General features: G+C 67.2%; 220 protein-coding genes and 2 pseudogenes (1 of these 222 only partly in view). 81 read left to right on the plus strand and 141 right to left on the minus strand.

Annotated elements, in window-relative coordinates:
- A pseudogene (locus ACJH6I_RS06165) lies at nt 1–813 on the plus strand (hypothetical protein); the annotation flags it as partial.
- A gap of 239 nt (nt 814–1,052) precedes the next feature.
- On the opposite strand, the gene ACJH6I_RS06170 reads toward ACJH6I_RS06165, so the two are convergent.
- The 5 genes from ACJH6I_RS06170 to ACJH6I_RS06190 form a co-directional block, all read right to left on the minus strand.
- A complete protein-coding gene (locus ACJH6I_RS06170) occupies nt 1,053–3,725 on the minus strand; it encodes a TniQ family protein (protein WP_079630365.1) in 2,673 nt (890 codons plus the stop codon).
- 138 nt (nt 3,726–3,863) lie between these two features.
- Nucleotides 3,864–4,988, minus strand: coding sequence for a TniB family NTP-binding protein (locus tag ACJH6I_RS06175; RefSeq protein WP_226519356.1), 1,125 nt, complete (start codon nt 4,986–4,988; stop codon nt 3,864–3,866).
- A gap of 130 nt (nt 4,989–5,118) precedes the next feature.
- On the minus strand, nt 5,119–5,277 hold the full coding sequence (locus ACJH6I_RS06180; protein ID WP_226519357.1) for a hypothetical protein: 159 nt from the start codon (nt 5,275–5,277) through the stop codon (nt 5,119–5,121).
- Between the two features lie 59 nt (nt 5,278–5,336).
- Nucleotides 5,337–7,493: a helix-turn-helix domain-containing protein gene (locus ACJH6I_RS06185; protein WP_079630368.1), complete on the minus strand. Its 2,157-nt coding sequence runs from the start codon at nt 7,491–7,493 to the stop codon at nt 5,337–5,339.
- Nucleotides 7,490–8,230: a TnsA-like heteromeric transposase endonuclease subunit gene (locus ACJH6I_RS06190; RefSeq protein WP_079630369.1), complete on the minus strand. Its 741-nt coding sequence runs from the start codon at nt 8,228–8,230 to the stop codon at nt 7,490–7,492. The genes ACJH6I_RS06185 and ACJH6I_RS06190 overlap by 4 nt, the downstream gene beginning before the upstream one ends.
- A 675-nt stretch (nt 8,231–8,905) precedes the next feature.
- Here ACJH6I_RS06190 and ACJH6I_RS06195 point away from each other — a divergent pair.
- Nucleotides 8,906–9,493 carry a hypothetical protein gene (locus ACJH6I_RS06195; RefSeq protein ID WP_293016926.1) on the plus strand — a complete coding sequence of 196 codons (588 nt, stop codon included), beginning with the start codon at nt 8,906–8,908 and terminating at the stop codon, nt 9,491–9,493.
- A gap of 165 nt (nt 9,494–9,658) precedes the next feature.
- Here ACJH6I_RS06195 and ACJH6I_RS06200 read toward each other — a convergent pair whose 3' ends face one another.
- On the minus strand, nt 9,659–9,817 hold the full coding sequence (locus ACJH6I_RS06200; RefSeq protein WP_226519358.1) for a hypothetical protein: 159 nt from the start codon (nt 9,815–9,817) through the stop codon (nt 9,659–9,661).
- A gap of 472 nt (nt 9,818–10,289) precedes the next feature.
- Between ACJH6I_RS06200 and ACJH6I_RS06205 the strand changes: the two genes are divergently transcribed.
- From ACJH6I_RS06205 to ACJH6I_RS06225, 5 genes are all read left to right on the plus strand, one after another.
- Complete coding sequence (locus ACJH6I_RS06205; protein WP_318986518.1) at nt 10,290–11,750, plus strand: FAD-dependent monooxygenase; 1,461 nt, start codon at nt 10,290–10,292, stop codon at nt 11,748–11,750.
- A 52-nt stretch (nt 11,751–11,802) separates the two neighbouring features.
- Nucleotides 11,803–12,510 carry a DUF899 family protein gene (locus ACJH6I_RS06210; RefSeq protein ID WP_212806800.1) on the plus strand — a complete coding sequence of 236 codons (708 nt, stop codon included), beginning with the start codon at nt 11,803–11,805 and terminating at the stop codon, nt 12,508–12,510.
- Nucleotides 12,507–12,992, plus strand: a complete 486-nt coding sequence (locus tag ACJH6I_RS06215) for an SRPBCC family protein (RefSeq protein WP_212806801.1) — start codon at nt 12,507–12,509, stop codon at nt 12,990–12,992. The genes ACJH6I_RS06210 and ACJH6I_RS06215 overlap by 4 nt, the downstream gene beginning before the upstream one ends.
- A gap of 279 nt (nt 12,993–13,271) precedes the next feature.
- Nucleotides 13,272–13,727, plus strand: a complete 456-nt coding sequence (locus ACJH6I_RS06220; protein ID WP_212806802.1) for a DUF5994 family protein — start codon at nt 13,272–13,274, stop codon at nt 13,725–13,727.
- 83 nt (nt 13,728–13,810) lie between these two features.
- On the plus strand, nt 13,811–14,014 hold the full coding sequence (locus tag ACJH6I_RS06225; RefSeq protein WP_020102455.1) for a cold-shock protein: 204 nt from the start codon (nt 13,811–13,813) through the stop codon (nt 14,012–14,014).
- A 34-nt stretch (nt 14,015–14,048) separates the two neighbouring features.
- On the opposite strand, the gene ACJH6I_RS06230 is transcribed toward ACJH6I_RS06225, so the two are convergent.
- Together ACJH6I_RS06230 and ACJH6I_RS06235 are read right to left on the minus strand one after the other, a co-directional pair.
- Nucleotides 14,049–14,501 carry a DUF5994 family protein gene (locus ACJH6I_RS06230; protein ID WP_212806803.1) on the minus strand — a complete coding sequence of 151 codons (453 nt, stop codon included), beginning with the start codon at nt 14,499–14,501 and terminating at the stop codon, nt 14,049–14,051.
- A 198-nt stretch (nt 14,502–14,699) separates the two neighbouring features.
- Nucleotides 14,700–15,566, minus strand: a complete 867-nt coding sequence (locus tag ACJH6I_RS06235) for a MaoC family dehydratase (RefSeq protein ID WP_212806804.1) — start codon at nt 15,564–15,566, stop codon at nt 14,700–14,702.
- 88 nt (nt 15,567–15,654) lie between these two features.
- Between ACJH6I_RS06235 and ACJH6I_RS06240 the strand changes: the two genes are divergently transcribed.
- Entirely contained in the window at nt 15,655–17,667 is a 2,013-nt protein-coding gene (locus tag ACJH6I_RS06240; protein ID WP_406783853.1) for an SDR family oxidoreductase, read from the plus strand.
- A 67-nt stretch (nt 17,668–17,734) separates the two neighbouring features.
- On the opposite strand, the gene ACJH6I_RS06245 is transcribed toward ACJH6I_RS06240, so the two are convergent.
- Nucleotides 17,735–18,979, minus strand: a complete 1,245-nt coding sequence (locus ACJH6I_RS06245) for an ammonium transporter (protein WP_029105459.1) — start codon at nt 18,977–18,979, stop codon at nt 17,735–17,737.
- 204 nt (nt 18,980–19,183) lie between these two features.
- Here ACJH6I_RS06245 and glnT point away from each other — a divergent pair, with 204 nt between their 5' ends.
- The 8 genes from glnT to ACJH6I_RS06285 all read left to right on the plus strand — a co-directional run bounded on the left by glnT (nt 19,184) and on the right by ACJH6I_RS06285 (nt 27,828).
- On the plus strand, nt 19,184–20,521 hold the full coding sequence (gene glnT / locus ACJH6I_RS06250; protein ID WP_406783854.1) for a type III glutamate--ammonia ligase: 1,338 nt from the start codon (nt 19,184–19,186) through the stop codon (nt 20,519–20,521).
- A gap of 65 nt (nt 20,522–20,586) precedes the next feature.
- Entirely contained in the window at nt 20,587–21,498 is a 912-nt protein-coding gene (locus ACJH6I_RS06255) for a glutamine amidotransferase (protein WP_406783855.1), read from the plus strand.
- Nucleotides 21,495–22,175, plus strand: a complete 681-nt coding sequence (locus ACJH6I_RS06260; RefSeq protein ID WP_406783856.1) for a protein glxC — start codon at nt 21,495–21,497, stop codon at nt 22,173–22,175. Before ACJH6I_RS06255 ends, ACJH6I_RS06260 begins: the two co-directional genes overlap by 4 nt.
- Nucleotides 22,176–22,188: 13 nt before the next feature.
- On the plus strand, nt 22,189–23,544 hold the full coding sequence (locus ACJH6I_RS06265; protein WP_346414567.1) for an FMN-binding glutamate synthase family protein: 1,356 nt from the start codon (nt 22,189–22,191) through the stop codon (nt 23,542–23,544).
- Entirely contained in the window at nt 23,544–24,722 is a 1,179-nt protein-coding gene (locus tag ACJH6I_RS06270; RefSeq protein ID WP_406783857.1) for an NAD(P)/FAD-dependent oxidoreductase, read from the plus strand. The genes ACJH6I_RS06265 and ACJH6I_RS06270 overlap by 1 nt, the downstream gene beginning before the upstream one ends.
- Before the next feature lie 39 nt (nt 24,723–24,761).
- Nucleotides 24,762–26,078 carry an allantoate amidohydrolase gene (locus ACJH6I_RS06275; RefSeq protein ID WP_212806812.1) on the plus strand — a complete coding sequence of 439 codons (1,317 nt, stop codon included), beginning with the start codon at nt 24,762–24,764 and terminating at the stop codon, nt 26,076–26,078.
- Nucleotides 26,032–26,679 (plus strand): XRE family transcriptional regulator, encoded by a 648-nt coding sequence (locus ACJH6I_RS06280; RefSeq protein WP_212806813.1) that lies wholly within the window; start codon nt 26,032–26,034, stop codon nt 26,677–26,679. Before ACJH6I_RS06275 ends, ACJH6I_RS06280 begins: the two co-directional genes overlap by 47 nt.
- 63 nt (nt 26,680–26,742) lie before the next feature.
- Nucleotides 26,743–27,828: a nucleoside hydrolase gene (locus ACJH6I_RS06285; RefSeq protein WP_318986509.1), complete on the plus strand. Its 1,086-nt coding sequence runs from the start codon at nt 26,743–26,745 to the stop codon at nt 27,826–27,828.
- Nucleotides 27,829–27,939: 111 nt separating this feature from the next.
- Here the strand turns inward: ACJH6I_RS06285 and ACJH6I_RS06290 are convergent, their stop codons facing one another.
- From ACJH6I_RS06290 to ACJH6I_RS06305, 4 genes are all read right to left on the minus strand, one after another.
- Nucleotides 27,940–28,362 carry an organic hydroperoxide resistance protein gene (locus ACJH6I_RS06290; RefSeq protein ID WP_318986508.1) on the minus strand — a complete coding sequence of 141 codons (423 nt, stop codon included), beginning with the start codon at nt 28,360–28,362 and terminating at the stop codon, nt 27,940–27,942.
- A gap of 51 nt (nt 28,363–28,413) precedes the next feature.
- Entirely contained in the window at nt 28,414–28,845 is a 432-nt protein-coding gene (locus ACJH6I_RS06295; protein WP_318986507.1) for a MarR family transcriptional regulator, read from the minus strand.
- Nucleotides 28,846–29,113: 268 nt separating this feature from the next.
- Nucleotides 29,114–30,682: a DNA polymerase Y family protein gene (locus tag ACJH6I_RS06300; protein WP_318986506.1), complete on the minus strand. Its 1,569-nt coding sequence runs from the start codon at nt 30,680–30,682 to the stop codon at nt 29,114–29,116.
- Nucleotide 30,683: 1 nt separating this feature from the next.
- Nucleotides 30,684–31,379, minus strand: a complete 696-nt coding sequence (locus tag ACJH6I_RS06305; protein ID WP_318986505.1) for a hypothetical protein — start codon at nt 31,377–31,379, stop codon at nt 30,684–30,686.
- Nucleotides 31,380–31,589: 210 nt separating this feature from the next.
- On the opposite strand from ACJH6I_RS06305, the gene ACJH6I_RS06310 reads away from it, so the two are divergent.
- The 3 genes from ACJH6I_RS06310 to ACJH6I_RS06320 are packed head-to-tail and all read left to right on the plus strand — an operon-like array spanning nt 31,590 to nt 35,448.
- A complete protein-coding gene (locus ACJH6I_RS06310) occupies nt 31,590–31,847 on the plus strand; it encodes a hypothetical protein (RefSeq protein WP_212806817.1) in 258 nt (85 codons plus the stop codon).
- A gap of 59 nt (nt 31,848–31,906) precedes the next feature.
- Entirely contained in the window at nt 31,907–33,541 is a 1,635-nt protein-coding gene (locus tag ACJH6I_RS06315; RefSeq protein WP_318986504.1) for a S53 family peptidase, read from the plus strand.
- Nucleotides 33,538–35,448 carry a zinc ribbon domain-containing protein gene (locus tag ACJH6I_RS06320; protein ID WP_406783858.1) on the plus strand — a complete coding sequence of 637 codons (1,911 nt, stop codon included), beginning with the start codon at nt 33,538–33,540 and terminating at the stop codon, nt 35,446–35,448. The genes ACJH6I_RS06315 and ACJH6I_RS06320 overlap by 4 nt, the downstream gene beginning before the upstream one ends.
- Nucleotides 35,449–35,472: 24 nt before the next feature.
- Here the strand turns inward: ACJH6I_RS06320 and guaA are convergent, their stop codons facing one another.
- Both guaA and ACJH6I_RS06330 read right to left on the minus strand, forming a co-directional pair.
- Nucleotides 35,473–37,032 carry a glutamine-hydrolyzing GMP synthase gene (guaA, locus tag ACJH6I_RS06325; protein ID WP_212806820.1) on the minus strand — a complete coding sequence of 520 codons (1,560 nt, stop codon included), beginning with the start codon at nt 37,030–37,032 and terminating at the stop codon, nt 35,473–35,475.
- 9 nt (nt 37,033–37,041) lie between these two features.
- The gene (locus ACJH6I_RS06330; protein WP_318986502.1) at nt 37,042–37,599 is read right to left on the minus strand and encodes a helix-turn-helix domain-containing protein; all 558 of its coding nucleotides are present in this window, start codon (nt 37,597–37,599) and stop codon (nt 37,042–37,044) included.
- Between the two features lie 66 nt (nt 37,600–37,665).
- Here ACJH6I_RS06330 and ACJH6I_RS06335 point away from each other — a divergent pair, with 66 nt between their 5' ends.
- From ACJH6I_RS06335 to ACJH6I_RS06345, 3 genes are all read left to right on the plus strand, one after another.
- Nucleotides 37,666–38,535, plus strand: a complete 870-nt coding sequence (locus ACJH6I_RS06335) for a TauD/TfdA family dioxygenase (protein WP_318986501.1) — start codon at nt 37,666–37,668, stop codon at nt 38,533–38,535.
- A 70-nt stretch (nt 38,536–38,605) separates the two neighbouring features.
- A complete protein-coding gene (locus ACJH6I_RS06340) occupies nt 38,606–39,337 on the plus strand; it encodes a beta-phosphoglucomutase family hydrolase (protein WP_318986500.1) in 732 nt (243 codons plus the stop codon).
- Between the two features lie 7 nt (nt 39,338–39,344).
- Nucleotides 39,345–41,705: a glycoside hydrolase family 65 protein gene (locus tag ACJH6I_RS06345; protein WP_318986499.1), complete on the plus strand. Its 2,361-nt coding sequence runs from the start codon at nt 39,345–39,347 to the stop codon at nt 41,703–41,705.
- Nucleotides 41,706–41,766: 61 nt separating this feature from the next.
- Here the strand turns inward: ACJH6I_RS06345 and ACJH6I_RS06350 are convergent, their stop codons facing one another.
- From ACJH6I_RS06350 to guaB, 3 genes are all read right to left on the minus strand, one after another.
- On the minus strand, nt 41,767–43,491 hold the full coding sequence (locus ACJH6I_RS06350; protein ID WP_318986498.1) for a GMC family oxidoreductase: 1,725 nt from the start codon (nt 43,489–43,491) through the stop codon (nt 41,767–41,769).
- A gap of 67 nt (nt 43,492–43,558) precedes the next feature.
- Nucleotides 43,559–44,686 carry a GuaB3 family IMP dehydrogenase-related protein gene (locus tag ACJH6I_RS06355; protein WP_346414607.1) on the minus strand — a complete coding sequence of 376 codons (1,128 nt, stop codon included), beginning with the start codon at nt 44,684–44,686 and terminating at the stop codon, nt 43,559–43,561.
- Nucleotides 44,687–44,718: 32 nt separating this feature from the next.
- Nucleotides 44,719–46,260 carry an IMP dehydrogenase gene (guaB, locus tag ACJH6I_RS06360; RefSeq protein WP_133427623.1) on the minus strand — a complete coding sequence of 514 codons (1,542 nt, stop codon included), beginning with the start codon at nt 46,258–46,260 and terminating at the stop codon, nt 44,719–44,721.
- Between the two features lie 143 nt (nt 46,261–46,403).
- On the opposite strand from guaB, the gene ACJH6I_RS06365 reads away from it, so the two are divergent.
- Nucleotides 46,404–46,808: a DUF5319 domain-containing protein gene (locus ACJH6I_RS06365; protein WP_020102483.1), complete on the plus strand. Its 405-nt coding sequence runs from the start codon at nt 46,404–46,406 to the stop codon at nt 46,806–46,808.
- 204 nt (nt 46,809–47,012) lie between these two features.
- On the opposite strand, the gene ACJH6I_RS06370 is transcribed toward ACJH6I_RS06365, so the two are convergent.
- From ACJH6I_RS06370 to ACJH6I_RS06380, 3 genes are all read right to left on the minus strand, one after another.
- Nucleotides 47,013–48,284: an anti-sigma-D factor RsdA gene (locus ACJH6I_RS06370; protein WP_318986496.1), complete on the minus strand. Its 1,272-nt coding sequence runs from the start codon at nt 48,282–48,284 to the stop codon at nt 47,013–47,015.
- Entirely contained in the window at nt 48,277–48,855 is a 579-nt protein-coding gene (locus tag ACJH6I_RS06375) for a sigma-70 family RNA polymerase sigma factor (RefSeq protein ID WP_138250355.1), read from the minus strand. The genes ACJH6I_RS06370 and ACJH6I_RS06375 overlap by 8 nt, the downstream gene beginning before the upstream one ends.
- Nucleotides 48,856–48,943: 88 nt before the next feature.
- Complete coding sequence (locus tag ACJH6I_RS06380; protein ID WP_318986495.1) at nt 48,944–49,768, minus strand: hypothetical protein; 825 nt, start codon at nt 49,766–49,768, stop codon at nt 48,944–48,946.
- 413 nt (nt 49,769–50,181) lie between these two features.
- Between ACJH6I_RS06380 and ACJH6I_RS06385 the strand changes: the two genes are divergently transcribed.
- The gene (locus tag ACJH6I_RS06385) at nt 50,182–50,472 is read left to right on the plus strand and encodes a WhiB family transcriptional regulator (protein WP_029105464.1); all 291 of its coding nucleotides are present in this window, start codon (nt 50,182–50,184) and stop codon (nt 50,470–50,472) included.
- Nucleotides 50,473–50,555: 83 nt separating this feature from the next.
- On the opposite strand, the gene ACJH6I_RS06390 is transcribed toward ACJH6I_RS06385, so the two are convergent.
- Entirely contained in the window at nt 50,556–52,052 is a 1,497-nt protein-coding gene (locus ACJH6I_RS06390) for a potassium/proton antiporter (RefSeq protein WP_212806827.1), read from the minus strand.
- A 94-nt stretch (nt 52,053–52,146) separates the two neighbouring features.
- Here ACJH6I_RS06390 and ACJH6I_RS06395 point away from each other — a divergent pair, with 94 nt between their 5' ends.
- Nucleotides 52,147–52,806 (plus strand): potassium channel family protein, encoded by a 660-nt coding sequence (locus ACJH6I_RS06395; RefSeq protein WP_406783897.1) that lies wholly within the window; start codon nt 52,147–52,149, stop codon nt 52,804–52,806.
- Here the strand turns inward: ACJH6I_RS06395 and ACJH6I_RS06400 are convergent.
- Nucleotides 52,803–53,486, minus strand: coding sequence for a hypothetical protein (locus tag ACJH6I_RS06400; protein ID WP_212806828.1), 684 nt, complete (start codon nt 53,484–53,486; stop codon nt 52,803–52,805). The genes ACJH6I_RS06395 and ACJH6I_RS06400 overlap by 4 nt on opposite strands.
- On the minus strand, nt 53,479–53,952 hold the full coding sequence (locus tag ACJH6I_RS06405; protein ID WP_029120961.1) for a nuclear transport factor 2 family protein: 474 nt from the start codon (nt 53,950–53,952) through the stop codon (nt 53,479–53,481). The genes ACJH6I_RS06400 and ACJH6I_RS06405 overlap by 8 nt, the downstream gene beginning before the upstream one ends.
- A gap of 92 nt (nt 53,953–54,044) precedes the next feature.
- Here ACJH6I_RS06405 and ACJH6I_RS06410 point away from each other — a divergent pair, with 92 nt between their 5' ends.
- Both ACJH6I_RS06410 and ACJH6I_RS06415 read left to right on the plus strand, forming a co-directional pair.
- Nucleotides 54,045–54,662: a TetR family transcriptional regulator gene (locus tag ACJH6I_RS06410; protein WP_244872783.1), complete on the plus strand. Its 618-nt coding sequence runs from the start codon at nt 54,045–54,047 to the stop codon at nt 54,660–54,662.
- Between the two features lie 10 nt (nt 54,663–54,672).
- On the plus strand, nt 54,673–55,116 hold the full coding sequence (locus ACJH6I_RS06415; protein ID WP_406783859.1) for an OsmC family protein: 444 nt from the start codon (nt 54,673–54,675) through the stop codon (nt 55,114–55,116).
- 6 nt (nt 55,117–55,122) lie between these two features.
- On the opposite strand, the gene ACJH6I_RS06420 is transcribed toward ACJH6I_RS06415, so the two are convergent.
- On the minus strand, nt 55,123–58,344 hold the full coding sequence (locus tag ACJH6I_RS06420; RefSeq protein ID WP_406783898.1) for a LuxR C-terminal-related transcriptional regulator: 3,222 nt from the start codon (nt 58,342–58,344) through the stop codon (nt 55,123–55,125).
- Between the two features lie 193 nt (nt 58,345–58,537).
- On the opposite strand from ACJH6I_RS06420, the gene ACJH6I_RS06425 reads away from it, so the two are divergent.
- Nucleotides 58,538–59,740, plus strand: coding sequence for a cytochrome P450 (locus tag ACJH6I_RS06425; RefSeq protein ID WP_212814647.1), 1,203 nt, complete (start codon nt 58,538–58,540; stop codon nt 59,738–59,740).
- Here ACJH6I_RS06425 and ACJH6I_RS06430 read toward each other — a convergent pair.
- The 5 genes from ACJH6I_RS06430 to ACJH6I_RS06450 all read right to left on the minus strand — a co-directional run bounded on the left by ACJH6I_RS06430 (nt 59,737) and on the right by ACJH6I_RS06450 (nt 63,913).
- Nucleotides 59,737–60,837, minus strand: a complete 1,101-nt coding sequence (locus ACJH6I_RS06430) for a ferritin-like domain-containing protein (protein ID WP_318986491.1) — start codon at nt 60,835–60,837, stop codon at nt 59,737–59,739. The genes ACJH6I_RS06425 and ACJH6I_RS06430 overlap by 4 nt on opposite strands.
- Before the next feature lie 86 nt (nt 60,838–60,923).
- A complete protein-coding gene (locus ACJH6I_RS06435; RefSeq protein ID WP_318986490.1) occupies nt 60,924–61,394 on the minus strand; it encodes a hypothetical protein in 471 nt (156 codons plus the stop codon).
- 52 nt (nt 61,395–61,446) lie between these two features.
- On the minus strand, nt 61,447–62,217 hold the full coding sequence (locus tag ACJH6I_RS06440; protein WP_406783860.1) for an enoyl-CoA hydratase: 771 nt from the start codon (nt 62,215–62,217) through the stop codon (nt 61,447–61,449).
- Nucleotides 62,217–63,500: an adenylate/guanylate cyclase domain-containing protein gene (locus ACJH6I_RS06445; protein ID WP_406783861.1), complete on the minus strand. Its 1,284-nt coding sequence runs from the start codon at nt 63,498–63,500 to the stop codon at nt 62,217–62,219. Before ACJH6I_RS06445 ends, ACJH6I_RS06440 begins: the two co-directional genes overlap by 1 nt.
- Before the next feature lie 38 nt (nt 63,501–63,538).
- Nucleotides 63,539–63,913 (minus strand): group 1 truncated hemoglobin, encoded by a 375-nt coding sequence (locus ACJH6I_RS06450; RefSeq protein ID WP_406775927.1) that lies wholly within the window; start codon nt 63,911–63,913, stop codon nt 63,539–63,541.
- Nucleotides 63,914–64,115: 202 nt separating this feature from the next.
- Between ACJH6I_RS06450 and ACJH6I_RS06455 the strand changes: the two genes are divergently transcribed.
- Nucleotides 64,116–64,286: a hypothetical protein gene (locus ACJH6I_RS06455; protein ID WP_212806835.1), complete on the plus strand. Its 171-nt coding sequence runs from the start codon at nt 64,116–64,118 to the stop codon at nt 64,284–64,286.
- Nucleotides 64,287–64,347: 61 nt separating this feature from the next.
- Here ACJH6I_RS06455 and groL read toward each other — a convergent pair whose 3' ends face one another.
- The 6 genes from groL to ACJH6I_RS06485 form a co-directional block, all read right to left on the minus strand.
- Nucleotides 64,348–65,967, minus strand: a complete 1,620-nt coding sequence (gene groL, locus ACJH6I_RS06460; RefSeq protein ID WP_406783862.1) for a chaperonin GroEL — start codon at nt 65,965–65,967, stop codon at nt 64,348–64,350.
- Nucleotides 65,968–66,049: 82 nt separating this feature from the next.
- Entirely contained in the window at nt 66,050–66,352 is a 303-nt protein-coding gene (groES, locus tag ACJH6I_RS06465; RefSeq protein WP_029367666.1) for a co-chaperone GroES, read from the minus strand.
- A gap of 208 nt (nt 66,353–66,560) precedes the next feature.
- Nucleotides 66,561–67,373: a universal stress protein gene (locus tag ACJH6I_RS06470; protein ID WP_406783863.1), complete on the minus strand. Its 813-nt coding sequence runs from the start codon at nt 67,371–67,373 to the stop codon at nt 66,561–66,563.
- On the minus strand, nt 67,366–68,787 hold the full coding sequence (locus ACJH6I_RS06475; protein ID WP_406783864.1) for a hypothetical protein: 1,422 nt from the start codon (nt 68,785–68,787) through the stop codon (nt 67,366–67,368). Before ACJH6I_RS06475 ends, ACJH6I_RS06470 begins: the two co-directional genes overlap by 8 nt.
- Nucleotides 68,788–68,818: 31 nt before the next feature.
- The gene (locus ACJH6I_RS06480) at nt 68,819–69,925 is read right to left on the minus strand and encodes an Abi-alpha family protein (RefSeq protein ID WP_406783865.1); all 1,107 of its coding nucleotides are present in this window, start codon (nt 69,923–69,925) and stop codon (nt 68,819–68,821) included.
- A 184-nt stretch (nt 69,926–70,109) separates the two neighbouring features.
- On the minus strand, nt 70,110–71,378 hold the full coding sequence (locus ACJH6I_RS06485) for a helix-turn-helix domain-containing protein (RefSeq protein ID WP_346416371.1): 1,269 nt from the start codon (nt 71,376–71,378) through the stop codon (nt 70,110–70,112).
- 166 nt (nt 71,379–71,544) lie between these two features.
- Here ACJH6I_RS06485 and ACJH6I_RS06490 point away from each other — a divergent pair, with 166 nt between their 5' ends.
- Genes ACJH6I_RS06490 through ACJH6I_RS06505 form a run of 4 tightly spaced genes read left to right on the plus strand, consistent with a single transcriptional unit; the run spans nt 71,545 to nt 76,541 of the window.
- Nucleotides 71,545–72,822 (plus strand): cytochrome P450, encoded by a 1,278-nt coding sequence (locus ACJH6I_RS06490; protein WP_406783866.1) that lies wholly within the window; start codon nt 71,545–71,547, stop codon nt 72,820–72,822.
- Nucleotides 72,819–73,793 (plus strand): PDR/VanB family oxidoreductase, encoded by a 975-nt coding sequence (locus ACJH6I_RS06495; RefSeq protein ID WP_406783867.1) that lies wholly within the window; start codon nt 72,819–72,821, stop codon nt 73,791–73,793. Before ACJH6I_RS06490 ends, ACJH6I_RS06495 begins: the two co-directional genes overlap by 4 nt.
- Nucleotides 73,790–74,815, plus strand: coding sequence for a Rieske 2Fe-2S domain-containing protein (locus ACJH6I_RS06500; protein WP_406783868.1), 1,026 nt, complete (start codon nt 73,790–73,792; stop codon nt 74,813–74,815). The genes ACJH6I_RS06495 and ACJH6I_RS06500 overlap by 4 nt, the downstream gene beginning before the upstream one ends.
- Before the next feature lie 10 nt (nt 74,816–74,825).
- Nucleotides 74,826–76,541, plus strand: coding sequence for a GMC oxidoreductase (locus ACJH6I_RS06505; protein WP_406783869.1), 1,716 nt, complete (start codon nt 74,826–74,828; stop codon nt 76,539–76,541).
- A gap of 3 nt (nt 76,542–76,544) precedes the next feature.
- Here the strand turns inward: ACJH6I_RS06505 and ACJH6I_RS06510 are convergent, their stop codons facing one another.
- The 9 genes from ACJH6I_RS06510 to ACJH6I_RS06550 all read right to left on the minus strand — a co-directional run bounded on the left by ACJH6I_RS06510 (nt 76,545) and on the right by ACJH6I_RS06550 (nt 84,719).
- Nucleotides 76,545–76,979 (minus strand): nuclear transport factor 2 family protein, encoded by a 435-nt coding sequence (locus tag ACJH6I_RS06510; RefSeq protein WP_406783870.1) that lies wholly within the window; start codon nt 76,977–76,979, stop codon nt 76,545–76,547.
- Nucleotides 76,976–78,001: a tRNA (adenosine(37)-N6)-threonylcarbamoyltransferase complex transferase subunit TsaD gene (tsaD, locus tag ACJH6I_RS06515; RefSeq protein ID WP_406783871.1), complete on the minus strand. Its 1,026-nt coding sequence runs from the start codon at nt 77,999–78,001 to the stop codon at nt 76,976–76,978. The genes ACJH6I_RS06510 and tsaD overlap by 4 nt, the downstream gene beginning before the upstream one ends.
- Entirely contained in the window at nt 77,998–78,498 is a 501-nt protein-coding gene (gene rimI, locus ACJH6I_RS06520) for a ribosomal protein S18-alanine N-acetyltransferase (RefSeq protein WP_406783872.1), read from the minus strand. Before rimI ends, tsaD begins: the two co-directional genes overlap by 4 nt.
- Complete coding sequence (tsaB, locus tag ACJH6I_RS06525; protein ID WP_406783873.1) at nt 78,495–79,118, minus strand: tRNA (adenosine(37)-N6)-threonylcarbamoyltransferase complex dimerization subunit type 1 TsaB; 624 nt, start codon at nt 79,116–79,118, stop codon at nt 78,495–78,497. The genes rimI and tsaB overlap by 4 nt, the downstream gene beginning before the upstream one ends.
- On the minus strand, nt 79,115–79,576 hold the full coding sequence (gene tsaE / locus ACJH6I_RS06530) for a tRNA (adenosine(37)-N6)-threonylcarbamoyltransferase complex ATPase subunit type 1 TsaE (RefSeq protein ID WP_020102514.1): 462 nt from the start codon (nt 79,574–79,576) through the stop codon (nt 79,115–79,117). Before tsaE ends, tsaB begins: the two co-directional genes overlap by 4 nt.
- Nucleotides 79,569–80,660: an alpha/beta fold hydrolase gene (locus tag ACJH6I_RS06535; RefSeq protein WP_064859886.1), complete on the minus strand. Its 1,092-nt coding sequence runs from the start codon at nt 80,658–80,660 to the stop codon at nt 79,569–79,571. The genes tsaE and ACJH6I_RS06535 overlap by 8 nt, the downstream gene beginning before the upstream one ends.
- 5 nt (nt 80,661–80,665) lie before the next feature.
- Nucleotides 80,666–81,811 carry an alanine racemase gene (gene alr, locus ACJH6I_RS06540; RefSeq protein WP_406783874.1) on the minus strand — a complete coding sequence of 382 codons (1,146 nt, stop codon included), beginning with the start codon at nt 81,809–81,811 and terminating at the stop codon, nt 80,666–80,668.
- Nucleotides 81,812–81,910: 99 nt separating this feature from the next.
- Nucleotides 81,911–83,290: a glutamate decarboxylase gene (locus tag ACJH6I_RS06545; RefSeq protein ID WP_318986477.1), complete on the minus strand. Its 1,380-nt coding sequence runs from the start codon at nt 83,288–83,290 to the stop codon at nt 81,911–81,913.
- 16 nt (nt 83,291–83,306) lie between these two features.
- Nucleotides 83,307–84,719 (minus strand): NAD(P)H-hydrate dehydratase, encoded by a 1,413-nt coding sequence (locus ACJH6I_RS06550; protein ID WP_212806850.1) that lies wholly within the window; start codon nt 84,717–84,719, stop codon nt 83,307–83,309.
- A 136-nt stretch (nt 84,720–84,855) separates the two neighbouring features.
- On the opposite strand from ACJH6I_RS06550, the gene ACJH6I_RS06555 reads away from it, so the two are divergent.
- On the plus strand, nt 84,856–85,221 hold the full coding sequence (locus ACJH6I_RS06555) for a hypothetical protein (RefSeq protein WP_212806851.1): 366 nt from the start codon (nt 84,856–84,858) through the stop codon (nt 85,219–85,221).
- Nucleotides 85,222–85,224: 3 nt separating this feature from the next.
- On the opposite strand, the gene ACJH6I_RS06560 is transcribed toward ACJH6I_RS06555, so the two are convergent.
- Nucleotides 85,225–86,298 carry a zinc-dependent dehydrogenase gene (locus ACJH6I_RS06560; RefSeq protein WP_212806852.1) on the minus strand — a complete coding sequence of 358 codons (1,074 nt, stop codon included), beginning with the start codon at nt 86,296–86,298 and terminating at the stop codon, nt 85,225–85,227.
- A gap of 213 nt (nt 86,299–86,511) precedes the next feature.
- On the opposite strand from ACJH6I_RS06560, the gene ACJH6I_RS06565 reads away from it, so the two are divergent.
- From ACJH6I_RS06565 to ACJH6I_RS06575, 3 genes are all read left to right on the plus strand, one after another.
- Nucleotides 86,512–88,485: a PTS mannitol transporter subunit IICBA gene (locus tag ACJH6I_RS06565; protein ID WP_318986476.1), complete on the plus strand. Its 1,974-nt coding sequence runs from the start codon at nt 86,512–86,514 to the stop codon at nt 88,483–88,485.
- Nucleotides 88,486–88,509: 24 nt separating this feature from the next.
- Nucleotides 88,510–89,268, plus strand: a complete 759-nt coding sequence (locus ACJH6I_RS06570; RefSeq protein WP_318986475.1) for a DeoR/GlpR family DNA-binding transcription regulator — start codon at nt 88,510–88,512, stop codon at nt 89,266–89,268.
- 297 nt (nt 89,269–89,565) lie between these two features.
- Nucleotides 89,566–90,804, plus strand: a complete 1,239-nt coding sequence (locus ACJH6I_RS06575) for a DUF222 domain-containing protein (RefSeq protein WP_318986474.1) — start codon at nt 89,566–89,568, stop codon at nt 90,802–90,804.
- A 112-nt stretch (nt 90,805–90,916) separates the two neighbouring features.
- Here the strand turns inward: ACJH6I_RS06575 and ACJH6I_RS06580 are convergent, their stop codons facing one another.
- Complete coding sequence (locus ACJH6I_RS06580; protein WP_406783875.1) at nt 90,917–92,062, minus strand: GGDEF domain-containing protein; 1,146 nt, start codon at nt 92,060–92,062, stop codon at nt 90,917–90,919.
- Between the two features lie 162 nt (nt 92,063–92,224).
- Entirely contained in the window at nt 92,225–94,093 is a 1,869-nt protein-coding gene (glmS, locus tag ACJH6I_RS06585; protein WP_212806857.1) for a glutamine--fructose-6-phosphate transaminase (isomerizing), read from the minus strand.
- A gap of 85 nt (nt 94,094–94,178) precedes the next feature.
- Here glmS and ACJH6I_RS06590 point away from each other — a divergent pair, with 85 nt between their 5' ends.
- From ACJH6I_RS06590 to ACJH6I_RS06600, 3 genes are all read left to right on the plus strand, one after another.
- Nucleotides 94,179–95,030 (plus strand): hypothetical protein, encoded by an 852-nt coding sequence (locus ACJH6I_RS06590; RefSeq protein ID WP_318986472.1) that lies wholly within the window; start codon nt 94,179–94,181, stop codon nt 95,028–95,030.
- An 82-nt stretch (nt 95,031–95,112) separates the two neighbouring features.
- The gene (locus ACJH6I_RS06595) at nt 95,113–95,805 is read left to right on the plus strand and encodes a phosphodiesterase (RefSeq protein WP_318986471.1); all 693 of its coding nucleotides are present in this window, start codon (nt 95,113–95,115) and stop codon (nt 95,803–95,805) included.
- A gap of 30 nt (nt 95,806–95,835) precedes the next feature.
- Nucleotides 95,836–96,420, plus strand: a complete 585-nt coding sequence (locus tag ACJH6I_RS06600) for a hemerythrin domain-containing protein (RefSeq protein WP_064859825.1) — start codon at nt 95,836–95,838, stop codon at nt 96,418–96,420.
- A 55-nt stretch (nt 96,421–96,475) separates the two neighbouring features.
- On the opposite strand, the gene ACJH6I_RS06605 is transcribed toward ACJH6I_RS06600, so the two are convergent.
- From ACJH6I_RS06605 to eccCb, 16 genes are all read right to left on the minus strand, one after another.
- On the minus strand, nt 96,476–97,369 hold the full coding sequence (locus tag ACJH6I_RS06605; protein WP_212806860.1) for a manganese catalase family protein: 894 nt from the start codon (nt 97,367–97,369) through the stop codon (nt 96,476–96,478).
- An 83-nt stretch (nt 97,370–97,452) separates the two neighbouring features.
- Nucleotides 97,453–98,916 (minus strand): hypothetical protein, encoded by a 1,464-nt coding sequence (locus ACJH6I_RS06610; protein ID WP_318986470.1) that lies wholly within the window; start codon nt 98,914–98,916, stop codon nt 97,453–97,455.
- Nucleotides 98,917–98,918: 2 nt separating this feature from the next.
- Nucleotides 98,919–99,221, minus strand: a complete 303-nt coding sequence (locus ACJH6I_RS06615; RefSeq protein ID WP_318986469.1) for a type VII secretion target — start codon at nt 99,219–99,221, stop codon at nt 98,919–98,921.
- Nucleotides 99,222–99,769: 548 nt separating this feature from the next.
- Nucleotides 99,770–101,107 carry a phosphoglucosamine mutase gene (gene glmM / locus ACJH6I_RS06620; RefSeq protein WP_406783876.1) on the minus strand — a complete coding sequence of 446 codons (1,338 nt, stop codon included), beginning with the start codon at nt 101,105–101,107 and terminating at the stop codon, nt 99,770–99,772.
- 89 nt (nt 101,108–101,196) lie between these two features.
- A complete protein-coding gene (rpsI, locus tag ACJH6I_RS06625; RefSeq protein WP_406775556.1) occupies nt 101,197–101,637 on the minus strand; it encodes a 30S ribosomal protein S9 in 441 nt (146 codons plus the stop codon).
- Between the two features lie 29 nt (nt 101,638–101,666).
- Entirely contained in the window at nt 101,667–102,110 is a 444-nt protein-coding gene (gene rplM / locus ACJH6I_RS06630) for a 50S ribosomal protein L13 (protein ID WP_406783877.1), read from the minus strand.
- Nucleotides 102,111–102,287: 177 nt separating this feature from the next.
- A complete protein-coding gene (locus ACJH6I_RS06635) occupies nt 102,288–103,562 on the minus strand; it encodes an HAD family hydrolase (RefSeq protein ID WP_406783878.1) in 1,275 nt (424 codons plus the stop codon).
- Nucleotides 103,563–103,577: 15 nt separating this feature from the next.
- Complete coding sequence (eutC, locus tag ACJH6I_RS06640) at nt 103,578–104,354, minus strand: ethanolamine ammonia-lyase subunit EutC (protein WP_406783879.1); 777 nt, start codon at nt 104,352–104,354, stop codon at nt 103,578–103,580.
- Nucleotides 104,351–105,760: an ethanolamine ammonia-lyase subunit EutB gene (locus ACJH6I_RS06645; RefSeq protein WP_406783880.1), complete on the minus strand. Its 1,410-nt coding sequence runs from the start codon at nt 105,758–105,760 to the stop codon at nt 104,351–104,353. Before ACJH6I_RS06645 ends, eutC begins: the two co-directional genes overlap by 4 nt.
- Nucleotides 105,757–107,211, minus strand: coding sequence for an ethanolamine permease (gene eat / locus ACJH6I_RS06650; RefSeq protein ID WP_406783881.1), 1,455 nt, complete (start codon nt 107,209–107,211; stop codon nt 105,757–105,759). The genes ACJH6I_RS06645 and eat overlap by 4 nt, the downstream gene beginning before the upstream one ends.
- A 236-nt stretch (nt 107,212–107,447) precedes the next feature.
- Nucleotides 107,448–108,971, minus strand: coding sequence for an aldehyde dehydrogenase (adh, locus tag ACJH6I_RS06655; protein ID WP_406783882.1), 1,524 nt, complete (start codon nt 108,969–108,971; stop codon nt 107,448–107,450).
- 112 nt (nt 108,972–109,083) lie between these two features.
- Nucleotides 109,084–110,376, minus strand: a complete 1,293-nt coding sequence (locus ACJH6I_RS06660; RefSeq protein WP_406783883.1) for a GAF domain-containing protein — start codon at nt 110,374–110,376, stop codon at nt 109,084–109,086.
- Between the two features lie 162 nt (nt 110,377–110,538).
- A complete protein-coding gene (locus ACJH6I_RS06665) occupies nt 110,539–110,835 on the minus strand; it encodes a WXG100 family type VII secretion target (RefSeq protein WP_020101486.1) in 297 nt (98 codons plus the stop codon).
- A gap of 13 nt (nt 110,836–110,848) precedes the next feature.
- The gene (locus ACJH6I_RS06670; RefSeq protein ID WP_064859830.1) at nt 110,849–111,172 is read right to left on the minus strand and encodes a WXG100 family type VII secretion target; all 324 of its coding nucleotides are present in this window, start codon (nt 111,170–111,172) and stop codon (nt 110,849–110,851) included.
- A gap of 73 nt (nt 111,173–111,245) precedes the next feature.
- Nucleotides 111,246–112,388, minus strand: coding sequence for a type VII secretion-associated protein (locus ACJH6I_RS06675; RefSeq protein ID WP_406783884.1), 1,143 nt, complete (start codon nt 112,386–112,388; stop codon nt 111,246–111,248).
- On the minus strand, nt 112,385–115,957 hold the full coding sequence (gene eccCb, locus ACJH6I_RS06680) for a type VII secretion protein EccCb (RefSeq protein ID WP_064859813.1): 3,573 nt from the start codon (nt 115,955–115,957) through the stop codon (nt 112,385–112,387). The genes ACJH6I_RS06675 and eccCb overlap by 4 nt, the downstream gene beginning before the upstream one ends.
- 108 nt (nt 115,958–116,065) lie before the next feature.
- Here eccCb and eccD point away from each other — a divergent pair, with 108 nt between their 5' ends.
- From eccD to ACJH6I_RS06695, 3 genes are all read left to right on the plus strand, one after another.
- Nucleotides 116,066–117,334, plus strand: coding sequence for a type VII secretion integral membrane protein EccD (gene eccD / locus ACJH6I_RS06685; RefSeq protein WP_406775549.1), 1,269 nt, complete (start codon nt 116,066–116,068; stop codon nt 117,332–117,334).
- Nucleotides 117,286–118,644: a type VII secretion-associated serine protease mycosin gene (mycP, locus tag ACJH6I_RS06690; protein ID WP_061007216.1), complete on the plus strand. Its 1,359-nt coding sequence runs from the start codon at nt 117,286–117,288 to the stop codon at nt 118,642–118,644. Before eccD ends, mycP begins: the two co-directional genes overlap by 49 nt.
- 184 nt (nt 118,645–118,828) lie before the next feature.
- On the plus strand, nt 118,829–119,353 hold the full coding sequence (locus ACJH6I_RS06695) for a hypothetical protein (RefSeq protein WP_061007217.1): 525 nt from the start codon (nt 118,829–118,831) through the stop codon (nt 119,351–119,353).
- A 124-nt stretch (nt 119,354–119,477) separates the two neighbouring features.
- On the opposite strand, the gene ACJH6I_RS06700 is transcribed toward ACJH6I_RS06695, so the two are convergent.
- Entirely contained in the window at nt 119,478–120,341 is an 864-nt protein-coding gene (locus tag ACJH6I_RS06700) for a glycoside hydrolase family 16 protein (protein ID WP_267324347.1), read from the minus strand.
- Nucleotides 120,342–120,572: 231 nt separating this feature from the next.
- Between ACJH6I_RS06700 and ACJH6I_RS06705 the strand changes: the two genes are divergently transcribed.
- On the plus strand, nt 120,573–121,064 hold the full coding sequence (locus ACJH6I_RS06705) for a carbonic anhydrase (RefSeq protein ID WP_061007219.1): 492 nt from the start codon (nt 120,573–120,575) through the stop codon (nt 121,062–121,064).
- A gap of 129 nt (nt 121,065–121,193) precedes the next feature.
- On the opposite strand, the gene ACJH6I_RS06710 is transcribed toward ACJH6I_RS06705, so the two are convergent.
- A complete protein-coding gene (locus tag ACJH6I_RS06710; protein WP_061007220.1) occupies nt 121,194–122,102 on the minus strand; it encodes a hypothetical protein in 909 nt (302 codons plus the stop codon).
- A 98-nt stretch (nt 122,103–122,200) separates the two neighbouring features.
- On the opposite strand from ACJH6I_RS06710, the gene ACJH6I_RS06715 reads away from it, so the two are divergent.
- The gene (locus ACJH6I_RS06715) at nt 122,201–122,842 is read left to right on the plus strand and encodes a TetR/AcrR family transcriptional regulator (RefSeq protein ID WP_406775550.1); all 642 of its coding nucleotides are present in this window, start codon (nt 122,201–122,203) and stop codon (nt 122,840–122,842) included.
- Nucleotides 122,843–123,068: 226 nt separating this feature from the next.
- Nucleotides 123,069–123,731 carry a DUF308 domain-containing protein gene (locus tag ACJH6I_RS06720; protein ID WP_064859998.1) on the plus strand — a complete coding sequence of 221 codons (663 nt, stop codon included), beginning with the start codon at nt 123,069–123,071 and terminating at the stop codon, nt 123,729–123,731.
- Here ACJH6I_RS06720 and ACJH6I_RS06725 read toward each other — a convergent pair.
- The 4 genes from ACJH6I_RS06725 to ACJH6I_RS06740 all read right to left on the minus strand — a co-directional run bounded on the left by ACJH6I_RS06725 (nt 123,720) and on the right by ACJH6I_RS06740 (nt 128,548).
- Complete coding sequence (locus ACJH6I_RS06725) at nt 123,720–124,832, minus strand: glutamate--cysteine ligase (protein WP_406775551.1); 1,113 nt, start codon at nt 124,830–124,832, stop codon at nt 123,720–123,722. The two genes, ACJH6I_RS06720 and ACJH6I_RS06725, sit on opposite strands and share 12 nt — an antisense overlap.
- 47 nt (nt 124,833–124,879) lie before the next feature.
- Nucleotides 124,880–126,229: a type VII secretion protein EccB gene (eccB, locus tag ACJH6I_RS06730; RefSeq protein ID WP_061007231.1), complete on the minus strand. Its 1,350-nt coding sequence runs from the start codon at nt 126,227–126,229 to the stop codon at nt 124,880–124,882.
- Nucleotides 126,230–126,344: 115 nt separating this feature from the next.
- Nucleotides 126,345–127,898: a glycerol kinase GlpK gene (glpK, locus tag ACJH6I_RS06735; protein WP_406783899.1), complete on the minus strand. Its 1,554-nt coding sequence runs from the start codon at nt 127,896–127,898 to the stop codon at nt 126,345–126,347.
- A 95-nt stretch (nt 127,899–127,993) separates the two neighbouring features.
- Nucleotides 127,994–128,548, minus strand: a complete 555-nt coding sequence (locus ACJH6I_RS06740) for a CGNR zinc finger domain-containing protein (RefSeq protein WP_318987023.1) — start codon at nt 128,546–128,548, stop codon at nt 127,994–127,996.
- Nucleotides 128,549–128,668: 120 nt separating this feature from the next.
- On the opposite strand from ACJH6I_RS06740, the gene ACJH6I_RS06745 reads away from it, so the two are divergent.
- The 5 genes from ACJH6I_RS06745 (at nt 128,669) to ACJH6I_RS06765 (ending at nt 132,518) form a co-directional block, all read left to right on the plus strand.
- Nucleotides 128,669–129,646: an EamA family transporter gene (locus tag ACJH6I_RS06745; RefSeq protein WP_318987045.1), complete on the plus strand. Its 978-nt coding sequence runs from the start codon at nt 128,669–128,671 to the stop codon at nt 129,644–129,646.
- A gap of 15 nt (nt 129,647–129,661) precedes the next feature.
- Nucleotides 129,662–130,330 carry a cutinase family protein gene (locus ACJH6I_RS06750; protein ID WP_318987022.1) on the plus strand — a complete coding sequence of 223 codons (669 nt, stop codon included), beginning with the start codon at nt 129,662–129,664 and terminating at the stop codon, nt 130,328–130,330.
- Between the two features lie 110 nt (nt 130,331–130,440).
- The gene (locus tag ACJH6I_RS06755; protein ID WP_318987044.1) at nt 130,441–131,052 is read left to right on the plus strand and encodes a cutinase family protein; all 612 of its coding nucleotides are present in this window, start codon (nt 130,441–130,443) and stop codon (nt 131,050–131,052) included.
- A 114-nt stretch (nt 131,053–131,166) separates the two neighbouring features.
- Complete coding sequence (locus ACJH6I_RS06760) at nt 131,167–131,772, plus strand: cutinase family protein (protein WP_166427947.1); 606 nt, start codon at nt 131,167–131,169, stop codon at nt 131,770–131,772.
- A 20-nt stretch (nt 131,773–131,792) separates the two neighbouring features.
- Entirely contained in the window at nt 131,793–132,518 is a 726-nt protein-coding gene (locus tag ACJH6I_RS06765) for a cutinase family protein (protein ID WP_226519452.1), read from the plus strand.
- Between the two features lie 2 nt (nt 132,519–132,520).
- On the opposite strand, the gene truA is transcribed toward ACJH6I_RS06765, so the two are convergent.
- The 8 genes from truA to infA form a co-directional block, all read right to left on the minus strand.
- Nucleotides 132,521–133,417 carry a tRNA pseudouridine(38-40) synthase TruA gene (gene truA, locus ACJH6I_RS06770; RefSeq protein ID WP_212806894.1) on the minus strand — a complete coding sequence of 299 codons (897 nt, stop codon included), beginning with the start codon at nt 133,415–133,417 and terminating at the stop codon, nt 132,521–132,523.
- Complete coding sequence (gene rplQ, locus ACJH6I_RS06775; protein WP_212806895.1) at nt 133,401–133,952, minus strand: 50S ribosomal protein L17; 552 nt, start codon at nt 133,950–133,952, stop codon at nt 133,401–133,403. The genes truA and rplQ overlap by 17 nt, the downstream gene beginning before the upstream one ends.
- Nucleotides 133,953–134,014: 62 nt before the next feature.
- Nucleotides 134,015–135,067 (minus strand): DNA-directed RNA polymerase subunit alpha, encoded by a 1,053-nt coding sequence (locus ACJH6I_RS06780; protein ID WP_060998916.1) that lies wholly within the window; start codon nt 135,065–135,067, stop codon nt 134,015–134,017.
- 84 nt (nt 135,068–135,151) lie between these two features.
- Entirely contained in the window at nt 135,152–135,757 is a 606-nt protein-coding gene (gene rpsD, locus ACJH6I_RS06785) for a 30S ribosomal protein S4 (protein WP_060998918.1), read from the minus strand.
- A gap of 14 nt (nt 135,758–135,771) precedes the next feature.
- Nucleotides 135,772–136,188, minus strand: coding sequence for a 30S ribosomal protein S11 (rpsK, locus tag ACJH6I_RS06790; RefSeq protein ID WP_020101461.1), 417 nt, complete (start codon nt 136,186–136,188; stop codon nt 135,772–135,774).
- Nucleotides 136,189–136,192: 4 nt separating this feature from the next.
- On the minus strand, nt 136,193–136,567 hold the full coding sequence (rpsM, locus tag ACJH6I_RS06795) for a 30S ribosomal protein S13 (protein WP_060998921.1): 375 nt from the start codon (nt 136,565–136,567) through the stop codon (nt 136,193–136,195).
- A 155-nt stretch (nt 136,568–136,722) separates the two neighbouring features.
- A complete protein-coding gene (gene rpmJ / locus ACJH6I_RS06800; RefSeq protein WP_003879483.1) occupies nt 136,723–136,836 on the minus strand; it encodes a 50S ribosomal protein L36 in 114 nt (37 codons plus the stop codon).
- 48 nt (nt 136,837–136,884) lie between these two features.
- Nucleotides 136,885–137,106 carry a translation initiation factor IF-1 gene (gene infA, locus ACJH6I_RS06805; RefSeq protein WP_003886926.1) on the minus strand — a complete coding sequence of 74 codons (222 nt, stop codon included), beginning with the start codon at nt 137,104–137,106 and terminating at the stop codon, nt 136,885–136,887.
- Nucleotides 137,107–137,371: 265 nt separating this feature from the next.
- Between infA and ACJH6I_RS06810 the strand changes: the two genes are divergently transcribed.
- The 4 genes from ACJH6I_RS06810 to ACJH6I_RS06825 are packed head-to-tail and all read left to right on the plus strand — an operon-like array spanning nt 137,372 to nt 142,312.
- Entirely contained in the window at nt 137,372–139,072 is a 1,701-nt protein-coding gene (locus ACJH6I_RS06810; RefSeq protein ID WP_060998923.1) for an FAD-dependent oxidoreductase, read from the plus strand.
- A 12-nt stretch (nt 139,073–139,084) separates the two neighbouring features.
- Nucleotides 139,085–140,560, plus strand: a complete 1,476-nt coding sequence (locus ACJH6I_RS06815; RefSeq protein ID WP_060998925.1) for an ATP-binding protein — start codon at nt 139,085–139,087, stop codon at nt 140,558–140,560.
- 42 nt (nt 140,561–140,602) lie between these two features.
- Nucleotides 140,603–141,448 carry an LLM class F420-dependent oxidoreductase gene (locus ACJH6I_RS06820; protein ID WP_406775560.1) on the plus strand — a complete coding sequence of 282 codons (846 nt, stop codon included), beginning with the start codon at nt 140,603–140,605 and terminating at the stop codon, nt 141,446–141,448.
- A gap of 15 nt (nt 141,449–141,463) precedes the next feature.
- Nucleotides 141,464–142,312: an LLM class F420-dependent oxidoreductase gene (locus tag ACJH6I_RS06825; protein ID WP_060998928.1), complete on the plus strand. Its 849-nt coding sequence runs from the start codon at nt 141,464–141,466 to the stop codon at nt 142,310–142,312.
- 8 nt (nt 142,313–142,320) lie between these two features.
- Here the strand turns inward: ACJH6I_RS06825 and ACJH6I_RS06830 are convergent, their stop codons facing one another.
- From ACJH6I_RS06830 to ACJH6I_RS06840, 3 genes are all read right to left on the minus strand, one after another.
- Nucleotides 142,321–142,899 (minus strand): hypothetical protein, encoded by a 579-nt coding sequence (locus ACJH6I_RS06830; RefSeq protein ID WP_131808708.1) that lies wholly within the window; start codon nt 142,897–142,899, stop codon nt 142,321–142,323.
- Nucleotides 142,900–143,020: 121 nt separating this feature from the next.
- On the minus strand, nt 143,021–144,472 hold the full coding sequence (locus tag ACJH6I_RS06835) for an RNA polymerase sigma factor (RefSeq protein WP_060998930.1): 1,452 nt from the start codon (nt 144,470–144,472) through the stop codon (nt 143,021–143,023).
- A 190-nt stretch (nt 144,473–144,662) separates the two neighbouring features.
- Entirely contained in the window at nt 144,663–144,917 is a 255-nt protein-coding gene (locus tag ACJH6I_RS06840) for a hypothetical protein (protein ID WP_060998932.1), read from the minus strand.
- A gap of 155 nt (nt 144,918–145,072) precedes the next feature.
- On the opposite strand from ACJH6I_RS06840, the gene ACJH6I_RS06845 reads away from it, so the two are divergent.
- On the plus strand, nt 145,073–145,786 hold the full coding sequence (locus tag ACJH6I_RS06845; protein WP_064858363.1) for a hypothetical protein: 714 nt from the start codon (nt 145,073–145,075) through the stop codon (nt 145,784–145,786).
- A gap of 196 nt (nt 145,787–145,982) precedes the next feature.
- Here ACJH6I_RS06845 and ACJH6I_RS06850 read toward each other — a convergent pair whose 3' ends face one another.
- Together ACJH6I_RS06850 and ACJH6I_RS06855 are read right to left on the minus strand one after the other, a co-directional pair.
- Nucleotides 145,983–147,353 carry an RNA polymerase sigma factor gene (locus ACJH6I_RS06850; protein WP_204158427.1) on the minus strand — a complete coding sequence of 457 codons (1,371 nt, stop codon included), beginning with the start codon at nt 147,351–147,353 and terminating at the stop codon, nt 145,983–145,985.
- A 22-nt stretch (nt 147,354–147,375) separates the two neighbouring features.
- Nucleotides 147,376–147,702, minus strand: a complete 327-nt coding sequence (locus tag ACJH6I_RS06855) for a hypothetical protein (protein ID WP_064981178.1) — start codon at nt 147,700–147,702, stop codon at nt 147,376–147,378.
- A 275-nt stretch (nt 147,703–147,977) separates the two neighbouring features.
- Between ACJH6I_RS06855 and ACJH6I_RS06860 the strand changes: the two genes are divergently transcribed.
- From ACJH6I_RS06860 to ACJH6I_RS06875, 4 genes are all read left to right on the plus strand, one after another.
- Nucleotides 147,978–149,498 carry a CoA-acylating methylmalonate-semialdehyde dehydrogenase gene (locus ACJH6I_RS06860; protein WP_061004492.1) on the plus strand — a complete coding sequence of 507 codons (1,521 nt, stop codon included), beginning with the start codon at nt 147,978–147,980 and terminating at the stop codon, nt 149,496–149,498.
- A 15-nt stretch (nt 149,499–149,513) separates the two neighbouring features.
- Nucleotides 149,514–150,674: an acyl-CoA dehydrogenase family protein gene (locus tag ACJH6I_RS06865; protein WP_061004505.1), complete on the plus strand. Its 1,161-nt coding sequence runs from the start codon at nt 149,514–149,516 to the stop codon at nt 150,672–150,674.
- Nucleotides 150,675–150,752: 78 nt separating this feature from the next.
- The gene (mmsB, locus tag ACJH6I_RS06870; RefSeq protein ID WP_061004494.1) at nt 150,753–151,625 is read left to right on the plus strand and encodes a 3-hydroxyisobutyrate dehydrogenase; all 873 of its coding nucleotides are present in this window, start codon (nt 150,753–150,755) and stop codon (nt 151,623–151,625) included.
- Nucleotides 151,626–151,733: 108 nt separating this feature from the next.
- Complete coding sequence (locus ACJH6I_RS06875; RefSeq protein ID WP_346417061.1) at nt 151,734–152,720, plus strand: hypothetical protein; 987 nt, start codon at nt 151,734–151,736, stop codon at nt 152,718–152,720.
- A gap of 65 nt (nt 152,721–152,785) precedes the next feature.
- Here ACJH6I_RS06875 and ACJH6I_RS06880 read toward each other — a convergent pair whose 3' ends face one another.
- A complete protein-coding gene (locus ACJH6I_RS06880) occupies nt 152,786–153,541 on the minus strand; it encodes an HAD family hydrolase (RefSeq protein ID WP_406783885.1) in 756 nt (251 codons plus the stop codon).
- Nucleotides 153,542–153,732: 191 nt separating this feature from the next.
- Here ACJH6I_RS06880 and ACJH6I_RS06885 point away from each other — a divergent pair, with 191 nt between their 5' ends.
- The 3 genes from ACJH6I_RS06885 (at nt 153,733) to ACJH6I_RS06895 (ending at nt 158,046) form a co-directional block, all read left to right on the plus strand.
- Entirely contained in the window at nt 153,733–154,413 is a 681-nt protein-coding gene (locus ACJH6I_RS06885) for a response regulator transcription factor (RefSeq protein WP_020101448.1), read from the plus strand.
- Nucleotides 154,410–155,606, plus strand: a complete 1,197-nt coding sequence (locus ACJH6I_RS06890; protein WP_061001779.1) for a GAF domain-containing sensor histidine kinase — start codon at nt 154,410–154,412, stop codon at nt 155,604–155,606. The genes ACJH6I_RS06885 and ACJH6I_RS06890 overlap by 4 nt, the downstream gene beginning before the upstream one ends.
- A gap of 115 nt (nt 155,607–155,721) precedes the next feature.
- Entirely contained in the window at nt 155,722–158,046 is a 2,325-nt protein-coding gene (locus ACJH6I_RS06895; RefSeq protein WP_061001780.1) for a bifunctional diguanylate cyclase/phosphodiesterase, read from the plus strand.
- A 5-nt stretch (nt 158,047–158,051) separates the two neighbouring features.
- Here the strand turns inward: ACJH6I_RS06895 and ACJH6I_RS06900 are convergent, their stop codons facing one another.
- The 10 genes from ACJH6I_RS06900 to secY form a co-directional block, all read right to left on the minus strand.
- On the minus strand, nt 158,052–158,540 hold the full coding sequence (locus ACJH6I_RS06900) for a MarR family winged helix-turn-helix transcriptional regulator (protein WP_020101445.1): 489 nt from the start codon (nt 158,538–158,540) through the stop codon (nt 158,052–158,054).
- A gap of 39 nt (nt 158,541–158,579) precedes the next feature.
- Nucleotides 158,580–159,623 carry a histidinol-phosphate transaminase gene (locus tag ACJH6I_RS06905; RefSeq protein ID WP_061001781.1) on the minus strand — a complete coding sequence of 348 codons (1,044 nt, stop codon included), beginning with the start codon at nt 159,621–159,623 and terminating at the stop codon, nt 158,580–158,582.
- Nucleotides 159,620–160,639 carry a 3-oxoacyl-ACP synthase III family protein gene (locus ACJH6I_RS06910; protein ID WP_036427217.1) on the minus strand — a complete coding sequence of 340 codons (1,020 nt, stop codon included), beginning with the start codon at nt 160,637–160,639 and terminating at the stop codon, nt 159,620–159,622. Before ACJH6I_RS06910 ends, ACJH6I_RS06905 begins: the two co-directional genes overlap by 4 nt.
- A gap of 7 nt (nt 160,640–160,646) precedes the next feature.
- Nucleotides 160,647–161,294: a hypothetical protein gene (locus ACJH6I_RS06915; protein ID WP_061001782.1), complete on the minus strand. Its 648-nt coding sequence runs from the start codon at nt 161,292–161,294 to the stop codon at nt 160,647–160,649.
- Entirely contained in the window at nt 161,275–162,990 is a 1,716-nt protein-coding gene (locus tag ACJH6I_RS06920) for a thiamine pyrophosphate-binding protein (RefSeq protein WP_061001783.1), read from the minus strand. Before ACJH6I_RS06920 ends, ACJH6I_RS06915 begins: the two co-directional genes overlap by 20 nt.
- Before the next feature lie 74 nt (nt 162,991–163,064).
- A complete protein-coding gene (locus tag ACJH6I_RS06925; protein WP_162563409.1) occupies nt 163,065–163,787 on the minus strand; it encodes a zf-HC2 domain-containing protein in 723 nt (240 codons plus the stop codon).
- A 2-nt stretch (nt 163,788–163,789) separates the two neighbouring features.
- Nucleotides 163,790–164,314, minus strand: coding sequence for a sigma-70 family RNA polymerase sigma factor (locus ACJH6I_RS06930; RefSeq protein WP_061001784.1), 525 nt, complete (start codon nt 164,312–164,314; stop codon nt 163,790–163,792).
- A gap of 51 nt (nt 164,315–164,365) precedes the next feature.
- Nucleotides 164,366–165,169, minus strand: coding sequence for a type I methionyl aminopeptidase (map, locus tag ACJH6I_RS06935; RefSeq protein WP_061001785.1), 804 nt, complete (start codon nt 165,167–165,169; stop codon nt 164,366–164,368).
- Between the two features lie 28 nt (nt 165,170–165,197).
- Complete coding sequence (locus tag ACJH6I_RS06940) at nt 165,198–165,743, minus strand: adenylate kinase (protein ID WP_061001786.1); 546 nt, start codon at nt 165,741–165,743, stop codon at nt 165,198–165,200.
- Complete coding sequence (gene secY / locus ACJH6I_RS06945) at nt 165,740–167,065, minus strand: preprotein translocase subunit SecY (protein WP_346417069.1); 1,326 nt, start codon at nt 167,063–167,065, stop codon at nt 165,740–165,742. Before secY ends, ACJH6I_RS06940 begins: the two co-directional genes overlap by 4 nt.
- Nucleotides 167,066–167,392: 327 nt before the next feature.
- Here secY and ACJH6I_RS06950 point away from each other — a divergent pair, with 327 nt between their 5' ends.
- Genes ACJH6I_RS06950 through ACJH6I_RS06965 form a run of 4 tightly spaced genes read left to right on the plus strand, consistent with a single transcriptional unit; the run spans nt 167,393 to nt 171,110 of the window.
- Nucleotides 167,393–168,319 carry a class I SAM-dependent methyltransferase gene (locus ACJH6I_RS06950; RefSeq protein WP_346417070.1) on the plus strand — a complete coding sequence of 309 codons (927 nt, stop codon included), beginning with the start codon at nt 167,393–167,395 and terminating at the stop codon, nt 168,317–168,319.
- 37 nt (nt 168,320–168,356) lie between these two features.
- On the plus strand, nt 168,357–169,259 hold the full coding sequence (locus ACJH6I_RS06955) for a class I SAM-dependent methyltransferase (RefSeq protein WP_406783886.1): 903 nt from the start codon (nt 168,357–168,359) through the stop codon (nt 169,257–169,259).
- A 13-nt stretch (nt 169,260–169,272) separates the two neighbouring features.
- On the plus strand, nt 169,273–170,184 hold the full coding sequence (locus tag ACJH6I_RS06960; RefSeq protein ID WP_226519474.1) for a class I SAM-dependent methyltransferase: 912 nt from the start codon (nt 169,273–169,275) through the stop codon (nt 170,182–170,184).
- A 5-nt stretch (nt 170,185–170,189) separates the two neighbouring features.
- Nucleotides 170,190–171,110, plus strand: a complete 921-nt coding sequence (locus ACJH6I_RS06965) for a class I SAM-dependent methyltransferase (RefSeq protein WP_406783887.1) — start codon at nt 170,190–170,192, stop codon at nt 171,108–171,110.
- A gap of 4 nt (nt 171,111–171,114) precedes the next feature.
- Here the strand turns inward: ACJH6I_RS06965 and sppA are convergent, their stop codons facing one another.
- Entirely contained in the window at nt 171,115–172,902 is a 1,788-nt protein-coding gene (gene sppA / locus ACJH6I_RS06970) for a signal peptide peptidase SppA (protein WP_226519476.1), read from the minus strand.
- A 106-nt stretch (nt 172,903–173,008) separates the two neighbouring features.
- On the opposite strand from sppA, the gene ACJH6I_RS06975 reads away from it, so the two are divergent.
- On the plus strand, nt 173,009–174,235 hold the full coding sequence (locus tag ACJH6I_RS06975; RefSeq protein WP_226519477.1) for a serine hydrolase domain-containing protein: 1,227 nt from the start codon (nt 173,009–173,011) through the stop codon (nt 174,233–174,235).
- A 138-nt stretch (nt 174,236–174,373) separates the two neighbouring features.
- Here the strand turns inward: ACJH6I_RS06975 and rplO are convergent, their stop codons facing one another.
- From rplO to ACJH6I_RS07040, 13 genes are all read right to left on the minus strand, one after another.
- On the minus strand, nt 174,374–174,817 hold the full coding sequence (rplO, locus tag ACJH6I_RS06980) for a 50S ribosomal protein L15 (protein ID WP_020101429.1): 444 nt from the start codon (nt 174,815–174,817) through the stop codon (nt 174,374–174,376).
- Entirely contained in the window at nt 174,818–174,997 is a 180-nt protein-coding gene (gene rpmD, locus ACJH6I_RS06985; RefSeq protein WP_020101428.1) for a 50S ribosomal protein L30, read from the minus strand. It abuts the gene before it with no gap.
- A gap of 2 nt (nt 174,998–174,999) precedes the next feature.
- The gene (rpsE, locus tag ACJH6I_RS06990; protein ID WP_029105211.1) at nt 175,000–175,668 is read right to left on the minus strand and encodes a 30S ribosomal protein S5; all 669 of its coding nucleotides are present in this window, start codon (nt 175,666–175,668) and stop codon (nt 175,000–175,002) included.
- Nucleotides 175,669–175,702: 34 nt separating this feature from the next.
- Nucleotides 175,703–176,104 (minus strand): 50S ribosomal protein L18, encoded by a 402-nt coding sequence (gene rplR / locus ACJH6I_RS06995; RefSeq protein WP_020101426.1) that lies wholly within the window; start codon nt 176,102–176,104, stop codon nt 175,703–175,705.
- A 2-nt stretch (nt 176,105–176,106) separates the two neighbouring features.
- Nucleotides 176,107–176,646 (minus strand): 50S ribosomal protein L6, encoded by a 540-nt coding sequence (gene rplF / locus ACJH6I_RS07000; RefSeq protein WP_226519478.1) that lies wholly within the window; start codon nt 176,644–176,646, stop codon nt 176,107–176,109.
- A gap of 12 nt (nt 176,647–176,658) precedes the next feature.
- Entirely contained in the window at nt 176,659–177,057 is a 399-nt protein-coding gene (rpsH, locus tag ACJH6I_RS07005) for a 30S ribosomal protein S8 (RefSeq protein ID WP_020101424.1), read from the minus strand.
- Between the two features lie 512 nt (nt 177,058–177,569).
- The gene (locus tag ACJH6I_RS07010) at nt 177,570–177,755 is read right to left on the minus strand and encodes a type Z 30S ribosomal protein S14 (RefSeq protein WP_005197641.1); all 186 of its coding nucleotides are present in this window, start codon (nt 177,753–177,755) and stop codon (nt 177,570–177,572) included.
- Between the two features lie 2 nt (nt 177,756–177,757).
- Nucleotides 177,758–178,321, minus strand: a complete 564-nt coding sequence (rplE, locus tag ACJH6I_RS07015; protein ID WP_020101422.1) for a 50S ribosomal protein L5 — start codon at nt 178,319–178,321, stop codon at nt 177,758–177,760.
- A 1-nt stretch (nt 178,322) separates the two neighbouring features.
- Entirely contained in the window at nt 178,323–178,640 is a 318-nt protein-coding gene (gene rplX, locus ACJH6I_RS07020; RefSeq protein ID WP_020101421.1) for a 50S ribosomal protein L24, read from the minus strand.
- Nucleotides 178,640–179,008 (minus strand): 50S ribosomal protein L14, encoded by a 369-nt coding sequence (gene rplN / locus ACJH6I_RS07025; protein ID WP_020101420.1) that lies wholly within the window; start codon nt 179,006–179,008, stop codon nt 178,640–178,642. Before rplN ends, rplX begins: the two co-directional genes overlap by 1 nt.
- Nucleotides 179,009–179,337: 329 nt before the next feature.
- On the minus strand, nt 179,338–180,468 hold the full coding sequence (locus ACJH6I_RS07030; protein ID WP_226519479.1) for a YeiH family protein: 1,131 nt from the start codon (nt 180,466–180,468) through the stop codon (nt 179,338–179,340).
- A gap of 4 nt (nt 180,469–180,472) precedes the next feature.
- Nucleotides 180,473–180,598 carry a hypothetical protein gene (locus ACJH6I_RS07035; protein WP_020101418.1) on the minus strand — a complete coding sequence of 42 codons (126 nt, stop codon included), beginning with the start codon at nt 180,596–180,598 and terminating at the stop codon, nt 180,473–180,475.
- Between the two features lie 107 nt (nt 180,599–180,705).
- The gene (locus ACJH6I_RS07040) at nt 180,706–181,308 is read right to left on the minus strand and encodes a TetR/AcrR family transcriptional regulator (protein ID WP_226519480.1); all 603 of its coding nucleotides are present in this window, start codon (nt 181,306–181,308) and stop codon (nt 180,706–180,708) included.
- 96 nt (nt 181,309–181,404) lie between these two features.
- Here ACJH6I_RS07040 and ACJH6I_RS07045 point away from each other — a divergent pair, with 96 nt between their 5' ends.
- Entirely contained in the window at nt 181,405–182,058 is a 654-nt protein-coding gene (locus ACJH6I_RS07045; RefSeq protein WP_226519481.1) for an FMN-dependent NADH-azoreductase, read from the plus strand.
- Nucleotides 182,055–182,375: a multidrug efflux SMR transporter gene (locus ACJH6I_RS07050; protein ID WP_226519482.1), complete on the plus strand. Its 321-nt coding sequence runs from the start codon at nt 182,055–182,057 to the stop codon at nt 182,373–182,375. Before ACJH6I_RS07045 ends, ACJH6I_RS07050 begins: the two co-directional genes overlap by 4 nt.
- 10 nt (nt 182,376–182,385) lie before the next feature.
- Here the strand turns inward: ACJH6I_RS07050 and ACJH6I_RS07055 are convergent, their stop codons facing one another.
- From ACJH6I_RS07055 to ACJH6I_RS07065, 3 genes are all read right to left on the minus strand, one after another.
- Nucleotides 182,386–183,108, minus strand: a complete 723-nt coding sequence (locus tag ACJH6I_RS07055) for a hypothetical protein (protein ID WP_226519483.1) — start codon at nt 183,106–183,108, stop codon at nt 182,386–182,388.
- 9 nt (nt 183,109–183,117) lie between these two features.
- Nucleotides 183,118–185,469, minus strand: coding sequence for an arylsulfatase (locus tag ACJH6I_RS07060; RefSeq protein WP_226519484.1), 2,352 nt, complete (start codon nt 185,467–185,469; stop codon nt 183,118–183,120).
- Nucleotides 185,470–185,578: 109 nt separating this feature from the next.
- Entirely contained in the window at nt 185,579–188,179 is a 2,601-nt protein-coding gene (locus ACJH6I_RS07065) for a LuxR C-terminal-related transcriptional regulator (protein WP_226519485.1), read from the minus strand.
- A gap of 214 nt (nt 188,180–188,393) precedes the next feature.
- On the opposite strand from ACJH6I_RS07065, the gene ACJH6I_RS07070 reads away from it, so the two are divergent.
- The 3 genes from ACJH6I_RS07070 to ACJH6I_RS07080 all read left to right on the plus strand — a co-directional run bounded on the left by ACJH6I_RS07070 (nt 188,394) and on the right by ACJH6I_RS07080 (nt 193,577).
- Nucleotides 188,394–190,907 (plus strand): arylsulfatase, encoded by a 2,514-nt coding sequence (locus tag ACJH6I_RS07070; RefSeq protein WP_226519486.1) that lies wholly within the window; start codon nt 188,394–188,396, stop codon nt 190,905–190,907.
- 127 nt (nt 190,908–191,034) lie between these two features.
- Nucleotides 191,035–192,207 (plus strand): lipase family protein, encoded by a 1,173-nt coding sequence (locus tag ACJH6I_RS07075; RefSeq protein ID WP_226519487.1) that lies wholly within the window; start codon nt 191,035–191,037, stop codon nt 192,205–192,207.
- Entirely contained in the window at nt 192,207–193,577 is a 1,371-nt protein-coding gene (locus ACJH6I_RS07080) for an alpha/beta hydrolase family protein (protein ID WP_226522246.1), read from the plus strand. The genes ACJH6I_RS07075 and ACJH6I_RS07080 overlap by 1 nt, the downstream gene beginning before the upstream one ends.
- A 4-nt stretch (nt 193,578–193,581) precedes the next feature.
- On the opposite strand, the gene ACJH6I_RS07085 is transcribed toward ACJH6I_RS07080, so the two are convergent.
- The 18 genes and pseudogenes from ACJH6I_RS07085 to rpsJ form a co-directional block, all read right to left on the minus strand.
- A complete protein-coding gene (locus tag ACJH6I_RS07085; protein ID WP_226519488.1) occupies nt 193,582–195,273 on the minus strand; it encodes a glycosyltransferase family 39 protein in 1,692 nt (563 codons plus the stop codon).
- Nucleotides 195,270–196,769 carry a glycosyltransferase gene (locus ACJH6I_RS07090; protein WP_226519489.1) on the minus strand — a complete coding sequence of 500 codons (1,500 nt, stop codon included), beginning with the start codon at nt 196,767–196,769 and terminating at the stop codon, nt 195,270–195,272. Before ACJH6I_RS07090 ends, ACJH6I_RS07085 begins: the two co-directional genes overlap by 4 nt.
- Nucleotides 196,766–198,289 (minus strand): hypothetical protein, encoded by a 1,524-nt coding sequence (locus ACJH6I_RS07095; protein ID WP_226519490.1) that lies wholly within the window; start codon nt 198,287–198,289, stop codon nt 196,766–196,768. Before ACJH6I_RS07095 ends, ACJH6I_RS07090 begins: the two co-directional genes overlap by 4 nt.
- 1 nt (nt 198,290) lies before the next feature.
- On the minus strand, nt 198,291–200,189 hold the full coding sequence (locus ACJH6I_RS07100) for a hypothetical protein (protein ID WP_318985761.1): 1,899 nt from the start codon (nt 200,187–200,189) through the stop codon (nt 198,291–198,293).
- Between the two features lie 254 nt (nt 200,190–200,443).
- A complete protein-coding gene (locus tag ACJH6I_RS07105; protein WP_226519492.1) occupies nt 200,444–201,130 on the minus strand; it encodes an RskA family anti-sigma factor in 687 nt (228 codons plus the stop codon).
- Entirely contained in the window at nt 201,127–201,690 is a 564-nt protein-coding gene (sigK, locus tag ACJH6I_RS07110) for an ECF RNA polymerase sigma factor SigK (RefSeq protein WP_226519493.1), read from the minus strand. The genes ACJH6I_RS07105 and sigK overlap by 4 nt, the downstream gene beginning before the upstream one ends.
- A gap of 39 nt (nt 201,691–201,729) precedes the next feature.
- A pseudogene (locus tag ACJH6I_RS07115) lies at nt 201,730–202,893 on the minus strand (cytochrome c biogenesis protein/redoxin); the annotation flags it as partial.
- Between the two features lie 116 nt (nt 202,894–203,009).
- A complete protein-coding gene (gene rpsQ, locus ACJH6I_RS07120) occupies nt 203,010–203,306 on the minus strand; it encodes a 30S ribosomal protein S17 (protein WP_212806911.1) in 297 nt (98 codons plus the stop codon).
- A gap of 2 nt (nt 203,307–203,308) precedes the next feature.
- Nucleotides 203,309–203,539, minus strand: coding sequence for a 50S ribosomal protein L29 (gene rpmC / locus ACJH6I_RS07125; protein WP_061002778.1), 231 nt, complete (start codon nt 203,537–203,539; stop codon nt 203,309–203,311).
- A complete protein-coding gene (gene rplP / locus ACJH6I_RS07130; protein ID WP_020101406.1) occupies nt 203,539–203,955 on the minus strand; it encodes a 50S ribosomal protein L16 in 417 nt (138 codons plus the stop codon). Before rplP ends, rpmC begins: the two co-directional genes overlap by 1 nt.
- Before the next feature lie 2 nt (nt 203,956–203,957).
- Complete coding sequence (gene rpsC / locus ACJH6I_RS07135) at nt 203,958–204,773, minus strand: 30S ribosomal protein S3 (RefSeq protein ID WP_061002779.1); 816 nt, start codon at nt 204,771–204,773, stop codon at nt 203,958–203,960.
- Nucleotides 204,773–205,237, minus strand: a complete 465-nt coding sequence (rplV, locus tag ACJH6I_RS07140) for a 50S ribosomal protein L22 (RefSeq protein WP_212806912.1) — start codon at nt 205,235–205,237, stop codon at nt 204,773–204,775. The genes rpsC and rplV overlap by 1 nt, the downstream gene beginning before the upstream one ends.
- Complete coding sequence (rpsS, locus tag ACJH6I_RS07145; protein ID WP_020101403.1) at nt 205,237–205,518, minus strand: 30S ribosomal protein S19; 282 nt, start codon at nt 205,516–205,518, stop codon at nt 205,237–205,239. The genes rplV and rpsS overlap by 1 nt, the downstream gene beginning before the upstream one ends.
- 18 nt (nt 205,519–205,536) lie before the next feature.
- Entirely contained in the window at nt 205,537–206,373 is an 837-nt protein-coding gene (gene rplB / locus ACJH6I_RS07150) for a 50S ribosomal protein L2 (RefSeq protein ID WP_061002785.1), read from the minus strand.
- Nucleotides 206,374–206,402: 29 nt separating this feature from the next.
- Nucleotides 206,403–206,705 carry a 50S ribosomal protein L23 gene (rplW, locus tag ACJH6I_RS07155; protein ID WP_029119743.1) on the minus strand — a complete coding sequence of 101 codons (303 nt, stop codon included), beginning with the start codon at nt 206,703–206,705 and terminating at the stop codon, nt 206,403–206,405.
- Nucleotides 206,705–207,352 (minus strand): 50S ribosomal protein L4, encoded by a 648-nt coding sequence (rplD, locus tag ACJH6I_RS07160; RefSeq protein WP_061002787.1) that lies wholly within the window; start codon nt 207,350–207,352, stop codon nt 206,705–206,707. The genes rplW and rplD overlap by 1 nt, the downstream gene beginning before the upstream one ends.
- Complete coding sequence (rplC, locus tag ACJH6I_RS07165) at nt 207,352–208,005, minus strand: 50S ribosomal protein L3 (RefSeq protein ID WP_073696999.1); 654 nt, start codon at nt 208,003–208,005, stop codon at nt 207,352–207,354. Before rplC ends, rplD begins: the two co-directional genes overlap by 1 nt.
- Before the next feature lie 13 nt (nt 208,006–208,018).
- Nucleotides 208,019–208,324, minus strand: coding sequence for a 30S ribosomal protein S10 (gene rpsJ, locus ACJH6I_RS07170; RefSeq protein WP_003883485.1), 306 nt, complete (start codon nt 208,322–208,324; stop codon nt 208,019–208,021).
- Between the two features lie 699 nt (nt 208,325–209,023).
- Between rpsJ and ACJH6I_RS07175 the strand changes: the two genes are divergently transcribed.
- Nucleotides 209,024–209,497, plus strand: coding sequence for a hotdog fold domain-containing protein (locus ACJH6I_RS07175; RefSeq protein ID WP_226519494.1), 474 nt, complete (start codon nt 209,024–209,026; stop codon nt 209,495–209,497).
- On the opposite strand, the gene ACJH6I_RS07180 is transcribed toward ACJH6I_RS07175, so the two are convergent.
- Together ACJH6I_RS07180 and ACJH6I_RS07185 are read right to left on the minus strand one after the other, a co-directional pair.
- On the minus strand, nt 209,494–209,847 hold the full coding sequence (locus ACJH6I_RS07180; RefSeq protein ID WP_226519495.1) for a nuclear transport factor 2 family protein: 354 nt from the start codon (nt 209,845–209,847) through the stop codon (nt 209,494–209,496). The two genes, ACJH6I_RS07175 and ACJH6I_RS07180, sit on opposite strands and share 4 nt — an antisense overlap.
- A gap of 121 nt (nt 209,848–209,968) precedes the next feature.
- On the minus strand, nt 209,969–211,606 hold the full coding sequence (locus ACJH6I_RS07185) for a carboxylesterase/lipase family protein (RefSeq protein ID WP_226519496.1): 1,638 nt from the start codon (nt 211,604–211,606) through the stop codon (nt 209,969–209,971).
- 125 nt (nt 211,607–211,731) lie between these two features.
- Here ACJH6I_RS07185 and ACJH6I_RS07190 point away from each other — a divergent pair, with 125 nt between their 5' ends.
- Nucleotides 211,732–212,982 carry a cytochrome P450 gene (locus ACJH6I_RS07190; protein WP_226519497.1) on the plus strand — a complete coding sequence of 417 codons (1,251 nt, stop codon included), beginning with the start codon at nt 211,732–211,734 and terminating at the stop codon, nt 212,980–212,982.
- Here the strand turns inward: ACJH6I_RS07190 and ACJH6I_RS07195 are convergent.
- On the minus strand, nt 212,948–213,589 hold the full coding sequence (locus ACJH6I_RS07195; RefSeq protein WP_226519498.1) for a TetR/AcrR family transcriptional regulator: 642 nt from the start codon (nt 213,587–213,589) through the stop codon (nt 212,948–212,950). The genes ACJH6I_RS07190 and ACJH6I_RS07195 overlap by 35 nt on opposite strands.
- Before the next feature lie 83 nt (nt 213,590–213,672).
- On the opposite strand from ACJH6I_RS07195, the gene ACJH6I_RS07200 reads away from it, so the two are divergent.
- On the plus strand, nt 213,673–215,235 hold the full coding sequence (locus ACJH6I_RS07200) for an MFS transporter (protein ID WP_226519499.1): 1,563 nt from the start codon (nt 213,673–213,675) through the stop codon (nt 215,233–215,235).
- 268 nt (nt 215,236–215,503) lie between these two features.
- Here ACJH6I_RS07200 and mftG read toward each other — a convergent pair whose 3' ends face one another.
- The 7 genes from mftG to mftA all read right to left on the minus strand — a co-directional run bounded on the left by mftG (nt 215,504) and on the right by mftA (nt 222,064).
- Entirely contained in the window at nt 215,504–216,913 is a 1,410-nt protein-coding gene (mftG, locus tag ACJH6I_RS07205; RefSeq protein ID WP_226519500.1) for a mycofactocin system GMC family oxidoreductase MftG, read from the minus strand.
- Nucleotides 216,910–218,328, minus strand: coding sequence for a mycofactocin biosynthesis glycosyltransferase MftF (mftF, locus tag ACJH6I_RS07210; RefSeq protein WP_226519501.1), 1,419 nt, complete (start codon nt 218,326–218,328; stop codon nt 216,910–216,912). Before mftF ends, mftG begins: the two co-directional genes overlap by 4 nt.
- Before the next feature lie 13 nt (nt 218,329–218,341).
- The gene (gene mftE, locus ACJH6I_RS07215) at nt 218,342–219,127 is read right to left on the minus strand and encodes a mycofactocin biosynthesis peptidyl-dipeptidase MftE (RefSeq protein ID WP_226522247.1); all 786 of its coding nucleotides are present in this window, start codon (nt 219,125–219,127) and stop codon (nt 218,342–218,344) included.
- A gap of 137 nt (nt 219,128–219,264) precedes the next feature.
- Nucleotides 219,265–220,440, minus strand: coding sequence for a pre-mycofactocin synthase MftD (mftD, locus tag ACJH6I_RS07220; protein WP_226519502.1), 1,176 nt, complete (start codon nt 220,438–220,440; stop codon nt 219,265–219,267).
- A 3-nt stretch (nt 220,441–220,443) separates the two neighbouring features.
- A complete protein-coding gene (gene mftC / locus ACJH6I_RS07225; RefSeq protein ID WP_226519503.1) occupies nt 220,444–221,634 on the minus strand; it encodes a mycofactocin radical SAM maturase in 1,191 nt (396 codons plus the stop codon).
- The gene (gene mftB / locus ACJH6I_RS07230) at nt 221,631–221,966 is read right to left on the minus strand and encodes a mycofactocin biosynthesis chaperone MftB (protein ID WP_020101387.1); all 336 of its coding nucleotides are present in this window, start codon (nt 221,964–221,966) and stop codon (nt 221,631–221,633) included. Before mftB ends, mftC begins: the two co-directional genes overlap by 4 nt.
- A gap of 2 nt (nt 221,967–221,968) precedes the next feature.
- Nucleotides 221,969–222,064, minus strand: coding sequence for a mycofactocin precursor MftA (gene mftA / locus ACJH6I_RS07235; protein ID WP_226519504.1), 96 nt, complete (start codon nt 222,062–222,064; stop codon nt 221,969–221,971).
- 101 nt (nt 222,065–222,165) lie between these two features.
- Here mftA and mftR point away from each other — a divergent pair, with 101 nt between their 5' ends.
- The 3 genes from mftR (at nt 222,166) to ACJH6I_RS07250 (ending at nt 224,706) form a co-directional block, all read left to right on the plus strand.
- Nucleotides 222,166–222,798, plus strand: a complete 633-nt coding sequence (gene mftR, locus ACJH6I_RS07240) for a mycofactocin system transcriptional regulator (RefSeq protein WP_226519505.1) — start codon at nt 222,166–222,168, stop codon at nt 222,796–222,798.
- Nucleotides 222,799–222,874: 76 nt separating this feature from the next.
- Nucleotides 222,875–223,432, plus strand: coding sequence for an RNA polymerase sigma factor (locus ACJH6I_RS07245; RefSeq protein WP_212806922.1), 558 nt, complete (start codon nt 222,875–222,877; stop codon nt 223,430–223,432).
- Nucleotides 223,433–223,434: 2 nt separating this feature from the next.
- Nucleotides 223,435–224,706 carry a VOC family protein gene (locus ACJH6I_RS07250; protein ID WP_226522248.1) on the plus strand — a complete coding sequence of 424 codons (1,272 nt, stop codon included), beginning with the start codon at nt 223,435–223,437 and terminating at the stop codon, nt 224,704–224,706.
- 52 nt (nt 224,707–224,758) lie between these two features.
- Here ACJH6I_RS07250 and ACJH6I_RS07255 read toward each other — a convergent pair whose 3' ends face one another.
- Together ACJH6I_RS07255 and ACJH6I_RS07260 are read right to left on the minus strand one after the other, a co-directional pair.
- The gene (locus ACJH6I_RS07255) at nt 224,759–225,931 is read right to left on the minus strand and encodes an NAD(P)/FAD-dependent oxidoreductase (RefSeq protein WP_226519506.1); all 1,173 of its coding nucleotides are present in this window, start codon (nt 225,929–225,931) and stop codon (nt 224,759–224,761) included.
- 76 nt (nt 225,932–226,007) lie between these two features.
- Entirely contained in the window at nt 226,008–226,469 is a 462-nt protein-coding gene (locus ACJH6I_RS07260) for an Lrp/AsnC family transcriptional regulator (protein ID WP_212806924.1), read from the minus strand.
- 121 nt (nt 226,470–226,590) lie between these two features.
- On the opposite strand from ACJH6I_RS07260, the gene ddaH reads away from it, so the two are divergent.
- Both ddaH and rocD read left to right on the plus strand, forming a co-directional pair.
- The gene (gene ddaH, locus ACJH6I_RS07265; protein WP_212806925.1) at nt 226,591–227,469 is read left to right on the plus strand and encodes a dimethylargininase; all 879 of its coding nucleotides are present in this window, start codon (nt 226,591–226,593) and stop codon (nt 227,467–227,469) included.
- A protein-coding gene (gene rocD, locus ACJH6I_RS07270) for an ornithine--oxo-acid transaminase (RefSeq protein ID WP_226519507.1) crosses the window boundary here: on the plus strand, nt 227,463–228,234 show its 5' portion. It continues 467 nt past the right edge of the window; the window shows 772 of its 1,239 coding nt (coding positions 1–772); its start codon is at nt 227,463–227,465; the stop codon falls past the right edge of the window. The genes ddaH and rocD overlap by 7 nt, the downstream gene beginning before the upstream one ends.

Below are 228,234 nucleotides of genomic sequence, written 5' to 3' on the forward strand. Positions count from 1 at the left end.
CGAGCGGGGCGTTCTCATCAGTGCATCGTCATCAACACCGATGACGCCGACATCGTCATCTTCAACGACGGCCAACACCTGGCGGATGTGCTCGAAAGCGGTGTGTGTCCGATTGACTACCAGCGGCGCCGCGAACTGGTTAACCAGGAGTTGCTGACCAGTCCAGGGTGGCGTCGTGTCTGCAAGGAAGCACAGACATCGGCCGACGATCCGACCCGGGCGCGCCTGTGCAATTGGTGGCTGTACGAACGTCTCACGGGCACTTCGGTGGGACGCAGTCCCGCTACTTCCGGAGGGACACACATGTGGCGACTGTTCGCTGATCTGCCAGCCAGCCTGACCCTCGAAGAAGTTCTGGCCTTAGACCAGTTCGGTCGAACCTACTTGGACGCACACGGGATGGCCCATGAACCGCTGCGCTGGCAGCCGCCCACGGACGCGCTCGGATTCCCGCCAGATCGCGAAAGCACCTGGCACGGGGTGGATATCGAGCGACTGCACCATTTGATCCGGGTCAACAAGCTCTCAGCCGCGATGGCTGCCTGTGCGCTGGACGTTCCCGTCGATATTGTGCGCCAGACTCTGAACGAGCATCCCGCACCGCATCAACCCCACGCAGCACGCGGAACCGTCTTGGCGATCGCGCGTGCGGAGCTGCCGCGCGATCGATTCATCGAACTGTATCGCCATCAGGGCCAGTCGCTGTGGGAGATCGCGATGCTCGCAGGCGTCTCACCGAGCGTCGCTGGGCGCCTCGCGCGGGAGTACCGGATTCCGATACGGCCGCCGCGCAGCCCGCGGGCGCGCCAGTAAGCGCTTGATCCCCACCTCTACCGCTGCGCCCGGCGCCGACAGGTGCTGCAGATCTCCATGTGGTTCCTCAGCCGGATCTACCCCACCGTCGCTGCATGCGTACCGCAACGGCCGATCGACATCAGTCACGCATCAGCACACTGCGCGCCGAAGGATTCGCTCAAGAGCAACGCATTTCGCGCTCTCCATAGTGAACGCCCTCGGCAGATGCGACGACACTATCGCCGACAACAACACAATCAGGGGCCGCCGGCGGCCGCGAGACGCATCACCGCCTGCCGTACCTTCTTCCCAAAAGGCGTTACGCGCATGGGTCGCCTGTTGTGGCCGCGGTCGACTAACCGGCCGCCGAGGTCACGCTCTAGACGTTGCACCTGAACAGACAAACATCCCGAGTGCAAGCGGAGTTCGCGCGCTGCGATACCGAAGCTCGGGTATCGAACGATGTCGGCGAAGCGCTGCAACCGCTCCCAGCCACCTACGCCAGCCAATGCCGGCTTCAGAAACCGCGGGATTCTCCTGTCAGCACGTAGCTCCACAACAGGGTGACGCTCCAGTCGCCGAACCGGGATGCCGTTTCGTTTTGCCCACGTGCTCAAGCCGGTTCGTGAGACACCTAGCTCGCGGCAGAGCTCGCCTAGGGACCTTCCCTGTTCGACATGTTGGGTGTGGAACCATTTCCGGTCGATTTGAATCTTCCCATGCTTGCGAACGGGAATGCCGTAGTCTCCCATCAGCTTCTCGATCGTCGAGGTGCTGACATCGGCCTGCGCGGCCAGACACCTAAGACTCTGTCTCTGCTCGGCGTACAGATCGACAAGACGACGACGAGGAAACGTTGTCACGGCTCTCCCATAGGACGTCCCCCGATGTGCGAAGCGATGTTCCCTGTGACGCGTGACGCGATGCTCTTTGCGGCGGGTGGAGCGAGGTCTCCCACGCTTACGGATGGGGCCGCGGAGGGCGGGCTGGCGTTCCAGAACACAGCGGACTGCATCGCTGGTGATCCCGAGGTTGTTGGCGGCTTCCGCAATGGTGATCCGCCGCCCGCACACCATCTCGTGTAATGCGACGGTATCGATGGTGTCGATGTCGATGCCGGGAAGAGCTACGCCGGCAAAAACGTGGTGGGGTGGCTCCCACCAAACAGGCTCGTCGGTAATACACTGGCCGGCAAGAAAATTCAGCGCATACTCATCGAGTGCGTCGAGCAACTCGGGTGTCAGACGCTCGCAGAAACTCAGGATATGGGCAGCGGTACTCTCGGCTTCGCGAGGGACGGGCATCGGTATGGACGGTGACCCGGTGATTCGTTCTCGCAGGAAACCGCGGGCGATCACCGCACCTTTGGGCGTGGTGAAGTTGGCACGCGCGGTGCGAGCCCACTCCTCGTCGGGAAGGAATGCCGTGTAGTCGAGTTGACGACGCCGTTGATAGTCGATCGGCGGAGGGAAATTATCAAGGTAATCGGCGAGTCTGATCAGAACAGACCGGATGCCGCTCCACTCTGGCGCTCGCTTGAGTCTGCGGAGCACGCTGCTTACGGTGCCGGTTGTGGTCGCGTTCCCGAGGGCTGCGACGGCATCAGCGATGGTGGTGGTTGTCCCGACGAGATGCAGAGCCGCCGACAAGGCGAGGCGTGGATGACGCTGGGACGGGCCAGGTGGGCACATTATTTGCGCGAAAGCTGGCCACAATAACGCTGGAATGGCACCACAGCGCCGATCGACGCGGGTGGTGTTGCGGGCCGGGCGGCCGGGCAGTGGAGTCCCGATCCGACAACGCAATTGGTCAACGGCCGACAGTTGCACACCACGTGAGGCCGTGCTCACAGCACGTAGCACGGGGCTTGCCGACCCGCTGGGCCGGTCTTTCACCGGAATGTCACGTTGCAGCTGCCTCTGGTCCACATTCAACGCGGCCAACGCATCCGCAGCTGCATCGATGGTCGAGCACTTCAGAATGCTGAAGGCGGCGGTCGCGACGACGGCGGTACGGACCGCTGGGGCCGGATTCGAGATGAAACCCTTTAACCTGCCATGCAACACAGGAAACTTCGCCTCTTGCGGCAGCATAGTTGCTTGATACTCACCTGCCAGATCAGCAGCGACGACGGTGTTGAGATCGTCGATGTTGACGGCGTGGACGATGGCGTTGCCGAGGGCACGAATGTCGGCGAGGACGGCGACTGGCGGTTGGGGGTGGTCGACGTACAGGCCGAATTCGACAACGTCACAGTCGATCAGCCGGTCGACGGTGGTTTGAGCGACCAGCGCCGGGTGCTCTGCGGGGAGAACAAGTACGGGCGCTTGGGTCAGATCAGCGTCGCAGGGCGGCCGCCATGTGTGCGGCGTTCCAACTACGGGGTTGGCACATCGCCCTGGATGTACAACTGAGTTTCCGGCTCGGTAGCCGTAGCGCTGAACAGCGCCACAATGCGGGCAGCGATCAGCCAGCAAGCAACGATGACGTAGGCAGGCGAATGTCCACATCAGTCGCCACCGCAGGAGCCACGATCCACCTGTTGCCGCAAGGCAGCTCGGGCAGAACCGAGATCCAAACACGCGTCCCCAGGGACCTGCACCCGTGAACCGTCCAGTGTCATCGATGCCGACAACGGTGCTGTAACGAGACAGGGTCATGCCACGGACTTGCTGAGGTGTGCAGCCGGACGCCGTGGCGACCGCCGCGACTTCGGCATCGGTGAGTTGGCGGTTGACATACAGCCCGAGGCGCGTGAATGGCGCTTCGAAACCCATCGACTCATAGATTTCGCGCAAGGTGACGCCGTAACGGGCGGCGATGACCTCCAGCCACGAATCTAGTGATTCCCCGGGTAGCGGCGCGGTGCGCAGCGGCAGCGTCCGGACCGTGGCACCAGCGTGTAAAGGCGTTGTCGCGCTAGCAGTCACCTCGAGGTCCGATGCTTGCTAGGAGGAAGGTTGATCTGGGATTTTCCGCATCGCGCATGAACTGGCGTCTTCGTTCACCGATCGCGCACATCGAAAATGCGAGAAATGGACGTGGTCGTTGCCGCAGCGAGCGGTCCGTCAGGCCGAACATCCGTACCGTTCAAGAATCTTGGTGGCCTGCGGACGGGTTCCGTAGGCAGCGTGCAGTTCCGCGCGGGCGCGTTCGGCGGCGCTGTCGATCATGATCGATTCGAATAGTTTGATGGTCAACGCTTCGGAACCCTCGAGGATGGCCGCCGCGCAGCCACGGCGAATCAGGGTGAGCAAGGAACCTATGTGTCCGCCGCTGCGGGCATACAGGTAGTCAGCTATTTCCACCAGGGTTCCCGGCTCGTGCCGTGCGAGGACGATGTCGTCATCGATGCTGGCCACCAGTTCCCGCCATTGACGCTGTTCTCGTGCAGTCGTGTTCCGGTAGCCGAAAAACCCGTACTCGGTGGTGTTGCGGGCTGTTTGGGCCAGGGATTCCTGCGCGGTGCCCGCTCGCAGGAGGCCCCGTTCAGCCAAGCCGATGCCGATGACGACAACGGTGACCGGGCATTCGTTGGCGATATATTTGAAGTGATTGTTCAGCTCGACGCCACCGTCGCGTTGCCAGTGTAAAAAGTGGACGTCATCGATGATGAACAGGCGGGTTTCGCACAATCGCACCAGGGTCATTACCCGTCGGCCGAGCTCGTCGACATCGTGGCACCGGCGACCCGGGTGGGCATAGTAGTCACATGCGGCCCGGTTGAATGCGGTCATCCCGGTGTTGCCCCGCATCCCTACCCGCAGCACCGGGATGCGTTCATCGCCGGCCGCGGTGTACATGCCGTGTCGGCGGATCTCCTTGTCGTGAAACTTCTTTGCGAACGCGTGCACGGTGGTCGTCTTACCCAGTCCGGGCAGTCCATCGATCGCCACAGCGTCCTTGGTGACCCAACCGTCCTTGTGTACGTCAGCCTCCATGACCACGTTCAGCCGCTTGTGGAGCTGCGCGGATTGCGGGGTGAAGTAGGGGCCCATATTGCTGTGCCATTGGCACCGTCGCTGCAGATACTCGTCGGCGGCGACGTCACCGAGTTTACGAATGCCCCGAACAGTAAGGCGCTCTGGCCGTGGACGTTTCGGGGCGTTAACGTAAGCGAACCATCCCTCCTTCCCTGCGAGGGTGACGTTGTCTAGTCCACTCATGTCGGGTTCAGCCTTCTTGGCGCTCACAATTCCTCCAGCCGTCAATTGCTCATCGCTGTTTCGCCGTCCACCTTGCGCTCATTGAGACCGGGGACGCTGAACATCGGTCGCCTAGCGTGGCGGCTCCGCGCAACCATCCTGCGGATGAAGCGCGTGCTCAGTCTGTACCGACGCAACGTTGTCGGGACAAGAAACGGACGTGGTCGAAGAACAGCATCGCGTCGTGGTCGAATGCGGCCGGCCCTTCGTTACCTCGCATCCCCACGCGGATGACCGGGACGATCGCGGACAAGTCGTCGTCCTCCTGCTTCTCCACGGGGGTGATGCCGCCAGATTCGCGCGCCCCAGGCTCAGCTGTCGTTGACTTCTTAGCGTTCACATTTCTTCCAATCTCCGGTATTCCGTCGCTGTTTCGTCGTCGAAGTCGTCTTCGTCGAGGTCTTCGTCGTATTCATCGAGGTCGTCTACGAACGCCTCGATCGCTGCGCGTGGCGGTTCTGCGGTGGCCTGCTGCGCTCGCTTCTTGGCCGTCGCCTTGAGCTGGGCCGCCTGATCCAGATCGGCCGCCAATGAGGATTGTTCCCGTGACAGCCGCAGCGCTGCGTCACGCTTCCGCATGTCGAGTTCATGGCCTAGTTCGTGACGTTTCAGGAACGCGGCGTGCGCCAGTTTGGCGTCCACGGGTCGGTCCCCCGACCGCACAAGCTCTCGCGCGAATTCCCATCCGTCAGCAGACATCGGCATCTCCAATGCCCGGGCCATGTCCCACTGCAGCGGTTCCCACTGGCCCGATCCTTTGACGTCCAGGAAGTAGACCGTGCGGATGTCATCAGGATTGACGCGGATGGGCCAGCGACCCTTTTGATGTTTGTAAGCGCTGAGCTCTCCCGGGCTGTACGCGTCGAGGACTTCGCCGTTGTACATGCGGTGATCAATCTTGATACCCGCGGGCTGCCGTGTGCGCCACTGCAGGGGCAAGAAGTGGTAGGCCAGCTGTGGATCGCGGGGCGCTTCAATGTAGCCGGCGCGAGCGATGCCGTGCGCCAACATCTGCGCCGGCGACATGTCTAGGGACCACAGGCCGGGCTCGCCCACACCTTCGTGGGGGCGCACGTGATACTCCGAGGCGATCCATTCGCGTAGTAGCGCTTCCATCTCGTCGATGAAGTAGAAGCCGTCCTTCTCCGGATGTACCCCGCGGCTGTACACATCTGGGCCCTTGTAGCCCGGTAGTTCCTGCAGAAACCCCGTTCTGACGGTGCCGAAGAATCGTTCCACCGGCGCTTTGTCGTAGGGAATCTTCAGTCGCGCCGGGGCTATCGAAATACCCACGGCGCGGCAGGCGCTGTGCATCGCGGCACCGACGAAAATCTTGCCGTGATCGACAATCAAGTTGTCCGGAACGATCGCCGGTATGGCGCCTATCACACTGCGCGGATCAAGATGCTCCAACTCCACCAGAATGTGTCGCGGCACACCGGCCACCGGCCACAACGCATGTTCGGGCCAGTTCGCCCCAGGTGCTTTGGGCCGGAACGCCTCGTAGAGCACGGCCAGACCGTCGATCGCGCGGGCCCAGGGAGACAGACCGACGCCGACGATGCATTTGCTGTACCAGTCCATCGCGACTGTCAGGTCCAGGCCGACCCACTTGAGGGTCTGGCAATCCATCGCGTGCACGTCCAGACGCGTGGTGTCCATGAGCAAGTATTCGCCGGGCCGGGTGGGCCGCAGCTTGCCGTATGCGCCCTGGGGTCTTGCTGCGACATCGCGAACATGCTTGGTCGACCCGATGAACAGTGGCGTGATCTTCTCATCGCCCAACAAGATTCGATTGGCCGTGGCATCCGACGGCAGGTGGATACCGTCAGGCCCGTATCGCGCGACCAGTCGCGCATTGGTCCGTGCGACGACCAGCGATTTGGTCGGCTTGGACTTTTCGGTGTATTCGGCTTTCACCTCACGCGAGGTCGGCTCCCAGCGCGGATCCTGGCGGCTCCCCAACCCCGGTGCCACAGCACGTTTAGAAATCAACCCAGCTTCGCCATACCTGTCGTACCGGTCGATCCATCGGTACAACGACCGTGCACCGCAACCCATCTCCTTGCATTTGGCGGCGATCCGTTGTCCTTTGGGAAGATCGGGTCGGTACATGGCGCGTGGCTCGCCCGGCAATGCGGTGTCGGCGCTGCCAGACTGATATCCGGTCTGGACTTCGCGGATGTGGCCCGCGTACGCGCGGGCTCTTCTTCGTGCTTCTTCAGGTGCGGCTTCCCACAGAATCGCTACCGGCTCACAGTCGCCTTGGTCCACGCCGACGGGCGTCAAATCCTCGCCGAGGATCCGTGTCCGCGGCGAATAGAGCACTTCCTGCAGAGAAAACCGGTGCAGCTGGCCGGTGCGCATATGTTCGGCGGTGAATTCAGGTAGCCCCGACCAGGAAGACTCCGTCAGCGCCACGATGGTGAACAGTTCTTCACCATCGCGACTAAACTTGGTCCGCAGGCCCACCGGCACACCAGCGAAAGTCATTGCGGCGCCTGCAGAATCGTTGTTGACTGCAGCGGTTGCATGATGTCGAAAACGAGCTCCTGGCGCCACAACAGGTGCAGCAGAACGCTGCGCACCAAGGGTTTACTGCGGTGGGCGAATCGGTTCTCCGCGGCACGAAAGCTCAGACCGGCCAGCTCGCCTACGACCGGACGTATCTCGCACAAGATTTCCTGGTTAATCAACCAGTCCCGGCGATAGCCAGAGAGGAAGCGGACGTTGTCGAACAGGACCGGGGACGGCTCGGAAAACACCACATAGGACCACCCCATTGACTGGACGACGCGCCGCGTCCATGCGATGAGCAACTGGTACTTCTCGTGCGTGAGACGCTCGGCCCGCACCACATCGACGACCACCGGTCCGGCGTCCGTTGCGAGCAAGTAGTCGAGAGTGTGGCGCCTCCACTTACCATTGATGTTGGCCTGCAACAAGAATGGTTGCGCGATAATGCGATGGACCCGTGGGTCAAAATCGGCGATCATCGCAGCTGACTTCTCCAAACGAGATTCGTGCGGCACGAAGTCGTCCTCGGTCACCGACCAATACTCGCCCGAGTAATGGCGCTGGCCGGCATACCAGCGGAATACCCGCATCGGCCGCGCGGTATACAACTCGGACGGGACCGCGGCAGAAGCGGCCAATGACCGTTGCTCGCCGTACGCGGTCTTGAAATCAAGGACCGCGGTGGCGACGTCAACAAGAAGATCAGCAACCATTGCAATACCCCTGACGCAATCAGGTTCTTCCGAGTATTGCACTCCGCGACAGCCGCAGCAAGCCCCCCGAACGATTTCTGAAAACGGATTCGACTACACTCACAAAGAACGACGCATATTCCCAATTATGTTGCTATATAGTATTTTTCGATTCGTCACGTCTTCACTCACGATTAGCCGTCGAGTCAATGGAAGCAATTTCCGAACACCATTCACGCAATTGTTGGAATTTTAGCGCGAGCCTCACGCCCGACACGCCACTAGTATGAACTGGCGAATGGTTGTGTCACCCAACACAGGCATCCGCCATAGCCGAATCATCACAGCACCGTGCTCGCCCTACACGAACGGGTACCCGCTACGAGTACTCTTCGTGGTGTAATCCCCGGCATGTGTGCCTCTCCTGTTCAGCAGTGATTCGCAGCCGGGGTTTCCTTACCTGCAGTTACCGGGCGCTGACGCGTCAACAGGTGTGATCGGCTGGCACGCTACTAAACAACGAGATGACCCGCGGAGCCGGGAGGCCAGCCCCATACGCTGAACCCAATCGTTCGGCCCGCTCCGAGGTTCAACTCGGGACCGGGCCGGATTTCGTATCTGCTCCCCGTAATTTTGGTGGGCGATATCGCGGCGCGTACCCGCTCGAACTGATCTTCGCAACAAAATTGCGGCGACATGCCGTCGACGACGTGTCACGCTGCAACGATGAGCAACGATTCCGGTAGTAACGCGGGTGACGCTCAGAGCGGACCGCAGTGGCGCACCGTTCCAGAAGCATTCTGGCGCTCTCTGGAAGGCCAGCAGTCCGCGGCGGCGGACGACGAGCTCGCCGATTGGCTGGCCACACACCACGGGGTAGCGATTCATCATCACGGCGGCTTCGCGCCCGAATACTGGGCCGGATACGTTGATGGACACAGCTTTGCGTTTCGTGAGCGCCACGGCCAGTGGGACATCGAGATCGACCGCCAGCCCAGCGGTCGATTCATCAAACAGCGAGCGGGCACCGAACCTGACGGCACCGCGATCTACCGCGACCATGAGCTGGAAGTTGGAGAAGTCATCGCCTCCGGCACCACCGACGCCGCCGGCTACGGAACCACGGCGGTCGAGCGGGCACAGTTCATCATCGAAACCATCCGAACCCACCTGACCCGACAATCCTGCGGCCACTATCTCGACAAGCTCGAAGCGATCGCTGCCCTGCTCGGCGTCCCGGCCCGCTGGTGCCCACGCTGCGGAACCCGCCTAACCGACCAATGATCGCGGAAAGTTCTGAAATCCCTTCGAATACTGGAGATTTCAGTCGCGCGATTTGAGGTATCAGCTAGCTGACCAATCTCGGAATTCCTGCACAGCAATAGAAATTGATCGAAATCTAGCTCGATCGGCGCGCCGCTCCGTACGACTCCCTGCGCACCGCGCGGCTCATCGTCGACTCTCGGTCCGGCGGGCATAGCGGTCACGCGCCGCGAGTCGTTCGACGGTGGACGGTTCGGTGTTGAGCTGCGTGGCCAACTGGGCGTACCCGACATCAAGAACGCGATCCTTGAGGGCTTCGGCTCCCGCCCGCAGCAGTGCGCCCAATCGCGCAGCACCTCGAAGGCAGGCGAACCCTCGTCGAGATAGGGACCAATCATGGCCTCGTCCGACGAGTCGCCAAGGATCAAGCTCACACGCTTACTTATAAGGTGAGTTTTACACCGTTAGTCGGTGCGTCATCCAGCGCAGATCGTGCGCTTTCCCGCATGAGCGGTTGTATAGAGCTGTGTCGCCGGCGGCTGCGAATACCTCGGTTGTCACCAGTCGCCTCTCGCCTCACACCACCAGCGAGCTTCTCCGCGCCGCAATTCGTGACCGCCGCTATAGGTGACCCCTCATCGAGTTGGCAATTTTGCCAACTTGTGCCATCTCAAATGACGAATTGCCACGCAGATTGAGAAGTGACAACTCACTTTCAACATATAGCGCACCCCGGGACTTGCGGCAAGACCCCCCTCATGCTCCAGAATCGCTGGGCTGCAACGTAACTGCAGCTCGATCGTCTTGAGGGGGACGCATGACGAATACTGACGTGATCATCGTGGGCGCGGGACCGACCGGTCTGACGCTCGCCACCGAACTCTGCCTGACCGGGATCAAACCACTTGTCCTGGAACGGCTCACCGACATCCGCGAGGTCGCCAAGGCCGGCGGCATCGGCGGGCAGATCCTCAATCTATTGCGCTACCGGGAGCTCGGGGATCTCCTCGACGACGCGGCCGGCCCACCCGTCACCGCCAAACTTCCGTTCGGCGGCATCCACGTCGACCTCACCCAGCTGGACGAGTCGCCGATGCAGGTGCAGCGACTCCCCCAGCCTCAGCTCGAAGCCCTCCTGCAGGACTACGCACGCGGCCTGGGCGTCGAGGTCCGGCGCGGTCACGAGGTCGTCGGCCTGCAGCAGGACGACGACGTCGTGCATCTCGAGGTCCGCGGTCCGGACGGCCCGTATCGCGTCAGCGCCCGGTACGTCGTGGGCTGCGACGGGGTACGCAGCCGGGTGCGGGAACTGGCAGGCATCGGCTTCCCGGGCATGGTGTATCCCGAGATTCACCGCATGGCCACCGTCACGTGGCCGCGCGAGATCACCGTCCGCGACGACGGCGACTATGACGTCCCGGGCTATGGCCGCCTGCCGTGGGGCTACAGCCAGACCGAGGGCGGCATCTTCGCCATCGCGTCGTCAGAGCCCGGATGGTTGGGCCTGTACACCAGCGAGGCGCCCGATCACGACTACGACGATGACGACCCGATGACGCTGGACGAATTCCGCGCCAGCGTCCGTCGCGTGCTCGGCGTGGACTTCCCGCTCGGCGAGCCAAAGCGGCTGACCCGCTTCACGTACGCGGCCCGGCACACCGAGCGCTACGTGTCGGGCCGGGTGCTGCTGGCCGGTGACACGGCGCACCAGATTCCGACGGGCGGCGTCGCGGTATCGGCCGGGATGCTCGACGGGGTGAACCTCGCGTGGAAGCTCGCCGCCACGCTCCGGGGCTGGGCGCCGCCCGGCCTGCTCGAGACCTACCACTCCGAACGGCACCTCGCCGGCGAACGCCTGCTGCTGCACGCGCAAGCCCAGGTGTCGCTGCGGCGGGGCCACGATCCGGCCGACGAGGCGCTGCGAAAAGTGTTCACTGAGTTGCTCTCCGACGCGCCCGCGCTTGCGCGCGTCGGCGCGATGATCGCCGCGTCCGACGTCCGGTATCCGATGCCCGGCGCGCAGCCGCACCCGCTGGCCGGGACGTTCGCGTCGCACCTGCCCGACGCCGTCGTGGCGGCCCTGCGCGCGGCGCGACCTGTCTTCGTCGGACCACCCGAGCTGTGCGACGTCGCGGCACCGTGGGTGGATCGCGTCGACATCCTCAGGGGCCAGGCCGACGCCCTGCTGATTCGCCCGGATGCACACATCGCGTGGGCCGGCGCCTCGGATGCGGGGCTGCGGGACGCACTCACGTATTGGTTCGGCGATCGGCGATGAATATTCGCGCCCGCACCGGTCTACCCAGTGAACGCAACCATCAGGAGGCAACATGACCGAGCAGACCGCCCTGCCGCCAGTGGTCGACCAGGACACCTGGCGGGCCGCCCTCGACGACCTGCGCCGCCGCGAAAAGGCCGCGACGCGCGAATTCGACGCCATCGCCGCACAACGGCGCCGGCTGCCGATGGTCGAGCTGCCCGACTACACCCTGATCGGCGCCGAGGGGCCGGTGCGGCTGGCTGACGTCTTCGACGGCAAGTCCCAGCTGATCGTCTACAACCACATGTGGACCGACGGCGCCGAGTGGCAGTGCTCGGGTTGCACCGGCTTCACCTCGCAGTTCACCCGCCTCGATTTCCTGGCCAATTACGACGCCCGCTTCGTCATCGTCACCAACGGGCCCATCGAGGAAGCCTTGGCCTACAAGGCCAAAGTGGGCAACAAGATGGAGTGGTACTCGTCGTCGGAGAGCAGCTTCGGGTCGGACATGGGCGCCGCGCCCGGCACGGGTTTCGCCGTCAATGTGTTTCTGCGACACGGCGATACGGTGTACCGCACCTGGCACACCGACGGCCGCGGTTGCGAGCAGCTGGGCCACAGTTTCGCGTTGATCGACGTTCTGCCCTACGGCCGCCAGGAGCAGTGGCAGGATTCGCCCGAAGGCTGGCCCCAGTCGCCGACATACTCCAAATGGGCCAGTTCACAGGACATTGCCCGCGCATACGGATCGAACGCAGAGAACGGACAGAACCGATGACCAGCAGCTCGACGACCCAGGAACGCTTCGTCGCCACCCGCACCATCGCCGCACCGCCCGCGGCGGTGTTCGCGGTGCTGGCCAACCCGGCGCGGCACAAGGAGACCGAACCGGGCGACTGGGTCCGCGACGCCGTCGACGCCGCACCGATCACCGGTACCGGCCAGGTCTTCGCCATGAACATGTACCTGGACCAGGCCGGCGGGGACTACGTCACGTACAACCTGGTGACGGATTTCGAGCCCGACAGGACCGTCGGCTGGGCGACCGGCAGTCTGGACGAGTCGGGACAGCACGTCCCGGGCGGTTGGTGGTGGCGCTACGACCTGACCCCGAATGGCGACGGCACCGATGTCACCCTCACGTACGACTGGACCGAGACACCGCAGGCCTTCCGCGACCAGATCGGCGGCATGCCGCCGTTCCCGCTCGGGTTCATCGAGGAGTCGCTCGCCGCACTCGACCGCGCCGTCACCGGGTAGGGGCCGCCTCGCCCGCGCTGCGCGACAACGCTTGCACGACAACGGATTGTCACACATGCACGGGCGAGGCGGTGCCCTCACCGAACCGAGGGTACGGGCAAAAGCGTCGGCCGTTCACCGAGTCGACTCCGAATGGCCAGGCGAGAACCGTTTTGGTCCTGCGCGTTTCCCGCGTACGCTTGGTCCATCGGCGGTACTTCGTCGCGTGGCGGGTCAAAGCCACGCCGTCGCCGATTCGAAGTAGTTTGACCGATTCGCGGTCAAGGCAGGAGCGTCGAAATGACGCCGCAACATGACCGCACGACCCACGCTCAGCGCACGTCGCCGAAGCAGACTCCACGATTGCGGTTGAAGCCCAAGGCTCCCCACAGTGGATATGTCGACGGGGCGTGGTGGCCGCACACCCGCAACCTGAGCACCGAGCTGCCCGACCTGCTGGCCGTCTTGTCGGTGCGCCTCGGACAGATCGACCGGGTGCTCTACAACGTCGGCGAGTGGTCGGCCGCCCCCACCAAACTCGCGGCAGGCGGGCGGCGGGTGCGCCTCGACGGCTATCAGCGCCAGCCGATCAACACCGTTGAGGTGGTTGGTCTCGATCGCAACCGGATCGTGCTCCTGACCGTGCCCGTCGATACGGCTCCGGCAGAAGCCCATTGCGCGCTTATGAGTGCCGCGCAGCCCAATGACCACACGACGGTGTCGGGCATTTTCGCAGCCGCGCAGCACGCGGACTAGCGGTTCATCGCTTCTTGCGCTGAATCACAACAGATTTGGATGCGGACGTTCGCATCCATGTTCAAAAAGAAAGTAGTAGTCACATGACCGAAGGAACCGTGAAGTGGTTCAACGACGCTAAAGGCTTCGGCTTCATCTCCCCCGACGGCGGTGCGCCCGATGTTTTCGTACATCACACCGAAATCCTGGGCGCCGGCTTCCGCTCACTGGAGGAGAACCAGCGAGTGAAGTTCGATGTCACCCAGGGCAATAAGGGCCCGCAGGCCGTCGGCGTCACCACGCTCTGATTCCCGCGGAAATTCTGGACTGACGCACCACGCGTCAGTCCAGAACCTTTCCCGAAACACGTTGCCGCCGTGCGGCTGTCAGGATTTCCTCGGCGGTCTCCAGCATCGCGTCCTCACCGCGACGCGGGTCTACCGGCTGACCGGCAGCGCGGCGCAGCACCATGCCGGCGAGCGTGTTGTTGGTCGTGCTGGGCACGATCAACAGGGTGGCGGTGGCTTCGCACCCTTCCACGGTCATGATGTGCTGCGCGCGTCCACGCCAGGCCTGCCAATTGAGGTTCGGCGGATTGTGCAGGGGCGACCAGTTGATGCCGACCTCCGCGATCTTCCCGAGACGGTCATCGAGAACCGCCATCAGGCCCCCGAATTCGTCGGCCAAGACTCCCGTGTACGGCCACCAGGCCCCGTCGATCCGACGACCGAGCTTGTCGGACAGGCACAGCCGGACGGGCTTGTCGGCGCGGATCCGTTGCGCGACGTACGCCATCAGGTCACCACCGCATGCTGAAGCCCACTGGTGCGCCATCCCATGAAAAGTCCTAACGGTCGGTGCCGCGATCACCCACCGGCAGAATCACGTAGAGACCACGCTGCCAATGACTTCGAGCGGAGCCGCCAAGCAACATCTGACGCGGCTCTACCTATGACGCTACGCCGCATGCGCGGCCGCCGCGCCGCGCAACCGTCAGTCGCTGTACTCCGCGGTCCCGTCTTCGAGCACCAGCCGGGCGTTGCTGCCGTCGGCCGCAGCGGCCTCGGTACGGAACACCGCGTGCCCAGGCTCGGTGCGCCACACCGATGTCGTCAACGTCTCGCCGGGGAACACCGGGGATGTGAAGCGCGCGCCGACGGCCTTGATCTTGGCGGCGTCACCGCCGGCGAGCTCGGTGACCAGGACGCGGCCGGCGACGCCGTAGGTGCACAGGCCGTGCAGGATCGGCTTCGGGAAGCCGGCGAGGGTCTGCGCGAACCACGGGTCGCTGTGCAGCGGGTTCCGGTCGCCGGAGAGCCGGTAGATCAGCGGCTGATCCTCGGTGGTGGGCAGCGCCACGACGGCGTCGGCCGGGCGATCCGGGATCTCCGGCGCGGCGGCCCGCTCCCCTGGCTGCCCGCCGAATCCACCCTCACCGCGGATCACCGCGGTCGACCAGGATTCGGCGATCACATTCCCGCTGTCGTCCGTGGCGGTGCCCTTGAACGTCAGGATGGCGTTCTTGCCCTCGCCCTTGTCCTGGATGTCGACCACCTCGGAGCTGACGTTGAATCGGCCCGACGGCGGCAGCGGCGCGTGCAGCCGAATCTGCTGGCTGCCGTGCAGCAGCTTGCCGAAGTTGAAGCTGCCGACCTCCCCGACAGCGCCCCAGGCCGGGCAGCAGATCACCGCGTAGGTGGGCAGCACCTGCTGGTCGATGCCATGGCTGTTCTCCGTGGTGAACGCCAAATCCTTCGTCCCGCAACCCACTCCGAGTGCGTAGAGCAGGGTGTCGCGCTCGGTCCACTCGAAAGGCTGCGGTGCGGTCTTGGCTCCGATGGCATTGGGGTTGATCGGCATTCGGCGGTTCTCCCTCAGAAGTCGGTGTGACAAATTCGGACCATACGCGCTATTGACCTGAACCCGCGACAGGTTCACGATGACTCGCATGCGATATGTCGTTACCGGCGGTACCGGGTTTATTGGCCGCCGCGTCGTCAGCCGGATTCTGGCTCAGTACGACGAAGCCGAAGTGTTCGTTCTCGTTCGTCGGGCCTCGTTGGCTCGCTTCGAAGAACTGGCCGCGGACTGGGGTGACCGGGCGAAACCCCTGGTCGGCGACCTCACCTCCGCAGGTCTGGGCCTGGCCGATCTGGCTGATCTGGGTCCGATCGATCATGTGGTGCACTGCGCCGCGATCTATGACATGACCGTCGACGCCGCTACTCAGCAGGCCGCCAACGTCGAAGGGACTCGCGCGGTGATCGAGTTGACGCGCGGCCTCGGTGCGACGCTGCACCACGTGTCGTCGATCGCGGTGGCCGGCAATTACCGGGGCGTTTTCACGGAGGACGACTTCGATGTCTCCCAGGAGCTGCCGACGCCGTACCACCAGACCAAGTTCGAAGCCGAGCAACTGGTGCGCGCCACCGCGGGTCTGCGGCACCGGATCTACCGGCCTGCCGTCGTCGTCGGCGACTCCCGGACCGGCGAGATGGACAAGATCGACGGACCGTATTACTTCTTCGGGGTGCTGTCGCGACTGGCAGCACTGCCGAAATTCACGCCGATGATGGTGCCCGACACCGGCCGCACCAACATCGTGCCGGTGGACTACGTCGTCGACGCACTGGTGGCGCTGATGCACGCCGAGGGACGCGACGGCCAGGCCTTCCATCTGACGTCGCCGAATCCCATTGGGCTCAAGGACATCTACCGCGGCGTTGCACAGGAAGCCGGCTTGCCGCCGCTGCGTGGCACCTTGCCGAAGGCCACTGCGGCTCCGGTGCTCAAGGCCACCGGGCGGGCCAAGGTCCTGCGCAACATGGCGGCCATTCAGCTGGGCATCCCCGGTGAGGTGCTCGACGTCGTCGACCTGGCGCCGTCGTTCGCCTCCGAGGCCACTGTCGCAGCGTTGCAGGGCACCGGCATCGTCTTACCCGAATTCGCTTCCTACGCACCGAAACTCTGGCGGTACTGGGCCGAACACCTGGACCCGGACCGGGCCCGCCGTGATGATCCGCGCGGTCCGCTGGTCGGGCGCAACGTGATCATCACGGGCGCCTCGAGCGGCATCGGCCGGGCCTCGGCCATCGCGGTCGCCGAGCGCGGCGGGCGGGTGTTCGCGCTGGCGCGCAGTGCCGACGCCCTCGACGAGCTGGTGGCGGAGATTCGCCAATTCGGCGGCGAGGCCTACGCTTTCACGTGCGATGTCGCCGACGGCAGTTCGGTGGAGCACACCGTCAAGGACATCCTCGGCCAGTTCGATCACGTCGACTACCTGGTGAACAACGCCGGCCGCTCGATCCGCCGTTCGGTCGTCAACTCGACCGACCGCTTCCACGACTATGAGCGCGTCATGGCGGTCAACTACTTCGGCGCTGTGCGGATGACCCTGGCGCTGCTGCCACACTGGCGCGAACGCCGGTTCGGTCACGTGGTCAACGTGTCGAGCGCCGGGGTCCAGGCCAACAGCCCGAAGTACAGCGCCTATCTGCCGAGCAAGGCCGCACTGGACGCGTTCTCGGAAGTGGTTGGCACCGAGACCCTTTCGGACCACATCACGTTCACCAACATCCACATGCCGTTGGTGGAGACCCCCATGATCGCGCCGTCGAAGCGGTTGAACCCCATGCCGCCGATCACCGCGGAGCACGCCGCGGCAATGGTGGTGCGCGGTCTGGTCGAGAAGCCGGCCCGGATCGACACCCCGATGGGCACGCTGGGTGATCTCGGAAACTACTTCACGCCCAAGCTGTCTCGCCGCGTGCTGCACCAGTTGTACCTGGGCTACCCGGATTCGGCGGCGGCCCGCGGTGTCGCCGAAACCCAACCGCCGGTTGACCGTCCGGATCGCCCGCGCACGCCACGTCGACCCAAGCGGCCCCTCGCAGCCGGCAAGGTCCGGGTGCCCCGTCCGGTCAAGACCGCGGTACGGCTGATCCCCGGCGTGCACTGGTAGACACCGATACAGACGGCGACACCTGGTCCCAGCAATGGGGCTCGGACCAGGTGTCGCGGTGTCGAGGTCAGACCAATTCGTACGCCGGGTCCCGGTGCAGGGTCGAGTCGATGCCCTCTTCCTCCTCCTCCGCCGAGATGCGCAGCCCCATCATCTTCTTGATGACAAGCGCGATGACGAGGGCCACCGTGAACGAGTAGGCCAGGACCGACCCCGCGGCGACGGCCTGCTTGAGCAGCAGGTCTGCGCCGCCGCCGTACAGCAGTCCGTTGACGCCGTTGGGCATGCCCGAGCTGGCGAAGAAACCGATCAGCAGGGTGCCGACGATGCCGCCGACGAGGTGGACGCCGACGACGTCGGTCGAGTCGTCATAGCCGAACTTGTGCTTGAGCCCGATGGCGAACGGGCAGATCACCGCCGGGATGAAGCCGACGAAGATGGCGCCGACCGGGGTGACGGCACCACACGCGGGAGTGATGGCGACCAGACCGGTGATGGCGCCCGAGGCGGCGCCGATGCCGGTGACGTGGCCGTCCTTGAACTTCTCCACCAGGAGCCAGCCCAGCGTGGCCGCACACGTCGCGACGAACGACGTGACCATGACGATCGCCGCCGGCTTGCCCGCGGACAGCGCCGAGCCACCGTTGAACGCGTACCAACCGGCCCACAGCAGACCGGCGCCGAGCAGGATCAGCGGCACGTTGTGCGGCTTACGTGACGACCAGGTCGCCGAGCGGCCGAGCACCAGCGCCACCGCCAGCGCAGCCGCGCCCGCGTTGATGTGGACCGCCGTGCCACCGGCGAAGTCGATGGCGTGCAGCTTATTGGCGATCCAGCCGCCCTTGGCGTCACTCGTGACGACGCCGTCGACCGCGAAAACCCAATGGGCGACTGGGAAGTAGACCAAAATTGCCCACGCCGTCGCGAACGTCATCCAGGCCGCGAACTTCATCCGGTCCGCCGCGGCACCCGAGACGATCGCCACGGTCAGCGCCGCGAAGAGCGCCTGGAACAGCGCGAACAAGCTGACCGGCAGGCCGTTGATGGTGGTCATCGGGTCCAGGAGGTTCTTCATCCCCGCGAACTCGGTGAAGCTCCCGACGAATCCGCCGTAGGAAGTGCCGAACGTCATGGAGAAGCCGAACAGCACCCACAGCACTCCGACGACCGCCACGGCGCCGTACGTCATCATCATCATGTTGGTCGAACTCTTCACACTGACCATGCCGCCGTAGAACAGGGCCAGCCCCGGGATCATGATGGTGAGCCCAATGATGCAACAGAGCATGAATGCTGTTGTTCCGGTATCCATTTCGCCTCCTCGCAAGTTCGGGGCACAGGCTATGCCCGTCTCGGGACAGTAGACATCGTTTTCTTTGCGTAGACGATATGGTGCGCGTAACAAGCTTGTGAACGACCTCGTAACGCCGAAGTTACGTAGCTGCTGTTGCAATCCCCAAGCCGCCCATGTCTACTATTGAGAAACGATGATTCCTATCAGTAGTCGGGAGTTGGCATGACGAAGCCCACCACACTTGCGGAATTGGCCGCCCAGGCGGGAACCAAGTTCATCCTCGCGCTCTTCGTCGACCTGAACGGCAAGCCGTGCGCGAAGCTGGTGCCGGTCGAAGCGGTCGACGAACTCGCCACCGACGGAGTCGGGTTCGCCGGCTACGCGGTCGGCGCGATCGGCCAGGAACCGAAAGACCCCGACCTGGTCGCCATGCCCGATCCTGCGTCGTTCACGCCGATCCCCTTCGTCAAAGAGGGCCTGGCCCTTGTCCATTGCGATCCGCACGTGAACGGTGCGCCGTGGCCGTTCGCGCCGCGCAACATCCTCAAGGCCATGATCCAGCAGGCCGCCGACGCCGGATTCGAACCGTGGATCGGCGCCGAGGTCGAGTACTTCCTACTCAAGCGGGACGCCGACGGCGCATTGGTGCCTGCGGACGACCAGGACACCGCGGCCCAACCGTGTTACGACGCCCGCAGTGTCACCCGGATGTACGACCACCTGTCGTCGATCAGCACCGCGATCAACGGTCTGGGCTGGGGCAACTATGCCAACGATCACGAGGACGGGTCCGGCCAGTTCGAACAGAACTTCAATTACGCCGAGGCGCTGACCACCTGTGACCGCGTCATCACCCTGCGTTACCTGCTCAACGTGATGGCCGCCGAGCGGGGCATGATCGCCACGTTCATGCCGAAGCCGTTCGCGAACAAGACCGGGTCGGGCCTGCACATGCACATGTCACTCACCAGTGGCGGCGCCCCGGTGTTCCCGACCGAGCCCCACGAGGACGACCGCGGCCTCGCGATGTCCGCGACGGCGTACTCGTTCATCGCCGGCATCCTCGATCACGCGTGCGCCATGCAGGCGGTGATCGCGCCAACGGTCAACTCCTACAAGCGAACCGGCGCCATCTCGACGGCATCGGGTGCCTCCTGGGCGCCGCGCTTCCCGACCTACGGCGGCAACGACCGCACCCATTACGTGCGCGTCCCGGACAGCAGTCGCATCGAAATGCGCGGCGCCGACGGTTCGGCCAACCCGTACCTGGCAGCGGCCGTCGCACTCGCCGCCGGACTGGACGGCATCAAGCGGGCCGCCGATCCCGGCGCCCTGGGCACGGGACCGAAACAGGAACGCCTCCCCGCCACGCTGTTGCACGCCATCGAACGGCTGGAGACCGACGAGGTGATGACCGGCGCCCTGGATGCCGCCATCCCGCCCAACACCGATATCCCCAGTGTCGCCGCCTATTTCGCCCGTCTGAAGAAGACCGAGTTCTGGGACTGGCATTCCGCGGTCGGCGCCTGGGAACACGAGCGCTACCTCACCGCTTTCTGAGCACTGCAGCAAAACCGCTGTCGGCCAACAACATCGGGCCGCGACGAGAAAGGACCAGTACAACCATGTGCGGAATCGTCGGGTTGCACCTGCGCAACCCCGAGCTCTATCCCAGGCTGGGTGAACTGTTGGCCGGCATGCTGACCGCCATGGAGGCGCGCGGCGCCGACTCCGCCGGCATCGCCGTGTATGGCGACCCCGAGTGGTCACCGCCGGGACAGAGCACCATCTCGCTGATCGAAGTCGGCGAGTCCCCCGAACAGGTTGCCGACGCACTCGCCGCCCACCTGGGCGCCGAAATCACCATCGTGGCGCGCGATGTGACCTATCTGGTGTCGGCGTCCACGACGCCCGAGGCACTACTCGGGGCGGCCAAAGCGGTGTACCCGCACGCCCTCGTCGGCGGATTCGGCACCGATGTGGCCGTCCTCAAGGGCGTCGGCACGCCCACCTCACTGGTCGGGAATTGGGGCTTGGCCGGCGCACAGGGCTGGCAGGGCGTAGGCCATACCCGGATGGCCACCGAATCGGCGGTGACGCCCAGCGGCGCACATCCGTATGCGGTGGGCCCGGATCAGTGTCTGGTGCACAACGGTTCGTTCGCCAACCACGCCGGTATCCGGCGCGACCTGCGCGCCGCCGGCGTCGAGTTCGATTCCGAGAACGACACCGAGGTCGGTGCCCGCTTCGTGGCCCACGAGCTGGCGGCGGGATCTGATGTCGAGCAGGCCCTGACCGATCTGACGACAACATTCGACGGCTTCTACACCCTGCTGGTCTCCAACAGCGACAGCTTCGCCATCGTGCGCGACGCCATCGCGTGCAAGCCCGCGGTCATCGCCGAGACCACGGACTGGGTGGCCATGGCATCGGAGTTCCGCGCCCTGGCGCACCTGCCGGGGATCGCGGACGCCCGCATCTGGGAGCCCGAGCCCGAAGTGGTCTACGCATGGAGCCGAGAGGCGGTGCCGGCATGAGCGACGCGCCAACGACTTTCGACCTGTCGACGGTGAGTCTGCGTGACGTCAATGCGGCCCTGCACGCCGACGACATCGACGGTCAGTTCGTCATCACCAATCCCCAAGGCGCACACAACGTCGCCGTCGGAGTCAACTCGCCGGTCGAGATCACGGTGCACGGCCACGTCGGCTACTACGCCGCCGGCATGAACCAGAAGGCCGAGATCACCGTCAACGGCAACGCCGGGCAGGGTCTGGCGGAGAACATGATGAGCGGTGTCGTCCATGTCACCGGCGACGCATCGCAATCGGCGGGCGCCACGGGGCGCGGCGGACTGCTCGTCATCGACGGCAACGCCGCCGCCCGGTGTGGCATCTCACTGAAAGGGCTGGACATCGTCGTCGGCGGCTCGGTGGGCCACATGAGCGCCTTCATGGCACAGAAGGGCCGCATCGTCATCCGCGGTGATGCCGGCGACGCCCTCGGCGACTCGATCTACGAGGCCCGGCTGTACGTCCGAGGAGAAGTGAAATCCCTTGGTGCGGATTGCATCGAGAAACCGATGGAGGCCGAACACCTCGAGGAGCTCGCGGGCCTGCTCAAGGCGGCGGGCTACGACGACGACCCGGCCACGTACCGGCGCTACGGCTCGGCCCGCAACCTCTATCACTTCCAAGCACACAACTCCTACTGATTGAGGCCAGCTCATGACCTTCTCGGCAGACGACCGCGCCAACCGCGGTCTACGCGAGTCCGCCACCTTCGACCGGACGACCATCGCCGCCATCCACCGGGCGGCGGAGACGGGCATCTACGACATCCGCGGCTGGGGCGCCAAGCGCGCACTCCCCCATTTCGACGACCTCCTCTTCCTCGGCGCGTCGATGTCGCGCTACCCCCTGGAGGGCTATCGCGAGAAGTGCGGCACCGATGTGGTGTTGGGCGCACGGAACGCCAAATACCCACTGCACCTGGATATCCCGGTCACCATCGCCGGCATGTCGTTCGGGGCGCTGTCCGGACGGGCCAAGGAGGCGCTCGGACGCGGCGCCTCGGAGGTGGGCACGTCGACCACCACGGGCGACGGCGGCATGACGCCCGAGGAACGTGGCCACTCCAAACACCTTGTCTACCAATACCTACCGAACCGGTACGGAATGAACCCGGACGACCTGCGCCGCGCCGACGCCATCGAGGTGGTACTGGGCCAGGGCGCCAAGCCCGGTGGTGGCGGAATGCTGCTGGGCCAGAAGGTCTCCGAACGGGTCGCCGGGATGCGCGACCTGCCACAGGGCATCGACCAGCGCTCGGCGTCACGGCACCCCGACTGGACCGGCCCCGACGACCTGACCATCAAGATCAATGAGCTCCGTGAGATCACCGACTGGGAGAAGCCGATCTACGTCAAGGTCGGCGCATCGCGCACGTACTACGACGTCAAACTCGCGGTCCACGCCGGCGCCGACGTCGTCGTGGTCGACGGCATGCAGGGCGGCACCGCGGCCACCCAAGAGGTGTTCATCGAACACGTCGGCATCCCCACCCTGGCCGCGGTACCGCAGGCGGTGCAGGCCCTGCAGGAACTCGGCGTCCACCGCAAGCCCGACGGCGTGCAATTGATCGTGTCCGGCGGTATCCGCACCGGCGCCGACGTCGCGAAAGCACTGGCGCTGGGAGCCGACGCCGTCGCGATCGGCACCGCCGCATTGATCGCGCTCGGCGACAACCACCCGAAGTACGAGGCGGCGTACGCTCAACTGGGCTCGGCAGCAGGGTTTTTCGACGACTTCCAGGATGGCCAGGACCCAGCAGGTATCACCACGCAGGATCCGGTGTTGCAGCAGGCGCTGGACCCCGTCGACGGCGGCCGCCGCGTCGCCAACTACCTGCGCGTCTTGACGATGGAGGCACAGACCATCGCACGCGCCTGCGGCAAGGCACACGTCACGCACCTGGAGCCCGAGGACATGGTCGCCGTGTCCATCGAAGCCGCCGCCATGGCGCGGGTGCCGTTGGCCGGCACGTCGTGGATCCCGGGCCACTCCGCGGCAGGTGGTTTCTGATGGCGTCGAAAGCCGTGATCATCGGTGGCGGCCTCATCGGTCTGTCCATCGCACATTCCCTGACTCAGCGTGGACTCACGGATGTCCTTGTCCTGGAACGGCATCAGCTGGCCAGCGGCGGAACCGGAAAATCATCGGGCATCGTCCGAGCCCACTACGGTGTGCCGTCGATCGCCGCGATGGCCTGGCGCAGCCTGCCGGTGATCGAACAGTTGGGAGACGCCGTCGGCTTCCGCCAGGTCGGCTACACCGTGCTCGTCGGTGACGAGAACGTCGACGACCTGAGCGCCAACACGGCCATGCATCAATCGCTCGGCGTCGAGGTCGAGCTGATCGACACCGACACCCTGCAGAAACTGTGGCCGATGCTCGAAACCTCCGATGTGGCACTGGCTTCCTACGAACCACGCGGCGGATTCGCCGACGCCACGCAACTGGCACTGCACTTCGGGCAGGCCGCCCGCGCGGCGGGCGCCAGGATCCGGCAGAACACGCCCGTCGCCCGCGTCGTGACAGCAGGCGACAAGGTCACCGGGGTCATGCTGGAGAACGGTGACCTCATCGACGCCGATCTGGTGATCGTGGCCAACGGCTGGTGGTCGGCAAAGTTGCTGGCTGCCATGGGAATCGACTTTCCCATCGAGGCGTACCGATCGGAACTGCTGATCGTCGACGCCGGCACACCACTGCCGGACCTGCCGGTGATCTCCGACCTGATCAGCCTGCAGTACTGCCGCGTCGAAGGCGCCGGCCAATTTCTGGTCGGCAACAGCGACCACGCGGACTTCCAGAAGAAGTTCGTCGACCCGGACAACTACTCGAACGTCGCGGCGGAGGCATCCGTCCTGGCCTACGGCGAGAAGGTGATGCACCGGTTCCCCGGCTTCCCAGAACCGGCGGTGACCCACACGTACGCCGGGGTGTATGACGTTCCGCCGGACTGGAATCCGGTGATCGCGCCGATCGGCGGGGTCGACGGGTTGATCCTGGCGGCCGGTTTCGCCGGCCATGGATTCAAGATCAGCCCGGCGGTCGGTGAGCTGGTCGCGGACCTGGTGTTCGAGGGCGACAGCACCGATCCCGACATCCCAGCCACGGACTTCCGGCTGGAACGGTTCGCCGAAGGCAAGCCGCTCAACAGCCTGCACCCGTACGCCGGTGCGGGCGAGATGCGCTGATCACGTCACCCTGAATCTCTCTGCCAAGAAGGATCTTTCATGCCTGACACCGTCACCTCGTTGCTTGCCGAGATCGCCGGCACCGGCGTCGACAACCAGCGCGGCGGCTACACCCGGCCCGTCTATTCGACCGCCGAGCTCGACCTGCGGTCGTGGTTCGTCGCGCACGCGGCAAAGCGCGGCCTGGACATCGAGACCGACCGCAACGGGATCATCTGGGCCTGGTCGGGCGGAGTCGGCGACGACGCCGTCGTCACCGGCAGTCACCTGGATTCCGTGCCCGGCGGCGGCGCCTACGACGGGCCGCTCGGGGTGGCGTCGGCGTTGGTCGCTTTCGATCTACTGGCCGCCCGCGGTGTCGGCGGGCGGCGGGCCATCGCGGTGTTCCCCGAGGAGGAGGGCTCACGTTTCGGGGTCGCGTGCCTGGGCTCGCGGCTGCTGACCGGAGCGATCGACCCGGACCGGGCCCGATCACTGACCGACAGCAGCGGAACCACATTCGCCGAGGCAAGTCGTTGTGCCGGAATCGATCCCGCTCATCTGGGGCCCGATCCAGACATGGTGCGGCGGATCGGGACGTTCGTGGAACTCCATGTCGAACAGGGCCGCGGGCTGATCGATCTGGGCAGGCCGGTGGCTGTCGCGTCGTCCATCCTCGGCCACGGCCGGTGGCGGTTGTCCTTCACCGGTGCGGGCAACCACGCCGGCACCACGCTCATGACGGACCGGGCCGATCCCATGGTGGCCGCCGCCCGGCTGATCACCGCCGTCCAGTCACAGGCGCGGGCCATCAGCGGCGCACGCGCCACCGTCGGCCGGATCGTCCCGGTGCCCGGCGGCACCAACGTCATCGCCTCGCGTGTGGATCTCTGGCTGGACGTACGTCACCCCGAGGACGCGGTGACCAAGTTCCTGGTGCACGAGATCGCGGAGGCCGCCAATGCCGCTGCCGCCGGCGAGGGCTGTGGTGTCACGATGACCGAGGAATCATTCAGCGCCACCGTCGATTTCGATTCGTCGTTGCGTGACGGGCTGAGCGCTACGCTCGATGACGCGCCGATACTGGGCACCGGCGCGGGGCATGATGCCGGAGTCTTGAAGGATCACGTGCCCACCGCAATGTTGTTCGTGCGCAACCCCACCGGCGTCTCCCACGCGCCGTCCGAAGCGGTCGAGAACGCGGATGCCGAAGCCGGCTCGGTCGCTCTGGCCGACAGCCTGCAGCACCTCATCGAGGCCCAGTCGGCCCGTACCGACCCCGACGCGCGTCGTCTACTGACAGTGGACGTTGATGCGTTACGGTTGACAAGTGGAGAACGACGAAACGCTACTTCGCAATGCGGGCACCACCCGTAACCGACGGCCCGACGACAAGGTCGAAGAACTCGAGCTCGAGGTCGCCATCGCGCGCAATGTTCGTCAGCTGCGCCACAATTCGGGTCTGTCGGTCGGAGAGATGGCCGCCCGCATCGGCATCTCCAAGGCCATGCTGTCCAAGGTCGAGAATGCCCAGACGTCCTGCTCGCTGAGCACCCTCGCGCTGCTGTCCAAAGGTTTCGACGTACCGGTGACCTACCTGTTCCGCGGCGCCGACACCGAACGGCCCGCGTCGTTCGTCAAAGCCGGCAAGGGCACCCCGATCGTCCGCAGCGGCTCGCAGGCCGGCCACGAATACGAACTACTGGGTGGGCTCCGCGGCGAGCACAAACGCCTGGAATGCCTGATGGTGACGCTCAACGAGGACAGTGAGGTCTATCCACTGTTCCAGCATCCCGGGACCGAATTCATCTACATGCTCGACGGCGTCATGGACTACGGCCACGGCCGGTCCGAGTATCGACTCGAGCCCGGCGACTCACTGCAGTTCGACGGTGAGGGCGTCCACGGGCCCACCCGGCTCATCCGTCTGCCGATCCGTTTTGTGTCGGTCATCGCATTCCCCGACGGCGCGATATAGGTAACAGGCCCAGAGCCCGCGATCGGACTGCCCGTTGCCCCGCGGCCCTTTAGGGTTGGCGACATGACAGGGGGCCTACTACCCGTCGGACAGACCAGGGTGCAGCCGGTTTTTGCCGACGTCGACACCGGCGTAGACGACGCGATGGCACTGGCCTACCTGCTGGCCAGCGCCGACGCCGAACTGGTGGGCATCGCGTCCACCGCGGGCAACGTCCCGGTCGACCAGGTATGCGTCAACAATCTGGGGCTGCTGCAGTTGTGCGGCGTCGGCCCCATCCCGGTGTCCAGGGGCTCGAGCGTCCCGCTGGTCGCGCCGTTGCGCACCGCCGAGGACACACACGGCCCGCAGGGACTCGGTTATGCGGAACTGCCCGAGCCCGACGCCGAGTCCGAAATCGGCGGCGTGCTCACCGACTACGACGCCGCCGAGGCCTGGATCCAGGCCGCACGCGAGTACCCCGGCGAGTTGATCGGTCTCGTCACCGGCCCGCTGACCAACTTCGCGCTGGCGCTGCGGCAGGAGCCGTCGCTCCCCCGGCTGCTGCGACGCCTGGTGATCATGGGCGGCGCCTTCGACTACCGGGGCAACACCACGCCGGTGTCCGAATGGAACATCAGCGTCGACCCGGAGGCCGCCGCCGAGGTGTTCTCGGTGTGGGGCGCGGCGTGGGGTCTGGAGGACCCCACGCATCTGCCAATAGTGCTGGGGCTCAACCTGACCGAGAACGTCGCGATGACACCGTCGCTGTTGAGCCGGCTGGCTACCGCAGCGGGTGGACCGTCGTCGCCGATGAGTGTGCTGAACGATCGCGGGACACGGTCGACGTCATCCAACCCGCTGATCCGGGTGCTGGAAGACGCCATGCGGTTCTACTTCGAGTTCCATTTCGACCAGGGCGAGGGCTACCTGGCACACCTGCACGACCCGCTCGCGGCAGCGGTGGCGCTCGACCCGGACATCGTCCGGTACCAGCAGGCGACGGTCGACGTGGAACTGCTGGGCACGTTGACGCGCGGCATGACGGTCGCCGACTGGCGCGGACACTGGGGACGCCAGCCCAATGCCCACATCGGCATCGAGGTCGACCCGGTGGCGTTCTTCGATCGGTTCATCGAGCGCGTCGGGGCCTTCGCGTCCAAGTTGTGAGGGGTGTTCCGACGACTCCGCGAGCAGGCGCAAAACTGTCTTTTCCGAACGGAATTCGACAGGTTTACGTTCCCCCGCAAGCGGGAGGTGCCCCCAGCTCGCGGCGGGAGCTCAGTCGTCGGTGACGGTGATCTTGACGTCGATGTTGCCGCGGGTGGCGTTGGAGTAGGGGCAGACCTGGTGGGCCTTGTCCGCCAACTCCTGCGCAGCGTCGTGCTCCAGGTTGGGCAGGGTGATCTCCAGCTCGACCGCCAGGCCGAATCCGCCGTTGTCCAGCTGGCCGAGCGAAACCCGCGTTCCCACAGACGAATCGGTGACATCAGCCTTGGCTTCGCGGGCGACCAGGCGCAGCGCCGAGTGATAGCAGGCGGCGTAGCCGATGGCGAACAGCTGCTCGGGGTTGGTGCCGTTGCCGCTGCCACCCATCTCCTTCGGGATGGCCAGATCCAGGTCCAGCTTGCCGTCGGAAGTGCGGCCGTGGCCGTCGCGACCTTCGCCGGTGGCCAGGGCTTCGGCGGTGTACAGCGTCTTCATGTCGATCTCCTTGTGGTGGTTGGTACCGGTGACGCGGGTTGCGTCGGTAAATCAATGCGATGCGGTGAGCGCATCGGTCAATCGGTGAATCGCGTCGCGCAGATCCGCGGCTTCCTGCTCGGTGATGCCGGTCTGGGCGCCCAGCTTCTCGGGGATGCACTGGGCCTTTCCCTCGAGCTTGCGGCCGGCCGGGGTGAGGGTCACCTCGACCTGACGCTCGTCCTGCAACGACCGTTCACGACGGATGAATCCATTGGCTTCCAACCGTTTCAGTAGCGGTGAGAGAGTCCCCGAATCCAGCTGCAGTCGCTCACCCAGGCGCCCGACCGTGACCCGATCCTCTTCCCACAGCACCAGCAGCACGAGGTACTGCGGATAGGTGAGGTTCAGCTCGGTCAGGATCGGCCGGTAGGCCGCCGTCATCGCCCGCGACGCCGAGTACAAGGCGAAGCAGAGCTGGCGATCCAAGGTGAGTGCGTCCACGTGAAGAACTATAGCCCACAATTCAGTTGTGCACAACCATAATTTTGTCGTGCTGCCGGCAGGCCTCGAAGATGTCGCTGGTTGGGGTACTTCCGGCGGTGCCACAGTCCACCCATCTCCGAGGGGCGCTACGGCGAATGTGCAGTTTCGGACGGTAGACGTGCGAAATGTCGAACGAAACCTGCACATTCGTCATAGGAAGTGATGGGGCAACCATTGGGGTGCCGCCCCGCCCAGGAACTCCACGGTTCGAACTACGGGCGCCGGCCTATTCATAAACCCCCTCCACATACCACCGCCGCTGTCGATAGCAGAGGAGCAGCGCACGGCTCTCCCCTTCATCTCCGAGCAGCACCTGGACCCGGGCCGTGCGGCCCTTCCCCCGCTCCGGATCCCACCAGCGTTCGTCGACCGGCCACGGCCCCGCCCACCAGCGCAACGCCCCGCGGTAACCCGAACCCGTCAGCCCCACCGGATCGGTGGAGAACATGCCCCGGTCCGTCACCCGAACCGAATCACCGCGTACGTCAACAAGTTCCACCGGGTCATCCAGCAGGACCACCGGAGCCGGCTCCGGCAGGCGCCCAGGCCACGGCTGGGTCGGATCATTCAACGGCACCACCTCATCACCCAGCGGCGTGAGCGTGATGCGCTCGGCCGGCCCCCGCCCACCACTGAGCACCGGCACCTGCACCGCCTCCGGCCCGAGCAGACCCTGGACCCGCACCAGCGCCCGCCGGGCGCGCATCCGGTCGTCATCTCCGGAAGATCCCCACAACGGCAACTGCAATGCCGCGGCTGAGACGACCTCGACCGGATGCAGCCGCAACACCGTGATGGGCCCGGTGGGCCCGGCGCCGCCCAGTCCCCGCCTGGTCAGCCAACCGTCCAGCTGCCACCGCACCCGGTCCGCGGTGGCGTCCTCCGTCAGCGGCTCGGCACACCGCCAGACCCGTTGCAGTTCCTCACCGTTGGCGGTCACCGCATCGATGGCCAGCCGGGTGCACCCCACCCCGGCGGACTCCAGGCTGCGGTGCAACTGGCTTGCCAGCGAGCGTCCGGCGAATGCCGCCGCGTCCACCCGGTCGATCGGCGGGTCGCAGTCCATCACGGCGTCGAGGTCCGCCGGCGTCTCCGGTCCCGACGGGCGGCGCGCCGGTTCACCCCGCGAAAACCGGTGCGCGACCACGGCATCGGTACCGAACCGGGACGCCACGTCGGTCCGGGACAGCGCGGCGAACTGCCCAATGGTTCGGATACCCATGCGCCACAACAAGTCCGCCAGTTCTTCCCGGCCCTCACCGGACAGGCTCGGTTCGGTGGCCAGCTGCCGGATAGACAGTCCGGCGAGAAACTGCGCATCCTCACCCGGCGCGAGGATGCGTCCCGCCCGGGCCGCGAAGACCGCCGTGGGTAGCTGGTCGGCGATGCCCACCTGGCATTCGACCCCGGCCGCACCCACCGCGTCGACCAATCGTTCAGCCGCGGCCTGCTCCGACCCGAAATACCGGGCCGCGCCACGCACCGGCAATACCAGCAGCCCCGGCCGCAGGACCTCTGCGCGCGGCACGACCTCGTCGACCGCGGCCGTCACGCCCTCGAAGTGACGGGCGTCCCGCGCCGGATCGGCAGTGGCGACGTGCAATTGCGGACAGCGCGCCTGAGCTTCCCTGCGCCGCAACCCCCTTCGGACGCCCGATGCCCGGGCCGACGCCGAACAGGCCGCCACCCGGTTCGCCAGAGTGACCGCCACCGGTTCGGTCACCGGCAGCCCGGCCGCCACCGCCGCCGCCACCGCGGGCCAGTCCATGCACCAGATGGCCAACACCCGGGACATCTCAGCCACCCACCGCTCGCAGCGGGCGCATCGAGCGGCCGCGGGCCCGCGTGTCCAGCCGCACCCGGCCGATCCGCCCGCACCCCGGCACCGGGTCCCCGTCGCCCGCTCCGACCACCTCGTACCCGCGGACCCTGGCCTCCAGCCGGGCCGTCGCCCCGGGCCAGTCGCCGTCGGTGACCAGCAGGGTGCACTCGCGCTGCCGGGCCCGGGACGCCACCACCCGCGCCCGGCCGGCCGGAACGGACTTGCCACCCAGCCCGAGCAGCACCAGGTCGAGCCCGTCCATGAGCACCGCGGCCACCTCCACCGGGTCCGGCCCCGGGTCCGGGATGAGCGCGATGCGTTCCAGGTCGGCCCCCATCTCCACCGCGGCCAGCAGCCCGACCTTGGGCTGACCGACGATGGCCGCATACCCACCGGCCGCCGTCACCGCGGCCACCATTCGCAACGGCAGCGAGCGGGCCCCCGAGAGCACTGCGACCGTGCCGCGGGGCAACACGTCAGGCAGCAGCTCAGACTGCAGATCCGACGGTTCCAGCAAACTTTCGGCAACCTTCGGGGCCGGCTCGGGCCGCCCTCGGTCCCGGCCGCGCAAACCCGCCGGTCCCGACATCTCGGCGATCTTGCGCCGGAGCTGTTCCAGCTGGTCAGCGCGGTCAATCCGGCTATTCGCCAGACTGGTCACAGCCGCCACAACAACACCTCCCGCACCATCAGACACTGTCAATATTCGAATATTTGTTCGATACCGTGAGTAAACACCCACCCACCGACACGGTCAAGCCGCCGGTGACCCACAACACCGTCATCTCGGCGTTCTGACCTGTACGCTCATAACTGGAATAGGTCCGGAAATCCCGCTCGGGGCTTGGTGGACCGCTGCGCTAGTGGAAGGGCATGCATCATGCGTTCGAATCGTCTGGTCCACCGCGTCGCCGCCGCAGCGGGAGGCACCGCACTCATCGCGATGATCGGCCTCACCGCCGGCTGCGGCGAGGAGAAGAAGACCCCCGAGGCGCCGTCGACCACCACCACGACCACGACCACATCGGCGGTCACCCCGACCGAGAAGTCGCTCAGCCCGAACGGCGGCAACCTGTTCACCCCGTCGGTCACCGCCAACCCGGCGCCCACCGCCACACCGGGCACGCACCGCAACTGACAACCAACCCGGGTTGCCTACCGGCCCAGCAGAATCCGGGTTCGCGCTACCGTTGGTACATGCCATCGCCGAATCGGACACCACCCCGGCGATGGCTGGTTGCCCTGGCGCTTGCCGCCACGCTGACGCTGGTGGTCGTCAACCTGCCCACCCCGGGCCGGCCGACCACGGCGTCAGATCAGCCGTCGGACACCATCGACGGTCCCTTCGCGTCGCTGCTCGCCTCCTCGACCGATCTCGGGCCCGCTCATCCGCAGCGCGTCCAGCTCACCGCCACGCTCGATGCGAACCACCGACCGGACGCGCTGATCAATTGGGCTGAGCTGCAACGCCTTTCGGTGCGCTGGCGCCCCGGCGACAACTGGGCCGTCGTCGAAGGCGACCCCGACCGGATGGGCGCCGCCTTCGGCGTCGAGGTGCACGACTATCGCGGCCGGCGTGGACAGGAGTTCTACGCCGCGCCGCAGCAACCCCAGCTCCCCACCGAACTACAAGGCACGGTCGCCGAATTGGGCCGGATCCTCAGCTACACCCCGCACCACGATTCGGCACCGCAGGACCCGCCGCAGGGTGTCCCGGAACGCGGCCTCACCCCGAGCCACCTGCTCAGCGCCTACCACGCCGACAAGTTGAGCGCAGCCGGCCACACCGGCAAGGGCACCACGGTGGTGGTCTTCGCCTTCAACGGTTACGACCAAGCCGACCTGGACCAGTTCTCGACCACCTTCGGCCTACCCAAGTTCACCCCGACCCTCATCGGCGGGCAGCCCGGCGACGAGCGCGGCGAGACCACCATGGACCTCGAGGTGATCCATGCCATCGCCCCCGACGCCCGGCTGGTCGTGGTCAACGCCCGTCCCACGGTCACCGGCGACGGCGCGTACGTGAAGATCGGCGAGATGTTCGAGCGGACCGATCGCGATTTCCCCGGCGCGATCTGGAGCCTGTCGATCGGCTGGGGCTGCGACAAACTGACCACCGCGGCCGACCTCGCTCCCGTCCGCTCGGCGTTGGCCGCCGCAGAAGCGCACGGCACCACGGCATTTGACGCCAGCGGCGACCTGGCCGGACTGGAATGCAAGGGCGGCGACGACTGGGACTCCCCTCCCGGCCCGGCCGACATCGGGCTGGATTCGGTGGCGTCGCTGCCCGAGATGACCAACGTCGGCGGCAGCACCTTGTCCACCGATGCCGAGGGCAGGTGGGTGGACGAACAGGCCTGGTTCAACGTCCCGCTCTCCCAGGGCACCGGCGGCGGGGTCTCCGCACTGTTCGACCAGCCACGCTGGCAGGCGGCCGCGGCGAACCAGGTCGACCCGAAACGCAGCGCCGGAAAGCGCATGACGCCGGACATCTCGGCCGTCGCCGATCCCTACACCGGCGTGCGGATCGTGGTGGACAAGGAGGTGGTCGTCGGGGGCGGCACCTCACAGTCCGCGCCGATCTGGGCCGGGCTGACGGCCGTCATGACGCAATACCTCACCGCCAACGGCGGACGGCCGATCGGTGCGCTCAACCCGCTGCTGTATCGGATCGCCACCGGCGCCCCACGACCGGCATTCCGCGATATCACCTTGGGCGGCAACGCCGTTGACACGGCGGGCCCGGGCTACGACCTGGTCAGCGGGCTCGGCACCCCGAACGTGGAGAACCTGGCGGAAAACCTGTTGTTGCTGCAGAAGGTGACGCAATGACCACCCAGCTCGAAGACCGGCCGATGATGGAGTGCGAGGTCTGCCAGCTGGACGTCCCGGCCGGCGAGTACTGCGGGCTGTGCGGCGCGCCGCTGAGCGAACACCGTCACGACGGACCGCATTGGTTGCGGGCGCGGTCGTTCAGCGCCGCACCCGGCCAGCATCTGCTTCGCCTGTCGATCACCAGCTCGCTGTTCCCGCACCTGTCCCCGCGGTCGCGCACGTCGTTCATGCTCGGGCTCGTCGCCCTGGTGCTGGCCCTGGTCGCCACCGCGATGCTCCGCCTGCCCGGCGCGCTCGTCGCCGTCGCCGTCCTCGGGCTGCCCGTGATCTTCGGAATCTATCTCCGGGAATCGGAATTCAACCAGGACGCACCGCGGGGCAACCTCTGGCTGACCGCCGGTCTCGCCGTCGCGCTGGGCGTCGGGTGGGCGCTGCTCACCGGAGCGGTGGCCGCCCGGTCTTACGGCATCCCGCTCGGTGCGGGCATCGCGGCGGCCCGCATGCTGCGCACCGGCCTCGGCGCCACGCTCGGTGGCCTCCTGCTGATGCAGGTGCCCACACTGGTGATCCGTCTGGTCCGGCCCGGCCATCGAGAAGCCTTGCACGGCTACGCCATCGGCGCCCACGCCGCCATCTATTTCACCGCGGCGGCAACCCTGACCCGGCTGGCCCCGCAGTTCGGCACCGGCATGGTCAACCGCGACCGCCCGCTGCAAGGCCTGTTGGTCGAGGCCGGTATCCGCGGCCTGGCCACTCCCATCATCGCGGCCACCGTCGGCGGCCTGATCGGTGCGGCGCTGTGGTTCACCCGGCCACCGAACAAGGCGCACCAACATCGAGGCTACGTCCGGCTGACGCTGACCCTGATCGCGGTGATCGTCGCCGTGGTCTACGCCCTGCTCGGCCTGATCGACGCGGTCCAGCTGCCCCAGTTCGTCCAGCTGGCAATGTATTTCGCGCTCACCCTCGTCGCACTGCTGGCATTGCGCGTCGGACTGCACCTGGCGCTGCTGCACGAGGCCCACGACGACTACAACATGGACGAGCCGCTGCTGTGTACCCAGTGCGGCCACGTCGTGCCCGACGCCCCGTTCTGCGCGGCCTGCGGCGCCGCCACCCGGGCGTCGTCACGGGCCGCACGGCACAGCCAGCGCACCGACCGCCCGGCACCCGCCGACAGCTTGACGGTGGGGCTCCTCCCCGGCTACTCGCTGCACGCGCCTGCCTACGCGACGACGCCGACCCGGACCACGAAACGCGTTCAGGTGACACTGATCTTCGTCCTCGCCGCGGTGGTGCCGGCCGCGCTCCTGGTCGGGGTGTCCGGACTTCTGGAGAAGCCGGCCGTGCGGTACGTGTGCCCGCCGGAATGCGGCCATCCGCCCATGGGTCAGCCGGTGACCATCAACCCCCGGTTCACCGCACCCGACGGCTCGTTCAGCGTCGCCTACCCGGCGACCGGATCGGCGTACGAGGTGACCAAGGACGACCACGGCGTGCTGGCCAAACTGCTCGCCGGCGACGGCGGGATGCTGCAGCTGTTCAGCCGGCCCGCGACCGGACGCCAGCCGAAAGACATTGCGGCCGAACTGGTCAAGTCGACCTATCCGGATGCCAAGACCGCGTACGAAATTCCGAACGCCATGGTCGGCTACCAGACGGGCTACGGCGTCGTCGCCGACTGGTATCCGCAGGGCGCGAGCCGCCAGTACTCCCGGATGCGGCTGTTGGTGCTCGTCGCCGTCAAGAACGACCTGGCACTGATCGCCGCGGCCTCGGGTCCGTACCACCGTTTCGGGCCCGACTTCGGCTCCGGGAAACCGTCCGCGGTCGGCCTGCAACTCGCCCTGGACATGGGCCAGTACGTCAACAGCTTCGCGTGGCGGGGCGACCCGGCGCGCTGAGCCTCACCCGTCAGCGGAGGGAGATCACTCCCACTCGATGGTGCCCGGCGGCTTGCTGGTGATGTCCAGCACCACGCGGTTCACCTCGGGCACCTCGTTGGTGATGCGCGTCGAAATGCGTTCCAGCACTTCGTAAGGCACGCGGGTCCAGTCGGCGGTCATGGCGTCCTCACTGGACACCGGACGCAGCACGATCGGATGTCCGTAGGTCCGCCCGTCGCCCTGCACACCCACCGAGCGCACATCGGCGAGCAGCACCACGGGGCACTGCCAGATGCTCTGGTCCTGACCGGCCGCGGTGAGCTCCTCGCGGGCGATCGAGTCGGCGCGGCGCAACGTGTCCAGCCGGGAGCCCGTCACCTCGCCCACGATCCGGATACCCAGACCCGGTCCCGGGAACGGCTGGCGCCCAACGATTTCCTCGGGCAGGCCGAGCTCGCGGCCGACGGCACGCACCTCGTCCTTGAACAGCAGCCGCAGCGGCTCGACGAGTTTGAACTTCAGATCCTCGGGCAGACCGCCCACGTTGTGGTGGCTCTTGATGTTGGCCGTACCGGTGCCACCGCCCGATTCGACGACGTCCGGGTAGAGCGTGCCCTGAACCAGGAATTCGATCTCGGACTCGCTCGATCCCAGGGTGTCGCGCACCGCGCCCTCGAAGGCCCGGATGAACTCGCGGCCGATGATCTTGCGCTTGCCTTCGGGGTTGGTCACACCCGACAGGGCGTCGAGGAAGCGGTCGGCTTCGTCGACGGTGACGAGCTTGGCACCGGTCGCGGCGACGAAGTCGCGTTCGACCTGCTCACGCTCCCCCGCGCGCAGCAGGCCGTGGTCGACGAACACACAGGTCAGTCGGTCGCCGATGGCGCGCTGCACCAGCGCGGCCGCGACCGCGGAGTCGACGCCGCCCGACAGGCCGCAGATGGCCTGACCGTCGCCGATCTGCTCGCGCACCTGCTCGACCAGCTGGTCGGCGATGTTGGCCGCGGTCCAGGTCGCGCCGATGCCGGCGAAGTCGTGCAGGAACCGGCTCAGCACCTGCTGGCCGTGCGGCGAGTGCATCACCTCGGGGTGGTACTGGACACCGGCCAGCTTGCGGGCCCGGTCCTCGAAGGCGGCGACCGGGGCACCGGGGCTGCTGGCCACGACGTCGAATCCGGCGGGCGCCGCGGTGACCGCGTCGCCGTGGCTCATCCACACCGGCTGCGTGCCGGGCAGGCCTGAATGCAGTTCTCCGCCGGAGACTTTCAGCTCGGTCCGGCCGTATTCACTGGTGCCGGTGTGCGCCACGGTGCCGCCGAGCGCCTGCGCCATGGCCTGGAACCCGTAGCAGATGCCGAACACCGGGACGCCCAGGTCGAAGATCGCCGCGTCGAGTTGCGGCGCGCCGTCTTCGTAGACGCTGGACGGCCCCCCGGACAGCACGATGGCCTGCGGGTTCTTGGCCTTGATGTCCTCGACCGTCGCGGTATGCGGCAGCACCTCGGAGAACACCCGAGCCTCGCGGACCCGGCGGGCGATCAGCTGCGCGTACTGCGCACCGAAGTCGATGACCAGAACGGGCTGTGAAGCTGGTGTTTGCACCCGCCCAGTCTAGTGGTGGGCAGCCGGCGGCTCTGCCAACCGCTCGGCTGCGGCGCCCACGGCGGCGCGGACGTCGTCATCGGTCATCTCGCCGAGCCCCAGCGCGGGCCGCAGGAATGGCCCCAGCAGTCGCCAGCCGAGTTGCAGCGCGATGATGTTGCCCACCGCGAGCCGGGCCTGATTCTCGTCGGCGTACCGAGGCAGGAATCTGTCGAGCAGGCGCGCCATGTTGGGAAATGTGGTCTGCAACTCCCCGACCGGGTAGCCGTCGAGCGCGGCCCGGGCGATCACCCGGAGCTGTCGGTCGACTGCCGCGTCGATCACGTCGGCCGGCGCATCGGTGTCGATCAGGCCCTTGAGCCGTTGCCCCAGATGGTCCAGCACCGCTCCGACCAGCTGGTCCTTGGAGCCGAGGTGCCGGAACACCAGACCGTGGTTGACGTTCGACTTCGCGGCGATGTCCCGGATCGACGTGGCGGCGGGACCGCGTGCGGCGAACAGCTCCGATGCGGCCTCGAGGACAGCTGCGACGACCTCGTCCCGGCCCACTGGCACGCCTGTAGTCATGTGGCTACACTAGCGCCTACGTGCTGTAGTCAATTGACTACAGTCGCCTCGGCCGAAAGGAACGTCATGCTCAACGCCACGAAACTGACCAGCAAGATCGGTGCCGTCATCGACGGCGTGCGACTGGGCGGTGACCTCTCCCCCGACACCATCACCGAGATTCGCGCCGCGCTGCTGGAGCACAAGGTCATCTTCTTCCGCGGTCAGGACCACCTCGACGACGCACAACAGCAGGCCTTCGGGGAACTGATGGGTGACTTGGTCGGCCATCACTCGATGAAGCGCGCCGACGCACCGAAGATCACCCCGATCGACTCGGAGTACGGCAAGGCCAACCGCTGGCACACCGACGTGACGTTCATGCCCGACTACCCCTCGGCATCAGTACTCCGCGCCGTCACCCTGCCGACCTACGGCGGTTCCACCCTGTGGGCCTCCACCGTCGCGGCCTACGAGGCGCTGCCCGCCCCGCTCAAAGCGCTGGCGGAGAACCTGCGAGCCGTGCACTCCAACCGGTTCGACTACCTCAAGGACGTCACCGTGGACACGACCCACCTCACCGACGAGCAGAAGGGCTACCAGGCCGAATTCCAGAAGCCCGATTTCCGCACCGAGCACCCGGTGGTGCGGGTCCACCCCGAGACCGGGGAACGCGCACTGGTGGCCGGCCAGTTCGTCCGCGGCTTCGTCGGCCTGGACAGCTACGAGTCGGCCGCCCTGCTGGAACTGCTGCAGCGACGAATCACCATGACAGAGAACACCGTTCGCTGGAACTGGCAGCCCGGCGACGTCGCGATGTGGGACAACCGGGCCACCCAGCACCGCGCCGTCGACGACTACGACGGCCAGCACCGGCTGATGCACCGCGTCACCCTGACCGGCGACGTCCCCGTCGACATCCACGGAACGCCCAGCCGCGTGATCAGCGCGGCATAGCGACGACGAATAACCGGGCCGAAAAGCGGGAAAGGACACAGCAGAACCGCTCCCGACCGAAAGAGCAACCATGCTGGGTCTCCCCGACGCCGTGCACGCCTGCCTGTTCGACCTCGACGGCGTCCTGACCGACACCGCGAGCGTGCACAAGAAGGCCTGGAAGGCGATGTTCGACGACTATCTGCGGCACCGCGCCGAACGCGACGGCGAACCGTTCGTCCCGTTCGACAGTCACGACTACCTGCAGTACGTCGACGGCAAGCCGCGCCAGGACGGCGTCCGCTCATTTTTGCGCAGCCGCGGCGTCGACCTTCCCGAGGGCGACCCTGACGACCCGCCCGGCGCCGAGACCGTCGCCGGACTCGGGAACCGCAAGAACGAGATGTTCCAGCAGGTGCTGCACGACGACGGCATCGAGGCGTTCAGCGGATCGCGGAAATATCTGGAGGCGGTCGCCGCTGCCGGACTCGGCATCGCGGTCGTGTCGTCGAGCGCCAACACCCGTCAAGTGCTCGACGCGACCCGACTGTCGCGGTTCGTCCAACAGCGGGTCGACGGTGTGACCCTGCGAGACGAGCACATCGCGGGCAAACCGGCACCGGATTCGTTCCTGCGGGCCGCACAACTGTTGGGCGTCGAACCGGCGGCGGCCGCCGTCTTCGAAGACGCCCTGGCCGGTGTCGCAGCGGGCCGAAACGGCAGATTCGGGTACGTCGTCGGGGTGGACAGAGCCGATCAAGCCACGCAACTACGCGACAGCGGCGCAGACGTCGTGGTCCGCGACCTGGCCGAGCTGCTGTAGGCCGACGATGATCACTCAGGATTCATTTCCCGTCGAGCCATGGCAGGTCCGCGAGACCCAACTGGACCTCGAGCTGTTGGCGCAGTCGGAGTCGGTGTTCGCATTGTCCAACGGACACATCGGCTTTCGCGGAAATCTCGACGAAGGGGAACCGCACGGGCTGCCCGGCACCTATCTCAACTCGTTCTACGAAACCCGGCCGCTGCCGTACGCAGAAAGCGGATTCGGCTATCCCCAGGGCGGCGAGACCATCGTCGACGTCACCAACGGCAAGATCATCCGCCTGCTGGTCGACGACGAGCCCTTCGACGTCCGGTACGGCGAACTCCTCGACCACGAGCGAATTCTGGATCTGCGTGCCGGCACCCTCTCGCGCACCGTGCACTGGCGGTCACCGGCCGGAAAGCAGGTGTGCGTCAAGTCGGTTCGGCTGGTTTCGCTGGCCCAGCGCAGCGTCGCGGCCATCGAATACATCGTCGAGGCCATCGACGAATTCGCCCGCGTCACAGTGCAATCGGAGTTGGTTGCCAATGAGGACCAGCCGCAGACCTCGTCGGATCCCCGCGTCGCGGCGGCCCTTGCCAATCCCCTGCAGGCGATACACCACGAACACAACCAACACAGCGGCCTGCTGATCCACCAGACCAAGCGCAGTGGCCTGATGATGGCCGCCGCGATGGACCACGAGATCGAAGTCCCGGGCCGTGTCGAGGTGAGCACCGACGCCCGCCCAGATCTGGCGCGTACCACCGTGATCTGCGGTCTGCGACCGGGTCAGCAACTGCGCATCGTGAAGTATCTGGCGTACGGCTGGTCGAGCCTGCGGTCACGGCCCGCGCTGCGCGATCAGGTCGCCGGTGCGCTGGCCGGCGCGCACTACAGCGGGTGGGAGGGTCTGCTGGATCTGCAGCGCGCCTATCTCGACGATTTCTGGGACAGCGCCGACGTCGAAGTCGACGGTGACCCCGACTGTCAGCAGGCCGTGCGGTTCGGGTTGTTCCACGTATTGCAGGCCAGTGCGCGCGCGGAATGCCGCGGTATCGCCGGGAAGGGGCTGACCGGAACCGGCTATGACGGTCACTCTTTCTGGGACACCGAAGGTTTCGTGTTGCCGGTGCTCACCTACACGAAACCGCATACCGTCGCCGACGCCCTGCGCTGGCGTGCTTCGATCCTGGGATTGGCGAAAAGCCGTGCGGCGGAACTGGGTTTACGCGGCGCGAGCTTCCCGTGGCGCACCATATCCGGACCCGAGTGCTCGGCGTACTGGCCGGCGGGCACCGCGGCGTGGCACGTCAACGCCGACATCGCGATGGCGTTCGAGCGCTACCGCAACGCCACCGGTGACCAATCCCTGGAAGTCGACTGCGGCCTGAACGTGCTGGTGGAGACGGCACGGTTGTGGATGTCGTTGGGACACCACGACCGACATGGCGTCTGGCATCTCGACGGCGTCACCGGCCCCGACGAGTACACCGCGATGGTGCGCGACAACGTCTTCACCAATCTGATGGCGGCGCACAATCTGCGCGTCGCCGCCGACGCATGCACGCGGCACCCCGACAATGCCTATGCGATGGGCGTGACCAACGAGGAGACCGCCGCCTGGCGCGACGCCGCGGCCGCCGCACACATCCCGTACGACGACGAACTCGCCGTGCATCCGCAGTGCGAGGGCTTCACCACCTTCGCGGAATGGAAGTTCACGCCCGACAGCGCTTATCCCCTGTTCCTGCACTACCCGTACGTGCGGCTGTATCCGGCGCAGGTGATCAAGCAGGCCGACCTGGTGCTGGCCATGCAGTGGCAAGGGCACGCCTTCACCGCTCAGCAGAAGGCGCACAACGTCGACTATTACGAGCGGCGCACGGTCCGGGATTCCTCGCTGTCCGCGTGCACGCAGGCGGTGATGTGCGCCGAGGTCGGCCACCTGGAATTGGCGCACGACTATGCCTATGAGGCGGCCTTGATCGACCTCCGCGATCTGCACCACAACACTCGCGACGGGCTGCACATGGCATCCCTGGCCGGTGCCTGGATCGCGCTGGTCGCCGGTTTCGGTGGCCTGCGTGACGACGAAGGCATCCTCGCGCTCGACCCGCAGCTGCCGGACAGTCTGTCCCGGCTCCGATTTCGGTTGCGGTGGAGGGAGTTTCGGATCACCGTCGACGCGACGCACAACGAGGTGACGTACACCCTGCGCGATGGACCCGACTCCACCCTGGAAATCCGCCATGCCGGATCCGACCTCACGCTGAGTACGCGCGAGCCGACCGTCGTCGACGTCAAGCGGCGGCAGTCGCTACTGCCCCCGCCGCCGCAACCGCCGGGCCGGGCGCCCACGCACCGGCGGCTGCACACCGTCTGACCCCGGGGGATTTGTGCACGATTTTCCGCGGTCAGCGCGGAAAATCGTGCACAAATCCCTACTAGACCGGGGTGATCGGCAGTCGGCGCAGGGCGCCGGGGGCATCGGCCGGGACGACGGGACGGTCCGGTGCGATCGGTTCGATGCGCCGGTAGGGCTCTCCCTGTGCCGGCCGCGCGTCGTCCTGACCCTTGTTCGGCCACAGCGACGCCGCGCGCTCGGCCTGCGCCGCGATCGAAAGTGACGGGTTCACACCGAGATTCGCGGAAATCGCGGCACCGTCGGTGACGAACAGTGTCGGGTAGTTGTAGACGCGGTGGTAGGGGTCGATGACGCCCGTCTGGGCACTGTCGCCGATCGCCGCGCCGCCCAGGAAGTGCGCGGTCAGCGGGATGTTGAACAGCTCGCCCCAGGTGCCGCCGGCGATGCCGCCGACCTTCTCGGCCATCCGCCGCGTCGCCTCGTTGCCGACCGGGATCCAGGTCGGGTTGGGCTCGCCGTGGCCCTGCTTGGACGACATGATGCGGATGCCACCGGGTCCGCGCTTGGTGAACGTGGTGATCGAGTTGTCGAGGTGCTGCATCACCAGCGCGATCACGGTGCGCTCGCTCCACCGCTTGGGGTTGAGCAGCCGGATCAGCTCACGCGGGTCCTCGCCGGCCTGGTCCAGGAACTGCTTCCACCGCGGCACGTCGGTGCCCTGCGGGCCGGCGCCGTCCGTCATGAGCGTCTGCAGCATGCCCATGGCGTTGGAGCCCTTGCCGTACCGCACCGGTTCGATGTGGGTGTCCGGTGTCGGGTGGATCGACGACGTGATCGCCACGCCGTGCGTCAGATCCATGTCGGTGGGCACTTCGCGGGTCTGCGCGCCGACGATCGACTCGGAGTTGGTCCGGGTCAGCACGCCGAGCTTGTCCGACAGCTTGGTCAGCTTGCCGGTGTCGCGCACCTTGAACAGCAGCTTCTGGGTGTTGTACGTGCCGGCCGCCACGATGAGGTACTTGGCGGTGAAGGTCCGCTTGCCGCGCCGCACCTTGCCGTTGGTGCGTCGGGTCGACACCTCCCACAGGCCGTCGCCGCGCTGCTCGAAGCTGGTGACCGTGGTGAGCGGATGTACTTGTGCGCCGGCCTTTTCCGCCAGGCCGAGGTAGTTCTTCACCAGAGTGTTCTTGGCGCCGTGCCGGCAGCCCGTCATGCACTCGCCGCACTCGATGCAGCCGGTGCGGGCCGGGCCGGCCCCGCCGAAGTACGGGTCGGGCACCGTCTTGCCCGGGGTCTTCTCACCGTCCGGTCCGAAGAACACACCGACGGGCGTCGCGACGAAGGTGTCGGCGCAGCCCATGTCCTCGGCGACCTCTTTGATGATCTTGTCCGCGTCGGTGAACGTCGGGTTCTTGACGACACCGAGCATGCGCTGCGCCTGCTCGTAGTGCGGCATCAGTTCGGCGCGCCAGTCGGTGATGTTCTTCCACTGCGGGTCGTTGAAGAACGGGTCCGGCGGGATGTAGAGCGTGTTGGCGTAGTTCAGCGAACCGCCGCCGACACCTGCGCCCGCCAGGATCATCACGTTGCGCAGCAGGTGGATCCGCTGGATGCCGTACATGCCGAACTTGGGGGCCCACAAGAACTTTCGCAGGTCCCACGAGGTCTTTGCGAAGTCGGCGTCGGAATACCGGGGGCCGGCTTCCAACACTCCAACGCGGTAACCCTTCTCGGTGAGCCGGAGGGCGCTGACGCTGCCTCCGAAACCCGAGCCGATGATCAAGACGTCGTAGTCAGGCTCCATGGCAGAAGTATGGACCTACCGCTCGGTAACCAGCTACCAAGGTATGCCTAACTCGCTACCGCCGGTACTAGCTACCGACGGTGAGGCCCACCTTCTGGAACTCCTTGAGGTCGCAGTACCCGGCCTTGGCCATCGACCGGCGGAGGCCACCGACCAGGTTGACCGAGCCGAACGGGTCGTCGGACGGGCCGTTGAGAACCTGGTCGAGCGACGGCCGCTCACCCAGCGCGACCTGCAGCAGCGCGCCGCGCGGCAGCGACGGGTGCGCGGCGGCAGCCGGCCAGAACCAGCCCTCACCAGGCGCTTCGGCGGCGGCGGCCAACGGGGTGCCCAGCAGGACCGCGTCGGCGCCGCAGGCGATGGCCTTGGCCAGGTCACCCGAGGTGTGGATGTCGCCGTCGGCCAGCACGTGCACGTAGCGGCCGCCGGTCTCGTCGAGGTATTCGCGCCGGGCGGCGGCGGCGTCGGCGATCGCCGTGGCCATCGGCACGCTGATGCCCAGGACCTCGTCGCTGGTCGTCGCGCCGTAGGTGGAGCCGTAGCCGACGATGACGCCGGCCGCGCCGGTGCGCATGAGGTGCAGCGCGGTGCGGTGGTCGAGCACGCCACCGGCGACGACGGGCACGTCCAGCTCGGAGATGAAGGTCTTGAGGTTGAGCGGCTCACCGTCCTGCGCCACCCGCTCGGCCGAGATGATGGTGCCCTGGATGACCAGCAGGTCGATGCCGGCCGCCACCAGCGTCGGCGTCAGGGCCTGGGCGTTCTGCGGGCTGACGCGCACCGCGGTGGTGACGCCGGCTTCGCGCACACGCGCCACGGCGGCGCCGAGCAGCTCCGGGTCCAGCGGGGCCGCGTGAAGCTGCTGCAGCAGCCGAACGGCTGCCGACGGGTCGTCTTCCTTGGCCGCCAGCTCGACGACCTGGGCGAGCTTGTCCTCGACGTCGCGGTGCCTGCCGATCAGGCCCTCACCGTTGAGCACGCCGAGGCCACCGAGGCGGCCCATCTCGATGGCGAATTCGGGCGACACCAGCGAGTCGGTCGGGTGCGCCAGGACCGGAATCTCGAACCGGTAGGCGTCCAGCTGCCAGGCCGTCGAAACGTCCTGGCTGGAGCGGGTGCGCCGCGACGGCACGATGTTGATGTCGTCCAGTTCGTAGGTACGACGAGCGGTCCGGCCCATGCCGATTTCGACCATGTCACGCATGTGTTCTTTGACTTCCCTGTCAGTTAGCGCGAGGAATAGTTCGGTGCTTCGACGGTCATCGTGATGTCGTGCGGGTGGCTTTCCTTCAAGCCCGCCGCGGTGATCTGCACGAACTGCGCCTGCTGCAGTTGCTCGATGGTGGCCGAACCGGTGTAGCCCATGGCGGCCCGCAGACCGCCGGTGAGCTGGTGAATGACGGTGGACAGCGGACCGCGGAACGGCACCCGGCCCTCGATGCCCTCGGGCACCAGCTTGTCCTCGGACAGCACGTCGTCCTGGAAGTAGCGGTCCTTGGAGTATGACTTGCCCTGACCGCGACCCTGCATGGCGCCGAGCGAGCCCATGCCGCGGTAGCTCTTGAACTGCTTGCCGTTGACGAAGATCAGCTCACCCGGCGATTCGGCCGTACCGGCCAGCAGCGAGCCGAGCATGGCGGTCGACGCGCCGGCGGCCAGCGCCTTGGCGATGTCGCCCGAGTACTGCAGGCCGCCGTCGGCGATGACCGGCACGCCGTAGGGGCGGCACGCGGCCGTCGCCTCCAGGATGGCGGTGATCTGCGGGGCGCCGACCCCCGCGATGACGCGGGTGGTGCAGATGGAGCCGGGCCCGACACCCACCTTGACGGCGTCGGCGCCGGCCTCGCACAGCGCGGCGGCGGCGGACCGGGTGGCGACGTTTCCGCCCACGACCTCGATCTTCTCGCCGACGGCCTTCTTGAGGCGGGCGACCATGTCCAGCACGCCGCGGTTGTGGGCGTGCGCGGTGTCGACGATCAGAACGTCGACGCCGGCGTCGGCCAGCGTCATGGCGCGGGTCCAGGCGTCGTCACCGACGCCGACCGCGGCCCCGACCAGCAGGCGGCCGTCGCTGTCCTTGGTGGCCAGCGGGAACTGCTCGGTCTTGACGAAGTCCTTGACGGTGATCAGCCCGGTGAGCTTGCCGTGGCCGTCGACGATGGGCAGCTTCTCGATCTTGTGCCGGCGCAGCAGGCCCAGGGCGGCCTCGGCCGAGACGCCCTCCTGGGCGGTGATCAGCGGAGCCTTGGTCATGACCTCGGCGACGGCCTTGTCCTGGTCGACCTCGAAGCGCATGTCGCGGTTCGTGATGATGCCGACGAGCTGCCCCGACGTGTCCACAACCGGCAGGCCGGAGATCCGGAACCGGGCGCACATGGCGTCGACCTCGGCCAGGGTGTTGCTCGGCGAGCAGGTGACGGGGTCGGTGACCATGCCGGCCTCGGACCGTTTGACGGTCTCGACCTGCGCGGCCTGCTCGCTCAGCGGCAGATTGCGGTGCAGCACGCCCATACCGCCGGCACGGGCCATCGCGATGGCCATCCGCGATTCGGTGACGGTGTCCATCGCCGAGCTGACCAGCGGCACCCGGAGCCGGATGTTGCGCGTCAACTGGGAGGACGTATCGGCAGTCGCCGGGATGATGTCGGACGCCGCGGGCAGCAGAAGGACGTCGTCGAAGGTCAGCCCGAGCATCGCGACCTTGGTCGGATCGTCACCGCCGGTCGGCACCGGAACGGAGATGGGAACGCTGCTTTCAGCGATCGACATGGGTGGGGCCTCCAGGGCAGACACAGTCGTGGAACTAAAAAGCCATCCTATCGGCCCAGACTGCCTGCAACGAACTCCACTCGGTGGCGGCTCGCCGGGGTAACGGCTGGCGCATGGTCGGGGGTGATAAGTAGGGTGGACCTGTGCGTGACCACCTGCCGCCGGGCTTGCCACCCGACCCGTTCGCCGACGATCCCATGGACCCGTCGGCCGTTCTGGATGCGCTGGAGCCCGGACAACCCCTGGACCCGCAGGAACGCATGGCCGTCGAGGCCGATCTCGCTGATCTGGCAGTGTACGAAACACTGTTGGCGCACAAGGGCATTCGCGGCCTCGTCGTCTGTTGCGACGAGTGTCAGCAGGACCATTACCACGACTGGGACATGCTGCGGGCGAACCTGCTGCAGCTGCTGGTCGACGGCACCGTCCGCCCCCACGAGCCGGCCTACGATCCCGAGCCTGATGCCTACGTGACGTGGGACTACTGCCGCGGTTATGCGGATGCGTCGCTCAATGAGGCGACCTCCGAGCACGACGGCTACCGCTGATTTTTTCTGTTGACGTGCTGGATGTCACGTCTGGCTGCGTTGATGTTCCGCTGAGGGCGAAAAATGCCGAGTAGGCAGCACCGCTATTACAGGCTCAACGGCCAAACCCAGCCGAATTGCGTTGACCTTGCACTCAGGGCACAAAAAGCCGAGTAACCAGCGCCCTCACTACAGGCTCAACGGCCGAACGACCGCGACATCACCTCAGTGCTGCCCGTGGCCCGATCCGGATCCCGATCCCGACCCCGACGGGGCCTGCGTCGTCGTCACGACTGACCGCTCGCGCGTCGGCTCCGGCTGCACTTCCCTGGTTGAGGGCGCCACGGTGGGCTGTACTGCCGGGACTGTCGGTGCAGGTGTGGTCACCGAGGGCACTGTGACAGTCGGGGCGACGGTGGTGACCGTCTGCGCGGGCGCCGGGTTCTGCGTCGGCGATGCCACAGTCGACGGTGCGACCGTGGCCGACTGCGTGGCCGTCGCCGTGGGCTGATTGGTGACGACGGGCTCGCTCGAGGGCACCGTGGCAGGCGACGTCCCCGTCGCCGTCGCGCTCGACGGCACCGAGGTGGCCGTCGAAACCGAAGACGAGGTGACGGTCGAGCTGCTCGGCGACGGAGAACTGGTCGTCTCGGTCGGCGACGTGGCGCTCGAGGAGGCCGACGTGCTCGTCGGCTCCGAGGGCGAGGTCGACGGACTGGTCGACGTCGCGGACGCGTCGGTCGAGGTGGCCGACGTGGACGACGATGTGGTCGTCGACGTGCTGGACGACGAGGTCGACGACGAGGTCGACGACGACGTCGTCTCCACCACCGGCACCGGCAACAGGGTCAGCGGCGACGACGGCAGGACCGGCATCGGCTCTCCCGGCGGCGGCAGCGTCGCGGCGGGGTCCTGCTCAACCACCTTGTAGGTCAAGGCATTCCACTGCTGGATCAGCTGTTGCTTGTGCTCCGGGGCGTCGACGCTCTGCACGGTCGGGCTCAGCGCCTGGAGCTTCTCCTGCGCCTGCTGCCACTGGCCGTTGTCGATCAGCTGCTGCACTTGCTGCATCTCGGTCTGCGCGGCCAGCATCACCTGGTCGTCGCGGCTGGCCTTGTCGCTGCCGAACATCGCCGTGTGCAAGCCGTACAGCGACGAGTTGGGCCCAGCGGCGTAGATCGCGGTGCCGAAGCCACCGAGGCACAGCAGCGCGGCCGCGACCGAGCCGACGATGGTCAGCGATGTCCGAGATTCCTTGCGGTGCAACCCGTTCTGCAGGGCGGCGACCGCGTCGCGGGCCGTGACGGGCGTCGTCACCGCGGGTTCGCGGATGCTGTCGCGCCAGTCCGCGAGCAGGAACGCCAGCTCGGCTTCCGTGGAATCCGTCGAGTAGGCGTGTTGGTCTGCGGCGAGCGCGTCGAAGAAGCGGTCGACGCGTCGAATCTCGTTGAGCGAGGGGTCGCCGCCGCCCGGCGACCATTGTCCGGAGTCAGGCATGGCCGCGCTCCGTCGAACCGATCTCGGTCTTCAACCGCGCCAACGCACGGTGCTGCGCGACGCGGACCGCGCCGGCGGTGCTGCCGACGGCCTCCGCGGTCTCCTCGGCACTCATGCCGACGACGACGCGCAGGATCAGGATTTCGCGCTGCTTCTCGGGCAACACGGACAGCAAGCGGTTCATTCGGGCCGCCGAGTCGGCGTCAATGGCCAACTGTTCGGGGCCCAGCTCGGTCGAGGGGCGGTCCGGCAGATCGTCGGTGGCTTCAGCGCGATTGCGGCCGGCGGCACGATGCGCGTCAGCAACCTTGTGAGCGGCAATGCCGTACACGAAAGCCAGGAACGGCCGTCCCTGGTCCTTGTACCGCGGCAGCGCCGTGATCACAGCTAAACACACCTCCTGAGCCACATCGTCTGCGGAAACACCCTGTCGCTCGCCGACCCCGAAGCGCGCACGGCAGTACCGAACGACGATCGGGCGGATGGTTTCCAGCACCTTGCGGAGCGCGTCGCGATTGCCGGCAACTGCATCAGCAACGACAGCATCGAGACCATCTCCCGAAAATGTCATCGTGGGCGCAATCTCCAGCGTTACGGACGAGGCAGTGCCGTGGTTGGTATGTCAGGACAACAGTAATGACTGGTGTGAGCTACCAGATTCATCCCGCCCATCGGCCGCCGCGTGCGCGCACCGTGGCGGCCGCCGCGTCACGGATCTCTGCCATCGCTTCCGGGCTGTGCCCGGCGCTCCCGATATCGCTCAACAAACAGCCCAATGCCCAGGTCAGCGGCACCAACCCGAACTGCTGCGTGCGTTCCAGCGCGGCGTCGGCGAGACGCCGGGACTCGTCGAACCGGCCGGCGCTGCACAGCGCCGCCGAATACACGACGTCGGTTTTCACGGCGTGGCGCGGCGAACCGAGGTCAGCGACGAGCTCCCGCGCGCGTTCGGCATGAGCGACGGAGTCCTCGCCACGACCGCTGACCATGGCCAACTCCGCACTGACCCAGGCCAGCCGAACCCGCTGACGCGGTACCCCACTGTTGTCGGTGTCGACCGCGGCCCGCTCGAGCAGCCGCTGCGCCACCGCGAAGCGGCCGATCCCGAGAGCATCGGCGGCCAGACCGACGAGGGCGTCAGCCCGCGCCTCGGCGGCATCGCGCCGATGGGCGACCAAGGCCCACGCCCGCCCGTCGGCAACCCGGGCGAGGCGATGCCAGCCGAGCTGCCGGAGAAACGACGCACGGGTGCTGTGCGCCAGCGACAGCAACGGACCGCGACCACACCGGGCCACGGCGTCGAGATCGGCGGTGGCGACGGCATATCGACCCTGACCGCCCGCAGCCACGGCGCGCAGCCACAGTTCGCCGGCCGAGTGCGCCGCGGGCAGCGGCCACCACGGCAGGTCGTTGCCAAAAGCGGCGTCGTACAGACGGACTGCTGGCGGGTCGACAGTGCCCGTCCTGGTACCGGTTGCGGTCATCGAGTCAGCACGGTATCAATGCCGCTCCTTCGCGTGACCGCCTTCTCTCGCCGTGCGAGTTCGAGAGCTTTGGTTAATAATTAATGCTGGCCGTGTTAACAACATGTCAACGACTTCCAATTCCGCCACATATCGACAAACGTGGCGAACTGTCGCGAACTGCCGAAACAGGTACCTTGCGACAATATCGCCACCACTCGTTTCGTTTCCAAGGCATCGCGCAGATGAACGTGATGTAAATTCTTGACCTGCGCTTATGGGGTTTCGCACAGAGCGTGGCTATTGACGGAATTTGCCGAATCCTTCTACTTTGTGTGCACGAGTTGTCATCGGCGACAAGTTCTCGGGTCATTTGCAGATCAACGCGTATCCACAGATTTCCAAAATGGATGCGCGGGGAGGAGTCGTTCCCAATGCCACAGCCTCAGCAGCTTCCCGGACCCAACGCCGATATGTGGGATTGGCAGATGCACGGCGTTTGCCGTGGCGTCGACTCAGCGGTGTTCTTTCATCCCGATGGCGAGCGCGGCCGGGCTCGGGCCCAGCGTGAAATGCGCGCCAAGGAAATGTGCCGGGCCTGCCCTGTGATCACTCAATGCCGGTCGCACGCCCTGGCCGTCGGCGAACCGTATGGCATCTGGGGCGGGCTCAGCGAAGGCGAGCGCGAACTGTTGCTCAAGCGGGGCATTCGCCGCGCGTCGTAGTCCATCTCCACCGAAACCGCATCCCAGCAGGCGTTCCTCGAACGTTCGCCGGCATGCGGTTTTCGGCGCAGTAGTCGCAGCCGTCAGTCCGGCTCACCGTATTCATCGAACCAATAGGCAAGTTTCCCGCGGCGGCTCACCGCGCGCAGTCTGCGCTCGGTGGCCTCACGGGTGGTGCTGGTACTGACGATCAGCAGCTCGTCACCAGCTTCCAGGCGCGTGTCCGGCTGCGGCACAAAGGTATTGCCCTTGCGGATGATCAGGGTTATCACGCTCGGGTCGGGCAGCCGCAGTTCCAGCACCGTCACGTTGTGCAGCCGCGACTGCGGCAGCACTGTCAGCGTCAACAATTCCGCGTCGAGCACGTCCAGTGGCGCCGCTTCCACCTGAATCTCGCGGGTGACGTCCCGGCGGATCAGTCCGAGCCGGTGCGCGATCGGCTTCAGACTCGGCCCCTGCACGAGCGTGAACACCACCACCAGCACGAACACGATGTTCAGCAGCCGCTGGCTATCGGGCACTCCGGTGACGATCGGGTAGGTGGCCAGCACGATCGGGACCGCACCGCGCAGTCCGGCCCACGACAGGAAGGCCTGCTCCCGCCAGGGCACCCGGAAGCCGATCAGCGACAACACCACCGACAACGGCCGGGCCAACAGCAGCAGCACCAGGCCGATGACGACGGCCGGCACCAGGTCGTCACCGAGCTGGCTGGGCGTGACCAACAGGCCGAGCAGGACGAACAGCCCGATCTGGGCCAGCCAACCCAGACCCTCGGCGAACGACCGGGTGGCCGCGCGGTGCGGCAGCCCGGAATTCGCGAGCACCAGACCGGTCAGGTAGGCCGCGAGGAATCCGCTGGCGTGCGTGACCCCACAGGCCGCGAAGGCCACCGTGCCCAGCCCGAACGTGGCGAGCGGATACAGCCCCGACGCCGGGAGCGCGATCCGGCGCAGCGTGACGGCACCGAGGTACCCGCACAGCAGGCCGATCGCCGCGCCGACCGCCAGCTCGTAGACCAGGTCGACCAGCCCGTGAGCCGGATGGAAGGCCAGCGGAACCACGCTGAACATCAGGACGAGGATGACGGCGGGGGCGTCGTTCAGACCGGACTCGGCTTCCAGCAGACCCGCCAGCCGTCTGGGCAACGGCAGCACCCGCAGCACGGAGAACACCGCGGCGGCGTCGGTCGACGAGACGATGGCTCCCAGCAGCAGCGCCAGCTGCCAGTCCATGCCCAACAGCAGATGCGCGCCTGCCGCGGTGACGGCTGTGCTGACGGCCACGCCGAGGGTGGCCATCACCGCCGCCGGCGCCAAACTCTTGCGGACGTCGCTGAACTTGGTGGTCAGACCACCCTCGATGAGGATGATCGCCAGCGCCGCGGTCCCCAGGTCCCGGACCAGGGCGACGTCGTCGAACCGCAGCCCGATGCCGTCTTCGCCGACGAGCACACCGAGGCCGAGGAACAGCAGCAGACTGGGCAGGCCGACGCGGGTCGCGAGCCGCGTGGCGACGATGCTCGCCAACAACACCAGCGCCCCGACGAGCAGCACCCGGTTCAGCTGCTCGAGCGTCATCAATCCCCCATTCCGGTGTGCGGCCGAAGCAAATGTATCTGGGAACTCGCTGCGGGACGCGGTAGGCGACAATGGCTGCGTGAGCACCCGGGGCATGCGCGTGGCGATCGCCGGCGCCGGCGCGGTCGGCCGGTCGGTCGCACAGGAACTCGTCGCCAACGGGCACAAGGTCCTCTTGATCGAGCGCGACATTCGCAAGTACGAGCCGGAAACGGTCCCCGAGGCCGACTGGCTGTGGGCCGACGCTTGCGAGGTGGCCGCGCTCGAGGAATGCGGCATCGAGATGTGCGACGTCGTGATCGCCGCGACCGGTGACGACAAGGCGAACCTCGCCATGGCACTGTTGGCGAAAACCGAATTCAGTGTGCCGCGGGTCGTCGCGCGCGTGAACAACGTCGCCAACGAGTGGTTGTTCACCGACGACTGGGGTGTCGACGTCGCGGTGTCCACGCCGCACGCGATGGCCGCCGGCGTCGAGGGCGCCATCGACGTCGGCCACCTGGTGCGGCTGATGGGACTACGTCAGGGGCACGCGAACCTGACGAAGTTCACGCTGCCACCGGACAGCCCGCTGATCGGGCGAACCATCGGGGACATGACCCTGCCGCCGAACACCCTGTTGGTGACGGTGCAGCGCGGCAGCAGGATCATCGTGCCCAAGTCCGGGGACCACTTCGAGGACGGCGACGAATTGCTCTTCGTCGCAGACGAATCCGTCGACGGCGACATCCACGACCTCATCCACGGTGCCTAGAGCGCGTAGCAGTACCTGCTCGTCGGCACCGAGTCGAGGTTGGTGTGGGCGCCGAAGCGCATCACGCTCTCGACCATGAGCGTCATCCGCCGTTGCAGTTCCGCATCGTCTCCCCCGCTGCCATAGAACGCGTGCACGTCCGTCATGGCCGCCATGTGGAACAGTTCCTCGACGACGGCGTCGACCCGTTCGGTGCCGTGCACCGTCCGCAGGACGCGGTTCTGCACGTAACCGAACGTGTCCTGGGTGTCGATCGCGACGCTCGTGTGCTGCCCCTGCCAGATCTGGAGCCAGTCGGCCGGGTCGAGGTCCGCCGGGATGCGCAGGAAACCGAGCTGCGCCAATGCCGTTGTCCGGACCCCGTTTTCCACGACGGGCGGCTCCAGCCGCACCGTCTCCTCGACCTCCCAGCCGGCGCTGCGCTGCGAGATCGCGGCCAGCAGATCGGAGATGGGGTCCGGGTCGACACCGGCGTCGGCCCACACACTGACGACCGCCGGGACCGGGTTGTCGAAGGTGGTGATGCGCAGCATCGCGGCCTCGACGTCGGCATCGTCGACGTTGATCTGCAACCGGTTCACGCCCGCCGCCTGCAACAGCACGTGCAATTGCGTCGAATGCAGGGCGGTGTCCAGACCCGAGCCCCACAGGGCGTAGATGAGCTTCACGCCGTCAGCCATGCTTGGCGGCCATCGGCTCGGCCTGCATGACACCGCCGGCCTGCAGCCACTCACCGACGGCACGCGGCGCGTCCCGGACCGGGTTGTAGACGTCCTCCTCCGAGGAGAACAGGTTGTCGCCGGCGTAGACGAGGCGGGTGATGTTGGGAAAACCGAACACCTTGCCCGGCTCGGTCGGGTGGTCGAGGGCGTTGATGATCTCGGTGACGATCGCGCCGTTCTCCTCATCGATCGCGACCCAGGTGTGCGGGAATCGCATGTGCGGAAACGGCTTCATGACGCCGACGATCCATTCGCGCACCGCTTCGCGGCCGTGCATCTCACCGTAGGCGTGCTCGATGTAGTGGACGTCCTCGGTGAACAGATCGGCGAACGGCGCCCAGTCCCCCGTGCTCGAACAGACCTCGACGACCTTGGTGTAGTGATCGAGCGCGGCCATCAGCTCGTCGCGGGTGAAGCGTGGCATGTCCAGACCTCCAAGATAACTAGAATCAATTTCAGTTTCGGGACTCTACCGAACAACTAGAATTCGCTCCAGACCCAAAAAGGAGCTGCACCTTGGCAAGAATCGCCGAACCCCGCCCGGCCGCCGAGCCCAGCTCCGCCGTGCAGCAGCAGCGGCGCGACGCGATCCTCAAGGCCACCGCAGCCCTCGCCGCACAGAAGCCCGCCGACCAAGTCCAGATGAACGAAGTCGCCCGCGCCGCCGGCGTCGCGCTCGGCACGCTGTACCGCTACTTCCCGTCCAAGACCCACTTGTTCGTCGGTCTCATGGCCGACCGGGTGGACCGGATGCAGGAGGGCATCGACCGCCGCAAGGCGCCGGCCGGCACCGCGGCCGACCGCGTGTTCGACGTGCTGTCGCGCGCCACCCGCCCGATGCTGCGCCAACCCCATCTGACCGCCGCCATGCTCAATTCGCTGAATACCGCCGATGCGACGGCCGTGGCCGAGGTCGGCCACATCGACCGCCAGGTCCGCAGCATGCTGCTGACCATCTGCGGGGTGGACGACCCAGGGCCGCAAGATATTTCGCTGATGCGACTGGTCCAGCACACGTGGCACGGCATCCTGCAGTCCAGCATGAACGGGCGAATCTCCGCCGACGAGACCGAAGATGAAATCCAACTGGCCTGCCGGTTGATCCTGGCCCCGTTGTCCGAGGCCCCCCGTTAGCCTTGTCGGCATGACAACACCATCGCCCGAAGGCACCGTCACCGTCGTCGAGAGCGGCGCGGGGACCTACACGCAGGAGATCATCGCCGGCGGGCACCGGTTGATCGCCGACGAGCCACGCCCGTTCGGCGACGATGCGGGACCGTCCCCCTATGACCTCCTGCTGTCGGCCCTGGGCGCGTGTACCTCCATGACCATCCGGATGTACGCCGCCAAGAAGGGGCTGCCTCTCGAGCAGGTGCGGGTGTCGTTGCGGCACTCGCGGATTCACGCAAAAGACTGCGCCGAGTGCGAGACGCAACAGGGCATGGTCGACCACATCGATCGTGACATCGAGTTGATCGGCGACCTCGACGACGATCAACGGGAGAAGCTACTGGCCATCGCCGAACGCTGTCCCGTGCACCGGACGCTGACCTCGTCGGTGCACGTGTCAACTTCGTTGAAGGCCTGACCCAGCTCAGGTGTGCCGCGCGGCTTCCTTCGCCAACTGAACCCGCGACTCGAGCCCCAACTTCGCGTACACGTGCGTGAGGTGAGTCTGCACCGTCCGGGGCGACATAAACAGCCGAGCCGCAATATCTTTGTTGGACAAGCCGTCACTGACGTGACGCACGACATCACGCTCGGTCGGAGTGAGTGATTCCCACCCACTCGCTGGCCGCCTGCGGGTGCCGCGACCACGCTGGGCGAACGCAATGGCCTCATCGGCTGATAACGTCGCCCCCTCGTGCCACGCCGACTGAAAGTCGGCGTCGCCGAGCATGTCCCGCGCCGCCGCCTGCGCATCGGAAACCTCGTGGTCGTAGATCTGATAGCGCACAATGCCATTGCGCTGACGCAGCGCGTCTGCCGCACCGAGCAGGCGGGCCGCAAATTGATGTTCGCCGGCGCAGACCGCCAGCTGAGCCAGCCGCTCGACGATGTCCGGCAGCCGGATGAATCCCCGTGTCTGCGCGGCGATCGCCAGGGCTTCGTGGGCGTCGCGCTCGGCCTGTGCCAACTCCCCCTGGGCGATGGCGACGCGCGAACGCGCATGCAGGGCAACCATTTTGTGCCAGCCCGACACCACAGCGACAGTATCGTCAGCCCAGCGTCGGGCGGCGGCGAGTTCACCACATGCCAGCAACGCATCAGCCATCGGATTGAGGCTGCGAATGAAGAGCTCGCGCTGTGGCACGGTGCGCTGCCAACACGTCTCACACGCTGCTCTCGCGGCGGGACCGTCGCCACCTGCCAGTGCAGTGAAGGCGATGACCGTGTAGATGGCATCCTCGGCCCAACCACCCATGGCCGCCGAGGTTTTGAGCGCGACGTCGTTGCACTCCCGCGCCTCGGCGAGGCTGCCTCGAAAAGCGTGAACGTGAGCCAAGCCGATATTGGCGAGACAAACCCTGAAGCGCTCGTCCGGGGCTGATCCCGTCGTCAGCGGGCGATACATTCGCTCAGCCTCGTCGAGCTCACCTAGCGTGAACAAGGTGATGCCGAGCCAGCACCGGATGTTCCATGACATGAACCGGTCTCCCAGCTCACCGGCGAGGCCGAGGCCTTCTTCCGCCGCAGCGCGGCTCCCTGGATCGCCGCCGAATGGGCCTGCAAGCGCCTGAGTGAGCCGGACCTCGCAGAGGATCCGTCGATCGCCGCATTCTTGGGCCAGACGGGCTGCCTCCTCCAGGTACGTTCGGCAGGTCTCCGTCGCCACCACGGTGAGATTGCCGCACGCATTCAGCACGGCGGCAGTAAGTGACGGATCTCCGAGCTGCCGCGCGACCGACAAAGCCGCATCGATCCGCTCCAGACCGACCGGGGCCACTCCCCACAACGCCAGCACCGCGTGGTCAGCCACCGCACGTGCCCAGGTGTGAGGAGCCACGTCGCCTGGCTCGTCGGTCAGCGCTGCGTCGAACCACGCCAGTCCTTCCTGGAATCGCGCCTGTGCCACCCAAAACGGTTGTAGCGCAGACGCCAGCCGTAAGGCGGTCTCGATATCGGCGCATTCGAGGCTCCATGCCAGGGCCGCCCTGAGGTTGTCGAATTCGCCATTGGCCCAGTCGGACACCAGATGTGGTGCAGTTCTTGTCGCCTTTCCGGCGTAGTAGTCACGGTGTCGCTCTCGAACCGTCACGGACTCACCGGACTCCCCGAGTTTTTCCAACGCGTACTGCCTCATGGTCTCCAGCATTCGGTACCGCATGACCCCGGCACCGTCGTCGGCGACAACCAGCGACTTGTCCACCAACAGGCCGAGCTGGTCCAGCACCTGGTACTGCTCAACCGAGCTGGTCGCGCATACCGCCTGCGCGGCCTCCAGGTCGAACCCGCCCATGAATACTCCGAGCCGGCGGAACAACATCCGTTCGGGCTCGGTGAGCAGTCCGAACGACCACTCCACCGATGCGCGCAGGGTCTGCTGCCGGCGCACCGCGGTGCGAGCACCGCCGGTCAGCACTCGGAAGCGGTCTTGCAGACCCTCGACGATCTGGCCCAGAGACAGTGCCCGCACCCGAGCCGCGGCAAGCTCGATCGCCAGCGGCATACCGTCGAGCCGGCGGCAGATGTCGTGCACCCGTTCGGCATCGTCGCCGGTCAACCGTAATCCTGGACGGGCTTGCTGGGCACGGTCGAGAAAGAGCTCGACGGCCTCATCCGCCAATCCAAGGGACGGCACCCGCCAAATCACTTCGCCGGCGAGACCGATGGGCTCGCGGCTGGTCGCCAGAATCGTCAGCTGCGGACAGCGCGCAAGCAGTGTCATGGCCAACTCGCCACAGCTGTCCAGCAGGTGCTCGCAATTGTCGAGCAGCAGCAACACACCTCGGTCCGCCACGAATCGGACCATGATGTCGACGATCGAGCGCCCGGGCTGGTCAGGTAGCCCCATGGAGTGCGCGGCGGCGACCGCGACCACCGCCGGGTCGGTGATGGGAGCGAGGTCGACGTACCAGACCCCGTCCGGGAACTTCTCGGTAAGCTGAGACGAAATCTCTACTGCCATACGAGTTTTCCCCGCACCACCTGCCCCGGTGAGCGTCACCAGCCGATGTTCCGTGAGGCTCTCCTGCAGTTGGGCCAGCTGCGCACTGCGACCGATGAACGACGTCAACTGCGCCGGAAGGTTGTGCGCCCGAGCGGGTTTGGCCGTGCGAAGGGGCGGGAAATCGTTGATGAGGTCCGGATGACAGAGCTGCATCACATGTTCGGGACGAGGCAGGTCTCGTACCGAGTGTCGGCCCAGATCGGTCAGCCACACCGCACCCGGCAGGTGGTCGGTGACCAGATCCGCTGTGGTACTGGACAAGATGGACTGTCCACCGTGGGCCAGGTCCCGCAGCCGCGCGGTGCGGTTGATGGTCGGCCCGATGTAATTGGACTCGTCGCGCAACTGCACCTCGCCGGTATGGATACCGATGCGCAGCCGGATCGGGTCGAGCGCCGCCCGTTGCAGATCCAGCGCGCACGCAACGGCGTCACTGGCCCGACCGAAAGCGATGACGAAGCTATCGCCCTCCCCCTGCTCAAGCGGCCGGACACCGTGGTGGGGTTCTACCAGCCGCGCGAGCGTGCGGTCCAAGTTTGCGAAGGCGGCCGTCATGTCGTCTGGCCGCGTCTCCCACAGCCTGGTCGAACCCTCGACGTCGGCAAGCAGCAGCGTGACCGTGCCGGTCGGTATCAGCTCGCCCATAGCCAGGTCTCCGCAGTTCAACAGCGCCGCGTCTGTGTCGATCATGCTAATCAGCCTGCGACCTCGGAGGGGCCGGAACATCGACAGAACGGCGTAGAACGCAGCGCCTGGGGGTCGTATACGACCCCCACGCCGGAGAAGATGCGCGGATACCCCGATGGTTGGCGCCGGTCCGCGGCTGATGCTCGATGTCATGACCATCGATACCTGCCTGCCCACGCTGAACTACCTGCAGTGCCACAACCCGGACGACGCACATCGCGCCATCGCCGCCGCACGTCGACACGGACCGGTGGCGATCGGCCCGTTGGGGCCCGAGATACTCAGCTACGACCTGGCTCGCGCCGTACTACGCGACCCACGCTTCACCGTGGCACACCGTGCCGCCGCAGAATCCCAGGGCATCACCGAAGGTCCACTGTGGCAACGGATCTCCTCGTTGATCCTCTCCATCGACGGCGAACGTCATTACCGGCAACGCCGGCTGGTCGCCAAGGCGTTCACACCCCGCGCCATCGCGCGGTTGCAAGGCCTCGTCCGCGACATCATCACCGACGTCGTCGACCCGCACGTGACTGCCGGCCACTGCGACGTCGTGTCAGACATCGCGCGGCCATTCCCGGTACCGATCATCTGTGCGCTGTTGGGGGCGCCCCGACAGGACTGGGGGCTGTTCTCCGACTGGATTGCCGACATCGGCAAGATTTTCGAATTCAATCTGGCGACCGACGGGCCGTGCGTCCTGCAGGCGTGGCAACAGCTCGACGCCTATCTGGAGCTCATGGTCGCCCGTCGCCGTCATGAGCTGACCGATGATGTGATCTCCGACCTCATCCGCGCCGAAGACGACGGAGCAGCACTGGATCACGACGAGTTGCTGGCGCTCGCTGTCGCCCTGCTTGGGGCGGGTACGGACACCACACGCAACCAACTCGGCGCGGCGATCGACGCTTTCTGCGACCATCCCGACCAGTGGGCGCTCCTTCGCACACACCCCGAGTTCGCCGCACAGGCGGTCGACGAGGTAATGCGTTACCGCCCAATCGGATTCAGTCTGTCCCGACTTGCGGCCGAGGACGTCGAACTCGCCGGAGTACCCATTTCGGCGGGCACCCTGGTATTCGTCAACACCGCAGCCGCCAACCGTGATCCAGCGGCGTTCCCCGAACCGGAACGTTTCGACATCACCCGCGAAAACTCGACGGCGACACTCGCTTTCGGCAACGGTGCACATTACTGCCTAGGCTCTCACCTTGCCCGGTTGGAGTTGACGGAGGCATTGACGGTCATGGCCCAGCGGATGCCGAACCTCCGTCGCACCGGTCCGTCCCCGTGGCCGTCGATGCTGGGCGTGACCGGACCCAGCACCCTACCGGTGGCCTTCGGCAGTTTCTAGCTCGCCGCCTGAATGACCTGATCCACTTCAGCTGCCCGGACAGCCATTTCGGCGTGTGCCTTGTCGAGCGCCTCGGCCTGATCCTCGTCGGCCTTCATCATCGACTCGATGTCGAAGCCGGCCATGTCCAGCACGCCCATGTCGGCGAAGGCCTGTTGCACCTTGGGGCCCCACAGCCCAATGTCCTTGACAATGGGCACGATTCGGCTGAACAGATGCGCGCGGAACTGCTTCATCATGGGCGCCGAGGTATCGACCCACTCGGCACATGCCTTGACGTCGAGCCCGAGGGTCTCGAAGACCTCTTCGCCGCGGAACCGGTCCCGCATCAGATAGCAGGCGTCGACGACGAACTCTTCGCGTTCGCTCCGCTCCGCTTCGGTGATCCCGGAGTAGTAGTCCTTCAACGAGATTCGGCCGAACGCCACATGCCGGGCCTCGTCCTGCATCACATAGGCCAGCACCTGCTTGGCCAACGACCCGGGCGCCGCCAAGTCGCGCTGCACCCCGAACGCGGCGAGCGCGAGTCCTTCGATGAGCACCTGCATACCGAGGTAGGGCATGTCCCAGCGCGAATCCCGCAGGGTGTCCTCCAGCAGGAGGTTCAGGTTCTTGTTCATCGGGTAGACGAGGCCGACCTTCTCCTGCAGGAACCGCGAGAACGTCTCGACGTGCCTGGCCTCGTCCATGGTCTGCGTCGCCGCGTAGAACTTCGCATCGAGATCGGGGACGACCTCGACGATCTTCGCCGCGCACACCATCGCCCCCTGCTCGCCGTGCAGGAACTGCGAGAACTGCCAGGCTTGAGAATGGCGCTTCATCTCGGCGCGGCGCTTCTCGTCGGCCGCTTCCCACATCGGGCTGCCGAACAGCGGGTGGAACTCGTCGGGCAGGCCGATCGGGTTCATCGGATCGACATCAAGCGACCAGTCGATACGCGACTGGGCGTCCCACTGTTTGTCCTTGCCCTTCTGGTACAGGTTCAGCAGGCGCCCGCGGCCGTCGTCATATTCCCAGGTGAAGCGTGCGTCGCCGCCGCTCGGCACGTCCCAGGAGTACGGCGTGGGCACTTCCGTGTACTTGTCCTTCGTGGTCACGAGCGGCCGCCTCTCTGCCCCGATGTGTCCGGATAGAAATATGACTCACATCACAGTGCGCCGCGGGCGGCCGAACCGTCAACCACTCAGCCCAAGTCGTAATTCTCACGCGAGACGCGGATGAAGTGCCCGGTGGCTGTGTCGGTGCAGGTGACGCCTGCCAGCTCGCTGGTGCAGGTGATCGAACCTTGAGTGAAGGTCTGGCCGTAGTCGAGCGTCTTGAGGTTCGAGGCGGTGAAGTTACTCGCGCCTTCGTAGCATCCGAGCTTTCCGGGATTGCCCTTGCTGACGTAGAACTGCAGACCGCCAAAGTTGAAATTACAGGCCCGGCCGTAGGGACCCATCGTGGATGCCGGCTGCACCCAGGCATGTTCCCGCACTTCGCAATTCACGCCAGTGCCGTCGGAGTAGATGTCACACACGATGTTCCCCGACGGGGTCACGAATTCATGGTTGGCCGGCACCGGGCCGCCACCGCCACAGGCGTTCGCCACGGCGGCGAGTGGCAATGCTGCGGTGGCCGCGACCGAGAGCGCCGCGATCAGAATGGTCTTCATGGCCACAGCGTGGTGCGCGGGCCTTGGCGGATTCTTGGCGCACGCCGCCACATCAGTGGGGCGGGCGCTTCTCGATGAACGCCAGCACGCCCTCAAGCGCGCTCGGGTCCATCATGTTGCAGGCCATCGTCGCGCCGGCGTCCGCGTAGGCGGCTTCGATCCCGACTTCGAGCTGGCGGTAGAACAACGACTTGCCCATCGCTACGGCGACGGCAGGCTTGGCGACGATGCTCGCGACAACGGCCTCCACTTCGTCGTCGAGCGCTTCCGGCGCCGCCACCCGGTTGACCAGTCCGAGGGCTTTGGCTTCGTCGGCCGAGATGAACTCCCCGGTCACCAGCATCTCGAAGGCGGCCTTGCGCGGGACGTTCCGCGACAACGCGACTCCCGGTGTTGCACAGAACAATCCGACGTTGATGCCACTGACGGCGAAGCGGGCGTCATGGCTCGCCACCGCCAGATCGCACATCGCCACGAGCTGACAGCCGGCCGCGGTCGCCAGTCCCTGCACCCGGGCGATCACCGGGACCGGCAACCGCTGGATCGCCATCATCACCGCGGTGCACTGGGCGAACAGTTCCTGGTAATACTCGAGTGACGGCTCGGCGCGCATTTCCTTGAGGTCGTGGCCGGCGCAGAAAGCCCGGCCGGATGCCCCGAGGACGACGGCCCGCACCGTCGCATCGTCCGTGATCGCGGCGAACGCCTCCCCCAGTTCCGTGAGCATCGCCTCGGACAGGGCGTTGAAGGCCTGCGGCCGGTTCAGCGTCAGCGTCACGACGCCGCGGTCATCGCGGTCGCGCCGCAGCAGCGGTTCACTCATCACCGAGCGCCCTCCAAGAAGTACGTCGTCATGCGTCCCTTGCCCTTGACCTCGACCACCTGCGGGTCGCTGAATGCGTAGCGGTGCGCCAGCAGCGCGTGCGTGGACGCGGACACCTGAATGCGGTGCGGGCGGCCACTGGATTCCATGCGGCTCGCGGTGTTCACGGTGTCGCCCCACAGGTCGTAGATGAACTTGCGCTGCCCGATCACGCCCGCGACCACCGGACCCGACGAGATGCCGATCCGCATCGAGATCGGACTCGGCCAACTCGATGACAGGCCGGTGACTGTGCGCTGCATGTCGAGGGCCAGCTCGGCCATCGAGGCAGCGTGGTCCGCGTCGGGATTGGGCAGGCCCGCCACCGCCATATAGGCGTCACCGACCGTCTTGATCTTCTCGATGCCACGCCGGTCGCAGAGCTCGTCGAAGGCACGGAACATCGTGTCCAGCAGCTGCACCAGCTCCTCCGGTGTCAGCGTCTCGGACAGAGGGGTGAAGCCCACGATGTCGGAGAACAGCACGCTGACGCTGGGCGCCGAGTCGGCGATGGTCAGCGCGCCGTCGCGCAGCCGGTCCGCGATCGGTGCCGGCAGCACGTTGTAGAGAATCTCCTCGGTCCGGGCCCGCTCCCGTTCGACTTCACGCTGCCGCAGGAAGTCGATGCGCCGCAGCCGCTCCAGCGCATAGGCGATCAGCACGCTTATCGCGGCCAGTCCCGCGATCTGCGGTGCCATCGTGCCGAGCTCGTCCAGGTTGCCCCGGGCGCTCGGCAGCTCCAGGCACACCACGACGAAAACCACCGTGTTGGCCAGGGCGGCGTGCATCCGCAGCCGCAACAGACCGACGGCGCCCAGCAGCGTGACGGTGGCCGAGGTCATCAGGTACTGGGTCGGGAAATCGCCGACGCCGGCAAGCACCGGGACGAGCAGCACCTGGACGATGGTCAGCTCCACGACCGCGGCGACCTGCAGACGGTCCTGGAGCGTTCGAATCCGGCGGATCGCCACGATGCCGAGCACGAAGATGCCGATGGTGACTGTACGGACGATCAGCGCACCGGGGACGAAACCGTGCAGGACAAGGAAATCCACGCCCGCGTACACGATGGTGAACAGGACGCCGACCACCTGCGCGAAGGTCGCCGCCCGGAGGCCGTTCGCATCGTCATGTGCCCGGAACTCGCGTTCGGAGTCGGCGTCGTCGAACTCCAGCATCCACTTGCGCATATGAAGCTGGGCATGCCGCTCCTGCACCCAGCACCGCACCGCTTGCGCATCCACAGGGCGAAACTAGCGGAGACGCGGGTCGACCGGGACCGCTATTCGACGATGTCGTCGCGGTAGCGCTCGAAAAGCGCCAGGAACTCCGCTCTTTCGGCGTCGGGCACGCCGTTCTTGAGCAGTGCGGCGTCAGCGTGCTTCATGTTGGCGTCCCATTCCGCGGCCGAGATCGCCAGTCCCGCATGGGAGGTCAACATGTCACGCCCGATGTAGTAACACGGCCCGCCGGTCAGCTCACCCATCTGATCGACGAGCAGCTGCCGGGCTCGCATGTGCGAATCGGTGCTGCGGCCCGACCCGAAACGTGCGAAAGCCGGGTCCGCTCGCAACAAGGCGAACATGTCGTCGATGATGGCCGCGATCACGTCGTAGCCGCCCAGCCGGCGATACAGCGATGGCGTCGTCTCGGTCATGATGCCCTCCTCTGACGCAAGCATCGCGCCGGCGGTGAGGACGGTGCAGGCAAATCGCAGATATTCCCTGTACGGCTACCGCGTCCGTCACAAAAGACTTAATTCTGCCAACCGTGCATCAAATCCTGCCGATCGGAATGGTACTGCCGCACAACCGGTTTCAACCATCAGAGCACCACAACAACCGAAAAAGGGGTTCAAAATGAAGAAGTTCGGCTTTGCCACTCTGATCGCATCCAGCATGACCGCCGCCGTCCTGGGTCTGGCCGTCCCCGCGCAGGCCACCACCGGAACCCCGATCGGTCCCCACTACAGCGTCGACAACCACGACAACACCAACACCAGCAACGGTTTCGTCGACCAGGCCTTCTGACCTGAAAACGCGAAAACGCCCCCGGCCCAACACAGGACCGGGGGCGTTTCGTTGCAACTACCTAGTGGGCGTGGCCGTGGTGGCCGTGCCCGTGGTCGGCTTCCTCGGCCGGCTTGTCCACGACGGCCGTCTCGGTCGTCAGGATCATCCGGGCCACCGACGCGGCGTTGAGCACCGCGGACCGGGTCACCTTGGCCGGGTCGACGACACCGTCGGCCAGCAGGTCACCGTAGGTCAGGGTGGCGGCGTTGAAGCCGTGGCCGGCGGGCAGCTCGGCCACCTTGTTCACCACGACGGGGCCGTCGAGGCCGGCGTTGGTGGCGATCCAGTACAGCGGGGCCGACAGCGCCGAGGAGAAGACCTCGAGGCCGATCAGCTCGTCGCCGGTCAGCGAGCCACGCAGGCCCTCCAGCGCGGCACGAGCCTGGACCAGCGCGGCGCCACCACCGGTGACGATGCCCTCTTCCACCGCGGCCTTGGCGGCGGCGACGGCGTCCTCGACGGCTTCCTTGCGCTTCTTCAGGTCGGTCTCGGTGGCAGCGCCGACCTTGATGACGGCCACGCCGCCGGCCAGCTTGGCGAGGCGCTCTTCGAGCTTCTCGCGGTCCCAATCCGAGTCCGAGGCCTCGATCTCGCTGCGCAGCTGCGCCTTGCGACCTTCGATCGCCTCCGCGGTGCCGCCACCGTCGACGATCACGGTGCTGTCCTTGGTGACGACGACGCGACGGGCGGTGCCCAGCACGTCGAGGCCCGCCTCACGGAGCGTCAGGCCCACATCGGGGTTGACGACCTGGCCACCGGTGACGACGGCGAGGTCTTCGAGGAACGCCTTGCGACGGTCACCGAAGAACGGCGCCTTGACCGCGACGGCCTTGAGGGTCTTGCGGATGGCGTTGACGACCAGGGTCGACAGGGCCTCGCCCTCGATGTCCTCGGCGACGATCAGCAGCGGCTTGCCGGCCTGGGCAACCTTCTCCAGCAGCGGCAGCAGGTCGGGCAGCGAGCTGATCTTGTCGCGGTGCAGCAGCACCAGCGCGTCCTCGAGGACGGCTTCCTGCGAGTCGAAGTCGGTGACGAAGTACGCCGACAGGAAGCCCTTGTCGAAACCGACGCCCTCGGTGACCTCGAGTTCGGTGTTGAGGGTGGAGGACTCCTCGACTGTGACGACGCCGTCGGCACCGACACGAGTCATGGCCTCGCCGACCAGCTCACCGATCAGTTCGTCGCGCGACGAAACGGTCGCGACCTGGGCGATGGCGGTCTTGTCGGACACCGGCTTGGCCGCGGCCAGCAGGGCCTCGGACACCGCGTCGGCGGCCTTCGAGATACCCGCGCCGAGCGCGATCGGGTTGGCACCGGCCGCGACGTTGCGCAGGCCGGCCTTCACGATGGCCTGGGCCAGCACGGTGGCGGTGGTGGTGCCGTCGCCGGCAACGTCGTTGGTCTTGGTCGCGACGGACTTGACCAGCTGGGCGCCCAGGTTCTCGAACGGGTCTTCCAGGTCGATGTCGCGGGCGATGGTGACGCCGTCGTTGGTGACCTGCGGGCCACCGAAGGCCTTGGCCAGCACGACGTTGCGGCCACGCGGGCCGATGGTGACGCGGACCGCGTCAGCGAGCTTGTCGACACCGGCTTCCATGGCCCGGCGCGCAGCTTCGTTGAATTCAATCTGCTTGCTCATAAGAGCCTTTCGCTGAGACGCATACCGCCCCGGACATCACCCGCACAGACATGCGGGGACGACCGGGGCGGGACACGAATGCTTACTTGGAGACGACAGCCAGCACGTCGCGGGCCGACAGGATCAGGTACTCCTCGCCGTTGTACTTGATCTCGGTGCCGCCGTACTTGCTGTAAATGACGGTGTCGCCCTCGGCAACGTCCAGGGGGATCCGCTTCTCGCCGTCCTCATCCCAGCGGCCGGGGCCAACTGCGACGACGGTGCCTTCCTGCGGCTTTTCCTTGGCGGTGTCAGGGATGACCAGACCGGAAGCGGTCGTGGTCTCGGCCTCGTTGGCCTGAACGAGGATCTTGTCCTCGAGTGGCTTGATGTTGACTGCCACGATGGAAGCCCTCCACTTGGTTGGTATGTCGATCCAGGGCCAATCCCCGGATGCCAGGTTGTTCGGCAAGCGTCCTGACCGCACACCGTCGTCGCGGGTGCCGGAGCGCGGTTGGCCGCGTGCCACCTAGCACTCTATACACGCGAGTGCTAGCGCTCAAGGGTGGGGCAGTGCCGGATTTGGCGAACTCGCTGTGGGCTTAAACAGCAGGCTACTCAGCCGCCGGCGACGTATTGACCAGGAGCAGGTTGGACGTCGCCCGATGGGTGATGGTGTTGGCCGTCGACCCGAGTACCCGGGCGAAACCCGCCATGCCGCGGTTTCCGATCACGATGACGTCATATTCGGCGGCCGCGAGCACGTCGGCGGGGTCGCCGGCCAGCGCGAGCCGCTCCAGTGAGCCGGTGCTTCCCAGCCGGCTTTCGACGTCGTTCAGCGTCTCCTCGGCCGTGGCGGTATCGCCGGCAACAGTGACCAGGATCGGCCGGGCGCCGAGTGCGGCCGCCAGGTCGTACCCGGCACGCACCGCACGCACCGAGGTGTCGGAGCCGTCGGTGGCCAGGGCGATCGTCTGCACCGCCGCGAGCGGCCTACGCACGAACAGCACGTCGACGGGGCTGTGGTGCGACAGTTCGTTCGAGGTACTCCCCCACAGCCGGCTGGACGTGTGGCCGAGCCCCGCCGCACCGACCACGATCAGCGGCCGCTCGGCCTGCGCCGCGGCGTCGACGAGGGCGTCGAACGCACTGCCCTTCACCGGAACCTTGTCGATCGTCGTGACGCCCAGCGCGGTCAGATCGACGTCGGCGCCCTCGGCCGTCAGATCCGCCCACGGCTGCTCCCGGCCGCCGGGAACCGAAACGCTGGGCTTCCACGCGGTGACGACGGTGACCGGCGCACCGAGGCCGGCCGCCACCACGCCGGCGACGGTGACCGCGTCGGTCGCCTCGTCGGACCCGTCGGTGCCGACGACGATTCTGGAATAGGACGCCATGGCGGCCCTTTCGATCGGGGTGTCAGGCACCGAAGACGAGGATGTGGACGGCGCCGACGAGGATGCCCAGGAGCCCACCGTGGGCGTACAGCAGCCAGGCGTCCTGCTCGATGGCCGAGTACAGCATCTCGCCGAATTTGTCGGGTGGCAGCGCCCGGAACTTCTCGGTCGCGAACGTCTCGATCTTCTTGGCCTGCGTCTTGTTGAACCCGGGGTCGTAGAGGACGCTCGGCGCGAAGTCAACCAGCTTGTCGCCCGCTCCGCGTTGCAGCCCTTCGACATCCACGACGCCGAACGAGTTGCGGGCGACGACCAGATACGGGCCCAAGATGCGCTCGGCTTCTTCACCGACCGCGGACTGGATCAGCGCCCGGGTCTTGTCCGCGCTGGCGCCGTTGAGCAGTTCGTGCGCGAAGTTCTTGACGGTCAGGACCTGTAGCGACAGCATCGTCGCGAGTTCGTGGGCGGCCTGGTGCTGCCGTTTCGCGAAAAGCCCTTGCTTCCAGAGGTATTTGTAACGGGGCTGCGGCTCACCGGGCTCGACCACCACCTTGATCGCGATGATGTTGACGACGATGCCGATCACCGCGGCGCCGCCCAGCACCCACAACCAGGTCGGCAGGAAGTGCAGGATCGAGTCGAGGAACCCCGGCAGGTGGATCGCGAACCCGCCATGGGCCGCAGCGTGTTCGCGCGCCTCATCGCTGGAGTAGTAGATCAGCGACAGCCACAGCGCGAGCAGTACACCGAACGGGAAGCCCAGCGCGCCGATGCGCACCATGAAGCGCAGTTCGGGCACCGCCATGCCTTTGATGATGTCCCGCAACACTTCCGGGTTGCGGCGCAGGAAGTTGACGGTCATCAGCTTGACGTTGAGCAGCTGGTCGATGTTCTCGCCGATCTTGGCGAAGGCCCGCTTGGAGATGGTCGGCAACTCGGCGTCGACGGTCTGCAGCACCTCGTCCTTCAACGGCTGGGGCAGCGACCGCCACATCTGCGGATGCCGGGCCTCGATGATCTCGGTGGTCAGCCGGCCGATATCCGGCCTGGCCGCCACCGCAATGGCTTTCGCGAGTTTGTCTGGATTGAGTTGTTCGTAGAAGTCCGAGATCTTGCCGATCCGGGCGATGGACGTGTCGACGATGAGGCTGGCCATCTTCTCGGCGCGACACGGAATGAATCCCTGGAAACCCAGAATTCCGTTGGGCGCGAAGGTGGGCAGAATCTGGACCTTGCGGGGCAGAAAGGGAAATATCCGTTTCAGGCCCGGCACATAGAAGCCGGTGAACCGGACGGGCGCGAACAACATGATGACGCCGGTCCAGTTGGTGATCAAGCCGGCGATCGCGCTGAAGATCGGCACGCTGATGATGTCGACGACGAATTTCGATTGTCCGGTGAGCTCCTCCCAATCAAGAAAGGGCCCGGCGGCGAGCGTTGTCATGAAATATCCCTGGGCTTGTCGGGGGGTCGGATCAGTGCTTGGGTTTGTGCGCGGCGGGATCGGGTGGGCCTTTCCCGATGATCTTGTCGCCGCGCTCATCAGTGGCCCATCCCCCGGCGTTGTAGCCGTCGGTGTCGATGCAGACCTCGCAGAACTGTTGGCCGAATTCCGACAGATAGATGCTGCGGTACACGCTGATGGTCTTGGGTATCACCTCGGTCACCTCGAGTGCGCGTGGTTGCACCTCGAGCAGCGCGTAGCGCCGGTAGTCCGCCACCGGCTCGGACGAAAAGCGCACCAGGCCAAGACGATTGAGGTTCGCGAGATAACGTTGGTCGGCCTCCGGCCACCGGCACCCGGCCATGTCCGCGATCATGTTCACGCCGCTGACGAGCCGCTCCGAGCCGACCTGGAACATCGTCTTCGTCCGGATGTCGATGGACGGCTGGGTGCCCGCGACTGCCAGGAAGCGCAGCATCCGAACCTCGTCCGGTGCCAGCTCACTGAGGATCTGGCCGAATGCCGGATGACGGTGCGCCTGTTTACGTGTCGGCTTCTGCGACTTGGCAATCAGCTCGTCGCCCCAATGGCGTAGCTCGGCGTCGCCGTCGTGCTTCGCGGCCTTCTTGTCCCCGTCGCGATGCTCGGACTTCTTCTTGGCGGTGTCGCCGGAGCTCATCACGCGGCGCACCGGTGTGACGGCAACGCCGAGGACAGCGGCAGGATTCAGCGCCGACTCCGCGGCGCGCTTCAAGCCGCCGAAGAGTCCCGGGTTTTCGACCGGCAATTCGTCCGGCGCCACGACGGGCAGCACAGCGGTTGCGGCAGCGGCATTTTCGTCATCATCGTCAATATCGCTGTCATCGGCCGATTCCGGCGACGACGGGATCGCTGCCGGCGCCGGTTGCGTCTCGCGCCCGGGCAGCCGACTCAGAATATTGACGACCTTCAGCAGGTCCCCGGCGGCGGCCCGGGTCGATTGCACGGCGGCCGCGATGTCGCGCGCGGTGTCGATACCCAGCTTGGTGAGCGGATCGACCAAGGCGCCCAAGGGATTACTGCTCTGATTTTGATCTTGACCGCGATCGTCGGAAGGCGACGCGCCACGCGCTTTGTCGGATTTTGGATCGTCGCCCATGATTCGCCTCCGTCGGACCGTGCGAGTAATTATCCAAAGGACCGGCTCGCTGATCTGCGTTTCGCAGTGATCCAAAAACTACTGACGGCAGCGCAAGCGAACTACGTCGCAAACAGCCAAAGTTCGTACCACACCCAGGGCACGCGTTGTCGACGGTCCACAAATGGCCCGCCGCGACGAATTGTCAGTTCAGAACGGCCTGACCGAACCAGTGGCACAGCAGCAATGCGACTTCGACCTCGATGCGGTCGTCGACGATCGGCGTGCCCCGGCGACTGATCGCGCGGTTCACCCGGTACTTGATCGAATTCGAATGCAGATGCATTTCGTCGGCGGCCGCTTTGAAACTCGAGCCGGTCCGCAGGAACACCCGCAACGTCTCGCGGAGCCGTTCGTCGTTCTCGGTGTCGCTCGCCAGCGGGCCCAGGATTTCGGCCACCCACGCACCGACCGCTCCGACGTTGTCGCCCAGCAGCGTCGCGACAGGCAGCCCTGGGTCGCTCGCCGCGGTGATACGCCGTTCGACCGAACCGGACACAACCGCCACCGCGCGGGCGGCCACCGCCTGTTCATGCGAACGCCGGAACCCTTCGATACCGGGCAACGGATTACCGAGCGCGATCCACGGCGAATCTTGTTGTGTCGCGGCGAATTCCCGGATCCGGTCCGACGCACCCTCGGCGCTGTGCGCGGACAGCGGCAGCCAGACCCACGCGGTGAGGTGGTCGACCGACAAGAACAGCGGCGGCTCGTGGGTGCCCAGCGACGAGGCGAGATGGTTGGCGAAACGCTCCATGCGGACGAGCTCGTCGCCGCCGTTGTCATCGGGGTACCACAGCGCCAGCGCCAGGTGCACGCGCTGCAGCGGGTAGCGGATTTCCTCCGTGAGCTCGTCGACGTCACCGCCGGCCGTGGTCAGAATGGCGCGAACCCGCTGCGCCCGCATACTGTTTCGGTTCTCCACCCAGCGGTCGTACTCCTGCTGGTAGGTGGTGAGGACCTGCTGCGAAATCCAGTCGATGTAGCCGAACGCGACGGTCTGGAAGTACTTGAAAACTTCGAGGCCCCACCGTGGATCCATGTCCGAGTCCGCGATCTCGTCGAGCACGAAGTTCATCACTTCCTGGTGGCCCAGCCGGTAGGCGCGGACCACCGCATTTGCGGGAACGCCGCGCTGCGCCATCCGCCTGGCGTGTTCGAGCGACTCCGTCGGCGGGACGACGTCCTCGATCGGGATCCGGTGGCGGATCGAGGCGAAGACGGTCTCGACGTTGGCCGCGACCGTGTGCGCCTGCAGTTCCATCAGTTGCGCATCCTCGCTGAGCTCGGCGATCTCGGTGAGGAGGATCTTCTGGATCGACTGCGTGATGTCACCCAACTTGCCGTCGAGCCCGCCGATCACCTCGGCTGCGCGCGCGACGACGGCACTCTCGTCGACGCGTCGTTCCGGCATGAAACGACCGTAGATCACGCGGCGCCGAAGTTGCTGCAAATCGGGCTTTGTCGCCACACGACAACGACGCTCCGTTAACGCTCCGAGAGTTGGTCGTCCCGAGACGTCGATCGCGGCGGCCGCGGTGAATAGCTTTCGTACACATCAGACCAACGAGGAGGGCAATGTGACCACTGCCGCCGCAACCGAAGTGGACCTCGCCGCCGTCGACCTTGCCGACCCCGCGGTGTGGGACGACGGTCCGCCGTACGAACTGTTCGCCCGACTGCAACGCGAGGACCCGGTGCATTACAGCCCGCAGCGCAACGTCCCCGGCGAAGGTGGCTTCTGGTCCATCACCCGCTTCGACGACGTGCGCACCGTCAGCCGCGACCACCGCACGTTCTCGTCCGAGAAGCGCGGCATCTTCAACGTCGACGACATCGGTGTGCCGCTGGATGTCCAGCGGCTGCAGCTGATTTCGATGGACCCGCCCCGGCACGACCGACTCAAGGCCCTCGTCATCAAGGCGTTCACGCCTGAACGCGTCGCGGCCCACGAAGAGGCCATCAAGCAGATCATCAACGACGTCCTCGACAGCGTGGCCGACCGCGAGAGCTTCGACCTGGTCCGCGACGTCGCGCGGCCGGTGCCGGCCCGCGTGATCGGCTCGATGCTCGGCACGCCCGCGGAGGACGACGAGCGCCTCGTCTACTGGACCAACGTGTTCAGCGCGTTCGAGGATCCGGAGATCCGTACGCAGTGGGACGACGCCGGCGCCATCGTCGGCGAGATCATCACGTACCTGGGCGAGCAGATGGCTCAGCGCCGGGACAACCCGCGCGACGACCTGATCACCGCGGTGATGAACGCCGAAATCGACGGCGAGAAGCTCACCGAACTCGAGATGGCCACGTTCTTCACCCTGCTCATGACGGCCGGCAACGACTCGACGCGCGCCACCTACAGCGCGACGATGCTGGCCCTGATGCAGAACCCGGATCAGCTGATCCTGCTGCAGGAGAACCCGGAGCTGCTCGAACCCACCGTCGAGGAGGGCCTCCGTTACGCGCCCGCCTTCGCCTTCATGGGCCGGGCCGCGACCACCGACTTCGAGCTGCACGGCAAGCAGATCAAAGAAGGCGACCGGTTACTGCTGTGGTACCTGGCGTCCAACCGGGACGAGACCGTCTTCGAGAACCCGCACGAGTTCGACATCACCCGCGAGGGGCTGGCGGACACGCACCAGGCCTTCGGCGGCCGCGGCAAGCACTTCTGCCTCGGCGCCAACCTGGCGCGCCTCGAACTGAAGCTGTGGATTCAGGAGACCGTCCGCCGGTTCCCCGACCTCACGCTGGACGGCGACCCGACCCGCGTGCGGGCGCTGTTCCTCAACCAGTACAAGTCGATCCCCGTCCGTCGCACGGCGATGAGCCGCTCGGGCGAAGAACAGAGGGCACTGTGAGTAACGCTGCATACCGGGAAGTCGAGGTCGACCTCGAGGTCCGCCGGCGCGAACAGTCAGCGGACGGTGTCGTCACGCTGACCCTCGCCGACCCCTCCGGCGCGGACCTGCCCGAGTGGACCCCCGGCGCTCACATCGACCTGGTCATGTCGCCGTCGCTGACACGGCAGTACTCCCTGTGCGGCAGCACCGCCAGCCGCACCGAGTGGCAGGTGGGCATCCTGCTCGACCCGAACAGCCGTGGAGGTTCGCAGTACGTCCACGACAAGCTCCACGAGGGCACCACCGTCCGGGTGCGCGGGCCGCGCAACCACTTCGCGCTCGTGAACTCGCCGCGCTACCAGTTCGTCGCCGGCGGTATCGGCATCACGCCGATGCTCCCGATGATCGAGGCCGCCGAGGCCACCGGCGCCGACTGGCAGCTGATCTACGGCGGCAGCGCCCGCTCGTCGATGGCGTACCTGGACGCGCTGGAACGCTTCGGCGACCGCGTGACCATCTGCGCGCGCGACGAGCACGGCGACGCTTTCCGGACCAAGCTGGCGGCGGTGCTGGCGGCGCCGCAAGACAACACGTTGGTCTACTGCTGTGGACCCGAGGGCCTGCTCGACGCGGTCGAGAAGGGCTGCCAGGCCTGGCCCGACGGCAGCCTGCACCTCGAGCGCTTCTCGGCGAAGACCATCGAGGAACCGGCCGACGCCCTCGACACGTTCGAGATCGAATGCCAGCGTTCCGGCATCACCCTCACCGTGCCGTCGGACAAGACGATCTACGACGTCGCCGAAGAAGCGGGCCTGGACGTACTGGGGTCGTGCATGGAAGGCGTGTGCGGCACCTGTGAATGCGAAATTATCGCCGGCATCGGCGATCACCGCGACTCCGTGCTCAACGACTCGGAGAAGGCGGAGAACAAAACCATCATGATCTGCGTCTCGCGCTCCCGGTCCGAAAGGCTGGTGCTCGACCTATGAGAACCAACTACCCGTTGAACTGCTGGTACGTGGCCGCGCTCAGCGATGAGGTCGGCGCGGGACTGCTGGCCCGGCGTCTGCTGGACAAGCACGTGGTCCTGTACCGCCGCGCGTCCGGTGAAGTGGTCGCCCTGGAAGACCGCTGCGCGCACCGCGCCTATCCCTTGTCGGAGGGCCGGCGGGACGGCGATCGTGTCGTCTGCGGCTATCACGGCTTCAGCTACGAGCCCGACGGCTGTCTGGCCGACGTGCCGTCGCAGGAGAACGTGCCACCCGGCGCCCGGGTGGCGGCGTACCCGGTCGTCGAGACCGCGCCGTTCGTCTGGATCTGGCTCGGCGAACCGCGTGCTGCCGCCCTGCGCCCACCGCCACGCGTGCCGTGGTACCTGGACGGTACCGGCTGGACCAGCACCACCGAGGTGCTACGTATCGAGGCGAATTACCTTCTGCTGCATGAGCATTATCTCGACCTGACCGATGTGTTCGTGACGCATCCCGAGGTCGTGCCACCGGATATTCAGCAACTCCCGCCGCTCAACGAGGTCGAGATCTCCGAACGCTCGGTGGCCTACACCCGGTCCACTCCCCCGAGTCGGCTGGCGCCGTGGGAGTCGGCGATCACCGGGTTGCCCGAAGAGTCGGTGGCCACCCGGCGCGAAGAGGGGACCTTCGTGTCCCCCGCGCTGCACACGCAGCACTACGCCATCGAAATCGACGACGGCGAATCCTATGGGCTGTTGCGGATTCACGGGTTCACGCCCGAATCGCCGGGCTCGACGCACGTCTTCCTGCAGATGGCACGCAACTACGCCGGCGCCGAGGACACCGTCACCGAGTACCTGCGGATCATGTTCCACGAGTGGGCCGTTCGCGATGCGGCCATCCTGGAGACGATTCAGCGGCGGCTTGACGAACCCGGTGACCGCCGGCGCGACATCAACGTCAAGGCCGATCGGGCCGCGATCCGGGCCCGGCGCATCGCCATGGACATGGTCGACGACGAAACCAGCCGTTTCAACTGAGGAGAGCCACATGTCCAACACCGACTATGACGTGATCGTCGTCGGGTCCGGATTCGGAGGCAGCGTCACCGCGCTGCGACTGACCGAGAAGGGCTACCGCGTGGGCGTTCTGGAGGCCGGCCGCCGGTTCACCGACGACCAGTTCCCCAAAACCAGTTGGGACGTCCGGAAATTCGTCTGGGCTCCCAAGCTGGGCTGCTACGGCATTCAGCGCATCCACATGCTGCGCGACGTCGTCATCCTGGCCGGGGCGGGCGTCGGTGGCGGGTCGCTCAACTACGCCAACACGCTCTACAAGCCGCCCGCGACGTTCTTCAACGACCCGCAGTGGGCCCACATCACCGACTGGTCCGACGAGCTCTCGCCGTTCTACGACCAGGCCAGGCGAATGCTCGGCGTGGTGATCAACCCGAGCATGACCCCGGCCGACGAGATCATGAAGGCGGTCGCCGAGGACATGGGTGTGGGCGACACGTTCGTCCAGACGCCGGTCGGGGTGTTCTTCGGTGAACCCGGCAAGACCGTGCCCGATCCGTTCTTCGGCGGCGTCGGACCGGACCGCACCGGGTGCATCGAATGTGGCAGCTGCATGACGGGCTGCCGCTACGGCGCCAAGAACACGCTGCTGAAGAACTACCTCGGTCTGGCCGAGAATGCCGGCGCCACAGTGCATCCGCTGACAACGGTCGATTCGGTACGACAGAGCCCGAGCGGCATCTGGGAGATCGACACCGTGCGCACCGGCCGGACCCTGCGCAAGAACCGTCGGACATTCACGGCGCGGCACGTCGTCCTGGCGGCCGGTACCTGGGGCACGCAGAACCTGCTGCACAAGATGAAGGACAGCGGCACCCTGCCCCAGCTGTCGGACCGCCTCGGCGTGCTCACCCGCACCAACTCCGAATCGATCGTGGGCGCAATGAAATACAAGGTCGACCCGGCGCTGGACCTGACCCGCGGCGTGGCCATCACGTCGTCGTTCCATCCGACCAGCGACACCCACATCGAATCGGTGCGCTACGGCAAGGGCTCCAACGCGATGGGTCTCCTCCAGACGGTGATGACCGACGGCGGCGGCCGGTGGCCGCGCTGGCTGAAGGCGCTGGGTCTGGCTGTGACGCATCCGCGCGCACTGCTGCGGGTCCTGACGGTCGGCAATTGGAGTGAGCGCACGGTGATTTCGCTGGTGATGCAGAACCTGGACAACTCGATCACCACATTCACCAAGCGAGGACTGCGCGGCTGGCACCTGTCGAGCAAGCAGGGCCACGGCCAGCCCAACCCGACATGGATCCCGGCCGGCAACGACGCGACCCGCCGGGTCGCCGAGAAGATCGACGGCGTCACGGCCGGCACCTGGGGCGAGCTGTTCAACATCCCGATGACCGCGCATTTCCTCGGCGGTTGCGCCATCGGCTCGGACGCCGAGCACGCCGTCATCGACCCGTACCACCGCGTCTACGGATACCCGACCCTGAGTGTCGTTGACGGGTCGGCGGTCTCGGCGAACCTGGGCGTGAACCCGTCGCTGACCATCACCGCCCAGGCCGAACGTGCGGCGGCGATGTGGCCCAACAAGGGCGAGGAGGACCTGCGTCCCGAGCAGGGCCAGCCCTATCGCCGCGTGGACGCCATTGCTCCGATCAAACCCGTTGTGCCGGAGGGCGCTCCGGGGGCGCTGCGACTGCCCCTCATCCCGCTCTCCCCGGCCGCGAACGACGCGTAACGGCTACAGCGCGATGTTCAGGTGGTCGGATACGTTGCCGACCATCTGCACATCCACAACACGTTCGGTGAAGTACCAACCGGCGTCGTCGCGCGCGAACGTATCGCCGTACCGGCCCACCACGATGGGTTGCAGCGGAACCGTTTCGGTCTGCTGCACCACGCAGAACGTCGACCGCGCATGAGCGGTATCGCCGTCGAGTTCAACGATCGGGTTGAGTACCAGATGCCGGGTGCGCGGGGTGTTCCCGTGATCGGGGAAACGGCGGGTGGTCTTGGCGAACAGCGCCGCGATGGCCTCGGCGCCGGCAACGCCCATGAAGTTCCCGCGCCCCAGCAGTTTTCCCACGCCGTCGAAGTCGCCGGCGTCGATCAGTTCGGCGTACCGGTACAGCAGCTCCGTGATCTCCAGTTTGTCCGCGGCGTCCTGCAGGCTCACGCGATCTGGCCTTTCACCACCGGCAGCCCCGGGTCGCTCGGCACGTCGAGCCGCGACGGTTTGGCTCCCGCCGCGATCAGGTGCGCGGCGAACGAGGCGATCATGGCCCCGTTGTCGGTGCACAGCCGCGGCCGGGGCACCCGAAGTGTCAAACCGGCCTCGGCACAACGCTCTTCGGCCAGCTCACGCAACCGCGAATTGGCGGCCACTCCCCCGGCGATCAGCAGTGTGGACACGCCCAGGTCGGTGGCCGCACGAACCGCCTTGCGGGTCAACACGTCCGCGACGGCCTCCTGGAAGCCGGCGGCGACGTCGGCGTGCGACGCGTCGGGGTGCTTCTCCGTGTGGCGGGCGACGGCGGTCTTGAGACCGGAAAAGCTGAAGGCGTACGGGTCATCTCGAGGACCGGTCATGCCGCGCGGGAACACGATGGCATTCCGGTCGCCTTGGCGGGCCAGTTCGTCGAGCACGCGGCCACCGGGGTAGCCGAGCCCGAGCAGCCGGGCCACCTTGTCGTAGGCCTCGCCCGCCGCGTCGTCAACGGTGCTGCCGAGTTCCTCGATCGGCTCGCCCAGGGATCGCACATGCAGCAGATGGGTATGACCACCCGACACCAGCAGCCCGACGCTCTCGGGCAGCGGGCCGTGGTCGTAGACGTCTGCGGCCAGGTGCCCGCCCAGGTGATTGACACCGTAGAACGGCACACCCCACGCCGCCGAATAGGCCTTGGCCGCAGCCACACCCACCAACAGTGCACCGGCCAGGCCGGGCCCGATGGTCGCGGCGACAACGTCGGGCCGCTCGATGCCGGCGGCCGCCAGGGCGCGATTCATGGTGGGCCCCAGCGATTCCAGGTGCGCACGCGAGGCGATCTCGGGGACCACGCCGCCATAGCGGGTGTGCTCGTCGACGCTGGAGGCGACCTCGTCGGCCAAGAGCGTCACGGTGCCGTCGTCCGCCAATTCGCAGATGCCGACGCCTGTTTCGTCACAGGAACTTTCGATGGCCAAGATGATTGTCATGAGCCTGACTCGCTCCTCACGTCCGCGTCGCCTGACACGCTGCTCACCTGCGCGTCCCGTCGCATGGTGTATGCGTCCGCGCCACTGATCCGGTAATACCGTTTGCGCACACCCATCTTCACAAACCCGACGCTTTCGTACAGGCCGATCGCCGGCTTGTTGTCGGTGCGCACCTCTAGGAACACGGTGCCGCCATCGGCAATGGCCAACAGCCGGTCCAGCAGCTCGCGGCCGATGCCCTGGCCCTGGTACGCCGGATCGACCCCGATGGTGTGCACCTCGTACTCGAACGGCGGTTTACGGCCCAGCCGGCTGATGCCGGCATACCCCACCAGATGCTTGCCCTCGCGTGCGGCGACGTAGTGGTTGTGTGCCGAGTCGAGCTCGCGGATGAAGGCAACTGCCGGCCACGGGTCGTCACCGGGAAACAGGATCGCCTCCAGTTCGCCGCACCGGTCGGCGTCGCCGACCGTCAGGGGACCGTACTCGATGGTCACGAGAGTCCCCGCTCGGCAAGGGTTTTCGCGTCGGGTCGGCGCAGGTACAGCGGCACCAGCGCGGCGGGCGGCTGGTCCCAGTCGGCGGCGGTCACGAGGCCGGTCACGGTGGGGTACTCGACGTCGAGCGAAGGCAACGGGAACAGTGCGGCCTGCGCGGCCGGGCCGGCCACCGAACCCGACCCGGGCTCGACGTCGGCCGCGGCGCTCACCGCCGGTCCCTCGACCCGCGCGCCGCCGCGGTACCGCGCCCAGTACACCTCGCGGCGACGGGCATCGGTGACCACCAACAGTTCTCCGGGAGTCGCCGGGGCGATCGCATCCAGGCTGCACACGCCGTACACGGGGATGCCGAGCGCCTGTCCGTACGCAGCTGCGGTGGCCATGCCGACCCGCAACCCGGTGAAGGGGCCCGGCCCGCAGCCGACGACCACGGCTTCCAGGTCGGCGAACGTGATACCGGCATCGGCAACGGCGGCAATCACATTGGGCGTCAACTGCTCGGCGTGCGCGCGGGCATCGAGGGTGATCCGTTCGGCCAGCACCTCGACGCCGGCCGCGGAACGCCGTGCCACACCGGCGGTGACGGCCGGGGTGGCGGTATCGATGGCGAGAATCATCCACGGCTCCAATGCCAGACAGCGGTACGGGTGTCGTCGTCGGCGCGCTCCAACCGGATGTCCAGATGGCTGGCCGACAATCGCTCGGCCAGACCCTCGCCCCACTCGACGACCACCACGGCGTCGTCGAGGTCGGTGTCGAGGTCGAGCGAGTCGAGTTCTCCGAGCAGGTCGGTGCTGCCTGAATCGAGCAGTCGGTACATGTCGACGTGCACCATCGCGGGGTGTCCGGCACGGCGGGCGGGATGTACCCGGGCCAGCACGTACGACGGCGACGTCACCGCGCCGTCGACATCCATACCCTGCGCAATGCCCTTGGCCAGCATGGTTTTCCCGGCGCCCAGCGGCCCCGTGAGCACCACGACGTCGCCGACCTTGAGTTCGGCGCCGAACCGGGCGCCGAGGGCCATGGTGTCGGCCTCGGTCGGCAGGTGCACGGTGCCGTGCGAATCATCCATTGCGCTTGGCCTTTCCACGCAGATGCCGGGTGAGCGCCACCAGCCGTGACGGCGTGGCGTGCTCGACGAAGCGCTCCAGCGCCTCGTTGATCAGTTCGGGTTGCTCCATGTGCACCATGTGCCCGGCCCCTTCGACAATGACCAGTTCAGACTTCGGCAGCTGCCGGGCCATCGCCTCGGACTTGGCCAGTGGGGTGAGCAGATCGTGGTCGCCGCAGGCGATCAGCGTGGGCACGTGCTGCAAGACCGGCAGCGCGCCTGCCTCGTCGTGGGTTTCGAGTGCGTGCAGGAACTCGACGGTCGTGCGGATCGAGGTGTTGTGCGTCATCTTCTCGACGTACCGAGCCACCGACGGGCTGACTGCGTCGTCACCGAACGACGCGGCCTTGAGCACCGGGCCGATGACGGCCTTCGCCGCGCCACGGCCCGCACTGACCGCGCCGGGCGCGAACCGCACTGCGACTTTCGCCGCCTCCAGCGCCGGATTCTGCAGCACCTCACCCAACGGCGAACGGGTAACCCCTTGTGCCGCAGAGGCGAGGATGGCGACGCCGCACACGCGGGCGGGGTAGTTGTGCGGAAACTGCCGGGCGTGGGACAGCACCGTCATGCCACCCATCGAGTGACCGACCAACACCACGGGCCCCCGCGGCGCCATCACCCGCATCACCGATTCGAGGTCCTGCCCCAGTTGCGGGACGGTGTACGAGTCGGTCGGACCGGCCGAGGACCGGCCGTGCCCGCGCTGGTCGTAGAACACCATGCGGACCTGATCGCCCCACCGCTCGGCCAGCCGGGCCCGCTGAAAGTGGAAGGAGCCCATGCTGTTACAGAATCCGTGTGCGAAGAGCACCGTCAGCCGGGCGTCTTTCGGGCCGACCTCGCGGACTGCCAGCGGCACGCCGTCGGTGGCCGTCACCACGTACCCGCGGTCGGCGTCGAGCGTGGTGAAATCTTCACCCGCGTAAGGGTCTTCACCTCCACGGCGGCGCAACGAGCGGGCGACGCTGATCCCGGCGACTGACCCCACGGCCGTGAGCCCGGCCATGCCCGCCAGCCACCGGGCATTCCTGTTGTCGCTCATGGACGTCAGCCCGTCGACTCGCGATAGGTCCGGGCGACCCGGCCCCGCGGGCTGGTGACGACCTCGTAGTTGATGGTGCCCAGCAGTTCGGCCCAGTCCTGCGCCGTCGGCTCACCGGCGGCGCCCGAGCCGAACAGCACCGCCTCGTCGCCGACCTTGACACCGGCACCGTCGGGTCCGAGGTCAACCACGAACTGGTCCATACAGATTCGGCCGATGTTGCGGTACCGGGCGCCGTTGATGCTGACGTCGATGCGTCCGCTCAGACCGCGGAAGACCCCGTCGGCATAGCCGAGCGGGATCAACCCGACGGTGGTGTCGCGGTCGGCGATCCAGGTGTGCCCGTAGGACACGCCGTCGCCGGCTTTGATCGAACGTACCGCGGTGACAGGGCATTTCAGCGTCATGACGGGCCGCAGGCCGAAATCGCCGAGCGCGGGGATCGGCGTCTGCCCGTAGACCGCGATACCCGGCCGCACCACATCGAAATGCAGATCGGGCCGCGTCAGGGTCGCGGGCGAGTTGGCCAGGTGCGCCACTTCGAAGTGCACGCCGGCCGCCGCGGCCTGTTTCCGAGCGGCGGTGAGGCGCTCAGCTTGGGTGTCGTTCATCGGGTGCTGCGGGTCGTCGCCACATGCGAGGTGGCTCATGATGCCGCGGGGGTGCACCGCGCCGTCGGCGGCGGCCCGGGCGATGGCGTCGAGCAGGGCCGGGTACTCGGCGGGGCTGACGCCGTTGCGGCTCAGACCGGTGTCGACCTTGACGGTGAGCGCCGCCGGCGCACCGCTGCGGCGCACGCCGTCGAGCACGTCGTCGAACTGCCGTACCGACGCCACCGCCACCTGCACATCGGCGGCCAGCGCGGGCGCGAAGTCGGTGCCGGGCAGGTTCAGCCAGGACAGCACGGGCGCCGTGATGCCGGCCTCCCGCAGTGCCAGCGCCTCGGTGATGTTGGTGACGCCCAGCTCGGCAGCCCCGGCGGCCAGGGCGGCACGCGCCACCTGCGGCGCACCGTGCCCGTAACCGTCGGCCTTGACCACCGCCATCACCGCGGCGCTGCCTGCGCGTTCCCGCAGAAGCCGCACGTTATGCGCAATTGCGCCCAGGTCGATGACGGCCTGGGCAGCAGGTTGGGGATCGGGCGAACTCATATCGCCTCCGATTCTCCCAGACGCCCGCTGGTCCGCGTCGAGCCTGAGCTTGTGCACCACATTTTCCGGAGATCTGGAACACAAGCTCAGGGTCGTCCCCTAGTGGGCGAACGGCTGCACGTCGTCGAACTGGCCCTTCGGTTTGAGTTCGTCGAGGCTGTTCAGCACGGTGGTCAGGTCGTCGCGCAGGGCACGGGCCAGGTCCGCCGAGAAGCCCTCGCGCACCACCACACGCAGCACTGCGATGTCCGTCGCACCCTCGGGCATGGTGTACGCCGGCACCTGCCAGCCGTAGGCACGCAGCGCGTGTGACACGTCGAATTCGGTGTAGGGCCGCTTGCCCTTGAGCCGGCAGGCGATCACCGGGATGGCCGAGCCGTCGGTGATGACCTCGAAGTGCTCGCTGCCCCGCAGCTCGTCTCCGATCCAGCGGGCGGTGTCCGACAGGCAGCGCATGATCTGCGTGTAGCCGGCCCGGCCGAGACGCAGGAAGTTGTAGTACTGGCCGACCACCTGATTGCCGGGCCGCGAGAAATTCAGGGTGAAGGTCGGCATGTCGCCGCCCAGGTAGTTGACCCGGAAGACGAGGTCCTCGGGCAGGTGCTCCTTGCTGCGCCAGACCACGAAACCGATGCCCGGGTACGTCAGCCCATACTTGTGGCCGCTGACGTTGATCGAGACCACCCGCGGGAGCCGGAAATCCCAATGCAGATCCGGGTGCAGGAACGGCACCACGAAACCGCCGCTGGCGGCGTCGACGTGGACCGGGATGTCGAGGCCCTTGTCTTGTGCGAGCTGATCGAGCGCCGCACAGATCTCGGCGATGGGTTCCAGCTCACCGGTGAACGTGGTGCCCAGGATGCCCACCACGCCGATGGTGTCCTCGTCGACATTGGCAAGCACCTGCTCCGGGGTGATGACGTAGCGGTCCTCGGCCATCGGCAGGTACCGCGGCTCGACGTCGAAGTAACGGCAGAACTTCTCCCACACCACCTGGACGTTGGAGCCCATCACCAGGTTGGGGGTGCGTCCCTTCCAGTCGCCCACCTTCTCGCGCCACCGCCACTTGAGCGCCAGGCCGGCCAGCATGACGGCCTCGCTGGAACCGATGGTCGAGACGCCGCAGGCCGACGACGGGTCGTCGTCGCGCAGGTCTTCGGCGTGGAAGAGATCGGCCACCATGGACACGCAGCGGGACTCGATGGCCGCGGTCGCCGGGTATTCGTCCTTGTCGATCATGTTCTTGTCGAACGTCTCGGCCATCAGCTTCTCGGCCTCGGGGTCCATCCACGTGGTGACGAACGTCGCGAGGTTCAGCCGGGAGCTGCCGTCGAGCATCAGCTCGTCGTGGATGAAGCGGTAGGCGGCCTGCGGGTCCAGCGGGTCGTCGGGCAGACGCAACGATGGGACCGGCGCGGTGGACAACCGGCCGGTGTACGCAGGACTCATGATCGGTCCATGAACATGCTTGCGCGACATACTGATTCCCCCTTGGTTAGAGCGATGCGACAGCGGCCCGGACATGGGCCAGGATGCGGTGCGCCGATGTGGGCGCGGGGTTGGGACCGGGGTCGGCTGCGGACAGGCCCGCCGCACGGGCATGCACGAAGGCCGCCATCGCGGCGGCCTCACCCGGTGCGATGCCCGACGCCAGCAGGGCGCCAATGATGCCGGACAGCACGTCGCCGGATCCGGCTGTGGCAGCCCAGGATTGGCCGGCGGGATTGAGATAGGTGGGGCCGTCCGATTCGGCGATGATGGTGACGTTGCCCTTCAACAGTACGGTGGCGCCCAGACGTTCGGCCAGTTCGCGGGTAGCGGTCACCCGGTCGGGTCCGGGCGGATGTCCTGCGAGCCGGGCGAATTCACCGGCATGGGGCGTCAGCACCGTCGGTGCCGCGCGGTCCGCGACAAGGTCGAGGTCGGCGGCCAACAAGGTCAGTGCATCGGCGTCGACGATCACGGGCAGGTCGGTGTCCAGCGCGAACCGCAGCGCGTCCTCGCCGGCGGTGTCGGTACCGAGCCCGGGGCCGACCACCCACGCCTGGACCCGGCCCGCAGCCGTCATATCCGCCGCCGCAACGACTTCCGGCCAGTGCGACACCACTTCGGCGTGCGCGGAGCCGGCGTAACGGACCATGCCCGAGGTCGCGGCGACGGCGGCGCCGCTGCTCAGGATCGCTGCGCCCGGATACGTCGCCGACCCGGCAAGCACACCCGTGACGCCTTGGCTGTACTTGTCGTCCGACGGGTGCGGCACCGGCCAGCGGGCGCGGACGTCGTGCGCTTCGAATCCGAGGAACGCGGGCTCCGGCAGGTCGAGTCCGATGTCGATGAGTTCGACCCGTCCACAGTCGGCCAGTCCGTGTACGGGTTTGAGCCCGCCGAAGGTGACGGTCAGCGCGGCGTGCGCGTGGGGGCCGTCGGTGGCACCGGTCTGGACGTCGATGCCGCTGGGGAGGTCGACGGCAACGACGGGTGCGGTGTTGGCCGCGAAGACCGCCGCGGCATTGGGCCGGAGCGGCCCGGTGGCGCCGATGCCGACAACGCCGTCGATCACCAAATCGGTTGACGGCGGAATGCTTTCAACTACTCTGCCGCCGGCTTTTCGGAATGCGGTGAGCGCCTTCGGGTGGGTGCGGTCCGGGTTCAGGAGCACCGCTGTAGCGGCCGCACCGCGGCGGCGCAGGAACGTGGCCGCCCAGAGCGCGTCGCCGCCGTTGTCGCCGGAGCCCACCACCGCACAGACGCTGCGCCCGCTCACGCCGCCGGTGCGGGCCTTGAGTTCGGTGGCGATCGCCGTCGCCAACCCGTATGCCGCCCGGCGCATGAGCACGCCATCGGGCAGCGAAGCCAACAGCGGCGCCTCGGCCGCGCGGATCTGCTCGGCGGTGTAGTAGTGCCGCATAGCTCGAAGGTTACGCACATCCGCCCCGCGGGGGTTGGCATGTGCGTCAAATTCGGGTGCCGAGCATGAGCGGGTGTGCGAACTTCTGTGGATTTTTCGCACACCCGCTCACGTTCGGCGCGGATAACATCCCGCCATGACCTACGGCTATTCGCCGCTGCCACCGGCCAAGCCTCCGCTGTCGAGCGGCGACCTCGCCGCCTCGATCAGCGCGCTGGTGCTCACCTATGTCGGCGGCGGCGTGGCCGCGTTCTTCGCGGTGTTCGCGTTGGCGTTCACCGACTACTGTCCGCCGGCGACCTGTCACATCGACGCCGGGATCAACGCCATGGCAGCGGGTTTCATCGCCGCCATGGTGGTGGCGCTGGCCGGCACGGTCGTCACGGTCATCCGACTGGTGAAGCGCCTGCGCGCCTGGCCATTTGCCGTCGGCACGCTGGGGTTGTGTGCCGTCCTGTGTGTGCTCGCGATCGGCGGCTACATCGCCGCCGTCGGCGGCTGAGACTCAGACGAGAACCGCGCTGGGCTCCACCGTCACCTTGATGGCCTCGCCGTTCTGGACGATCGAGAACGCATCGAGCACCTCGTCGAGGGCGATGTGCCGGGTGATCAAGTCCTTCACCGGAACCTGGCCGGTTGAGATGTAGTGCAGCGCCCGCTTGTTGTGCTCGGGCGCAGATCCGTTGGCGCCGTGGATGTGCAGCTGGCGGTAGTGCACCACGTTGGAATCGCAGGTGATCGTCGGATTCGTCTTGGGCAGGCCGCCGAAGAACGAGATGCGGCCGTTGCGCGCGGCCATCGCGATGGCCTGCTCCTGCGTGATATTGGCGGCGGTCGCGGTGATCACCACGTCGGCGCCGCGGCCTCCGGTCAGTTCCATGACCTTCTCGACGACGTCGACCTCCGCCGCATTGATCACCGCATCGGGGTGCACGGCATCGGCGGACATCGCCAGGCGGGCGTCGTTGACGTCCACGAGGTACACCGGCCCGCAGTCGTGCACACCACGGGCGATGCGGATGTGCATGCACCCGATGGGACCGGCACCGAACACCACGACGGTGTCACCCGGCTCGATGCCGAGCAGATCCTGGGCGTTAATGGCGCACGCGAAGGGTTCCGCGGCCGACGCCTCGTCGTAGCCGACGTTGTCCGGAATCCGGTTCAGCCCATCGACTTTGAGTACCTGGCGCGGCACGATCATGTACTCGGCGAATCCGCCGTCGTACTGGTAGCCCATCGAGGTCTGGTTCTGGCACACGGCCATCCAGCCTTTGCGGCACTCGTGGCACTCGCCGCACGGGACCGCGGCGATCACCTGAACCCGGTCGCCCTCGGCCCACTCGGTGCCGTAGGCGGCGTTCACGTTGGCCCCCACCTCGACGATGTCGCCGGCGATCTCGTGCCCGATGGTCCGCGGCGGGGTCAGGTTCTGGTGCCCGTTGTGCAGGATTTTGACGTCCGTGCCGCAGGTCGAACAGTTGCGCACCCGGATCTTGATCTCGTCGGGTCCGCATACCGGCTCGGGCACATCTTCGAGCCGGACGTCCTCGGGTGCGTAGTAGCGCAGCGCTTTCATGGCGTTCCTCCCGGTTCTCCGGCCTGGCCGGCAAGTGTGTCGTGGTTCACTCTGCGCCCACTCTATCGGCAATTCGGGCATAAATCCAAACTTTTCTCTGCCCATTTTTGCCCATTTGCTTGCCATCGTGCCCACATGTGGGCTTTACTCATAAACACACGGTGATGTGACGGGCATCACCTTCACGGCCGGTCAAGGTGGAGGTCCAGCACAGTGAACGCAACGACGGAAACACCGCAGCGCGCCAGTCTGCGCGTGCGGGTGCAGCAGCTCGGCACCGCGCTGTCGAACATGGTCATGCCGAACATCGGCGCCTTCATCGCCTGGGGCCTGATCACCGCGCTGTTCATCAAGACCGGCTGGCTGCCCGGCCTCTTTCACGCGCTGCAGAACCCGGACGGCTGGGTGGCCCACATCGGCGGCTGGGGCGCCTACGAAAAGGGCGGCATCGTCGGGCCGATGATCACCTACCTGCTGCCGATCCTCATCGGATCCACCGGCGGACGGATGGTGTACGGAACCCGTGGAGCCGTCGTCGGCGCCATCACCACCATGGGCGTGGTTGCCGGGTCCGATGTTCCGATGTTCATGGGCGCAATGATCATGGGTCCCTTGGGCGGCTGGGTCATCAAGAAGCTGGATGCGTTGTGGGATGGCAAGATCCGCCCCGGCTTCGAGATGCTGGTGAACAACTTCTCGGCCGGCATCGCCGGACTGGTGCTGGCCGTCATCGGGTTCTTCGGTGTCGGCCCGGTGGTATCGGCGTTCACCCGCGGCGCCGGCCACGGTGTCGACTTCCTCGTCGGCCACGACCTGCTGCCCCTGACCTCGATCTTCATCGAGCCCGCCAAGGTGCTCTTCCTCAACAACGCCATCAACCATGGCGTGCTCACTCCCCTGGGTACCACTCAGGCGCTCGCCACCGGCAAATCCGTGCTGTTCCTGCTGGAAGCCAATCCGGGACCCGGTCTGGGAATCCTGTTGGCGTTCATGGTGTTCGGCCGCGGGGCCGCCAAGGCATCCGCACCGGGCGCCGCCATCATCCAGTTCCTCGGTGGCATTCACGAGATCTACTTCCCGTACGTGCTGATGAAGCCGAAGCTGATCGCCGCCACCATCCTGGGCGGGATGACGGGCGTCTTCATCAACGTGCTGTTCGGCTCCGGCCTGCGCGCACCCGCCGCGCCCGGCTCGATCATCGCCGTCTACGCCCAGACCGCGTCCGGCAGCTACCTCGGCGTCACGCTGTCGGTGCTGGGGGCGGCCGCAGTCTCGTTCGCGGTTGCCTGCGTGCTGCTCAAGACCGACCGCGCCACCGACGAGCCCGATCTGGCTGCCGCCACCGCCGAGATGGAGGCACTGAAGGGCAAGCGATCCAGCGTGGCCTCGGCACTGGTGGGCACCTCCGCGACCGCACCCATCACCAACATCGTGTTCGCCTGCGACGCCGGCATGGGTTCGTCCGCGATGGGAGCCTCGGTGCTGCGCAAGAAGATTCGCGACGCCGGCTTCACCGGCGTGACGGTCGTCAACCAGGCCATCTCCAACCTGACCGACACCTACGGGCTGGCCGTCACCCACCGTGATCTCACCGAGCGCGCCCGGCAGAAGACCCCGTCGGCCATCCATGTCTCGGTCGACGACTTCATGAACTCGCCCCGCTACGACGAAATCCTGGAACTACTGGGACGTACCAACGGCACCCCTGGGTCCTCAGGCGAATCCGCCACGGCGCCAACCGAACCCACGGCCGATTCCGACGATGTGCTGTCGCTCGACTCGATCGTGCTGGCCGGCTCGGCCACCACCGCCGAGGCCGCCATCACCGAGGCCGGCAACCTGCTGGTCTCCGCGCAGGCCGTCGACGTCTCGTATGTCGACGCCATGCACGAGCGGGAGAAATCGGTATCGACGTACATGGGCAACGGCCTGGCGATCCCGCACGGCACCAACGATGCCAAGAGTGCGATCCGGCATTCCGGGATCTCGTTCGTCCGCTATCCCGAACCCATCGACTGGAACGGCAAGCCCGCCGAGTTCGTGGTGGGCATCGCCGGCGCCGGCAAGGACCACATGGCGCTTCTCACCCGGATCGCCCAGGTGTTCCTGAACAAGGACGAGGTGGAGCGGCTGCGCCGCGCCAGCACGCCCGAGGAGGTCCGGGCGGTGCTGAGCGAAGCGCGGTAGACGACGGGCGCCAGAATGTCATCCGTGGATTCAGACAGCCGCCAGCGCCAGATCGTCGAGTTCGCCCGTACCCGTGGGCGGGTCGAGGTGCTGGCGCTGGCCGAAGAACTGAACGTGGCGTCGGAGACCATCCGCCGCGACCTGAAGGTGCTGGCCGGGCGGCGCATGCTCAAGCGGGTCCACGGCGGAGCCATCCCGCTGGAGACGGCGGCATTCGAATCGACGGTCGAGTACCGCAGTCAGGTCGACCTGGCCCAGAAGCACCGGATCGCGGCCGCAGCCGCGGATCTGCTGCATGGAGCCGAAACCGTTTATCTGGATGAGGGTTTCACTCCGCGACTGATCGCCGAACAACTGGCGGATCAGCAGCTGACGGTGGTGACGTCGTCGTTGCTGGCCGCCGAAGCGCTGGCCCACAGCGCGACCGTGACGGTGATGCTGCTCGGCGGACGAATGCGCGGACGAACCCTGGCCACGGTGGACAACTGGGCCGTGGAGCGGTTGCGCAGCCTCGTCATCGACGTCGCCTACCTCGGCACCAACGGCATCACGCCCGAGCACGGGCTGACCACCCCCGATCCCGCGGTGGCCGCAGTCAAGCAGACCGCGGTGTCGGTCGCGATGCGCCGCATCCTGGTGGCCGCCGATTCCAAATTCGGCGAGACGAGCTTCTGCCGGTTCGCCGACGTGTCCGACTTCGAAGCGATCGTGACCGGTACGGAACTGCCGGCCGCCGCGGCGGCCCGTTATGAAGCGCTAGGGCCTTCGGTGGTGCGCGCGTGAGCGTTGCGTGAGCGTTGCGATCGAGCCGATCCCACAGAGCCGTTGGGCCGCTGGGTCGGGGTGTCAACGTGTAGCGCTGCATCGGTGCGCGGGCGTGCCCCGCTGAGCACATGCGCTACCCGGCCGAGTTGGCGCCCAACCTTTCCGGGCGGTTCGCGCGATGCGCTAGGCAGTTGCAAGGCTCGAGCTTGAGGACCCACCACCTGCCTTCACCGAGATCAGCGCAACTGTCACCGACGTCCTGATGTAGGCCGAAAAACTCCTTGCTGTTCGAACATATGTTCGATACAATTGGGCATGGGAATCACACCGGATCTCAACGCTCTTCTCGATCACCTTCGCAGTGTGCAGGTCTCCGACGAGATGTCGGTGGACGAGGTCGTTGCGGCGATGACGTGCGTGCTGCGGCTGCGCAATGTGGCCGACCATCTGGCGGCGATGCTGACCGGGGCGCTGGACCGCTGTGGTGCCGCGGCCGCGCAGGGGCGGACGCCGAGGGAGTTGTTGATGGCGTTGGGGTGTGCGCCGTCGGTCGCGCAGCGGCTGGTCCGGGTCGGCGCCGCGTTACCGGCATTGCCCACATTGGCGGCCCATGCCGCCGACGGTGCGATCTCCGGGGAGCATGTCGATGCGATCGTCAAAGGCATCAACCACATCCGCGCCCGCGCACCCGGCGAGCTGGACGAGGAGACCCGGTACCAGCAGGTGACCGATCTGTTGGGACAGTTCTTCTCCGGCGCCACCCCCGCCGACATCGACAAACGCGCCCGCCGGCTGGGCAACCGGGTCGCCGCCGCCGAAGGTGGCCTGCCGGCCGCCGAGGACCGGTCGATCAACACCGTCGAGCACCGCGTCACCTCCGATGGTCGGGTGCAGGTGCGCGCGGACTTGGACGTGGAGGTGGGCGCCAAGCTGGTCGCAGCGATCGAGGAACACTCGGCACCGCGGCCAGAACCCGACGGCACCCCCGACACCCGCACCGCGGGCAGGCGGCGGGCGGATGCGCTGGAAGCGGTGCTGGACATCGCCGCCCGCGGCGGCGACACCGCGTCCGCGCCGCGCACCCAGCTACTGGTGACGGTGCCCGCCGACACCCCCGACCTGGCGGCGTTGGAATTCATCGGATCGATCAGCACCATGACCCTGGAACGAATCTGCTGCGACACCACCGTCACCACGATCATCGTCGACGGCGAACACGTACCCCTCGATATAGGGCGCGAGAAGCGGCTGTTCCCGCCGCACCTGCGCAAAGCGCTCTATCACCGCGATGAATGCTGCATCAAATGCGGCGCACCACCCGGACGCACCCACGCCCACCACATCATCCACTGGACCCACCACGGTGAGACATCACTAGCCAACGGCTGCCTGCTGTGCCCGGCCTGCCACGCCAACGTCCACCACGACGGCTGGGACGTCGTCATGGGCCTGGACAAACACCCCTGGCTCATCCCACCCGCGGCCGTCGACCCACACCGAAAACCCATCCCCGCATACAACCGCCGCACCATGCGCCTCGACACAGCCGCATAACACCTAAAGCGTTACGCACCTTGACAACTCAACAGTGACAACGCAAAGCGGGCCTGCTGCTCCTACGGCGGGATGGGAGTAGCAGGCCCGCACCCGGAGGATCACGAACAGTTCACCGCGATGTCCGCACCGCGTCAGGCATCGGCGGCAGGTAGCTGACGGCGTTGCCGCCGCCGCGCTTGGCCACGAACATCGCCTCGTCGGCACGGGCGACCAGATCGCCGAGCAGTTCCGCGTGGTCACACCCGGATTCAGCGAAGTGCGCGATCGCCGCGGCGGTGATCCCGATACTCGCCGTGATCGGCGCGTGGTCGTCGCGGCCGCACAACGCGACCCGGATCCGGTCGGCCACGGCCACCCAGTCCCCCGGCTGCAGGACGTCGACGACGACGAACTCCTCGCCCCCGACGCGCGCCACCAGCGCGCCGCCATGCACGGAGGACTCCAGTCGCCGGGCGCAGCGGACCAGCACCTCGTCGCCGGCGCTGTGGCCGAACCGGTCGTTGACGATCTTGAACCGGTCGAGGTCGATCACGATGACCACGACGTCGGCCGCGCGCTTGCGGTGGCCGCGCAGCAGGTCGTCGATGTGGAGATTGAGACCGCGGCGGTTCAGCAATCCGGTCAGTGGGTCGTTCGAGGCCTCGTTGGCCTCGTTGCGCAGGGCCCAGATGCCGAAGTGGGCGGCGATCGGCGCCACCGCGAGCGCCCCGCCGGACAGCAGCTTCACGAACGCCAGGACCAGATCGCCGCCGCCGATGATCGCGATCTCGACGGACATCGCCGCGATCGACGACACCGCCCAACAACTATGTACGGCAAGCGCTTTGGGGCCGTCGAAGAAGATGATGTAGAACGACACCAGCAGCAGCGCACTCAGCCCGAACATGCCGGACAGCACCTTCTGGTTGAGCAGGGTGACCACGGTGACGCCGATGTCGACGTTGATGAGGAACGCGTGCGACACCCGGTACGACGGCCATGGCCGCAGCCACCACACCCAGCTCCACACGTACATCGCCGTGATGAACACGATGGACACGGCCCGCACGACCGCGCCCGCGGGTGCGTCACCGGACCACTGGGCGATCATGACGATGAGGCCGACCATGCCGACGCCGAGCCCGACGAGGAACTGGATCAGCCCCGTCAGCGACCGCTTGGCGAAGTACTCGACCTGCGCCTCGTAATCGGTCGGCGTATGCCACCATTCGCGGACCATCCGGACCGTGGCGTGACGCGCAGCAGCATCCAGCAACAATCCACGGCCCTCACAATGGACACCTTCGGCTGACCCTCAACCCGCATCCAACCATTTCCACAGCTAATATTTCAGCAGAATGTGCGGATATGGTTGACCTGCGTTTTCCCATGCTAGAGCACAGGCTTGGTTGATGCCAGCGAACGAGCCGAAGCGAAGCTATTCGACAGTGACCGACTTCGCCAGGTTCCGCGGCTTGTCCACGTCGTATCCGCGCTCACGGGCCACCGACGCGGCGAACACCTGCAGCGGGATGGTCGACAGCAGGGGCTGGAACAACGTCGAGGTCGTCGGCAACTCGAAGATGTAGTCCGCGTACGGCCGCACCGTCTCGTCGCCTTCCTCGGCGATGACGATGGTGACCGCGCCACGGGCCTGAATCTCCCGGATGTTGCTCAGCAGCTTGGCGTGCAGCATCGATGAGCCCTTGGGCGACGGCATCACCACGATCACCGGCAGATCGTCGTCGATCAGCGCGATGGGACCGTGCTTGAGCTCGCCGGCGGCAAAGCCCTCGGCGTGCATGTACGCCAGCTCCTTGAGCTTGAGCGCACCCTCGAGCGCCACCGGGTAGCCAACATGGCGCCCCAGGAACAGCACCGTCGGCGACTTCGCGAACTGCCGGCCCAGATCGGCGATCGGGTCCAGCCGCTCGAGCACCTGCTCGACCAGCGCCGGCATGGCCTCCAGCTCGCGGTACTCGCGGGCGACCTCGTCCGGGTACTTGGTGCCGCGCGCCTGTGCCAGCGCCAGGCCCACCAGGTAGTTGGCGGCCACCTGGGCCAGGAACGTCTTGGTCGCGGCGACGCCGATCTCCGGCCCTGCCCGGGTGTAGAGCACGGCGTCGGCCTCGCGCGGAATCTGCGAGCCGTTGGTGTTGCAGATGGCGAGCACCTTGGCCTTCTGGCCCTTGGCGTGCCGGACGGCCTCGAGGGTGTCTGCGGTCTCGCCGGACTGCGAGATGGCGATCACCAGCGTGCTGCGGTCCAGCACCGGGTCGCGGTACCGGAACTCGCTGGCCAGCTCGACCTCGACCGGCAGCCGCGTCCAGTGCTCGATGGCGTACTTGGCGAGCAGGCCGGAGTGGTACGCGGTACCGCAGGCGACGATGAAGACCTTGTCGACATCGCGCAGCTCCTGGTCGGACAACCGCTGCTCGTCGAGCACGATCTTGCCGTCGACGAAGTGACCGAGCAGCGTGTCGGAGACGGCCGCGGGCTGCTCGGCGATCTCCTTGTACATGAAGTAGTCGTAGCCGCCCTTTTCGGCAGCCGACAGGTCCCAGTCGATGTGGAACGGGCGCGCGCGGTCCGACGCGTCGTTGCCGTCGAAGTCCAGCACCTGGTAGCCGTCCGCGGTGATCACCACGGCCTGGTCCTGTCCGAGTTCGACGGCGTCGCGCGTGTACTCGATGAAGGCCGCGACATCGGAGCCGACGAACATCTCACCGTCGCCGACGCCGACCACCAGCGGGGTGGACCGGCGGGCCGCGATGATGGTGCCGGGATCGTCGGCGTTGCTGAACACCAGCGTGAAGTGACCCTCCAGCCGGCGCAGCACCGCCAGCACCGACGCGACGAAGTCACCGGCCGTCGGGCCGTTCCGGTAGGCCTGTGCCACCAGGTGGACGGCGACCTCGGAGTCTGTGTCGCTCTGGAACTCGACGCCGGCGGCCTCCAGCTCGGCGCGCAGCCCGGCGAAGTTCTCGATGATGCCGTTGTGGACCACCGCGAGCTTGCCGCTGGCATCGCTGTGCGGATGCGCATTGCGGTCGGTGGGACGCCCGTGGGTCGCCCAGCGGGTGTGCCCCATGCCGGTGGTGCCCTCGAGCTCGGCGGCATCGGTCTCGGCCAGCGCCTCTTCCAGATTGGCCAGTCGGCCGGCGCGCCGCCGGATGGTCAGACCCCCGTGGCCATCGGCCAGGGCGACACCGGACGAGTCGTAGCCGCGGTATTCCATCCGTCGCAGCGCGTCGACCACGATGTCGCGGGCCGGCCGTTGCCCGACATAGCCGACGATTCCACACATGGTTATCCAGGGTAGTGCAGCCGCCCGGGTGCCGGACCGTGCATGCGTGACGCGCAAACCAGGGCCACTGCGCTAACGTCATCGCGTGGCCAAGACGAAGAAGCTCTTCGGCGCTCTGACGCGCCGCGGCCCGCACCGCGTTCTGCGTGGTGACCTGGGTTTTGCCGGCCTGCCGGGCACCGTCTACACCCCCGAGTCGGGGCTGAATCTGCCCGGCGTGGCATTCGGCCACGACTGGTTGCAGGGTGTCGGACGTTACAACGGCACGCTCGAGCATCTGGCGTCGTGGGGCATCGTCGCGGCCGCACCCAACACCGAGACCGGCATCGCGCCGTCGGTGCTGAACCTGGCTTACGACCTGGGCACCACCCTCGACATCATCACCGGAGTCCGGCTGGGCCCCGGCAAGATCAGCGTGCACCCGACCAAGTTGGGCCTGGTCGGGCACGGTTTCGGGGCCTCGGCCGCGGTCTTCACCGCCGCCGGCCTGGGCTCGTCGGCCAACCCACTGAAGGCGGTGGCGGCGGTGTTCCCGACCGCCAGCAAGCCCGACGCTGACGAGCCCGCGGCCGGTCTGCGGGTTCCCGGCCTGATCCTCAACGCACCGGGCGCCGACCTGACCATCCAGTCCAACGCCACCGAGCTGGCCGCCGCGTGGCGGACGGCGACGGTGCGGACCGTCGCCAAGGCCGTCCCGGGCGGTCTGGCCGAGGGCTTCCGGCTGTCCAAACTGGTCGGGATGCCCGGCGCGGATCGCCGCACCCAGAAGACGGTGCGCGCGCTGCTGACTGGCTACCTGCTGTTCCAGCTGACCGGCGACAAGACCTACAAGGATTTCGCCGACGCCGACGTGGTGCTGCCGAAGACCGTCGCCGCCGATCCCGACGCCGAGAACCCGGCGCTGGAGGACAAGGTTGCCGCCCTGTTGAAGGGCTAGGAGCGTGTGCACGCGGCTGCACCATCGGCACCAAACCGAGTGCTGACGTTTTGACGCTGACGTCCGGGGTAACTGCGTCAGCGTGTTGGAGACCGTCACCGCCCCGTTTCAGTGGGTCGCCGCTGCCCGACACCGCCGGGTGTTCCACCCGGGTGGCGTACTGGCACGGGGTTCGATCGAGCGGGTGGCGGCGCGCGACGTAGGCCTACCGATCGAGTCCGCCTCCGATGTGCTGGTGCGGCTTTCGAAGGGAATCGGCACACCGGGAGCGCTGCCCGACGTGATCGGGCTGGCGTTTCGGCTGCCGGCGGGTGACTCGGCGACGGCATCGGCGGCACCGCCGTGGGACGTGCTGTTGGCGTCGGCGGGCCGCGGACGGCTCAGCCGCTTCGGCGTCCGGCCGGTCGTTCGATGGCCGGGCCAGCCGATGTCCAGTGTCATGCCACTGCGGTACCAGGGCACCAACTGGTGGCTGCGCGCGCAGATCCTGAGCCATGTCGACGGCGCCGGAGTGTCGCTGGACAGCATCCGCAGCGCCCTGCACGACGGGCCGATGACCGTCGCCATCGACCAGGCCCCGGGCTTCGCATCGTTTCGCCCGTTGGCCAGGCTGACGATCAAAGACGTTGTGCCGCACGATGAAATAGCCGACACCGACTTCGACCCGGTGCTGCATACCGCACCCGGCGTGCAGCTGGCGCCGCACTGGCTGTCGAACCTACGGATGCAGGCGTATCGACGCAGCCGCAAAGGGCGGCACCCCGACAGCGCATGACCCAGATCCGGACCGAAGAGGAGAAACCGTATGGACGCCTTGGCATTTCTGCGACGTGAACACGAGAGCGTGCTGGGCATGTTCGAAGTGCTCGACGGAGCTCCCCGCGGGACCGGCGCTCAGCAGAGCGGCCTGGCGACGATGGTCGAGAACTTGGTGATCGCCGAATCACAGCACGAGGCAATCGAAGAGCAGTTGTTCTGGCCGGCGGTCCGGGACGCGCTCGATGACGGTGACGAACTCGCCGATCACGCGATCTCTCAGGAAGAGGCCGGAAAGAAGCTGCTGCAGCAATTGGCGGACGGCGCGCCCGGCGAGGCGGAATATCATGCGGCACTTGACGAATTCATCAAGGCCGGCCGCGAGCACATCGCCTACGAGCAAGACGTCGTGTGGCCGAGGCTGTCCGCCGCGGTGAGCGACGAACGCTTGGAAAAGCTGGGCCACGAACTCGAAGCAGCCAAGAAGATGGCGGCAACCCGGCCGCATCCAGATACCCCGTCGAGTTCCGCGGTACAGAAAACGGTGGGTGTGGCGGCCGCCGTGGTCGACCACGTTCGGGACGCGGTGAGTGGACGAGACCGACAGAATCCGCCCGACCCACCTACCTCGTGATTGTCTTACGTCCGCGGCCACCGGCGTTCGTCGCCGGTGGCCGCGGACCGCTGGATCAGGTTGTGGCGGTGTGCTGTTCGTGGGTGAACGGCTTGTCGCAGTGCACCGCGGGTTCTCCACTGGGATTGTTCTTGGCCCCGGTGTTCTTCTGCAGGGACGTGCCCAGCCAGTCTTTCGTGGGCGACTTCACGTAGTTCCACGACATACCTTCTGGCCACGGACCCTGACCTTCGTTCCATGGTCCGCGGACGTCGCCCTGACCGTTGGACATGTTGAACGCGAGGGTCTGGAAACGCTCGTCGCCGGCCAGGGTGCCCGGCGGGAAGTTGACCGGCAGCTCGTTCAGGGCGGCGGTGAACTGCTGGAAATGGGTGACTTCGCGCGTCATCAGGAACGTGAGCGTGTCCTGCACGCCCGGATCGTCGGTGAACTGCTTGAGGTATTCGTAGACGATCTTGGCCCTCGACTCTGCGGCCAGATTGCTGCGCAGGTCGACCGAGGGATCACCGTTCGCGTTGACATACGACCCCGACCACGGAATCGCGGCCGCATTGCTGACGTCCGGGCCGCCGCCGGTCAGCACGCAGTACAGCGGATTCATCGCGACCTGGTGAATGGCCTGGTCGCGGCCATCCGGACTGGCGACCGTCGCCATCCAGTCGCAGCGCTCGTTGGCCTGCTTGAGATCGTCATTGAAGCCGTCCAGCAGCATCGTGATCATGGCACCGACCATCTCGAGATGGCTCAGTTCCTCGGTGGCGATGTCCATGAACAGGTCGTACATTTTTGGGTTCTTTTCGCGCAGCACGAATGCCTGGGTGAAGTACTGCATCGCCGCTTTGAGTTCCCCGTTCGCGCCGCCGAACTGCTCCTGCAGCAGCGTCGCAAAGCGCGGATCGGGTTGATCGACGCGTACCTCGAATTGCAAATCCTTGTGATGAGTGAACATTCGCGCTCCCTTGGGCTGGTAGTGATCTACCGCAACCGCGTACCCCCTGCCGGCCCGGCGAAACAGCATCCAGCCCGACGGCTTCACTCCCCCACATTCGGTAGTTCGTCGGCCGCGATCTCGCATGGCGTCTTGGTGGTCGGATCGGGTTGCTCCGCAACCGGTTCCACCGGCGGCGTGGTGGGCGCCGGGTCGGCTACAGGTTGGCCGGGTACCGGCTGCTGAGGCGGTAGCACCGGGGCGTCGACGGGGCCGGGCTCGGCGTCATCGGACTCAGCGGTCTCCCCCGAGGTGTCCTCCTCGCCGGCGGCATCGCTCTTGGCAGCGTCCTCCTCGTCGGCCTCCTCTGCGTCGCTGTCGTCCGGCTCGTCATCGGCATCGCCATCCGCCGCGTCGTCCGGCTCGTGGTCGGTATCGGTGCCATCGGCGCCGAGCCCGAGGTCGTCTCCCAGGCCGTCCCTGATGTTGTCGAGCCCGCCCAGTCCCGATGCGCCGGGCGCCAGACCCGCCATGGAACCGAGCGCTCCCCCGATGGCATCGGTCAGCTGCCGGCCCAAACCGCCGATACCCGAACCGAATCCGAGATCTCCGGACGAGCCGGCCGTCGGCGGGGTTGCCGCGGCAGTGCCGAGCGCCGGTTCGGGGCCTCCGGGCGCAGGGGTCGACGGTGCCGGAGCGGATTCGGCAGAAACGGGCGGGGTCGACGGCGCGGCAACAGGTTCGGCCGGCACCGGCGGAGCCGCAGATGCGGACGGCGCCGGCGGCGTCCACCCCGCCGCTGTGCCCAACGTCGCGAAGGGCGCAGCCGCCGCGGCCTGATATGCCGGCGCGGCCGGCCACGCCGGCGCGGGCGAAGCCTGAGGCGTCCAATCGGGCGTCAGCACGACGGGCACCGCGAACGAAACCCCTGCCGGGGTAACCGCGGCGATGGCCGAATCGTACGCCGCCGCAACGGCATCGGAGGCCTCCTGCAGCGCGGGCAGCAGGTCCCCCGACACCGCCCGAAGGACGAAGGGCTTGACCTGCTGATCGACGATCTCGCTGGCGGCCGACAGGTCGCCGGCCCCGGCGAGGACCGCGCGGGCCGCCGCGCTCCACTGGTCCCGGTGCCCGGCAGTCTGCGCGTCGGCCCGCAACACCGCGTCGACCTTGGCGTCGACGGCGCGCCACAACGCATCCCGCAGCGTCGTCAGTGCCTGCGCGCTCCGCTGCAGATGCGCGCCCACATCCTCGGCCGCCACCGTCAGGGTGCGCAGAAACCCGCCGGCGGCGTCGCCACCGGCACCTGACCACTGTGCCGTCAGCTCCCGATATCCGTTGCCCTGCAACCGCACTGCATCCTGCGCGACCACCACCGCAGCGTCAAGCGAGCGGGCGTCCGCGGCCAGCGCGTCGAGGTTCAGCCCACTCTCGGCGTAATACAACTCCGCCAACGGCCCTGGGGACGGCACGCCCAACACCCGGCATGCCGCCACGTACTCGTCGAGGACCGTGACCGCACCGTCGCCTTCGGAGAGCCGCCCGGCCACATCGAACGCAGCCGCCATCATCAGACCAACCGGCCGGCGAGGTCGGTATCCGCGTCCTCGTAGCGCGCCGACGAAACCCGTAGTGCCGCTGCGGCTTCCGCCGACGCCGACGCCCATGCCCGAAGCTGTCCGGCCGACTGGTCCAGCGCGGCGCGTAAGGCGGCCGCGCGCGAGGCATGATCACGCCCGCCGCAGAACCCGTCGAAGTACCACCGCAACAACGGCGCGACCGCGGTGCCGAGCATGTCGGCGACCGATTCGCACCGCTGCGCGGCATCCCGCACTGCCGAGAGGTCTATCCGAGCGACGTCACGTTCTCCCATGCCTTGCTATGACGCGCGGCGCGGCCGTTCGGTTCCATCGAAGCTGAAAATGTCCTGTGTCCACCCGCCAGAACAACCTTCCTGGACGGCTGTCGGCACTAGGGCGTGTCTGATAAATGGGGTAGCCAAAGGGTGACTGCCCGTAGGACTGCCGCGGCACGGTAGACGATGGCCAGCTTGTCGTAGCGGGTGGCCAGTCCGCGCCATTGCTTGACGTCGTTGAAGTTGAGTTCAACGACGTTGCGGCCCCATCGCCGCGGACGCGACGGTGTCGCGGTTCCAATTGCTTTCCGATGCCTCCAAGTCTCGGCCACCACACCCGAAACTTTTATCAGACACGCCCTAGCCTTCAACCTGATCCAGCGCGAGACGTAATGAGCGCCGTCGCCGCACAGTGCCATGCGAGCCGCGCTGATGGCCGTGCCATTCCAAGTACCTCGAGGTACGAGGAGACCTCCATGGGCGGCCTTAAGTCACGTGCCCGGCGAACTAGGTCTGCGCCGGTTAGACACGGTCCGCCCACCCGGTAAAGTCTACGGCCGCAACCCTTAGGGCTGCTCGCTGACGGATTCGGCGACGCGGAACGCGACGGTCCTCGCCGTGATTTCATCTGGGGCCTCCACCATGACCCGGACCACCTGTTCGGTTCCGGAGGGCCGCAACAGGATTCGGCCGGTGTCGCCGAGTTCGGCCTCGGCCGCGGCGACCGCGGTCTGCACCGCCGGCGCCTGGGCCACCGTGGCCTTGTCGGCCACCTCGACGTTGATCAGCACCTGCGGCAACGTCTTCATGGGCGCACACAGCTGCGCCAGGTTCGACCCGGTCTGCGCCATGCGCGACATGAGCCGCAGTCCGGTGACGATGCCGTCGCCCGTGGTGCCCAGCTCGGGCATCACGATGTGGCCGGACTGCTCGCCGCCGAGCGAGAACCGTCCCGCGCGCAGCTCTTCGAGCACGTACCGGTCCCCCACGCCCGTCGTGCGCACCTCGATGCCGGCCTCGCGCATCGCCAGGTGCAGGCCGAGGTTGCTCATCACGGTCGCCACCAAGGTGTTCGAGACCAGCTCGCCGGCGTCGCGCATGGCCAGCGCCAGCACCACCATGATCGCGTCACCGTCGACGAGGGCGCCCGACGCGTCGACGGCCAGACAGCGGTCGGCGTCGCCGTCGTGGGCCAGGCCCAGGTCGGCGCCGTGGTCGATGACGGCCTGCTGCAGCTGCGCCATGTGGGTGGAGCCGCAGCCGTCGTTGATGTTGAGGCCCGTCGGCTCGGCGTTGATCGCTATAACTGTGGCTCCGGCCGCTCGATATGCCTGCGGGGCGGCCGCCGAGGCGGCGCCGTTCGCGCAGTCGACGACGACCGTCAGTCCGGCCAGCGGCGCGACCGCGGCCTTGGCGGCGTGGGTGAGGTAGCGGTCCAGTGCGTCGGAGGCGTCGAGCACGCGGCCGATGCCGGCGCCCGTCGGCCGGGTACCCGGACCGGCGGCCACCAGTTCGGCGATGCGGTCCTCGGTGTCGTCATCGAGCTTGTGCCCGCCGGTACCGAAAATCTTGATGCCGTTGTCCGGCATGGGGTTGTGCGAGGCGGAGATCATCACGCCGAGCTGCGCGTCATACGAGGCGGTCAGATAGGCCACCGCGGGGGTCGGCAGCACGCCGACCCGCAGCACGTCGACGCCCTCGCTCGTGATGCCGGCGATGACCGCGGCCTCCAGCATCTCGCCACTGGCCCGGGGATCTCGTCCGACGACTGCGACGCAACGGCCGGCGCCGGAGGTCGAGCAGAGCCGGCGGGCGGCAGCTGAACCCAGCGCCAACGCCAACTCCGCGGTCAGATCACGGTTTGCGACGCCACGGACGCCATCGGTGCCGAACAGCCGACTCATGAACCTTCTTTCGTCCTTCAGATGACCCCATGAAACGCCGAAGGCGGGCGTGTCCAGACTGCGACACGCCCGCCCACGAGCAGAAACGATCAGCGCTTGCTGTACTGAGGCGCCTTGCGGGCCTTCTTGAGGCCGTACTTCTTGCGCTCGATGGCACGCGGGTCACGGGTCAGGAACCCGGCCTTCTTGAGTGCCGGACGATCCTCGGGCTGAACCAGGATCAGCGCACGGGCGATGGCCAGACGCAGCGCGCCGGCCTGGCCCGAGGGGCCGCCACCGTCGAGGTGGGCGTAGATGTCCACCGTGTCGACGCGGTCGACGGTCACCAGCGGGGCCTTGATCAGCTGCTGGTGCACCTTGTTCGGGAAGTAGTCCTCCAGGCTGCGGCCGTCCAGGTTGAACTTGCCGGTGCCGGGCACCAGGCGAACGCGGACGACGGCCTCCTTGCGGCGGCCAACGGTCTGGATCGGACGGTCGATGTAGACGGGCTCGCGGGGGGCCGACTCTTCGGCCGCGTCGAACTCGGTCACCTCGGCCACTTCAGTCACATCAACTTCAGTCACTGGGCCACCTGCTTGATCTCGAACGGAATCGGCTGCTGCGCGGCGTGCGGATGATCAGGACCCGCGTACACCTTCAGCTTCTTCTGCACCTGGCGCGACAGCTTGTTGTGCGGGAGCATGCCGACGATCGCGTTCTCAACGGTGCGGGTCGGGTGCTTCACCAGCTGTTCGCCGATGGAGCGCTTGCTCAGACCGCCCGGGAAACCCGAGTGACGGTAAGCAAACTTGTCGGTGAGCTTCTTGCCCGACAGGGCAATCTTCTCGGCGTTGATGATGATGACGAAGTCACCCTCATCGGAGTTGGGCGTGAACGTCGGCTTGTGCTTGCCGCGGAGCAGCTTGGCTGCTTCCACGGCGAGCCGGCCGAGTACCACGTCTTGGGCGTCGATGACGTACCACTGACGCGTGGTGTCACCCGCCTTCGGCGTGAACGTAGGCACAGCTATACCTCTTCTTCTCGGGTTGAGTCCCGGTGCTATCCGGGTGCCGGTCAAGTACGCGACCTGCGAATTCCCGGCGACCGACGGTGACCCGGGAAGCATTGGCCTGACGGCCTGCAGCGCACCAACGTGGGAGCTTACCCGGGTGCGTCGCCGCAGGTCAAAACGCGGAGCAGGTCAGTGGACCCGGTCCTGCTGGTCGGGCACGACGCTGCCGTCCGGCCGGTGCAACGGCCCCTTGGCGCCCGACGGCTCGATGTAGCCCTTGATGGCGCAGGCATACGTCTCGGCCTGCTTCTTGGGGTCGATGAACATCGGGTTGACCAGCCAGTTGCCGCCCGCGTCGTCGTAGGCCGTGCACATCAGCTCGGTCTTGTTGCGGTTGAGCACCAGTCGCAGCGCGGTGGCGTCGGTCAGGAACGTGACGTCGGTGTCGGAGTCACCGGCGGCGAAGGCAGCGCGCTTGGGCTCGGGCTGCTGGGTGAAGGCGGCGGGACCGGTCACCCCGAACACCTCTTCGTTGACCCGGCAGCGCTTGCCCTCGATGTAGGTGATGGCGGGCTCGCCGCCGCACGGCACCAGACGCGACGTCAGCACATCGCCGTCGTGTTCGGTTCGCACGCCCATGACGTGGTCGGCCGGGATGTCGAGTTCCGCGGCCCACACCCGGGCCACCGGCTCGGCCGACGCCGAGATGATCCGCACGTCGAAACCGTTGGCGTGCAAGGTTTCCACGAGGTCGCGCATCTGCGGGTAGTAGCGCACCCAGCCGGTCTGCATGCCGCTGCCGACCTTCTGCTCGGTGCCCGCCGGGGCGTCGAGGTTCTCCTTGCGGGCCGTCTTCGCGAACTCGACCACGTCGGCTTCGCGCCATCCGGCTTGCAGCTGCGCGGCCCAGGCGTACGCCGGTTCCATGCGACGCGCGTTGAAGCCGGCGAATGCGGGCTCCCCGGCTTTCGTCTCCGCCTCGGTGTAGACCGACACGAGTTCGTCGGCGCACGCGGCGTCGGTGTCGGTCGGCATCGGCTGACCCGGCCTGGCCGCAGCACAGGCGCGGGTCAGGGCCGCGACGGCCTGCGGCGTCAGGAACGTGCTGGTGGACGCCCAGTTGCCATCGGCAGGCGCCCGCAGCTTGCCGTTGCGCACCATCCAGAAGAACGTGGCGTCGCCGATGTCGTTCTTGACGATGGTGTTGTCCCAATCGAACAACGCCAGTGGCGCGCCCGCACTCACCGAGCCGGCAGCGCCGCAGGTGCCCAGCTTGGTGAGCATGGCGTCGATCCGGTCACGGTTGTCGCCGTACCAGCCAGAGTTCTGGGCGAGCGTCCGGCACGACGGCTTGTCGGGGGCAGGCGATTGCGCGGCCGGAGTGCTGTCGTGGCTGCTGCAGCCGGACATGGCGAGGAGGCCGGCCAGCGCAGCGGCGGAGGCCAGTCGGGTGATGCGGGGCACTTTTCTCCTGTGTGGTCAGGTGAGCTCGGCGGCGCTGGGCGCTTCGAGCGAGGTGTCGCGGGAGGTGTCCTTGAGGTCGACGCCCGAGCGGCCCAGGGCGCGGGCACCGGACACCAGCCCCGCCGCGACGCGCGCGGCCTCGGCATAGCCGAGTCCCTCGGGCGGGTGGATGTTCGAGATGCAGTTGCGGTCGGCGTCGGTGCGGCCCGGCATCGGCAGATGCGTCAGGTAGATACCCAGGCTGTCGGCCACCGACAGGCCCGGCCGCTCCCCGATGATCACCAGCAGGGTCCGCACCTTTTGCGCCGCGCCGACGTGGTCGCCGAGGGCCACGCGGGCCTGCGTGGCGATCACCGGCGGAGCCAGGGTGTACTGGTCGCCCAGCCGCGCCACGAGCTCGGCGAGCAGCGCCGGACCGTGCTTGGCCAGCGCGTAGGGCGAGAGCCCGTCGGCGAGGACGAAGCCGATGTCTGCCGGGGTTTCCGGAACATCCATGGGCGTGGCCGGGAGCCGGCCCAGGTCGGGGCGGCGCAGGTACTCGCTGCGGGACTCGGCCTGGCTGCGCACCACCGCCGGTTCGCCGATGCCGATCTCCCGGACGCGGGCCGCGAGGGACTCGACGTCGAGGGGCTCGTGGACGGCGTCGCGGGCGGCGGCGTGCGCCGCGGCCAGTTCGAGGACCTCGCGGGTGGGCAGCGCATTGCCGGCGCGGCCCAGCCCGATGCGGGCCTGCGTGGTCTTGCGGAGCTCGTCCCAGAACTCCTGGATTGCGAGATCTTCGGTCATCGTCATCCCGCCGCGGTGAGCGCCCGCAGCGCCGAGCGCTGCAGATCGAACTTGGTCAGCTTGCCGGAGTCGTCGGTCATACCGACCTTCTTGAGCCAGGCGTCGAACTCCGGAGCCGGCTTCAAACCGAGCGTCCGGCGGACCGCCACGACGTCGTGGAACGACAGGCTCTGGTAGCCGAGCATGACGTCGTCGGCGCCGGGCACCGTGATGACGAAGGCACAACCCGCCGCGGCCAGCAGCGTGAGCAGGGTGTCCATGTCGTTCTGGTCGGCTTCGGCGTGGTTGGTGTAGCAGACGTCGACGCCCATCGGCAGGCCGAGCAGCTTGCCGCAGAAGTGGTCCTCGAGCCCGGCCCGGATGATCTGCCGGCCGTCGTAGAGGTACTCCGGCCCGATGAAGCCGACGACGGTGTTGACCAGCAGCGGGTCCAGCGCGCGGGCGACGCCGTAGGCGCGGGTCTCCAGCGTCTGCTGATCGACGGGCCGGCCGCCGGTGCCGAGGTGGGCGCCCGAACTGAGCGCCGAGCCCTGCCCGGTCTCCAGGTACATGACGTTGTTGCCGACGGTCCCGCGGTTCAGGGAGCGGCCGGCCTCGTTGCCTTCGCGCAGCAGCGCCATGTCGACACCGAAGGCCTTGTTGGCGCCCTCGGTACCCGCCACGGACTGGAACACCAGGTCCACAGGAGCGCCGGCCTCGATGAGGCCGATGGTGGTGGTGATGTGCGAAAGCACGCAGGACTGCGCCGGGATGTCGTAGCGGCTGCGGATGTTGTCGAGCAGGTGCAGCAGGTCGGCGGTGGCCTGCGGCGAGTCGGTGGCCGGGTTGATGCCGATGACGGCGTCGCCGCATCCCATCAGCAGTCCGTCGAGCACGGCGGCGGCGATGCCGCGCGGATCGTCGGTCGGGTGATTGGGCTGGAGTCGCGTGGCCAGGGTGCCCGGCAACCCGATGGTGCTGCGGAAGGCCGCGTGCACCTGGGTGGCCGCGGTGACGGCGATCAGGTCCTGGTTCCGCATGATCTTGGAGACCGCTGCCGCCATCTCCGGCGTGATGCCGGGGGCGACGGCCGCGATCTTGGCGGCGGCGTCGTCGCCGGCCACCGCGTCCAGCAGCCAGTCCCGGCAATCTCCCACCGTCAGGTGGGAGATTTCCGAAAACGCTTGCTGGTCATGGGAATCGATGATGAGGCGGGTGACCTCGTCGGTCTCGTACGGCACCACCGCTTCATTGAGGAAGGTGTCCAGCGGAAGCTCGGCCAGTGCCCACGCCGCGGCAGCCCGCTCGGCGTCGTTGTGGGCCGCGCACCCGGCGAGTTCATCACCGGAACGCAGCGGCGTGGCCTTGGCCATCAAATCCACAAGCCCGTCGAAGGTGTGGTTCACCCCCGAAATCCGCTGGTGGTACTTCATTTCAGCTCGTCCTCGGCTTCTGCGAGCATCGCGAACTCTTCATCAGGAGAGTTTGCCACCAAACGGTGCCGGCTGTAGACCGCGAAGTAGAGCATGAAGGCTGCGAACACCGCCAGGCACAGGCCCACGGCGAACGGATCGACCAGGAAGGTGGCGATGACCGCGATGACCGCGATGACCGCGATGACGAGCGCGAAGCCGGTGGTCACGATGCCGCCCGGGGTGCGGTACGGCCGCGGCATGTTCGGCTCGCGGCGGCGCAGCACGATGTGGCTGACCATCATCAGGACGTAACTCACCGCGGCACCGAAGACCGCCATGTTCAGCAGCAGGTCACCCTTACCGGTCAGCGACAACAGGAAGCCGATGACGCCGGGGACGATGAGCGCCAGCGTCGGCGCCTTGCGGGAGTTGGTCACCGACAGCTGGGTCGGCAGGTAGCCCGCCCGGGACAGGGCGAAGAGCTGGCGGGAGTAGGCGTAGATGATCGAGAAGAAGCTCGCGATCAGACCGGCCAGGCCGATGTAGTTGACCAGCTTGGCGCCGGCGCCGCTACCGAGCGCCTCGACGAGGGGGTTGCCCGAGGCCGACATCTGTTGCGCGCCAACGACACCCGTGGTGAGCACCAGCACGACGGCGCAGGTGACCAGCAGGACCGTCATCGCCGCGATGATGCCGCGCGGCACGTTCTTCTCCGGGTTCGCGGTTTCCTCGGCGGCCAGCGGCACGCCTTCGATCGCCAGGAAGAACCAGATGGCGAACGGGATGGCGGCCCAGATGCCGAGGTAGCCGTGCGGCAGGATCGCCGAAGCCCCGGCCGCGTTGACGTCGACCGCAATGGTGGTCAGGTTGGAGACGTCGAACTGCCCGATGGCACAGACCGCGAAGATCACCAGACCCAGCAGCGCGATGGCGGTGATCACGAACATCACCTTGAGCGCCTCACCGACACCGGACAGGTGGATGCCGATGAAGAACGCGTAGGCCGCCAGATACACCCACCAGCCGTTGTGAATCCCGAAGAGCCCCAACGATTCCACGTAGGCGCCGATGAACGTCGCGATGGCGGCGGGGGCGATCGAGTACTCGATGAGGATCGCGGTGCCGGTGGCGAAACCGCCCCACGGGCCCAGGGCACGACGGGCGAAGGTGTAACCGCCGCCGGCGGCCGGCAGCGCCGAGGACAGCTCGGCCATGCCCAGCACCAGGGCCAGGTACATGCCGGCGATGATCACGGCGGCGATGGCGAGGCCACCGAAACCACCGTGTGCCAGACCGAAATTCCAGCCGGAGTAGTCCCCGGACACCACGTAGCTGACGCCGAGTCCGGCGAGCAGCAGCCAGCCGGCCGTGCCCTTCTTCAGCTGACGTTTCGCGAGGTATTCGTTGCTCTCGACGTGCTCTTCGACACCGCGAGCGGAGTGCTCACTGGGTGGGTTGGTGATGGACACTGCGAACTCCTGAAAGAGGGATGGCGGATGCCGAATTGGCCTGCCCCCCAGGAGTCTTCTGGTGCCGGCCTTGATCATTGTGTCGCCGAACGCTTTTGGAAAGCGTCGACCGAGAAAGGAAGCGAGCGCCCGCGCATTCGGGGGGTACGCGGGCGCTCGCGGTTCGTGGGAGCTACGCGCTTCGTTTCCTTGCGCGCTCGCTCATCAGAGTGCTCGTTTCCTCGCGCGAGCGCTCGTCAGAAGAACCCCTGGGCCTTCGTCGAGTACGAGACGAGCAGGTTCTTCGTCTGCTGGTAGTGGTCCAGCATCATCTTGTGGTTCTCGCGGCCGATTCCGGACTGCTTGTAACCGCCGAACGCGGCGTGCGCGGGGTACATGTGGTAGCAGTTGGTCCACACGCGGCCGGCCTTGATGTCGCGGCCCGCCCGGTAGGCGACGTTGCCGTTGCGCGACCACACGCCGGCGCCGAGGCCGTACAGGGTGTTGTTGGCGATCGAGATGGCGTCGTCGTAGTCCTTGAACGACGTCACCGACAGCACCGGCCCGAAGATCTCCTCCTGGAAGATGCGCATGCCGTTGTGCCCCGAGAAGACCGTCGGCGTCACGTAGTAGCCGCCGTTGAGGTCACCGCCGAGTTCGGCGCGCTCACCACCGGTGATCAGCTGTGCGCCTTCGGATTTGCCGATCTCGATGTAGGACAGGATCTTCTCCAGCTGGTCGTTGGAGGCCTGCGCGCCGATCATGGTCTCGGTGTCCAGCGGGTCGCCCTGGCGGACGGCCTTGGTGCGGATGGCGGCCAGCGCCAGGAACTCGTCGAAAATGTCGGCCTGGATGAGGCTGCGCGACGGGCAGGTGCAGACCTCACCCTGGTTCAGCGCGAACATGGTGAAGCCTTCGAGCGCCTTGTCCTGGAAGTCGTCGTTGGCGGCCATGATGTCGTTGAAGAAGATGTTCGGGCTCTTGCCGCCCAGCTCCAGGGTGACCGGGATCAGGTTCTGGCTGGCGTACTGCATGATCAGCCGGCCCGTGGTGGTCTCACCGGTGAAGGCGATCTTGGCGATGCGGTTGCTCGATGCGAGCGGCTTGCCGGCCTCGACGCCAAAACCGTTGACCACGTTGACAACACCCGCCGGCAGCAGGTCGCCGATGAGCGAGAACAGGTACATGATCGACGCCGGGGTCTGCTCGGCGGGCTTGAGCACGATCGCGTTGCCGGCAGCCAGCGCGGGGGCCAGCTTCCAGACGGCCATCAGGATCGGGAAGTTCCAGGGGATGATCTGGCCGACGACGCCGAGCGGCTCGTGGAAGTGGTAGGCGACGGTGTCGTCGTCGATCTCGGAGATCGAGCCTTCCTGGGCCCGCAGCACGCCCGCGAAGTAGCGGAAGTGATCGACGGCCAACGGGATGTCGGCGTTCAGGGTCTCGCGGACCGGCTTGCCGTTGTCCCAGGACTCGGCGACGGCGATGGCCTCGAGGTTCTGCTCCATGCGGTCGGCGATGAGGTTGAGCACCCGGGCGCGGGCGGCCGGCGAGGTCTTGCCCCAGGCCGGCGCGGCGGCGTGCGCGGCGTCCAGCGCCTTCTCGATGTCGGATTCGTCCGAGCGGGCAATCTCGATGAACACCTCACCCGTGACCGGGGTACGGTTCTCGAAGTAGCGACCGGCAGCGGGTGCCACCCACTCGCCGCCGATGAAGTTGTCGTAGCGGGCCGGGTAGGTCATCACCGAACCCTCGGCACCGGGACGCGCGTAAAAACTCATGGGTTCACTCCTCGCAATGGTGACTAACACAGGTGTGCTGCTGGTCACTAACGGTACGCAGAAGTGGGTTGCAACACAGTTGCATCGTTGAACGCGATGGAACCGGAGCCCGTCAGCCGAGGTCGGCGTCCAATCCCGCCAGGTGCCCGACCGCCTGCGCCCGCACGACGGCGTCCGCGGATGGGTGGTTGCGCAGCAATTGCCAGCCGTGCCGGTCGTCGCGGCCGTCGGGCAGCGCGAGCCAGCGGCGCAACAGCCCGACGTGTCCGGCCGCCGACGCCGACAGCACCGCGGTGCGCAGGCTCTCCCCCAGCTCGGTGCGCAGCCGGGCGATCGCCGGTGACACCGACTGCGGCAGCAGCGCACCCGAGTAGTGGGACAGCGCGGCATCGACATCGCCTCGGTGCAGCGCGGCGAAGACATCGGCGACGTCACTGTCGATCGGGGTGAGCAGCCGGTAGGGCCGCGACGCCACGTACTGGGCGCCGATGACGCGGCGCAGCCGGGACATCTCGACGCGGATGGTGACCGAGTCAAGATCGTTGTCGTCCAACAACATTGCGAGATGGTCGGCGCTCAGCCCCTCGGGGTGACGGCTCAGCAGGACCAGGATGTCGGCATGCCGCCCACTGAGGGTGTGCTGGCGCGGTTGTCCGTCGTCGCCGGTGGCGACCCAGCGCGGCCGGTCACCGCCCAGCACCGTCAGGCGAGCCATGGTCACCGGACTCGGCGTGGGCTGCAGCAGCCGTTGCAGGGCCAGGTGGTTCTCGATAGCCATCACCGTCGCGCGCACCAGCCCGAGGGTCTGGGCCGAGGCGATCTGGCTGTCCCCGGTGAGGTCGACGCAGCCGATGAGCTCGCCCGTCGTCGGGTCGTGCACCGGCACCGCCGTGCAGGTCCAGGGCTGCACCAACCGGGCGAAGTGTTCGGAGCCGTGGATCTGCAGTTCGCGGTCCAGGGCCAACGCGGTGCCCGGGGCGTTGGTGCCGGCGCTGCGCTCGCTCCAGTTGGCGCCCGGCACGAAGTTCATGGCCTCGCCCCGGCCCAGGGCCGTCTTGTCACCCTCGACCCACAGCAGGGTGCCGTCGGCCGCGGCCACCGCCACCATGACACCGCTGTCCTTCGCGTCCTCGACCAGGAGTTTCCGGATCACCGGCAACGCGGCGGCGATGGGTTGTTCGGCGCGCAGCTGGTCCAGGGTCTTGGGTACGACGGGCGTGAACTGCGCGCCGCCCAGGTCCGGGTCCACGCCCGTGGCCAGGCTGCGGCGCCAGCTGTCGGCGATGACGGGACGGACGGCAGCGGGGTCCAGGTGCTGGGCGTCGATCTCGCCGGTGACGAACCGCTGGTGTACCGCGCGCAGCGTCGAGCCGGCCGGCGACCCCTCGGTGCGGCTGGTTCCCACGACACTCACACTCCTCGCAGGTCGGATACACACCTGCGTGGCCGCCAGGGTAGTCGACCTGGGTGTTCTAAGACACAAGTTGGGCCCTGCGCGCGGCATGACTGTGTGGTCCCGCCCCCGGCTCTCCTCCGGGGGCGGGACCACACAGGGCTTGTGGTGAGGCTAGAAGACCCAGTCGCCCGCCGCGCGCCGGTCGGTCGCGGCGATGTCATCGGCGCCGTCGCGGACGGCGTTGCCGAGGCTGTGCAGGATGTCGTTGAGGGCGGCCGCCGACTGATTCCAGCGGGCCTGTTCGGCCTGGAACGCCTCGGCCGCCTCCCGGGTCCAGGTCTGCTGCAGTGGCGCGACCAGGTGCCGGAGCTCTTCCAGCGACGTGTTCATCCGTGCCGAGGTGGCATGGATTTGTTGGCGGACGGTGAACTCGATCTCGCCGAAGTGGTACGACAGTGCCGGTTGCATGTGCGTTGTCCCGTCAGATCGCGTGGCCGGTGGCGCCGATGCGCTGGGCATGGTCGTCAGCGGCCTGGCTCAGCACCGCCGCGTTGGCCCGGATGGTCTCGGCGATACGTTGCAGTGACGCATGCAGTTTCATCGATTCGCCGTTCCACCGGCTCACCACGTCCTGGAATCTGGTCGCCGCGGCGCCGCCCCATACCGTCGGCGGGATGGCGGTCATCTGACCGATGAAATTGCCGAGCATGGCCCGAATCTCCTCGTTGCGGACCTCGACCTTGCCGGCGATGCCCGTCATCAGATCGAAATCGGTAGTCAGAGCGCCACTTTCCGGAGCTGTCATGATTTCCTCTCCATTGGTTTGATTGTTCAGACGTTTGCCGACGGCGTTCGGTTCCATTGCCGCCCAGGTTTTTTCAATCGGTCCGGCGCGCGGAGCGGATCGCGGTGTCGCAGGCCGCTTGGACGGCTGCGCCCTGGCACCCCACGGCGATCCGGACCGGGCCGTCAAGCAGCACCGACCAGTCGACGGTCCGCGCGCCGCGCACCTCGCGATACCGCACGGCCGCGCGTCCGGCACTAACCGCGGCCTCCTGGAAATCCAGGATGATCCCTCTGGGCAGCTTCGCCGACGCCTCCCGCAGCGCCCGCGCCGCCACCTCGAGCGTCTGCTCCTGGGGCACCACCGACTGGGTGAGGTGGATGATCTGCCCGCGGTCATCGGGCGAAATGATCTGCAGCCGAGCCGAACCCGCGCCGGCAACCGCCCGATCAACCGTCCAGCGCGCCGGGACCTGTACCGCCACCCGGCCCTCCACGAGCCAGGAAAATTCCGGGTCGGTGGCAGCGGCGACCGCAGGCGCCGGGCCGTCACGGGTGGACAGGCCCAGTCCCCCGGCACCGAGGACGGCGACGGCCGCCGCGAAGCCGATCGCGATGTGTGCCCGCGCCAGACGTGGTCGGGCCGTGGTCGGTGGCGGGTGCGTGTCGGCGTCTGTGCGCAGGTCGTCGCAGCTGAGAATCTCGGCCGGGACACCCTGATCCTGCAGCAGCGCTTGGATTTCGGCGGCCAGGGGTGCGCCATCGGGGACGCCGATGGGCGCATCGATCACCACCCGGGTGTCCCACGTGGTGCGCGCGATGACGGCCTCTACGGTGGCGCTGTCGGTGCGTCGTACGACCGACGCGGCCGATCCCGGACGGGAGATCGTCACGAGCTCCTCCCCCAGTTCGACGACCGCGCAATCGGGTTCACCGCCGGCCGCCCGGAGTGCGTCGGTTCTCCGCGCCATGACAACGTGGGAAACGCGGCTGGGGACCGCGGCCCGAACCCGCTCGATCCGCGACGGCGACCACCAGGTCGGGCACACCACCGTGATGGCCGATGCGGTACCTGTCGCCGCGGTCATGGCATCGCGCCAGATGCGTTCGGCGGGAACGACTGTGGCATCGAGCACACCCAGCGGCTCGTCGATGCACTCCAGGGCCGACGCGACCAGGTCAGCGTCGATATCCGCCGGCCCGATGATGGTCGTCGGGCCCACCACCACGACTGTCACGGTGGTTCGGTCCAGCCGATCTGGACCAGCTGATCGGTTTGGCCACGGCGCACGACGACGGCCCGGCCAGGAGGCAGCGTCATCGGCCGCGCGGCGCCGAGCAGCGGCCCTTCATCCGGGCTGGTGCTCATGATGATGCCCGTCGCGCCCAGGTCGCGCATGCGCGACAGGAGCGGGTCGAACATGGCGCGTGCGGCACCGCCGGAGCGGCGGGCGACCACGACGTGGAGCCCGATGTCCGAGGCGTGCGGCAGCAGGTCGAGCAAAGGGTTCAGCGGATTCCCCGCGGCACCCACGACCAGGTCGTAATCGTCGACCACGACCTGGATTTCGGGACCGGACCACCAGGAGCGGTCGCGCAACTGCTGCTGCGTGACACCGGGTCCCGGCAGCCTCGCGGTGAGCAGGGTCAGCGCAGCGGCGAGTTCGGCAGCGGTCGTCACGGCCGACATCGCGTAGCCGCACAGGTACGGCGGTTCCACCACCCCCAACAGTGACCGCCGGTAGTCGACGATCAGCAGCTGCGCCCGAGCGGGATCGGTCTGTCCGGTGATCGCGCGGCACAGCGTCCGCAGCGCCGACGTCTTGCCACAGCCCGTGTCGCCCAACAGGATCAGGTACGGATCGGCGCCCATGTCCAGCGCGAACGGTTGCAGGTCCTCTTCAGAGACGCCGATGACGTACCGCGGCGGTCGTTCCGTGGTGGCCGGTAGCTCGGCGTAATCGACGCGCTGCGGCAACAATTCGATCTGGGGCGCGGGCTCTTGATCGGTGAGCGTCACGTCGAGCTGCGGCCGCGCGACCACGAACTCCTTACCGTCTTTGGTGAGGCCCCGGCCAGGAGGACAGGTGGCCAGCAGATGGGCACGGCGGCGGTCCATCTCGGACTCTGCCGGATCACCCAGCCGCAATTCGATCCGGGTGCCCAGGTGGTCTTTCAGCATCGGCCGCAGTTCCGCCCACCGATTCGCGGTCAGGACCACGTGGACCCCGACCGACAGGCCTTGCGCCGACAGCGCGGTGATGGGGTCCTCCAGTGCGTCGAATTCGCGACGCAGCGTGGCCCAGCCGTCGACCGCCAGGACGACCTCACCGTAATTGTCCGGAAAACGGGCCTCGGGCCCGTGCTGCTGCCGAAAGTCCTGGCGCCGGCGGCACACCGATAACAGCTGGGACACGATGCGCCGCAACAATTCTGGTTCGTTCCGGCCGGCGACGGTGCCGACGTGCGGGTGCTGTCGCAACGCCGTCAGCGCACCGTCGCCCAGATCGAGGCCGTAGACGCTGAGGCCGTCGGCAGGCGCGGTCACAGCGAGGCCCAGTAGCAACGTCTGCAGCGCAACGGATTTCCCCGAGCGCGGGCCGCCCACGATGGCCACGTGCCCGCCGGACCCACTGAGGTCGGCAACGAGCGGCTCGCGGCGCTGCTGAAACGGGTTGTCCACTAATCCGATCGGGACCCGCAGCGGACCGCCTTCGCTGCCGGCCGCCAGCAGCTCGGACAACGCGGGCGAATTCGTGAGGGGCGGCAGCCAGACCGGATGAGCGCGCGCACCGCGACCGGTCAGCCGGCGCAAGGTCGTGTCCATCAGCGTCGGCCCGGCCGGCGGGTCAGGCGTGACCACCGGGGCCTCGACGGTGAACAGGCGCGGAACCGGGCGTTCGTCGTGGCTCTGTGGGACCGGCCCCGAGACGAATGCAGTGTGAAATCGCACCAGCTTTCCGTCTGCGGTGCGCAGCAACCCCGCACCCGGCGTTCCGGGCAGCTCGTGTGCGTCGGTGACCCCGATGACGGCCCGCGACTCCGCCGCCGAGAACGTCTTGAGGCAGACCCGGTACGAGAGGTGGGTGTCCAGTCCGCGCAGGCGACCCTCGTCGAGACGCTGGCTGGCCAGCAGGAGATGAACGCCCAGTGATCGACCGAGGCGGCCGATGGCGACGAACAGCTCCGCGAAATCCGGATGCTGGCTGAGCAATTCGGAGAACTCATCGACCACGATGAACAGGGCAGGCAGCGGTGGCAGGTCGGCGCCCGCCGCGCGTGCCCGCCGGTGGTCGCCGATTCCGGACAGGTTCCCGGCCGCCCGCAACAGTCCTTGGCGCCGTGTCAGCTCGCCGGCGAGGGCGTCGTGCATCCGGGCGACCAGATGTGCTTCCTGCGCCAAGTTGGTGATGACGGCCGCGACGTGGTTGGCCTGTTCGAAGCCGAGAAACGTTGCACCGCCTTTGAAGTCGACGAGGATCAGATTGAGCTCGTCCGGCGAGTGGGTGCTGATCAGACCCAGGGTCAGGGTGCGCAGGAACTCGGATTTGCCGGAACCTGTTGCGCCGATGCACAAGCCGTGCGGACCCATGCCGTGCTCGGCCGGTTCCTTGAGGTCGAGCTCGACCGTCGCACCGGTGTCGTCGGTACCGATCGGCACCCGCAGCCGATGCCGGGCCGGACGAATCGGCCACCCGTCCCCCGCCACGTCCACGCCGACGAACGTCGTCCGATCATGGTGTCGGCGTGCGTTGTCCGCACCGACGGCCAGGCGGTAGCGCGCCACACGTCGTCCGCAGGTCTCTGCTTGTGCGGCCGTGAGCACGTCGGCGGTCGAGCAGGGCGGAAGCGTCGACGCCGTACCCGGCGCGCCGAGCACCAGCAGTGTCACCGCGTCGGTGTCCACGAAGACGGCGGCCGCCGGACTGTCGACCAGCACCACCAGATGACACCCGGCGATGGCAGTGACGGCACCGAGGTCCGTAAACCGCAGCGGCTGCCCGCTGAGCACGCCCGAGCGATAGTGGTGCGGTAGCCATTTCAGCCAGTCCCACTCGGCCGATCCGGCGACCGCGGCGATCTTCAGCTGGTCGGGTCCATGCCACATAGCCAGCTGGCACGCCATGGCGCGCGCCTGTCCCCGTGGATCATCGCCGCCGACGTCGATCCGCCGCAGCCGATTGACGACGACCGTCACCGGGACATCGGGCACGGTCGCGGCGGTTCGTAGCAGCCGATCGAGTGCCGAGGCGGTCAGCGGATCCGTCGTCCCGTCGCCGGTGGCGGGTACCGGAACGAGTCTGGTGTTGAGTGGGCGTTCCCCGATCCCGACGCGGATTTCGGTGAAATCGTCGTCGTTCCAACGGCGTTGCCACATCCGTTCGGAGCCGGCGAGCGTCCACAGCGTGTCAGGCGGCGGGTGGTTCTGATGTAGTACCCGATGCTGCTCGGCTGCGGTTCGCTCCGCGCACTCACCGATCGCGTCGAGATACACCAGGTACTCACGCCGATCTGCGTCGATCTCACCTGCCCGGCGCGCACCGCGCGACCCGAGGACAGTGCTGCCGACCAGCGACAGCACCATCATCGCCGGAAACAGTAGGAACATCGGATTCCGGCCGGTGGCCGAACCCGAACGGAAGTAGAACACCATCATGCCGGCCATCGCCAACAGCATGAGCACGGGTGCGACTCGGGTGACGACGTTGCCCGACGACAATCGCGGCACCTGTGGTGGTGTCCGGACCTCGATGTCTTCCGCATCCACTGGGACTACGGGAGATCGTGCGACTCTGGTGAATTCCATCGAACTATCAGACGTACCCCGACACCGTTCGGTTCCATCGATTTTCGTGTCGGGTAGGGACCCGATTCGCGGTTACGGTGAGATCGGCATGTCGATCCGGGGGGCGCGATGTCTGAAGCAGTGTGTCGGCTATCCGTACGGACCGACAGTGAACGCACCAGCGACACCACCGATCTGGTGCTGCCTGCGGGCGCCGCGGTGGACGCGTTGCTCCCTGACATCGTGGCGCTGGCACATGCGCGCGCGCCGGAAGGCGTGAGTTGGCACCTGAGCCGGGCTGCCGGGGATCCGATCGACGGGTCATTATCGTTGCGGCAAAACGGAGTTCGCGACGGTGACATCCTGGAGCTGCGGCGAAGCACGGTGCCGGAGTTCGGCACGCTCCGGAGGCACACGGCGACCATGGCCGCCGACCAGGCGCCTCGCGATGCCACCGGCCATCTGGTCGGGCCCGTGCTCTGTCTGTGGGCGGTGACCGCCGCGTCCGTGCTGCTGCTCTGGTCTGCTGCGCGCGGCGACCACTTCACGGCAGCCACTGTCGGTTGCGGTGGTGCGCTGGCTGCAGTGGCGATGTCATGGCGGTCCGGCCGGGCGGCGTGGCCGGCCGCCGCCGTCGTGCTCGCTTTCGCGGCGGGTTTCTCGGCCGTACCGGGTGGCCCGGCGGCGCCCAACGTCCTGCTCGGATCGGCGACGGCGTTCGCGGTGGCCCTCGTTCTGCTACGGATCGGTGTGTTTCCCGTATCCGTTGCGGCCGTGGCCTTTACGATGCCGACAATGGTGGCGACCGTTGCGGCGAGCACGTGGTCGGTGGCGCTGGCCAGTACCGGGGTGGCCACCACCGTGGCGGCATTTGTGGTGCTGTCGGCCGCGCCGCGGTGCGCTGTCACCGTCGCGGGACTCACGCCGCGCTCGGCGACGGTCACCGACGGCGATCCGCAACGGATCGAGCTGGCGCAGCGGGTGCTCACGGCGATGGTCGTGGGCGCGGCCGCTGCCGCGGCGGCCGGCGCCGTCGTGGTTGCAATGGGCGCCGTCCATGAGTCCCGGACCTCGACGGTGGTGTTCATCTGGGTGGCGACGGCCGCGATTGCGCTGCGGGCACCGTCCTATCGGCATCCGGCACGGCGGTGGGCGGTCATGGTCGCGGGAATGGTCTGTACCACTGCGGCTTTGGTCGTCACCGCGATGGCATTCCCCGGCTGGGCCGCCTGGCTCGGCGGCGGCGTCATCGCGGTGGTGCTGGGCGCTCAGCGGATCGGACGGGTGAGTGCCACGGTGGGCCGAGGCTTTGTACATCTCGAATACGTGGCACTGGTCGCCGTGCCGGCATGCGCACTCTGGACCGCAGATGTTTTCCGCCTGGCGCGTGGCCTGTGAGCGCCCTGCGACGGGTCATCGCTGTCGCCTTGACGATCACCATCGCGTCGGCCGCTCCGTGCGCACATGCCATCGCGCCGAAACCGGTTGATCACAGCCAACTTCCCGGACCCGCGGCCCCGGCGCCGCCCGGTAGGACCGAACAATCGGACCGGTGTGCGACGGCGAAGCCGGCTGATGCCCGTCCCGCAGACCAACCCGACATGCTCAATCTTGCTGCGGTGTGGCCGCTTTCCCGCGGCAGCGGACAGCTGGTGGCAGTGATCGACACCGGCGTGGCCCGGCACCGACTGCTCCCCCGCCTGGTCGCCGGCGGTGACTACGTCTCGTCCGGGGACGGTACGCAGGACTGCGACGGCCACGGTACGGCGATCGCCGGACTGATCGGCGCCGTTGCCCCGGACAACGGGACCTTCAGCGGTGCGGCACCCGACGCCACGATCCTGGCGATTCGACAGTCCAGCAACAAGTTCCGGCTGACCGACGATCATGAGATATCAGGGGTGGGTGATGTCGAGACGCTCGCCCGTGCGGTGCGCTCGGCCGCCGACGCGGGCGCCACTGTCATCAACATCTCGTCGGTCGCCTGCATGCCCGCCGCGGACCCGCTCGACGACCGGTCGTTGGGCGCCGCCCTGGCCTATGCGGTCGATGTCCGCAATGTCGTGGTCGTCGCGGCGGCGGGCAACGCCAGCGGTGACTGCGCGGGGCAGAACCCGCTGTCCGATCCCAAACGGCCGGGCACGCCGGACTGGGACACGGTGCACACCGTCGTCAGCCCGGGCTGGTACGACGACTACGTGCTCACCGTCGGATCGGTCAGCCCGAACGGGACGCCGTCGCCATTCAGCCTGGCCGGACCCTGGGTCGACGTCGCCGCGCCCGGCGAGTCGGTGGTGTCACTGAGCGCGCAGGGCGACGGACTGGTCGACAGCCGGCCCGACGGGCGCCCGCTGTCGGGCAGCAGCTACGCCGCACCCGTCGTCAGTGGTGTTGTCGCACTGGTGCGTTCGCGACTGCCGCAATTGTCCGCCCGCCAGGTGATGGCCCGCATCGAAGACACCGCACGCCACCCGGCCGATGGTTGGAATCCCCAGGTGGGACGCGGCGTCGTCGACCCACTGGCCGCGGTGAGCAGCGGTGTCCCGACACCCGCCCCCGCGCGGCTGTCGACCGCGCAGACAACGCACGCGCCCGGTCCCGACCACCGACCATCGCGGCGCATCGCCTTCCTCGGCACCGCCATCTGCATCGCGGTGGCAGCCGTCGCCGTGACCGGGCGCCGACGGTCACGCGGGAACTCACCCTGACCAACAGGGTCCTCATCCTGCCCACCACCGAGTATCTTGAGTTTCTCCAGCACCACGGCATCACAGCCGATCAGGCCGCTACCGGAAGTCAGGTATCGATCGCCCGGCACAACACCGTCGAGACACCCCTGTTCGCAAAGAGCATCGAATGTAGGACGCTCGCCACGACCCGATGAGACCACCAATGACCCAACTGATCGACGCGCACGCCGTCACCGACGACGTGCTGGCCCGCTTTCACGAGTTCCTGGGACCCGACGCGCAGCGGTACCGCAACCACGTCTACCGCTGCCTCAACTACCAGCGAATACTGTTGCAGTTGAACGTGATTCCCGACGATGTCGCACTGGCGTGGGCCCTGCACGACATCGGCGTCTGGACCACCGGCTGGGACTACATCGAACCGTCACTTCAGTACGTCGATGAGTTGGCATCTGCCTACGGCGTCGACAACGTCGAGCGCGCCCGACAGATGGTCGAGTGGCATCACAAGCTGCGTCCCTGCGAGGACCGGTGGACCGAGACTTTTCGCGTCGCGGATCGCATCGACGTATCACGCGGACTCATCCGCAGCGGAGTGCCCCGCACCGACATCGCCCAAGTCGTGCAAGCATTCCCGTATCTCGGCTTTCAGGCACTGCTCGTTCGGACCGCCGCAAGCTGGACTCTGAAGCACCCGCTGCACCCCATGCCGATGCTGCGCTGGTAGTTCGAAATGCGCGATGCTGGCCCAAGCCTCCCGAGAAGCCGGCGATAGGTGTACCGCGGCCAGCTGTGACACGTTGCAGAACCGAGCCAGCCACGGCGGGCGCCGACCGTTGCCGGCCGATTGATCAGAAGACGCGAATCCAGTCGATCAGCATCTCGGCCGGGTATTGGCCGCCACCTGGTTCGCGCCCACCCGAGCCACCCACCGCGAGGTTGAACACCGGGACCAGGGTGTAACCCGGATCGTTGAACGGCCAGTCGTCCAGCGAATTGGCCGGCACCGACCAGAACGGCTCCATACCCGGCGCGTAGTCCTTCCAGAAGTACATTCCGCTGGGCTGCCAGGTCATTCGATACGTATGCCAGCCGCTGTCGAACGGGTGCGGGTCGGTGGCGAACGACGTCCCGTCCAACCGGGCGTGCACGGTGGTCCCCGATGGCCAATCCCGGTTGCCGTACCACTCCACCAGATCGACCTCGCCGCCGCGAGCCGGATCGTCGTTGAGCAGCCAGAAAGCCGGCCAGGCACCGTCGGTCAGGCAATTCAGCTTGACCCGGGCCTCCCACGTGGTGCCGATGCCACCGCGCCAGTTACCGACGATCTTGGCGCTGGCGTAACGCTCCTGAATGTTCGCACCGGGGCCTCGGGTCGCTCGGATGACCAAGTTGCCCTTGCCGTCCTGGAACACGTGCTCCTGGTCGGTCACGTATCGACCCATGTTGTACGGCTGATCCCACTCGACAGGACTCCGGATGACCTCACGCTCAGGCACGATGAACCACCACGCCGGATCTGGCGGCGCGCCCGCGGGGCCGTTGAATTCGTCCTGGAACAGCATCACCGGCGCGCCGGCCGAGCCTGCTGGTGCGGCCGGGGCGAATCCAGGGCCCGGTGACACCGCGTTCGGCTGGGCTCCGGCCTTGGCCGGGGGCAGCACGGCCGCAGCCACGCCCAGCCCGGCCATCATCATGACGCTACGGCGATCCATATCGGGCACTCCGAAATCCTAGGCGATGCAACTAAAAGTTGTGCCGGTCTCGCGTCCAGGACACGCCTTCCCGCCGTCCAGCGAGAAGGGGCACCGTCCGCAAATGGCGCGGACCCCAAGAGTCCTAATCGTCAGGATCAGACTGATTTCCACCCTCCCACCCCGTCGGGACTGTCAATACGCTCAACTGCGAAGGCAAGCCGTCAGCAACGCGAACAGGAGAATCTGCGCGTGACCGTCACCGACGAATACCTCGCCAACAATCAGGCATACGCCGAGTCCTTCACCGGCCCGCTGCCTCTACCCCCGAGCAAGCACGTCGCGGTCGTCGCCTGCATGGACGCCCGACTGGACGTGTACCGCATCCTGGGAGTCAGAGAGGGTGAGGCGCACGTCATCCGCAACGCTGGCGGCGTCATCACCGACGACGAAATCCGTTCCCTGGCGATCAGCCAACGGCTACTGGGCACCAGAGAGATCATCCTGATTCATCACACGGACTGCGGCATGCTGACTTTCACCGATGACGACTTCAAGAAGGCCATACAGGACGAAACCGGCCTGAAACCCGCATGGGCCGCCGAAGCCTTTTCTGACATCGCTCAGGACGTGCGCCAGTCGCTGCGCCGCATCGAGGCCAACCCGTTCGTGACCAAACACGAATCGTTGCGGGGCTTCATCTTCGACGTGGCGACCGGCAAGCTCAACGAGGTGGCCGTCTGAAACGCGAAGGCGAACGCCACGAATCGTGGACTACGACATCATCGCCGCTTTCGATCGGGTCGGCGATACTCGGCGTGCGCTGGCCCGGCGGGCCGCTCGATCAGAAGGATAGGAATTCTCAAAATTCTGTCACTTTGCAATCGCTATGAAGACGTCGTCGAGGGCCCTCGGTCGGCCGGCCCGTCGAGCGGTCGCACGTGAGGCGTGGTTATGGCGGTCGATGGTGCCGATCAGCAGCTGGTCGGTATCCGTGGCAACGCAGTGAGCCCAGGCGCTTTGCGCTGAGGCCGCGTACCGGTGGCCTGCGTGAGCATCGCTGATGACTTCCTCGTTGATTTCCTCACCAGTGATCCACCCGATCGCGCCGGGCGCGACGGCGAGGACACCGATCGTTGTGTCCTGACGGCGCACGGCGCGGAGCTGATCGCTACGGTGCCAGTACCGCAGCTCATCTGGTGTTGCGATGGACAGGTTGTTGGCCAGAGTCGGGTCCGTGGCGGCCACAGCGGCATAGCGAGCTTCGACGAGCGCGATGGCGTCCTCGGGATCCTCGAAACGGTCGAGGACGACGCGGCCGTCGGCAGGGGGCATGTCCCGGTATCGGGCGAGGTGAATCGTCTCGTCGAGGATGACCCCTGGTCTACCGGTGAGGAGCCCGGGCGCGGTACGTAGGCGCAGGTAGCGTGGGCTGAAGACTGACCATTCGCCCAGTACGCAGTCGGCGAGGGCGTCGAGGTCGTCGAAGCTGTGGGCGAGGACGTCGACGAACGGGCGGGCGATGTTGCGTGAGTAGAACCGGATCCCGCCGAGCAGCTCGCCGAGAGTGGTGCGAACGTGGCGGTGGGCGTACTCCAGTGGCCCGATGCCCGGTAGCTGGACATGTGCGGCGAAGTCCTGGGCGAAGTCGACATCGTGGACCAGGCGGACCTGCTCAGCGAGCCAGTCGGCGACCTTCTGTTCGCCTACGGGTGAGCTGTACAGTTCGTTGGCCAGCGCGACCTGATCGTTCAACGACGGCCAATGAGCGAGTGCTTCCACTCGACACAGCATCCACACGCGCAATGGCGAAGCCAACAGATTTTCGGGGCAGCGGCGGCGCCGGTTAGGGCAATCCACCACCGTCATCCGCTTCAAGTTTGACTGCCTACCTACTAGAAGGTAGGCTGCGAATCGTGGCACAATCTCCATCGACGGCAGACGAAATCCTTGCTCATGCAAGACGTTTCATCATCGCTGGGGGATACAACGGATTCAGCTACGCCGATATCGCGAACGAAATCGGCATCCGCAAGCCGAGCATTCACCACCACTTCGCCACCAAGGCCGATCTGGTCTGCGCAGTGGTGAGCCGTTACCGACAGGAGGCCCTCTCCGGACTGGCCGAGATAGAACGCCACGTCGACGATCCCGTCGGCAGGCTCCGCAGCTATGTCGATTACTGGCGTACCTGCATCGCCGACGCGACGCATCCGTTTTGTGTCTGCGCCCTTCTGGCCGCCGAACTTCCTTCCCTCCCAGAACAAGTCGCCAACGAGGTGGCCGCTCACTTTCGCGCACTGTCGGCGTGGCTGACGTCGGTTCTCGAACGCGGCGCCGAGCAGAAACTGATTCGAATCGAGACAAGTCCCCGCGTCGACGCGGAGATGTTCATGGCCACGGTGCACGGCGCGATGCTGTCCGCCCGCGCCTACGGCGATGCCAAGCTGTTCGCTACCGTCACAACCCCTCTGGTCAACCGACTCGACGCTTCGGGCTCCGCACCGGCGGCAACTTCGTGACCACGGCGGCATTGCCGGCAACGAACAGGCCGCCGAAGCGCCATCAGCCGCCGGCAAGCAACGCGCCGCACCCCGCCGAAGCCGATTCGTCGCAGCTATCCATCCCCAACGCTCCACCGCGGATAATCTGAATCCCAAGATGCCCGCACCAAATCCGTTGCGGCACAGTTTGTCCAGTCCCCGTCAACGGCATCCGCCCCATTGGTGGATTGCCCCCGGTGTCGGGATGCTCGTCCGCACCCATCGAGAGGACACAATCATGTCGATTCAGCAAGCAAGCCTGTCGGAGCCCAACCGCGAGCAGTGGTTGAGGACCTATTACTTCGTTCGCGCAGCCGCCTCGTTCGCGTGGGTTGCCGGCGCGCTGACGCTCGCGCAGCACAGCCTTCCGCTGGCCTCGGGGTGGCTCATCCTCTATCCGCTGTGGGACGCCGCCGCGAATTTCTGGGATGCCGCGCGAAGCGGTGGACCGACGCAAAACCGGAGCCAGTTGATCAACGTTGCGGTCAGTCTGATCGTCACCGTCGTGGCTGCCTACGCCCTGTTCGCAGGTACGACGTGGGTACTCGCAGTCTTCGGCGCGTGGGCCACCCTTGCCGGGTTGCTGCAACTCATCACCGCCATTCGACGTTGGAAGGTCGGCGCGCAGTGGGCGATGGTCCTCAGCGGCGGCCAGTCGGCGCTTGTCGGGGGCCTGTTCATCACCCAGGCTCACACGCCGACCATCGAGTCGGTCAAGACCCTTGCCGGATACGCGGCGATGGGCGCGATCTACTTTCTCATTTCAGCGGTCTGGCTGACGGTGAAGGCCAAGCGCACCAAGGCAATAGGTGTCCCGCACGACGGGGACGCACGCACCGCGAAGCTCAGTCGACGGTCACGGGGCTAACGGATCGAACGTCGTTGTCGCCGTGGCCAATTCGGACATGACATCGCCGACATCTTTGCGGCGTCGCCAGGCCCGACGCTGCCGCATGGCCCCGTTGCCCTGCTCGGCGATGCGGGCCAACTCGTCGCGGGCCATGTCATAGTCACCCAGCGCTTCGAGGGCCGGGCGGAGGTTCTCGATGAATCCGGCGAGCAGAACCCGGGCCGGCGCCATCGAGCAGTCGCCCGCCAAGTCGATCGCCTCGCCGTCGAGCCCGTCATGCGCCGCCTTCCAGGGCGCGGCGCGCAGCGTCCAATCAGCAAGGCGTGGTATCGGTTTCCCACGTTCCTTCGCGTCCAGCGCCGTCATCACCGCGGCCCGGATGAGCGTGGCCAGTAACACGGTCTCGGCCACTGTTGCCGGCACATCGGCCACGCGCACCTCGACGGTCGGGAAATTGGCAGACGGCCGCACATCCCAATAGAGCATGCCGTCGTCGAGCACCGCACCGGCCCGCGTCAGGGTGTTGGTGACGGCGTCGTAGTCCTCGACCGAGTCGAAGTATGGTGGCGGTCCGGCGCTCGGCCAGCGGGTCCACAGCACGCCCCGGAAGCTGGCGTAACCGCTGTCGGTGTTGCGGTAGATCGCGGAGTTCGCGCTCAGCGCGAGGAGCAGGTGCAGATAGGGCCGAAGCCGGTTACTGACGTCGACAGCCGCCGCCCGACTGGGCACCTCGACGTGCACGTGACACCCGCAGATGCCCTGTTCATGAGCGATCATGCCGAACCGATCGGCGATGCGGGCATACCGCTCTTTGGTTGTCACCGGGAACGCGTGCGGCACCGTCGGCGGTAGCGCGACGGCCAGCAGCCGCGCCCGCTGCGCTTCCGCCGACTCGGTGGCGACGCGACGCAGCCGGGTCAGTTCCGCACGCAGATCGCCGCTAGTGGTCATCACCGCGGTGGTGGTCTCGACCTGGCACCTGGTCAACTCGAGCTGTAGGTCGACACCGCGCGCGGCCGCATATTCCGCGACCGCCTGGTTGCGCGGTAGGGGCGCACCGTCACGGTGATCGACGAGGAGAAACTCCTCCTCCACCCCGAAAGTCGGCACGTCGGTCATGGCACCCGGAATGCCCCCGAGGCCACCATGGCAAACCTGCCGCGTCGCTACGGCGACAGGCCGTCGCGCAGCACCTCGGCCGCCGCCACACTCAATTCGGGCCCGCCCGGCAACCGGGCCAGCAGCGGCCACGGTGCGGGCAGCGGCGCACCCTCCACCCCGAGATACTTCGCCGTCTCGGCATCGTGGATGCCGTACCGCACGCCACTGTCCGTCACCAGGTACAGCGGTCCGGTCACCGATCCACCGGTCACCCCGGTGGCGTGCACGTACGCATACCGGCCCGGCGGTAATGCCACGGCATCGATGTTCGGACCGTCGCCGTCCTCCTGCGCCAGCGCCACCGCGGCCGCATCCGGTTTCCCTTGCACGACAACGGTATCCGCACGATCGCCGTCGGCCCGCCACCGTGCGCAGACCGGGGCCTCGCTCGGCAGTGGCGGGCTCGCCTGGTCCGGAAACGTCGACACCGCAAGGTCATGGACAGCGGGAATGCCGGCGATGGCCGCCGGCGGCACGGTGCGAAGGTCACCGTCGGCCACTCCATGGGTGAACCGGATGACATCGGCCGCCACGTCGCCGACGCGCTGCAGACCGCCGCCGAGGACCACGTGATGTTCGGGAGCGTCGGCGCGGCTCACCCGCAGCACCTGCCCGACAACGAAGCCGCCCGGCCCCGTCCTGCCGAGCCCCGGAATCGACGGCGCGGTGATCGCGGGCAGCTCGGGCAGCAGGTCGAGAAATGATCGCGACACCGGCCGGGGCGTCACGCCGTCGAGCCGCAGCGCCCGGACCACCGCGAGGTCACGCAGGTCCACCGCGGCGCGCTTGCCGCCGTACAGCAGATACGTGGCGGCCAGGTGCTCACCCGCCGCCGTCGCCAAGATGGGCCGCGCACCGTCAGGTCCGATCGTGTCCGTACCGGCGATCATTACCGTCGTTCCGTTGTCACACACCTGCCACGACGTCGCCGCGAGCGGCCGGCCCAATTGTGCTGGTGCACCCGGGATTCCGACGAGCGGGCCGCGCGGTGCGCCCGCGATCGCCTCGGCGTCGACCGCTACCGGGTTGGCTGCGGAGTTGGCGACGAGCCGCGCGGACGCGAGATTCAGGGCGGGATGCCACGTCGACCCGATCCGGACGTACAGCGCGCCGGTATCCCGGACCATGACGATCGGCGCGTCCCCCAGCCGGCCCGCCGGTGAGGCGATCGCGATCACCGCGCATACTGCCACCGCCAGCAGTGCGGCGAGCCAGCCCGCCGCGTACGAAATCGATTGCGCGCGAATGGGTTCGTCGACCATCGCCGCGTCGCCACGCACCAGTGCGTGGATCAGCCGCCGCGTCTGAAAGCGCCGGCCGCTGGCCTCCAGTTGCGCGCCCTGCCCCCGAGCCATGTCCATCCCCCGGCTAGCAGCCTAACCGCGGGCAGACGCATGCCCCGACACCAATTCTCGCCAGGGATTTGTGCACGATTTTCCGCGCCAACCGCGGAAAATCGTGCACAAATCCCTAGGAGAGGTCGACCCAGTCGAGGGTGCGGCCGACGGCCTTCTGCCAGCCGGCGTACCCGGCGGAGCGCTGGCCGTCGTCCCACGACGGCGCCCAGCGCTTGTGCTCCTGCCAGTTGGCGCGCAGCTCGTCGGGGTTCGACCAGAAGCCGACCCCCAGCCCCGCGGCGTAGGCCGCGCCGAGCGCAGTGGTCTCGGCGACAACGGGTTTCACCACTTCGACGCCCAGCACGTCGGCCTGGATCTGCATGCACAGTTCGTTGGCGGTGATGCCGCCGTCGACCTTGAGTACCTCGAGGTGGACGCCGGAGTCCGCGGCCATGGCGTCGACGACGTCGCGGCTCTGGTAGCAGATGGCTTCGAGTGTGGCCCGGGCGATGTGGGCGTTGGTGTTGAACCGCGACAGGCCGACGATCGCGCCGCGCGCGTCCGAACGCCAGTACGGCGCAAAGAGTCCCGAGAACGCCGGCACGAAGTAGACGCCGCCGTTGTCCTCGACCTGGCGGGCGAGCGTCTCACTGTCGGAGGCCCCCGCGATGATGCCCAACTGGTCCCGCAGCCACTGCACGGCCGATCCGGTGACGGCGATCGAACCCTCAAGGGCGTAAACGGGTTTCGCGTCACCGAACCGATAGCACACCGTCGTCAGCAGCCCGTGCTCGGAGCGCACGATCTTCTCACCGGTGTTGAGCAGCAAGAAATTGCCTGTGCCATAGGTGTTCTTGGCCTCGCCCGCCGACAGACACACCTGCCCGACCATGGCGGCCTGCTGGTCGCCGAGGATGCCGGTGACGGGCACCGGCGCACCGAGCGGGCCGTCGGCCGCCGTCAGCCCGTAGGGCTCCGACACCGACGACGACGCGATGGTCGGCAGCATCTGGCGCGGAATCCCGAAGAACGACAACAGTTCGTCGTCCCAGTCGAGGGTCTCGAGGTTCATCAGCATGGTGCGGCTGGCGTTGGTGACGTCGGTGATGTGCACGCCGCCGCGGGTGCCGCCGGTCAGGTTCCACAGCACCCAGGTGTCGCAGGTGCCGAAGATCGCGTCACCACGTTCGGCGGCTTCGCGCACGCCGTCGACGTTCTCGAGGATCCACTGGATCTTGCCGCCGGAGAAGTAGGTCGCCGGCGGCAGGCCGGCCTTGCGGCGGATGACGTCGCCGTGGCCGTCGCGGTCCAGCGCGGAGGCGATGCGGTCGGTGCGGGTGTCCTGCCAGACGATCGCGTGGTGGTACGGGCGCCCGGTGCGCTTGTTCCACACCATCGTCGTCTCACGCTGGTTGGTGATGCCGAGCGCGACGAGATCGGACGCCGACAGCCGGGTCTTGTTCAGCGCGGTCTGCAGCACCGAGCCGGTGCGCTCCCAGATCTCGACGGGATTGTGCTCGACCCACCCGGCCCGCGGCAGGATCTGCTCGTGTTCGAGCTGGTGGCGTCCGACCTCGCGACCTGAGTGATCGAAGATCATCGCCCGGGTGCTGGTGGTGCCCTGGTCGATGGCCGCCACGAATTCGGCCAATGGCCCGTCCTTCCGCTCGAACGTCCTGTCGCGCAGACGCTGCGTCCGCTGTCGGACATCACGGTAGGAGACGCGGGCTCCTCACGCGATGCATTGCGGTATCCGGCGCCGGGCGCGTCGGGCGCCGACGGTCAGTTCTCGCGGGCGCGACGTTCGCGGTACGCCGCGACGTGCTGCCGGTTCCCGCAGTTCCCGGTGTCGCAGAAGATGCGGGATCGGTTGCGCGACATGTCGATCAGCACCGCGGTGCAGTCCGACGCCGCGCACGTCTTGAGCCGGCGCAGTTCACCGGCGCGGATCAGGTCGGCGAGGGCCATCGCCATCTCGGCGCCCATCCGCTGGGCCAGTGGGTCCCGGTCGGCCGCCAGGTGCAGGTGCCATTCCGGCATCTCGGGGTGCCGCGTCAGCCATGGGTTGGCGCGGGTGTCGCGGAGCAGGGCGTTGACACGGTCGACTACCGCCTCCTCGTCCCCAACCACGGCCCACAACTCACCGAGGCGCTCGCGGAGCGCCTGCACCGCGGCCAGCTCCGCGGTGTCGCGGTCGCGCCGGCCCGTCCAGCCGAAGTCGTTCAGATACCCGTCGAGAGCCGCCAGATCGGCCAGCTGGTCACCGTCGACCCGATCACTGTTGATCAACACGCACGCGGCGCGCAGCGTGAGTTCCGTGTCATGACTGAAATTCATTTGACTCGTTACACCCGCCCTCCGTAGCGTCATGACCAATCCCAACTTCACTCATTACATCATCGGAGGTGGCCCGTGACTGCGTCGAACGGCACCACGGCCGGCCACTTCCGGACCGGCATGATCTTCGCCGTCGCATCGGCGTTCACCTTCGGCATGGCCGGCGCGCTCGGCAAGTCCCTGATCGAGGCCGGCTGGAGCCCCACCGCCGCGGTGGTCGCCCGGCTGACCGGCGGCGCGCTCATCATGGCCGTCGTCGCGACCATCCTGCGCCGGGGCTGGGTGCGCGAAGCCCTGAGCCACAAAGGGACCGTCGTCGCCTACGGCGCCATCCCGATCGCGGGCGCCCAGCTGTGCTACTTCAACGCCGTCACCTATTTGCCGGTCGGCGTGGCCCTGCTGCTCGAGTACGCCGCACCCCTGCTGGTGGTCGGCTGGGTATGGGCCACGACCCGGCGCCGCCCCAGCACCCTCACGCTCGCCGGCGTCGCGATCGCCATCGCCGGCATCACGCTGGTGCTCGGCCTGGTCGGACCCGGCAGCCACACCGGAACCCAGATCAGCCTCGCCGGCATCGCCTGGGGCATGGGCGCCGCCATCTGCGCCGCCTGCTACTTCGTCATGTCCGACAAGGCCAGCGCCGACGGCACCGGCCTGCACTCCATCACCCTGGCCACCGGCGGCCTGATCGTCGGCGCCGCGGCGGTGGCACTGCTGGGCGTCTCGGGCGTCATGCCGCTGGCCTTCACCAGCCACGCCACCACGCTGGCCGGCCTGACGACGTCCTGGCTGGTCCCCGTCATCGCCCTGGCCATCGTGCCGACCGCGCTGGCCTACACCTTCGGCATCATGGGCATCGCCCGCCTGCAGCCCCGGTTCGCCTCGCTGGTCGGCCTGTCCGAGGTGATGTTCGCCGTGCTGGCGGCGTGGGCACTGCTGGGTGAGGCCATCACCGGAATCCAATTGCTGGGCGGCGCGGTGGTGCTGGCCGGTCTGGCGCTTGCCCGCCAGGGCGACCGCGGCGAAGCGACCTGGCACGACGACTGGCCCGACAGCCCGGAGGGTTTGCCAGCAGGTCAAACAATTGGCCGTAGTTGAGCCCCATATGTGAAGATGGCCCGCGTGACCTTGCTCAGCATGTCGGTCCGAGTGGCCGCAATCGCCGCCACCGTCATCTCCGGAACCGCGCTGCTGCCGTCGGCACCCGCCCAGGCAGACCCCTGCCCGAACATCGAGGTGATCTTCGCCCGCGGCACGCACGACGACCCCGGCATGGGCCGCGTCGGCTCGGTCCTGGTCGACGCCATCCAGCCCCTGGTCGGCAGCCGCACGGTCACCGGCTACGCCGTCGAGTACCCGGCGTCCTACGACTTCCTCACCGCACAGGACGGCGCGGCAGACGCGCAGAACCGCATCGCCTTGATGGCGCAGCAGTGCCCCAGCACCAAGATCGTGCTCGGTGGGTACTCGCAGGGCGCCGCGGTCGTCGACATGCTGGCCGGCGTTCCGCCGCTCGGTGACCGCATCGGCGATGTCGGCTCGGCACCGCCGCTGCCCGCAGAGCTCGCGAACCGGGTCGCGGCTGCCGCCGTATTCGGCAACCCGTCAGCGAAATTCAGCCATCCGCTGGACTCCATGGGCCTGTTCTCGAACCGCTCGGTCGACCTGTGTCTGTGGGGCGACCCGATCTGCTCGCGTGGCCGAAACCCGTTCGCGCACTCGCGCTATGAGTCGTCCGAGTACATCGGGCAGGCCGCGCAGTTCATCGCCTCGCGCGTCTGACCGGCCGCTAAGCGCCTGTCGCCGAACCACATCCGGACTCACGGTTAGGATTCGGTGTGATCATCAGTGCACTGCGCCGGGCCTTCGCCGGCACCGCAACCACCGTAATCATGGCCGGCATCACAGTGCTGACGCCGCCGTCGCTGGGTGCCGTCGGCACCGCCGCCGCAGCCAACTGCCCCGACATCGAGGTGACGTTCGCCCGCGGTACGTCCGAAGACCCCGGTCTGGGCCGGGTCGGCGGGGCGTTCGTGAATCAGTTGCGCAACAAGGTCGGTGGCCGCTCGGTCGGGGCCTACGCCGTCGTCTACCCGGCGTCGTACGACTTCCTTGCCGCCGCTGACGGCGCCAACGACGCCAGCGCCCACGTCCAGTGGATGGCCGAGAACTGCCCGAACACCCGGCAGGTGCTCGGCGGCTACTCGCAGGGCGCCGCGGTGATGGACGTCATCGGCGCCATCCCGGTTCCGGGCATCGGTTTCAACAACCCGCTGCCGCCGGAGGCCGCCGGCCACGTCGCGGGGATCGCGGTGTTCGGCAACCCGTCCGCCAAGTTGGGCCTGCCGTTGACGGCAAGCCCGGTGTGGGGCGGCAAGGTCATCGACCTGTGCAACGCGGGCGATCCGATCTGCCAGACCGACGGTCAGAGCGTGCCCGCGCACAAGAGCTATGCGGGCGGCCCGACCAACGAAGCGGCCAACTTCGTCGCCGGATTGTTGTAAGGCTGGCATCATTTCTCGACGAGACCGTCAATTCGTCGGGATACCATCGGATTTGTGATTGGCCGCCGGACGCTCTGTGTGCTGATCACCGCTCTGACTGTCGGCGTCGCGCCAATGTCCGTGTTGCTCACGGACATTGGCGTGGCGAACGCCGCTGCCACCTGCGCACCCGCGGAGGTCGTGTTCGCGCGCGGCCGGATGGAACCGCCCGGACCCGGACAGGTCGGCGCCGCATTCGTCACCGCGCTGCGTCAGCTCCGCGGCCCGAATATCGGTCTGTACCCGGTGAATTACCCCGCGGACACCCAGGTCGACGTTGGCGCCAATGACATGAGCCGGCGTGTGCAATGGCTCGCCCGCAACTGCCCTGCGACCAAAATCGTGCTCGGCGGTTACTCATTGGGCGCCGCCGCCACCGATCTGGTTATCGCGGTACCGATTTCGGCCTTCACCTTCAACAGCCCCCTGCCCCGCGGCGCCGATCAGCACATCGCGGCCGTCGCACTCTTCGGAAATGGCGCCAACTGGGCCCTGCCCATCACCGCGCTGAGCCCGACGTATCAGAATCGGACCATCGATCTCTGCCATTCCGACGACCCGGTCTGCAACCCGAGCAGCCCCTACAAATGGCGTTCCGAATGGCAGGATCACCTCGCGCCGGGCTACATCAAGTCCGGCATGGTGACCCAGGCCGCGAAGTTCGTGGCTGCGCGTCTGTGACGCGCCGCTAGACTCCAGCCATGACCCCCCGCTCCGTCATGACGTCCGTCCGGTCTGCCGTCGCCCTGGCCGGCGCGGCAGCGTCGGTTGCCACCGGCCTGGTGGCCGCGACGGCCGTAACCCCTGCAGCTGTCATCGGCGTCGCAGCGGCGGACCCGTGCCCGCAGGCGGAGGTGATCTTCGCGCGCGGCCGCAACGAGCGACCGGGCGTCGGCCGGGTGGGAGGCGCATTCGTCGATGCGCTGCGCGCCAAGACACCGCTGAACGTCGGGGTCTACGCGGTGAACTACCCCGCCAACGTCGAAATCGCCCAGGGCGCCAACGACATCAGCTCGCGCATTCAGGACATGGCCGCACGATGCCCCGACACCCGGTTGATCATCGGCGGTTACTCGCTGGGTGCCGCTTCGGCGGCCGTGGCATTGTCCTCCGACGGCAAGGGATTCGGGTTCAACCGGCCGCTGCCGCCCGGCATGGACACCCACATCGCGGCCGTCGCACTGTTCGGCAACGTCACCCACCGCATGGGTGGCTCCAACATCGGCCCGGCCTATCTCGATCGCACCATCGACCAGTGCAACGGCGCCGATCCCGTGTGCATGGCCGGACTTCCGCAAACCATCACCCAGCTGCAGGGCGACTGGCAGAACCACCTGCAGGACGGCTACATCGGGTCCGGCATGGTCGATCAGGCCGCCGACTTCGTCGCCGCCCGCCTGGCCCCGCCCCCACCGCCGGCCCCGTGAGCTCAGTCGAGTGTACGTAAATCCCGGGTGACGGCGATCCGCGACGCCAGCTGATCGTCGGGCGGGTAATCCACCGACACCAGGGTCAGGCCCCGCGCCGGGGCGGCTGCGTACTCGCTCGACCGACTGTCGGCCGCCAAAAGGCCTGCGATCCAACCAGGTTCGCGACGGCCCTCCCCCACGGCGAGCAGCGCGCCGACCAGCGACCGCACCATGTTCCAGCAGAAGGCATCGGCCGTCACGTGGGCGGTGACCAGATCACCCGAGCGCTGCCAGTCGAGCCGCTGCAGATCCCGGATGGTCGTCGCACCCTCCCGGAATCGGCAGAACGCGGCAAAATCCTGCAGCCCCAACAACTCCCGCGATGCGGCCGTCATCGCCTCCAGGTCCAGAGGCCGCGACCACGGCGTGATGAAGCGCGCCTGCTGCGGCTCGACACCGTACGGCGCCAACGACAACCGGTACTCGTAATGCCGCCGCAACGCGGAGAACCGGGCATCGAATCCCGGTGCGGCCCGAACGATCTGGCGGACCCGCACATCGGCAGGCAGGAAGCGCGCGAGCCGGCGCACCAGCGGCAGGAACTCCGGATCGCCGGGGCGGGGTGTGCGCGGATAGACGAATCTCAGTGCGGCAGAAGGCACATCGACATGCGCGACCTGCCCGGTGGCATGCACGCCGGTATCGGTCCGCCCTGCGGTGACCAGGCGCACCGGCTCACGGAACACCGTCGACAACGTCTCTTCGATGACACCGGCAACCGTGCGTTGCCCGACCTGCGGTGCCCAACCGGCGAATTCGGTGCCGTCGTAAGAGATATCCAGCCGTAAACGAACGTGCCCGCCATCGGATTCGATGGCGGGCACGTCGTTCACAGCGTGATTAGGACTTGGCCTCATCCTCGGTCGCCTCAGCCTCGGCCTCAGCGGTCTGAGCGTCGGCGATGCCCTCGTCGGCAGCTTCGACCTCGGCAACCGGAGCCTCGACGGCGGCTTCCTCAGCGGGAGCCTCGGCCTCGGCAGCCTTCGCCTGAGCGGCGGCCGCACGACGGGCGCGGTCGGCCTCGGAGACGACGGTCTTCTCCCGAACCAGCTCGATCACGGCCATGGGGGCGTTGTCGCCCTTGCGGTTCTCGACCTTGATGATGCGGGTGTAGCCGCCCTCGCGGTCCACGAAATGCGGTGCGATCTCGGCGAACAGGGTGTGCACCACGTCCTTGTCGCGGATCTTCTTCATCACCTCGCGCCGGTTGTGCAGCGCGCCCTTCTTGGCGTGGGTGATGAGCTTCTCGGCGTACGGACGCAACGCCCGGGCCTTGGCATCAGTGGTCTTGATGCGGCCGTGCTCGAACAGCGAGGTGGCCAGGTTGGCCAGGATCGCGGCCTGGTGTGACGACGACCCGCCGAGGCGAGCACCCTTAGTGGGTTTGGGCATTGCAACTTCTCCTAATTGGGGCCGGCCCCCGTATCAGGTAGGGCCGGGACGGAATCTCTTCTTTAGAGCTGTTCGGTTTCGGCGTAGTCCTGGTCGGCGTCCAGGTCATAGCTGGCATCGCTGTTCCAGGTGCCGGTGGCCACGTCGTAGCCGGCGACCTGCGACGGGTCGAACGTGGCGGGGCTGTCCTTGAGCGACAGACCCAGCTGGTGCAGCTTGATCTTGACCTCGTCGATGGACTTCTGGCCGAAGTTACGGATGTCCAGCAGGTCCGACTCGGTACGCGAGACCAGCTCGCCGACGGTGTGCACACCCTCGCGCTTGAGGCAGTTGTACGACCGCACGGTCAGCTCCAGGTCGTCGATCGGCAGCGCGAACGAGGCGATGTGGTCTGCCTCGGCCGGCGACGGGCCGATCTCGATGCCTTCGGCCTCGACATTGAGCTCACGGGCCAGACCGAACAGCTCGACCAGCGTCTTACCGGCCGAAGCCAGTGCGTCACGCGGGGCGATCGAGTTCTTGGTCTCGACATCCAGGATCAGCTTGTCGAAGTCGGTGCGCTGCTCGACGCGGGTGGCCTCCACCTTGTAGGTGACCTTCAGCACCGGCGAGTAGATCGAGTCGACCGGGATACGGCCGATCTCGGCACCCGAAGCCTTGTTCTGCACGGCCGGGACGTAACCGCGGCCGCGCTCGACGACGAGCTCGACCTCCAGCTTGCCCTTGTCGTTCAGGGTGGCGATGTGCATGTCCGGGTTGTGGACCGTGACGCCGGCCGGGGGCACGATGTCACCGGCGGTGACGGCACCCGGGCCCTGCTTGCGCAGGTACATGGTGACCGGCTCGTCTTCTTCCGAGGAGACGACCAGGCCCTTGAGGTTCAGGATGATGTCGGTGACGTCTTCCTTGACCCCGGGGACGGTGGTGAACTCGTGCAGGACACCGTCGATGCGGATGCTGGTGACCGCCGCGCCCGGGATGGACGACAGCAGCGTGCGCCGCAGCGAGTTACCCAGGGTGTAGCCGAAGCCCGGCTCCAGCGGCTCGATGGTGAACCGCGACCGGTTGTCGGCCAGCACGTCCTCGGACAGGGTGGGTCGCTGAGAGATCAGCATTTTTCTATCTCCTTCTCGGCACCCGCTATTTGATGCCGGTTGGTTGGTGCCCGCCCGGGATTGGGCGGGCCACCAGGACTCGAATTACTTCGAGTAGAACTCGACGATCAGCTGCTCGGTGAGCGGCACGACGATCTGGGCGCGCTCGGGCAGCTGGTGCACGAGGATGCGCTGACGCTCGCCGACAACCTGCAGCCACGACGGCACCGGACGCTCGCCGGCGACCTCACGGGCGATCTGGAACGGCAGGGTGTTCAGCGACTTCGGCTTGATGTCGATGATGTCGTACTGCGACACCCGGTAGCTCGGGATGTTCACCTTGACACCGTTGACGGTGAAGTGACCGTGGCTGACCAGCTGACGGGCCATGCGGCGGGTACGGGCCAGACCGGCGCGGTACACGACGTTGTCCAGACGGCTTTCGAGGATCTGCAGCAGGTTCTCACCGGTCTTGCCAGCCTTGCGGTTGGCTTCCTCGTAGTACTTGCGGAACTGCTTCTCCATGACGCCGTAGGTGAAGCGAGCCTTCTGCTTCTCCTGCAGCTGGGTGCGGTATTCGCTCTCCTTGATCCGCGCGCGGCCGTGCTGGCCGGGCGGGTAGGGGCGCTTTTCGAACGACTGATCGTCACCGACGAGGTCGACGCCGAGACGGCGCGACTTGCGGGTGGCGGGTCCGGTATAACGAGCCATTTTTCAGATCCTCCCTAGACCCGGCGCCGCTTGGGCGGACGGCAGCCGTTGTGCGGCTGCGGCGTGACGTCGGAAATCGCGCCGACCTCGAGGCCGGCAGCCTGCAGCGAACGGATCGCGGTCTCGCGGCCCGAACCCGGACCCTTCACGAAAACGTCGACCTTCTTGACACCGTGCTCCTGCGCCTTGCGGGCAGCGTTCTCGGCGGCGAGCTGCGCGGCGAACGGGGTGCTCTTGCGCGAACCCTTGAAGCCGACGTGACCCGACGAGGCCCAGGCGATGACGTTGCCCTGGGGATCGGTGATCGAGACGATGGTGTTGTTGAACGTGCTCTTGATGTGAGCGGCGCCGTGCGGGACGTTCTTCTTTTCCCGGCGACGAGTGGGCTTGCCGCGCTTGGAAGCAGCGCCGGCTTTCTTGGTGGGTGCCATTTACTTACCTGGCCTTCTTCTTGCCGGCGATGGTGCGCTTCGGACCCTTGCGGGTACGCGCGTTGGTCTTGGTGCGCTGGCCACGCACGGGCAGGCCACGACGGTGGCGCAGGCCCTGGTAGCAACCGATCTCGATCTTGCGACGGATGTCGGCCTGCACCTCGCGGCGCAGGTCACCCTCGACCTTGAGGTTGCCTTCGATGTAGTCGCGCAGCTGGGTCACCTGGTCGTCGGTGAGGTCCTTGGTGCGCAGGTCCCGGTCGATGCCGGTGGCGGCCAGGATTTCCTGGCTGCGGGTACGGCCGATGCCGTAGATGTAGGTCAGCGCGATCTCCATGCGCTTGTCGCGCGGGAGATCAACGCCCATGAGGCGTGCCATCAGGCAGTGTTCCTTTTCGTTGCGGAGGTCTGATCCCAGTCCGTTCCCCGTCTTGGTCGGGGTCCGGCCTCCGTGCCGGACGTGGTTGAGGGCCGTCTGCCCTCAGTGGTACTGGGAGGTCTGCATTCAGTTTTGGGTGCTGCTTGAGCTGGTGTTTAGCCCTGCCGCTGCTTGTGCCGCGGGTCAGAGCAGATCACCATGACCCGGCCGTGGCGGCGGATCACCCTGCACTTGTCGCAGATCGGCTTGACGCTCGGGTTCACCTTCACGACTTAGCGATCCTTTTCTCGGTTCTGAATTGATGGTGCTCGGGCGAGTTACTTGTAGCGGTACACGATGCGGCCACGGGACAGGTCGTACGGAGAGAGCTCCACTACGACACGGTCCTCCGGCAGGATGCGGATGTAGTGCTGCCGCATCTTGCCGCTGATGTGGGCGAGCACCTTGTGACCGTTCTCCAGCTCAATGCGGAACATCGCATTGGGCAGGGGCTCGATCACGCGACCCTCGACCTCGATGGCGCCGTCTTTCTTGGCCATACTCTTTGGTAATCCTCTGGTTCTTCGGTTTCGTATCTCATACGCCCGTGCTTGGCGCAGAGCCCACCCCGGCTACAAGAACGTGGACTTAATGCCAGGAAATTCCGGGGAACTTCAGAACAGAGCACGCAAAGAGCCGGCGCAGAAGCTGCACCGTTGGTCCACGATACCCGCTCGGACCCCAGGGACCAAAATCCGCGGAGCACCCCGGCAGAGGCCAGGTAGGCGCATCGTCTTCGCAAGTCAGGGCGCATAATGAACAGCGATGACTGGACCCGCTTCCCCGGCTCGCAATCCGGTGATTCTCACCGTGGACGATGATCCCGCAGTGTCCCGGGCCGTCGCCCGCGACCTGCGCAAACACTACGGTGAGCGCTATCGGATCGTACGCGCCGAATCTGGACAGGACGCGCTGGTCGCGATCAACGAGCTGCAGCTACGGGGCGACACCGTGGCGATGTTCATCGCGGACTACCAGATGCCGGAGATGAACGGCATCGACTTCCTGGAACTGGCCATGGACGTGTTCCCGCTGGCCCGCCGCGTGCTGCTGACCGCGTACGCGGACACCCACGCCGCGATCAACGCCATCAACCTGGTCGACCTGGACCACTACCTGCTCAAGCCGTGGGACCCGCCCGAGGAGAAGCTGTACCCGATCATCGACGGCCTGCTGGAGGCCTGGCATGAGGTCGGCGACCGCGCCGTCCCCCACACCAAGGTGATCGGCCACCGGTGGAATCCCCGCTCGTGGGAGGTCCGCCAGTTCCTGGCCCGCAACCAGCACTACTACCGCGCGTACGCGTCGGACGAGCCCAAGGGCAAGCAGCTGCTGACCGCCGCCGGCCTGGACGGGCTGGAGCTGCCGGTGGTGACCTCCGAGCAGGGCGAGACGCTGGTCCAGCCGACGGACGCGCAGCTGGCCGGAATGCTCGGCCTGTCGACCACACCGTCGTTGGAGATGTACGACCTGGCCGTCATCGGCGGCGGACCGGCCGGCCTGGCGGCCGCGGTGTACGGCGCGTCCGAGGGGCTGCGCACGGTCCTGATCGAGCGCACCACCACCGGCGGGCAGGCGGGCCGCAGCTCGCGCATCGAGAACTATTTGGGCTTCGAGACCGGCATCTCGGGCGCCGAGCTGACGACCTCGGCGCGGCGGCAGGCCGAGCGCTTCGCCGCCGAGGTCATCACCACCCGTGAGGTCGTCGGGCTGGACGTCTCGTCGCTGGCCAGCAAGACGCTGACCTTCGACGACGGCCGGAGTATCACCGCGCGGTCGGTCATCCTGGCCACCGGCGTCGACTACCGGCATCTGCAGGTCGCCGGGTGCTGGGAGGACCCCGACAGCGTCGGCAACAGCTATGTCGGCAACGGCGTCTTCTACGGCGCCTCGGTGTCGCAGGCCTCCGAATGCGCGGGCGAGGACGTCTACATCGTCGGCGGCGCGAACTCCGCCGGCCAGGCCGCGATGTTCATGTCGCAGCAGGCCAAGTCGGTGACGCTGCTGGTACGCGGCAAGTCGCTCGAGGCGTCGATGTCCTACTACCTGATCCAGCAGATCGAGAACACCCCGAACATCAGCGTCCGGACCTGCACCGAGGTGGTCGACACCTGCGGCGAGGACGGGCACCTGACCGGGCTGTGGCTGGTCAACAACGCCACCGGCGAGCGCGAGCACGTCGAGTCGACGCGCCTGTGCTGTTTCATCGGCGCCACCCCGCGCACCCAGTGGCTGGAGAACGCCGGCATCGCCCGCGACGACCACGGCTTCATCCTCACCGGCCCGGATCTCAAGGACGTCTGCGGCTGGAACCTGGACCGGCCGCCGCACCACTTGGAAACAAGTGTGCCCGGTGTGTTTGTTGCAGGAGATGTCCGCGCTGAATCGGCCAAACGGGTCGCAGCCGCGGTTGGCGAAGGCTCGATGGCAGTGATGCTGGTGCACCGGTATCTGGCCGAGACGTAGGAGGAGACCGGTATGGGCGAAACGTGCGCGCGAAGTGAACTGAAAACGCTGTTCCTTTTCGAGGCGTTGACCGACGAGCAGCTGGACACGCTGTGCGCCAACGGTCACATCGCGACGTTCGAGCCCGGCCCCGTCTGCACCGAAGGCGAACCGGCCACCTGCTTCTACGTCATGCTCGACGGCGAGCTGGTGATGTCGATGAAGTCGGGCGGCATCGACATCGAGACCAACCGCACCTCGATGCGCGGCGTGTACTGCGGCGCCTGGTCCGCGTACATCCCCGACGAGCAGCCGGTCTACGAGGCGTCGGTGCGGGTGACCAAGCCGTCGCGGTTCTTCGTCCTGGACGCCAACGCCTACGCCGACTTCATGCGCAAGGAATTCCCGATGGCGGTGCACCTGCTGGAGGGCCACAAGGTCGGCGGCCGCCGCGGGCGGCAGATCGTCGGCCAGCGCGAGAAGCTCCTCGCGCTCGGCCAGCTCTCGGCGGGGCTGACCCACCAGCTCAACAACCCGGCTGCCGCGACCGCCCGCGCCGTCGCCGACCTGCACGACCGGATCGGCAAGATGCGCCACAAGCTCGCCATGCTGGCCGACGGCCAGGTCAGCCCGCAGTCGCTGCGGGTGCTGGTCGGCATCCAGGAGGGCATCGCCGAGCAGGTGGCCAAGGCCAGGACCCAGGAACTGTCGGCCATCGAGGCGTCCGACCGTGAAGACCAGATCGGCGAATGGCTGGAGGACCACGACATCGCGTCCGCGTGGGACTACGCCCCCACCTTCGTCGACGCCGGCCTGGATGTCGCTTGGCTGGAAGGCATTTCGTCATCCATCGGGAGCGCCGACTCGTCCGCGACGTTGCAGGGCGCGCTGGGCTGGCTGAAGTACACCATCGACACCGAGCTGCTGATGTGTGAGATTTCCGAAGCGAGCAAGCGGATTTCGACGCTGCTGGCCGGTGCCAAGCAGTACTCCCAGATGGACCGGGCCCCCTATCAGAACGCCAACGTGCACGACCTCCTGCGCAGCACGCTGATGATGTTCGGTGACCGCATCGGCAAGGACGGCACCACCTGCGTCAAGGTCGTCAAGGAGTACGACCCGGCGCTGCCCGAATTGCAGTGCTACCCAGCAGATCTGAACCAGGTGTGGACGAACATCATCGACAACGCACTGCAGGCCATGAAGGGCTGTGGAGTGCTGACGATCCGCACCAAGCGCGCCGGCGACGACACCGTCCGGATCGAGATCAACGACAACGGCCCGGGCATTCCGCCCGACGTCATCGAGCGCATCTTCACCCCGTTCTTCACGACCAAGCCGTTCGGCGAGGGCACCGGCCTGGGGCTCGATCTGGCGTGGCGCATCATCTGCGAGAAGCACCACGGCAACATCTACGTCGAATCCAAGCCGGGCGACACCACGTTCATCGTCACGCTGCCCGTGCACGCACCCGCGCCAGAAGAAATTCTGGCTGGGACAACGGGATAGTTCGAATCACCGCGCGCCGAACGGAATAGCCGCCCGCGCCCCATAGTTGCCGCAAAGGTGACCAAACCAGACCTTGGGCGCTACGGCGTATTCGGGCGCGGCGCGACGCCGCAACAGGCAGCAGAAATCGAAGCGCTGGGCTACGGCGCGATCTGGGTCGGGGGATCCCCGCCCGCGGAATTGGACTGGGTCGAGCCACTGCTCGGCGCGACGGAGCGGCTGAAGGTCGCGACCGGCATCGTCAACATCTGGACGGCGGCAGCGGGACCGGTGGCCGAGTCGTTCCACCGCATCAACTCCGCCTATCCGGGCCGCTTCCTGCTGGGCATCGGCGTCGGTCACCGCGAGGCCATCGCCGAATACAAGAAGCCGCTCGACGCACTCACCGAATACCTCGACAAGCTCGACGAGTACGGCGTGCCGAAGGAGCACCGCGTCGTGGCCGCACTCGGCCCGCAGGTGCTCAAGCTCTCGGCCCGGCGCAGCGCCGGCGCCCACCCCTACCTGACCACGCCGGAGCACACCGCCCAAGCGCGTGAGTTGATCGGGCCGGACGCGTTCCTGGCGCCCGAGCACAAGGCGATCCTGACGACCGACGCGGACAAGGCGCGCGCGGTCGGGCGCCAGGCCCTGGAGATTTACCTCAATCTGAACAATTACCTCAACAGCTGGAAGCGGTTGGGATTCAATGACTCTGACGTCGCCAAGCCTGGCAGTGACGAGCTCGTCGATGCCGTGGTGGCGTACGGCACCGTCGACGCGATCGCCGCCCGGCTCAAGCAGCACCTCGACGCCGGCGCCGACCACGTACCGGTTCAGGTGCTGACGTCGCCCGAGAAACTGGTACCCGCACTGACCGAACTCGCCGGCCCGCTGGGCCTGCGGTAACTGGAAGGATCGCGCATGAGCAAGCTGGATCTGGGCCGCGTCGGGGTGTGGACGTTCGGCGCCCCTACGCCCGAGCAGGCCGCCGAGATCGAGAAGTTGGGGTACGGCGCGGTGTGGCCGGGCGGCTCCCCCGCCGGCGACCTGGCGTTCGTCGAGCCGATCCTGGCCGCGACGGAGAAATTGCAGGTGGCCACCGGCATCGTCAACGTGTGGACGGCCCCGGCCGGGCAGGTCGCCGAGTCGTACCACCGGATCGAGGCGGCCTACCCGGGACGGTTCGTGCTGGGCGTCGGCATCGGCCACCCCGAGCACACCAAGGAGTACCGCAAGCCCTACGACGTCCTCGTCGAGTACCTGGACGAGCTGGACGCCGCGGGCGTTCCGGTCGCGCGCCGGGTGGTCGCGGCCCTCGGCCCGAAGGTGTTGCGGCTGGCGGCCGACCGCAGCGCCGGTGCGCACCCGTACCTCACCACCCCTGAGCACACGGCAGAAGCGCGCCAGCTCATCGGGCCGGACGCGTTCCTGGCACCCGAGCACAAGGTCGTGCTGACCGACGGATCGGCCGAGGCCACCGCGGAGGCACGGGCCATCGGCCGGCAGACCGTCGACTTCTACCTGAATCTCAGTAACTACCTGAACAATTGGCGCCGGCTCGGCTTCTCCGAAGACGACATCGCCAAGCCGGGCAGCGACGCGTTGATCGACGCGGTGGTCGCGCACGGAACACCCGATGCCATCGCCGCACGGCTCACCGAGCATCTCGACGCCGGCGCCGATCACGTGACCGTCCAGGTGCTGGGCGGCTGGGACAAGCTGGTGCCGACGCTGACGGCGCTGGCGGGTCCGCTCGGCTTACGCGGATAGCCTGGCGCTCAGCGCTTTTGGCCTTGACCGTCCTGCTGGTCGTGGTGCTGCCAGATGCGGCGCAGCCAGTCCCAGTGCGGCCGGCGCTGCGTCGGCTTCGGGGCCTCGGCGATGGGCGGCGCGGCAACCGGCTGCGGCGGCACGACGGCCTTCGGCGGGACGACGACGGGCGCGCTCACCACGCCGGCCACCGGCGCCGGTGCCGGACCTGCCACATGATTGGCGGTCGCCATCGGGGCCGCGGCCGGCGCGACGTACGGAGTCGACCGCGTGTGGTCGACGACGGCCAGCGGAGTCGACGGCTCATCGCTGCCGCCGAGGAGGATCGCGCCGAGCGCGGCAGCGACGGTGACCCCGCCGAACACCACCGCGACGAGCGCGCCCCGTGTGCTTTTCGGTGACCGCGTCGACGCGAGCGGTGCGGCGGGAATCAGGTTCGGCGCCAAAGGTTCTTCGGCGTCTCCCGACTCGGCCAGCGACCAGGCCAGCGCCGCGAACGGCATCGTCGGGAGCCCGTGGAGGCTTCCACTGGCCGGGTCGGATGAGTACTCCAGGTTCGGCAGTGTGGCGGTCATGGCAGTGGACATGGCGTGCTCCTGTGTCGTTCTCGCGGTCCCGGATGGGCGGCTCTCACAGGTAGGAGTCGCGCGGCACCCACGACGGGACAACTTTTGGCGGGCTTTGCTTCTCGGCTCGACATCGGCCGGGCTAGTAGATGATTGGTCCCTGCGTCGTCGTCACCGGTGCCGGTTCGATCGGCCCCACGGGGCCAGGTGGCAGCGGGCGCGGCGGCTTGTGCGTCGTCGTCGGCGGCGGGGTGGGCGACGGCGACGGCTCGGTGATCACGGGCGGCTGTTTGCTCGGCGGCGACGGTTCTTCACTGACGACGGGCGGCCGCGGACGTCGCGGCGGTGGCACCGGCCGTGTTGACGGCGGCGGCGTCACGACCGGCGCGGCCGGCGGCAGCGGCACCGGCGACTGCTGCGGCGGCGGGACCGCCCGTGGCGGAAGGACCGTCGTCGGCTCGATAGGCGCGGTGACGACGGCGGTCGGGCTGGGCGGAGGTGCGACGGTCGTGGTCACCGGGTTCTCCGGCGTCGTGCTCGGTGGCGGGGTGACGGAGGTGGTGACGCCTTTCGGGGCGACCGGGGCGTTGGTTTCGTACCGCCAGGCGATGGTCAGCGCCAGCATGATCAGTGGAATGCCGATCAGCAGCGACATCGTCAGCATCACGCGGCCATTCGGCTGCCTGGTGGCCGGTTCCGCGGCGAGCCCGTCGGCCGCGGCGAACTGCTCGGTCGGCGCATCCGGCAGCGCACTCTGTGCCGCGGTGGGTGCGCTGTCCAGATCGGCGGACGCCGAGGTCAGCTGAATCCGATTCAGTGTGCGGTCGCGCAGCCAGGTCGGCGCGGGGATGAACAGCGGCGTGCCGCCGAGCAGCGCGACCGGGTTGACCATCCGGCGACGGTCCTGATCGCACGTCGGGCAACTTTCGATGTGACGGGCGATCCGCTTGCGCATCAGGATGGTGAAAGTCCCGTCCCACCCGGCGAGGATCGCGCCCAACTCCGCACAGCTGTTACCACTCTGTCCGCGTCGGGCGACCAACAGCGCGCCCAGCGAGCGTTCCATGGTGTCGCGCAACCGCTGCATGATCTTCTTGGCGCTGGCGGTACTGACGCCGAGGGCCTCGGCAAGTTCAGGCCCCTCCAGTCCGTGGCGGTAGCCCAGCTCCAGCACCGCGCGGTCGCGGTCGGACAACCCGCCGGCCGCTTCGGCGACCAGTTTGGCCAGTTCGTTGCGGGCTGCCAGCGTGTCGGGCCCGGCGTCCCCGGACGCCTCGTCGGGCAGTTCGTCTGACGGTTCTTCGCGGCGCCGCTGCCGGATCCGGCGCAGCGCCTCGTTCCTGGCAATCGCGTACAGCCAGGGGCGCAGCTTGTCGGGTTCCCGCAACTTGTCCAAAGCTGTTGCGGCAGTGCAGAACACGTCCTGGACGCAGTCCGCGGCAGCATCGCGGTCCCGGACCATGCCGACGCAGAAGTCGTGGAGCCGGTCGGCATAGCGGTCATAAATACCGGCAAATGCCATGCGGTCTCCGGAGAGCGCGGCGCCGACCAAGTCGGCGTCGCTGACAATGTCCCAATCTGGCACTGCGGTCATGAGACGGGCTCCCGTACCGGATCGATCGCCGGTATGCACTGATGCTAATCCGGCGAAGGCGAGATGGTTTGCCGAATCAACGAGCATCGGCGTTGGCTTCATTGAGGAGAACGAGAGCAGCCTGGACCCGGTTCAACACCGGACCCGGCTGCGTCTCGAATCCGCGCAGGCGGGGTGCCATCACGGCCAGTCAGTGCTTCTTGTGGTCGGAGTGCTTCCAGTCCCAGTCGTACCAGTGCCAGTAGTAGTGGCAGTGCTCCCAGTCCCACCAGGCCCACGAGCAGTAGTCGTGGCCCCAGGTCTGCGGAGCAGGGATGGACGGCTGGGCTTGTGCGGTGCCCGCCGTCAGGCCCATGCCGGCCAGGGCCATGCTGCCGGACAGCAGCGCTGCCGCGGCAGCCCGCTTCGCAAGAGACTGCCGCTTGGCAGGGGTGTTGTTGGTCATTTCGCGCTCCTTGTTCGGTGTTGCAGACGCCCCGTGCGGGCTCTGTCATAGGTAGGAGCGCGACCCCCGGACGCCGGGGACACTTTTTTTCGGAAGAATCCGAATTGCCACGAAAAAACTTGTCAGACTCTGCTGCCGGCAGTGCTCATACCAGCATGAGCAACCATTCACCCACCCCGTGGAACCCCGACACCGACAACACCATCGCGGCTGACGCCATAGACGCCGGCCCGCGTTCGGCGACCTTCTCCCGGCTCGCGTACAGCGACCAACTCGACATACCCGATGCGCCGGAGGACGAACTCACCGTCGCCGTCGGCACCGACGACGGCCGCTGGGCCCGGCGCCGCGTGGCGCTTGCCCTGGGCGGCGCGGCCAGTGTGATCGTGGCGTCGGCCGCCGTGGCATTCACCGCGATCGGTTCACTGGACGCGGGCACCTCCGTGGCGGCCGCCGGCGGCTCGACTGCCGTTCCCGCGGCCGCGCCCGCCGTTCTGGTGCAACCGCCGTCGGCGCTTCCGGCACCCTCTGCCCCGCAGGCAGCACCGGCCGCTCCGGTGGTTCCCGACCACGTGCCGGCGGCCGTGCCCCAGCGACCGGCCGCACCGGTCGTCACCGCGGCACCCGCGGCCGCACCCGCCCCGGAAGTCGCACCACCGGCTCCCGCCCCCGAGGTGGTCCCGGCACCGCCGCTACAACCGATGCCCACGTTCCCGCCGATCGTCATCAATCTGCCGGCGCCGCCGGCGGCACCGCCGAAGGAACCGCCCACCAAGCCTGAACCGCCGGTGCTGAAGGGCCCACTCGCCATTCCGAGCCCCGGAAAGACCCCGCCCGTCAACCCGAATCTGCCTCTGGATGCCGGCTGACATCACCAGACCCACAAGCCCGCCACGGTGGTTACCGTGGCGGGCTTTTCATTGACCCTGTACCCAGGGCGCAGTTGTCCGAGAGGCACACGCCCCCACGTCAGGATCAACGGCCCAACGCACCCAAGCCGCGTTGACCCTGTAACCAAGGCGCACTTCTGCGCGAGGCACACGCCCTCACGTCAGAGTCAACGGCTCAACGCCGGACGCCGGAACCCGCATCGCCGGTGGGAGGCGGCGGCGCTTCGAACGACGGCGGCGCAACCGACATCGGTGGACGCGTCACCGGGCCGGGCCTGCCGGCCGTGTGATCCGGTGGCGACGGCTGCGGTGCCGGCATCGGTTCGGCAGCCGGGGAATCCTGCTGGGGCTGCGGTTGCTGACTCGGCACCACCACCACCGGCGGTGCGACCGATTTGGTCGAAATCCCAGGCACCAGCATCCCTGGCGCGCTGGGCGGCGCGCTCCGCGGGGTGCTCGGCGGCGCGGAAAGCGGCGTCGTCGCGGGTGTATCCAAGGGCGCCGTGATGCCGCTGTCGACCGGTTCCCGGCCGTGGCGGGCAGGCCCGGTCAGCGTCCAGACCAGACCCGCAACCAGCAGCAGCGCGCAGGCGGCCAGGCTGATCGGCAGAGCCAGCCGGCGGCGTCGTTCCTCCGCGGGCGCGGTACCGACGCCGGGGTCGGCGCCGGCACCGGGGTCGGCGCCTGCACCAGGGTCGGCGCCTGCACCGGCGTCGGCGCCATCGACCAGATCGGTTGTCCAACAGACCAACTGAATGTCCGCAAGCGTGGTGTCCCGGAGCTCCTTCGGGGCCGGGATGAAGGGCATGGCGCCCAGTAGCGCCGCCGGACTCACCCGGCGGCCTCGTTCGGATTCGCACTCGGGACACGACTCGATGTGCCGGGCGATGCGTTTGCGCATCAACACCGTCATCGTTCCGTCCCAACCATCGAGCACCGCGGCAAGACCCGGGCATCGTGCCGGGTCCTGCTGGGTCTGCCGGGCCACCAGCAACGCACCGAGCGAGCGGCCGACCATCTCCCGGGCGCGATGGGTCAGGGTGTTGGCGGTGGCCGGGCTGACGCCGAGTGCCTTGCCGAGTTCCGGTCCGTCGAGCCCGTGGCGGTAGCTCAGTTCGATGACCTCGCGGTCACGGTCCGAGAGGCCACCGCAGGCCTCGCGGATCAGCTGGGCCAGGTCGACCTGCTCGGCCAGGGCGTCCGGACCGGCCTCTGCCGACGCGCCGTCGAGGTATTCGTCGTCGGCCGGCTGTTCGAGCTTGCGGCGCTGAATGTGCCGCAAGGCCTGGGAGCGCGACACCGCGTACAACCACGGCCGCAGCTTCTCGGGCTGGCGGAGCTTCGACAGCCCGGTCGCCGCGGTACAGAACGCCTCATGGACGCAGTCGGCAGCGGCGTCGCTGTCCCGGACCATGCGCACGACGAAGTCGTTGAGTCGGTCCGCGTAGCGGTCATAGATCGCGGCGAACGCCGCGCGGTCGCCCGAGGCGGCCGCGCGGGCGAGTTCCTCGTCGGGTGCTTCGTCCCAATCGATAAGCGCGCTCATCGGCGGGGTTCTCCTCCCCCCATCAGTAGTAGTAGGCCGGGTAGAAGCCGGTGTCGCCGTTGTCGCAGTTGACGTTGATGTCCCAGAACCGGTTGAGCGGAATGCCCGGCACGAAGAAGCCCGCCTCTCCGGCGGAGTTCTGGTAGGCCCGCGTGGTGAACCAGTCGGAGGTGTAGGTGCACCAGGTGCCCCCGCTGCCGCCGCTCCAACCGATCCAGATGCCGCCGTAGTGCGGCACCGGATTCACTCCCAATGGGTTCGCGTGCGCGGTTCCAGCGCCCGCCAGAGCTACCGGTACTGCCGCTGCCGCAGCAATTCCAGCAACGAACTTTTTCAGCTTGGTAGCCATTGTGCTCCGCCTGTCCTTCGCTCGGCCCGGTTGGCCTCGCTTGTATGTAGGAGCATCTCGCCGTATCAATCCTGACAAGTTTTTCCGAATTTGGTCAGGCATCCGCAAAGAAGTCTCAGACCGCGCAGATACCCGGGAGCAACCACAGCGGGTCAGGGCCGCAGGTGCCATGCCGGCAACCCCTTGCCAACACCGGGCCGCAATTACTAGGATATGCAAGTATCCCGGCGCGTGAGCCGAGAATCCCGAACTCTCCATAACTTTGGACGGACGTCATGACCACCCAGATTCCGCACTTCATCAACGGCCGGCGCACCACCGGCGAATCGACCCGCACCGCCGACGTGCTCAACCCCAGCACCGGCCAGACCCAGGCCCAGGTGCTCCTGGCGTCGGCCACCGACGTCGACGCCGCGGTGGCGGGTGCCGTTGTCGCACAACAGGAATGGGCGTCGTGGAACCCGCAGCGCCGGTCGCGCGTGCTGATGAAGTTCATCGATCTGGTGAACCAGAACAAGGACGAGTTGGCCCGCCTGCTCTCACTGGAACACGGCAAGACGTTCGAGGACTCGCTCGGCGACATCCAGCGCGGCGTCGAGGTCATCGAGTTCGCCGTCGGCATCCCGCACCTGATGAAGGGTGAGTTCACCGAGGGCGCCGGATCCGGCATCGACGTCTACTCGATGCGGCAGCCCCTGGGCGTCGTCGCCGGCATCACGCCGTTCAACTTCCCCGCGATGATCCCGCTGTGGAAGGCCGGACCCGCGCTGGCCTGTGGCAACGCCATCATCATCAAGCCGTCCGAGCGCGACCCCTCGGTGCCGCTGCGCCTCGCCGAGCTGTTCATCGAGGCCGGTCTGCCGGCCGGTGTCCTGCAGGTGGTCAACGGTGACAAAGAGGCCGTCGACGCCATCCTGGCGCACCCCGACATCAAGGCCGTCGGCTTCGTCGGCAGCACCGACATCGCGCAGTACATCTACTCGAACGCCGCCGCCAACGGCAAGCGTGCGCAGTGCTTCGGCGGCGCCAAGAACCACATGATCGTGATGCCCGACGCCGACCTGGATCAGGCCGTCGACGCCCTGATCGGTGCCGGCTACGGCAGCGCCGGCGAGCGGTGCATGGCCATCAGCGTCGCCGTCCCCGTCGGCGAGGAGACCGCAAACCGCTTGCGCAACAAGCTCGTCGAGCGCGTCAACCAACTGCGGGTGGGCCACAGCCTGGACCCGAAGGCCGACTACGGCCCCCTGGTCACCGGCGCGGCGCTGGAGCGCGTGCGGGGCTACATCGCCCAGGGCGTGGACGCCGGCGCCGAGCTCGTGGTCGACGGCCGCGAACGCGCCAGCGACGACCTCACGTTCGACGATGCCGACCTGTCCGGTGGCTTCTTCCTCGGCCCCACCCTGTTCGACCACGTCACCCCGGACATGTCGATCTACACCGACGAAATCTTCGGTCCGGTGCTGGTGATCGTCCGCGCCCACGACTACGAGGAGGCGCTGCGCCTGCCGTCGGAGCACGAGTACGGCAACGGCGTCGCGGTGTTCACCCGCGACGGCGACACCGCCCGTGACTTCGTCTCGCGCGTGCAGGTCGGCATGGTCGGCGTCAACGTGCCGATCCCGGTTCCGGTGTCCTACCACAGCTTTGGCGGCTGGAAGCGGTCCGGCTTCGGCGACCTCAACCAGTACGGGACGGCGTCGATCCAGTTCTACACCAAGGTCAAGACCGTCACCGAGCGCTGGCCGTCGGGCATCAAGGACGGGGCCGAGTTCTCGATCCCGACCTTCAAGTAAGGGCCTGCGTTGAGCATCGACCTCTTCGGACTCGACGACGACGAACGCGTGATCGCCGAAACGGCGGCCGCGTTCGCCGAAAAACGGCTGGCGCCAAACGCTTTGGCGTGGGATGCCGACGAGCACTTCCCCACCGACGTCCTGCGGGAAGCCGCCGAACTGGGCATGGCGGCCATCTACTGCAACGACGACGTCGGCGGCAGCGGGCTGCGCCGGCTGGACGGTGTGCGCATCTTCGAGCAGCTCGCTACCGCCGATCCGACCATCGCGGCGTTCCTGTCGATCCACAACATGTGCGCGTGGATGGTGGACAGCTTCGGCACCCCGGAGCAACGCAAGACGTGGCTGCCCAAGCTGGCCTCGATGGAGGCCATCGCCAGCTACTGCCTCACCGAACCGGGCGCCGGCAGCGACGCGGCGGCCTTGCGCACCAAGGCCGTTCGTGACGGTGACCACTACGTGCTCGACGGGGTCAAGCAGTTCATCTCGGGCGCGGGCGTCTCGGACGTCTACGTCGTGATGGCCCGCACCGGAGCCGACGGACCGCGTGGCATCTCGGCCTTCATCGTCGAAAAGGACACGCCGGGACTGAGTTTCGGCGCCAACGAGGAGAAGATGGGCTGGCACGCCCAGCCCACCGCCCAGGTGATCCTGGAAGGTGTGCGGGTGCCCGCCGAAGCCATGCTCGGCGGCTCGGACGGCGAGGGCACCGGCTTCTCCATCGCGATGAACGGCCTCAACGGGGGACGCATCAACATCGCCGCCTGCTCCCTGGGCGGCGCGCAGGCAGCCTACGACACGGCGCTCGGCTATCTGGCGTCGCGTGAGGCCTTCGGCGGGGCCCTGATCGACGAGCCGACCATCCGGTTCGCCCTCGCGGACATGGCGACCGCCTTGGAAACCTCGCGAAACATGTTGTGGCGGGCGGCAACCGCACTCGACACCAACAATCCGCGCAAGGTCGAACTGTGCGCCATGGCCAAGCTCCACGTGACCGAGGCCTGCTACACGGTGGCCGACCAGGCATTGCAACTGCACGGCGGCTACGGCTACCTGCGCGAGTACGGGCTGGAAAAAATCGTCCGCGATCTCCGGGTGCACCGCATCCTGGAGGGGACGAACGAGATCATGCGCGTGGTCATCGGTCGGGCGGCCTCGACCGCCGCACGCAACTGAGCGATTTGTGCACGAAAATCCGCGGCGAGCGCGGGAAATCGTGCACAAATCGCCGAGAACTCTAGGGAGGACACACTGATGGCGACGATCGCATTCCTCGGGCTGGGCCACATGGGTGGCCCGATGGCGGCCAACCTCATCGCGGCCGGGCACACCGTGCACGGCTTCGACCCGGTCCCGGCCGCCGCGCAGGCCGCACGGGAGCACGGCGCGACGACCTTCGACAGCGGCCCCGAGGCAGTGGCCGGCGCCGACGTCGTGATCACCATGCTGCCCAACGGCGATCTGGTGAAGCGCTGCTACGCCGACGTCCTGCCGGCCGCGGCACCCGGCACGCTGTTCATCGATTCGTCCACCATCTCGGTCGACGACGCCCGCGAGGTGCACCGTCTGGCCGGCGAGCACGGCTTCGCCCAACTGGACGCGCCGGTGTCGGGCGGCGTGAAAGGCGCGACGGCCGGCACGCTGGCGTTCATGGTCGGCGGCGAGGCCGAGGCCTTCGAACGCGGACGCGCGGTGCTCGAGCCGATGGCCGGCAAGATCATCCACTGCGGCGACTCGGGGGCCGGCCAGGCCGCCAAGGTGTGCAACAACATGGTGCTCGCCGTCCAGCAGATCGCGATCGGTGAGGCGTTCGTGCTCGCCGAGCACCTCGGCCTGGACAAGCAGTCGCTGTTCGACGTGATCACCGGTGCGACCGGCAACTGCTGGGCGGTGCAGGTGAACTGTCCCGTCCCCGGACCGGTCCCCAGCTCCCCGGCCAACAACGGATTCCAGCCCGGTTTCGCCACCGCCCTGATGAATAAGGACCTCGGTCTGGCGATGGCTGCGGTGCGCTCGACGGGGTCGTCGGCACCCCTCGGTAGCCACGCCGCGGACATCTACGCAAAGTTTGCCGCCGAGCATCCCGATCTCGACTTCAGCGCGGTAATCAACCGGCTGCGTCAATGATGTCGCATCACCATCACCGCACGTCACAGTGGTATTCGTTAGTTAACTGTGACATCGCGCGCATTAGGGCATAGGATGCGTGGGTCGCACAGGGAGGATTCGCGCCGCATGACTTTCAAATATTCCGCCAAGGGGGCCACCGCCTCGGCTACCGCGATTGCTGTGGCGTTTTTCGGGGCGGGCGTCGCCTTCGCATCGCCCGGCCCGTCGAGCCCGAGCAACCCGGGCACCGACCCGGCTCAGCCGACGCAGACGCAGCAGGCCAGCAAGAACAACGAGTCGGCCACGACGCCGTCGAGTGACCTCGGTACGGCCAGCAGCAAGACCGTCTCCAACTCGACCTCGAGCTCGACCGCCGGCCACACCGGCAAGACGGCCCGCAACAACGACAACGGCCTCGAGTGGGGTGACGACTGGAGCCTGGGTGGCTTCCCGCCGATCAACCTGTCGAGCATGCAGCCGCCGGAGGCCACCGTCGCCGTGCCGCTGTCCCTCGGCCTGCCCGGCCTGAGCCTGCCCAGCCTGGTGCTCGACGCCGGTCTCGGCGGTCTGGTGACGGCACTGGGCGGCCTCGCACTCGGCCAGATCACCAGCCTCTCCGCCGTGCCTGCGACCGCGACGCTGGGCGCCCCGGTCGCCGCTGCCGCAGCTCCGGCTGCGACTGCCGCCACCTTCGGCACCCTGTCCACCGTCGGCGACATCGCCAAGGTCTCCTCTGCGGCCGCTGCTCCGGCCCTGTCGGTTCCCGCCATGGCGGCTCCGGCGGTGGCTGCCCCGAGCCTCGGCGGCCTGCCGGCCATCGGCGCACCGGCCATCGGCTCGCTCGGCGCGCTCGCCGCACCGAAGCTGCCCGGCATCGGTCTGCCGAAGCTCCCGTCCGCCGGCCTGCCGGAGATGCCGGACTTCACCAAGCTCGGCACGCCCAAGCTGCCCAAGCCCGAAGACCTGCCCCACCCGGAGATCGGTCTGCCGAAGGCCCCGAAGGTCGGCCTGCCCGACATGTCGGACATCCCGCACCCGCAGATCGGCTTCCCGCCGCACCCGCGGATTTTCCCGAAGATCGGCCTGCCGAAGGTCAGCCTTCCGTGGTTCTGAGCCGCTGAAAGAGGCGGGGCTCGGCGCCCCGCCTCGACAAGTGAAAAGTTGTGAAGAACTGGTGGTCAGCCCTGGGCTGACCACCAGTTCTTGTGTAGGCGCTCGCACCCGGCGGCCAGCAGGCCGTCGTACTCGGCGCGCACCTGGACCGCCCCGGGGAATTCGTGGCCGGCCGAGTAGCCGGTGGTGACCACCAGCGTCGCCAGCTTGGCGGCCCGTGCCGCCCGGAAACCGCGGACACCGCCCGCGACCGCCAGTGCACTCTCGGGTCCCAGCCCCAACTCCCACAGGGCGTGGCCGTGCAGATCCGGCTCCCGGGTCGGACGCGGCAGATCGTCGGGCGTCACGATGGTCTCGGCGATGCCGTCACCCAGCAGCTGACGGACCAGCGGCTCCACCCACGACCGGCTGCCGGTGCTGACCACAGCCACCGCCACCCCGGCGCCGAACAATCCGGCCGCCAGGTCGGCGAGGCCGTCGCGCGGGCTGACGTCACCGTCGAGGACCGACGTCTCGAACAGGTCGGTCTTGGTGCGGTACACGTGGGCGGCGATCTCGTTGCTGACCCGTCCGTATCCGCGGCGGCGCAGCGCCGAAGCGACGCGGCGCTGTTCGTCGGCGATGCGGACCAGCCGGCCGTATTCGGCCACCGACCAGGAGATATCCAGCCCGTGCTCGGCAAAGGCGGCGTTGAACGCCACGCGGTGTGCGTCGCGCTCGACATCGGCCAGCGCACCGTCCAGGTCGAAGATCACCGCGCGCAGCGGGTCGATCACGGCATGGGCCGGGCGCGCCACATCCCACCAGAACGTGCGCTCCATACAACTCACCGACATGGGTACAAGGGTGTCCCACGTCACATGTGCGGGGCCTCCCCCCAACGGGGGATTGGACGGGCGAGATTCGGGATGAACATTCCCGATGGTCCACAGCCGGTCCTCCCGACCAGCGCGGAATCGCCGCTCTAAGGTGATGCCATGAGCACCAGCGAGAAGCCGAAGGCGGATCGCGCATGACCGCCGAGCCCGAAGCCGGCGCCGCTGCGCCGGTACGGCTGATCCTGGTCGACGACCACGAAATGGTCATCGAGGGACTCAAGGCCATGCTGGCCGCGTTCAGCGACCGGGTGCGGGTGGTCGGCCAGGCCGTCGGGGCCGAACGCGCCGCCGCGGTGGTCGACGAGCTGCAGCCCGACATCGTTCTGTGCGACGTGCGGATGCAGGGCGCCAGCGGCCTGGACCTGTGCCGTGAACTGCGCGAACGTGCCCCGGACCGCAAGGTGGTCATGCTGTCGGTGTACGACGACGAGCAGTACCTGTACCAGGCGCTGCGGGTCGGGGCGGCGGGCTATCTGCTCAAGAGCATCAGCAGCGACGACCTGGTCCGTCAGCTCGAGTTGGTGCACGGCGGGGCGACGGCCATCGACCCGAGTATGGCCGCCCGGGCCGCCGATACCGCCGCCCGCATGCAGCGCGACGAGTTCTGGCCCGGCGCCCGGCAGGGCCTGACGCAGCGCGAGAGCGAAATCCTGTCGTTCGTCGTCGACGGACTGTCCAACCGCGGTATCGCGACCCGGCTGGTGATCGGCGAGGAGACCGTCAAGAGTCACCTGCGGTCCATCTACCGCAAGCTCGACGTCAGTGACCGGGCCGGCGCCGTGGCCACCGCGCTGCGGGAGGGCATCTACCGATGACGCCGCGCAATGAGGTGCTGACCGCCGACCGCGAGCTGGCCCTGCTGCGCGAGCTGATTCAGGCCGCCTCGAGCGGACCCGGCGTCGAGCCGCTGGCCGCGGCGGCCGCCCGGATGATCACCGCGGCCACCGGCACCGACGTCTGCTTCGTCCACGTGCTCGACGACACCGAACGCTCGCTGACATTGACGGGCGCCACCCCGCCGTTCGACCAGGAGGTCGGCAAAATCCGGCTGCCGCTGGGCGAGGGCGTCTCCGGGTGGGTGGCCAGCAATCGCGAGCCCGTCGTGATCCGCCACGACAAGGAATCCGATCCGCGCTACCGGCCGTTCGAATCGCTGCGCGGCAGTGACTTCGCGTCCATGGTGTCGGTGCCGATGGAGACCGACCCGGGCGGACTGGTCGGCGTGCTCAACGTGCACACCGTCGAGCGCCGGGAATTCACCGCCCGCGACGTGGAGCTGCTGCTGGTCATCGGCCGGCTGATCGCCGGGGCCATGCACCAGGCCCGGTTGCACCGCCAGCTCGTCGCCCGCGAACGTGCCCATGAGAACTTCGTCGAGCAGGTCATCGAGGCCCAGGAGATCGAGCGCCGCCGGCTGGCCGGCGATATCCACGACGGTATCTCGCAGCGGCTGGTGACGCTGTCGTACCGGCTCGACGCGGCGAGCCGGGCGGTCGGGACCGACACCGCCGTCGCGGCCGAGCAGCTGACGCTGGCCCGGGAGCTGGTGGACCTGACGCTCGGCGAGGCCCGCGCCGCCATCGGGAACCTGCGCCCGCCGGTCCTCGACGATCTGGGGCTGGCCGGCGGGCTGGCCAGCCTCGCGCGCTCCATCGGTCAGCTCGACGTCGACGTGGAGCTGACCGACGTCCGCTTGCCCGACCACATCGAGCTGGCGCTGTACCGCATCGCGCAGGAGTGCCTGCAGAACGTCGTGAAGCACGCCCACGCCAGCAATGCGCTGCTGAAGTTCACGGCCGACGCGGAGCACGCCCGGCTCGAGATCATCGACAACGGCATCGGTTTCGACACGTTCGAGCGCCCGCTGGGCGCCGACGAGACGGGTGGCTACGGGTTGTTGTCGATGGCCGAGCGCGCCGAGATCGTCGGCGGCCGGCTGAATATCCGGTCCCGGCCCGGCTCGGGCACCATCGTCACCGCCACCATCCCGCTGCCATCGACGACTTGATGACAACGGCCTGACGGTTGCTAGAAATCATCCGTCATGTATCTCGCGGCTGATTTGGCAAATTTTGACAATGCCCGAAAAATACCGAACCATCGTGGTTGACATGGGAGTGTAGGTGCGCACAGGCAACACAAATGCGGTCATCGGTGCTGCTGCAGTCATCTTCGCTGCATTCGCCTATCTGGTGATCTTCGGTGACCATGGCACGTTGGCGGCACGTCTCACCAACGACATCGGGCTGACGGTCTTTAGCAGCCTTGCCTGCCTCGCCGCGGTGGCCGCCTACCGGGCCAACCGAGGCCGGCGACAGCGCGCCTGGCTGGCACTCGCGATCGGGATGGCGGGCTGGGTCGCCGGCAACCTGATCCTGCTCTATCACCACGCCGTGCTCGGTTCGCCGCCCGCGTTTCCGTCGGTGGCCGATGCCGCGTTCCTGGTGCTGCCCTGCTCTGTGGTGGTCGCGTCCGCCGGGAAGGTTCGGCCCGACCGCATGTCGGCACTGCGCCCCGTGCTGGACGGCGTCATCATCGCCTCCGCGCTGTTCCTCGTGTGCTGGGTGCTGATCCTGGAGGAGCTGTTCGCATCCACGCATTCCAGCTGGCTGGCGACCGCGGTGTCGGTCGCGTTCCCGATCTCGGACGTCGTCATGATCACGCTGGCGGTGTTGACGGTCAGTTCGACGGTACCGGGCAAACGCCAGGCCATCGTCCTGGTGTGCACGGGGCTGATCATCGTCGCAGTGGCCGATAGCATCTGGATATACGTTCTGGCCCAATCGAATTCGACCAGTCCGGTGGCTGTCGTCGGCTGGGCCGCGGGCTTGGTGTTGTTCAGTGCCGGCGGGCTGATCGATGCGCGCAAACCGCCGTCGGCGACGGGGCGGAAACGGCAGGCCCTGGCCGATCCATTGCTCTGGCTCCCCTATTCGCCGATGGTGGCCGCAGTGGTCGTCGGGCTCCTCGACCTCTGGCCGGTGACCAACGACAAGCCGGTACTGATCGCCGCGTCGGTACTCGTGATGACGGCACTGGTCCGGCAGCTGATCGTGCTGATCCAGAATCGGCGGCTGTTGTTCGACCTCGCCGACCAGACCCGGCGCGATCCGTTGACGGGGCTGGGCAACCGGCTGATGTTCAACGACCACCTCGATGCGGCCATCCGGTCACGTGGAGACGACCGGGTTCCCATCGCCGTGCTCGCACTCGACCTCGACGACTTCAAGATGGTGAACGACAACCTCGGGCACCCGAGCGGCGACGAGCTGTTGATCGACGTCGCGAGTCGGCTCAAGAACACGGTGCCGGCCGAGCACACCGTGGCCCGGCTCGGCGGCGACGAATTCGCCGTTCTCATCCGGTCGGCACCGAATGCGGCAACCACCATCGCCGAGCGGATCATCGAGGCCTTCGACGCACCGTTCTCGCTCAACAGCGAGAAGGTCTTCATCCACCCGAGTGTCGGGTTGGCGATCACCCCCGCCGACGAACCAGACGTCACCGCTGACGATCTGATGCAGCAGGCCGACATCGCGCTGTACGCCGCCAAGCGGACCGGCATCGGCGGCGTACAGACCTTCTCCGCGGACATGCGCCAGGTCTCGCGGCTGGACCTGCCGCAGCGGTGGAGCGACAGCGGTCGGATCCAGCCGCCCGCCCAAGCCGGTGTGCAACTGCTCGGGCAACTGCGCCGTGCCATCGGCGACTCCGAGTTGAAGTTGGTGTATCAGCCCAAAGTGCTGCTGGCCACCGGCGAAATCGTCGGTGTGGAGGCGTTGCTCCGCTGGCCCCATCCCGAGCTCGGCCTGCTGACCCCGTCCGAGTTTCTGCCGTTGATCCGGCGTAACGGCCTGATCGGCTCGGTTACCGACACGGTGCTCAAGCAAGCGGTCCTGGACGCCTCGACCTGGTTCGGGACGGGATATCGCAATGTGCCGGTCGCCATCAACCTCTTCGCGCAGTCGCTGACCGACGTCGATCTGGCCGATCGCATAGGGACCATCCTCGCCGAGCACTCACTGCCACCGAGCGCCCTCACCGTGGAGATCACCGAGCAGATGCTGCTGTCGAACATGAGCCGGACGGAGGTGGTCATCGATCGGCTCCGGAAGTCGGGTCTGCGGGTGTCGATCGACGACTTCGGGTCCGGCTACTCGACCACGAGTTACCTGCGCGACCTGCCGGTCGATGAACTCAAACTCGACCGCGAGTTCGTGCTGCCGATGACGCACAATCCCCGCGCCGCCGCCATCGTTCGATCGGTGATCAACCTGACCCACGCCCTGAACATCGCGAGCGTCGCCGAAGGAGTCGAAGACGCCGCGACCGCCGAGCAGCTCTCGGCGTACGGGTGCGATATCGGCCAGGGCTACTACTTCGCCAAACCGATGTTCGCCGAATCGCTGCGGCCCCTGATCGAATCGCGGAATCCGCTGCGGCGCTGAGCCGGTCAGAAGTCGCCGGCGGTGCGGCGCAGGGTCTCGATCGCATCGACCAGCGCCGCGGACTGTTCGTCGGACATCCCGACGTCAGCGAACACCTCCTTGTTGAGGGTCACCGTGGCGTCCTCGACCGTCGAGCGGCCCACCTCGGTCAACCGCACCAGGGTGGTCCGCCCGTCGGTGGGGTGCGGCACCCGCTCGACGAGACCATCGGCCTCGAGCCGCCGGATGGCATGGGTGACGCTCGTGACGTGCACCTGCAGCCGGTCGGACGCCTTGGTGATCGGCAGCGCGCCACTACCGCTGAACGCCAGCAGCCGCAGCAATTCGTAGCGGGAAAAGCTCAGGTCATAGGGCCGCAGCGCAGTCTCCACGCGCGCCAGCAGAATCTGGTGGGCCCGCATCACCGACGTCACCGCGACCATGCCGTCGGCGACGTCGCCCCAGCCGGCCCGCTCCCAGTTGGCCCGGGCCCGGGCGATGGGGTCACTGCTCACCGCTCATTCATACCGCACCGGACCCCTCGGCCGATGCAGTCAGGCCCCGACGCCCGTCCCGTCCACCGCCTTACGGATGGCCGCCAGCACCGCGCGCGACGACCTGCGGTCCCCGACGGTGATCCGGACGCCGCCGTAGGCGTAGCTGCGCACCCGCGGGCCGTCGTCGCCGAACTCCCAGGCCCGCGCCCCGCTCGGCAGATAGACGAAGTTGGCGTGACTGTCGGTGCAGTACACGCCCATCGAGCGCAGCCGTGCCCGCAGAAACGCCCCTTCCGAGGCGATCATCCGGATACGTTGCCGCAGTTGATCTTCCGCATCGTAGGACGCGGCGACGGCCACCAGGCCGGTGATCCCGATCCCGAACGGCAGCTGCATACCCCACAGGTCGCGGGCGAGCGACGGCGCACACACGCCGTAGCCGATGCGCAGGCCGGCCAGTCCGTAGGCCTTCGAAAAGGTGCGCACCACAACCAGATTGGGATACCGCACCACGAGCGACGGGATGTCCAGGCACTGCTCGGGGGCCAGGAATTCGACGTACGCCTCGTCCAGCAGGACGACGGTGCCCGACGGCACCCGGTCCAGGAACCGGTACAGGTCGGCGGCCGACTCGACCGTCCCGGTCGGGTTGTGCGGACGGCAGATCACCACCACGCGGGCCCGCGCCGCGGCCGCCGCCATGGCGTCGAGGTCATGGTGACCGTGCCGGTCCAGCGGCACGGTCACCGACCGCAGTCGCGCCATCTGCGCGAAGATCGGGTAGCCGTCGAAGGTCGGTGACGCCGTCACCAGCACATCGCCGGGGTGCGTGACGGCCTGCAGCACCTGCAGGATGACGCCCGTGGCGCCCGCACCGACGAGCACCTGGTCATCGGCGACGCCGACGTGTCCGGCGATCAGCGACCGCAGCCGCTGCGGCAGGAACTCCGGATACCGGTTCACCACACCGATCGACGCGGTGAGCGCGGCCCGCACCGCAGGCAGTGGCGGGAACGGATTCTCGTTGAGCGCCAACGCCAGCGGGTCGTCCGCGGCGGGTAGCGAACCGACCGCATCGGCCAACGCGCACGTGGGCGTCATCGCTGTCCGCCCCAGCGCACGGCGGCCGCACCGGCGAAGTCACCGGCGTGCGCGAAGGCCGCCATCATCACGACGTCACCCTCGCCGACCTGTCCGTCGGTGATCGCCCGGTCCAGGTTGACGGGCACGCCGGCGGCGAACAGGTTGCCGCACTCGTCGAACGTGTCGCGGTGCTTCGACTCGGGCAGTTCCAGGGCCTCGCGCCAGTTCCGCAGGAACACGCGGTTCGGCTGATTGGTGACCAGCAGGCCGATGTCCTTGGGCGCCAGCCCGATCCGGTCGCACACCGCGTACGCCACCTCGGGCACCTGACGGTTGCCCCGGGCCAGCACTTTGGTGATCTTGCTCTCGGTGAAGCCGATGCAGCCCTCGCCGGGCCCGGCCTGCCACCATTTGCGCGGCGGGTCGACCGACATCGTCATGTCACCGGCGTATTCGCCGTAGGTGCGGCATTCGACGTCGAGGATCGGCGAAACATCAGAGGCCGCAACGAGTCCCACCGCGGCACCGTCACCGGGTACCGACGCCTGCGCCTTGGGTCGAATGGTGACCTGGTCGAAGACCTGGCCCGCCGCGTTCTGCGCCACCGCCACCAACGCGGTACGCCCCTCCCCGGAGGCGATCAACTGCTTGGCCAGCTTGAGGCCCAGGATGAAGGCCGCGCACCCGCCGTTGTGCAGGTCGATCACCCAGTTCGGCTTCATGCCAAGCCGATTGGCCATACCGCCACCGCCGCCGTAGAACGGCATGTCGGGCAACTGGGTGTGGGTGATCAGGATGTCGACGTCGGCGAGGGCGTCGGAGCCGTGCCGGTCGACGAGGCCCGCCGCCGCCCGCTCGACCATGTCGATGGCCGTCTCGTCGGGTGCCACGTGGTGGCGGAACTTCGGCGCCCGGAACATCAGGTTGTCCCGCAGGTCGTCGGAATCGGCGAACTGCGCGTAGTAGTCGGCGCTGATCGGCTCGCCCGGAAGATAGGTCGAAACGTCGAGCAGGCTCACAACTGGTTGGCTCATGCGTGACTCACTTCATCCAGGCCGGGGTGATCGGCAGACCGTTGCGGTGCCGGTATTCGGCAATCGCCTTGAGGTTGTCCAGTTCCAGGCGGTGGCCCGCCCCGAACATGTCCCAGAAGTCCCCGACCCACACGGGTCGCTGTGCGGGCGCGGTCTCCGGGTAGGGGTTGTTGTCGTAGAACGGGTGGTGGCAGTTGGTCCACAGCACCACCGAACCCGGCTTGTTGAGCACGACCTGGGCGTCGACGACGCGCATCAGGTAGATCATCCAGAGGTGCCGGCCCTGGTCCCAGGCACAGTGGTAGTCGACGGTCATCGCCTCGCGGTTCGCCACTGTGCGCGTGTAGATTTCGGTCTCCGAGCCCAGCCGGTCGTAGGCCAGCCAGAGGCCCGGTTCCTCGGTCTCGGTGAATCCGCGCAGACTGTAGGTCCACTCCTCGAGGCTGCGGGTGTCCGCCAGGTACTCGAACAGTTCCTCCGGCGGGCAGTCGATGTAGTCGTTGACGGTGCAGTAGCCACCGAAGACGACGTCGTGCGGGTATACCGACCGCATCATCTCCATGATGATGGGCGTGGCCTTTTCCCGCGGCGCGTTCTCGATGCGGGTCACGCCGTCGATGGGTAGGGCGATGTCTTCAAGCGCGGGCAGCGACATGCTGGGAGCTCTCTTTCTGCGTCTGTTGTGTGGCGGTATCGAGAAATGGTGCGAACGTGGGGATTTCGTCGGCGGAGCATTCGACGCTGACGACCGATGGCCCGTGCCGGCTGAGCGCTTCGCTCAGCGCGCCGGCCAGCTGCGGCAGCTCGGTGACGTCCGTCGCGTGCAGGCCGGGGAACATCGCGGCCAGGCCGGCGCCCAGCCGGGCCGGGGTGAAGCGGTTGTAGCTGTAGCGGTCGCCGTAGAACAACTGTTCGCGGGTGACGCACATGGCGTGGGCGTTGTTGTTGAACAACACGAAGGTGATCGGGAGCCGGTACTCCAACGCCGTGTGCAGCTCCATGCCGTGCATGAAGAACGAGCCGTCGCCGGCCACCACCACGGTCCGGTATTGCGGCCCAGCGGTTTTCGCCCGCGCGAAGCACATGCCGATGCCGGCGCCGAAGCTGTATCCCATGCCGCCCATCCCGAGCGCCACCACGAAGCGGCCGGACCGGCGCACCGGCAGCCCGTGCACCGTCGAGGCACCGGTGTTGCCGGCGTCGACGACGATGTCGGCGCCGTCGGGCAGCAGTTCGTCGAGCAGGGCGACGGTGTCGCGGTACCGGATGCCGGGGCCGTCGTGCGGCGGCGGCTGAAGTTCGGTGTGCGGCAGCGGGTCGAGGACCCGTAGCCCGTGGGGCCGGCCGGCTCCGGTCAACGATCGGGTCAGCGCCGTCAGCGATGCCCGCAGGTTGGTCGAATTCACGTGTGTGCTCGGCACATACGGACCTTCCGCGCCGAGCGAGACCGTCTGCACCCCGGCCAGCGCGCTGTCGAGGCCGGCGCGCGCCGTCACCGCCAGGCGCGTCCCGATCACCAGACACACCGCGCTGCGGGAGATCGCGTCGACGACCCGCGGATGGCCCATCACGCCGGTGACGCCCAGCCATGACGACTGCCCCAGCCCGGGTGAGCCGCTGACGTCCTTGCCGTCAGGCACCGTGGCGACCCAGGCCCGCAGCACCGAGCGCAATTCCTCGAGCTCACGGCGGGCGTCGTCGCGGGCCACCTGCTCGCCGGCGATGATCGTGACCGGCCCCAGCGCCCGGCGCAGCACCTCGGCGATGGGACCCGGGTCTGCCAGCAACGAATCCTGCACAGCAGCAACCGGATTGACCACATCGATCATCGCCTGCTGGACGTCCTTCGGCAGCAGCAGTACCGCCGGGCCGCCACCGGCCGCCGCGGTCAGCGCCTCCGCCAGCGCCGGCACGATGTCCTCCGGCTCCGTCACGCGACGGCAGTACACCGACACCGCCGAGAACAACGCCACCGCGTCCAGCGATCCGGACCGGCCACTGGTGTCCTGGAAGCTGCCGCGGCCGTCCATGCCGGTCGGCGCCTGCCCCACCAGAGCCAGCACCGGCACTCGGCTGGCCAGTGATTCACCTAGTCCCGCAACAAGATTCAGCGATCCGCCGCCCGACGTCGCGGCCACCACCCCGATCCGGGACACCGCGCGGCTGTAGCCGTCGGCCATGGTGGCCGCGGAGAACTCATGCTTGGCCAGGATCGCGGTGACGTCGTCGGCGAGGAACGCCGCGTCGAACAGGTCCTCGATGTTGGCCCCGTCGACGCCGAAGAAATACTCGACACCCGACGCCGCAAGTTGCGTGATGATGTGGTCCACCACCCGATGCCTGCTGACCATCTGCCACCTGCTTCCGCTCGTCTAACCACAGACACGAGGCGGATGGGCGAATGGTTCAACGCCAGTGGAAATTTTTAGAGATTGCGCTCCAGTAAAACCTTGCCGTTGTCGGCGGAAACCAGTTGTACCGCAGCAATTTCCGAAACCTGCATCGGCGTGTTACCACTCGGCAACGCGGTGGCACCGGACATGCCGAACCATGTGGCGATCTGGTTACGGCTGCCATCGCGGCCCACCACCACCATACCCAGGTTGGTCGGTGGCGCGGCCGGTCCGCTGGACCAGTCGCCGTAGCTGCAGGCCATGTCGATCCGCGTGCCCCAGCCGAAGCTGCTCAGCGCGATGGTGGCGTTGAACGGTGTGGGTGCCACGTGCTGCATGGGCAACTGCGCGACCTGCTCCTGGCTCTGGCCCCCACCGAAGAACTCGGGCCGGACGACGGCCACCGCACCGACTGCCAGTACCGCCGCGGCCAGGCCGGCCACCGCCGTCGTCACCCAGCGGGTCCGGCGCCGGCGCCAGCGCACCTTGGCCAGTACCGAGTCGAGCACCTCGGGCCGCAACGGCGGCTCGGGCTGCTCGGCGCCGATCTCCTGCACGTCGGCCAAATCCAGTAGACCCAACAGGGCCGGCATACCGCTGAGCTCACCGACCGCGTCGCGGCACCGGGAGCAGGTCTGTAGGTGCGCTTCGTACTCACGGCGTTCGGCGCTGGACAGCGAGCCCAGCACGTAGGCGGCGTCCCAGGTTGCGTACCGGTCGCCATCGAAGGGTCCGAGAGGTTCGACAATGTGCATGCTCACCGGGTCACCCCCATTTCCTGCAGATTCAGGCGCAGCGCCCGGACCGCATAATGCAGCCTCGATTTCACTGTGCCCTCGGCGATCTGAAGCTCCGCCGCGATCTGGGCGACGCTCAACTGCCGGTAGTACGCGCGCTCGATCACTGCGCGATGGTCGACGGAGAGCTGACTCAGGGCACCCCCGAGCAACATCCGATCCAGGGCGGTATCCACCTCGTCGGTGGCGGCCGGGTCCGTCCGGTCCTCGGCCTCCACCACCTCTGACGACGTCGTTTCGTGCCGGCGCCGGGCGCTGCGCTGCTCATCGATGATGAGGTTGCGGGCGACGGCGTAGAGCCAGGCCCGCGGGGACTGGTTGGCGTCGGATACGACATCGGGGTGGCGCCACGCCCGCAGCAACGTCTCCTGCACCACGTCCTCGGCACGCGCCGAGTCCTGTGTCAGACGCAGGGCATAGCGCCAAAGGGCGCCTGCGTGCTCGTCGTAAAGCACCCGCATCATGGCGGCCTCCGGATCGCTCATGCACCAACCTCCGTCATTGACACGAGATCAGGGGCGATCCGGTTCACCTGATCAGTCGCGAAGCAGCGTCAAGATTCGGGGTCCGTCCTCGGTGACAGCAACGGTGTGCTCCCAGTGTGCGGCACGAGAGCCGTCCTTGGTAACCACCGTCCACTCGTCTTCGAGAATGACCGTCTTCGACGTGCCCAGCGTCAGCATCGGCTCGATTGCCAGCACCGAACCAGGCTCGAGGAACGGACCCCGACCTGGCGATCCCTCATTGGGCAGGAACGGGTCCATGTGCATCTCTTGCCCGATACCGTGGCCGCCGTAGCCGGCGACGATGCCGAACTTGCGGTCGTAGCGGGCGGACGCCGCGTGGGTCCCCCGCTCGATGGCATGCGAGACGTCGGTCAGCCGGTTACCGGGGACCATGGCGGCGATGCCGGCCTCCATGGACTCACGGGTGGCGTCGGACAGCTTCTGGTCGGCGTCGATCAGCGGGCCGACACCGAACGTCACGGCCGAGTCGCCGTGCCAGTCGTCCAGGATGGCGCCGCAGTCGATCGAGACCAGGTCACCGCTGGCGAGCACCTCGTCGGCGGTCGGAATGCCATGCACCACGCGGTCGTTGACCGACGCGCAGATGGTCGCCGGGAAGCCGTGGTAACCCAGGAACGACGGGATACCGCCACCCTCGCGGATGACGGACTCGGCGATCTGGTCCAGCTCGAGAGTGGACATCCCAGGCGCGGCCGCTTCACGGACCGCCTTCAGCGCCGCCGCCACCAGCGAGCCGGCAGCCGCCATGGCGTCCAATTCACCGGGAGTCCGCTGCGGGACGACCTTGCGGCCGCGTCGGGGTAGACCAATCATCGATGACTACTTCGGCCGGTCGGCGGCTTCAGCTGCCGAGCGCCTGCAGGGCGCGGGCGAAAACCTCATCCAGGCTGCCGACGGCGTCGACCGACACGAGCTCGTCCCGGTAGTAGTCCAGCAGCGGGGCGGTCTCGTCCCGGTACACCTTCATCCGGTTGAGGATGACCTCTTCGGTGTCGTCCGCGCGGCCACGGCTTTTCAGCCGGGTCAGCAGCTCGGACTCCGACACGCGGAACTCCAGCACGGCGTCCAGCTTCAGGTTGCGCTTGGCCAGCATGTCGCGCAGCGCGACAGCCTGCTCGACCGAGCGGGGGAAGCCGTCGAGGATGAACCCGGCGGCGGTGTCGTCGGCGTCGAGACGGTCGTCGACCAGCGCGTTGGTCAGCTCGGCCGGGACCAGGTCGCCCGCGTCGAGGTACTTCTTGGCCTCGACACCGAGCGGGGTGCCCTTGCTGATGTTGCTACGAAACAGATCACCCGTGGAGATCTGCGGGATGCCGAACTTCTCGGCCAGCTTCTCGGCCTGAGTGCCCTTGCCTGCTCCCGGCGGTCCCAGCAGAACCATTCTCATTTGAGGAACCCTTCGTAGTTGCGCTGCATGAGCTGGCTCTCGATTTGCTTCACCGTGTCCAGACCCACACCGATCATGATCAGCACGGCCGTACCGCCGAACGGCAAGTTCTGCACGCTACCGGAGTTGCCGATCTCGAGGAACAGATTGGGCAGCACGGCGATGATGCCCAGGTAGATCGAGCCGGGCAGGGTGATCCGGCTCAGGACGTACCGCAGGTAGTCCGCCGTCGGCTTGCCGGGCCGGATGCCGGGGATGAAGCCACCGAACTTCTTCATCTCGTCCGCCCGCTCATCGGGGTTGAACGTGATGGACACGTAGAAGTAGGTGAAGAAGATGATCAGCCCGAAGTAGATCGCGATGTAGACCGGGTCGGCCGGGTTGGTCAGGTACTTGGCGATCGCCTTGGACCACCAGCCGTTGGATGCGTTCGGATCACCGGCGGTGACCAGCTGGGTGATCAGGTGCGGGATATAGATCAGCGACGACGCGAAGATGACGGGGATGACGCCGGCCTGGTTGACCTTGAGGGGCAGATAGGTCGAGGTACCGCCGTACATCCGGCGGCCCACCATGCGCTTGGCGTACTGCACCGGGATACGGCGCTGGCCCTGCTCGACGAAGACGACACCGACGATGATCACGAGCGTCGCGACCACGACCGAGGCGAAGACCACGCCGCCACGGCTCTCCAGGATGGACTGGCCTTCGGACGGGATGCGGGCGGCGATGCCGGCGAAGATCATCAGCGACATGCCGTTACCGATGCCACGCTCGGTGACGAGCTCGCCCATCCACATGACCAGGGCGGCGCCCGCGGTCATGACCAGCACGATCACGACCAGGGTGAAGATGCTCTGGTCCTGGATGATGTTCAGGGTGCAGCCCTGCAGCAGGTTGCCGCTCGCGGCCATCGCGACGATCGAGGTGCCCTGCAGAACTGCCAGCGCGATCGCGAGATAACGCGTGTACTGCGTCATCTTGGCCTGACCGGACTGGCCTTCCTTCTGCAGCTGTTCGAAGCGCGGGATGACCACGACCAGCAGCTGCACGATGATGCTGGCGGTGATGTAGGGCATCACGCCGACCGCCAGCACCGACAGGTGCAGCAGCGCACCGCCGGAGAACAGGTTGATCAGCGAGTAGACCTGTGCGGCGTCACCGCCACTGACCTGCTCGATGCACTTCTGCACGTTCGGGTAGTTCACCCCGGGGGACGGCAACGCGGCACCGGCCCGATACAGGACGACTACACCCAGCGTGAAGAGGATCTTGCGTCGCAGATCGGCCGTCCGCAGGGACGAGATAAAAGCCGAAAGCACTCTTCCTCCTGCGCAGCCGAGCTCGGGCCGCGGCGTGCTGATGGGGCTGGTCAGGTCCAGCGTTTGGTTAATTCCGTGCGCGAACACAGCAGGTACCCGACCTGCCTGGACGCGCCGTCAAATCAGTCTCCGAGAATAACAGTTGCCGTCCCCGCGACCTGCATCCGCTCGGCGCCGAACCCTTCCTACCCAGCCGGGACGCGGCGAAACGTGCCGCCACCCGGCATTTCTGCCGCGTTCAGGAACGGCGCGTACAGTCGCCGACAGGTTGTTACATGAGCTAACTACCAGCCCGCTCAACGGGTACTCGACGACAGGAACGACGCGATGGCACGCACTGACAACGACACGTGGGACCTGGCATCGAGCGTAGGAGCGACCGCGACCCTGGTCGCCGCCGCCCGCGCCCTCGCCACCAATTCCGAAGACCCGATCATCGACGACCCGTTCGCCGCTCCCCTGGTCCGCGCCGTCGGGGTCGAGTTCTTCACCAAGCTGGTCGACGGCGCCACCGATCCCGCCCAGTTCGGCGCCGGCTACGGCCCGACCATGTCGCAGCTGACCAACGGGATGGCGGCGCGCACCAGATTCTTCGACGACTTCTTCCGGGACGCCGGCAAGGCCGGTATCCGGCAGGCCGTCATCCTGGCCGCGGGCCTCGACTCGCGGGCCTACCGCCTGGTCTGGCCGGCGGGCACCGTCGTCTTCGAGATCGACCAGCCCGACGTCATCGAGTTCAAGTCCAAGACCCTGTCGGATCTCGGCGCGGCGCCGACCACCGAACGGCGCACGGTGGCGATCGACCTGCGCGACGACTGGCCTGCCGCACTGCGCGCCGCTGGCCTGGACCCCACCAAGCCCACCGCATGGATCGCCGAGGGCCTGTTCGGCTACCTGCCGCCCGAAGCACAGGACCGGCTGCTCGACCAGATCTCCGAACTGTCCGCACCGGGCAGCCGGATGGGCGCCGAAGGTGTGCCGGCCACACCGGACCTCGACGAGGACGCCGTGCGCGAGCGGATGAAGGCCGCGTCGGAACACTGGCGCGACCAGGGCTTCGAACTCGACTTCAGCGATCTGGTCTACCTCGGTGACCGCGCCGACGTGGACACCTATCTGCAGGGCCACGGTTGGCAGACCACCGCCGTCACCTCCAACGAACTGCTGGTCCGCAACGGCCTGCCGGCCGTCGCGGCCGACCCGAACGGCCAGCCCTCAATGGGCGAGGTCAACTACGTCACCGCCGTGCGCTGATCTCCAGTTATTACTACCGACGGACAGGACCCACCCGATGACCCGTACCGACAGCGACACCTGGGACCTGGCCTCGAGCGTGGGCGCGACCGCCACGATGGTGGCGACCGCCCGCGCCCTGGCGACGAAGGAAGCCGAACCGCTCATTCGCGATCCGTACGCCGATCCGCTGGTGCGGGCCGTCGGCGTCGAGTTCTTCATCAAGCTGCTCGACGGGCAGGTCGATCTCAGCGGCGAGGTCGGGACGGCCGCCGCCATGATGACCAACCTGATGGCGGTGCGGACGAAGTTCTTCGACGACTTCTTCACCACCGCGGGTGACGCCGGCATCCGGCAGGCCGTCATCCTCGCCGCCGGACTGGACTCGCGCGCCTACCGGTTGGACTGGCCGGCCGGCACCGTCGTCTACGAGATCGACCAGCCCGAGGTGATCGCCGCCAAGTCCGGGACCATGGCGCAGATCGGCGCCACACCGACGTGCGAACGCCGCACCGTCGCGATCGACCTGCGCGAGGACTGGCCGGCCGCGCTGCGCGCCGCCGGGTTCGACCCTGCGGCGCCGACGGCCTGGATCGCCGAAGGGCTGCTGATCTATCTGCCGCCCGAGGCGCAGGACAAGCTGTTCGACAACATCACCGCGCTGTCGGCGCCCGGCAGCCGCCTGGCCACGGAGTTCCACACCGACCACGGCGCCGGCATGCGTGAGCGCGGTGCGGCCATGAGCGAGCGGTGGCGCGGCGCCGGTCTGGACCTCAACCTGACCGACCTCTGGTACCAGGGCGAGCGCACCTCGGTGGTCGAGCACCTGGATGCCAGTGGCTGGAATACCACCGCCCGCCCGCGCCTTGAAGTTTTCGCCGAGTACGGCCGCCCCCTCGCCGAGACCGAAGACACCGCGGCGCTGCGTAATTCCCTGTCCGTGACGGCCATCAAGAATTAGGAGCTGGACCCACATGACACGAACTGACGGAGATTTCTGGGACCTGGCCTCGAGCGTCGGGGCCACCGCGACCATGGTCGCGGGGCAGCGTGCCATCGCCCACCGCGAGCAGCTGATCGACGACCCCTACGCCGAGCCGCTGGTGCGGGCCGTCGGGCTGGACTTCTTCACCAAGGCACTCGACGGCGAGATCGATCTCAGCGACGTCAACCCGGCCTTCACCCCGCGGCGCGCGGCCGAAGGCATGACGGTGCGCACCCGCTGGTTCGACCAGCTGTTCCTCGACGCGGCCGCCACCGGCGTCCGGCAGGCCGTGATCCTGGCCGCCGGCCTGGACGCGCGCGCCTACCGGCTGCCCTGGCCCGACGGCACCGTCGTCTTCGAGGTGGATCAGCCCGAGGTCATCGAGTTCAAGTCGACGACGCTCGCCGGCCTCGGCGCCGCCCCCACCGCGACCCGGCGCACCGTCGCCGTCGACCTGCGCGATGACTGGATGCAGGCCTTGCGGGACAACGGTTTCGACCCCGAGGCGCCCACCGCGTGGATCGCCGAAGGGCTGTTGATCTACCTGCCGCCGGAAGCCCAGGACCGGCTGTTCGACAACATCACCGCGCTGTCTGCGCCCGGCAGTTTCGTGGCCACCGAGCAGGTCGGCGATCTGAGCTCCGCGTTCGACGACGAGCGCATGCAGCAGATGCGCGACCGGATGAAGGCCCTGGGTTCGAACATCGAGATGGCCGACCTGATCTACCAGGGCGACCGCAACCACGTCACCGACTACCTGACGAGTCTCGGCTGGGACGTCACGGCGCGGTCGGTCGAAGAGGCGCACGCCGACAACGGTTTCCAGTACCCGGACGACGAACTGTCCCGGGCCTGGACACAGCTGAAGTACGTCCGCGCGGTCCTGAACCGGAAGGCGTGAGCGCGATGGCCCGGACAGACGGAGACAGCTGGGACCTGGCATCGAGCGTGGGCGCGACGGCCACGCTGGTCGCGACGGGTCGGGCGATCGCCAGTACCCACGAACACGGATTGATCGACGATCCGTTCGCGGCGCCGCTGGTGCGCGCCGTCGGGATCGAGGCGTTCACCAAGATGGTCGACGGCGAGCTGGACCTGGCCGTCCTCGACGCCGTCGCCCCGGACGCGGCGGCACGGGCACGTGCCAACATCGACGAAATGGCCGTGCGCACACGGTTTTTCGATGACTACTTCATTGCCGGTACGGAAAGCGGCATCCGGCAGGCGGTGATCCTGGCTTCCGGGCTGGACGCGCGCGCGTACCGACTGCCGTGGCCCGAGGGCACGGTGGTCTACGAGATCGACCAGCCCGAGGTCATCGAGTTCAAGACCCGCACCCTGGCGAGCCTCGGCGCCGAGCCGACGGCGCAGCGCCGGACCGTCCCGATCGATCTGCGTGAGGACTGGCCGGCCGCGTTGCGGGCGGCGGGCTTCGACCCGAGCCGGCCGACGGCGTGGCTGGCCGAGGGTCTGCTCATCTACCTGCCGCCGGAGGCGCAGGACAAGCTGTTCGACAACATTCACGAACTCAGCGCCCCCGGCAGTGCCGTGGCCACCGAATTCGTGCCGGGCCTCAAGGCTTTCGATGCGGACAAGGCGCGTGAGGCGGCTGCGGGGTTCCAGCAGCTCGGCTTGAACATGGACATGCCGTCGCTGGTCTACCACGGCGAAAGGCACTCCGCCGCAGACTATCTGGCGGCCAAGGGCTGGCAGATGACCGGCATCGGCCGGGTGGATCTGCATGCCCGGCACGGGCTGACGGCGACGGTCCTCGGCGACGACGACCCGATGCGCGAGATCATCTACATCAGCGGCACTCTCGGCTGAGTCACTAGAAGCGGTAATCCCCCAGCCAGAGCGCGCTGACCCCGGTCATCGACCGCTCGGCCTGGCCGAGGGCACCGACCAGGGACCGGCCGAGCAGCGCCGCCACCGCCTCCGGCAATGACGCCGCGGCGGGCTGCGAGGACGCCTTGGGCCGGACATGATCCAGCAGTGACGAGCCCGGGTAGTTGACGACCTTGGCGGTCGCGTCGGGATCGAGCCCGGCCAGCACCTTGGCCCGGCGCACAGCGGTCCGCAGCCCTCCGAGTTCGTCGACCAGGCCGTGTTCCAGCGCGTCGGAGCCGGTCCAGATGCGGCCGCGGGCCACCTGCTCGACAGCCTCGACCGGCAGGTTACGACCGTCGGCAACGCGTGCCACGAAGTCGGTGTAGAACAGGTCGGCCTCGGCCACGACGTGCGCGTGCTGCGCCTCGGTGAACGGCTGGTTCGCCGACCAGGCATCGGCATTCTCGTTGGTACGCACGGCATCTGATCCGACACCGAGCCGTTCCTTGAGCCCCTTGGTGACGAGCTTGCCCGTCACCACACCGATGGATCCGGTGATGGTGCCGGCGTTCGCGACGATGTGGTCGGCCGCCATCGACACGTAGTAGCCGCCCGACGCGGCGACCGCGCCCATCGACGCGACGACCGGCTTGCCCGCTTGGCGCAGCCGCGCCACTTCACGCCAGATGGTCTCCGAACCCGTGACCGCGCCTCCCGGGCTGTCCACTCGGAGCACGACGGCCGCGACGTCGTCGTCCGCGGCGGCTTCCCGCAGGGCGGCGGCGATGGTGTCGCCACCGACGCTCGACGGTCCGGGCGGGAAGGCGCTCGGGCCGCCGCGGCCGCTGACGATGGGCCCGGCCATGGTGACGACGGCGATGGTCGGCTTGTGCTTGACGCCCGGCAGCGGCGGAACCTCGGGCAGCGTGTGCCCCGCGGTGGCCTTGGCGTACCGGGACAGGAACAGCCGCGGCGGCGCGTCCTTGCCGTCGGCTTCCGCTGCGCCCCCGGTCAATTCGCCGACCCGGGCATACGCCTCGTCGCGGAAACCGATGCGGTCCACCAGCTTGGCCGCGACCGCGTCGTCGCGCAGCAGCGGCGCCCGGTCGACCAGGGCGTCGAGTTCGTCGGCGTCGACGCCGCGGGAATCGGCGATCGCGGTCAGCACCTGGGCGTGCAGGCTCTCGATGAGCCGGCCGTCGGCCTCGCGGTGTGGCTCCGTGTAGCGGTCCTGCGTGAACATGTTGGCCGCCGACTTGTACTCGCCGCGCGCCACGAACTGCGCCTCGATGCCGGCCTTGTCGAAGGCGTCGCGCAGGAACAGCGCATTGGTCGCGAAACCCACGAGACCGACGGTGCCCGACGGCTGCATCCACACTTCCCGGAACGCCGAGGCCAGGTAGTACGACATGGTGCCCGGATAGGTCTCGGCCCAGGCGATCGACGGCTTGACGGCGCTGAACGCGGCGATGGCGTCGCGCAGCTCCTGCACCGGGCCCGCTGCGGCAGCAGGTAATTGGACGCGGGCGATCAGCCCGGCGACGCGCTTGTCGTCGGCCGCGCGGTGGATGGCGGCCACGGCGTCGCGCAGCACGAGCGGCCGCGCGTTGCCCATGACGAAGGCGATCGGGTCGAAGCCGGCTGTCTCCGGCGGCACGGCCTGCAGGTCGAGTTCCAGTACGCAGCCGTTGGGCACGCCGTGGTGGCGCGCGGTGTCGACCTTGCGGACAAGGGCACGCAACTCATCGGGGCCGGGAAGACCGGGCAGGCTGGGCCGGAAAGCAAACATGATCCGAGCGTACCGACTCGCCGCCGACTGCCGAGCAGACGCAAAACTGTCCATTCCGGCGCTGAATTCGACAGTTTTACGTCTGCTCGCGGGAGAGGATCGACCCATGGTGCTCAAGGTGTCCGTCTCCCCCGACCTGGTCCACGGCGATGCCGACGACGGCTACGGCAAGGTCGCCGACGCGTTCCGGGCCAATTTCGCGGCCGGCGGTGAGGTCGGTGCCGCGCTGTGCGTCTACTGCGACGGCCGCAAGGTCATCGACATGTGGGGCGGCTACCGCGACGGCATCAGTAGGGCGCCGTGGCAGGCCGACACCATGGTCAACATGTTCTCGTCAACGAAAGGTGTTGCCGCCCTTGCCGTTGCGCACGCGGTGTCGAAAGGGCTCTTCGACTACGACGAGTGCGTCAGCACGTACTGGCCCGAGTTCGCCGCGCAGGACAAGGGCGACGTCACCGTTCGGCAGCTGCTGGCGCACCAGGCCGGGCTGTGTGTCCTGACCCCCAATCCCCTGCTGTCCGACATCGCCGACCCGGTGCGGCTCTCCGCCATCCTCGCGGCGCAGAAACCCGCATGGCAGCCCGGCACCCGGCACGGCTACCACGCCATCACCATCGGCTGGTACGAGTCCGAGCTGATCCGTCGCACCGACGGCCGCTCGCTCGGGCGTTATCTCGCCGAGGAGATCACCGGGCCGTCGGGTCTCGACCTGTACATCGGTCTGCCGGACTCGGTCGACCGCAACCGGATCGCCACGCTTCACCATTGGCAGCGATACGAGTCCTTGCGGCACCTCGACGTCATGCCGGCCGGGTTCCTGATCGGCAGCCTCAACCCACGTGGGTTGCTCGCCAGGACCGCCGCGATACCCGCCGATATCGACCCGTATGCCGGCGACTACAACACCGACAAGGTGCGCCGCGTCGAGATCCCGTCGGCCAACGGCACCGGGACGGCCCGCGCCCTGGCCGCCCTCTACGGCGCCGCGGCGACGGGCGGCAGCGAAATAGGTTTCACCCCAGAGACTTTCGATGCGTTGATCGCACCGCCCCGCAATCCGTCAGGCGGCACGCGCGACAAGGTGATGCACGCTGAGATCGCCTACGCACTCGGCTTCTGCAAGCCCATCCCGACGTTCGCCTTCGGCTCGTCGGGAAAGGCGTTCGGCACGCCCGGTTTCGGTGGCTCGTTCGGCTTCGCCGACCCGGACACCGGCGTCGGATTCGGTTACGTGATGAACCGGCTGGGGTTCCATCTGGTCAGCGATCCCCGTGAACTCGCGGTGCGCCAGGCCCTCTTCCACGACGTCCTCGGCGCCCGCCCACAGAACTGATTCCATCCGCGAGATCGACGTTCCGCACCGCCCGGACGGCGCGTCGCGTACATAACGCACGTGTCGCGGGGCTGGACCAGACGCAAAATGCCCCCGACACAACGGTCGGGGGCATCTGCGTCTGCTCGCGCAGCGAAGTTACAGCTCGGTCGCGCTACCACCGGCAGCGGTGATCGCCTCACGGGCGCTACCGCTGAACTTGTTGGCGGTGACGTCGACCTTGACGGCCAGCTTGCCGTCGCCGAGCACCTTGACCAGGGTGTTCTTGCGAACCAGGCCAGCGGCCACCAGCTCGTCCACACCGACGGTGCCGCCCTGCGGGAACGCCTTGGCGAGGTCGCCGACGTTCACCACCGCGTACTCCGTGCGGAAGCGGTTGCGGAAGCCCTTGAGCTTCGGCAGACGCATGTGGATCGGCATCTGGCCACCCTCGAACGTCACGGGGACGTTCTTGCGGGCCTTGGTGCCCTTGGTACCACGACCAGCGGTCTTACCCTTGGAGCCCTCACCACGACCGACGCGGGTCTTGGCCTTCTTGGACCCCGCGGCCGGCTTGAGGTCGTGCAGCTTGATGACGCTCATTTACGCCTCCTCAACCGTGACGAGGTGGTTGACCACCGCGAGCAGACCACGGGTCTGCGCGTTGTCCTCGCGAACGACGGACTGGCGGATCTTGCGCAATCCCAGCGTCCGCAGGCTCTCGCGCTGCTTCCACCGGGCACCCACGGTGCCGCGCACCTGGGTGATCTTCAGTTCAGCCATGATTATGCCGATCCTTCACGCGCTGCCGAGGCGGCGAGCGCTTCTGCCTCACGCCGGGCCCGCAGCATGCCGGCCGGCGCAACATCTTCGATGGGCAGGCCACGACGGGCCGCCACTTCCTCCGGACGCTGCAGCTGCTTCAGCGCGGCAACGGTGGCGTGCACCACGTTGATCGCGTTGTCGCTGCCCAGCGACTTGGCCAGGATGTCGTGCACGCCGGCGCATTCCAGCACCGCGCGAGCCGCACCACCGGCGATCACACCGGTACCCGGGCTGGCTGGGCGCAGCATCACGACACCGGCAGCGGCCTCGCCCTGAACCGGGTGCACGATGGTGCCACCGATCAGCGGGACGCGGAAGAAGCCCTTGCGAGCCTCCTCGACACCCTTGGCGATGGCGGCCGGAACTTCCTTGGCCTTGCCGTAGCCGACGCCCACCATGCCGTGGCCGTCACCGACGATCACCAGCGCGGTGAAGCTGAAGCGCCGACCACCCTTGACCACCTTCGAAACGCGGTTGATGGTGACAACGCGCTCGATGTAGTTGCTCTTCTCACCGCGGTCATCGCCACGGCCACGGCCACCACGGTCGTCGCGACGGCCCCGGCCGTCACGGTCGCCGCGGCCACCACGGTTGTCCTGCGCCGAACCGGCGCCAGCCTGGTCGGCCATCATGCAGTCCTTCCGGTCATCTTCAAGTAAGTCATTAGAACGTCAACCCGCTTTCACGAGCGGCGTCGGCGAGCGCGGCGATCCGGCCGCCGTAGCTGTAGCCACCGCGGTCGAAGACGACCTCGGAGATGCCGGCAGCCTTGGCACGCTCGGCGATCAGCTGACCCACGCGGGTGCTGACGGCCTTCTTGTCACCGTCGACGGCACGCACGTCGGCCTCGATGGACGACGCGGCGGCCAGCGTGGTGCCGGTCAGGTCGTCGATCACCTGGACGTGGATGTGCCGCGAGGAGCGGTTGACCATCAGACGCGGACGCTCGGCGGTGCCGGCGACCTTCTTGCGCAGACGGGCGTGACGACGCAGACGCGCCACCCGACGGGTCTCAGAGATGTTCTGGCCCAACGGCTTACGCTTGTCAGTCTCAGTGTTGGCCATTGCTACTTACCTGTCTTTCCGACCTTGCGGCGGATCTGCTCACCCTCGTAGCGAATGCCCTTGCCCTTGTACGGGTCGGGGCGACGCAGGCGGCGGATGACTGCCGAGATCTGGCCGACTTTCTGCTTGTCGATGCCGGACACCGAGAACTTCGTCGGGGTCTCGACTGCGAACGTGATGCCCTCGGGGGCCTCGATCAGCACCGGGTGGCTGTAGCCGAGCGCGAACTCCAGGTTCGAGCCCTTGGCCTGCACGCGGTAACCGACGCCGAAGATTTCCATCTTGGTGGTGTAGCCCTGCGTCACACCGGTCACCAGGTTGGCGATCAGGGTGCGGGACAGTCCGTGCAGCGAGCGGTTACGACGCTCGTCGTTCGGACGGGTGACCACGACGGCACCTTCGTCGTTGCGCGACACCTCGATGGGCTCGGCAACATCGAGTGCCAGGGTGCCCTTGGGGCCCTTCACGGCGATGTTCTGGCCGTCGATGGTCACATCGACGCCGGCCGGAATGACAACCGGCTGCTTTCCAATACGCGACATGTTCTCTGCCCCCTACCAGACGTAAGCGAGGACTTCGCCGCCCACGCCCTGTCGAGCTGCCTGGCGGTCGGTGAGCAGGCCGGAGGACGTGGAGATGATCGCCACGCCCAGGCCACCCAGAACCCGCGGCAGGTTGGTGGATTTCGCGTACACCCGCAGACCGGGCTTGGACACCCGGCGGAGGCCGGCGATGCTGCGCTCGCGGCTCGGGCCGTACTTGAGGGAAACAACGAGGCTCTTGCCCACGCGGGCGTCCTCGGTGCGGTAGTCGGTGATGTAACCCTCCTTCTTGAGGATCTCGGCGATGTTCGCCTTGATCTTCGAGTGGGGCAGGGTCACCTCGTCGTGGTACGCCGAGTTGGCGTTGCGCAGACGTGTCAAGAAGTCTGCGATCGGATCCGTCATTGTCATGACAGCGTTGATCAACCTTTCTCGCTGCGGTTCCCATGCATCACGCCCGTGTCGGTCCCACCTTGCGGTGGCTCGGCACGTCACATCGTGGGCCTGCTACGAAGTGTTTTCCCATATCTGACCGAGGTCGGTCAGGGGTCGTGCATCAGTAGTACAATCCAGTTTCAGAAGGCACATACCGATCGGCCATCGGACGAAAACGCCCATGGCAACCTGCCCAGTGTAGACAATGCGCAGCTCAGGGCCAAATCCGTGCTACTCAAGGGTTTGGCGTCCACGAATGTGCAGACAGATCGCCCGAACGGCACTTTTGACGATCTCTGTGCGCGCTCGCGAAGTCGCCTCGCCACACATCGCCACGAATGTGCAAAGAGCGCGTGGATCCGCCGTTCTGGACGATCTGTGTGCACGCTCGACGAGCCGCTACCGATGCGCACCGCTGCGCGAACGGAAAAGCCGCCCCGGTCACGAGGACCGGGGCGGCTTTCTACAGCGTCATGAGACGGGCAGAGTCACCAGCTGGACTTCTGCACGCCGGGCAGCTCGCCGGCGTGGGCCATCTCCCGCAGGCAGATTCGGCACAGGCCGAACTTGCGGAACACCGAGTGCGGGCGACCGCACTTGTTGCAGCGGGTGTAGCCACGCACCGCGAACTTCGGCTTCTTGTTGGCCTTGTTGACCAGAGCCTTCTTTGCCATTGTCAGTTCTCCTTGAACGGGAAGCCCAGGGCCCGCAGCAACGCACGGCCTTCGTCGTCAGTGGTGGCCGAGGTGACGACCGTGATGTCCATGCCGCGGGGGCGGTCGATCGAGTCGACGTCGATCTCGTGGAACATCGACTGCTCGTTGAGGCCGAAGGTGTAGTTGCCGCTGCCGTCGAACTGCTTGGCCGACAGACCACGGAAGTCGCGGATACGGGGCAGTGCGATGGAGATCAGGCGGTCCAGGAACTCCCACATGCGGTCGCCACGCAGGGTGACGCGGCAGCCGATCGGCATGCCCTCACGCAGCTTGAACTGCGCGATGGACTTGCGGGCCTTGCGGATTTCCGGCTTCTGACCGGTGATCAGCGTCAGGTCGTTGACCGCGCCGTTGATCAGCTTGGCGTCGCGGGCGGCGTCACCGACACCCATGTTGACGACAACCTTGACCACGCCGGGGATCTGCATGACGTTGGCGTAATTGAATTCGTTGTTGAGCGCGTCGCGGATCTCTTCGCGGTAACGCGTCTTCAGCCGGGGCTGAGTGTTTTCCACAGTGGTCATCTCAGATGTCCTTGCCATTGCGCTTGGAGATACGGACCTTCTTGCCGCTCTCCTCATCGACGCGGTAGCCGATGCGGGTCGCGTTACCGTCGGAGTCGACCACCATCACGTTCGAAACGTGGATCGGCGCCTCCTGGGTGACGATGCCACCCGACGATGCACCACGCTCGTTCTGAGACTGCGCGGTGTGCTTCTTGATCCGGTTGACGCCCTCAACGAGCACCTTGTTGCGGGTCGGGTAGGCCTCGATGACCTTGCCCTTGGCACCCTTGTCCTTGCCGGCGATGACCAGCACGGTGTCGCCCTTGTGCACCTTCATCACAAAACCTCCGGGGCCAGCGAGACGATCTTCATGAACTTCTTCTCGCGCAGTTCGCGACCGACCGGCCCGAAGATGCGGGTACCGCGGGGGTCATTGTCGTTCTTGATGATGACGGCGGCGTTCTCGTCGAACTTGATGTAGCTGCCGTCCGGCCGGCGGCGCTCCTTGACGGTGCGCACGACGACGGCCTTGACCACGTCACCACGCTTGACGTTGCCGCCGGGGATGGCGTCCTTGACGGTCGCCACGATGATGTCGCCGATGCCGGCGTAGCGCCGCGACGAGCCACCGAGCACGCGGATGCAAAGGATTTCCTTTGCGCCCGTGTTGTCGGCGACCTTGAGTCGCGATTCCTGCTGAATCACTCGATCTCCTGACCTGGGGTTTGTATGCACGCCAGATACCGACCTGGGCGTGCGCGGTCTTGTTGTCCAAGGGCACGCAGAGTCGGCGTGTGACCGGGGTCTGCCCTGGGCAACCCCTACATAGTAGGCGAGCAGCCATAACGCTCCAAATCGCTGCTCAAATCCCCGCGAGCGTCCGTGTTTGCACACCGACACACCGCCCCAGGCGCGCATTTCGGGCACGCTCGCGCGCGACGACCGTCCGCGGTCAGTTCACCAGCAGCCAGATGGACGTGATGGTCGCTGCCAGTGCGGCAGCGACCATCACGTCGGTCTCGGACAGCCCGGTGTCAGCCCCCGATGCCCCAGCCCAGAACGCGCGACGTCAGCAGCACCAGTGCCAGTGACACCGTCGCCACCACGACCAGGCCGATCACCGCGACGACGAGCGGGCGCCAGCCGGTGCGCGCGATCTGCCGGAAGTCGGTGGAGAGGCCGACGCCGGCGAAGGTCAGCAGGAAGGCCCACTTGGAGACTGCGGCGAGGTTCGCGATCTGCCCCTTGCTCAACAGCCCCGCGGTGACGACGGCCGAGACCGCCAGGAAGCCGAGCACGAACTTCGGGAACTTCTGCCAGACGAACGCGGCCTTGGCCTTGAGGCCCGGCGCGACGACGTCGGCCTCTCCCCTGGCGGCCCAGTAGATCGCGAAGCCGAGGACGACGAATCCGATCAGCGCGTTGCGGACCGACTTCACCAGGACGGCGGTCTTGCCGGCCTCGTCGGAGAAGAGGTAGCCGGTGGCGGTGGTCTCGGCGGTGTTGTCGACGGCGAGACCGGCCCACAACCCGAACTCGTGGTCGGTCAGCCCGATGGCGTGGCCCAGCGGCGGCAGTACGAACAGCGCGACGGCACCGAGCGCCAGGATCGACGCGATCGCGTAGCTGACGTCGGAGTTGCGGGCCCGGATGGCGCCCTTGGCCGCGATGATCGCCGACACCCCGCAGATCGATGTCCCGATGGCCAGCAGCGAGCCGAGCTTGCCGGACAGGCCGAACCACCGGGCCGCGGCGATGATGATGGCGCCGGCGACGGTCATGTCGATGAGGATCTGCACCAGGCTGGTGGCGCCGAGCTTGAGGACGTCGCCGAGGACGAACCGTGCACCCAGCAGGACGATGCCGATCTTCAGCCAGAATTCGTACGTGGCGACACCAGGGCGGAAAATCCGGTGCAGGCCAACGGTATTGGTGATGATCAACCCGAAGACGATGGCCCACAGCACGTATTCGATGTCGGGCACCCGCCAGTGCTGGTGCTTGGCCAGCGCCAGCCAGCCGATCTGGGCGTATTTGCCGGCCAGGCCCACCGCCACGAGGAGCAGCAGGCCCGGGATGTAGTCGAGGAACCGACGGGCGCCCGTGGATTCGGTGTGGTCGCCCGATTCGATGTGGTCGGCGGTATCAGCCGCTTCGACGGTCATCGCGTCACCAGCCGATCTTCGGCAGGACGCCGGCCACCGCGAGCGCGGTCACGGCCAGACCCAAAATCGTTGCCCACCAATCAGTCCCGACGCGGCTCACCCAGCTCTGCGTCACCTCGGTCTCAGTCATCACGCCTCTCCCGTCACCCGATGTGGGCTCATCGTTGCGGGCGCCGCGCCGACTGCACAGGGATCTGCTCGCGCTGAATCTCTTTGCCAGGGAAAACCAGAAGGAGGTCAGCCGAGGATCGCGTGCGCCAGCCGCGTCAGCGCGCCACTGATCTGCGCGACGGACAGGCCGCGTTCGCGTTGATGCAGGAAGTTCTCGGCGGCCAACGGCGCCAACAGAACGTCCACCAGCGCGTCCGGCTCGGGCACGTCAGCCTGCACCAGCAGGGCGCGTACGTGCGCGGCCCAGAAACCGTAGGCCCCCGTGCGGTAGCGGGCGCCACCGACCTCGGCGCCGAGCGCGAGATCCACGTGCTGGTCGAGAAGGTCGACCATGGCGGTATAGAACGCCGAAAGCCGTTCGGCCGGTGCGGCTCCCGGCCCGAGCGGCGGCGCTCCCGAGATCAGTTGACGCTGCAGGGCGCGCTCATGTTCGTCGAGCAGTGCGACGGCGATGGCCGCGGTGTTCGGGTAGCGCCGATACAGCGTGCCGCGCCCGACACCGGCCGCGGTGGCGATGTGTTCCATCGTGACGCTGCGTGGGTCACGACCGGCGAAGACCTCCGCGGCCGCGGCCAGAATCCGGGCGCGGTTGCGCGCGGCGTCGGCGCGCTCCGCGCCGCCGCCCGCATTGCCCGCGTCGTCGCCGAGCAGGTCACGACCGATGTCCACCACCGCACAATAACCCACTCAGGGAATAAGTGGACACATCGTCCAGTTAGTTGCATCATCTATCCGGACACAATGTCCACTTCTGAGAGGATGGCCATGACCACGTTGCTTCACCTGGACGCCAGCGCCCGGAACCCATCGATCAGCAGGCAGCTCAGCGCCGAGTTCGCGCAGGCCTGGCGCACTGCGGCGCCCGACGGCACCTACCGCTACCGCGACGTGGCGACCGATCCGGTGCCGTTCATCGACGCCGGCTGGACCGAGATCTGCGATGCGGCACTGGCTGCCGGCGTCACCGACCTCGACGAGCTGGCTGGTTTGGCACGCACCCCTGCCCAAACCGCGGCCTGGGCCGTCGTCGAGCCATTGCTGGCCGAATTGCGGTCTGCCGACGTCGTGCTGATCGGCACACCCATGTACAACTACTCGATTCCGGCCGCCCTGAAGGCCTGGCTGGACCAGGTGACGTTTCCGCGAATGTCGTTGGCGCCGCGCCGATTCGTGGTCGCCACCGCCAGGGGCGGCGCTTACTCGCCGGGCTCACCCAAGGCGGCCTTCGACTATCAGGAGAGGTTCCTGCGTGACTTCTTCGCCGGGCATTTCGCCGTCACCGACACCGTGTTCATCAACGCCGAACTGGCCAACTCCCGCGTCGATCCCACGCTCGCCCAGTTCCGGGCCGGGCACGACGCCTCCCTGACGGCCGCGCTGGGCACTGCACGCGTGTTGGCCGCGGAGTACGCGAAATGAGCTGGCTCATCCTCGCTTTGGCCGGCGGTGTGGAGATCGCCTGGTCCCAGAGCATCAAACCGACCGACGGGTTCACCCGCCTGCTGCCGACCATCGTCTGCGTTCTGGTCGGCGCGTTGTCGGTGTATCTGTTGTCCTTGGCGATGCGGACCCTGCCGGTCGGCACCGCCTATGCGGTTTTCACCGGCATCGGCGCCGTCGGGGCCATCGCCATCGGGGTGCTGGTCCACAAGGACCCACTCAACGCCGGTCGTGCGGTGGCGTTGTCGATGATCGTCGGCGGAATCGTGTTGGCCCGCTTGACCAATCCCGAATGATGAGCGCCGCTCAGCCCAGCCGAATACCGAAGTCCCCCAGCAGGACCGGCTTGGCCGCGTCCAGCCCTTTCGAGCCGGCGGGTCCCTGCAACTGCAGCGCAACGAGGTAGTCCCCGTTGTTGGTCCACACGTGCACGATGCGGTCCGCGTAATCGCTGCCGGCGCCGGGCTTGTCGGCGAGGACGCCCATCAGCTTCTGTCCGCTGTAACCGCACAATTCGTCGGGCAGGATGCTGACGCTGTTGAACTCGTGGCCCGCGATGCGCGCATCGGCGTACTGCTGGAACGCGGCCGCGGCATCGAGCGGTGTCGGGCTGATCTTCACGGTGCCGGTCAGGCCGTCGGGGCCGGTCAGGTTCAGCGCGACGTCACCGGAAGCAGGTGCCCCCGGGCTGAATCCGTCGGGCACCGCGACGACGACGGTCGGTGCGCCGGGGGCTCCGGTGGCCGCGGTCATGGTCTGGGCGGGCGGGCCCGGCGGGTCACAGACCTGATCGCCCGCCGAGACCGGCCGTTTCGTCGTCTCGACCACGCCGTAGGCAGGCAGGTCGGGCATCTTCGACCCGGACGCCGACGTCGAAGTGGCGGACGCCGCCGGCGAACTTGCGGCCGTCGTCGTGGTGCCGCCGGATTTCGTTGTATCGGACGGCTTCTCGCCGGCCTTGCCACCGCAGGCTGCCAGCAGCAGCGCCGCCGACAACCCGACGGCGCACCGCATGTTCGTTCCGCTCATCGCAGTCCCCTAGTCCTTGCAGAACGCCTTGGCCAGCTCCTGTTCGACGTCAAGATACGGCGTACCGGAGATGTCGACGACGACTTTGGCGATGGTGCCGCCGACGAAGGGATACGGGGCCCGGTAGCGGTTCGACACCGGCTGGCCCGCATTGCGCCCGACCGCGACACCGCCACCGGCGAGCCCGAAAGTGCCAGGGTGCGCGCGGACGTCGGGGCGGGCCGCCACCACCGCATCGTCGATGCGCAGTTCGACGGTGCCGAGCGGCGTGTGACTGCCTTCGACAGTGCCGGTTCGGTCGTAGTGGACGCCGAAAACGTGCCGCCCCAAGGGCAATGGATCGAGCGCGGACACCCATTGTTCGTCCTCGCCCATGAAGTTGTAGACGTACTGAAGCCGGCCATCCTGGACGAACAGCACATGTCCACCGTGACCGGCGCCCTGCTTGAAGAGCACCCCGGCGGCAGCGGCCGATTCGACGTCGACCTCGGCCAGCACCGAGAACGACTGACCCCGCAGTTCGACGGCGGCACCGATACCCACCTCGGCGGTATCCGGGTAGTAGGTGAAGGTCTGCCGGTCCCGCATCAGGTAGGGGCGGTCGCGCAACAGCGTCTCGAACACATTGAGGTCGGCCAGCGGCAGGCCGTTGTACTTGGCGGCCTCGGCGAACCAGAGTTCTTGCATTTCAGCGAGTTTCGCCGGATTCTCCGCGGCGAGGTCATGGCACTGACTGCGGTCGGCTTCGATGTGGAACAGCTCCCAGCGATCCTTGTCGAAGTGCGACCACCCCGACGGCGTCGCAGCGTGCACGGTGTTGGCGAACCAGCCGTCGTGCCAGATGCCACGCGTGCCGAGCATCGCGTAGAACTGCGTCGTCTTACCGGTGTCGGCCGCCGAGTCTGCCAGGGCCGCTTTGAAACTCACACCTTCCAGCGGCCGCTGCGGCACCCCCCGCACCTCGGTCGGCGGCGCGATGCCCAACAGGTCGTAGACCGTCGGGGTGATGTCGGCGACGTTGACGTAGTTGTCGCGAACCTCGCCGTGTGCGGCGATTCCGTTGGGCCAGCTGATGATTGCGGTGTCGGCGATGCCACCTTCATGAGAGGCGTAACGCTTGAACAGCTTGTAGGGCGTGTTGAACGCCATCGCCCAGCCGATCGGATAGTGGTTGTAGGTGTCCGGCGAGCCCAGCGTGTCGAAGTACCGCATGCTCTCTTCGACGGTGTCGATGTAGCCGTTGAAGAATTTGTTCTCGTTGACCGAGCCGTTCGGGCCGCCTTCACCGCTGGCCCCGTTGTCCGCGATGACGACGATCAGCGTGTTGTCGAGCTGCCCGGACTCCTCCAGATAGTCGAGAATCCGGCCGATCTGCGCGTCGGTGTACGACAGGAAGCCGGCGAACACCTCGGCCATGCGGGCGAACAGCTTCTTCTCGTCGTCGCTCAGCCCGTCCCACGGCCGCACCGTGTCCTGCAGCGGCCATGGCTCACCGTTGGGCCCCTTGACGTCCAGATACGGATTCATCGGCGAGAGTTCGGTGTCGGGCGGCACGATGCCGAGGCGCTTCTGGTTCTCCAGCACCAGGTCGCGGTAGACCTCGTAGCCCATGTCGAACCTGCCGGCGTACTTGTCGGCCCACTCCTTGAACACGTGGTGCGGTGCGTGCCCGGCGCCCGGGCAGACGTAGGAGAACCAGGGCTTGTCCGGCGCGATGACCTTGGCGTCGCGGATGAACTCGATGGTCTTGTCCGCCAGGTCTTTTGACAGGTGGTAGCCCTCTTCGGGGGTGGCCGGCGGGGCGACGGGGTGGTTGTCGTACACCAGCTCCGGGTACCACTGGTCGGTCTCGCCGCCCATGAAGCCGTAGAAGCGTTCGAAGCCCCGTGACAGCGGCCAGTGCCGTTTGGTGGATGCGAGGTTCGACTCCTCCAACGGTGTCAGATGCCACTTGCCGACGCAGTAGGTGTTCCAGCCTTTCTCGGCCAGCACCTCGGACAGCAGCGCGGTCTCAAAAGGTATGCGGCCGTGGCAGTTCGGGAAGCCGTCGGTGAACTCCTCGATGGTCGCCATGCCCACCGAGGTGGCGTTGCGGCCGGTGAGCAGCGACGCCCGTGTCGGCGAGCACAACGCGGTGGTGTGGAACTGCGACAGCCGCACCCCCTTGTCGGCGATGCGGCGCATGGCCGGCATGTCGACGAGGCCGCCGAAACAGTCCCAGGTGGCGATACCGGTGTCGTCCCACACCAGGTACAGCACGTTGGGCGCGCCCGCCGGTGCGACCGGTGCCGCATAGGGTGCCCAGTCGGGCTCCGAGTCGCGGATGTCGAGTTCGATCTTGCCCTGGAATTCAGTTGCCATGACGCCTCGTCCCGGTCAGTGCCCGCCGATCCCGGCGATTTGCCCGGAGATTACACCCGGGAGCTGGGCTGCGCCCCGGATATTGACGGTCACGCACCCGGTGGTGAGTTCAGGGACGGACTGCCCTGATCGCCTCGCGTCGATTGGCCACGGCAAGCTTGCGGTAGATCGACCGTTGGTGGGTTTTCAGCGTGTTCAGCGAGACCCCCATCCGGTCGGCGATCTCCTGTGATGTCATCGCGGTGCGCAAGTGCGCCAGCACCTCGAGCTCGCGCGGAGTCAGTGCCGATGCCGATGACGCCGCCTTGGGCCGCTCGACCAGCACCAGGGCTTCGGCCAGGAACTCTTGATACGCGGTGGTCGGCAGGTGCGCCGCAAGCAACTCCCGGCTGACCCGGTCCGTGTTGTCGACGAACTGGTACCGCACCTGCTCCTCGCGCGCCAGACCGAGCACGGTCTCCAAGCCCCGATGTGCGGCGGCGGCGCGGCCCTGCTGCCAGTCGAGCAAGGCCAGCGTCAGGAGCGCGTAGACCTCGACGTTGACGGGCGCCTCGACCGCCAGCGCCTGGCGCGCCAACCGGTCCGCCAGGTCCGGGGCGGCAAGCCGACGGCACATCCCGGACAGCACCGCAGAGATCATCGGAACATGTTCGCGGCCAACGATACTGGCGGCACCCTCGAGCGCCTCCTGACGGCGGCCACGGGCCTCCGCCAAGCGGGCCCGGCTGGCGGTCTTGTAACTGTTCCACGGCACCCCGTGGGTGTCGAGGTCCGGCATCCGGCGGACGGTGGCTTCCGCGACTTCCAGGACGTTTTCCACGCCGAGCGTCGCAGCGGCGAACGCGAGCATCATCCGTCCGGTGTCCGGATACCCCACGCCCACAGTCGCACTCACCGAAACGAGGTAGTCGACGGCAACGTCCATCTCGCCACGCCAAAGGCTGATCCAGCCGGCGGTGAAGCGCTCGATGCCGTCGCCGTCGTGCGCCAGCCACAGCTCGGGTGACGGGTCGGCGACCGCCTGGGCGGACCGGAGTGCGTCGAGGGCCCTGTCGAACTCTCCCGCGTGTGCCGCGGCGAATGCCAGGTTCTGTCGGGCCCGGTGGGCCACCTCTGTCAGCCCCAGCACCGTGCATTCGTGAACGGCAGACTCCAGATACGCCGAACCGCGCGAAGGCCCTCGGCGCAATCTCGAGTCGGCCCAGCCGATGACGAAGAGCGCGCACGCGTATGCCCGCGGCGCCACCACGTCGTGGTCCGCCAGTACCGCCTCCGCACGGGCCGCGGCGGCGGCCATCGCGTCACGATCGTCAGCTACCAGGATCGTGCACAGGTCCGCGATGAACTCCAAGCGACGCGGATCGGCGTCGGCGGTTACCGCAGACCTGGCGCGGTCGAAAAGCAAAGCCGCCGTGACACTGTCGCCTGCCATCGCCCGGCATGAGGCGCGGACCATGAGGACTTCGGGTTTCTCGCCGAAAGCCTGACTCAGGCGCGCACAGGCGTCATCCAGCGCCTCCGACCGAGACTGCAGCAGCAATTCCAGCCAGTGGTCGGCGATGATCTCGAACCCGGCATGGGGATCGTCGCTGCGGATCGCGCACTCGACCGCCTCCAACGGGTACGTGGCGGCCAGCTCGACAGCGGCGATCCGGTTCAGGCGCTGCCACTCACCGGGCCGGGTGCGGCGGAGAATTTCGCGGCAGTGCCGGACGAAGATCGCGTGCCATTGGTAGAAGGCGCTCTCCCCTGCACCGAACTGTTCCACGAACAGTCCGGAGCCCACGCACTCTCGCAACAACGACACCGCGTCTGCCCGTCCGGACAACGCGACAGCGAGTCGTTCGTCGAGCCGTGCACAGACCGTAACGCTGAGCACGAAGTCGGCGAGCTCGGGCCGCAACCGCGAGAGCACGGCGGTTTCGAGGTACTCGGTGAGGTCGGCGAAGGAGGCCGACAACGGCGCACTACCCGACACCAGCATCAACCTGACGGCCGCCGGCCATCCGCCAGTGGCTGCCGAAATATCCTCGACGCCAACAGCTTCCACCGGGACGCCCGATCGACGTGCCAGCGCAGCGATGTCGTCATGAGTGAATGCGAGGTCATTGGCCCCGATCACCGCGACGTGGTCATGCACCCGAAGACGCGACCATTCAGGTCCGACCGAATCCGTGGTCGCCAGGACGAAACTGAGCCACGGCGGCCCCAGCTCGATCAGCTCGAGGACGTCGGCTTCGCGCCAGGCCGCGCGCGCCTGCTGAAAGTCGTCGATGACCACCGTCAACGGCCCGAGTGGGTCTATCTCCATCAATGCCGCCACCGCGGACGGGTACGACGACGTCTGCAGCACCTCGGCCACCTCGGCAATCTGCCGCCCCAGCCCGTCATCGCCGGCCGCACGCGCGCTGTTGCCCATCGCGGTCAGCAGACCGCGCAGCACATCGTCACGGTTGGCGACGCGCACTGTCAGCGTCAGCCAGGCAACCGAGCCCGGTTTGTTCGCCGCCCGTTGCGCGGCCCATTGCGACAACGCCACGGTCTTGCCGTAACCCGACGGCGCTGCGACGACGATCGCCCGTTTGCGCTCGCATTCCGCATCCAGCAACCGACTGATCGACCGGCGCGACAGCATGTCCGGCCGGGCGACCGGGATCGTGGCGAGATACCAGGGCACCGGCCGCATCGCAGAAGTTCCGTCCGCCGCCACCGCCCAAAAATACCGGATACAAGAATGCCGATCTATCTCACCCGAAAAGGGTGATGGCGATTGCTCGACCATTTTTTGTCGCTTCGCCGAATTCGCTGAAATTGCTCTTGGTCACGAAAACCCGTTGGCCCGTGAGGAAATCCGACGCGCCGAATTACGAGCGCCGATCGTCAGAATGGCTGCGAACAATGCAGATCTTTTCAATAATGGCGCCATGGCATCCGATATCTCACCGTCCGAGCCCGCTCCCGAATCCACCGGCCCGAAGCTGTCCCGACGCTCGATGATCGGTGGGCTGGCCGCCGCGGCCGGCGTCGCCGCGGGGTCGTCGATCATCGCGGGGTGTGACAACGACAAGAGTGGTACGGCGAGCGAGGGTGACGGCAGCGCCGCCGCCAACGATGTGATGAAGGATTTCCACGGCGAAGTCAAACTCGACATCCGGGATTCGAAGCCCGACTGGGGGCCCTGGGAGCTCAAGCACGCGCCTGACGGCGCGCCCAATGTACTGGTCGTGCTCTACGACGACACCGGGTTGGCCTCGTGGTCCCCGTACGGCGGACGGATCAACATGCCGACGATGCAGAAGTTGGCCGACAACGGCCTGATCTATTCGCAGTGGCACACCACCGCACTGTGCTCACCTACCCGCTCCTGCATGCTCACCGGCCGCAACCACCACGTGAACAACTTCGCGAACATCGCCGAGGCCACTATCGGTTTCCCCGGCGCTTCGGGCCGACTGCCTGATGAGTGCGCCACGATCGGCCAGATTCTGCAGGAGAACGGCTACAGCACCTTCTGGGTGGGCAAGGACCACAACGTCCCCGAAGAAGACCTGGCCAGCGGCGGCAGCAAGTCGCAGTGGCCGGTGCAGAAAGGGTTCGACCGGTTCTACGGATACATCGGCGGCGAGACCAACCAGTGGTACCCGGATCTGGTCGAGGACAACCGCTACATCGAACAACCGTATTCACCGGAGCAGGGCTACCATCTGTCCAAAGACCTTGCCGACCAAGCACTTCGGATGCTGCGAGACCAGCGCGCAACCAACCCGTCCAAGCCTTGGTACATGTGGTTCTGCCCCGGTGCCAACCACGCGCCGCACCACAGCCCGACCGAGTATGCGGCGAAGTACAAGGGGCAGTTCGACGACGGCTACGAGGCCTACCGCGAGTGGGTGCTGCAGCGCATGAAAGACAAGGGCATCATGCCCAAAGACACCAAGCTGACGCCCATAAATCCGCTGCCGAAAGACGTCTCGATGGCAGCAGACGAGGTGCGGCCGTGGAACACCCTGAGTCCCGACGAGAAGAAGCTGTTCTCCCGGATGGCCGAGGTGTTCGCCGGGTTCTCCGAGTACACCGACGCCCAGGTCGGCCGCATCGTGGAATACCTCGAGCAGACCGGCCAGATGGACAACACGCTGATCTTCTACTGCGCGGACAACGGCGCATCGGGCGAGGGTTCACCCAACGGGTCGGTCAACGAGAACAAGTTTTTCAACAACTACCCCGATGACCTGGCCGAGAACATGAAGATGATCGACAGCCTGGGCACGCCCGCCACCTACAACCATTATCCGACCGGCTGGGCGGTCGCGTTCTCGACCCCGTTCCAGATGTTCAAGCGCTACTCCCAGTTCTCCGGCGGCACCTGCGACCCACTGGTCATCCACTGGCCCAAGGGCATCAAGGCGAAGGGCGAGGTGCGCCACCAGTACCACCACGTCACCGACATCGTGCCCACGATCCTCGACGTGATCGGGCTGCAGATGCCCGACACCTATCGTGGTGTGCCCCAGTTCCCGCTGACCGGAGTGTCGATGAAGTACACCTTCGACGCCAAGCCGGCGGACGCCTCAAAGAAGAAGAACCAGTACTACGCGATGCTGGGCACCCGCGGGATCTGGCAGGACGGCTGGAAGGCTGCCGCCCTTCATGTTCCGTTGAGCGGCAAGGGCCACTTCGACCAGGACAAGTGGGAGCTGTTCCACGTCGACGAAGACCGCTCCGAATCAACGGATCTCGCCGACCAGCACCCGGAGAAGCTCAAAGAGCTGCAGGACGCCTGGTTCAGCGAAGCCAAGAAGAACTTCGTGCTGCCGCTGGATGACCGGACGCCGGTCGAGCTCACCAGCACCCCGCGCCCGCAGTTCGAGCCGTCGCGCGACCAGTACCTGTACTACCCCGACGCCTCACCGGTGCCCGAGTCGGTTGCGGTCAACATCCGAGGCAAGTCGTACAAGATCGACTCCAACGTCGACCTGACGCCGCGGGCCCAGGGAGTGATCTTCGCGCACGGTTCGAGGTTCGGCGGGCATGCCCTGTTCATCAAGGACAACAAGCTGTTCTACGTGTACAACTTCCTCGGGATTCCGCCCGAGCAGGTGTTCAGCTCACCGCCGCTGACGCCCGGCAAGCACAACCTCGGTATGGAGTTCATCCGGGAGACCAGCGGCACACACGGCGAATCGGTCGGTACCACAAAGCTTTACGTCGACGGCCGCGTCGTCGCTCAGGGGCCGATGCGAGCACAGATCGGTAGGTTCACCCTGGCCGGCGACGGCCTGTGTGTGGGCTTCGACAGCGGTGACAATGTGTCGAACCTCTACCAGAACCCCGGCCGATTCACCGGGGGCACCATCAACGTGGTCGCCGTCGACGTCAGCGGCAAGTCGTACGTCGACCTCGACAAGGAAGCCGCCGGCGCATTCGCGCGGGACTGAGTTGAAACAAGGTGGGGGCACCGGTTCGGCGGGTGCCCCCAAGCCCGAAATCTGTTCTCGCAATTGCCCCGAATCAGCCATCGGGGCGGCTCTACTATCGGTGAACGGACCGGGGAGGGACCTGTTGATGCTGCGGGCTTTGGCGCTGTCTTCGGCGATGATCGTCGCGCTCACCGGCTGCGGCGGAGCGTCCCAGAATGCGAGCCGGCCGACCCCTTCGGCCACGTCGACCGATGACCCGTCGTCGGTCCCGTTGACGGATGTGGTGCCGGCAGTACGTGATGCGGCCGCGTCGATGAGCGTGGTCACCCATGTCTCCCGTTCGGGCGTCAACGACGGTGGCACTCACGTCTCGACGTCCATCTTCGTACCCAAGAGCAATCCGCCTGCCGGCGGCTACCCCATCGTCGCGCTGGCGCACCAGACGACCGGTCTGTCGCCAGAGTGCGCCCCGTCGCAGTCGGACACCCTGCTCGGCCTGGCGCCCACGGTGGCGGCGCTGTTGCGCGCCGGGTACGTCGTGACGGTGCCCGACTATCAGGGTCTCGGTAAACCGGCCGTCACCGACGACGAATACAACCACTACTACCCGTATCTCGACTCGGCGACAGCCGGTTACAACGTCATCGACGCGGTCCGCGCCACGCATGCCACGGTGCCGCAGACGTCGACGTCATGGGTGGCCCTCGGTTTCCGCGAAGGCGGGCAGGCCGCGTGGGCCGCCAACGAATTGACCGACGGCTACGGCAGCGACCTCAAGTTCCTTGGTTCTGCGAGCATTTCACCCATCTCCGAGGTCAACGGACTGGCCGACGCGGCGCAGAACGGCACGCTGAGCGATGCGCAGAAGATCGTCTACATCCGCTATCTGGCAGCCATTGGCCGCGAATACCAGTACGACATCGAACTCGATGACTACCGGCGCGGTGCCGCCGGTCAGCAGTGGGACGCGATGCTCAGCTGCCGGCCCGATGCACCCGCCGTGCCGGCGCAGATCACCGCGGCGGATCTCCGGCCCGCGGATGAAAAGGCACTGGCCGCGCTCCGCGCCTATCTGAAGAAGACCAATTTGCCGCAGGGCCCGGCGCTGGCCCCGATGCTCGTCATCTACAGCGACGCCGATCCGGTGAGCCCCGCGGCGTGGACCGACCGTGCCCTCGACGCGGCCTGCAAGATGGGCGACGCCGTCGCCATCCAGAAGCGGCCCGGTCCGCAGGCCGATCCGCTTGCGGCACTGGACTGGATCGGTGACCGGTTCGCCGGCGCGCCCGCCCCCGACGACTGTGGGGTCCGGAAGTGATGAATCTGTCGCTGACCCACGGTCTGATCCCCATCACACTGCAGTTGCTGGCGCTCATCGCCATCGCTGTCGCGGTCGGCCGGCACCGGTCGAAGAAATGGCTGAAACGTGCACTGCCGGCCGCGGTCCTGACGGGACTGGGCCTCGCCGCCGGAATGCGCCTGTTCGTCAAGGATCGGGGCTGGTCGGTCGACGCGGTGTCCTACCAATCCGTCTTCTGGGTCTTCATGACCGGATTCGCACTGGCGCTCGCCGTCGCGGGTTGGCGGGGTAGCAAGTGGGCTCGGCGGCTGGTGTCGGTTCTTTCGGTCCTGCTCGCCGTGGTGTGCGGCTTCGCTGCGCTCAATACCGCAACTGGCTACTTCCCCACCGTCAAGGTCGCGATGAGCCGCCTGAGCGACGCCAAACCCAAGCAGTGGATCGATGAGGGGCAACTGGCCGACCTGATCAAGAGCGGTGAACAGCCGGTCCGCGGCACGGTGGTCCAAGTCGATATCCCCAGTGACGCATCGGGTTTCGATCATCGAACCGAGTTGGTGTATCTACCTCCGGCGTGGTTCGCGAGCAACCCGCCGCCGCAACTCCCCACCGTGATGATGCTCGGCGCCGAGTTCAGTCACCCCAACGACTGGCTGGAATCGGGCGGCGCCCTCAAGACTCTCGACGACTACGCGGCGCTGCATTACGGCACCACGCCGGTCATGGTGTTTCCGGACACCAGCGGCAAGTTCGACAACGACACCGAGTGCGTCAACGGGCCGCGCGGGAACGCTGCCGATCATCTGACCAAAGATGTGGTGCCGTTTGTGATCTCGCACTTCAACGTCAGCCCCAAGGCCGCCAACTGGGGTCTCGTGGGTTGGTCGTCCGGCGGTACCTGCGCCCTGGTCACCGCGGTTCGCAACCCGGACATGTTCACCGCGTTCGTCGCACTCGACGGCCAGTTGGGTCCCAACACCGGCACCAAACCACAGACCATCGGCCGGCTGTACGGTGGCGACGCAGCCGCGTGGGCGGCTTTCGACCCGCAGACCGTGGTGACCAAACACGGCCGCTACGAACACATGTCGGCCTGGCTGGGGGTCTCGGGCGACGTCCCCACGGTGCACCACGCAGCCGGCGACACGTCACCGGATCCCGGTTCGATCGAGACGTGGGATCTGTACAACGACGACCGCGAACCAAACGCCAAGAAACTGTGCGCCTTCCTCAGCGGCTACCACGTCGAATGCTCTGTGGTCGGTTATCCGGGTGAGCACGACTTCGAATCTGCCGGAATCGCTTTCGCGAAGGCACTCCCCTGGCTGGCCCATCAGGTCGGAACCCCACAGGCGCGGCAGCGGTCGCTGCCCGGCGCGGACGACAACTGACGGGTCAGCCGGTGATCGACACCGGATCGTTGACCCGGTACAACCGCCAAACCGGTTGATCCTTACCGGCGTTCGGCACTTCCAGCTCCAGCGTCGCAACGTCGGATCCGGTCTCGTAGAGCGCGGGATACCGCTGATTGAGCGCGTCGGCGGCGCCCCGGCCCTTGTTCGGCACCGCGAGCATGTAACGCACCCGATTTGCCGTCGGATCATTCAGCATCGCGACGAAATCGGGATCGGATGGCACCACGAACCGTTTGGGATGTCGCGATGCCACGATGATCGCGAACGCGTACACCGGATCGGCCAGGATGGAGCCGTCGGGCAGGTCGATCCGGTCCAGATAGCGCGCGATATCGCGCTCGGTCGAGAACGTCGCCGCCAATCGGCGCTGGTCGAGATTGCGTTGGCCGCTCGCATTCGGGCCGGCGAACAGTGCACCCATCCCGTACTCCTGCGGCGCATATTTCGCCGAGGTCATCCCCCAGCCCGCAACCGGCAGACTCGCCGCCAACAACAACGCCGACAGGACATACGCCCACGTTCGCTTCTTCCCCGCTGCCAACGATGGATCCGCTTCCCGCACCGCATAATTGCCGAGCCGCACCGGGGTCCGCAGCCGCCCGTTACGCACACAGAAGAACGCGATGGTCGCGGCGAACGGGATCGCCGCGATGTAGAACCGCAGAAACGGAAACGTCGCGCCCTTGGAGAAGGTGTAGGCCTGGAAGCCCAGCACAGCGCCGAACAAGGTGACCGGGGCGACCAGCATGGTCCAGTATGTCCGGCCCCAACGCGCCACGACCGCCCAGATGAGCAAGGGGCCCAACGTGACCGACAGCAAGGTGATGGACGTCAGCGAATACAGCAGCGCCTCGAGTTTCGGCGGTGCAGAGCCCGCCCCTTCCTGCGCCAGGATCGATGAATTGCCGTACTGCGAACTGAACTGCGCGAACGCCAATCCGGTGATCAGCCAGCTCGCCACCGCCCAGCCGACGAACGCCAACGTGCCCGGGCCACTCACCAGAATCATGTCAAGCAGGGCCCGCTTGAACCGGGGCGATTTCCGCGCCCGCAGGTAGGTCGTCCCGACCACCAGGAACCCGGCCACCGCGATCACGGCGACAGCGTCGTATCTGGTCAGGTACGCCAGTCCCATCGCCACACCGCCCGCGGCAATCAGATGGTGGACGTCGTCGTCGACCATCCACATGATCAGCCGGCGCGTCGCCCAGACGATGAAGAAGATGAACGGCGCCTCGCTCATGCCGTTGGAGCCGTAGAAGACGATCATCGGGTTCAAGGCGAACAATGCGGCCACGGTCAGGACGAACCAGCGTGCGAGCCCGCGGTCCATGCCGATACCCAGAATCTGGACCACGGCGCCGGCCATGAACGTCGCCGACATCAGCGTGCCCGAGAACGCGCGTTCGGCCATGGGCGGCCAGATATTGCCCAGCGCCACCAGCGGAATCTGCAGTGCCGCGGTCAATGGCGTGAAGATGAAGCCGATCGCCGCGACGTGCGGAGAACGACTGAACAGCACACTCTGCGCAGCTTCCACTCGCGCGAGGGAGTCGCCGATGATGAATCCGTGGCGCACCTGCAGCCAGTACCCGACCGACACGTAGCAGGCGAAGCTGAGTACGAACGCGAACCACCGGACACGGCTGTCCGACAGCGACCGGCCGCTCACTCGGGGACCGCCGCATCCTTGCCGGCGTCAACCGCAACATCGGTCAACCCATGGAAGGTCTTCTCCCAGTACGACGGATTGCGGATCAGCTGATACGCCCCCTTGGCTGCCGCCACGCTCATCATCAGCCAGAACAGCGGCACAGTCAGCGCCGGCCACAACAGATCCGACCGGTCGTCCTCGCGCAGCGAGATCAGGCTCATGTAGATGGTGGCGATATTGCCGATCGACAACGCCACCAGCGCGGGAAAGTAGATGTACCAAGGGAACACGGCTTCGATCGCGGCCGGCTGCCCGAGGAACCAAAGCACCGTGATGAACCAGAACAGCAGGTTGAGCACCGCGATGATCGGCGTACCGAACAGCACGACATTGAACCGGACGAAATTGCGGAAACCCAAGGTCCGGAACAGCTTCACCGGCCGGCGCATCTGCACCAGCCAGGTCTGCAGGTAGCCCTTCAGCCATCGCGACCGCTGCCGCACCCAGTTGATCGGATCGCTGTTGGCCTCTTCCAGCGTCACCGAATCCACGACAGCGGTCTGGTAACCCGACGCCGCGATCCGCAGGCCCAGGTCGGCATCTTCGGTGACATTGTGCGGATCCCAGGCGCCGATGGTGTCCAGTACCCGGTGCATCAGGTGATTCGAGGTGCCGCCCAACGGAATCGGCGAGTTGGTCCGCATCAATCCGGGCAGCAGATAGCCGAACCACAGCCCGTACTCCGCGGTGAACCAGCCGGTCAGCATGTTCTGGTGGCCGTTGTAATAGGCCAGTTTGGCCTGCACACAGGCGGTGTTCTCGGGTAACTGATCGAAAGCGGCCACCACCCTGCGCAATTGGAGCGGCTCCGGAACATCCTCGGCGTCATAGATGGTGACGATCTCACCGGTGGCGAACTGCAGGCCGTAGTTGCACGCCTTGGGTTTGGTCCTGGGTTCGGCCGGCGGCACCAGCAGAATGCTCACGTAGTCGATGTCTGCGCAACCCTTCGCCGCGGCGATGGTGACATCGTCGTCGGCCTCCAGCAACAGCAGCACCTGGAGCTTGTCGCGCGGATACTCCAGTGCCGCCATGGAACCCACCAGGTGTGCCACCACCTCGGGCTCGTTGTAGGCCGGCACCAGAATCGTGTAGTCCGGCAGATCGGCGTCGGGAATCGCGCGGGCCACCTCGTCGGGGATCACGATCGCGCGTGACGCCAGTCCGGCCCGGAAGGTCAGCATCCGGTCGACCATCGACACGACGTAGGCCGCCGTGCACAACCCGACGAATGTCACCGCGGTCGCCTTGGGAAACAGGACCGCGGCGACCACCGTCAACCCGAGCAGCACCCACAGCGCGCGTTTCTGCCAGCCCAGCACCGCGACCGAGGCCGACCGGACCGGATCGTCGTCCCGGAGGCCGTTGACGGCCCGGTGCAGGGCCCGCTGCTTCTCTTCCTCGGTGACGGTGTCGACCGAGAGGACGGGCCTGCCGTCATATTTCGTCTTCATCGGGCGCCCGCCGATGAAGCAAGTTGAGCGACAACCAGTTTCCGTGACACCTCGGTCAGCATCTCGAGGTCCTTGAACTGCGCGTTGGCGTTGGTCACGGCCGCGTTGCCCCGGAACAGCACATTCACGATCGACCTGAGTACCGCGGGAATCGAATGGCCGGGCTCCGGCACCGGAGCGGTGTCGTCGTGGTTGTCGACGGCGAAGACCATCACCCGCTGGGCCGAGGTCCCGGCCCGCCAGGTCCACATCACGATGTTCCACGTGACCAGGGATCCGTCATCGGTGATCGAATACGCCTGAGCCAGCACACCTGAGCCGAGATCGACGATCCGCGGCGCGCTCATCCTGGCTCGCGGCAACGGATAGAGCGTGAGGCTCGGATAGACGTTGAGTGTCTCCGGCCGATCCGTCGACACCACGTCGATCCAGACCCGCCTTGGTGCAGAACGCTTGTCCCACTTCAGATTTCCTGAATCGGCCACGATCGTCTGCCGGATGAAGCGGCTGTCGTCGCCGTACAGGCCGGCAACCTTCGGGTATTCGTGCACATCCGTCTGGTGCCAGCCGGCCGGGACTACCAACGGCCGGCCGAAAGACGCATCCGACAGCGCCATCTCGCTCGGCCGGATCTCGATGGGCAGACGGACGAACGACAACAGCACGGCCACCGCAGCTACCATCGGAACGGCCAGCCACGCTTGTCGGGTGGCCAACGGTTCCACTCGGCTCTCGACGAATCGGACCGACTCCGTCTGCCGGGCGTAGATGAACATGGCTGCTGCTGTCCCGACCAGGGCTGTCGTCGCCGGAATGGTCTGGTACAGGAACAGTGGAGCGGTCGGTACCACCAACGTCATCACCGTCGCGACGGCGACGGTCACCACGAGTGCGCCTGCCGCCCCGATCATTCCGCGGCGCGGGGTGCGTCTGGTGCAGATCCAGGCCGCCCACATGGTGATCGGGACGGCGGCCACGGCATCGGCCCACCGGGTGTTGCCCAACAGCACGACCAATGCGTGATACGGCAGTGGCATGACCAGCGCCGGCATCGCCCACACCCACGCGTAGCGGATGATGGGGCGCAGTCCGAACATCACGATGGCGCTGCCCAGCACGAACAGCCACAACGCGACAAGATCCAGCCGCAACAGTGGGTAGTACAACGAGTAACGCGGTAGCAGTACGCCGTGCATCAGCAGCGCCATCCCCAGGACCATGGCGCCGGCGATGATGTCGGTCTGCCGGTCGTGGATGGGCAACTCGTGACGTTCGCGGCGGGCGATGCCGACCGCGGCGAGCACGCACGCGGCGAACAGCATCCAGATGTAGCCGTTGAGGCTCTCGCCCCGGGTGGCCCGCGCCAATTCCGCCAAGCTCCGGTGAAACGCCAGCCCGGTCATCGCGCCGATGAAAGCCCAACGCAGCACCAACCGGCCCACCGGCCCGCGCGCCCAGGAGCCCAACCGCGACGGTTCCCACTCGGCGGATTCCGGGGCCGCCGGCGCCGGGGCGGTCACGTCAGTCGGCCTTCTTGCGGCGGCGCACCAGCGCCAGGCCCAGCGCCGCGGCGCCCGCTGCCACCACCCCACCACCGAGCCACAGCGCCCACGCCGGCAGGCCCGGAGACGGGGCCTGCGCCTGCGTCGGGTCGGGTTTGACCAATACCGGGTCATGGCCCGGCATCGCCACCAGTGCCATGCCGTCCAGCGCCGACCAGGTCTGGTTATCCCGCCCGAGCCAGCTCAACAACGAATCCAGTTGGGCGGCATCACCGTTCGATGTCGCGACCAACAGCACCCGGCCGCCGTGGTAAAGCGTCTGCAGCGAGCCGAAGCGCTGCGCCGGGTCCAGCGTCAACGTGGCCGGTCCTCCCGCGCCGTCGCTGGCCGCAACTGTGATGGGCCCCTGTGCACCGGCCGATACCGGCAATGTGAGGTCGTTCTGATCCCAGCCGTCCGCCGCAATCAGCAGAGCCGGTTGCGCGGCGGAGAGGGCCTGCGGGAACGGCACCACCTCCAGGTCCAGGGGACGTGCGCTCAGCCGCTGCAAGCCGGCCACGATCTCGACGGCGCGCGCGGTGTCGGCAAAGGCGTTGCCGCCCTTCATGCCGACCAGCACCCGCGGCATCAGCGCCTGCGGCAAGGACTGAAAGCCCAGCGGGACAGGTGGATCGGCCAGTCCGCTCTGCACCTCGGTGGCACCGTCGATGGTCAGTGTGATCGGCTGGTACTCCCCGCATCGCCCGGTGTTGCCGGTCGCTTCGATCGCGACATTTAGATCGGTGAATCTGGTCAGCATTCGGTCGGGAATGTCGATCCAGCGATCGATGGTGCCGGTGTTGTCCGTCGCCCAGCGCACCAGGTTGTTGCCGCCGACGCCGACGGTGACCTGTCCGCCGAGATTCGACGGCAGCGGCGTGTACGAACCCTGCAGATGCACTCGGACGCCCCGCACTGCGCGGCCGATCCGGGTCTGATCCAGTGGGATCACCACCCGCGGGTTGGTCAGCGCCGTCGCGTTCACGCCCGGCTGCCCCAGGTCGCGGATGGTGGTGAGGTCCGGAACCAACTGGGCGACCGGAACCAGAGGCCCGGCAACGGCTTTCGAACTCAACGCCAGAGTCCACAGCTTGCTGGTCATCAGTCGGATCTGATTACTGATCGCGCCGGAGGGGCCGGTGATCAACAGCGATGGGAAGCCAGGCCCCGGTTGCAGCACAACACCGGTGTCCTTGCCCTCGCGGATCACGATCTGCCGTTCGAACGGTGCGGCTGCTGCCGGCGGTACGGTCGATCCGTCCAGGGTTCGCAGGGTGATCCTCGTCTGCTGCCTGCCGTAATGCGCGGCGATCAACGCCGTCAGCTTGACCGCGGAATCCGACTCGACCGAGCTCGGCGCACTCGGAATGAATACGGTCAGCTGTTGCAGCACCGGTGGCAGGAACTCGCCGACCGCCCGCGGTGGTGCTTCGGCACCCGCGAATGCCAGACCGATATCGTTCAGGCGCAACGGATTTGCCGGATCGAAAACGCAATTGTCCTGCGGTGGCGTCAGATTCACATGCAGCCGGATGGTCGCCGAGTTGTCGACGATCCGCACACCGGCCAGCGGGATGCTGATGGGTGCCCGGTCCGCCGTCGGCAGCGGGACACGGGCGATGGTCCGATCATCCTGGATGACGGTGACCACGCCACTGAGCAGGTTCGGCGGTGCGTCGACAAAACCGTTCAGCGCCACCGGCACCAGCCCAGCCGGCACCGGCAACGTCAGCGTCGTGTCCGCCTGCAGGCCGTAAAAGGCCAGGGATCGGCCAAATCCCAGTGAATCCAACGACAGTGACGCAGCATTCGACGTCCCGCCCGGAGCATCCCCGGGGGCCGCGTGCACGACGGCCGCCCCGCCCAAACCCAGCGCCAATACCGATAAACCGCTTATCAGAATCCTCGACAAACGAATCAGCACCGAATTCATAGTTGGAGAGTATTAGGAAAGCGGGGCGGAATCTGATCAATCCGGCGTAATCGCTGCGGTCCCATGGAATTCGAATCGCCCCTCACCCGATTCGGATGAGGGACGTGGTCAATTAGCGAGCAGACGCAGAACTGTCCATTTCAGCAGGGAGTCGACAGTTTTGCGCCTGCTCGGGAAATAACCGGGCGACCCATCTCTTGTCAGGGCAGCACCACCCGTCCCACCATGTCACCGGGCGGAGTATGAGCCGCACGTTCCACCGGTTCGACCGTCAGACCCAGCGCCGTGGCCCGCCCGATGTCCGAAACCATGACCGTGCGCGTCTCCCGGATCGGCGGACCCGACTGCACCGGAACACCGTCCTTCATCAGCCACACCTGGTACGCCATGCCCGACGGGGGCGGCGCGGCGCCATCGAACATCACCATGCCGTCCCCGCGCGTCCGCGAGTACACGACGGTCGCGGTACCACCGGGACGCAGGGCGGTGGAGACGCTGCGGACGTCCGGCGCTGTGATCACCTGTTCGGCGACCGGCGGCGCGGGCGGCGGCCGCAACATCCAGCCCGCGGCGAACGCGCTGCCGACCACGGCGAGTATCGCGGCCGCCGCCAGAACCGCTTTGCGCCAACGATGTTCGCGGACCTGACTCCGGTTGCTGCGCAGAACAGCATCTCGCAGCGCCGCCGGTGGCGGCACGGCCGTGGCGTCCGACAGTGTCCCGAGGGCCTCCCGAGCCTCGGCCACCTGAGCCCGGAATGCCGCCACCACCGGCTGGGGTGACTCAGCCAATCGCCGGTCGATCTCCGCGCGCTCGGCATCGGAGACCGCGTCGAGCGCGTACGGCACGGCCAGCTCCAGCAGTTCGAATTCCGACGGATCGCTCATGACTCCCCCAGACAATCACGCAGCTTGCGCAGCGCATCGCGCATCCGCGTTTTGACCGTGCCGAGACTCGTGGACAGCCGATCGGAGACCTCCACGTACGTCAGACCGTCGTAGTAGGCCAATTCGATCGCCTCACGCTGCGCGCCGGTGAGCGTGCCGAGGCAGCCCACCACCCGACGGCGATCGTCGCCCCGCACCGCCGCCTCGGCCACCACATCCGACGGCCTCTCGAGATGCGTTGTGCCGTAGTCCCATTCACGCCGAGTACCCGCGACCTCCGCACGTACCCGATCGACCGCCCGACGATGCGCCAACGTCATCAGCCAGGCCAGCGCCGAACCCTCGGCGGAGTCGTAAGCGGAAGCCGAGCGCCACACCTGCGCGTACACCTCCTGCGTCGTCTCCTCGCTGTAGCCGGGGTCCCGCAGCACCCGCAGGATCAGGCCGAACACCCGGGCGCAGGTCGCGTCGTAGAACGACGCGAACGCGTCGTCGTCCCCGTCGGCGACGCGGCGCAACAGGGCACCGAGATCGGGGGCATGCTCGGACGATGCGGCCATCGTCGAGCAGCCTAGCGGCATCGGTCAGTGCTTGGCCTGGGCGAGCAGCTCACGGATCATGCCCTCGGTGACGTCGTAGTCGCCTTCGCCGAACTTGAGATGGCGCACGACGCCCGCGGCGTCGATCAGGTAGCCGGCCGGCCAGTACTGGTTCTGGTAGTTGTGCCAGGTGTCATATGAGTTGTCCAGGGCGACCGGGTATTTGATGTGCAGGTCGGCGGCACCCTTGATGACGCCGGCACGGTCGTGCTCGAACTGGTATTCCGGCGTGTGCACGCCGATCACGGTGAAGCCCTGGTCCTTGTAACGGTCATACCAACCGGTGACGTGCTCGATCGCACGCTGGCAGTTGATACAGGTGTAGGTCCAGAAGTCGACGAGAACCACCTTGCCGCGCAAGGCTTTCAGATCGAGCGGCGCGTCACCGGGGGTGTTGAACCAGCTGTCGATGCCGACGATGTCCGGGGCGGTACCGCAGTCCTGCAGGACACTCGCACCTTCGGCACAACTCGACAAGCCGACGCCGGCGGGCGCGATGCGCGCCTGCAACGTCGCGGTGTAGTCGGGAATCTTCCGCTGCACCGTGGCGGGCAGATTCAGCGCCAACGCCACCGCGGCGACCAGCGTGACCACCCCGGCAGCAACCCGGACCTGCCGCTGGCGCTGTTGAAATGCCTTGATGCGCTCGGCAACTCGCTGTCCCCCCAGAGCGAACAGCAGCAACGGCAGTGCGGTACCGACGGCGAACGACGCGGTCAGCGCGACGGTGTCCAGCCCGATGTGGCCGGTCGCCCCGGCCACCACGATGGCCGCCAGCACGGGTCCCGCGCACGGGGCGTAGAGCACGCCCAGCGCCAGCCCGAGGCCGAAACCCTTACGGCTGCCGGCAATGTCACGTTGCGGCAGGCGCGCGAACGGCGCTTCCAGCAGGCGCTCGACGCGCGGGAAGATCAGCCCGACACCGATGGCCGTGAGCGCCAGCAGGCCGGCCCAGCGGATGATGTCGGCCGGCAGGTGCAACTGTTGCAGCACGACGGTCCCGACTAGGGTCACCACGCTGAAACTCAGGACGAGTCCGGCGATCACCAGATAGGGGCGGCGATTGGTGCCGGAGAACAGGACCACGGGCAGGACCGGCAGGATGCACGGCGAGATGCCGGTGATCAGTCCGCCGAGGAATCCGATGAGGACGAGTGTGTGCATGCCCCGTATTCGGAGCCGGCGCCGATCCGGATTGGATTGCCGCCCGGAATTTCCCGCCGAATGCAAAACTGCCCCTCTCCCGAAGGAGAGGGGCAGTTCTATGTACGTGCGAAGGCCTACTTGGCCTTCTCGAGCACCTCGACCAGCCGCCAGCGCTTGCTGGCCGACAGCGGACGGGTCTCCATCAGCGAGACGCGGTCGCCGATACCGGCGTCGCCGTTCTCGTCGTGCGCCTTGACCTTCTTGGTGGTCCGGATGATCTTCCCGTAGAGCGGGTGCATCTTGCGATCTTCCAGCTCGACCACGATGGTCTTCTGCATCTTGTCCGACACCACGTAGCCGATGGCGGTCTTGCGGCTGCCGCGCTCGGTCTCGGTGGCCGGCGTGTGCTTGGGGCCCTTAGTTTCTGCCATGACTAATCCTTACCAACCGGCCCGGACGCCAGGCCCAACTCACGTTCGCGCAGGATCGTGTAGACCCGCGCGATCTCCTGCCGCACGGTGCGCAGCCGGCGGTTGTTCGACAGCTGACCGGTGGCCATCTGGAAGCGAAGGTTGAACAGCTCTTCCTTCGACTCGCGCAGACGCGTGGTCAGCTCTTCCTCGGTGAGCTCACGCAGTTCACCAGGCGTAACTCCAACTGCCATCAGAACTGCTCCTCTCGAGTCACGATGCGTGCCTTGATCGGCAGCTTGTGGATGGCGCGGGTCAGCGCCTCCCGGGCGATCTTCTCGTCGGGGTAGCTGAGCTCGAAGAGCACGCGACCCGGCTTGACGTTGGCGACCCACCACTCCGGCGAACCCTTACCGGAACCCATGCGGGTTTCGGCAGGCTTCTTGGTCAGCGGGCGGTCCGGGAAGATGTTGATCCAGACCTTGCCGCCACGCTTGATGTGCCGGTTGATGGCGATACGAGCGGACTCGATCTGCCGGTTGGTGATGTAGGCATGGCCCAGGGCCTGGATGCCGTAGTCACCGAAGCTGACCGAGGTGCCGCCGCTGGCGATACCGCGCTGCTCCGGGTGGTGCTGCTTGCGGTGCTTGACCTTGCGGGGAATCAGCATGCTTAGCTCTCCGTTGCTTCCGACGGCGCATCGCCGGCGGGGGCCTCAACAGCGACGTCCACAGCGCGGCCGGCCTCGGTGCTGGTCGCCGTGGTGCCCGACGAACCGCTGCGACGCGGACGGGTACCGGACGGACGATCCCGACGGGGACGGTCGGCGGCGGGAGCGGCGGCGGCGAGCTCACGCTTGCCACCGACGATGTCGCCCTTGTAGATCCACACCTTCACGCCGATACGGCCGAATGTGGTCTTGGCCTCGTAAAGGCCGTAGTCGATGTCGGCGCGCAGCGTGTGAAGCGGCACGCGACCTTCGCGGTAGAACTCCGAGCGGCTCATCTCAGCACCGCCGAGGCGGCCCGAGCACTGCACCCGGATGCCCTTGACGTTCGGCTGACGCATGGCCGACTGGATGGCCTTGCGCATGGCACGACGGAACGCGACACGGTTGCTCAGCTGCTCGGCGACGCCCTGCGCCACCAGCTGGGCCACGCCCTCGGGGCTCTTGACCTCGAGGATGTTCAGCTGAACCTGCTTGCCGGTCAGCTTCTCCAGGTCGGCGCGGATGCGGTCGGCCTCGGTGCCACGGCGACCGATGACGATGCCCGGACGTGCGGTGTGGATGTCCACCCGGACGCGGTCACGCGTGCGCTCGATCTGCACGTCGGCGATGCCGGCGCGCTCCAGGCCGGTGGCCAGCAGCTTGCGGATGGCGACGTCTTCCTTGACGTAGTCCGCGTACTGCTTGTCGGCGTACCAACGGGACTTCCATTCGGTGGTGATACCGAGGCGGAAGCCGTGCGGGTTGATTTTCTGGCCCACTACTCCGAGCCTCCCTTCGTCTCGGTCTTGGCAGCGGCGGCCTTGCTGCCCTGGGCACGACGAGCGCGCGCGGCACCGGCCGAAGCAGCCTTCGAGCCCTTGTCCTTCGCGGGACGGCTCTCGACGACCACGGTGATGTGGCTGGTGCGCTTGCGGATCCGGTACGCACGCCCCTGGGCGCGCGGCCGGATGCGCTTGGCGGTCGGGCCCTCGTCGGCGAAGACCGTGGCGACCACGAGGGTCGTCGGGTCCAGGCCCTCGTTGTTCTGCGCGTTGGCGGCAGCGCTGGCGATCACCTTGGCGACCGGCTCGCTGGCAGCCTGCGGTGCCCACCGCAGGATGTCGAGCGCCTCTTCGACGCTCTTGCCACGGACCAGGTCGATGACCCGGCGGGCCTTGCTCGCCGACACACGCACGAAGCGCGCCTTGGCGCTCGCGGACGGGTATTCAGTAACGGTAGTCATTAGCGGCGCTTGCTCTTCCGGTCGTCCTTGATGTGACCCTTGAAGGTCCGCGTCGGGGCGAACTCGCCGAGCTTGTGCCCGACCATCGCCTCACTGACGAACACCGGCACGTGCTTGCGACCGTCGTGGACGGCGAAGGTGTGACCGATGAAGTCGGGGATGATGGTCGACCGACGGGACCAGGTCTTGATGACCTGCTTGGTGTTCTTCTCGTTCTGCGCGTCGACCTTCTTCAACAGATGGTCGTCGACGAACGGACCCTTCTTGAGGCTACGAGGCATCGTCTATTCCTTTCCGGCCTAGCGCTTCTTGCCGGTGCGCCGGCGGCGGACGATGAGCTTGTCGCTCGGCTTGTTGGGCTTGCGGGTGCGGCCCTCGGGCTTGCCCCACGGGCTCACCGGGTGACGACCACCGGAGGTCTTACCCTCACCACCACCGTGCGGGTGGTCAACCGGGTTCATCACGACACCACGGACGGTCGGGCGCTTGCCCTTCCACCGCATACGGCCGGCCTTACCCCAGTTGATGTTCGCCTGCTCGGCGTTGCCGACCTCGCCGACGGTGGCGCGGCAGCGCACGTCGACGCGACGGATTTCACCCGACGGCATACGCAGCGTGGCGTACGCGCCTTCCTTACCGAGCAGCTGGATGCTGACACCGGCCGAGCGGGCCAGCTTGGCACCGCCGCCCGGACGCAGCTCCACGGCGTGGATGACGGTACCGGCCGGGATGTTGCGCATCGGCAGGTTGTTGCCCGGCTTGATGTCGGCGTTGGGGCCCGACTCGACAACGTCGCCCTGCTTGAGGTCCTTGGGGGCGATGATGTAGCGCTTCTCGCCGTCCACGAAGTGGAGCAGCGCGATGTTGGCGGTACGGTTCGGGTCGTACTCGATGTGCGCGACCTTGGCGTTGACGCCGTCCTTGTCATGGCGACGGAAGTCGATGACGCGGTAGGCACGCTTGTGACCGCCACCCTTGTGACGAGTCGTGATGCGGCCGTGCGCGTTACGACCACCAGTGCCGTGCAGCGGACGGATCAGCGACTTCTCCGGAGTCGAACGAGTGATCTCGGCGAAGTCGGAGACGCTCGAACCGCGACGACCCGGGGTCGTCGGCTTGTACTTGCGAATTCCCATTATCAGTTAATCCCTTAACTCCCGGCCGATCAGGCCGGAGCTCCGAACAGTTCGATCGGCTTGCTGCCGGCGGACAGGGTCACGATCGCGCGCTTGGTGCTCTTGCGCTGGCCGTAACCGGTGCGGGTGCGCTTGCGCTTGCCCTTCCGGTTCGCGGTGTTCACCGAGTCGACCTTCACGTCGAAGATCTTCTCGATAGCGATCTTGATCTGCGTCTTGTTGGACTCCGGCGCCACGATGAACGTGTACGTGTTGTCCTCGATGAGTCCGTAGGACTTCTCCGAGATGACCGGGGCCAGGATGATGTCGCGAGGATCAGTCACGGTAGCCATCAGGCCGACACCTCCTCTTTCGTGTTGGCGGTGATGTAGGCGTTGAGCGCCTCCACCGAGAACACCAGGTCGTCGGCGTTGAGCACGTCGTAGGTGTTCAGCTGATCCGGCGAGATCACGTGCACGCCAGGCAGGTTGCGGACGCTCTTGGCGCCGACCACATCGCTGCGGCCGATCACGACGAGCACCTTCTTGTTGTCGGTCAGCGACGACAGGAACGACTTGGCGCTCTTGGTCGACGGGTTCTGACCAGCCACCAGTTCGGTGATCGCGTGGATGCGCTCGTTGCGAGCCCGGTCCGACAGCGCGCTGCGCAGGGCGGCAGCGATCATCTTCTTCGGGGTCCGCTGGCTGTAGTCACGCGGCTGCGGGCCGTGGACGACGCCACCACCGGTGAACTGCGGGGCGCGGGTCGAACCCTGACGGGCGCGGCCGGTGCCCTTCTGGCGGTACGGCTTCTTGCCACCACCGGACACCATGGCCCGGGTCTTGGTGGCGTGCGTGCCCTGGCGGGCGGCGGCCAGCTGGGCCGTCACCACCTGGTGCATCAGCGCGATGTTGGGCTCGACGTCGAACAGCGCGGCGGGCAGCTCGACAGAGCCGTCCTTCTTGCCGTCCGGGGTCTTGACGTCAATCTTGAGAGTCATTACTTCTCGCCTCGCTTAACTGCGGTGCGGACAACCACCAGTCCACCGTTGCGGCCCGGGATGGCGCCCTTGATGAGCAGCACACCGTTCTCGGCGTCGACCTTGTGAACCTTCAGGTTCTGGGTGGTGACGCGGTCGCTACCCATCCGGCCGGACATGCGGGTGCCCTTGAAGACACGGCCCGGGGTGGCGCAGCCACCGATCGAACCGGGACGACGGTGCACAGCCTGGGCACCGTGCGCGGCGCCCTGGCCCTTGAAGCCGTGACGCTTCATGGTGCCGGCGAAGCCCTTGCCCTTGCTGGTGCCGGTCACGTCGACGTATGCGCCGTCGGCGAAGATCTCGGCGGTCAGCTCCTGGCCGACCTCGTACTCAGCAGCGGCGGACTCGTCGTCGAGACGAAGCTCGGCCAGGTGCCGGCGCGGGTTGATGCCTGCAGCGGCGAACTGACCGGTGACCGGCTTGTTCACCTTGCGAGGGCTGATCTCGCCGTAGGCGAGCTGCACGGCGCTGTAGCCGTCGCGCTCGGTGGTACGGATGCGGGTCACCACGTTGGGGCCGGCCTTCACGACCGTGACCGGGACGACTTTGTTGTTCTCGTCGAACACCTGCGTCATGCCCAGCTTGGTGCCCAAAATGCCTTTGCGTGCCATTTTTCTGGGTCTCCTACTGGATGTTGACGTCGACGCTCGCCGGCAGATCGATGCGCATCAAGGCGTCAACGGTCTTCGGCGTGGGGTCGAGGATGTCGATAAGGCGCTTGTGGGTACGCATTTCGAAATGCTCCCGCGAGTCCTTGTACTTATGGGGAGACCGGATGACGCAGTACACGTTCTTCTCGGTCGGCAGCGGCACCGGGCCGACCACGCTTGCCCCCGTACGGGTGACCGTCTCAACGATCTTGCGCGCCGAGGCGTCAATCGCCTCGTGGTCGTAGGCCTTGAGCCTGATGCGGATCTTCTGTCCCGCCACGCTTCTCCTACCTAACTTTCACGGGCCCGTGCTCGGGCCTGGTCTTCAATACGCACGCATCGGGATACCCGATCGCGCGCGCTGGCTATGCCGCCGCTCTTTACGTTTCTGTGGTTCACCGACCCCCGCGCTCGGGCGTGTCGCCTTTGCGCACAGTCGTCCGCGTTGGAAATTCCATCGTGGGCGATGCTGGGACCGGATGCGCCCGAGATGGGCGCCGGTCGTATGCCCGCAGCGGGCGGACCCGGCGCAAGGCAACCCGAACAGTATGCCCCAGATCCGGGCTCGCTCCAAATCCACTGCGGAGCAGTTCGGCGCGCCCGGGTTCTACCGCCGGTCCTGCGGTGACCTCGGGTTCATTCTGCCTTGAATCTGCCTTGATTCTGCGGCGACGGCGCTGACGTTCGACTGGATCGCGCCCTGGTTGGAGAGTGGGCGCAGAGGTCCGGTTGATCCTGCAGTGGTGGCGCAAAAGTTCAAGTGGGGTGCGCCCCAACTACAGGGTCAACGCACGCCTGGGCGCTTCTCACGTTGACTCTGCACTCATGGCGTAGAAGTGCGAGTACGTAGCACCCGGGCCGCAGAGCCAACCGCGACGTCGGGTTGAGCCTGCGCGCACGGCGAGCAAGTGCGAGTACCCCGCGCCCAGGCCGCAGAATCAGCGTCGGCACTGAACTTACTGTTGAGTAAGGTAGAGACATGTCGACACTGAGCTCCACGTACCGCGCCTGGAAGCAGCTCTCCGGACGGCCCGGCGGCAGCCTGCTGTTCTCCGCGGCCGCGATGGTGCGGGTGCCGTACTTCGCGTCGGTCCTGCCCCGGGTGGTGACGATGGAGCCGGGCTACGCCGAGGTGGCGGTGCCGAAGTGGTTCTTCGTCTACAACCATCTGCACACCGTGCATGCCATCGCGTCGTGCAACGCCGCCGAGGCTGCCATGGGCATGGCGATGGAAGCGACCGTGCCGACGAGCCACCGCTGGATCCCGAAGGCCATGAACGTGCGGTACCTGGCCAAGGCCACCACCTCACTGCGGGCCCACGCGCGGGTCGACGTCCCCGACTTCGAGACGCTGACGAGAGGCACCGACGTCGTCGTATCGGTCTCGGTGGTCGACGCCCGGGGCGAGGAGGTCGTGCACGCCGACATCACGACGTGGGTGACGCCCGCCTAATCGAGATAGGTGCCGTGACCCTCGCGCACCAGGTCACCGTCGAAGATCAGCACCTCGTTGACCAACTGACCGCGGTGGTTGCGGTAATTGATGACGAGCGCCTGCGTCCCGATATAAGTGGCCACGATCTCGAAGTGCAGCTCCGGCACCGCGGCCAGCGCGGTGGTCCAGTACCGCCGCAGCGCGTCCTTGCCCCGCACCACTCCCCCGGATTCGGGCACCACGCGCGCCGCGACGGGTGAGGTGAAGACGACGTCGTCGTGAAAATGCGCCAGGACAGCCTCGACGTCGTGGGCGTTCCAGGCCGCACACCACTCACGGGCGAATCGGTCGGCATCGCGGATCGTCATGCCGCCCCATCGAAGTGGACGCAACCTCGGCGGGCAAGGCATTTTCCGCGCGTCGAGCGTGCGACCTGCCGAGACGCCACGCCGCTGACGTCACCAGAATCCCCCACGTTCGACGTAGCAGTCAGTGCTGCAGAGTCCCCCAGAACGCGCACTGGTGTACCTGGTCGTAGTCCGTGACCAACCGACTGCCATCGGGGCGCAGCGACATGCGGCTGTCATGCTCGTCGCCGGCCAGCTGCGGCCATTCCGGCGCACCGTCGGCACTCGGCCGGCCATCACGGACGAACGAGCTCCAGTAGTCGATCATCTGATCCGACAGGGCGACTTGCGGCGGCGTCGGCGGAGGTGCGCCACCCATGTTGAAGATGTAGCGCAGGTCCAGCGAGTGGCTGGCACCGACAGGGAAAGGCAAGTGGCGCAACGGATCCGGCGTCGGTGGCGCCGGGTCGGCGAACTCGTAGCCATATACCGGCGCATCGCCGACCAGCGCGTCGCCGATGCGGTCGGCCACGCACGCGAACGCGGCGTCGGTGACTGCCGTCGAATAGGCAACCGCGGCGCTGTCCCCGTAGCGGTCCAGCGGGTAGTGCTCGGCCACCGCACCGGCGTCGGCGCCGAACGTCGACTCCAGGAGGCGCGGGTAGGCGTCGGCATGGAACCGCTTGCCGGCACGGAGATACTGCAGCGCCACGAAGAGGGTGAACTCGTCGCGGGTGGTACCGATCATCACCGGCACCCGGGCCGCAGCGCCGTCGCTGATGGCCCGCATCGGATCGACCGGCAGCAGCGTTGTCCCGGAGACGGGCCCGCTGAGCATGTTCTCGCCGATCCCGTAGTACCACACCGGTTTTCGCAGTTTGTCGACCGGCAGACGGCGCAGACAGTCGGCGGCGTCCGCCACATCCCCGCACCCCGCCGCCTGCGCATAGGTCAGGCTCGCCCGCGTGGCCTCCGGTAGTGCGCCCTGCGCCTGGCACGGCCCGCTCGCGATGATGGCGCCGCGGAAGAGACCGCCCGAGTCGGGGGCGACGAGGTGGTCGCACACCGACATCCCGCCGGCGGATTCACCGGCGATGGTCACCTTGTCGGGATCGCCGCCGAACGCGGCGATGTTGTCGCGCACCCAGCGCAGCGCCGCCTGCTGATCGGCCAGCCCGTAGTTGCCGACGTCGGGGCCGCTACCCAGTGCGGGGTGGGCCAGGAAACCCAGCGCACCGAGGCGGTAGTTGACGGTCACCACCACGACGTCGCCGCGTGTGGTCAGCCGAGTCGAGTTGTAGATGCTGCTGGAGCCGTTGATGAACCCGCCGCCGTGCAGCCACACCAGCACCGGTCGACGTTCACCGGAGGCCCGCACCGGCGGCGTCCAGACATTGAGCGTCAGACAATCCTCGCTGGTGTTGCGGCCCATCTCGAGGTCGCCCTTGGGATCCTGGATGCAGCGCGCACCCGGCTTGCTGCCGTCGAGCGCCCCGTCCCACGCGAGCGCGGGCGCCGGCGGCCGGAAGCGCAATGGCCCCAATGGTGGTGCGGCATAAGGAATTCCACCGAAGAACCGTAGGTCCGGATTGACCGTCCCGCGGACGGTCCCCGATGCGGTGTGCACCAGCGCCGGATCGGCGGTCACCGCGTCGGGCGCGACGACCGTCGCACCTTCACTGTGCGAGTCCAGGCCACAGCCGGCCACCAGCAGCACCGCGGCAGCCACTGCCGCAGCGCGCTGCAGCAGTCTGGGCGAATGGGCGGACGACACGACCACCCAGCGTACTGAACGCCCACCGAATGCAGCCCAGAAATATTTCGCGCGACCCCCTCCCCAACGGACATCGAACGACCTACACTCCACTTGACAGCTGTCAAGTTTGCGTCTGCGTGAGGAGTTCAATGACTGCACCCACCACCGACGAGGCCGCGAAGGTCCTCGCCGCCCCCTCCGCCTACGCCGACGACGACCGGTTGCACACCGCCCTGACCCGCCTCCGCGCTACGAATCCCGTTGCCTGGGTTGACAATCCGCCGTACCGGCCGTTCTGGGCGATCACCAAGCACGCCGACATCATGGCCATCGAGCGCGACAACAACCTCTTCATCAGCGAGCCCCGCCCGCTGCTCATGAAAGCCGACGCCGAAGATCTGCTGAAGGCGCAGGCCGAGGCGGGGATGGGGCTGCGCACGCTCATCCACATGGACGACCCGCACCACCGGAAGATCCGCGCCATCGGCGCCGACTGGTTCCGGCCCAAGGCCATGCGCGACCTGAAGGTCCGGGTGGACGAGCTCGCGAAGCGGTACGTCGACCGGATGCGCGACATCGGCCCCGAGTGCGACTTCGTCGAGGAGATCGCGATCCAGTTCCCGCTCTACGTGATCATGTCGCTGCTCGGCCTCCCCGAGGAGGACTACGACCGCATGCACACCCTCACGCAGGAGATGTTCGGCGGCGACGACGAGGAGTACTCACGCGGCCAGACACCGGAAGAGCTGTTCGCCGTGCTGCTCGACTTCTTCCAGTACTTCGCCGCGCTGACCGCATCCCGGCGGGCCAACCCGACCGATGACCTGGCGTCGGCGATCGCGAACGGCCGCATCGACGGCGAACCGCTCAGCGACATGGACACCGCGTCCTACTACGTGATCGTGGCCAGCGCCGGCCACGACACCACCAAGGACGCCATCTCGGGTGGGCTGCATGCGCTCATCCAGAATCCCGGCGAGCTGGCCCGCCTGAAGGCGAATCCCGATCTGATGTCCACGGCCGTCGAGGAGATGATCCGGTGGAGCACACCGGTGAAGGAATTCATGCGCACCGCGACCGCCGACACGGTCGTGCGCGGGGTGCCGATCGCCGCGGGCGAATCCGTCTATCTCGCTTACGTTTCCGGTAACCGCGACGAAGAGGTGTTCACCGATCCGTTCCGGTTCGACGTCGGGCGCGAGCCGAACAAGCACCTGGCGTTCGGCTACGGCGTCCACTTCTGTCTGGGTGCCGCACTGGCGCGCATGGAGATGAACAGCCTGTTCTCCGAACTGCTGCCCCGACTGGACTCGATCGAATTGGCCGGTACCCCGGAGCTTTCCGCGACGACGTTCGTCGGCGGCTTCAAGCACCTGCCGATCCGGTACTCGCTGCGCTGATGCGATGAGTCGCGAGGAAGCCGTCGACGGCGGCGACGGCGATCTCGCGATAGTCGAAGTCGGGCAGGGTGCTGAGCTTGCCGAGCACGATCGGGCCGAGTAACAACGCCGCGGCGCGGACCCGGTCGACGTCACCCAACTCGGCGACAGCCTCGGGGCTGGACAGCACCGCCTCGAACGGGGCGGCGTACTGCTCGGCCACGCGTTCCCGCAAGTTACGGACCTCGATGCTCTCGGTCCCCGCCGTGCCCCACGGCAGGTGTTCGAGGTTGCCACCGAGCGTCAGCCACGACATGGCCGCCAGGCTGACCGGCGCCTCGGCGATCAGTTCCGCCTGCGCGCGCACGAGCGCGATCAACCGCTCGCGCAGGTTCCCCTCGGCGAGCGGCACGGGAGCCGGCGGGATGAGCGCGTGAAATGCCGCTGCCAGCAGGTCATTTCCGCTGGCATAGTGCCGGTAGAGCGTCGCCCTGGCCACATTGGACGCGCGGATCACCGCGTCGACGGTCACGGCACTGGGACCGCCGGTGCGCAGGAGGGCGGTCGCCGCCTCGAGGAGCCGCGCCCGTGACCGGGCCGGCCGGGGGTCGCCGTATTCGCTGGACAACGCAGTTCACCTTCCGGACGCCAAACAAGACTGTTAGTCTCGTTTGAAGATCAGCAGTCTTGAAACTACCGGAAGGTGGCCGCATGGCCGACAAGGCGAGCGTGGTGAGCCCCCGGGCCGGTACCACGCCGCCGACGGCCGCCGCACCCATCGCGCGGAACCGCACCTGGACCCTTCTGGTGGCGTGTTCCGGTGTGCTGGTGGTGATTTCGTCGATGGTCGCGCTCAACACCGCGCTCGGTGACATCGCCATGGCAACGTCGGCGAACCAGACCCAGCTGACCTGGATCATCGACAGTTACACACTGACGCTGGCCTGCCTGCTGCTGCCCGCCGGCGCCCTCGGCGACCGCTACGGCCGGCGCGGTGCCCTGCTGTTCGGTCTGGCCATCTTCGCGGCGGCCTCGATCGTCCCGGCGGTCAGCACCGATCCCTTGCACATCATCGGCGCCCGCGCGGTCGCCGGAGTGGGCGCCGCCTTCATCATGCCGGCGACGCTGTCCCTGATCACCGCCTCGTACCCGGCCGACCAGCGCACCAAGGCGGTGGGCATCTGGGCCGGGATGGCCGGCTGTGGTGGCGTGTTCGGCATGCTGGGATCCGGTGTGCTGCTGCACTTCTGGCCCTGGCAGTCGATCTTCTGGGCCTTCGCCGGCGCCGGACTGGTCCTGATGGTCATGAGCACGACCATCACGACGTCGCGCGATGCGGAGGCCCGCACCTTGGACGTCGCCGGCGCGATCGTCATCGCCGCCGCGGTCGCCGCGCTGGTGTACGGCATCCTCGCGGCACCCGATCGGGGCTGGACACATCCGGTGGTGCTGGGTGGTATCGCCGGCGGCCTGATCCTGGCCGGGGCGTTCGCGATCATCGAGCTCCGGGCCCGGTACCCCCTGCTGGATGTGCGGCTGTTTCTCGATCGCCAGTTCGGCACCGGAGCCGCGGCCATCACGGTGCTGTTCCTGGTGATGTTCGGCTTCTTCTACCTGGCGATGCAATTCATGCAACTGGTCATGGGCTACAGCCCGCTGGGAACGGCACTGGCCCTGTCCCCGCTGGCGGTGCCGATGCTCATCCTGTCCCCGCTGTCGTCGTGGTACCTGCCGAAGCTGGGATTGCGCCTCGTGGTGCTCATCGGCCTGGGGCTGCTGTCCGCCGGCCTGCTGTCCCTATGTCTGGTGCGCATCGACTCGTCGTACTGGGCCCTGGCGTGGCCGCTGCTGGTGGTGAGCACCGGAGTCGGAATATTCACCGCGCCAACGACTTCCGCCATCATGACATCGGTACCGGACGGCAAACAGGGGGTGGCGTCGGCGGTCAACGACACCACCCGGGAGGTGGGTGCCGCCCTCGGCATCGCGCTGACCGGCTCCCTCCTGGCAGCCGGATACACCGAACACATCGGGCCCGCCGCGGCCGGTTTTCCGGCCCCGGTACAAGACGCGGCACGCGGCTCGCTGGCCGGTGCGGTGGCCGCGGCGCCCCATCTGGGCCCGGTCGGTGGTCAGCTCCTGGCCGTGGCCCGCGTGGCGTTCCTGCACGGCATGCATACAACACTCGTGGTGCTGGCGTCGATCACCGCGGTCGCGGGCGTACTGATCGCATTCTGGGCGCCCGGCCGCGACCGCACACCGCCCAACGACTAGTCTGCACAGGCATTTTCGCGATTCGCGTGCGCCAGGTACCACTCAGCGGCTAGGGCGTGGGTCGGTAACACAATTGACTGTGCGTCCACGCAATTCGGTCTCGAGCTTTTCCTGCGCCAGTGCACAGTCAACGCCCACAAGGCATTTGCTTGTCAAGTGCCCAGCCCCTAGCGGCCGACTGTGCAACCAGATCGCCTCTGCCCACGAATTCGCGATCTGACCGCACGCTCGCGCTACACCCCACCCGAACCGTTACCGACCCGCGCTCCTAGGACGCGATGAACCCGGCGGCCCGGTGCGCCAGCATGACGATGGTCGCGTGCGGGCCCCGGCCGGTGATGCCGGGCAGCGCGGCGCCGTCGGCCACCCACAACCCGTCGACGCCGCGCACCCGGCACTGCGGATCGAGGACGGCACGCTCGTCGCCGTCGGCCCCCATCGGCGCCGTGGCCGCCAGATGCTGCGCCGTGGACCAGGCGGGCTCGCCACCGGCGACGGCGTCACCGAACAGGTCGCGGCACAGTTCGTGACCGGCGTGCAGCGCGGCGGCATCGGCCGGGTCGGCGTCATAGCGGTGTTCGATGATGGGACGGACGTCGGGATCGTCCGACACCAACAGGACCCGGCCCTGCGCGCGCGGCCGCATCAGCGAGATGCCGAGGTGCACCGGGTCCGCACCGGCGGCGACCCCGCCGGTCATGGCCGCGAAACCCCACGTGTACGGCCGGATCTCCAATTCCTCAGTGGTGAGCAGCAATTCGAGCGGCGGGCGGCCGGGCTCGGCGGGCCAGGTGGTCGGCACCACCCATTCCGGATGATCGGCGCACGCGGCCCCCACCGGCAGGTCCGCCACCACCGGCACGCCGACGCCCCGCAACTGCGCGGCCGGGCCGATCCCGGACAGCAGCAACAGATGCGCGGATTCAATTGCCCCGGCGCACAACACGATCCGGTCGGCATACCGGTCCGCCACTCCCTCGGGACCGAGACATCTGACCCCCACCGCGCGGTGGCCGTCGAACAGCACCCGCAGACCGCGGGTACCGGCGAGCACCGTCAGGTTGTCGCGGCCGCGCGCGGCCGTCAGGTAGACCTCGCCGGGACCGTGCCGGTGGCCGGTGTCATCGATGTTGAGTGGCACCGCACCGAGGCCGGGCCGGACCCCGGCCGCGGCGTTGAGATCGTCGATCCAGGGGTACCGGCCGCCCGCCGCATCACGGAAAGCCTGTGAGGACGCTGCGAATTCGCTGAGACGGCGAACCGGGACCGGGCCGGCCGCGCCGTGCTCGGCACCGTCGCCGAAGTCGTGGTCCGTCTCGATGGCGCGATAGTGCGGCAGGACGTCGGGCCAGGACCAGCCCGGCACCGCCCAGGCCGCGAAGTCCGCCGGCCAGGCCCGGCAGAAGTAGCCGCCATTGATCGCCCCGGACCCGCCGAGCACCCGCCCGCGCACGATGTCCGCGGACCGCACCGGGTTCTGCGTCAGCGTCGTGCGGTGCTGTCGCGCCACCGTGCTGTCGACGCCGATGGGCAGCACCCAGCCCGGTTCCGGGCGGATCGTGCCGCCGGTCTCCAGCAGCGTCACCTGACAGCCGGGGTCGGCCGAAAGACGCTCGGCCAGAACGCAGCCGGCGCTGCCGGCCCCGACGATCAGGACGTCATCGCGACGTGGGCTCAAGTCCGGATCTGCGGCTTGAGCGCACCCAGATGCCGCTCGCGCACCACGCCGCCCCACAGCCCGAGACCGTAGGCGATGTCGTCGAGGCGCTTCAGCAGCAGGTAGGCCAGCAGGCCCACGCGCTGGGTGTTGTCGTCGACCGTGTGGTGGCGGCGGGCCCAGTCGACGACGCCGTCCACGATCGCGGCGATCAGCACCACTTGACGCCAGCGCCGGAAACACACCGCCAGCACGAGAGCCACCGGCCAGTAGTGCCGGCACAGCGCCGCGGCGAGTTGCAGGGCCGCGGCCCACAGTCCCTGCGCGGCGACGGCAGCGACCTCACGCGGCTCGGTGTCGACCGACCGCAGCGAGTTGGCGATGCGCCGGCCGGTGATTGCGGCGGCGATGGTCGACGCCAGGTAGCCCACGCCGGACCCCATGGCCAGCAGCACCCAGACCACCAGCGTCCAGCCGGAAATGACCAGCGGCGCCGTCTTGCCCGGGTGCCGCACCGACAGCGGTGCGGCCGAGGAACCGTAAAAGGCCTTGCGGGTGAACCACTCTCGCAGTGCGGTGCGGTGATCGTGGCCGACGAGCGCGATCGGTTCGTACCGCAGCCGGGCCCCGGCCTCGATGAACCGCCAGCACAGGTCCACGTCCTCGCCCGACTGCAGCGACTCGTCGAAACCGCCCACCTGGTCCAGCGCCGCCCGCCGGCAGATGATGGCCGCGCTCGGCACATAGGCCACCATGCCGTACGGCACCACCGGGGCTTCCCGCATGCCGAGGTCGAGCGACGACCGCACCGCCTCGTAGCGCGCGATCAGATTGTCGGGCTCGTGCAAGCCGACGATGCGCGGCGCGACCAACGCGACGGCAGGGTCGCAAAAGTGCCCCAGCAGCGCTTCCAGCCACCCGCGACGGGGCACCACGTCCGAGTCCAGGAACGCGACGAAGTCGGTCTCGCAGGCGGCCAGCCCGGTGTTGCGGGCCGCGGCCGGTCCCCGGCTGACGTCGTGCCGGAGCACCCGCACGTCGCAGTGGCCGGCCAGGTCGCAGAAGTCCGCGGCCTGCAGTGGCACCACCGAGCCGTCGTCGACCACGACGACGCGCATGCCGCGCAGGGACCGCACCAGCCGGGCGACACCAACGGCGTTGTCACGTACCGGAATCACGACGGTCACGTCGAGGTGCGACGGCCCGGTCGCCGGCCGGGGGTGTGCCACCGTGGCGTCGAGCAGCGTGCGGGCCAGCTGCGCGCTCTGGGCGTCGTGCACCTCCAGGCGGCCACGGTCGAGCATGGTCTGCGCCGCCGGAGCCAGCTTCAGCAATCGCGTCGGTGAGCCACCGAGCAGCGCGGCGCCTTCCCCCAGCACCTTGACTCGGCGATCCACTTGGACGGCAAAGCCGTCAGGCAGCCGCGGCCCAGTCACTGTCCCACCCCCGTCACGCGAGCATCCCCCCAGAGCTCGGCTGCCATGCGCTGATCCGGCGCACGGAGCCGTCGACCATTTCTGCAAAGATACGGGACCCGTCGACGGCGGTGGCAGTCGTCGGATCGCCCAGCACCCCGACCGGGCTGACCGCAGCCACCCCGCCGCGACGCATTGCCGGCAGCAGCTCCGGCAACGGTGCGGTGTTGCCGACGACACTTTCGTCGACCCAGACGTCGGCCGGTGAAAGGTGCAGCAGTACAGACGTTTCGGTATGGCCCGCGTGGGCGTCCGCACCGGCGGCCGCACACGGGCACCAGGCCACATCGCGCCCCTCGGCCCGCAGCAGCGTGGTCGCCGCCGTCAGCGCCGCGACGTTGCCGCCGTGGCCGTTGACGAACACGATCCGGCGGGCCCAGTTGCAGGCCGACCGCCCGAACTCGACCAGCAAATGTTCCAGCGCCGCCAGGCCGATCGAGATGGTGCCGGGAAAGCTCTCGTGCTCACCGCTGGCCCCGTAGCTGATGGCCGGCGCGACCAACCACGCCGACCGAGCGACGCCGTCGGCCCGGTCTGGTTCCGCAGCCTCACACAACCGCGCGGCCACGGACCGCGACACCGCCTCAGCGATCCGGGTATCGGTATCCAGCGGCAGGTGCGGCCCATGCTGCTCGGTGGAACCAATCGGGACGATCAACGAAGGCCGCAGGGATTCCAACTGCCTCGACGTCGAGTTCCCGAGCTCGCTGGGAAAAGGCACCCGCCGATGGTAAGCCGAATTTGCCCGCTGTGCGCCAATTGTTGCCGTATACGCAACAATTCGTAGCGAATGGTCAAATCGCCGCGGTTGTCAAGACCCCGGCGACCATCACGTCAGCCACGTCAGCACCGCGCGTATCAGCCGACCCGTCGAATCCCGCCGGACCGCCCGGCGGCTCAGCCGCCCAGCCGCCGGGTGAAGCCTTCCGGCACCAGGATGTCGTCCGGCCCGAGGTCGTGAATCGAGCCCTTGCCCAGACCACGCAGTGCCGAGTCGATACCGCCGTGCATGATGTCCAGCACGTTCTCGACGCCGGCCTGTCCTTCGGCCGCCAGCCCCCACAGGTAGGCCCGGCCGAGCATGACCGCCCGGGCACCCAGCGCCAGCGCCTTGACCACGTCGCTGCCGCGACGGATACCGCCGTCCAGCAAAACCTCGACCTGGTCGCCGACGGCCTCGGCGATGGCGGGCAGCGCCCGGATCGACGCGGGGGTGCTGTCCAGGTTGTTGCCACCGTGGTTGGACACCGAGATGGCCGAAACACCGGCATCCACAGCACGTTTGGCGTCGTCGATGCGCATGACGCCCTTGAGCATGAACGGGCCGCCCCACAGCTCGCGCAGCCAGGCGATGTCCTCCCAGGTCGGCGCCGGCGTACCCATCCATTCGCCGTAGGCGTGGAAGAACGGCGGCGCGGGCTGACCGTTGATGGCCTGGTTCGGCACGCACAACTCCGGCGGACGCAGGGTCTTGCCCCAGGTCCACATGTAGCGCGGCTTGGTGATGACCTCAGGGCTCATCTTGATGATGGTCTTGATGTCCATCTTTTCCGGGATCTTGGGGCTGCCCCAGTCCCGGCCGTGGCTGAAGCTCCAGTCGGTGGTGACGATCAGGCCCTTCGCGCCGGCCGCGCGGGCCCGCTCCGCCCGGGCCGCGATGTCGTCGCGGCTGCCGAGCCAGTAGATCTGGAAGAACGTCTTGGGGTTGGCGGCGATGACCTCTTCCATCGGCTTGCTCGCGAACGACGACAGCCCCATGGCGGTGCCGCGGGCCGCGGCGGCGCGCGCGACGGCGACCTCACCGTCGGGGTGGATCGCCTGCACGCCGGTCGGAGAAATAATCACGGGCAGTGAAATCTCTTGACCCATAACCGTTGTGGACATCTCACGCTTGTCCAGCGCGCCGATGACGTGCGGCGCGAAGCCGAGCTCACCGAACGCCGCGACGTTGTCGGCGACCGTCAGGCCCTTCTCGCTCGCCGAGATCAGCGAGGAGTAGGCGGACTTGGGGAGCCGCTTCTTCGCGCGCTCCTGCGCGATCGCGACGGTTTCGAACCAGGTATCACGGGCCATGATCTAAACAGGACTTTCGTTACAGAATTTCTGGGGAGCCTTGGCCGGCATGGCCAACAGCTTGAGCGGAACCGGCCCCTTGCGGCCGCCGCTGCGGGAGTGGTCGAGATGCGACTTGGGCTTGTCGCGATCGAGCGCCAGGGCGGGCTCGCCGTAGCCCTGCACGCACTCGGGGTCCGGGCCGTCCATGGGCAGGCCGGTGAAGAACTTGGCCGCCATGCAGCCGCCGCGGCAGCTGTCGTAGTGGTCGCAGCTGCTGCAGGCGCCGGCCGACTGCGGTTCCCGAAGCTCGCGGAACAGCGGGGCGTTCTGCCAGACGTCCTGGAACCCGTTGTCGCTGAGGATGTTTCCCGCCAGGAAGCGCTCATGGATGGCGAACGGGCAGGCGTACACGTCACCAACGGGGTCGATGAGGCACACGACACGACCGGCGCCGCACAGGTTCAGGCCGGCCAGCGCGCCCGGCTCACCGAGACCCGACAGGTGGAAGAACGAGTCACCCGTGAGCACCCGCTCGCCCTTGGCGACCAGCCAGTTGTAGAGCTGCACCTGCTGCTCGGCGGTGGGGTGCAGGTCATCCCACACGTCGGCGCCGCGGCCCGACGGACGCAGCCGCGTGATGCGCAGGGTGGCGCCGTAGTTATCGGCCAGGGCCTTGAAATCGTCGAGCTGGTCGACGTTGTGCCGGGTGACGACGACCGAGATCTTGGCGTCCTTGAAACCGGCGTTCTTCAAGTTCTCCAGCGCCCGGACGGCCATGGCGAACGAGCCCGGGCCGCGCACCGCGTCGTTGATCTCCGCGGTGGCGCCGTCGAGCGAAATCTGAACGTCCACATAGTCACTCGCGGCCAGCTTGGCCGCGACCGCCTCGTCGATGCGCACCCCGTTGGTGGAGAACTTGACGCCGACGTGGTGCTCGGTGGCGTAGTCGACGAGCTCCCAGAAGTCAGACCGCACGGTCGGCTCGCCGCCGCCGATGTTCACGTAGAACACCTGCATGCGCTCGAGCTCGTCGATGATGTCCTTGCACTGCCGGGTGCTCAGCTCGCGCGGGTCGCGCTTGCCCGACGACGACAGGCAGTGCACGCAGGACAGGTTGCAGGCGTAGGTCAGTTCCCAGGTGAGGCAGATGGGCGCGTCGAGGCCGTGCTCGAACTGCTCGATCAGCCGGGGCACGGGTGCCGTTGCGGTCATGAAGCGGTGGATCCTTCGGGGCTGTTCTGGTCTGCCGGGATCAGCATCTTGGACTGGACCAGCACGCCGAACGCGTGCAGATACGGCCCCTGCTGGGCATCGTCGATGCCGGCGGCGCGGCAGGCGCTGCGCACGTCCGGATGGTCGCCGAGGGAGTTGACGATCTCGACGATGGTGCGATTCTTCAGGAACGAAAGTTTGCGCGTACCAAAGTGATACAGGAGGGCGCCGAACGGTTCCGGACGGACGGCGACCTGGTGGTGCAGCCGCCAGCCGCGGTCAGGATCGAAGGCCGCCTCGGGCCCGGTCCGGGCCGCGGCTGGTGCAGACACGGTCAGTAGACCCCGCACATACCGTCGATCGAGACCTCTTCGACCAGAGTTTCGGTGACCAGTTCGGTGCTGGATTCAGCCTGCTGATTCGAGTCCATGGATCGCCCCTTTCGCTACCGTGGCAGTTGTCGGGACTCGACAACTGTGATCCAAGTCGCAAGAATATGGCATCGAGTGCCGAAAAGGAAGGGCGGGTCTGATGAGGACCGAAACGGAGCGTCCCGTGCCCGAAGCCGGGACCGCCCCACAGCACGGCCGCGTCGGCCGTCGCCGCTCCACCACGCGCGACCACATCACCGATGTGGCCCTCGAGCTCTTCGCGACCCGCGGCTTCGACGACGTCAGCGTCGACGACGTCGCCCACGCCGCCGGCATCTCCCGGCGCACCCTGTTTCGGTACTTCTCGTCGAAGAATGCCATCCCGTGGGCCGACTTCGACGCGAGTCTGACCAATCTGCGGGACCTGTTGAATGCCGTCCCCCACGACGTCCCGCTGGACACCGCACTGCGCTCGGCATTGTTGGAATTCAACAGCTTTGACGAAGCCGAGACACCCCGGCACCGGCGCCGGATGCAGGTGATCCTGCAGACCGACGCGCTGCAGGCCTACTCGATGACGATGTACGCGGGCTGGCGCGGCGTGATCGCGGCATTCGTCGCGCGCCGGCTGGACACCAAGCCGACGGCGCTGCTGCCGCAGACGGTGGCGTGGACGGTGCTCGGGGTGGCGCTGACCGCCTACGAGCAGTGGCTCGCCGACGAGACCGTCTCACTCCCCGATGCCTTGGGCGAGGCCTTCGACATCGTCCGCGACGGCCTCCGCGCCGTGTGATTTGTGCACGGTTTTCCGCGGTCAGCGCGGAAAACCGTGCACAAATCACAAGAAGTTGCGGTTGGGGCGTCGGAAAATGAGCGCCCGGCGCGACGATAAGGGTGTGAGGGGCGAATCAGACGGTGATGCTCCGCAGACGCTGCTGGCGCTGTACGACACGGCGCTGCCCGTGGTCTACGGGTACTTCGTGCGGCGCTGCGGTGACCGGGGCACCGCGGAAGACCTGACGTCGGAGACGTTTCTGGCGGCGATGGACGCCGCCCGCCGGGATTCACCACCGGCGATCTCGGTGCCCTGGTTGATCGGCGTGGCCCGGCACAAGCTGGCCGACCACTACCGGCGCAGGCACGACCGCTTCACCGTCCCCGTACCCGAAACACCCGAGCCCGCAGAGCCTTTCGACGACTGGGACGCCGAGCTGGACCGGATCGTCGCCGAGGCCGCGCTGGCCCGGTTACCCGAACAGCACCGCATGGTGCTGACACTGCGATATCTGGATGACCGCCCGGTGCCCGAATGCGCCGAGTTGATCGGACGCACCGTGCACGCCACCGAGGCCCTGCTGGTACGGGCCAAGCGGGCATTCCGGAGCGAATACCAGGACACCGAATACCAGGACGGAGGTGCGTCATGACCATGCACAACAGTCACGACCCACTGACGGTCCTGGCCGGCGGCGAAAGCCCCGTACAGCCGGACCCGGCCTTCGCGGCCCGGTTGCGGGCGCGTCTGGAAGCCGCCGTCACCCTTCCGAAAGGAGTTGTCATGAGTGGAACCGACACCGCCATCGCCGATCTGAACGCACCTGCCGCCGCCCCGGTCGCGGTGCCCCGGCCCGCGGCCCTGCCCTATCTCGCGGTGGCCGACGCCCGGGCCGCGCTGACCTGGTACGTCGATGCGCTGGGTGCCGTCGTCGTCGGGGACCCGATCGTCATGGACGACGGCCGGATCGGGCACGCCGAGCTGACGCTCTCCGGTGGCGTGCTGTACCTGGCCGACGAGTTCCCCGAGCTCGGCCTGAAAGCACCTGCGGCCCAGTCTGTTTCGGTGAGCCTGATGCTCAACGTGCGCGATACCGACGCCGCGCTCGCGCAGGCCCGGGAGCACGGCGCGCAGGTGCAGCGGGAACCGTACGACGCCCACGGCTCACGGACCGCGGTCGTGATCGACCCGTTCGGGCACCGCTGGATGCTCACCGGACCGGTCCCGGTCACTGTCCCGATCGAGCACGGCGACATCGGCTACATCTCGGTGCAGACACCGGACGCGCAGCGGGCCGCCGCGTTCTACCGGCACGTCCTCGGCTGGGACTACGACCCCGACACCCGCAAGGTGACGGGCAACCGCATGCACACCGGCATCTTCGAGACCACCGGCCCGCAGACGGTGTTCTGCTGCTACGCGGTGCGTGATCTCGACGCCGCCCGGCAGGCGATCCTGGACGCGGGCGGCCGGGTGGGCACGCCCGAGGAGCACGCGTGGGGCCCGACGCTCGACGCCACGGATGCGCTCGGCACCGACTTCGCGGTGTTCCAGCCGGCGCCGGGAATTGCCCGGCCCGAGCTGAACGGCGCAGGGCCAGGCGAACTTTCGTATATGACGTACTACGTCACCGACTCGGCCGCGTTCAAGGATTTCTACGGCGCGGTGCTGGGGTGGACGTTCGAGCCGGGGCGCATCGAGGACGGCTGGGCAGTGCAGGGTTGCCACCCGATGTCCGGCGCGGCCGGCGGCGCCGCACAGTCCGTCGCCGTCCCGATGTGGACCGTGACCGACATCGACGCCGCGGTGGCGCGGGTCCGCGAGGCCGGGGGCACCGTCATCGACGAACCGTCCCGGCAGCCGTACGGCATGTCAGCGGAGTGCACGGACGACCAGGGCGCCCGGTTCTACCTCGGCGCTTTCTGAGGGATTTGTGCACGATTTTCCGCGCCCCGCGCGGAAAATCGTGCACAAATCCCTAAAGGACGTCGGCGATCGGGACGGCGGCCGCGACCTTGGCGCGGTTCTTCATCACCTTGCCCGGCATGCCACCGCCGACGACGCCGCTGACGGCGCCGTCGCGCTCGTAGAACGCCAGGAACTTGCGGCCGTCGTCCTCGACGATGTGCACGCTGTCACCGGCCTTGGGCTCGCCCAGGCACTGGATTTTGACGTCGTACTGGTCACTCCAGAAGTAGGGCACCACCACGGCGGCGGTGGCATCCTGGCCCAGCATCGCCGGCACGATCACCCGCGCCTGCTCGGCCACGTTGCTCCAATGTTCCACGCGCACTTGGTGTCCCGCGGCGTCGCGCCAGGAGGCGACGTCACCGATGGCCCACACGTTCGGGGCACTGGTGCGGCCGGCGGCGTCGCACACGACGCCGTTGTCGACGGCGATGCCGCTACCTTCGAGCCAGTCGGTCGACGGGCGCGACCCGATACCGACGACGACGACGTCGGCGTCGAGTTCGGTGCCGTCCGCCAGTTGCACCTTCTCGACGTGGCCGGTGCCCGTCACGCCGGTGACCCCGACGCCGCACCGCACGTCGACACCCTCGGCGCGGTGCAGCCGGGCCACCAGTTCACCGATCTCGGTACCGAGCACCGACGCCAGCGGCGTGGGCTGCGGCTCCACGATGGTCACCTCGACACCCATCTTGCGCAGGCTGGCCGCCACCTCGCAGCCGATGAACCCGGCGCCGATCACCACGGCACGCTTGGCCGAACCAGCGTGCTCACGCAGCGCCAGCGACTCGTCGTAGGTGCGCAACACCCGGATGCCGTCGAGGGCGGGCAGCGACGGGATGGTGCGCGGCACCAGGCCGGTGGCGATGACCAGCTCGTCGTACGCGACGACCTCGCCGTTGGCGCGCGTCACCGTCTGGGCCTCGGTGTCCAGCTTGACCGCGCCCGAGCCGAGCAGCAGCGTGATGTCGTTGTCGGCGTAGAACTCGGCGGGCTTGAGCGTCGTGTCGTCGACCTCGGCGCGCAGCACGTCCTTGGACAGTGGCGGCCGGTCGTACGGCAGATGGACCTCGTCACTGATCAGCGTGATCGGCCCGGCGTACTCCGCTTTGCGCAGTTGCTCAGCGGTGCGTGCAGCGGCCAGACCGCCACCGACGATGACGATGCCTCCGTTTGTAGTCACGTCGGCTTTCTTACACGATGCGGCCGGTGCGAGGTAGGCCACCCTGTGCTTACCTGCTCAGCATTCCGGCAGGGGTTCAGGCGTGGCCCCGGCCACCGACCCGGCGCTCGACGATGTTCGACAGCACCACGATGCTCTCGCTGCGTTCGATCGCCGCACTGCCCCGGATCCGCTCCAGCACCGCCTCCAGGTGCCGCATGTCCCGGGTCATGAGATGCAGGATCGCGTCGGACGTGCCGGTCACCGTGGCGGCCGAGACCACCTCGGGGATGCCCTCCCAGGCCTCCCGCAGCTGCGCCGGCGTGATGGTGCCGTGGCAGTACACCTGAACGTATGCCTCTGTCCCCCAACCGATCACGTTCCGGTCGACGACCGTCGTGAAGCCCCGGATGACGCCGGTGGCCAGCAGCCGGTCGACGCGGCGTTTGACGGCGGGCGCCGACAGGCCCACCCGTTCGCCGATCTCGGCGAACGTGGCGCGCGCGTTGTCCGCCAACTCGGCCAGGATGCGCTCGTCGGTCTCGTCGACGCTTTCCACCGGCCGCACACCTCCCTCACGCAATAGATTGTCGAATCGCGAGTGATCAAACAATAGATCTGTTACATATGCGCAACAAGCATCGATTGCTTGCGCGCAATAGTGCTCCTACCATCGAATTATGACGATTACTGATGTCGTCAAGATGGCGACACCGAATTCAGGCTGGCGACCGGACCGGGTGGCCCGCCCCCGGCACTATGTGATGACCCGGCCCACGCATTTCGCCGTCGAATATGCGATCAACCCGTGGATGGACACCTCCACCCCCGTCGATACGGCGCTGGCGGTGCGGCAGTGGGAGCATCTGGTCCGGACGTACCGCAGCCTCGGGCACACCGTCGAACTGGTCGAGCCGATTCCCGGACTGCCCGACATGGTCTACGCCGCCAACGGCGGGCTGGTGCTCGACGACGGGTTCGAGAAGGTGGCCATCATCGCCCGCTTCACCTACCCGCAGCGGACCGGAGAATCGGTGGCCTACGCCGGATGGCTGATGGACCACGGTTACTGCCCGCTGTATACCGAGCACACCAATGAGGGCCAGGGCGACCTGCTGATCATCGGGTCAAAGATCCTGGCCGGCTACGGATTCCGCACCGACCGGCAGTCGCACGACGAGGTCGCCAAGCTGTCCGGGCTGCCGTTGGTCAGCCTGCAGTTGGTCAACCCCCGCTTCTACCACCTCGATACCGCGCTGGCCGTGCTGGACGACGAGACCATCGCGTTCTATCCCCCGGCCTTCGGTGCCACGTCGGTCGCGTTGCTGCGCAAGATGTTTCCCGGCGCCATCGAGGTGTCCGATGCCGACGCCCACGTGCTCGGCCTGAACGCGGTGTCCGACGGGCTGAACGTCGTGCACCCGGCCGCGGCCACCGGGTTCGCCGCGCAGCTCGCCGACGCCGGTTTCCGGCCGGTCGGTGTCGACCTGTCCGAGTTGCTCAAGGGCGGCGGATCGGTGAAGTGCTGCACCTTGGAGGTGTACCCGGCGTCATGCTGAAAGCCGTTGCGGGGACACCGGAAAGCACGGCCGAGCTGATCGCCCTCGACGACCGCTACGCCGCGCACAACTACGCCCCGCTGCCGGTCGTCGCGGCGTCCGCCGACGGCGTGTGGATCACCGACCCGGAAGGGCGCAGCTACCTGGACTGTCTCGCGGCGTATTCAGCGGTGAACTTCGGCCACCGCAATCCCGAGATCCTGGCGACCGCGCATGCCCAGCTGGACACCGTGACGCTCGTCAGCCGTGCCTTCCACTCCGACCGCCTCGGCCCGTTCTGCGCCGCTCTCGCCCAACTGTGCGGCAAGGAGCTGGTGCTGCCCATGAACAGCGGCGCCGAGGCGGTGGAGAGCGCGATCAAGGTCGCGCGCAAGTGGAGTCGCGACGTCAAGGGCAGCACCGACCCGAACATCGTCGTGGCACGGGGCAACTTCCACGGCCGCACGACGACGATCATCAGCTTCTCCGACGACGACACGGCGCGGTGCGGTTTCGGCCCGTACACACCGGGCTTCCGGTTGGTGCCGTTCGGGGACGCCGACGCGCTCGCAGCGGCCGTCGACGACGACACTGCCGCGGTGCTGATCGAGCCGATCCAGGGCGAGGCCGGAATCATCGTGCCGCCCGACGACTACCTGCCCCGGGTGCGCGCGCTGTGCACCGAGCGCCACGTACTGATGATCGCCGACGAAATCCAGTCCGGCCTGGCCCGCACCGGCCGCACCTTCGCGTGCGACCACTGGGGCGTCGTGCCCGACGTCTACG

The organism is Mycobacterium sp. SMC-13 (assembly GCF_045311035.1).
In the GTDB taxonomy this organism is placed as follows: Bacteria; Actinomycetota; Actinomycetes; order Mycobacteriales; family Mycobacteriaceae; genus Mycobacterium.

Bases quoted from the DNA above. Each gene is read 5' to 3' on its own strand.
- ACJH6I_RS06440 (WP_406783860.1), bottom strand. From the start codon at position 62,217: ATGAGTGAACCGCTGCTGCGGCGCGACCGCGATGACCGCGGCGTCGTG.
- rplR (WP_020101426.1), bottom strand. From the start codon at position 176,104: ATGGCCAACACTGAGACTGACAAGCGTAAGCCGTTGGGCCAGAACATC.
- ACJH6I_RS06815 (WP_060998925.1), top strand. From the start codon at position 139,085: ATGGGCGAAACGTGCGCGCGAAGTGAACTGAAAACGCTGTTCCTTTTC.
- ACJH6I_RS06835 (WP_060998930.1), bottom strand. From the start codon at position 144,472: ATGACCGCAGTGCCAGATTGGGACATTGTCAGCGACGCCGACTTGGTC.
- ACJH6I_RS07010 (WP_005197641.1), bottom strand. From the start codon at position 177,755: ATGGCAAAGAAGGCTCTGGTCAACAAGGCCAACAAGAAGCCGAAGTTC.
- ACJH6I_RS06875 (WP_346417061.1), top strand. From the start codon at position 151,734: ATGACTTTCAAATATTCCGCCAAGGGGGCCACCGCCTCGGCTACCGCG.
- glmS (WP_212806857.1), bottom strand. From the start codon at position 94,093: ATGTGTGGAATCGTCGGCTATGTCGGGCAACGGCCGGCCCGCGACATC.
- sigK (WP_226519493.1), bottom strand. From the start codon at position 201,690: ATGGCCGCATCGTCCGAGCATGCCCCCGATCTCGGTGCCCTGTTGCGC.
- ACJH6I_RS07090 (WP_226519489.1), bottom strand. From the start codon at position 196,769: ATGAAGACGAAATATGACGGCAGGCCCGTCCTCTCGGTCGACACCGTC.
- ACJH6I_RS06380 (WP_318986495.1), bottom strand. From the start codon at position 49,768: ATGACCGCAACCGGTACCAGGACGGGCACTGTCGACCCGCCAGCAGTC.
- mftA (WP_226519504.1), bottom strand. From the start codon at position 222,064: ATGGACTCGAATCAGCAGGCTGAATCCAGCACCGAACTGGTCACCGAA.
- infA (WP_003886926.1), bottom strand. From the start codon at position 137,106: ATGGCCAAGAAAGACGGCGCCATCGAGGTCGAGGGTCGCGTGATCGAG.
- ACJH6I_RS06610 (WP_318986470.1), bottom strand. From the start codon at position 98,916: ATGGCGGCTGCGTTCGATGTGGCCGGGCGGCTCTCCGAAGGCGACGGT.
- ACJH6I_RS06500 (WP_406783868.1), top strand. From the start codon at position 73,790: ATGAGAACCAACTACCCGTTGAACTGCTGGTACGTGGCCGCGCTCAGC.
- ACJH6I_RS06260 (WP_406783856.1), top strand. From the start codon at position 21,495: ATGAGCGACGCGCCAACGACTTTCGACCTGTCGACGGTGAGTCTGCGT.
- ACJH6I_RS07080 (WP_226522246.1), top strand. From the start codon at position 192,207: ATGAATCTGTCGCTGACCCACGGTCTGATCCCCATCACACTGCAGTTG.
- ACJH6I_RS07105 (WP_226519492.1), bottom strand. From the start codon at position 201,130: ATGAGCGATCCGTCGGAATTCGAACTGCTGGAGCTGGCCGTGCCGTAC.
- ACJH6I_RS06385 (WP_029105464.1), top strand. From the start codon at position 50,182: ATGCCACAGCCTCAGCAGCTTCCCGGACCCAACGCCGATATGTGGGAT.
- tsaD (WP_406783871.1), bottom strand. From the start codon at position 78,001: ATGACAATCATCTTGGCCATCGAAAGTTCCTGTGACGAAACAGGCGTC.
- ACJH6I_RS06420 (WP_406783898.1), bottom strand. From the start codon at position 58,344: ATGGGCGAGCTGATACCGACCGGCACGGTCACGCTGCTGCTTGCCGAC.
- ACJH6I_RS06965 (WP_406783887.1), top strand. From the start codon at position 170,190: ATGGCCCGGACAGACGGAGACAGCTGGGACCTGGCATCGAGCGTGGGC.
- rplQ (WP_212806895.1), bottom strand. From the start codon at position 133,952: ATGCCCAAACCCACTAAGGGTGCTCGCCTCGGCGGGTCGTCGTCACAC.
- ACJH6I_RS06230 (WP_212806803.1), bottom strand. From the start codon at position 14,501: ATGGCGTACGTCGCGCAACGGATCCGCGCCGACAAGCCCGTCCGGCTG.
- ACJH6I_RS06350 (WP_318986498.1), bottom strand. From the start codon at position 43,491: ATGGAGCCTGACTACGACGTCTTGATCATCGGCTCGGGTTTCGGAGGC.
- ACJH6I_RS06605 (WP_212806860.1), bottom strand. From the start codon at position 97,369: ATGTTCACTCATCACAAGGATTTGCAATTCGAGGTACGCGTCGATCAA.
- rplC (WP_073696999.1), bottom strand. From the start codon at position 208,005: ATGGCACGCAAAGGCATTTTGGGCACCAAGCTGGGCATGACGCAGGTG.
- ACJH6I_RS06220 (WP_212806802.1), top strand. From the start codon at position 13,272: ATGACGCCGCAACATGACCGCACGACCCACGCTCAGCGCACGTCGCCG.
- ACJH6I_RS06485 (WP_346416371.1), bottom strand. From the start codon at position 71,378: ATGCCGGAACGACGCGTCGACGAGAGTGCCGTCGTCGCGCGCGCAGCC.
- ACJH6I_RS06780 (WP_060998916.1), bottom strand. From the start codon at position 135,067: ATGCTGATCTCTCAGCGACCCACCCTGTCCGAGGACGTGCTGGCCGAC.
- ACJH6I_RS06375 (WP_138250355.1), bottom strand. From the start codon at position 48,855: ATGACATTTTCGGGAGATGGTCTCGATGCTGTCGTTGCTGATGCAGTT.
- ACJH6I_RS07030 (WP_226519479.1), bottom strand. From the start codon at position 180,468: ATGACCGTCGAAGCGGCTGATACCGCCGACCACATCGAATCGGGCGAC.
- ACJH6I_RS06480 (WP_406783865.1), bottom strand. From the start codon at position 69,925: ATGGGCGACGATCCAAAATCCGACAAAGCGCGTGGCGCGTCGCCTTCC.
- ACJH6I_RS06225 (WP_020102455.1), top strand. From the start codon at position 13,811: ATGACCGAAGGAACCGTGAAGTGGTTCAACGACGCTAAAGGCTTCGGC.
- ACJH6I_RS06310 (WP_212806817.1), top strand. From the start codon at position 31,590: ATGCGTTCGAATCGTCTGGTCCACCGCGTCGCCGCCGCAGCGGGAGGC.
- rpsH (WP_020101424.1), bottom strand. From the start codon at position 177,057: ATGACAATGACGGATCCGATCGCAGACTTCTTGACACGTCTGCGCAAC.
- ACJH6I_RS06210 (WP_212806800.1), top strand. From the start codon at position 11,803: ATGACCGAGCAGACCGCCCTGCCGCCAGTGGTCGACCAGGACACCTGG.
- ACJH6I_RS06550 (WP_212806850.1), bottom strand. From the start codon at position 84,719: ATGCGGCACTACTACACCGCCGAGCAGATCCGCGCGGCCGAGGCGCCG.
- ACJH6I_RS06475 (WP_406783864.1), bottom strand. From the start codon at position 68,787: ATGACAACGCTCGCCGCCGGGCCCTTTCTTGATTGGGAGGAGCTCACC.
- rpsM (WP_060998921.1), bottom strand. From the start codon at position 136,567: ATGGCACGCCTCATGGGCGTTGATCTCCCGCGCGACAAGCGCATGGAG.
- guaB (WP_133427623.1), bottom strand. From the start codon at position 46,260: ATGTCGATCGCTGAAAGCAGCGTTCCCATCTCCGTTCCGGTGCCGACC.
- ACJH6I_RS06810 (WP_060998923.1), top strand. From the start codon at position 137,372: ATGACTGGACCCGCTTCCCCGGCTCGCAATCCGGTGATTCTCACCGTG.
- ACJH6I_RS06505 (WP_406783869.1), top strand. From the start codon at position 74,826: ATGTCCAACACCGACTATGACGTGATCGTCGTCGGGTCCGGATTCGGA.
- ACJH6I_RS06830 (WP_131808708.1), bottom strand. From the start codon at position 142,899: ATGTCCACTGCCATGACCGCCACACTGCCGAACCTGGAGTACTCATCC.
- ACJH6I_RS07245 (WP_212806922.1), top strand. From the start codon at position 222,875: ATGAGCGCCCGGCGCGACGATAAGGGTGTGAGGGGCGAATCAGACGGT.
- ACJH6I_RS06245 (WP_029105459.1), bottom strand. From the start codon at position 18,979: ATGGATACCGGAACAACAGCATTCATGCTCTGTTGCATCATTGGGCTC.
- rpmD (WP_020101428.1), bottom strand. From the start codon at position 174,997: ATGGCTGAACTGAAGATCACCCAGGTGCGCGGCACCGTGGGTGCCCGG.
- ACJH6I_RS06300 (WP_318986506.1), bottom strand. From the start codon at position 30,682: ATGTCCCGGGTGTTGGCCATCTGGTGCATGGACTGGCCCGCGGTGGCG.
- ACJH6I_RS06415 (WP_406783859.1), top strand. From the start codon at position 54,673: ATGACAACACCATCGCCCGAAGGCACCGTCACCGTCGTCGAGAGCGGC.
- rplB (WP_061002785.1), bottom strand. From the start codon at position 206,373: ATGGGAATTCGCAAGTACAAGCCGACGACCCCGGGTCGTCGCGGTTCG.
- ACJH6I_RS06535 (WP_064859886.1), bottom strand. From the start codon at position 80,660: ATGAGCGACAACAGGAATGCCCGGTGGCTGGCGGGCATGGCCGGGCTC.
- ACJH6I_RS06740 (WP_318987023.1), bottom strand. From the start codon at position 128,548: ATGAATTTCAGTCATGACACGGAACTCACGCTGCGCGCCGCGTGCGTG.
- rpsQ (WP_212806911.1), bottom strand. From the start codon at position 203,306: ATGGCAGAAACTAAGGGCCCCAAGCACACGCCGGCCACCGAGACCGAG.
- ACJH6I_RS06850 (WP_204158427.1), bottom strand. From the start codon at position 147,353: ATGAGCGCGCTTATCGATTGGGACGAAGCACCCGACGAGGAACTCGCC.
- map (WP_061001785.1), bottom strand. From the start codon at position 165,169: ATGATTGGTCTACCCCGACGCGGCCGCAAGGTCGTCCCGCAGCGGACT.
- ACJH6I_RS06275 (WP_212806812.1), top strand. From the start codon at position 24,762: ATGCCTGACACCGTCACCTCGTTGCTTGCCGAGATCGCCGGCACCGGC.
- groL (WP_406783862.1), bottom strand. From the start codon at position 65,967: ATGAGCAAGCAGATTGAATTCAACGAAGCTGCGCGCCGGGCCATGGAA.
- ACJH6I_RS06885 (WP_020101448.1), top strand. From the start codon at position 153,733: ATGACCGCCGAGCCCGAAGCCGGCGCCGCTGCGCCGGTACGGCTGATC.
- ACJH6I_RS06330 (WP_318986502.1), bottom strand. From the start codon at position 37,599: ATGACTACAGGCGTGCCAGTGGGCCGGGACGAGGTCGTCGCAGCTGTC.
- ACJH6I_RS06880 (WP_406783885.1), bottom strand. From the start codon at position 153,541: ATGGAGCGCACGTTCTGGTGGGATGTGGCGCGCCCGGCCCATGCCGTG.
- ACJH6I_RS07180 (WP_226519495.1), bottom strand. From the start codon at position 209,847: ATGACGATCCGCGATGCCGACCGATTCGCCCGTGAGTGGTGTGCGGCC.
- ACJH6I_RS07055 (WP_226519483.1), bottom strand. From the start codon at position 183,108: ATGAGCGGAACGAACATGCGGTGCGCCGTCGGGTTGTCGGCGGCGCTG.
- ACJH6I_RS06925 (WP_162563409.1), bottom strand. From the start codon at position 163,787: ATGCACATTGTCGAACCTCTCGGACCCTTCGATGGCGACCGGTACGCA.
- ACJH6I_RS06285 (WP_318986509.1), top strand. From the start codon at position 26,743: ATGACAGGGGGCCTACTACCCGTCGGACAGACCAGGGTGCAGCCGGTT.
- ACJH6I_RS06290 (WP_318986508.1), bottom strand. From the start codon at position 28,362: ATGAAGACGCTGTACACCGCCGAAGCCCTGGCCACCGGCGAAGGTCGC.
- tsaE (WP_020102514.1), bottom strand. From the start codon at position 79,576: ATGGATGATTCGCACGGCACCGTGCACCTGCCGACCGAGGCCGACACC.
- ACJH6I_RS06450 (WP_406775927.1), bottom strand. From the start codon at position 63,913: ATGACCGAGACGACGCCATCGCTGTATCGCCGGCTGGGCGGCTACGAC.
- ACJH6I_RS06940 (WP_061001786.1), bottom strand. From the start codon at position 165,743: ATGAGAATGGTTCTGCTGGGACCGCCGGGAGCAGGCAAGGGCACTCAG.
- glnT (WP_406783854.1), top strand. From the start codon at position 19,184: ATGACGAAGCCCACCACACTTGCGGAATTGGCCGCCCAGGCGGGAACC.
- mftC (WP_226519503.1), bottom strand. From the start codon at position 221,634: ATGACCGCAACGGCACCCGTGCCCCGGCTGATCGAGCAGTTCGAGCAC.
- ACJH6I_RS07060 (WP_226519484.1), bottom strand. From the start codon at position 185,469: ATGGCAACTGAATTCCAGGGCAAGATCGAACTCGACATCCGCGACTCG.
- rpsD (WP_060998918.1), bottom strand. From the start codon at position 135,757: ATGGCTCGTTATACCGGACCCGCCACCCGCAAGTCGCGCCGTCTCGGC.
- ACJH6I_RS06390 (WP_212806827.1), bottom strand. From the start codon at position 52,052: ATGACGCTCGAGCAGCTGAACCGGGTGCTGCTCGTCGGGGCGCTGGTG.
- ACJH6I_RS07190 (WP_226519497.1), top strand. From the start codon at position 211,732: ATGACTGCACCCACCACCGACGAGGCCGCGAAGGTCCTCGCCGCCCCC.
- ACJH6I_RS06645 (WP_406783880.1), bottom strand. From the start codon at position 105,760: ATGAAGTACCACCAGCGGATTTCGGGGGTGAACCACACCTTCGACGGG.
- ACJH6I_RS06920 (WP_061001783.1), bottom strand. From the start codon at position 162,990: ATGGTCAGCAGGCATCGGGTGGTGGACCACATCATCACGCAACTTGCG.
- eutC (WP_406783879.1), bottom strand. From the start codon at position 104,354: ATGACGATGACCGAAGATCTCGCAATCCAGGAGTTCTGGGACGAGCTC.
- glmM (WP_406783876.1), bottom strand. From the start codon at position 101,107: ATGAGTCGGCTGTTCGGCACCGATGGCGTCCGTGGCGTCGCAAACCGT.
- rplO (WP_020101429.1), bottom strand. From the start codon at position 174,817: ATGAGCGTCATCAAGCTGCACGACCTCAAGCCGGCCGCGGGGTCCAAG.
- ACJH6I_RS06600 (WP_064859825.1), top strand. From the start codon at position 95,836: ATGGACGCCTTGGCATTTCTGCGACGTGAACACGAGAGCGTGCTGGGC.
- ACJH6I_RS06860 (WP_061004492.1), top strand. From the start codon at position 147,978: ATGACCACCCAGATTCCGCACTTCATCAACGGCCGGCGCACCACCGGC.
- ACJH6I_RS07200 (WP_226519499.1), top strand. From the start codon at position 213,673: ATGGCCGACAAGGCGAGCGTGGTGAGCCCCCGGGCCGGTACCACGCCG.
- mftR (WP_226519505.1), top strand. From the start codon at position 222,166: ATGAGGACCGAAACGGAGCGTCCCGTGCCCGAAGCCGGGACCGCCCCA.
- ACJH6I_RS06670 (WP_064859830.1), bottom strand. From the start codon at position 111,172: ATGACAGCTCCGGAAAGTGGCGCTCTGACTACCGATTTCGATCTGATG.
- ACJH6I_RS06855 (WP_064981178.1), bottom strand. From the start codon at position 147,702: ATGGCTACCAAGCTGAAAAAGTTCGTTGCTGGAATTGCTGCGGCAGCG.
- eccB (WP_061007231.1), bottom strand. From the start codon at position 126,229: ATGGCTCGGGGGCAGGGCGCGCAACTGGAGGCCAGCGGCCGGCGCTTT.
- ACJH6I_RS06950 (WP_346417070.1), top strand. From the start codon at position 167,393: ATGGCACGCACTGACAACGACACGTGGGACCTGGCATCGAGCGTAGGA.
- mftD (WP_226519502.1), bottom strand. From the start codon at position 220,440: ATGGCCCGTGATACCTGGTTCGAAACCGTCGCGATCGCGCAGGAGCGC.
- ACJH6I_RS06720 (WP_064859998.1), top strand. From the start codon at position 123,069: ATGCTCGTCCGCACCCATCGAGAGGACACAATCATGTCGATTCAGCAA.
- ACJH6I_RS06975 (WP_226519477.1), top strand. From the start codon at position 173,009: ATGGTGCTCAAGGTGTCCGTCTCCCCCGACCTGGTCCACGGCGATGCC.
- rpsK (WP_020101461.1), bottom strand. From the start codon at position 136,188: ATGGCACCCACCAAGAAAGCCGGCGCTGCTTCCAAGCGCGGCAAGCCC.
- ACJH6I_RS06960 (WP_226519474.1), top strand. From the start codon at position 169,273: ATGACACGAACTGACGGAGATTTCTGGGACCTGGCCTCGAGCGTCGGG.
- ACJH6I_RS06750 (WP_318987022.1), top strand. From the start codon at position 129,662: ATGGCCCGCGTGACCTTGCTCAGCATGTCGGTCCGAGTGGCCGCAATC.
- ACJH6I_RS06370 (WP_318986496.1), bottom strand. From the start codon at position 48,284: ATGCCTGACTCCGGACAATGGTCGCCGGGCGGCGGCGACCCCTCGCTC.
- ACJH6I_RS06765 (WP_226519452.1), top strand. From the start codon at position 131,793: ATGACCCCCCGCTCCGTCATGACGTCCGTCCGGTCTGCCGTCGCCCTG.
- rplX (WP_020101421.1), bottom strand. From the start codon at position 178,640: ATGAAGGTGCACAAGGGCGACACCGTGCTGGTCATCGCCGGCAAGGAC.
- ACJH6I_RS06915 (WP_061001782.1), bottom strand. From the start codon at position 161,294: ATGTCGCTGCCCGCGCTTGAAGACATCGCCCTACCCATCGACGGCGTG.
- ACJH6I_RS06400 (WP_212806828.1), bottom strand. From the start codon at position 53,486: ATGGCTGACGGCGTGAAGCTCATCTACGCCCTGTGGGGCTCGGGTCTG.
- rplF (WP_226519478.1), bottom strand. From the start codon at position 176,646: ATGTCGCGTATTGGAAAGCAGCCGGTTGTCATTCCGGCCGGCGTCGAT.
- ACJH6I_RS06345 (WP_318986499.1), top strand. From the start codon at position 39,345: ATGATCACTCAGGATTCATTTCCCGTCGAGCCATGGCAGGTCCGCGAG.
- ACJH6I_RS06335 (WP_318986501.1), top strand. From the start codon at position 37,666: ATGCTCAACGCCACGAAACTGACCAGCAAGATCGGTGCCGTCATCGAC.
- eccCb (WP_064859813.1), bottom strand. From the start codon at position 115,957: ATGGAATTCACCAGAGTCGCACGATCTCCCGTAGTCCCAGTGGATGCG.
- ACJH6I_RS06725 (WP_406775551.1), bottom strand. From the start codon at position 124,832: ATGACCGACGTGCCGACTTTCGGGGTGGAGGAGGAGTTTCTCCTCGTC.
- mmsB (WP_061004494.1), top strand. From the start codon at position 150,753: ATGGCGACGATCGCATTCCTCGGGCTGGGCCACATGGGTGGCCCGATG.
- ACJH6I_RS06825 (WP_060998928.1), top strand. From the start codon at position 141,464: ATGAGCAAGCTGGATCTGGGCCGCGTCGGGGTGTGGACGTTCGGCGCC.
- ACJH6I_RS06315 (WP_318986504.1), top strand. From the start codon at position 31,907: ATGCCATCGCCGAATCGGACACCACCCCGGCGATGGCTGGTTGCCCTG.
- ACJH6I_RS06405 (WP_029120961.1), bottom strand. From the start codon at position 53,952: ATGCCACGCTTCACCCGCGACGAGCTGATGGCCGCGCTCGATCACTAC.
- ACJH6I_RS06700 (WP_267324347.1), bottom strand. From the start codon at position 120,341: ATGGATCGCCGTAGCGTCATGATGATGGCCGGGCTGGGCGTGGCTGCG.
- ACJH6I_RS06240 (WP_406783853.1), top strand. From the start codon at position 15,655: ATGCGATATGTCGTTACCGGCGGTACCGGGTTTATTGGCCGCCGCGTC.
- ACJH6I_RS06615 (WP_318986469.1), bottom strand. From the start codon at position 99,221: ATGGGAGAACGTGACGTCGCTCGGATAGACCTCTCGGCAGTGCGGGAT.
- ACJH6I_RS06185 (WP_079630368.1), bottom strand. From the start codon at position 7,493: ATGACTTTCGCTGGTGTGCCGGTGGGCCTGCGGACCAAGTTTAGTCGC.
- ACJH6I_RS06340 (WP_318986500.1), top strand. From the start codon at position 38,606: ATGCTGGGTCTCCCCGACGCCGTGCACGCCTGCCTGTTCGACCTCGAC.
- tsaB (WP_406783873.1), bottom strand. From the start codon at position 79,118: ATGATTCTCGCCATCGATACCGCCACCCCGGCCGTCACCGCCGGTGTG.
- ACJH6I_RS06235 (WP_212806804.1), bottom strand. From the start codon at position 15,566: ATGCCGATCAACCCCAATGCCATCGGAGCCAAGACCGCACCGCAGCCT.
- alr (WP_406783874.1), bottom strand. From the start codon at position 81,811: ATGAGTTCGCCCGATCCCCAACCTGCTGCCCAGGCCGTCATCGACCTG.
- ACJH6I_RS07070 (WP_226519486.1), top strand. From the start codon at position 188,394: ATGGCATCCGATATCTCACCGTCCGAGCCCGCTCCCGAATCCACCGGC.
- ACJH6I_RS06545 (WP_318986477.1), bottom strand. From the start codon at position 83,290: ATGTCGCGCAAGCATGTTCATGGACCGATCATGAGTCCTGCGTACACC.
- ACJH6I_RS07175 (WP_226519494.1), top strand. From the start codon at position 209,024: ATGTCGACACTGAGCTCCACGTACCGCGCCTGGAAGCAGCTCTCCGGA.
- rplW (WP_029119743.1), bottom strand. From the start codon at position 206,705: ATGGCTACCGTGACTGATCCTCGCGACATCATCCTGGCCCCGGTCATC.
- rplP (WP_020101406.1), bottom strand. From the start codon at position 203,955: ATGCTGATTCCCCGCAAGGTCAAGCACCGCAAGCAGCACCACCCGGAG.
- ACJH6I_RS06755 (WP_318987044.1), top strand. From the start codon at position 130,441: ATGGCCGGCATCACAGTGCTGACGCCGCCGTCGCTGGGTGCCGTCGGC.
- ACJH6I_RS06265 (WP_346414567.1), top strand. From the start codon at position 22,189: ATGACCTTCTCGGCAGACGACCGCGCCAACCGCGGTCTACGCGAGTCC.
- ACJH6I_RS06205 (WP_318986518.1), top strand. From the start codon at position 10,290: ATGACGAATACTGACGTGATCATCGTGGGCGCGGGACCGACCGGTCTG.
- rplE (WP_020101422.1), bottom strand. From the start codon at position 178,321: ATGACCACTGTGGAAAACACTCAGCCCCGGCTGAAGACGCGTTACCGC.
- ACJH6I_RS06930 (WP_061001784.1), bottom strand. From the start codon at position 164,314: ATGAGCGATCCGGAGGCCGCCATGATGCGGGTGCTTTACGACGAGCAC.
- ACJH6I_RS06760 (WP_166427947.1), top strand. From the start codon at position 131,167: ATGTCCGTGTTGCTCACGGACATTGGCGTGGCGAACGCCGCTGCCACC.
- ACJH6I_RS06455 (WP_212806835.1), top strand. From the start codon at position 64,116: ATGAAGAAGTTCGGCTTTGCCACTCTGATCGCATCCAGCATGACCGCC.
- ACJH6I_RS06320 (WP_406783858.1), top strand. From the start codon at position 33,538: ATGACCACCCAGCTCGAAGACCGGCCGATGATGGAGTGCGAGGTCTGC.
- ACJH6I_RS06190 (WP_079630369.1), bottom strand. From the start codon at position 8,230: ATGGTTGCTGATCTTCTTGTTGACGTCGCCACCGCGGTCCTTGATTTC.
- adh (WP_406783882.1), bottom strand. From the start codon at position 108,971: ATGAGTTTTTACGCGCGTCCCGGTGCCGAGGGTTCGGTGATGACCTAC.
- ACJH6I_RS06355 (WP_346414607.1), bottom strand. From the start codon at position 44,686: ATGGTCGAAATCGGCATGGGCCGGACCGCTCGTCGTACCTACGAACTG.
- ddaH (WP_212806925.1), top strand. From the start codon at position 226,591: ATGACGATTACTGATGTCGTCAAGATGGCGACACCGAATTCAGGCTGG.
- ACJH6I_RS07050 (WP_226519482.1), top strand. From the start codon at position 182,055: ATGAGCTGGCTCATCCTCGCTTTGGCCGGCGGTGTGGAGATCGCCTGG.
- ACJH6I_RS07250 (WP_226522248.1), top strand. From the start codon at position 223,435: ATGCACAACAGTCACGACCCACTGACGGTCCTGGCCGGCGGCGAAAGC.
- ACJH6I_RS06955 (WP_406783886.1), top strand. From the start codon at position 168,357: ATGACCCGTACCGACAGCGACACCTGGGACCTGGCCTCGAGCGTGGGC.
- ACJH6I_RS06270 (WP_406783857.1), top strand. From the start codon at position 23,544: ATGGCGTCGAAAGCCGTGATCATCGGTGGCGGCCTCATCGGTCTGTCC.
- mycP (WP_061007216.1), top strand. From the start codon at position 117,286: ATGCGCACTCTGGACCGCAGATGTTTTCCGCCTGGCGCGTGGCCTGTG.
- ACJH6I_RS06435 (WP_318986490.1), bottom strand. From the start codon at position 61,394: ATGAAGACCATTCTGATCGCGGCGCTCTCGGTCGCGGCCACCGCAGCA.
- ACJH6I_RS06560 (WP_212806852.1), bottom strand. From the start codon at position 86,298: ATGAAAGCGCTGCGCTACTACGCACCCGAGGACGTCCGGCTCGAAGAT.
- ACJH6I_RS06745 (WP_318987045.1), top strand. From the start codon at position 128,669: ATGATCTTCGCCGTCGCATCGGCGTTCACCTTCGGCATGGCCGGCGCG.
- sppA (WP_226519476.1), bottom strand. From the start codon at position 172,902: ATGTTTGCTTTCCGGCCCAGCCTGCCCGGTCTTCCCGGCCCCGATGAG.
- ACJH6I_RS07075 (WP_226519487.1), top strand. From the start codon at position 191,035: ATGCTGCGGGCTTTGGCGCTGTCTTCGGCGATGATCGTCGCGCTCACC.
- rpmC (WP_061002778.1), bottom strand. From the start codon at position 203,539: ATGGCAGTTGGAGTTACGCCTGGTGAACTGCGTGAGCTCACCGAGGAA.
- ACJH6I_RS06425 (WP_212814647.1), top strand. From the start codon at position 58,538: ATGACCATCGATACCTGCCTGCCCACGCTGAACTACCTGCAGTGCCAC.
- ACJH6I_RS06890 (WP_061001779.1), top strand. From the start codon at position 154,410: ATGACGCCGCGCAATGAGGTGCTGACCGCCGACCGCGAGCTGGCCCTG.
- ACJH6I_RS06195 (WP_293016926.1), top strand. From the start codon at position 8,906: ATGCCGTCGACGACGTGTCACGCTGCAACGATGAGCAACGATTCCGGT.
- ACJH6I_RS06910 (WP_036427217.1), bottom strand. From the start codon at position 160,639: ATGAGCCAACCAGTTGTGAGCCTGCTCGACGTTTCGACCTATCTTCCG.
- ACJH6I_RS06695 (WP_061007217.1), top strand. From the start codon at position 118,829: ATGACCCAACTGATCGACGCGCACGCCGTCACCGACGACGTGCTGGCC.
- ACJH6I_RS06845 (WP_064858363.1), top strand. From the start codon at position 145,073: ATGAGCAACCATTCACCCACCCCGTGGAACCCCGACACCGACAACACC.
- ACJH6I_RS06665 (WP_020101486.1), bottom strand. From the start codon at position 110,835: ATGCAACCGGCACTGTCGTACCACTTCGGCGAGATCGAGTTCACCGTC.
- rpsE (WP_029105211.1), bottom strand. From the start codon at position 175,668: ATGGCCGACCAGGCTGGCGCCGGTTCGGCGCAGGACAACCGTGGTGGC.
- ACJH6I_RS07045 (WP_226519481.1), top strand. From the start codon at position 181,405: ATGACCACGTTGCTTCACCTGGACGCCAGCGCCCGGAACCCATCGATC.
- ACJH6I_RS07035 (WP_020101418.1), bottom strand. From the start codon at position 180,598: ATGACTGAGACCGAGGTGACGCAGAGCTGGGTGAGCCGCGTCGGGACT.
- ACJH6I_RS06575 (WP_318986474.1), top strand. From the start codon at position 89,566: ATGGGAATCACACCGGATCTCAACGCTCTTCTCGATCACCTTCGCAGT.
- ACJH6I_RS06555 (WP_212806851.1), top strand. From the start codon at position 84,856: ATGACCTACGGCTATTCGCCGCTGCCACCGGCCAAGCCTCCGCTGTCG.
- ACJH6I_RS06395 (WP_406783897.1), top strand. From the start codon at position 52,147: ATGCGCGTGGCGATCGCCGGCGCCGGCGCGGTCGGCCGGTCGGTCGCA.
- ACJH6I_RS06255 (WP_406783855.1), top strand. From the start codon at position 20,587: ATGTGCGGAATCGTCGGGTTGCACCTGCGCAACCCCGAGCTCTATCCC.
- ACJH6I_RS06840 (WP_060998932.1), bottom strand. From the start codon at position 144,917: ATGACCAACAACACCCCTGCCAAGCGGCAGTCTCTTGCGAAGCGGGCT.
- rplD (WP_061002787.1), bottom strand. From the start codon at position 207,352: ATGACTCTCAAGATTGACGTCAAGACCCCGGACGGCAAGAAGGACGGC.
- rplV (WP_212806912.1), bottom strand. From the start codon at position 205,237: ATGACTACCGTTACTGAATACCCGTCCGCGAGCGCCAAGGCGCGCTTC.
- ACJH6I_RS06215 (WP_212806801.1), top strand. From the start codon at position 12,507: ATGACCAGCAGCTCGACGACCCAGGAACGCTTCGTCGCCACCCGCACC.
- eccD (WP_406775549.1), top strand. From the start codon at position 116,066: ATGTCTGAAGCAGTGTGTCGGCTATCCGTACGGACCGACAGTGAACGC.
- truA (WP_212806894.1), bottom strand. From the start codon at position 133,417: ATGAGGCCAAGTCCTAATCACGCTGTGAACGACGTGCCCGCCATCGAA.
- rpsS (WP_020101403.1), bottom strand. From the start codon at position 205,518: ATGCCTCGTAGCCTCAAGAAGGGTCCGTTCGTCGACGACCATCTGTTG.
- ACJH6I_RS06905 (WP_061001781.1), bottom strand. From the start codon at position 159,623: ATGACGCCCACGTGCGCGTTGGCCGATGCGGTCGGTTCGCTACCCGCC.